206 protein-coding genes, 4 tRNA genes, 5 pseudogenes and 1 riboswitch (2 of these 216 cut by a window edge) are annotated in these 230686 nt (G+C 71.2%); of the genes and pseudogenes, 80 read left to right on the top strand and 135 right to left on the bottom strand.

The features are described from left to right. The 21 genes from rpsL to OG992_RS24375 all read right to left on the bottom strand — a co-directional run. Positions 1–228 carry the 5' portion of a 30S ribosomal protein S12 gene (rpsL, locus tag OG992_RS24475; RefSeq protein ID WP_007465318.1) on the bottom strand. Its footprint begins 147 nt before the window's first position, so the window shows 228 of its 375 coding nt (coding positions 1–228); its start codon is at positions 226–228; the stop codon falls past the left edge of the window. A gap of 508 nt (positions 229–736) precedes the next feature. Then, positions 737–1117, bottom strand: a complete 381-nt coding sequence (locus OG992_RS24470; protein ID WP_238687835.1) for a hypothetical protein — start codon at positions 1115–1117, stop codon at positions 737–739. Positions 1118–1796: 679 nt separating this feature from the next. Next, the gene (locus OG992_RS24465; protein WP_238687836.1) at positions 1797–2165 is read right to left on the bottom strand and encodes a hypothetical protein; all 369 of its coding nucleotides are present in this window, start codon (positions 2163–2165) and stop codon (positions 1797–1799) included. A gap of 94 nt (positions 2166–2259) precedes the next feature. Further along, positions 2260–6147, bottom strand: coding sequence for a DNA-directed RNA polymerase subunit beta' (locus OG992_RS24460; protein WP_124858781.1), 3888 nt, complete (start codon positions 6145–6147; stop codon positions 2260–2262). Between the two features lie 80 nt (positions 6148–6227). Then, positions 6228–9659, bottom strand: coding sequence for a DNA-directed RNA polymerase subunit beta (locus tag OG992_RS24455; protein WP_238660443.1), 3432 nt, complete (start codon positions 9657–9659; stop codon positions 6228–6230). A 569-nt stretch (positions 9660–10228) separates the two neighbouring features. After that, positions 10229–10615 carry a 50S ribosomal protein L7/L12 gene (gene rplL / locus OG992_RS24450; RefSeq protein WP_030489578.1) on the bottom strand — a complete coding sequence of 129 codons (387 nt, stop codon included), beginning with the start codon at positions 10613–10615 and terminating at the stop codon, positions 10229–10231. Between the two features lie 54 nt (positions 10616–10669). Beyond that, positions 10670–11215, bottom strand: a complete 546-nt coding sequence (rplJ, locus tag OG992_RS24445) for a 50S ribosomal protein L10 (RefSeq protein WP_112584808.1) — start codon at positions 11213–11215, stop codon at positions 10670–10672. Positions 11216–11555: 340 nt separating this feature from the next. Then, complete coding sequence (locus OG992_RS24440) at positions 11556–12245, bottom strand: hypothetical protein (RefSeq protein ID WP_266304403.1); 690 nt, start codon at positions 12243–12245, stop codon at positions 11556–11558. Beyond that, on the bottom strand, positions 12242–13132 hold the full coding sequence (locus tag OG992_RS24435; protein ID WP_266304402.1) for an ATP-binding cassette domain-containing protein: 891 nt from the start codon (positions 13130–13132) through the stop codon (positions 12242–12244). The genes OG992_RS24440 and OG992_RS24435 overlap by 4 nt, the downstream gene beginning before the upstream one ends. Positions 13133–13212: 80 nt before the next feature. Continuing rightward, positions 13213–13929 (bottom strand): 50S ribosomal protein L1, encoded by a 717-nt coding sequence (gene rplA / locus OG992_RS24430; protein WP_238667528.1) that lies wholly within the window; start codon positions 13927–13929, stop codon positions 13213–13215. A 79-nt stretch (positions 13930–14008) separates the two neighbouring features. Next, positions 14009–14440 carry a 50S ribosomal protein L11 gene (gene rplK / locus OG992_RS24425; RefSeq protein WP_091402426.1) on the bottom strand — a complete coding sequence of 144 codons (432 nt, stop codon included), beginning with the start codon at positions 14438–14440 and terminating at the stop codon, positions 14009–14011. A 186-nt stretch (positions 14441–14626) separates the two neighbouring features. Beyond that, on the bottom strand, positions 14627–15349 hold the full coding sequence (gene nusG, locus OG992_RS24420; RefSeq protein ID WP_238667527.1) for a transcription termination/antitermination protein NusG: 723 nt from the start codon (positions 15347–15349) through the stop codon (positions 14627–14629). 38 nt (positions 15350–15387) lie between these two features. Continuing rightward, complete coding sequence (secE, locus tag OG992_RS24415) at positions 15388–15777, bottom strand: preprotein translocase subunit SecE (RefSeq protein WP_091403530.1); 390 nt, start codon at positions 15775–15777, stop codon at positions 15388–15390. Between the two features lie 213 nt (positions 15778–15990). After that, a tRNA-Trp gene (locus OG992_RS24410) sits at positions 15991–16063 on the bottom strand. A gap of 129 nt (positions 16064–16192) precedes the next feature. Then, positions 16193–16585 carry a MaoC family dehydratase gene (locus OG992_RS24405; RefSeq protein WP_091402431.1) on the bottom strand — a complete coding sequence of 131 codons (393 nt, stop codon included), beginning with the start codon at positions 16583–16585 and terminating at the stop codon, positions 16193–16195. A 1-nt stretch (position 16586) separates the two neighbouring features. Next, entirely contained in the window at positions 16587–17033 is a 447-nt protein-coding gene (locus OG992_RS24400; RefSeq protein ID WP_238679511.1) for a MaoC family dehydratase N-terminal domain-containing protein, read from the bottom strand. Between the two features lie 126 nt (positions 17034–17159). Then, on the bottom strand, positions 17160–17327 hold the full coding sequence (gene rpmG / locus OG992_RS24395) for a 50S ribosomal protein L33 (RefSeq protein ID WP_007073056.1): 168 nt from the start codon (positions 17325–17327) through the stop codon (positions 17160–17162). Positions 17328–17459: 132 nt separating this feature from the next. Next, positions 17460–17532 (bottom strand) — tRNA-Met (locus OG992_RS24390). 24 nt (positions 17533–17556) lie between these two features. After that, positions 17557–17629 (bottom strand) — tRNA-Thr (locus tag OG992_RS24385). Between the two features lie 94 nt (positions 17630–17723). Next, a complete protein-coding gene (locus OG992_RS24380) occupies positions 17724–20255 on the bottom strand; it encodes a bifunctional diguanylate cyclase/phosphodiesterase (RefSeq protein ID WP_238687841.1) in 2532 nt (843 codons plus the stop codon). Positions 20256–21185: 930 nt separating this feature from the next. After that, a tRNA-Tyr gene (locus OG992_RS24375) sits at positions 21186–21269 on the bottom strand. A 147-nt stretch (positions 21270–21416) separates the two neighbouring features. Here OG992_RS24375 and OG992_RS24370 point away from each other — a divergent pair. Then, positions 21417–21911, top strand: a complete 495-nt coding sequence (locus tag OG992_RS24370) for a YajQ family cyclic di-GMP-binding protein (RefSeq protein WP_124774541.1) — start codon at positions 21417–21419, stop codon at positions 21909–21911. A gap of 221 nt (positions 21912–22132) precedes the next feature. Here OG992_RS24370 and OG992_RS24365 read toward each other — a convergent pair whose 3' ends face one another. The 11 genes from OG992_RS24365 to OG992_RS24315 all read right to left on the bottom strand — a co-directional run bounded on the left by OG992_RS24365 (position 22133) and on the right by OG992_RS24315 (position 32841). Then, positions 22133–22534 (bottom strand): hypothetical protein, encoded by a 402-nt coding sequence (locus OG992_RS24365; protein WP_266304401.1) that lies wholly within the window; start codon positions 22532–22534, stop codon positions 22133–22135. A gap of 26 nt (positions 22535–22560) precedes the next feature. After that, positions 22561–23088, bottom strand: a complete 528-nt coding sequence (locus OG992_RS24360; protein ID WP_266304400.1) for a dihydrofolate reductase family protein — start codon at positions 23086–23088, stop codon at positions 22561–22563. A gap of 175 nt (positions 23089–23263) precedes the next feature. After that, positions 23264–24523: an MFS transporter gene (locus OG992_RS24355; RefSeq protein WP_238687849.1), complete on the bottom strand. Its 1260-nt coding sequence runs from the start codon at positions 24521–24523 to the stop codon at positions 23264–23266. A 146-nt stretch (positions 24524–24669) separates the two neighbouring features. Beyond that, the gene (htpX, locus tag OG992_RS24350; protein WP_238687850.1) at positions 24670–25545 is read right to left on the bottom strand and encodes a zinc metalloprotease HtpX; all 876 of its coding nucleotides are present in this window, start codon (positions 25543–25545) and stop codon (positions 24670–24672) included. Positions 25546–25660: 115 nt separating this feature from the next. Beyond that, on the bottom strand, positions 25661–27160 hold the full coding sequence (locus OG992_RS24345) for an NADH-quinone oxidoreductase subunit N (RefSeq protein ID WP_266304399.1): 1500 nt from the start codon (positions 27158–27160) through the stop codon (positions 25661–25663). A gap of 55 nt (positions 27161–27215) precedes the next feature. Beyond that, a complete protein-coding gene (locus tag OG992_RS24340) occupies positions 27216–28724 on the bottom strand; it encodes a NuoM family protein (RefSeq protein WP_238687852.1) in 1509 nt (502 codons plus the stop codon). Positions 28725–28838: 114 nt separating this feature from the next. Continuing rightward, positions 28839–30770 carry an NADH-quinone oxidoreductase subunit L gene (locus tag OG992_RS24335; protein WP_266304398.1) on the bottom strand — a complete coding sequence of 644 codons (1932 nt, stop codon included), beginning with the start codon at positions 30768–30770 and terminating at the stop codon, positions 28839–28841. Further along, on the bottom strand, positions 30767–31129 hold the full coding sequence (gene nuoK, locus OG992_RS24330; protein WP_266304397.1) for an NADH-quinone oxidoreductase subunit NuoK: 363 nt from the start codon (positions 31127–31129) through the stop codon (positions 30767–30769). The genes OG992_RS24335 and nuoK overlap by 4 nt, the downstream gene beginning before the upstream one ends. After that, positions 31126–31686, bottom strand: coding sequence for an NADH-quinone oxidoreductase subunit J (locus OG992_RS24325; RefSeq protein ID WP_266304396.1), 561 nt, complete (start codon positions 31684–31686; stop codon positions 31126–31128). The genes nuoK and OG992_RS24325 overlap by 4 nt, the downstream gene beginning before the upstream one ends. 25 nt (positions 31687–31711) lie before the next feature. Continuing rightward, a complete protein-coding gene (locus OG992_RS24320; protein WP_238687855.1) occupies positions 31712–32317 on the bottom strand; it encodes an NADH-quinone oxidoreductase subunit I in 606 nt (201 codons plus the stop codon). A 95-nt stretch (positions 32318–32412) separates the two neighbouring features. Further along, positions 32413–32841 (bottom strand): ester cyclase, encoded by a 429-nt coding sequence (locus tag OG992_RS24315; protein ID WP_112700493.1) that lies wholly within the window; start codon positions 32839–32841, stop codon positions 32413–32415. Positions 32842–32922: 81 nt separating this feature from the next. On the opposite strand from OG992_RS24315, the gene OG992_RS24310 reads away from it, so the two are divergent. Beyond that, the gene (locus OG992_RS24310; protein ID WP_238687857.1) at positions 32923–33942 is read left to right on the top strand and encodes a glutathione S-transferase family protein; all 1020 of its coding nucleotides are present in this window, start codon (positions 32923–32925) and stop codon (positions 33940–33942) included. Between the two features lie 104 nt (positions 33943–34046). Here the strand turns inward: OG992_RS24310 and OG992_RS24305 are convergent, their stop codons facing one another. Further along, complete coding sequence (locus OG992_RS24305) at positions 34047–35009, bottom strand: complex I subunit 1 family protein (RefSeq protein ID WP_091402514.1); 963 nt, start codon at positions 35007–35009, stop codon at positions 34047–34049. A 425-nt stretch (positions 35010–35434) separates the two neighbouring features. Beyond that, positions 35435–36013, bottom strand: a pseudogene (locus OG992_RS24300) (NADH-quinone oxidoreductase subunit C); the annotation flags it as partial. A gap of 105 nt (positions 36014–36118) precedes the next feature. Between OG992_RS24300 and OG992_RS24295 the strand changes: the two are divergent. Continuing rightward, positions 36119–37165 carry a glucose 1-dehydrogenase gene (locus OG992_RS24295; protein WP_238684591.1) on the top strand — a complete coding sequence of 349 codons (1047 nt, stop codon included), beginning with the start codon at positions 36119–36121 and terminating at the stop codon, positions 37163–37165. 16 nt (positions 37166–37181) lie between these two features. Here the strand turns inward: OG992_RS24295 and OG992_RS24290 are convergent, their stop codons facing one another. Further along, on the bottom strand, positions 37182–38498 hold the full coding sequence (locus OG992_RS24290; RefSeq protein WP_266304395.1) for a DUF2252 domain-containing protein: 1317 nt from the start codon (positions 38496–38498) through the stop codon (positions 37182–37184). Between the two features lie 178 nt (positions 38499–38676). Here OG992_RS24290 and OG992_RS24285 point away from each other — a divergent pair, with 178 nt between their 5' ends. Beyond that, on the top strand, positions 38677–39603 hold the full coding sequence (locus OG992_RS24285) for a hypothetical protein (protein ID WP_266304394.1): 927 nt from the start codon (positions 38677–38679) through the stop codon (positions 39601–39603). A gap of 55 nt (positions 39604–39658) precedes the next feature. Here OG992_RS24285 and OG992_RS24280 read toward each other — a convergent pair whose 3' ends face one another. Continuing rightward, entirely contained in the window at positions 39659–40240 is a 582-nt protein-coding gene (locus OG992_RS24280) for an NADH-quinone oxidoreductase subunit B (protein WP_091402527.1), read from the bottom strand. A gap of 194 nt (positions 40241–40434) precedes the next feature. On the opposite strand from OG992_RS24280, the gene OG992_RS24275 reads away from it, so the two are divergent. The 4 genes and pseudogenes from OG992_RS24275 to OG992_RS24260 all read left to right on the top strand — a co-directional run bounded on the left by OG992_RS24275 (position 40435) and on the right by OG992_RS24260 (position 42934). Then, entirely contained in the window at positions 40435–40995 is a 561-nt protein-coding gene (locus OG992_RS24275) for an RNA polymerase sigma factor (RefSeq protein ID WP_238684588.1), read from the top strand. Beyond that, complete coding sequence (locus tag OG992_RS24270; RefSeq protein WP_266304393.1) at positions 40988–42199, top strand: hypothetical protein; 1212 nt, start codon at positions 40988–40990, stop codon at positions 42197–42199. Before OG992_RS24275 ends, OG992_RS24270 begins: the two co-directional genes overlap by 8 nt. Before the next feature lie 224 nt (positions 42200–42423). Next, a pseudogene (locus tag OG992_RS33830) lies at positions 42424–42711 on the top strand (sigma factor); the annotation flags it as partial. 46 nt (positions 42712–42757) lie between these two features. Beyond that, positions 42758–42934 (top strand): hypothetical protein, encoded by a 177-nt coding sequence (locus tag OG992_RS24260; protein ID WP_266304392.1) that lies wholly within the window; start codon positions 42758–42760, stop codon positions 42932–42934. A gap of 52 nt (positions 42935–42986) precedes the next feature. Here OG992_RS24260 and OG992_RS24255 read toward each other — a convergent pair whose 3' ends face one another. Genes OG992_RS24255 through OG992_RS24245 form a run of 3 tightly spaced genes read right to left on the bottom strand, consistent with a single transcriptional unit; the run spans position 42987 to position 46254 of the window. After that, positions 42987–44495, bottom strand: coding sequence for an aminotransferase class V-fold PLP-dependent enzyme (locus OG992_RS24255; RefSeq protein WP_238684585.1), 1509 nt, complete (start codon positions 44493–44495; stop codon positions 42987–42989). Then, positions 44492–45907 carry an MFS transporter gene (locus OG992_RS24250; RefSeq protein WP_238684584.1) on the bottom strand — a complete coding sequence of 472 codons (1416 nt, stop codon included), beginning with the start codon at positions 45905–45907 and terminating at the stop codon, positions 44492–44494. The genes OG992_RS24255 and OG992_RS24250 overlap by 4 nt, the downstream gene beginning before the upstream one ends. A 32-nt stretch (positions 45908–45939) precedes the next feature. Then, positions 45940–46254 (bottom strand): MGMT family protein, encoded by a 315-nt coding sequence (locus tag OG992_RS24245; RefSeq protein ID WP_238684583.1) that lies wholly within the window; start codon positions 46252–46254, stop codon positions 45940–45942. Positions 46255–46315: 61 nt separating this feature from the next. On the opposite strand from OG992_RS24245, the gene proB reads away from it, so the two are divergent. After that, the gene (gene proB, locus OG992_RS24240) at positions 46316–47425 is read left to right on the top strand and encodes a glutamate 5-kinase (protein WP_266304391.1); all 1110 of its coding nucleotides are present in this window, start codon (positions 46316–46318) and stop codon (positions 47423–47425) included. Positions 47426–47675: 250 nt separating this feature from the next. Continuing rightward, positions 47676–48917, top strand: coding sequence for a glutamate-5-semialdehyde dehydrogenase (locus OG992_RS24235; protein ID WP_266304390.1), 1242 nt, complete (start codon positions 47676–47678; stop codon positions 48915–48917). A 152-nt stretch (positions 48918–49069) separates the two neighbouring features. Here OG992_RS24235 and OG992_RS24230 read toward each other — a convergent pair whose 3' ends face one another. The 6 genes and pseudogenes from OG992_RS24230 to OG992_RS24205 form a co-directional block, all read right to left on the bottom strand. Beyond that, positions 49070–49957, bottom strand: a complete 888-nt coding sequence (locus tag OG992_RS24230) for a prenyltransferase/squalene oxidase repeat-containing protein (RefSeq protein ID WP_238684601.1) — start codon at positions 49955–49957, stop codon at positions 49070–49072. Between the two features lie 128 nt (positions 49958–50085). After that, positions 50086–51334, bottom strand: a pseudogene (gene moeZ, locus OG992_RS24225) (adenylyltransferase/sulfurtransferase MoeZ). Positions 51335–51390: 56 nt separating this feature from the next. Next, on the bottom strand, positions 51391–52212 hold the full coding sequence (locus tag OG992_RS24220; RefSeq protein ID WP_266304389.1) for a DUF3152 domain-containing protein: 822 nt from the start codon (positions 52210–52212) through the stop codon (positions 51391–51393). 104 nt (positions 52213–52316) lie between these two features. Beyond that, complete coding sequence (locus OG992_RS24215; RefSeq protein WP_266304388.1) at positions 52317–53168, bottom strand: DUF3152 domain-containing protein; 852 nt, start codon at positions 53166–53168, stop codon at positions 52317–52319. A gap of 5 nt (positions 53169–53173) precedes the next feature. Beyond that, positions 53174–54148 (bottom strand): alpha/beta fold hydrolase, encoded by a 975-nt coding sequence (locus tag OG992_RS24210; protein ID WP_266304387.1) that lies wholly within the window; start codon positions 54146–54148, stop codon positions 53174–53176. Positions 54149–54171: 23 nt separating this feature from the next. After that, a pseudogene (locus OG992_RS24205) lies at positions 54172–55392 on the bottom strand (hypothetical protein); the annotation flags it as partial. A 2249-nt stretch (positions 55393–57641) separates the two neighbouring features. On the opposite strand from OG992_RS24205, the gene OG992_RS24200 reads away from it, so the two are divergent. Continuing rightward, positions 57642–58280 (top strand): TetR/AcrR family transcriptional regulator, encoded by a 639-nt coding sequence (locus OG992_RS24200; protein WP_030489514.1) that lies wholly within the window; start codon positions 57642–57644, stop codon positions 58278–58280. A gap of 64 nt (positions 58281–58344) precedes the next feature. Then, positions 58345–58572, top strand: coding sequence for a DUF3107 domain-containing protein (locus OG992_RS24195; RefSeq protein WP_088950288.1), 228 nt, complete (start codon positions 58345–58347; stop codon positions 58570–58572). A 66-nt stretch (positions 58573–58638) separates the two neighbouring features. Here the strand turns inward: OG992_RS24195 and OG992_RS24190 are convergent, their stop codons facing one another. Continuing rightward, entirely contained in the window at positions 58639–59280 is a 642-nt protein-coding gene (locus tag OG992_RS24190; protein WP_266304386.1) for a ferritin-like fold-containing protein, read from the bottom strand. Between the two features lie 340 nt (positions 59281–59620). Here OG992_RS24190 and OG992_RS24185 point away from each other — a divergent pair, with 340 nt between their 5' ends. Together OG992_RS24185 and OG992_RS24180 are read left to right on the top strand one after the other, a co-directional pair. Beyond that, positions 59621–61309: a DEAD/DEAH box helicase gene (locus OG992_RS24185; RefSeq protein WP_210785503.1), complete on the top strand. Its 1689-nt coding sequence runs from the start codon at positions 59621–59623 to the stop codon at positions 61307–61309. An 88-nt stretch (positions 61310–61397) separates the two neighbouring features. Then, entirely contained in the window at positions 61398–62555 is a 1158-nt protein-coding gene (locus OG992_RS24180; protein ID WP_238684575.1) for an SAM-dependent methyltransferase, read from the top strand. An 11-nt stretch (positions 62556–62566) separates the two neighbouring features. Here the strand turns inward: OG992_RS24180 and OG992_RS24175 are convergent, their stop codons facing one another. Continuing rightward, positions 62567–63007, bottom strand: a complete 441-nt coding sequence (locus tag OG992_RS24175; protein ID WP_266304385.1) for a hypothetical protein — start codon at positions 63005–63007, stop codon at positions 62567–62569. Between the two features lie 248 nt (positions 63008–63255). Between OG992_RS24175 and OG992_RS24170 the strand changes: the two genes are divergently transcribed. Further along, positions 63256–63672: a helix-turn-helix domain-containing protein gene (locus tag OG992_RS24170; protein ID WP_030491673.1), complete on the top strand. Its 417-nt coding sequence runs from the start codon at positions 63256–63258 to the stop codon at positions 63670–63672. 110 nt (positions 63673–63782) lie between these two features. Here OG992_RS24170 and OG992_RS24165 read toward each other — a convergent pair whose 3' ends face one another. The 9 genes from OG992_RS24165 to OG992_RS24125 form a co-directional block, all read right to left on the bottom strand. Beyond that, positions 63783–64709 carry a hypothetical protein gene (locus tag OG992_RS24165; RefSeq protein WP_266304384.1) on the bottom strand — a complete coding sequence of 309 codons (927 nt, stop codon included), beginning with the start codon at positions 64707–64709 and terminating at the stop codon, positions 63783–63785. A 413-nt stretch (positions 64710–65122) separates the two neighbouring features. After that, on the bottom strand, positions 65123–67255 hold the full coding sequence (locus OG992_RS24160; RefSeq protein WP_266304383.1) for a RecQ family ATP-dependent DNA helicase: 2133 nt from the start codon (positions 67253–67255) through the stop codon (positions 65123–65125). Between the two features lie 109 nt (positions 67256–67364). Continuing rightward, positions 67365–68111 carry an SDR family NAD(P)-dependent oxidoreductase gene (locus OG992_RS24155; protein WP_266304382.1) on the bottom strand — a complete coding sequence of 249 codons (747 nt, stop codon included), beginning with the start codon at positions 68109–68111 and terminating at the stop codon, positions 67365–67367. A 111-nt stretch (positions 68112–68222) separates the two neighbouring features. Then, on the bottom strand, positions 68223–69332 hold the full coding sequence (locus OG992_RS24150; protein ID WP_266304381.1) for a branched-chain amino acid ABC transporter permease: 1110 nt from the start codon (positions 69330–69332) through the stop codon (positions 68223–68225). After that, positions 69329–70219 carry a branched-chain amino acid ABC transporter permease gene (locus tag OG992_RS24145; RefSeq protein WP_112584735.1) on the bottom strand — a complete coding sequence of 297 codons (891 nt, stop codon included), beginning with the start codon at positions 70217–70219 and terminating at the stop codon, positions 69329–69331. The genes OG992_RS24150 and OG992_RS24145 overlap by 4 nt, the downstream gene beginning before the upstream one ends. Next, positions 70219–70944, bottom strand: coding sequence for an ABC transporter ATP-binding protein (locus OG992_RS24140; RefSeq protein WP_238684569.1), 726 nt, complete (start codon positions 70942–70944; stop codon positions 70219–70221). Before OG992_RS24140 ends, OG992_RS24145 begins: the two co-directional genes overlap by 1 nt. Then, entirely contained in the window at positions 70944–71687 is a 744-nt protein-coding gene (locus tag OG992_RS24135; protein WP_196929416.1) for an ABC transporter ATP-binding protein, read from the bottom strand. The genes OG992_RS24140 and OG992_RS24135 overlap by 1 nt, the downstream gene beginning before the upstream one ends. Positions 71688–71689: 2 nt before the next feature. Continuing rightward, entirely contained in the window at positions 71690–72889 is a 1200-nt protein-coding gene (locus OG992_RS24130; RefSeq protein ID WP_266304380.1) for a substrate-binding domain-containing protein, read from the bottom strand. Positions 72890–73336: 447 nt separating this feature from the next. Then, positions 73337–74449 carry a glycerophosphodiester phosphodiesterase gene (locus OG992_RS24125; RefSeq protein WP_266304379.1) on the bottom strand — a complete coding sequence of 371 codons (1113 nt, stop codon included), beginning with the start codon at positions 74447–74449 and terminating at the stop codon, positions 73337–73339. 139 nt (positions 74450–74588) lie between these two features. Here OG992_RS24125 and OG992_RS24120 point away from each other — a divergent pair, with 139 nt between their 5' ends. Beyond that, entirely contained in the window at positions 74589–75923 is a 1335-nt protein-coding gene (locus OG992_RS24120; protein ID WP_238684566.1) for a TrkH family potassium uptake protein, read from the top strand. Between the two features lie 68 nt (positions 75924–75991). Further along, positions 75992–76660 (top strand): TrkA family potassium uptake protein, encoded by a 669-nt coding sequence (locus OG992_RS24115; RefSeq protein ID WP_238684565.1) that lies wholly within the window; start codon positions 75992–75994, stop codon positions 76658–76660. 110 nt (positions 76661–76770) lie between these two features. Here the strand turns inward: OG992_RS24115 and OG992_RS24110 are convergent, their stop codons facing one another. The 7 genes from OG992_RS24110 to OG992_RS24080 all read right to left on the bottom strand — a co-directional run bounded on the left by OG992_RS24110 (position 76771) and on the right by OG992_RS24080 (position 85474). Next, complete coding sequence (locus OG992_RS24110) at positions 76771–78426, bottom strand: serine/threonine-protein kinase (RefSeq protein WP_238684564.1); 1656 nt, start codon at positions 78424–78426, stop codon at positions 76771–76773. A 71-nt stretch (positions 78427–78497) separates the two neighbouring features. Further along, entirely contained in the window at positions 78498–80060 is a 1563-nt protein-coding gene (locus tag OG992_RS24105; protein WP_266304378.1) for a fused MFS/spermidine synthase, read from the bottom strand. A gap of 36 nt (positions 80061–80096) precedes the next feature. Beyond that, a complete protein-coding gene (locus OG992_RS24100) occupies positions 80097–81113 on the bottom strand; it encodes a hypothetical protein (RefSeq protein WP_238684562.1) in 1017 nt (338 codons plus the stop codon). A 180-nt stretch (positions 81114–81293) separates the two neighbouring features. Continuing rightward, positions 81294–82103 (bottom strand): inositol monophosphatase, encoded by an 810-nt coding sequence (locus tag OG992_RS24095; RefSeq protein WP_238684561.1) that lies wholly within the window; start codon positions 82101–82103, stop codon positions 81294–81296. Beyond that, on the bottom strand, positions 82096–82548 hold the full coding sequence (locus tag OG992_RS24090) for a response regulator (RefSeq protein WP_238684560.1): 453 nt from the start codon (positions 82546–82548) through the stop codon (positions 82096–82098). The genes OG992_RS24095 and OG992_RS24090 overlap by 8 nt, the downstream gene beginning before the upstream one ends. Beyond that, a complete protein-coding gene (locus OG992_RS24085) occupies positions 82545–84278 on the bottom strand; it encodes an ATP-binding protein (RefSeq protein WP_266304377.1) in 1734 nt (577 codons plus the stop codon). Before OG992_RS24085 ends, OG992_RS24090 begins: the two co-directional genes overlap by 4 nt. Further along, entirely contained in the window at positions 84275–85474 is a 1200-nt protein-coding gene (locus tag OG992_RS24080; RefSeq protein WP_238684599.1) for a PP2C family protein-serine/threonine phosphatase, read from the bottom strand. Before OG992_RS24080 ends, OG992_RS24085 begins: the two co-directional genes overlap by 4 nt. A gap of 338 nt (positions 85475–85812) precedes the next feature. Between OG992_RS24080 and OG992_RS24075 the strand changes: the two genes are divergently transcribed. Then, a complete protein-coding gene (locus OG992_RS24075) occupies positions 85813–88185 on the top strand; it encodes a M28 family peptidase (protein ID WP_266305268.1) in 2373 nt (790 codons plus the stop codon). Positions 88186–88237: 52 nt separating this feature from the next. Here OG992_RS24075 and OG992_RS24070 read toward each other — a convergent pair whose 3' ends face one another. Beyond that, the gene (locus OG992_RS24070; protein ID WP_238684558.1) at positions 88238–88726 is read right to left on the bottom strand and encodes a hypothetical protein; all 489 of its coding nucleotides are present in this window, start codon (positions 88724–88726) and stop codon (positions 88238–88240) included. Between the two features lie 281 nt (positions 88727–89007). Between OG992_RS24070 and OG992_RS24065 the strand changes: the two genes are divergently transcribed. Continuing rightward, on the top strand, positions 89008–91158 hold the full coding sequence (locus tag OG992_RS24065; RefSeq protein WP_238684557.1) for a tetratricopeptide repeat protein: 2151 nt from the start codon (positions 89008–89010) through the stop codon (positions 91156–91158). Between the two features lie 4 nt (positions 91159–91162). Here OG992_RS24065 and OG992_RS24060 read toward each other — a convergent pair whose 3' ends face one another. After that, positions 91163–92104, bottom strand: a complete 942-nt coding sequence (locus tag OG992_RS24060; protein ID WP_266304376.1) for a threonine/serine dehydratase — start codon at positions 92102–92104, stop codon at positions 91163–91165. A 16-nt stretch (positions 92105–92120) separates the two neighbouring features. After that, a complete protein-coding gene (locus tag OG992_RS24055) occupies positions 92121–92921 on the bottom strand; it encodes a hypothetical protein (RefSeq protein WP_238684555.1) in 801 nt (266 codons plus the stop codon). A 194-nt stretch (positions 92922–93115) separates the two neighbouring features. Between OG992_RS24055 and OG992_RS24050 the strand changes: the two genes are divergently transcribed. Then, entirely contained in the window at positions 93116–93352 is a 237-nt protein-coding gene (locus OG992_RS24050; protein ID WP_238684554.1) for a hypothetical protein, read from the top strand. Positions 93353–93384: 32 nt separating this feature from the next. Then, positions 93385–93729, top strand: a complete 345-nt coding sequence (locus OG992_RS24045; protein WP_266304375.1) for a hypothetical protein — start codon at positions 93385–93387, stop codon at positions 93727–93729. A gap of 195 nt (positions 93730–93924) precedes the next feature. Here the strand turns inward: OG992_RS24045 and OG992_RS24040 are convergent, their stop codons facing one another. After that, positions 93925–94422 carry an NUDIX hydrolase gene (locus OG992_RS24040; protein WP_266304374.1) on the bottom strand — a complete coding sequence of 166 codons (498 nt, stop codon included), beginning with the start codon at positions 94420–94422 and terminating at the stop codon, positions 93925–93927. Positions 94423–94521: 99 nt separating this feature from the next. On the opposite strand from OG992_RS24040, the gene OG992_RS24035 reads away from it, so the two are divergent. Further along, complete coding sequence (locus tag OG992_RS24035) at positions 94522–95016, top strand: GNAT family N-acetyltransferase (protein ID WP_266304373.1); 495 nt, start codon at positions 94522–94524, stop codon at positions 95014–95016. Positions 95017–95036: 20 nt separating this feature from the next. Here OG992_RS24035 and OG992_RS24030 read toward each other — a convergent pair whose 3' ends face one another. From OG992_RS24030 to OG992_RS24020, 3 genes are all read right to left on the bottom strand, one after another. Continuing rightward, a complete protein-coding gene (locus tag OG992_RS24030) occupies positions 95037–95291 on the bottom strand; it encodes a Smr/MutS family protein (RefSeq protein ID WP_007465523.1) in 255 nt (84 codons plus the stop codon). A 121-nt stretch (positions 95292–95412) separates the two neighbouring features. Further along, a complete protein-coding gene (locus tag OG992_RS24025) occupies positions 95413–95781 on the bottom strand; it encodes a M48 family metallopeptidase (protein WP_112584722.1) in 369 nt (122 codons plus the stop codon). Positions 95782–95910: 129 nt separating this feature from the next. Then, positions 95911–96681, bottom strand: coding sequence for an ROK family protein (locus OG992_RS24020; protein WP_266304372.1), 771 nt, complete (start codon positions 96679–96681; stop codon positions 95911–95913). Between the two features lie 62 nt (positions 96682–96743). On the opposite strand from OG992_RS24020, the gene OG992_RS24015 reads away from it, so the two are divergent. The 3 genes from OG992_RS24015 to OG992_RS24005 all read left to right on the top strand — a co-directional run bounded on the left by OG992_RS24015 (position 96744) and on the right by OG992_RS24005 (position 99670). After that, on the top strand, positions 96744–98381 hold the full coding sequence (locus OG992_RS24015) for an ABC-F family ATP-binding cassette domain-containing protein (protein ID WP_266304371.1): 1638 nt from the start codon (positions 96744–96746) through the stop codon (positions 98379–98381). Between the two features lie 38 nt (positions 98382–98419). Next, positions 98420–98728, top strand: a complete 309-nt coding sequence (locus OG992_RS24010; protein WP_124822832.1) for a hypothetical protein — start codon at positions 98420–98422, stop codon at positions 98726–98728. Between the two features lie 216 nt (positions 98729–98944). Further along, a complete protein-coding gene (locus OG992_RS24005) occupies positions 98945–99670 on the top strand; it encodes a methyltransferase domain-containing protein (RefSeq protein ID WP_238684548.1) in 726 nt (241 codons plus the stop codon). On the opposite strand, the gene OG992_RS24000 is transcribed toward OG992_RS24005, so the two are convergent. After that, positions 99667–100674 carry a LacI family DNA-binding transcriptional regulator gene (locus tag OG992_RS24000; RefSeq protein WP_266304370.1) on the bottom strand — a complete coding sequence of 336 codons (1008 nt, stop codon included), beginning with the start codon at positions 100672–100674 and terminating at the stop codon, positions 99667–99669. The genes OG992_RS24005 and OG992_RS24000 overlap by 4 nt on opposite strands. Before the next feature lie 120 nt (positions 100675–100794). Then, on the bottom strand, positions 100795–102297 hold the full coding sequence (locus OG992_RS23995) for an amino acid permease (protein ID WP_266304369.1): 1503 nt from the start codon (positions 102295–102297) through the stop codon (positions 100795–100797). 202 nt (positions 102298–102499) lie between these two features. Here OG992_RS23995 and OG992_RS23990 point away from each other — a divergent pair, with 202 nt between their 5' ends. After that, positions 102500–104155 (top strand): glycoside hydrolase family 10 protein, encoded by a 1656-nt coding sequence (locus OG992_RS23990; protein WP_266304368.1) that lies wholly within the window; start codon positions 102500–102502, stop codon positions 104153–104155. Positions 104156–104336: 181 nt separating this feature from the next. Further along, the gene (locus tag OG992_RS23985) at positions 104337–104873 is read left to right on the top strand and encodes a phospholipase (protein ID WP_266304367.1); all 537 of its coding nucleotides are present in this window, start codon (positions 104337–104339) and stop codon (positions 104871–104873) included. Between the two features lie 147 nt (positions 104874–105020). Here OG992_RS23985 and OG992_RS23980 read toward each other — a convergent pair whose 3' ends face one another. Together OG992_RS23980 and OG992_RS23975 are read right to left on the bottom strand one after the other, a co-directional pair. Next, complete coding sequence (locus tag OG992_RS23980; protein ID WP_238684543.1) at positions 105021–107861, bottom strand: adenylate/guanylate cyclase domain-containing protein; 2841 nt, start codon at positions 107859–107861, stop codon at positions 105021–105023. Positions 107862–108013: 152 nt separating this feature from the next. Beyond that, positions 108014–108220 carry a zinc ribbon domain-containing protein gene (locus OG992_RS23975; RefSeq protein WP_266304366.1) on the bottom strand — a complete coding sequence of 69 codons (207 nt, stop codon included), beginning with the start codon at positions 108218–108220 and terminating at the stop codon, positions 108014–108016. Positions 108221–108275: 55 nt separating this feature from the next. Here OG992_RS23975 and OG992_RS23970 point away from each other — a divergent pair, with 55 nt between their 5' ends. The 3 genes from OG992_RS23970 to OG992_RS23960 all read left to right on the top strand — a co-directional run bounded on the left by OG992_RS23970 (position 108276) and on the right by OG992_RS23960 (position 114180). Next, complete coding sequence (locus tag OG992_RS23970; protein ID WP_266305267.1) at positions 108276–109721, top strand: lytic transglycosylase domain-containing protein; 1446 nt, start codon at positions 108276–108278, stop codon at positions 109719–109721. 72 nt (positions 109722–109793) lie between these two features. Next, the gene (locus OG992_RS23965) at positions 109794–110810 is read left to right on the top strand and encodes a GNAT family N-acetyltransferase (RefSeq protein WP_266305266.1); all 1017 of its coding nucleotides are present in this window, start codon (positions 109794–109796) and stop codon (positions 110808–110810) included. A gap of 91 nt (positions 110811–110901) precedes the next feature. After that, positions 110902–114180 carry a lamin tail domain-containing protein gene (locus tag OG992_RS23960; RefSeq protein WP_266304365.1) on the top strand — a complete coding sequence of 1093 codons (3279 nt, stop codon included), beginning with the start codon at positions 110902–110904 and terminating at the stop codon, positions 114178–114180. 66 nt (positions 114181–114246) lie between these two features. On the opposite strand, the gene OG992_RS23955 is transcribed toward OG992_RS23960, so the two are convergent. The 6 genes from OG992_RS23955 to OG992_RS23930 form a co-directional block, all read right to left on the bottom strand. Beyond that, complete coding sequence (locus OG992_RS23955) at positions 114247–114822, bottom strand: helix-turn-helix transcriptional regulator (protein WP_266304364.1); 576 nt, start codon at positions 114820–114822, stop codon at positions 114247–114249. Positions 114823–115320: 498 nt separating this feature from the next. After that, the gene (gene hemB, locus OG992_RS23950; protein WP_266304363.1) at positions 115321–116304 is read right to left on the bottom strand and encodes a porphobilinogen synthase; all 984 of its coding nucleotides are present in this window, start codon (positions 116302–116304) and stop codon (positions 115321–115323) included. Positions 116305–116323: 19 nt separating this feature from the next. Continuing rightward, positions 116324–117904: a uroporphyrinogen-III synthase gene (locus tag OG992_RS23945; RefSeq protein ID WP_238684539.1), complete on the bottom strand. Its 1581-nt coding sequence runs from the start codon at positions 117902–117904 to the stop codon at positions 116324–116326. Further along, positions 117901–118869, bottom strand: a complete 969-nt coding sequence (gene hemC / locus OG992_RS23940) for a hydroxymethylbilane synthase (RefSeq protein ID WP_238684538.1) — start codon at positions 118867–118869, stop codon at positions 117901–117903. The genes OG992_RS23945 and hemC overlap by 4 nt, the downstream gene beginning before the upstream one ends. After that, positions 118866–120263, bottom strand: a complete 1398-nt coding sequence (locus OG992_RS23935; RefSeq protein WP_238684537.1) for a glutamyl-tRNA reductase — start codon at positions 120261–120263, stop codon at positions 118866–118868. Before OG992_RS23935 ends, hemC begins: the two co-directional genes overlap by 4 nt. Beyond that, on the bottom strand, positions 120260–121030 hold the full coding sequence (locus OG992_RS23930; RefSeq protein WP_091402715.1) for a redox-sensing transcriptional repressor Rex: 771 nt from the start codon (positions 121028–121030) through the stop codon (positions 120260–120262). The genes OG992_RS23935 and OG992_RS23930 overlap by 4 nt, the downstream gene beginning before the upstream one ends. 500 nt (positions 121031–121530) lie before the next feature. On the opposite strand from OG992_RS23930, the gene OG992_RS23925 reads away from it, so the two are divergent. Together OG992_RS23925 and OG992_RS23920 are read left to right on the top strand one after the other, a co-directional pair. After that, positions 121531–122835 (top strand): sensor histidine kinase, encoded by a 1305-nt coding sequence (locus OG992_RS23925; RefSeq protein WP_266304362.1) that lies wholly within the window; start codon positions 121531–121533, stop codon positions 122833–122835. 112 nt (positions 122836–122947) lie between these two features. Continuing rightward, positions 122948–123601 carry a response regulator transcription factor gene (locus tag OG992_RS23920; protein WP_030329744.1) on the top strand — a complete coding sequence of 218 codons (654 nt, stop codon included), beginning with the start codon at positions 122948–122950 and terminating at the stop codon, positions 123599–123601. Here the strand turns inward: OG992_RS23920 and OG992_RS23915 are convergent. The 3 genes from OG992_RS23915 to OG992_RS23905 are packed head-to-tail and all read right to left on the bottom strand — an operon-like array spanning position 123582 to position 126116. Then, complete coding sequence (locus OG992_RS23915) at positions 123582–124244, bottom strand: HAD family hydrolase (protein WP_266304361.1); 663 nt, start codon at positions 124242–124244, stop codon at positions 123582–123584. The two genes, OG992_RS23920 and OG992_RS23915, sit on opposite strands and share 20 nt — an antisense overlap. Before the next feature lie 20 nt (positions 124245–124264). Next, positions 124265–124519 (bottom strand): glutaredoxin family protein, encoded by a 255-nt coding sequence (locus OG992_RS23910; protein WP_030490173.1) that lies wholly within the window; start codon positions 124517–124519, stop codon positions 124265–124267. After that, complete coding sequence (locus tag OG992_RS23905) at positions 124509–126116, bottom strand: AMP-binding protein (protein ID WP_266304360.1); 1608 nt, start codon at positions 126114–126116, stop codon at positions 124509–124511. The genes OG992_RS23910 and OG992_RS23905 overlap by 11 nt, the downstream gene beginning before the upstream one ends. 585 nt (positions 126117–126701) lie before the next feature. On the opposite strand from OG992_RS23905, the gene OG992_RS23900 reads away from it, so the two are divergent. The 3 genes from OG992_RS23900 (at position 126702) to OG992_RS23890 (ending at position 129813) form a co-directional block, all read left to right on the top strand. Further along, the gene (locus OG992_RS23900) at positions 126702–127658 is read left to right on the top strand and encodes an ECF subfamily RNA polymerase sigma factor, BldN family (RefSeq protein WP_238684533.1); all 957 of its coding nucleotides are present in this window, start codon (positions 126702–126704) and stop codon (positions 127656–127658) included. Between the two features lie 289 nt (positions 127659–127947). Further along, complete coding sequence (locus tag OG992_RS23895) at positions 127948–128817, top strand: DUF5667 domain-containing protein (protein WP_266304359.1); 870 nt, start codon at positions 127948–127950, stop codon at positions 128815–128817. A 126-nt stretch (positions 128818–128943) separates the two neighbouring features. Next, complete coding sequence (locus OG992_RS23890; RefSeq protein WP_238684531.1) at positions 128944–129813, top strand: HAD family phosphatase; 870 nt, start codon at positions 128944–128946, stop codon at positions 129811–129813. A 40-nt stretch (positions 129814–129853) separates the two neighbouring features. On the opposite strand, the gene OG992_RS23885 is transcribed toward OG992_RS23890, so the two are convergent. The 10 genes from OG992_RS23885 to OG992_RS23840 all read right to left on the bottom strand — a co-directional run bounded on the left by OG992_RS23885 (position 129854) and on the right by OG992_RS23840 (position 144781). Continuing rightward, on the bottom strand, positions 129854–130762 hold the full coding sequence (locus tag OG992_RS23885) for a lysophospholipid acyltransferase family protein (protein ID WP_238684595.1): 909 nt from the start codon (positions 130760–130762) through the stop codon (positions 129854–129856). A gap of 244 nt (positions 130763–131006) precedes the next feature. After that, a complete protein-coding gene (locus OG992_RS23880; RefSeq protein ID WP_091402730.1) occupies positions 131007–132083 on the bottom strand; it encodes an NAD-dependent epimerase/dehydratase family protein in 1077 nt (358 codons plus the stop codon). Positions 132084–132205: 122 nt separating this feature from the next. After that, a complete protein-coding gene (locus OG992_RS23875) occupies positions 132206–132307 on the bottom strand; it encodes an AURKAIP1/COX24 domain-containing protein (protein WP_007465623.1) in 102 nt (33 codons plus the stop codon). 270 nt (positions 132308–132577) lie between these two features. Further along, positions 132578–132787: a helix-turn-helix domain-containing protein gene (locus OG992_RS23870; RefSeq protein ID WP_007465625.1), complete on the bottom strand. Its 210-nt coding sequence runs from the start codon at positions 132785–132787 to the stop codon at positions 132578–132580. A gap of 212 nt (positions 132788–132999) precedes the next feature. Next, the gene (locus tag OG992_RS23865; protein ID WP_238684530.1) at positions 133000–134184 is read right to left on the bottom strand and encodes an ABC transporter permease; all 1185 of its coding nucleotides are present in this window, start codon (positions 134182–134184) and stop codon (positions 133000–133002) included. After that, entirely contained in the window at positions 134181–135203 is a 1023-nt protein-coding gene (locus OG992_RS23860) for an ATP-binding cassette domain-containing protein (protein WP_323181913.1), read from the bottom strand. The genes OG992_RS23865 and OG992_RS23860 overlap by 4 nt, the downstream gene beginning before the upstream one ends. Continuing rightward, positions 135200–136582, bottom strand: a complete 1383-nt coding sequence (locus tag OG992_RS23855; RefSeq protein ID WP_266304358.1) for an efflux RND transporter periplasmic adaptor subunit — start codon at positions 136580–136582, stop codon at positions 135200–135202. Before OG992_RS23855 ends, OG992_RS23860 begins: the two co-directional genes overlap by 4 nt. A 229-nt stretch (positions 136583–136811) precedes the next feature. After that, positions 136812–137252: a hypothetical protein gene (locus tag OG992_RS23850; RefSeq protein WP_266304357.1), complete on the bottom strand. Its 441-nt coding sequence runs from the start codon at positions 137250–137252 to the stop codon at positions 136812–136814. 3 nt (positions 137253–137255) lie between these two features. Then, positions 137256–144056 carry an RHS repeat-associated core domain-containing protein gene (locus tag OG992_RS23845; RefSeq protein WP_266304356.1) on the bottom strand — a complete coding sequence of 2267 codons (6801 nt, stop codon included), beginning with the start codon at positions 144054–144056 and terminating at the stop codon, positions 137256–137258. Positions 144057–144499: 443 nt separating this feature from the next. After that, a complete protein-coding gene (locus OG992_RS23840) occupies positions 144500–144781 on the bottom strand; it encodes a hypothetical protein (protein ID WP_266304355.1) in 282 nt (93 codons plus the stop codon). Between OG992_RS23840 and OG992_RS23835 the strand changes: the two genes are divergently transcribed. Then, positions 144774–148949 carry a LamG-like jellyroll fold domain-containing protein gene (locus OG992_RS23835; protein ID WP_266304354.1) on the top strand — a complete coding sequence of 1392 codons (4176 nt, stop codon included), beginning with the start codon at positions 144774–144776 and terminating at the stop codon, positions 148947–148949. The genes OG992_RS23840 and OG992_RS23835 overlap by 8 nt on opposite strands. 60 nt (positions 148950–149009) lie before the next feature. Here the strand turns inward: OG992_RS23835 and OG992_RS23830 are convergent, their stop codons facing one another. Together OG992_RS23830 and OG992_RS23825 are read right to left on the bottom strand one after the other, a co-directional pair. Further along, positions 149010–150299, bottom strand: coding sequence for a hypothetical protein (locus OG992_RS23830; RefSeq protein WP_266304353.1), 1290 nt, complete (start codon positions 150297–150299; stop codon positions 149010–149012). 162 nt (positions 150300–150461) lie between these two features. Beyond that, positions 150462–151382 (bottom strand): proline dehydrogenase family protein, encoded by a 921-nt coding sequence (locus OG992_RS23825; protein ID WP_238684524.1) that lies wholly within the window; start codon positions 151380–151382, stop codon positions 150462–150464. Positions 151383–151489: 107 nt separating this feature from the next. Here OG992_RS23825 and OG992_RS23820 point away from each other — a divergent pair, with 107 nt between their 5' ends. From OG992_RS23820 to OG992_RS23810, 3 genes are read left to right on the top strand one after another with little or no spacing between them, the layout of a single operon-like run. Further along, a complete protein-coding gene (locus OG992_RS23820) occupies positions 151490–151762 on the top strand; it encodes a hypothetical protein (protein WP_225855034.1) in 273 nt (90 codons plus the stop codon). Position 151763: 1 nt separating this feature from the next. Continuing rightward, positions 151764–152930 (top strand): glutathionylspermidine synthase family protein, encoded by a 1167-nt coding sequence (locus OG992_RS23815; protein ID WP_238684523.1) that lies wholly within the window; start codon positions 151764–151766, stop codon positions 152928–152930. 18 nt (positions 152931–152948) lie between these two features. After that, positions 152949–153536, top strand: a complete 588-nt coding sequence (locus tag OG992_RS23810; protein WP_238684522.1) for a CGNR zinc finger domain-containing protein — start codon at positions 152949–152951, stop codon at positions 153534–153536. Positions 153537–153567: 31 nt separating this feature from the next. On the opposite strand, the gene OG992_RS23805 is transcribed toward OG992_RS23810, so the two are convergent. After that, positions 153568–154374, bottom strand: a complete 807-nt coding sequence (locus OG992_RS23805) for a sugar phosphate isomerase/epimerase (RefSeq protein ID WP_091402756.1) — start codon at positions 154372–154374, stop codon at positions 153568–153570. A gap of 75 nt (positions 154375–154449) precedes the next feature. Next, positions 154450–155394 (bottom strand): Ppx/GppA phosphatase family protein, encoded by a 945-nt coding sequence (locus OG992_RS23800; RefSeq protein ID WP_238684521.1) that lies wholly within the window; start codon positions 155392–155394, stop codon positions 154450–154452. A gap of 80 nt (positions 155395–155474) precedes the next feature. Between OG992_RS23800 and OG992_RS23795 the strand changes: the two genes are divergently transcribed. Next, on the top strand, positions 155475–156272 hold the full coding sequence (locus OG992_RS23795) for a hypothetical protein (RefSeq protein ID WP_238684593.1): 798 nt from the start codon (positions 155475–155477) through the stop codon (positions 156270–156272). A gap of 201 nt (positions 156273–156473) precedes the next feature. Here OG992_RS23795 and OG992_RS23790 read toward each other — a convergent pair whose 3' ends face one another. Both OG992_RS23790 and OG992_RS23785 read right to left on the bottom strand, forming a co-directional pair. After that, positions 156474–157157 (bottom strand): response regulator transcription factor, encoded by a 684-nt coding sequence (locus OG992_RS23790; protein WP_030329696.1) that lies wholly within the window; start codon positions 157155–157157, stop codon positions 156474–156476. A 24-nt stretch (positions 157158–157181) separates the two neighbouring features. Continuing rightward, the gene (locus OG992_RS23785) at positions 157182–158465 is read right to left on the bottom strand and encodes a cell wall metabolism sensor histidine kinase WalK (protein WP_266304352.1); all 1284 of its coding nucleotides are present in this window, start codon (positions 158463–158465) and stop codon (positions 157182–157184) included. A gap of 204 nt (positions 158466–158669) precedes the next feature. Here OG992_RS23785 and phoU point away from each other — a divergent pair, with 204 nt between their 5' ends. After that, positions 158670–159323, top strand: a complete 654-nt coding sequence (gene phoU / locus OG992_RS23780) for a phosphate signaling complex protein PhoU (protein WP_091403559.1) — start codon at positions 158670–158672, stop codon at positions 159321–159323. 64 nt (positions 159324–159387) lie between these two features. On the opposite strand, the gene OG992_RS23775 is transcribed toward phoU, so the two are convergent. After that, the gene (locus OG992_RS23775; protein ID WP_091403562.1) at positions 159388–160155 is read right to left on the bottom strand and encodes a phosphoglyceromutase; all 768 of its coding nucleotides are present in this window, start codon (positions 160153–160155) and stop codon (positions 159388–159390) included. A 152-nt stretch (positions 160156–160307) separates the two neighbouring features. Here OG992_RS23775 and OG992_RS23770 point away from each other — a divergent pair, with 152 nt between their 5' ends. After that, positions 160308–161588, top strand: a complete 1281-nt coding sequence (locus OG992_RS23770; protein WP_238684519.1) for an MFS transporter — start codon at positions 160308–160310, stop codon at positions 161586–161588. Positions 161589–161663: 75 nt separating this feature from the next. Further along, positions 161664–162959 (top strand): MFS transporter, encoded by a 1296-nt coding sequence (locus OG992_RS23765; protein WP_266304351.1) that lies wholly within the window; start codon positions 161664–161666, stop codon positions 162957–162959. Positions 162960–163324: 365 nt separating this feature from the next. Here the strand turns inward: OG992_RS23765 and OG992_RS23760 are convergent, their stop codons facing one another. Beyond that, positions 163325–163603 carry a hypothetical protein gene (locus OG992_RS23760; protein ID WP_266304350.1) on the bottom strand — a complete coding sequence of 93 codons (279 nt, stop codon included), beginning with the start codon at positions 163601–163603 and terminating at the stop codon, positions 163325–163327. Here OG992_RS23760 and OG992_RS23755 point away from each other — a divergent pair. After that, the gene (locus tag OG992_RS23755; protein ID WP_266304349.1) at positions 163596–164447 is read left to right on the top strand and encodes a hypothetical protein; all 852 of its coding nucleotides are present in this window, start codon (positions 163596–163598) and stop codon (positions 164445–164447) included. The genes OG992_RS23760 and OG992_RS23755 overlap by 8 nt on opposite strands. Before the next feature lie 455 nt (positions 164448–164902). On the opposite strand, the gene OG992_RS23750 is transcribed toward OG992_RS23755, so the two are convergent. Next, positions 164903–165418 carry a YbjN domain-containing protein gene (locus tag OG992_RS23750; RefSeq protein WP_266304348.1) on the bottom strand — a complete coding sequence of 172 codons (516 nt, stop codon included), beginning with the start codon at positions 165416–165418 and terminating at the stop codon, positions 164903–164905. A 56-nt stretch (positions 165419–165474) separates the two neighbouring features. After that, positions 165475–166839, bottom strand: coding sequence for a D-inositol-3-phosphate glycosyltransferase (gene mshA / locus OG992_RS23745; protein WP_266304347.1), 1365 nt, complete (start codon positions 166837–166839; stop codon positions 165475–165477). A 204-nt stretch (positions 166840–167043) separates the two neighbouring features. On the opposite strand from mshA, the gene OG992_RS23740 reads away from it, so the two are divergent. Together OG992_RS23740 and OG992_RS23735 are read left to right on the top strand one after the other, a co-directional pair. Continuing rightward, positions 167044–167811, top strand: a complete 768-nt coding sequence (locus OG992_RS23740) for an SDR family oxidoreductase (protein WP_266304346.1) — start codon at positions 167044–167046, stop codon at positions 167809–167811. Positions 167812–167832: 21 nt separating this feature from the next. Then, positions 167833–168621 carry a class I SAM-dependent methyltransferase gene (locus tag OG992_RS23735; protein ID WP_266304345.1) on the top strand — a complete coding sequence of 263 codons (789 nt, stop codon included), beginning with the start codon at positions 167833–167835 and terminating at the stop codon, positions 168619–168621. Between the two features lie 172 nt (positions 168622–168793). Here OG992_RS23735 and OG992_RS23730 read toward each other — a convergent pair whose 3' ends face one another. After that, on the bottom strand, positions 168794–169876 hold the full coding sequence (locus tag OG992_RS23730) for a UDP-N-acetylmuramate dehydrogenase (RefSeq protein ID WP_323181909.1): 1083 nt from the start codon (positions 169874–169876) through the stop codon (positions 168794–168796). Between the two features lie 69 nt (positions 169877–169945). On the opposite strand from OG992_RS23730, the gene OG992_RS23725 reads away from it, so the two are divergent. The 7 genes from OG992_RS23725 to OG992_RS23695 all read left to right on the top strand — a co-directional run bounded on the left by OG992_RS23725 (position 169946) and on the right by OG992_RS23695 (position 177766). Continuing rightward, positions 169946–170704 (top strand): maleylpyruvate isomerase family mycothiol-dependent enzyme, encoded by a 759-nt coding sequence (locus tag OG992_RS23725; protein ID WP_266304344.1) that lies wholly within the window; start codon positions 169946–169948, stop codon positions 170702–170704. A gap of 229 nt (positions 170705–170933) precedes the next feature. Further along, complete coding sequence (locus tag OG992_RS23720) at positions 170934–172238, top strand: ABC transporter substrate-binding protein (protein WP_238683134.1); 1305 nt, start codon at positions 170934–170936, stop codon at positions 172236–172238. A 69-nt stretch (positions 172239–172307) separates the two neighbouring features. After that, complete coding sequence (locus tag OG992_RS23715; RefSeq protein WP_238683133.1) at positions 172308–173306, top strand: carbohydrate ABC transporter permease; 999 nt, start codon at positions 172308–172310, stop codon at positions 173304–173306. Beyond that, on the top strand, positions 173303–174136 hold the full coding sequence (locus OG992_RS23710; RefSeq protein ID WP_238683132.1) for a carbohydrate ABC transporter permease: 834 nt from the start codon (positions 173303–173305) through the stop codon (positions 174134–174136). Before OG992_RS23715 ends, OG992_RS23710 begins: the two co-directional genes overlap by 4 nt. Then, complete coding sequence (locus OG992_RS23705) at positions 174133–175545, top strand: GH1 family beta-glucosidase (RefSeq protein ID WP_238683131.1); 1413 nt, start codon at positions 174133–174135, stop codon at positions 175543–175545. Before OG992_RS23710 ends, OG992_RS23705 begins: the two co-directional genes overlap by 4 nt. Positions 175546–175563: 18 nt before the next feature. Then, a complete protein-coding gene (locus OG992_RS23700; protein WP_238683130.1) occupies positions 175564–176571 on the top strand; it encodes a LacI family DNA-binding transcriptional regulator in 1008 nt (335 codons plus the stop codon). A gap of 298 nt (positions 176572–176869) precedes the next feature. Beyond that, positions 176870–177766 carry a GNAT family N-acetyltransferase gene (locus tag OG992_RS23695; RefSeq protein WP_266304343.1) on the top strand — a complete coding sequence of 299 codons (897 nt, stop codon included), beginning with the start codon at positions 176870–176872 and terminating at the stop codon, positions 177764–177766. A 142-nt stretch (positions 177767–177908) separates the two neighbouring features. Here OG992_RS23695 and OG992_RS23690 read toward each other — a convergent pair whose 3' ends face one another. Continuing rightward, the gene (locus OG992_RS23690; protein ID WP_238683128.1) at positions 177909–178700 is read right to left on the bottom strand and encodes an EI24 domain-containing protein; all 792 of its coding nucleotides are present in this window, start codon (positions 178698–178700) and stop codon (positions 177909–177911) included. Between the two features lie 200 nt (positions 178701–178900). Here OG992_RS23690 and OG992_RS23685 point away from each other — a divergent pair, with 200 nt between their 5' ends. The 5 genes from OG992_RS23685 to OG992_RS23665 are packed head-to-tail and all read left to right on the top strand — an operon-like array spanning position 178901 to position 183466. Continuing rightward, entirely contained in the window at positions 178901–179809 is a 909-nt protein-coding gene (locus tag OG992_RS23685; RefSeq protein WP_238683127.1) for an ABC transporter ATP-binding protein, read from the top strand. A 12-nt stretch (positions 179810–179821) separates the two neighbouring features. Continuing rightward, entirely contained in the window at positions 179822–180556 is a 735-nt protein-coding gene (locus OG992_RS23680) for an ABC transporter permease (protein WP_266304342.1), read from the top strand. Between the two features lie 11 nt (positions 180557–180567). After that, positions 180568–181836, top strand: coding sequence for a sensor histidine kinase (locus tag OG992_RS23675; RefSeq protein ID WP_266304341.1), 1269 nt, complete (start codon positions 180568–180570; stop codon positions 181834–181836). After that, positions 181833–182474 (top strand): response regulator transcription factor, encoded by a 642-nt coding sequence (locus tag OG992_RS23670; RefSeq protein WP_266304340.1) that lies wholly within the window; start codon positions 181833–181835, stop codon positions 182472–182474. The genes OG992_RS23675 and OG992_RS23670 overlap by 4 nt, the downstream gene beginning before the upstream one ends. A gap of 23 nt (positions 182475–182497) precedes the next feature. Continuing rightward, complete coding sequence (locus OG992_RS23665; RefSeq protein WP_238683124.1) at positions 182498–183466, top strand: YafY family protein; 969 nt, start codon at positions 182498–182500, stop codon at positions 183464–183466. On the opposite strand, the gene OG992_RS23660 is transcribed toward OG992_RS23665, so the two are convergent. The 6 genes and pseudogenes from OG992_RS23660 to OG992_RS23635 all read right to left on the bottom strand — a co-directional run. Beyond that, a complete protein-coding gene (locus OG992_RS23660) occupies positions 183457–184371 on the bottom strand; it encodes an SDR family oxidoreductase (RefSeq protein WP_266304339.1) in 915 nt (304 codons plus the stop codon). The genes OG992_RS23665 and OG992_RS23660 overlap by 10 nt on opposite strands. Positions 184372–184426: 55 nt before the next feature. Beyond that, positions 184427–185164: an alanyl-tRNA editing protein gene (locus OG992_RS23655; protein WP_124858939.1), complete on the bottom strand. Its 738-nt coding sequence runs from the start codon at positions 185162–185164 to the stop codon at positions 184427–184429. 11 nt (positions 185165–185175) lie between these two features. Continuing rightward, positions 185176–186063, bottom strand: coding sequence for an alpha/beta fold hydrolase (locus OG992_RS23650; RefSeq protein ID WP_266304338.1), 888 nt, complete (start codon positions 186061–186063; stop codon positions 185176–185178). Further along, positions 186060–186374: a DUF2516 family protein gene (locus OG992_RS23645; RefSeq protein ID WP_121653557.1), complete on the bottom strand. Its 315-nt coding sequence runs from the start codon at positions 186372–186374 to the stop codon at positions 186060–186062. The genes OG992_RS23650 and OG992_RS23645 overlap by 4 nt, the downstream gene beginning before the upstream one ends. Positions 186375–186445: 71 nt before the next feature. After that, positions 186446–187081, bottom strand: a complete 636-nt coding sequence (locus tag OG992_RS23640; protein WP_238683120.1) for a hypothetical protein — start codon at positions 187079–187081, stop codon at positions 186446–186448. 113 nt (positions 187082–187194) lie between these two features. Beyond that, positions 187195–187665: pseudogene (locus OG992_RS23635) on the bottom strand (helix-turn-helix domain-containing protein); the annotation flags it as partial. A 112-nt stretch (positions 187666–187777) separates the two neighbouring features. Here OG992_RS23635 and OG992_RS23630 point away from each other — a divergent pair. Further along, positions 187778–188575 carry an alpha/beta fold hydrolase gene (locus tag OG992_RS23630; protein ID WP_266304336.1) on the top strand — a complete coding sequence of 266 codons (798 nt, stop codon included), beginning with the start codon at positions 187778–187780 and terminating at the stop codon, positions 188573–188575. Between the two features lie 24 nt (positions 188576–188599). Here OG992_RS23630 and OG992_RS23625 read toward each other — a convergent pair whose 3' ends face one another. The 4 genes from OG992_RS23625 to OG992_RS23610 all read right to left on the bottom strand — a co-directional run bounded on the left by OG992_RS23625 (position 188600) and on the right by OG992_RS23610 (position 192042). Continuing rightward, positions 188600–189559: an asparaginase gene (locus OG992_RS23625; protein WP_266304335.1), complete on the bottom strand. Its 960-nt coding sequence runs from the start codon at positions 189557–189559 to the stop codon at positions 188600–188602. Between the two features lie 94 nt (positions 189560–189653). Further along, on the bottom strand, positions 189654–190481 hold the full coding sequence (locus OG992_RS23620) for a 3-keto-5-aminohexanoate cleavage protein (protein ID WP_210782456.1): 828 nt from the start codon (positions 190479–190481) through the stop codon (positions 189654–189656). A 23-nt stretch (positions 190482–190504) separates the two neighbouring features. Next, the gene (locus tag OG992_RS23615; RefSeq protein WP_238683116.1) at positions 190505–191617 is read right to left on the bottom strand and encodes a folate-binding protein YgfZ; all 1113 of its coding nucleotides are present in this window, start codon (positions 191615–191617) and stop codon (positions 190505–190507) included. Next, positions 191614–192042, bottom strand: coding sequence for a Fur family transcriptional regulator (locus OG992_RS23610; protein WP_238683115.1), 429 nt, complete (start codon positions 192040–192042; stop codon positions 191614–191616). The genes OG992_RS23615 and OG992_RS23610 overlap by 4 nt, the downstream gene beginning before the upstream one ends. Before the next feature lie 69 nt (positions 192043–192111). Here OG992_RS23610 and OG992_RS23605 point away from each other — a divergent pair, with 69 nt between their 5' ends. After that, a complete protein-coding gene (locus tag OG992_RS23605; protein WP_238683114.1) occupies positions 192112–192990 on the top strand; it encodes an aminotransferase class IV in 879 nt (292 codons plus the stop codon). Between the two features lie 19 nt (positions 192991–193009). Here the strand turns inward: OG992_RS23605 and OG992_RS23600 are convergent, their stop codons facing one another. Both OG992_RS23600 and mtfM read right to left on the bottom strand, forming a co-directional pair. Then, positions 193010–193600: an FABP family protein gene (locus tag OG992_RS23600; protein ID WP_266305263.1), complete on the bottom strand. Its 591-nt coding sequence runs from the start codon at positions 193598–193600 to the stop codon at positions 193010–193012. A gap of 2 nt (positions 193601–193602) precedes the next feature. Next, positions 193603–193707 carry a small membrane protein MtfM gene (gene mtfM, locus OG992_RS23595; RefSeq protein ID WP_030327764.1) on the bottom strand — a complete coding sequence of 35 codons (105 nt, stop codon included), beginning with the start codon at positions 193705–193707 and terminating at the stop codon, positions 193603–193605. A 12-nt stretch (positions 193708–193719) separates the two neighbouring features. On the opposite strand from mtfM, the gene OG992_RS23590 reads away from it, so the two are divergent. From OG992_RS23590 to OG992_RS23580, 3 genes are all read left to right on the top strand, one after another. Continuing rightward, positions 193720–194094, top strand: coding sequence for a DsrE family protein (locus tag OG992_RS23590; RefSeq protein WP_124820325.1), 375 nt, complete (start codon positions 193720–193722; stop codon positions 194092–194094). A 78-nt stretch (positions 194095–194172) separates the two neighbouring features. Beyond that, a complete protein-coding gene (locus tag OG992_RS23585; RefSeq protein WP_238683113.1) occupies positions 194173–194553 on the top strand; it encodes an SCP2 sterol-binding domain-containing protein in 381 nt (126 codons plus the stop codon). Beyond that, a complete protein-coding gene (locus OG992_RS23580) occupies positions 194550–196604 on the top strand; it encodes a glycogen debranching N-terminal domain-containing protein (RefSeq protein WP_266304334.1) in 2055 nt (684 codons plus the stop codon). The genes OG992_RS23585 and OG992_RS23580 overlap by 4 nt, the downstream gene beginning before the upstream one ends. A 19-nt stretch (positions 196605–196623) precedes the next feature. On the opposite strand, the gene OG992_RS23575 is transcribed toward OG992_RS23580, so the two are convergent. Next, entirely contained in the window at positions 196624–197487 is an 864-nt protein-coding gene (locus tag OG992_RS23575; RefSeq protein ID WP_266304333.1) for a hypothetical protein, read from the bottom strand. 71 nt (positions 197488–197558) lie between these two features. Beyond that, positions 197559–198014 (bottom strand): winged helix-turn-helix domain-containing protein, encoded by a 456-nt coding sequence (locus OG992_RS23570; protein WP_266304332.1) that lies wholly within the window; start codon positions 198012–198014, stop codon positions 197559–197561. Positions 198015–198382: 368 nt separating this feature from the next. On the opposite strand from OG992_RS23570, the gene OG992_RS23565 reads away from it, so the two are divergent. Both OG992_RS23565 and OG992_RS23560 read left to right on the top strand, forming a co-directional pair. Further along, on the top strand, positions 198383–198568 hold the full coding sequence (locus tag OG992_RS23565) for a hypothetical protein (RefSeq protein ID WP_266304331.1): 186 nt from the start codon (positions 198383–198385) through the stop codon (positions 198566–198568). Then, positions 198558–199307: a hypothetical protein gene (locus tag OG992_RS23560; protein ID WP_266304330.1), complete on the top strand. Its 750-nt coding sequence runs from the start codon at positions 198558–198560 to the stop codon at positions 199305–199307. Before OG992_RS23565 ends, OG992_RS23560 begins: the two co-directional genes overlap by 11 nt. 71 nt (positions 199308–199378) lie before the next feature. Here the strand turns inward: OG992_RS23560 and OG992_RS23555 are convergent, their stop codons facing one another. The 5 genes from OG992_RS23555 to OG992_RS23540 form a co-directional block, all read right to left on the bottom strand. After that, positions 199379–199699: a DUF1416 domain-containing protein gene (locus OG992_RS23555; protein WP_238683109.1), complete on the bottom strand. Its 321-nt coding sequence runs from the start codon at positions 199697–199699 to the stop codon at positions 199379–199381. A gap of 2 nt (positions 199700–199701) precedes the next feature. Continuing rightward, complete coding sequence (locus OG992_RS23550; protein WP_266304329.1) at positions 199702–200550, bottom strand: sulfurtransferase; 849 nt, start codon at positions 200548–200550, stop codon at positions 199702–199704. A 206-nt stretch (positions 200551–200756) separates the two neighbouring features. Then, the gene (locus tag OG992_RS33825) at positions 200757–200834 is read right to left on the bottom strand and encodes an Ms5788A family Cys-rich leader peptide (protein ID WP_310503780.1); all 78 of its coding nucleotides are present in this window, start codon (positions 200832–200834) and stop codon (positions 200757–200759) included. Between the two features lie 104 nt (positions 200835–200938). Beyond that, the gene (locus OG992_RS23545; RefSeq protein ID WP_266304328.1) at positions 200939–201727 is read right to left on the bottom strand and encodes a DUF2993 domain-containing protein; all 789 of its coding nucleotides are present in this window, start codon (positions 201725–201727) and stop codon (positions 200939–200941) included. 104 nt (positions 201728–201831) lie between these two features. Further along, a complete protein-coding gene (locus OG992_RS23540; protein ID WP_238683106.1) occupies positions 201832–202890 on the bottom strand; it encodes a hypothetical protein in 1059 nt (352 codons plus the stop codon). 241 nt (positions 202891–203131) lie between these two features. Between OG992_RS23540 and OG992_RS23535 the strand changes: the two genes are divergently transcribed. From OG992_RS23535 to pstB, 7 genes are all read left to right on the top strand, one after another. Then, positions 203132–203851: a response regulator transcription factor gene (locus OG992_RS23535; RefSeq protein ID WP_181518701.1), complete on the top strand. Its 720-nt coding sequence runs from the start codon at positions 203132–203134 to the stop codon at positions 203849–203851. 154 nt (positions 203852–204005) lie between these two features. Continuing rightward, positions 204006–204884, top strand: a complete 879-nt coding sequence (locus tag OG992_RS23530; protein WP_266304327.1) for a polysaccharide deacetylase family protein — start codon at positions 204006–204008, stop codon at positions 204882–204884. A gap of 58 nt (positions 204885–204942) precedes the next feature. Beyond that, positions 204943–205869, top strand: coding sequence for a mycothiol synthase (mshD, locus tag OG992_RS23525; RefSeq protein WP_266304326.1), 927 nt, complete (start codon positions 204943–204945; stop codon positions 205867–205869). Between the two features lie 291 nt (positions 205870–206160). Continuing rightward, positions 206161–207267 (top strand): phosphate ABC transporter substrate-binding protein PstS, encoded by a 1107-nt coding sequence (gene pstS / locus OG992_RS23520; RefSeq protein WP_238683103.1) that lies wholly within the window; start codon positions 206161–206163, stop codon positions 207265–207267. 39 nt (positions 207268–207306) lie between these two features. Continuing rightward, positions 207307–208398: a phosphate ABC transporter permease subunit PstC gene (gene pstC / locus OG992_RS23515; RefSeq protein ID WP_238683102.1), complete on the top strand. Its 1092-nt coding sequence runs from the start codon at positions 207307–207309 to the stop codon at positions 208396–208398. Then, positions 208395–209483, top strand: a complete 1089-nt coding sequence (gene pstA, locus OG992_RS23510; RefSeq protein WP_266304325.1) for a phosphate ABC transporter permease PstA — start codon at positions 208395–208397, stop codon at positions 209481–209483. Before pstC ends, pstA begins: the two co-directional genes overlap by 4 nt. A gap of 17 nt (positions 209484–209500) precedes the next feature. After that, a complete protein-coding gene (gene pstB / locus OG992_RS23505) occupies positions 209501–210277 on the top strand; it encodes a phosphate ABC transporter ATP-binding protein PstB (RefSeq protein ID WP_112584183.1) in 777 nt (258 codons plus the stop codon). 275 nt (positions 210278–210552) lie between these two features. Here the strand turns inward: pstB and OG992_RS23500 are convergent, their stop codons facing one another. Continuing rightward, positions 210553–211386 (bottom strand): NUDIX domain-containing protein, encoded by an 834-nt coding sequence (locus OG992_RS23500; RefSeq protein WP_266304324.1) that lies wholly within the window; start codon positions 211384–211386, stop codon positions 210553–210555. A 174-nt stretch (positions 211387–211560) separates the two neighbouring features. On the opposite strand from OG992_RS23500, the gene OG992_RS23495 reads away from it, so the two are divergent. Further along, positions 211561–212529, top strand: coding sequence for a Gfo/Idh/MocA family protein (locus tag OG992_RS23495; protein ID WP_266304323.1), 969 nt, complete (start codon positions 211561–211563; stop codon positions 212527–212529). Positions 212530–212583: 54 nt separating this feature from the next. On the opposite strand, the gene OG992_RS23490 is transcribed toward OG992_RS23495, so the two are convergent. The 3 genes from OG992_RS23490 to OG992_RS23480 form a co-directional block, all read right to left on the bottom strand. Next, positions 212584–213591, bottom strand: a complete 1008-nt coding sequence (locus OG992_RS23490) for an inorganic phosphate transporter (protein WP_238683145.1) — start codon at positions 213589–213591, stop codon at positions 212584–212586. A 10-nt stretch (positions 213592–213601) separates the two neighbouring features. After that, on the bottom strand, positions 213602–214228 hold the full coding sequence (locus OG992_RS23485) for a DUF47 domain-containing protein (protein ID WP_030327784.1): 627 nt from the start codon (positions 214226–214228) through the stop codon (positions 213602–213604). Between the two features lie 127 nt (positions 214229–214355). Next, the gene (locus tag OG992_RS23480) at positions 214356–215297 is read right to left on the bottom strand and encodes a PPK2 family polyphosphate kinase (RefSeq protein WP_266304322.1); all 942 of its coding nucleotides are present in this window, start codon (positions 215295–215297) and stop codon (positions 214356–214358) included. A gap of 188 nt (positions 215298–215485) precedes the next feature. Here OG992_RS23480 and sigJ point away from each other — a divergent pair, with 188 nt between their 5' ends. Continuing rightward, positions 215486–216451 (top strand): RNA polymerase sigma factor SigJ, encoded by a 966-nt coding sequence (sigJ, locus tag OG992_RS23475; protein ID WP_266304321.1) that lies wholly within the window; start codon positions 215486–215488, stop codon positions 216449–216451. 24 nt (positions 216452–216475) lie between these two features. Here sigJ and OG992_RS23470 read toward each other — a convergent pair whose 3' ends face one another. Beyond that, the gene (locus tag OG992_RS23470) at positions 216476–216982 is read right to left on the bottom strand and encodes a DUF402 domain-containing protein (protein WP_266304320.1); all 507 of its coding nucleotides are present in this window, start codon (positions 216980–216982) and stop codon (positions 216476–216478) included. Between the two features lie 103 nt (positions 216983–217085). Between OG992_RS23470 and OG992_RS23465 the strand changes: the two genes are divergently transcribed. After that, positions 217086–219290 (top strand): ATP-dependent DNA helicase, encoded by a 2205-nt coding sequence (locus OG992_RS23465; protein WP_238683095.1) that lies wholly within the window; start codon positions 217086–217088, stop codon positions 219288–219290. Between the two features lie 114 nt (positions 219291–219404). Here OG992_RS23465 and OG992_RS23460 read toward each other — a convergent pair whose 3' ends face one another. Then, on the bottom strand, positions 219405–220769 hold the full coding sequence (locus OG992_RS23460) for an AI-2E family transporter (RefSeq protein WP_238683094.1): 1365 nt from the start codon (positions 220767–220769) through the stop codon (positions 219405–219407). Between the two features lie 105 nt (positions 220770–220874). Here OG992_RS23460 and OG992_RS23455 point away from each other — a divergent pair, with 105 nt between their 5' ends. Beyond that, the gene (locus OG992_RS23455; RefSeq protein ID WP_091402887.1) at positions 220875–221213 is read left to right on the top strand and encodes a co-chaperone GroES; all 339 of its coding nucleotides are present in this window, start codon (positions 220875–220877) and stop codon (positions 221211–221213) included. Positions 221214–221306: 93 nt separating this feature from the next. Continuing rightward, positions 221307–221474 (top strand): hypothetical protein, encoded by a 168-nt coding sequence (locus OG992_RS23450; RefSeq protein WP_167457715.1) that lies wholly within the window; start codon positions 221307–221309, stop codon positions 221472–221474. A gap of 91 nt (positions 221475–221565) precedes the next feature. Here OG992_RS23450 and OG992_RS23445 read toward each other — a convergent pair whose 3' ends face one another. Further along, on the bottom strand, positions 221566–223056 hold the full coding sequence (locus OG992_RS23445; RefSeq protein ID WP_238683093.1) for a PrsW family intramembrane metalloprotease: 1491 nt from the start codon (positions 223054–223056) through the stop codon (positions 221566–221568). 23 nt (positions 223057–223079) lie between these two features. Then, positions 223080–223200, top strand: a riboswitch (SAM riboswitch). A gap of 70 nt (positions 223201–223270) precedes the next feature. Here OG992_RS23445 and OG992_RS23440 point away from each other — a divergent pair. Further along, positions 223271–224515, top strand: a complete 1245-nt coding sequence (locus OG992_RS23440; RefSeq protein WP_266305262.1) for an aminotransferase class V-fold PLP-dependent enzyme — start codon at positions 223271–223273, stop codon at positions 224513–224515. Positions 224516–224539: 24 nt separating this feature from the next. Here the strand turns inward: OG992_RS23440 and OG992_RS23435 are convergent, their stop codons facing one another. Further along, complete coding sequence (locus tag OG992_RS23435) at positions 224540–225775, bottom strand: aromatic acid exporter family protein (RefSeq protein ID WP_266304319.1); 1236 nt, start codon at positions 225773–225775, stop codon at positions 224540–224542. Between the two features lie 106 nt (positions 225776–225881). Here OG992_RS23435 and OG992_RS23430 point away from each other — a divergent pair, with 106 nt between their 5' ends. Further along, the gene (locus OG992_RS23430) at positions 225882–226538 is read left to right on the top strand and encodes a metal-dependent phosphohydrolase (RefSeq protein ID WP_238683091.1); all 657 of its coding nucleotides are present in this window, start codon (positions 225882–225884) and stop codon (positions 226536–226538) included. On the opposite strand, the gene OG992_RS23425 is transcribed toward OG992_RS23430, so the two are convergent. Next, positions 226510–226794, bottom strand: coding sequence for a DUF4031 domain-containing protein (locus tag OG992_RS23425; RefSeq protein ID WP_112674123.1), 285 nt, complete (start codon positions 226792–226794; stop codon positions 226510–226512). The genes OG992_RS23430 and OG992_RS23425 overlap by 29 nt on opposite strands. Before the next feature lie 68 nt (positions 226795–226862). Between OG992_RS23425 and OG992_RS23420 the strand changes: the two genes are divergently transcribed. Next, positions 226863–228263, top strand: coding sequence for an FAD-binding oxidoreductase (locus OG992_RS23420; protein WP_238683090.1), 1401 nt, complete (start codon positions 226863–226865; stop codon positions 228261–228263). Between the two features lie 10 nt (positions 228264–228273). On the opposite strand, the gene OG992_RS23415 is transcribed toward OG992_RS23420, so the two are convergent. Both OG992_RS23415 and OG992_RS23410 read right to left on the bottom strand, forming a co-directional pair. Then, positions 228274–228810 (bottom strand): hypothetical protein, encoded by a 537-nt coding sequence (locus tag OG992_RS23415; protein ID WP_238683089.1) that lies wholly within the window; start codon positions 228808–228810, stop codon positions 228274–228276. 88 nt (positions 228811–228898) lie between these two features. Continuing rightward, on the bottom strand, positions 228899–230686 hold the 3' portion of the coding sequence (locus tag OG992_RS23410) for a glycerol-3-phosphate dehydrogenase/oxidase (RefSeq protein ID WP_266305261.1). The gene runs 27 nt beyond the window's last position; the window shows 1788 of its 1815 coding nt (coding positions 28–1815); its start codon lies beyond the right edge, outside the window; it ends in the stop codon at positions 228899–228901.

The raw sequence follows: 230686 nt of genomic DNA, 5'->3' as shown, positions 1-230686 counted from the left end.
CTCCTGCAGGTTGTGACCGACGCCGGGGATGTAGGCGGTCACCTCGATCTGGCTGCTGAGCTTCACGCGAGCGACCTTGCGCAGCGCCGAGTTCGGCTTCTTCGGGGTGGTGGTGTACACGCGGGTGCACACGCCGCGCCGCTGAGGGGAACCCTTCAGCGCCGGGGTCTTGGTCTTGGTCGTCTTCGCCTGGCGGCCCTTTCGGACCAGCTGCTGGATCGTGGGCACCGGGTTTCTCCGCTCCCTTCGGCCGCATCCGCGGCCGCGCCGTCTGCTCGTTAGCCGGCCTGATGACCGGCTCTCCTACATTCCGACCAGGGTCGCCTTGCGGAGACCCCGGCACCCGCGGTCGGGCGTGTCGCCCTCGTCACGGCCCCGTTGCGACGCTCTCGCGTTCGTACCGGGTTTTGTCACCGGCGCGCGGGTCGCCCCGCCCCGGATCTTTGGCTTGTCGTGCCGCCGTCCGTAAGCCGGAAACAGCGCACGCACGAGTTGCCCGGGCATGCCCGGGCACAAGGGGAAAGAGTACCTACCACAACCGCCCAGGTCAAAACGGAATGGCCCGGCGACTGTCTCACACCCGCCGGCCGGATCTCGTCCTGCCCCGTCGCCCGCGATGGGCACCTACGAATACAAGTGTACCGGCTTCCCCGTAGAAGCACCCATCGCCCCCGGGGTGACCGGAAGCCTTCCGCGGAAAACCCCCGTCAGGTGCCGGATCTCTCGGTGACGACCCTCACGTCAGCGTGAGAAGCAGGGCAAGACCCAGGCCCAGCAGGCTGAGCAGCGCCCCCGCCGCGCCGCAGCTGATCCCGGCCATCGCCAGCCCGCGGCCGGTGAACTGGACCGCGGATGGCACCGTCGGCCGCCGGATCTGCCGCCGGCCGAGCAGCCCGATGACGACCGCCGCCCCGCCGGCCAGCACACCCAGCGCAGCGAACGCCCCGGAGGCCCAGGCCCCGCCGTCGTTCTTGAAGGCCACTCCGAAGCAGATCACCAGCAGTGAGACCAGGAGTGAGGCGATCCCCGCCACCAGCGCCCCGATGGCCAGCCCGGACGTGACCGGTGGCACGTCCAGGTGCACGACGCCGAACGGCGTACCCGAAACGGCCTCCACCCGCTTCGGCGGCCGGCGCTGGTCGTCGGTGGGCGGCGGTACCGGACGACCCGGCGTGCCACCCCACCCGGGGCCGTGCCCCGGCGGCGGCGGACCCCAGCCGGGCGCCGCCCCGGGCCCGGACGACGGCGGGCCCCAGCCGTACGACGCAGCCGGCCCAGACGAGGACGGACCCCACCCCGGCGGCGCAGACGACGACGGACCCCACCCAGCCGGCACACTCGGCGCGGACGAGGACGGACCCCAGCCGTACGGCGCTCCCGATCCAGCCGTCGGCGGGCCCCAGCCGGGCGGCACACCCGGCCCGGAGGTGGGCGGGCCCCAGCCCTGCGGCGTCGAGGTCGGTGCGCTGGAGACCGGGTACGGCTGGTCGGAGCCGGGCGTCGCGGTCGTGCCCCAGCCGTTCGGACCCCAACCGGGGGGCGGCGCAGCAGGAGGCGGCGGGCTCGGGATGGACACCGGTGGGTGCGTCTCGCCGCTCGGACCGGGTCGCGCCCAGTCGCTCGGCTCGGATGGCGGAGCCGGCGGGTCCGGCGGGCCGGCCGGTTCGTCCGCAGGGGGCCGCGCCGGTTCCGTCACGAGGTCCTCCTGTCGAAAGGCCGCCACCGCCACACGGCGGACATCGGCCAGGCTACCGCCGCGAGCGCCGCCGCCCGCGCCGGGCGCGGTCACCGGTGGCTCAGTCCATGTTCGCCGGGTAGTCGTGGCCGAACGGGGCACCGGCCAACCGGACCACCCCGATGACCACCGCGGCCACCACACTGACCGCGACCAGCACCAGGCCGGTCCAGGCCATCCACTCCCCGCGTCGCAGCCAGACGGCGCCGGTCAGGAAACCCCCCGAGGCGTACGCCTCCCGACGCGCCTGCCGGGCCAGTTGCAGCGCCACGGTGGCCGGCACCACGCCACCGATGAACAGCCCGGTCAACATGCCGAGCAGGCCCAGCGCGAAGACCGCCCGCGCCTTCGTGGCGCGGGCCGGGTCCGGGTCCAGCGGGTGGCGCACGCCCTGTTGGGCGACGGACACCTGCCCGGGTGCGGTCGTCATCCCCCCATCATGCCGAACCAGGCCCAGGGGTGGGTGGGCACGGACACGACGAGGCCCCCGGCTTTCACCGGGGGCCTCGTCGTGTGACTGGTGCTTAGCGGTACGACCCGAAGTCGAAGTCGTCCAGCGGCACGGCCTGCCCACTGGCCGGCCCGAACCCGTAGTCGGTCTCCGGGTAACCGGTCATCGAGTAGACCTTGGCCTTGGCCTCCTCGGTCGGCTCGACCCGGACGTTGCGGTACTTGCTGATGCCGGTACCGGCCGGGATGAGCTTTCCGATGATCACGTTCTCCTTGAGGCCGACCAGCGAGTCGCTGCGCGAGTTGATCGCAGCGTCGGTCAGCACCCGGGTGGTCTCCTGGAAGGAGGCCGCCGAGAGCCAGGAGTCGGTGGCCAGCGAGGCCTTGGTGATACCCATCAGCACCGGACGACCGGCGGCGGGCTCGCCGCCCTCCGAGACGAGCCGGCGGTTCTCCGACTCGAACAGCGCCCGGTCGACGAGCACACCCGGCAGGAACTCGGTCGAGCCGGAGTCGATGACCGTCACCCGCTTGAGCATCTGGCGGATGATGATCTCGATGTGCTTGTCGTGGATGAGCACACCCTGCGAGCGGTAGACCTCCTGGACCTCACTGGTCAGGTGGACCTGGACCGCCCGCGGACCCATGATCCGCAGCAACTCGTGCGGGTCGATGGTGCCCTCGGTCAGCTTCTCGCCGACCGCGACGTGACCGCCGTCGTGGGTACGGAGCTTGACGCGCTTGGAGATCTTGTCGTAGACGATCTCTTCGCTGCCGTCGTCCGGCACCACGATGATCTTGCGCGAGCGCTCGCCATCCTCGATCCGGATCCGACCGGGGGTGTCGGCGATGGGCGCCTTACCCTTCGGGACCCGAGCCTCGAAGATTTCCTGAACACGCGGCAGACCCTGGGTGATGTCCTCACCCGCGACACCACCGGTGTGGAAGGTACGCATCGTCAGCTGCGTACCGGGCTCACCGATGGACTGGGCGGCGATGATGCCGACCGCCTCGCCGATGTCGACCGACTTACCGGTCGGCAGCGACCTGCCGTAGCAGGCCGCGCAGACGCCCAGCTTCGACTCGCAGGTGAGCACGCTGCGCACCCGGACCGTCTCCACACCAGCGGCGACGATCTTGTCGACCCCGATGGAGTTGATGTCCTGACCGCGCTCGGCCACCACGGTGCCGTCCGGCCCCTTGATGTCGTCGGCGAGGGTCCGGGCGTGCACGCTGGTCTCGGCGTGGGTGTGGACGACGAGCTTGCCGTCCAGCTTCTCGCCGATCTGCATCGGGATCGCCCGGTCGGTGCCGCAGTCCTCTTCGCGGATGATGACGTCCTGCGAGACGTCCACCAGACGACGGGTCAGGTAACCCGAGTCGGCGGTCCGCAGCGCGGTGTCGGCGAGACCCTTACGGGCACCGTGCGTGGAGATGAAGTACTCCAGCACGGACAGACCCTCCCGGTAGCTGGCCTTGATCGGCCGCGGGATGATCTCACCCTTGGGGTTGGCCACCAGACCACGGATCGCCGCGATCTGCCGGAGCTGGAGCAGGTTACCGCGAGCACCCGAGTTGATCATCTTCCACAGCGGGTTCTCCTGCGGCAGCGCGGTGTCCATCTCCTTGGCGACCTCGTTGGTCGCCTTGGTCCAGATCTCGATGAGCTCGCCGCGACGCTCCTCGGCGGTCATCAGACCACGCTGGTACTGCTTGTCGATCTGGTCGGCGTCCTTCTCGTACCGTGCCAGGATCTCCGCCTTGCGCGGCGGAGCGATGACGTCCTCCATGCCGATCGTCACGCCGGACCAGGTGGCCCAGTGGAAACCGGCCTCCTTGAGCCCGTCCAGGGTGGCGGCCAGCGCCACCTTGGGGAAGCGCTCGGCGAGGTCGTTGACGATCGCGGAGAGCTGACCCTTGCGGATCTCGTAGTTCACGAAGCGGTAGCCCTGCGGCAGCGTCTCGTTGAACAGCACCCGACCCAGGGTGGTCTCCACGGTCAGCGGGTCACCCTCGACCCAGCCCTCCGGGGCGCTCCACGCCTCGGAGCCGTTGCCGTTGTCGACACCGACCACGCCACGCAGGCGGATCTTCACCGGCGCCTGCAGGTGCAGCTCGCCGTTGTCGAAGGCCATCCGCGCCTCGGCGTCCGAGCTGAACGCCCGGCCCTCGCCCTTCTCACCGGCGGTGAGGTGGGTGAGGTGGTACAGACCGATGACCATGTCCTGGGTAGGCATGGTGACCGGCTTACCGTCGGCCGGCTTGAGGATGTTGTTCGACGACAGCATCAGGATCCGCGCCTCGGCCTGAGCCTCGGCGGACAGCGGCACGTGCACCGCCATCTGGTCACCGTCGAAGTCGGCGTTGAACGCGGTGCAGACCAGCGGGTGGATCTGGATGGCCTTGCCCTCGACCAGCTGCGGCTCGAAGGCCTGGATGCCCAGGCGGTGCAGGGTCGGCGCCCGGTTGAGCAGCACCGGGTGCTCGCCGATGACCTCTTCCAGCACGTCCCACACGACCGGGCGCTGACGCTCGACCATCCGCTTGGCGGACTTGATGTTCTGTGCGTGGTTCAGATCCACCAGCCGCTTCATCACGAAGGGCTTGAACAGCTCCAGCGCCATCTGCTTGGGCAGACCGCACTGGTGCAGCTTGAGCTTCGGGCCGACCACGATGACCGAACGGCCGGAGTAGTCGACGCGCTTGCCCAGCAGGTTCTGGCGGAACCGGCCCTGCTTGCCCTTGAGCATGTCGGACAGCGACTTGAGCGGGCGGTTACCCGGGCCGGTGACCGGCCGGCCGCGACGGCCGTTGTCGAACAGCGCGTCGACGGCCTCCTGGAGCATCCGCTTCTCGTTGTTGACGATGATCTCGGGCGCGCCGAGGTCGATCAGTCGCTTGAGGCGGTTGTTCCGGTTGATCACGCGGCGGTACAGGTCGTTCAGGTCGGAGGTCGCGAAGCGGCCACCGTCGAGCTGCACCATCGGGCGCAGGTCCGGCGGGATGACCGGGACGCAGTCCAGCACCATGCCGAGCGGCGAGTTGCGGGTGTTCAGGAACGCCGCGACGACCTTGAGCCGCTTGAGCGCCCGGATCTTCCGCTGGCCCTTGCCGGACCGGATGGTCTCCCGCAGGCTCTCGGCCTCGGCGTCGAGGTCCATGTTCTGGACCAGCGCCTTGATCGCCTCGGCGCCCATGGAACCGGTGAAGTACTCACCGAACCGGTCGCGCAGCTCGCGGTAGAGCAGCTCGTCGGTGACCAGCTGCTTCGGCTCCAGCTTGCGGAAGGTGTCCAGCACCTCGTCCAGGCGGTCGATCTCGCGCTGGGCCCGGTCGCGGATCTGGCGCATCTCGCGCTCTCCGCCCTCCTTGACCTTGCGCCGGACGTCCGCCTTGGCACCCTCGGCCTCCAGCTCGGCCAGGTCGGCCTCGAGCTTGGCGGCGCGCTTCTCGATCTCCGAGTCGCGGCTGTTCTCGGACTGCCGCTTCTCGGCCAGGATCTCGTTCTCGATCGTCGAGAGGTCGCGGTGACGCGACTCCGCGTCCACGCTCGTCACGACGTACGAGGCGAAGTAGATGATCTTCTCGAGGTCCTTGGGAGCGAGGTCCAGCAGGTAACCCAGCCGGCTCGGAACGCCCTTGAAGTACCAGATGTGGGTCACCGGAGCGGCGAGCTCGATGTGCCCCATCCGCTCACGGCGGACCTTGGAGCGAGTCACCTCGACGCCGCAGCGCTCACAGATGATGCCCTTGAACCGGACGCGCTTGTACTTACCGCAGTAGCACTCCCAGTCCCGCTGCGGACCGAAGATCTTCTCGCAGAAGAGCCCGTCCTTTTCCGGCTTCAGGGTGCGGTAGTTGATCGTCTCAGGCTTCTTGACCTCGCCGTGCGACCACTGACGGATGTCGTCGGCGGTGGCGAGACCAATGCGCAGCTCGTCGAAGAAGTTGACGTCGAGCACTATGTCCCCTATGTCGTCGTCTGTACTGCTAATTCTCGGGTGGGGTCGGGGGCCGGCGAGCCGGCCCCCGACCGCTCACCTCAGACCTCTTCGACCGAGCTCGGCTCGCGCCGGGACAGGTCGATGCCCAGCTCCTCAGCGGCCCGGAACACCTCGTCGTCGGTCTCGCGCATTTCCAGGGCCACACCGTCGCTGGAGAGAACCTCAACGTTGAGGCACAGCGACTGCAGCTCCTTGAGCAGCACCTTGAACGACTCCGGGATGCCCGGCTCCGGGATGTTCTCGCCCTTGACGATGGCCTCGTAGACCTTCACTCGGCCGAGCACGTCGTCGGACTTGATCGTGAGCAGCTCCTGCAGGGCGTAGGCAGCGCCGTACGCCTGCATCGCCCAGCACTCCATCTCACCGAAACGCTGACCACCGAACTGCGCCTTACCACCCAGCGGCTGCTGCGTGATCATCGAGTACGGGCCGGTCGAACGAGCGTGGATCTTGTCGTCGACCAGGTGGTTGAGCTTCAGGATGTAGACGTAGCCGACAGCGATCGGGTCCGGCAGCGGCTCACCGGAACGACCGTCGAACAGCTGCGCCTTGCCGGTACGACCGATCAGCTGCTTGCCGTCCCGGTTAGGCAGGGTCGACTCGAGCAGACCGGAGATCTCCTCCTCGCGAGCACCATCGAAGACCGGGGTGGCCACGTTGGTGTCGCCCTCGGACTCGTGCGCGTCGATCGAGCGCAGCTGACGCTTCCAGTCGGCGTCGTCACCCTCGACCTTCCAACCGGTCTTGGCGACCCAACCGAGGTGGGTCTCCAGCACCTGGCCGATGTTCATCCGGCTCGGCACACCGAGCGGGTTGAGCACGATGTCGACGGGGGTGCCGTCCTCGAGGAACGGCATGTCCTCGATCGGCAGGATCTTCGAGATGACACCCTTGTTGCCGTGCCGGCCGGCGAGCTTGTCGCCGTCCTGGATCTTGCGCTTCTGGGCGACGTAGACCCGGACCAGCTCGTTGACACCCGGCGGCAACTCGTCGCCGTCCTCGCGGGAGAACGTGCGCACACCGATGACCGTGCCGGTCTCGCCGTGCGGCACCTTCAGCGAGGTGTCCCGAACCTCACGCGCCTTCTCACCGAAGATCGCGCGGAGCAGGCGCTCCTCCGGGGTCAGCTCGGTCTCACCCTTGGGCGTGACCTTGCCGACCAGGATGTCACCGGGGACGACCTCGGCGCCGATCCGGATGATGCCGCGCTCGTCGAGGTCAGCGAGCATTTCCTCGCTGACGTTCGGGATGTCGCGGGTGATCTCCTCCGGACCGAGCTTGGTGTCCCGGGCGTCGACCTCGTGCTCCTCGATGTGGATCGAGGTGAGCACGTCCTGCTGCACGAGGCGCTGCGACAGGATGATCGCGTCCTCGTAGTTGTGGCCCTCCCAGCACATGAACGCCACCAGCAGGTTGCGTCCGAGTGCCATCTCGCCCTCGTCGGTGCACGGACCGTCGGCGATGACCTGACCGGCCTCGACGCGGTCGCCCTCGAAGACGACCGGCTTCTGGTTGACGCAGGAGCCGGCGTTGGAGCGGCGGAACTTGTGCAGCAGGTACGTCCGGCGGTGGCCGTCATCCTGGTGGATGGTGACGTAGTCGGCGCAGAGATCCTCGATCACACCGCCGACCTCGGCGACCACCACGTCGCCAGCGTCGACAGCGGCCCGGTACTCCATGCCCGTACCCACGAGCGGCGCCTCGGCCTTGACCAGCGGCACCGCCTGGCGCTGCATGTTCGCGCCCATCAGTGCCCGGTTGGCGTCGTCGTGCTCGAGGAACGGGATCATGGCGGTCGCGACCGAGGTCATCTGCCGGGGCGAGACGTCCATGTAGTCGACGGCACCGGGGAGGACGTCCTCGGTCTCGCCGCCCTTACGACGGCAGAGCACCCGCTCCTCGGCGAACGTGCCGTCAGCCTTCAGGCGCGCGTTGGCCTGGGCCTTGACGAACCGGTCCTCCTCGTCCGCGGTCAGGTAGTCGATCTGGTCGGTGACCCGACCCTCGACGACCTTCCGGTACGGCGTCTCGATGAAGCCGAACGGGTTGACCCGGGCGAAGGTGGACAGCGCGCCGATCAGGCCGATGTTCGGGCCTTCCGGCGTCTCGATCGGGCACATCCGGCCGTAGTGGGACGGGTGCACGTCGCGGACCTCGAAGCCGGCCCGCTCCCGGGACAGACCACCCGGGCCGAGCGCGCTCAGCCGACGCCGGTGGGTCAGGCCCGCCAGCGGGTTGGTCTGGTCCATGAACTGGGACAGCTGGGACGTCCCGAAGAACTCCTTGATCGCCGCCACCACCGGGCGGATGTTGATCAGGGTCTGCGGGGTGATCGCCTCGACGTCCTGCGTGGTCATCCGCTCGCGAACGACCCGCTCCATCCGGGAAAGGCCGACCCGAACCTGGTTCTGGATCAGCTCGCCCACGGTACGGAGACGCCGGTTGCCGAAGTGGTCGATGTCGTCGGCCTCGTAGCCGTCCTCACCGGCGTGCAGCCGGCACAGGTACTCCACGGTGGCGACGATGTCGTCCTCGGTCAGCGTGCCGGTGGTGATCGGCACGCCAACTTCCAGCTTCTTGTTGAACTTGTAGCGCCCGACCTTGGCGACGTCGTACCTCTTCGGGTTGAAGAAGAGGTTGTCGAGCAGGGTCTGGGCGTTCTCGCGCGTCGGCGGCTCGCCAGGGCGCAGCTTGCGGTAGATGTCGAGCAGAGCCTCGTCGGCGCCGGCGATGTGGTCCTTCTCGAGCGTGGTCATCATCAGCTCGGACCAGCCGAACTTCTCACGGATCCGCTCGGCCGACCATCCGATGGCCTTGAGCAGGACGGTGACGGCCTGCCGACGCTTGCGGTCGATGCGTACGCCGACCGTGTCGCGCTTATCGATGTCGAACTCCAGCCAGGCACCCCGACTCGGGATGACCTTGACGCTGGAGAGGTCGCGGTCGGAGGTCTTGTCCGGCTGCTTGTCGAAGTACACGCCCGGAGAACGGACGAGCTGGCTGACCACGACGCGCTCGGTGCCGTTGATGACGAAGGTGCCCTTGGGCGTCATCATCGGGAAGTCACCCATGAACACCGTCTGGCTCTTGATCTCGCCAGTGGTGTTGTTGGTGAACTCCGCGGTCACGAAGAGCGGAGCGCAGTAGGTCAGGTCCTTCTCCTTGCACTCCTCGATCGAGGCCTTGACCTCGTCGAAGCGCGGCGCCGAGAAGGAGAGTGACATGGTGCCGGAGAAGTCCTCAATGGGACTGATCTCTTCAAGGATCTCCGCGAGACCCGATCGTGCGTGCGGGTCGTCCGCCGACCGGCCCTGCCAAGCCTCGTTGCCGACGAGCCAGTCGAAGGACTCGTTTTGGATGGCAAGGAGGTTGGGGACCTCGAGGTGTTCGGTGATCCTGCCGAATGAAACTCGGCGGGGAGCGAATGCGCTCGACGTACGACTGGTCTTCGCAGGGCGGGAAGCTGCCAAGATGCGTCCTTCCGAGGACCGGTGCTGCAGAACGGCTGGTACGCGTGCACTCCAATGACCCCACCAGAAATATCCGTAAACGGACATTTCCGAGCAGGGGTCAAGTCGGAAGGCAGCGCAAACTAGCAGTGTAGCCGAGAGGCTAACCGCTGTCCAGCCCACCCCGCAGGTTGTTTGCGGAGCGCGCCTCGGCCCCCGTCAACCGGGGTCTGCCGGGCCGCTCAGAACGCAACTCCCCACTGGGCCGCTCGGGTTACAGCGGCTGATGGTGCCGCCGCTGTCATACCCACGTCGTGGCCGTCGCAAGCGCGGTGTCTTGCTGGTGTCAGCGTGCCTGGCAGCCCCGGGCCGCGTCAAGGGCCGGTATCCGGGTTGTCCCTTGTTTCCCACTGGAGGGCGACCCGCCACGCTCGTTCGGGTCAAGGGTACCCATTGTTGGAGCGCAGCTCAGGACCGGTCGCGGCCAGATCCACAAACACGGCGGGCGGTGATCCGTGTCGGATCACCGCCCGCCGTGACGCGATGGTGTCCCAGCTCACGAGCCGGGTACGCGTTTGTGGAACGTCAGGTCACTTGAGGGTGACCTTGGCGCCTTCACCCTCGAGCTTGGCCTTCGCCTTGTCGGCGGTCTCCTTGTTGACCTTCTCCAGGATGGCCTTCGGCGCGGACTCGACCGCGTCCTTGGCCTCCTTGAGGCCCAGGCCGGTCAGCTCACGCACGACCTTGATGACCTGGATCTTCTTGCCACCGTCAGCCTCGAGGATGACGTCGAACTCGTCCTGCTCCGGCTCGGCCTCGGCCGCGGCGGCGCCGCCGCCGCCACCCTGGGCGATCGCGACCGGAGCGGCAGCGGTGACCTCGAAGGTCGTCTCGAACTGCTTCACGAACTCAGAGAGCTCGATCAGCGTCATCTCCTTGAACGCGTCGAGCAGCTCGTCGGTGCTGAGCTTCGCCATATCTGGCGTCCTTTCCTGATTCTGTTAAGTAAGAACTGGTGCGCCGTGGGGGCCTCAGGCCGCCTCGGCGCCCTCCTTCTCGCGCTTGTCCTGCAGTGCAGCCGCCAGACGGGCGGTCTTCGACAGCGGGGCCTGGAACAGGGCCGCGGCCTTGCTCAGGTTGCCCTTCATCGCGCCGGCCAGCTTGGCCAGCAGCACCTCGCGGGACTCAAGGTCGGCGAGCTTCGTGACCTCGGCCGCGGTGATGGCCTTGCCCTCGAAGACACCGCCCTTGATGACGAGCTTCGGGTTGGCCTTCGCGAAGTCGCGAAGCCCCTTCGCCGCCTCGACGACGTCGCCCGAAACGAAAGTCAGCGCGGTAGGACCGGTGAACAGCTCGTCGAGGCCGGTGATGCCCGCGTCCGTCGCAGCACGCTTGGCCAGCGTGTTCTTCGCGACCGTGTAGCTGGTATCGGCGCCGAGCGAGCGCCGAAGCTGGGTGAGCTGGGAAACCGTCAGACCGCGGTACTCGGTCAGCACGGTGGCGCCCGAACTGCGGAAGCTCTCGGTCAGCTCAGCGACGGCCGTGGCCTTGTCGGCCCGGATCGGCTTGTCCGCCATGTCCCTCCTCTCTCGTTACTCGAGGCTGGTCCCTGTCTCGGCCGAAGCCGGAACGGGGGCGGAGGCGACGCGACAACGAAAAAGCCCCGGCGCAGGGCGCACGGGGCGAGGGCCGGCGGATCGTCATGGTCGGCGGACCATGCTCACTGCCGAGTTACGCTTGCCGCCCTACGCGGGTCGCCCGTCGTCGCGGGACCTTCGACCGTGCCGAAGCACGGTGACCAGCGGTCTTTGGGTGGTTCCTCATCCATGAGAACACGGATGACGGTTGAAGAGTACGCGCCCCGACCAGCAGCGCCAAATCGCGCCCGGTGAGCCACGTCACCCGTGCCAGTGCCGGTCAGCCCTGCGCCCGCCGACGCCACAGGTAGCCGCCGACGACAGCGGCGCTCCAGGCCAACGCCCACCCACTCAACCCCAGCAGTGTCAGCGCGGCGGCGTCGCCGGCGGTGGTCCGAGCGGCCGCCATGATCGGCGGTGCCAGCCAGGGGGCCACCGAGCCGGTCAGGCCGAACACCACAGCGCCGACCCCGCCCAGGGCCAACACCGCTACGCCGTACCCGGCGCCGCCCACCGACGCCCGGCTGGCCAGCGCCCCAAGGGCAACCGCAGCGGGTACGACCAGCACGTGCGCCCACAATCCCAGCGCGAGCCCGACCGGAATCGACCGGTCCCCCGGGTCGACCGGGCCGGACACCCCGCCGACCAGCCACGGAAAGAGCAGCGCGACGGCCACCGTCACCTGCGCCGCCACCGCGGCGGCGAGCAGCCCGGCCAACCGCTCCCGGGCCACCCCGACCGTCACCTGCGCCAGCCGACGCTGCACGTCCGGCTCGACGTCCAACAGGATCTTGGTTTGCCAGGCGAGCACCGGAAAGAGCACCACCGCGGAGACCCCGTACGCCTCCGCCGGCTGGGCCCGGCCACCGCCGTACAGGGTGCCGAGCGTGATCAGGCCGGCGAGCAACGGCGCCAACGCCCGGCCGGTGCGCAGGAAACCGGCCAACCGCATCCGGACCAGGGCGCTCACCGGGTCTCCCCCGCTGCCGACTCGACAGTGACGTCAGCGGCCTCCGGCTGCTCCGCTGTCAGCTCCCCGGCCATCGCGAGCGGCGGCTCGGCGGGTCGGGCGGCATCTGCCGACCGGAGCGGCTCGACGGGCAGGGCCTGGGGTGCGGCGGTGGAGGCGTCGGAGCGTACCCGCAGCACCTGATGGCCCTCGGCGCGCAACCGGGCGACGGTGCCGGCAACCCGCGCGGCCGGCACCGCCACCTCGACCACAGCGATCGTCTCGTCCGTTGACGACGTCTCCTCGGTGAGCGAGCCGTCGGCCACCAACCAGCGGCGCGCGGCCGGGAGCCGGACCGTCTCGCCGCGATGGTCACTGACCAGGACTGACCCGTCGGCGGCGAGCACCTCGGCGATCAGCTCGGGCACCAACTCACGGGTGGTGGCGTCCAGCCCCTCCCAGGGCTCGTCGAGCACCAGCAGGCCCGGTGGGCGCAGCAGCGCCTGGGCGAGGCCGACCTTCTGCGCGGTGCCCTTGGACAGCTCCGGCAACCGGACCGAGCGGAAGGCGGACAGCCCGAGCCGGTCCGTCCAGGAGGTCACCGCCTCGTCGGCCGCGGCGCTGCCCAGCCCTGCCACCCGGGCCATCCCGGTCAGATAGCGAGTCACAGTGAACGGTTGGTCCGCGGGAAAACGCTCCGGCACCCAGCCCACCCGTGCCGGCCGGTCGGTGACCCGGCCCCGGCCCGGGTGGAGGACCCCTGCGGCCACCTGGAGCAGTGTCGACTTGCCCACCCCGTTACGGCCCAGCACGATCGCCACCTCGCCGGGACCGACCCGCACGTCGATGCCGTGCAGCACCCACGGCCCCCGCCGGTGGTACCGCAACCAGACGTTCTCCAGGCGCATGGCGTCGAGCCTGCCACACCGGGAACGCGCCGGGGCGCCGCCACTGTCGTGGCGGCGCCCCGGCGGAGCGATCTGTCGACTCAGGCGTCGGCCTGGTCCTCCCGAAGGTTCTTCACCAGGTTCGGGTCGACCGGGACGCCCGGGCCCATCGTGGTGGTCAGGATGACCTTGCGAAGGTACTTGCCCTTGGCCGCGGACGGCTTGGCACGCAGCACCTCGTCGAGCACCGCAGCGTAGTTGTCCACCAGCTGGGTCTCCGTGAAGGAGGCCTTGCCGATGATCAGGTGCAGGTTGGAGTGCTTGTCCACCCGGAAGGTGATCTTGCCGCCCTTGATGTCCGACACCGCCTTGGTGACGTCCATGGTCACCGTGCCGGTCTTCGGGTTCGGCATGAGACCGCGCGGGCCCAGGATCCGCGCGATCCGGCCGATCTTGGCCATCTGGTCCGGCGTGGCGATCGCCGCGTCGAAGTCCAGCCAACCACCCTGGATGCGGGCGACCAGCTCATCGGTGCCCACCTCGTCCGCACCGGCGGCGGCGGCCTCTTCGGCCTTCGCGCCGCTGGCGAACACGATCACGCGGGCGGTCTTACCGGTGCCGTGCGGCAGGTTGACCACGCCGCGGACCATCTGGTCCGCCTTGCGGGGGTCGACGCCGAGGCGCATGGCGACCTCGACCGTGGCGTCGAACTTGACGTTGGTGGTCTCCTTGGCCAGCTTCACGGCCTCGGTGGGGGTGTAGAGCTTCGACCGGTCGATGACATCGGCGGCCTTGCGGTAGCTCTTGCTGCGCTGCATTGCTGATTACTCCTGTGGTCTCTGGCGGGCCGCTCGGCGCGAGCCCTCCCACGGTTTGGGTCGAAGGCCGGGGCCGACGTCAGTCGTTGACGGTGATGCCCATCGACCGGGCGGTGCCGGCGATGATCTTCTCGGCCTGGGCGATGTCGTTGGCGTTGAGGTCGGCCATCTTCTTCTCGGCGATCTCACGCAGCTGGGCGCGGCTGACCGAGCCGACCTTCTCGGACTGCGGAACACCCGAACCCTTCTGCACACCGGCGGCCTTGATCAGCAGCCGGGCAGCGGGCGGGGTCTTCAGCACGAACGTGAAGGACCGGTCCTCGAACACGCTGATCTCGGCGGGGACGATGTCGCCCCGCTGAGACTCGGTCTGCGCGTTGTAGGACTTGCAGAACTCCATGATGTTCACGCCGTGCTGGCCGAGCGCGGGGCCGACCGGCGGCGCCGGCGTGGCCTGGCCCGCCGGCAGCTGAAGCGTGAACGTCTTGACGAGCTTCTTCTTCGGAGGCATGTCACTTCCTGGGGCTTGGAGCTGGGAAAATGCGGCTGTCGCCGCCCTCGGGCGCGCACGGTCAGCGCGGTGCGACAGCGGCGACATTCAAGAGTAGCGCAGGCCGCAGCCCACTCGTCCGCCGAGGTCGAGCGAGAGCGCGTACGCCGACGTCGGCGGCGGGCCGGGCCCGCCGCCGACGACCAATCAGATCTTGGCGACCTGGTTGAAGTTGAGCTCCACCGGAGTCTCACGACCGAAGATCGACACCAGCACCTTGAGCTTCTGCTGGTCGGCGTTGATCTCGCTGATCGTGGCCGGCAGCGACGCGAACGCGCCGTCGGTGACGGTGACGGAGTCGCCCACCTCGAAGTCGAGGACCTTGATCTCCGGCTTCGACTTCTTCTGCTCGGTCTCGACAGCCGGCGCCAGCCACTTCAGCACCTCGTCGAGCGAGAGCGGAGCAGGCCGGTCGGCCCGGTCGGTCGCACCGACGAAGCCGGTCACACCCGGGGTGTTCCGGACACAGGAGTACGACTCGGCGGTCAGCTCCATCCGAACCAGGATGTAACCCGGGAAGACCTTGGCCTGGATCTGCGAACGCTTACCGTTCTTGACCTCGACCTCTTCCCGGGTCGGCACCTCGACCTGGTAGATGAAGTCCTCCATGTCGAGGCTCGTGATCCGGGTCTCGAGGTTGGTCTTGACCTTGTTCTCGTAGCCGGCGTACGAGTGCACCACGTACCAGTCACCCGGCGCGTAGCGCAGCTTCTGCCTCAGCTCCGCGACGGGGTCGTAGTCCTCGTCCGGTGCGGGCTCGGTCGTAGGGAACTCCGGCTCGCTGGCGGCCTCAACCGACTCGTCACCAGCCGCCGTCGCGACCGTGGACTGCTCGTCCACCGGTCCGGCGGTCTCGTCGTACTCAGGCACGCTCGCTCACTTCCGTCACTATGGCTGGAGGCAGCCGGTCAGTCCGAGTTGCCAAAGACAAACAACACGACCTTGGCGAAGCCGAAGTCCAGCACACCCACGATCGTCAGCATCACCGCGACGAACGCCACCACCACGGCGGTGTAGGTCAGCAACTCCTTGCGGGTCGGCCAGATGACCTTACGCAGTTCAGCTACGACCTCGCGGAAGAACCGGGCGATGCGGCCGAAGACGCCCACCCGACCCGTTTCCGACCGCGTGGTCGGCCGGCTGTCTGCCGACTCCGCCCGGGCACGGGACCGCGTGGCGGTGCCCCCCCGGGAAACCGGCTCGTCCGCGCCGGAGGCGTCGTCGTCGGCCACGTCGTCGACGACCTCGTCGTCCAGACGATCGTCGCCGTCGTCGTCGCGCCGCTTGTTGTCGGCCACTTCGCCCTCCGTCGCGGAATCTGGGGTCGCACGCCGAGTGGCGTACGCGGCGCTGGTCACGCCGGCCGGACCCAACCGTCCCGCGACGGGCCGCGGCCGGTGGATCACCCGGAGGGCCCCGATTGCCTCGGAGCCACCCCGCCGATGCCACCACCACGGGCCGGACGCCGCCAAGTGGCGGCGCGACCCACGGGAACGGTCAGGCCTGAGGCGCAGGGGTGACAGGACTTGAACCTGCAGCCTGCGGTTTTGGAGACCGCTGCTCTGCCAATTGAGCTACACCCCTATGTGGCAACACTCGCCCCACGCGGCCACAGACGACCGTGCAGGGGTCACTTGCCCCACGGCGGACCAGTGTACGGGTAGCCGCCCGACTTTCCCAACCGGTCTCTCCGCCACGCGTGGCGGGCACCGTTCAGCGCGCCGTCCGGATGGTTGCCCGCGCCTGCGACAGCACCTTCTCACCCAGGCAGGTGGCGGTCACCTCGAGTCGGGTCAGGCCGTCCTCGGTCACCTCGCGGACCCGCGCGGTCACCTCGATCTCAGTCCCCTGGTCATCGTCGGGAACCACCACCGGCCGGGTGAAACGCACGCCGTACTCGACCACCGCGTCCGGCGACCCGGCCCACTCCGTGACCGCACGCCCGACCAGCGCCATCGTGAACATGCCGTGGGCGATCACCCCCGGCAGACCCACTTTGGTGGCGACCCGGTCGCTCCAGTGGATCGGGTTGAAGTCGCCCGAGGCACCGGCGTAGCGGACCAGGTCCGCCCGGGTCACCTGAAACGTCTGTGCTGGCAACTCCATCTCAGGCCTCCCCGCGAATGACATACCTGGCCCAGACCGCGACGACGGGTTCCCCGCCGACGGTGCTCACGTCGGTGCGCGTGGTCAGGAAGCCGTGCCCACCCCTGGTGCTGACGTCCTCGATGGTGTTGGTGCAGACCAGCTCGTCGCCGGCGACCACCGGCCGGGTGTACGCGAACCGCTGGTCGCCGTGCACCAGACGGCTGTAGTCGACGCCCAGGGCCGGGTCTTCGATGATCTGGCTGCTCGCGGCCATCGTCACGATCACCGGAAAGGTCGGCGGGGCGACCACGTCCGAGTGGCCCAGCGCCCGCGCGGCCTCCGGGTCGTGGTGCGCCGGGTCGGTGGCGCCGATGGCGCTGGCGAACTCGCGGATCTTTTCTCGGCCCACCTGGTAGGGGGCGGTCGGCGGATACGTCCGGCCGACGAAGGAAGGGTCCAGAGGCATGCCGCGAACCTACACGGAAAGCCCAATCGCCGACCTGATCGGTAGGCAGCGGCAGAGCCGCACCAAACCGGTCAGATCGGCGATCGGAAAGCTTCGACAACGGCCGGCCCTGAGGCCGACCAGCAGTCAGCGGGTCTCGCGGTGGACCGTGTGCCGACCGTCACGCGGGCAGAACTTCTTCAGCTCGATGCGGTCGGGGTCGTTGCGCCGGTTCTTGCGCGTGATGTAGTTGCGCTCCTTGCACTCCACACACGCCAAAGTGATCTTCGGCCGGACATCGGTAGCCTTCGCCACGGCGGAGTGCCTTCCTCGCTAACGGAAACAACTACGACGCGCCAGCCTAGACGCTGACAGCGCGGACATGCAAAGTGGGCGCCAGAAGCGCCCATTCTTACGACCACCGGCAACGAGCCCGGAAGACGAGAGTAGCGGTGGCCGGACTTGAACCGGCGACACAGCGATTATGAGCCGCTTGCTCTACCATCTGAGCTACACCGCTGCGATGGGTCCAGCTGAACCCTCGAGCCCCCTTACGGAATCGAACCGTAGACCTTCTCCTTACCATGGAGACGCTCTGCCGACTGAGCTAAGGGGGCCTGCGCGATCTTCCCCGTGGGGCGCGCAGGAGTAAGAGTACACGGCCCGAGTCGACAGGTGAAATCGGATCCCCGGTGATCGTCCGCGCCCTGTTCAGGGCACGACACGCAGGCGCGGCAGCTCTCCGTTCGAGGCTGTCTCCGGCTCCACCTGGGCGCCGAACCAGGCGGCCAACCGCTCGTACGGCAGTGGCCGGCTGAACAGGAAGCCCTGCCCGATCTCGCAGCCGATGTCCTGGAGAAGCTCCAGGGTCAGCTCGCTCTCCACCCCCTCGGCCACCACCGCCAGGCCGAACTGCTGGGAGAGGGTGACCACCGCGTTGACGATCGCCAGGTCCCCCGGGTCGGTCGCCATTCCCTGCACGAAGGAGCGGTCCACCTTCACCTCGTGCACCGGCAGCCGGCGCAGGTGCGCCAGGGACGAGTCACCGGTGCCGAAGTCGTCCACCGACAGCCGTACGCCGAGATCCCGCAGCCGTTGCAGGGTGGGGATGGGTCGGTCCGTGCCGTCCAGCACCCCCGACTCGGTGATCTCCAGGGTGAGGCGCTGCGCCGGCACCTTGTACTCGGTCAACAGCTCCTGGACCCGGTCCGGGAAGTGCTGGTCGATGAGCGTACGAGCCGAGAGGTTGACCGCGATGGGCAGCGGCTGGTCGGCCAGCGCCCAGTCCCGGCTGCGTCGAAGGCCCTCCCGGAGCACCACCTCGGTGAGCCGGCTCAACTGGCCGGTGTGCTCGGCCACCGCCACGAAGTCCTCGGGCGCAACAGTGCCGTGCGCCGGGTGTTCCCAGCGGGCCAGACACTCCACACCCACCAGGCGCCGGTCCCGCAGGGTCACCTTGGGCTGGAAGTAGACCTCCAGCTCATCCTTGTCCAGTGCCTGACGCAGGTCGCCGGCCAGACCCAACCGGCGCAGCGAACGGGACTCCAGCGCGGGATTGAACAGCTGCACGCTGCCCGGCACCGACTTGGCCGCGGTCGCGGCGAGGTCGACCCGGAGCAGCAGGGTCGCCGCGTCGCTGCCGTGATCCGGGTGTACGGCCACCCCCACGGCAGTGTCCACGTCGAGGGTGAGCGCGTCGAAGACCATCTCGTCGCGGATCTGGTCGCGCAGTTGGGCGGCCAACTCGAGCGCGGCCTCAGCGCTCTCCAACCGCAGCGTCACCAGGAACTCGTCCCCGCCGGCACGACCGACCAGAGCCGACGACGGCGCGCTGGCCCGCAACCGCGTGGCGACCTCGATGAGGACCTTGTCCCCGGCCGCGTGCCCCAGGGACTCGTTCACCTGGCGCAGCCCGTCGACGTCGAAGAGCAGCAGCGCCACCACCTCGCCCGGCGCGCGGATCTTGACCGACTCGTCCAGCGCTCCGGTGATGCGGCGCCGGTTGGGCAGCCCGGTCAACGTGTCGTGGTGCGCATCGTGCCGAAGTCGGTCGACCAGTCGCGAATTCTCGAGCGCCACAGCGGCGTGGGCGGCCACGGTCTGGAAGACCGGGATGTCAGCGGCCGTGAAGTGGCCGACGTCGCTGAGTCGGTTGACCACCTCAAGCGTGCCGATGACCGCTTGGCCCGACCGCAGTGGCACCGCGATGACGTCCTTGACCTTATGACTGTCGAGCGCCAGCCGGACATCCTCGTCATCGTCGAAGGCCCGGCCGGCGGCCACCGTACGACCGGACTCCCGGGCACGCTCGCGCACGATCGGAGGCGTGACCGCGACGTCGAGGAGGCCGCGGTCATCAAGCCTGGCACTCAGCAGCACCTCGAGGTGGCGTCCCTGAGCCGGCAGCCAGAGCGTGGCGTACTCGGCTTGCATGAGGGCCCGGACCCGCTCCAACAACGCGTCTACCAGACCGCCGTCCTGACCGCTCTCGCTGATCGCCCGGGTCAGTTCGTACATGTTGCCGAGGGTGCGGTGCTGCCGAAGGAACTGGGCATACGAGCGATAGACCAGCACGACCGCGACAGCCAACACCGCGATCAGCAACACGGACCACAGGTTGGACTCGATCGCCATCAGGATCACCAGCCCGACGACGCTGTTGATCGCACAGATCAGCTGCGGGGCCGTACCGTTGCGAATCAGCTCCCACCCTGCCTGCCAGCCGTGCAGCAGCGAGACGACAGCACTGATGGCCGCCAACGACGTGAGGCTGTTGACGCTCACCACCGCGAAGAGGACGGCCCATGTCTTCGGGCCCACCTCGTCGCCGACGGGAGGCAGTGCCAGCAGGACGACTCCCGCCAGTGAGGCAGCCACCGCGGCACGGGCGAGGTTGAACCAGACCTTCGGAGCGCTGAGGCGTCGGCGAAGCTGGCCGATCAGAGCGGCCAGGACAGCGATCAGTACGACCGTCAGGGGCGGCAGGTAGAAGAAGGCCAGTAGCAGCGGAATCTCGATGACGATGACTTCGAGCGCCTGCCGACGCACCACAATCTGGAGCACCTGGGTGCTGGCTGCCACCATGACGGCGAAAAGGACCACCGCCCCGAGGAGATTACCCGGGGGTGGTGGCCCGGCCAGCGCGAGGACGAGCGAGCAGATGATGGCCAAGACGGCCAATGGTCCCGTGATCAGCCAGGCCTGCTCGTTGGATCTACGGGCTGGGGGCGAGCCAGGCTTCATTCCGCTCCCTCGCTGGGTGGTGCGGAGCGGCCCCTATCGGGCTACGGCAACGCCCTTGTCAACGGCCGGAGCACCCCACGAGAAGTCAAACTGCTGAAAAGTGGTAGTCGCGCCGAGGAAGGAACCCGCGAACGCGACCACGGCCGCGAACGCGAGGGCGGCGCGAAGGCGGCGAGGCGTCCGACCATACATCAGCGTGCTCCTGTCGGGGGGTCAGAACAAGAATCGGTGCCCCTGATCGTGCCACAGTCGAAACCACCCGCAAAGCCCACGTACGGCGGATCGCCATGGCCGACTGGGCAAAGCCAGGCCGCCATGTAACCACCGCGTAATAAGGGGCAGACAGAGCGTCTACAGAACGCGATGGGCGACTCCCCGTTGGCACATGGTGCGGCTTCCAGCTAAGGCGGCGATTCGGAACTTTGCCCTTGGTGGCCCAGAGGCGACAAATCCCTTGATGCCTGGCCCTTCGGACCTAGGGCCAGGGTCCGTTGGGAGTTGCGAGGTCGAGGCTGGGGCTGTGGCGTCCACCGCGTGTGTGCGGCCGTTCACCCTCCACGTGCCACCGAGGGGTCAGAGTAGCTGGACTCTCCCGCCGAGGGGAGTGACACGCAGAGGATTTGCTCGATGCGGTGATCCGGGAAGGCGGCCGCAGGTCGCGGCGACCGACGTCGGCGGCGGAGAAGACCGGCCACAATGAGATGGTCGAACGTCTGCTGGGCGGACTCACGGTTCTCCCCGCCGCTCTGGTGGCTCACCGACCAGGCGGATCACGCTCGACCCGACCAGGCCCTCGGTCGAAAGCACGTTCACCTCGCCTGCGCACTCAGGTCAACGCGCGGCTGGATAGTGGACTCAGCCGGACTAGGCCGGACAGACGACAACGGCCCCCGATCAGCATCTCTGCTGGTCAGGGGCCGCGTCTGCACCTGGTGGCGGGTAGAGGATTCGAACCTCTGAAGCTTTCGCGACGGATTTACAGTCCGCTCCCATTGGCCGCTCGGGCAACCCGCCAGGGCACCCCACCGCGTCGTAACGCGGCGGCGGAAGCAAGGATAGCGGCTCCCCCCGGCCCCTACGCAACCGGGTACGGTCAGGGGGTCGTGCCGCTGGTCGGCGGCCGACGGCAGGCCCAGACCGCCGGACAGCAGGAGCAGAAACATGGCAGCGAACCCGTCGTTCGACATCGTGAGCAAGGTTGACCGTCAGGAGGTCGACAACGCCCTTCGGCAGGCGGAGAAGGAGCTCGCGACGCGGTTCGACTTCCGCGGCACCGGCGCTGAGATCTCCTGGTCTGGCGAGGAGGCGATCGGCCTTCAGGCGGAGACCGAGGAGCGCGTCCGCGCCGCACTGGACGTGTTCAAGGAGAAGCTCGTCAAGCGGAACATCTCGCTGAAGTCGCTGGATGCTGGGGAGCCGCGCCCGTCGGGCAAGATCTTCAAGATCGACTGCAAGGTGATCCAGGGCATCGAGACGGACAAGGCCAAGGCGATCAGCAAGAAGATCCGCGACGAGGGCCCGAAGGGCGTGCAGGCGCAGATCCAGGGCGACCAGCTGCGGGTCACCGGCAAGAAGAGGGACGATCTCCAGGCGGTCATCTCGCTGCTCAAGGGTGAGGACTTCGGCGTCGCCCTCCAGTTCAACAACTACAGGTAGGGCAGAGCCGACCGGCTGGGCGATCGGGCCGACGACCTTCGGCCAGCTGAGCAGCCGTCGTTCGTCACTCTCGGCGGACTTCGGCAGCCCTCTCCGACCCACCCGAGCCGGCCTCGATCCACCCAACCGGGGACGCCACCCGCCGAGCCGGCGTCAAGCCCACTGAAGCTGAGGAAGTCACCCGCCCGAGTCGGCGTCGACCCACCCAGGTCGGCGTCGACTCACCGCGCCGGTCGGACTGATTCCGCACGGAGTCCCTCGACCACGAGTGCGTGGACAGAGCGCAGCACGGCCGCCTCCTGTTCGTGGCCCACGCCGCTGGCGACAGCGGCCCAGTGCGCGGCGCACTGGGCAGCCAACCCCCATTGTCTGTGCGACAGCTTGATGGCGACTTCCTCGTCGTCGGTCGGCCAGTTACCGGAGCCGGCGACGCCGGGGGTCCAGTGCGCGATCTGGTCCCATCCTGCTTCGCGGATGCCTGACCCTGTCTGCACGACCTGGTGAGGATCGTCGCTCTCTGCCGCAATGCTGACCGCGCTGTCGACCGCGCCATCCAGGTGGCGCCACTGCCAGGTGGTCATGCGCAGGCTGAAGGCTCGCTCCGGGTCGTCGACGTGTTCCATGTGGCTCACCCCATCGGTACGCGGGCTCAATAGACGACGCGGTACCAGTGCTCGGTCTCGCCGGGCAGCGACTCCAACCGCACTTTGGTGCCGCCGGGGTGGTCGAACATCCGCACCCCGTCGCCGAGCAGTACCGGGGCGAAGAACATGAGGACCTCGTCGAGCAGCCCTGCCTCGACGCACTGCTTGGCGACGTTGGCACCGAGGATGTTGACGTACCTGTCCCCGGCGGCGTCCTTGGCCTGGGCGACGGCGGTGTGCAGGTCACCGACGAACGTGACGTCCGCGGGTGGCTCGGCCGGTGGCCGGTGGGTGAGGACGAACACCGGCCCGTGGTACTGGCCGCCGAACGCGCCTTCGCTGTCGGTGCCACGGTTGGGGTCGTCGCCGCCGAATGTGCCGTTGCCGGCCAGGATCGCGCCGACGCTGTTGAGTAGGCGCTCCGCCGTCGGGTTTTCGCCGCCCAGGTGATCGGTCAGCCACGACATGTCGCCGCCGGGGCCGGCGATGTAGCCGTCGAGTGACGCCGTCGCCGAATATAGAACCTTAGCCATGAACCCAGGGTAGGCGGACGGAACCTGGGTTCCTGGAAGTCGGGGTGTCCGGCGCGCAGGGAAACCCCGACTTCCAGGAACCCGAGCGGACCAAGCCGACGCGACGCCGCGCGGACCAAGCCGACACCACGCCGCGCGGACCAAGCCCGCAGCGAAACAGCCAGAAGACAGCAGGTCAGACGGAGACGGGCTGTTCGGCGCGTACCGCAGTGGTTTCCGCGCGGGCGATGGGCCCGGCGGGTAGCGCGGCGACAGCGGCCCCGACGGCGACCGCCGCCCCGGCGAACAGGAACGCCCAGCGGACGCCGCCGGCGTGGTCCACGATCACGCCGGCAACCGAGCCGCCGGCGGCGCTCGCCGCCACCGCGACGGTGACCACCCAGGTGTACGCCTCGTTCAACATGCCGGTGGGGGCGATCCGGCCGACCAGTGTGTTCTCCAGGGTCAGCGCGGGCGCGATGGTGGCCCCGCCGGCGACCAGCGCGACACCCAGCGCGAGCGGGGTGGGCATCACCGCGAATACGGCGAAGGTGGCGGCCAGCGCGGCGAGCAGCAGGGCGAACTGCCTGGTCATGTTCGGTGCTGGCTTGCGGACGCCGAACCAGAGCCCACCGATGGCACTGCCGACGCCCCAGACCGCGAGCAGGACGCCGGCGAGGCTCTCCGGGTCGCCGGTGGAGTGGTCACTCGCGAAGGCCGGCACGGTCACACCGGCGGCCCCGAACGCGATGCCCAGGCCGGCGACGCAGATCAGCAGGGCCGGGAAGCCGGGGACCCGTAGCGGGCCGAGCCCGCGGGCGTGGTGTTCCCGCGGGTGCGGACGCCAGCCGCGCATGACCCGGCCGAGGGCCACGGCGGTGGTGCCGACCAGGGTGACCACTGCCGCGCCGATCAGCGCGGCTGCCGCGTCGGCGACGAGGACGAAGCCGGCGACGAGCAGCGGGCCGAGGACGAAGACGATTTCGAACAGCGTGGTCTCGGCGGCCAGCGCGGTGTTGCGGAGGTGGTATCGGCCGGAGTTGGGGCCGGTCAGGTCGTTCCAGGCGCCTCGGATGGCGGCGGTGAGCGGCGGGTAGGTGGCGCCGGCCACGCCTGCGGCGAGGTAGATGACGGGGAGCGCGTCGTCGCCGGAGCGGCTGGCCAGCAGCAGCCCGATGAGTGCCAGCGGGTGGGCCACGGCGGTGAGCAGCAGGACGGGGCTGGGGCCGACCCGGTCGGCGATCCGTCCGGCCACCGGGCTGAGCGCGGCACCGGCGAGGGCGTATATGCCGCCGGCGATGGCGGCCAGCGAGTAGCGCCCGGTCACCTGTTCGACGACCAGGAGCAGCGCCAGCGGGGTCATGCCGATTCCGAGCCGCCCGATGATGCCGGTGATCAGCAGCATGGGCGCGCCGGGGATCCGCCAGACACCCAGGTACTGACGCAGCGCGGTCACCGTGAACCTCCCGAGGATGTAATGAGCGTGAGCCGTTACGACCCTAACGCCGCTGCCTGACCGGAGGACAGCGGAATAGTCTCCGACACAGCGATCCGCCCGTACCCGGCGTGGCCGGGTACGGGCGGAGGCGGTGGATCAGCGGGTCAGCGCTGGAACTGCACCGGCCCCGAGTTGCGGGCCATCTGCTCCAGCCGGGCGACGCGGTCCTCCATCTTCGGGTGGGTGGAGAAGAGCGCCGCCATGCCGCCGCCCCGGAACGGGTTGGCGATCATGAGGTGGGCGGTGCTGGTGAGCTGGCCCTGGGCCGGCAACGGCCGGCGTCGGGCCACCGCGTCGATCTTGCGTAGCGCGCTGGCCAGGGCCAGCGGGTCGCGGCTCAACTCGGCGCCGGAGGCGTCCGCCTGGAACTCGCGGCTCCGGCTGATCGCCAACTGGATCACCGTGGCCGCGATCGGGCCCAGGATCAGGGTGAGCAGCAGCACAGCCGGGTTGGGTCGGTCCTCGTCGTCCCCGCCGCCCAGCGGGATGAAGAAGGCGAGGTTCGCCAGCAGGGTGATGATGCTGGCCAGGCCGGCCGCCACGCTGGAGATCAGGATGTCCCGGTTGTAGACGTGGGACAGCTCGTGCCCGATCACGCCGCGCAGCTCACGGTAGTCGAGGATCTCGGTGATGCCCTGGGTCACGCAGACGGCCGCGTGCTGCGGGTTGCGACCGGTCGCGAACGCGTTGGGCTGCGCGGTGGGGCTGACGTAGAGCCGCGGCATCGGCTGCCGGGCGTCGGTGGCCAGCTCCCGGACCATCCGGTACAGCTCGGGGAACTGCGCCTCGGTGACCGGTTGCGCCCCCATCGAGCGCAGTGCGAGCTTGTCGGAGTAGAAGTAGGTGACGCCGTTCATGACCAGAGACACGAGGACGGCGATGACCAGGCCGCCGCTGCCGCCGAACCAGTAGCCCACCGCCAGGATCAGGGCACTGAGCAGGCCGAGCAGCGCTGCGGTCTTCAGACGGTTGTGGTGCACGATGTCTCCTTCGGTGCACGGATCGCCGGGATCCGCTGACCGGTGTAACAACCCGGTACCCGCCAACCATCCGTCTCAACGCTGAGAGTTGACTGAGACCGGGGCCTCGGGTGGGTCAGCGGCCGGCCAGGTCGAGCACCAACTGCGGGGCGACGCCGAGCACCACGGCGGCCACCGTCGCCACCGCCAGCACCACAGCCACCACACCCACCACGGGTACGCCCGACGCTCCGCCACCGGCGAGCGCCGCTGCCGGGCCGGGCGTCGTGGTCGGCGCCCAGAGCGCGGCGGTCACCCGCAGGTAGTAGGCGAGGCCGATCACGGCGTTCAGCGCCACCACAAGCGCCAGCCAGGCCGCGCCGCCGTCCAGCAGTGCCCGGACCACAGTCACCTTCGCGAACAGGCCGGCCAGCCCCGGCGGCAGGCCAGCCAGACCCACCAGCGCGAGACCGAACGCCCCAGCTCGCCACGGGTGCCGCCGGGCTGCGCCGCGCAGGTCGTCCAGCGTGCCGCCGTCCGCACCCGCCGGCCGCAGCGCTGTCACTCCGGCGAACGCGGCCAGCTCCAACACCACGAAGAAGACGGCGTACGCCACGGCGGCCGTGTACGCGGCGGACCGTGCCTCGTCAGTGCGCCCGGCGGCCAGCGCCAACGCTCCCAACGGGGCGAGGATGTACCCGGCCTGCGCGACTGACGACCAGGCGAGCAGTCGGACGGTCCGCCGCTGACGCAGGGCGACCAGATTGCCGACGGTCATGGTGAGCACGGCGAGCAGGGCGAGCACCGGACCGGTCTGGTCCGCCGGCAGCGCCCGTTGCACCACGGCGAGCAGGGCGACCAGGCCGCCCAGCTTCGACGCGGTGGACAGGTACGCGGCCACCGGCAGCGGCGCGCCGTCGTAGGTGGCCGGCGCCCAGGCGTGGAACGGCACCGCCGCCACCTTGAAGGCCAGGCCGACCAGCAGCACCGCAACGGCGGCGGTGGTCAACGGCAGGTCCCGCAACTCTGGCTGCTCGGCGAGCAACGCGCCGAGCCGGTCCAGGTGCAGCCCACCGGTCACCGCGTACAGCAGCGCCGCGCCGAGCAGTGTCAACGTGGTCGCCACCACGCTGACCACGAAGAAGGTCACCGCCGCCTCGGCGCTCGCGAGGCTCCCCCGGCGCAGGCCGACCAGCACGTACAGCGGCAGGGTCAGCGTCTCCAGGGCGACGATCAGCGTGATCAGGTCGCCGGCCGCGCCAAGCACCACGCCACCGGTCATCGAGCAGGCCAACAGGAACGCGTACTCCCCGACCGGTGACCGCCCGGCCCGCAGGGCGGGCACCGACAGCCCGAGCACGCCGAGGGTAAGCAGCGCGACCACCACGGCGACCAGTGCCGCCCGACCACCGAAGATCCAGGAGCAGTCGGCGCCCACGCAGAACGTCCGCCGCTCGGCACCCGCCCCGACCAGCGCGGAGCCGACGGCGGTCCCGAGCGCGCCGAGCGCGGCCACCGCGATGGTGGCCCGTGGCCGGGCCACGAGCAGATCGGTGATGAGCACGAGCACGGCCGTGCCGGCGGCCAGGTAGGCCGGCAGCAGCGCGACGCTGTCCACGCTCTGCACGACGTTCATCTGGACCTGCCTTCGTTCGCGACTGCGGGGCTCCGCTTCGCTGCACTCCTCGCGCTCACCGGGAAACCACACCGATCAGGGCGTCGACGGGGGCCTCGGCGACGCCGAGGACCAGCGTCGGCGCCAGCCCGATGGCCAACGCGAGCAGCACCAGCGGCACCCAGGCGATCAATTCCGCACCGGCCAGGCCGGGACCGACCTGACCGACGGCGGGGCTCGGCCGGTTGTGGGTGACCTGGCGCAGCAACCGCAGGAAGTACGCGGCGGTGAGCGCCCCACCGATCGCCGCCAGCACCCCGAGGGTGGTCCAGAGCGGGCCGCCCACCTGCACGGCGGCGATCACCGCGAACGCCTCGCCCCAGAAACCGGCCAGCCCGGGCAGGCCCAGTGACGCGATCGCCGCGAACGCGAGCAGACCCGCCAACCGGGGCGAGGTCTCCCGCAGCCCGGACAGCTCGGCGAGGGTGCCCGTGCCGGTACGGTCTTTCACCGCCCCGGCCAGGAAGAACAGCAGGCCGGTGATCACCCCGTGCGCGACGTTGCCGATCAACGCCGCCTGGATGCCGGTGGCGGTCAGCGTGGCGACGCCCAGCAGCACGAAGCCCATGTGCCCCACGCTGGAGTACGCGATGAGCCGCTTCACGTCCGACTGGGCCAGGCAGACGAGCGAACCGATCAGGATCGCGGCGACGGCGAGCACTCCGAGCACCGGCGCCGCCCAACGGGCACCCTCCGGCGCCACCCCCACCGCCACCCTGATCAGGCCGTAGGTGCCCATCTTGAGCAGCACACCGGCCAACACGACACTGCCCACTGTGGGTGCCTGGGTGTGCGCGTCGGGCAGCCAGGAGTGCAACGGCCACAGCGGGCTCTTCACCGCGAACGCCAACGCGAGCAGTGTGAACGCGGCCAACTGGGTGCCCCGGGACATCCCCGCGCCACCGGTCAGCGTCACCAGGTCGGCGGTGCCGGCGGCGGCGACCACGACGTACACGCCGACCAGCAGCAACACCGAGCCGAACAGCGTGTAGAGCGCGAACTTCCGGGCCGCCCGACGCCGGTCCGTGCCGCCCCAGCCGGCGATGATCGCGTACATCGGCAGCAGGACGACCTCGAAGAAGAGGAAGAACAACACCAGGTCCAGGGCGAGGAAGGTGCCCAGGATGCCCACCTCGACCACCAACAGCAGCGCGACGAGCGCCCGGCCGCTGCCGCCGTCCGGCACCCGCCACATCGTGTACGCGCAGCAAAGCAACGTGAGCAGCGCGGTCAACACCACAAGCGGCCAGGAGATGCCGTCGACGCCGAGGTGGAAGCGCAACTCCAGACCGGGCACCCAGGGCAGGTCCAGTTGGTGCCACGGGCGCACCGCCGGCGCGTCCGCCGACCAGGCGACCCAACCTCGACCGCCGAACACCAGCGGCACCGCTGCCAACAGGGTCAACGCCGCCGCGACAGTACCGACCAGCCGGGCCGCCCGGTCCCGGGGCGTCGCCGCCACCGCTACCGCACCCAGCGCCGGCACCGCCAGCACGGCGACCAGCAACCCCTGCCCAAGCGTCACTGGACCGCCTCTGTTCGCGACTGCGGGGCTCGCAAACCCAGCTCACTCCTCGCGCTCACTGGACCGCCTCTGTTCGCGACTGCGGGGCTCGCAAACCCAGCTCACTCCTCGCGCTCACTGGACAACTCCCAACAGGGCGGCGGCCAGGCCGATCAGCAACGCGCCGGCCAGTACGCCGGCGGCGGCCCGGGGCAGCGCCGCGCGGTGCAGCGCGGCCAGCCCCGCGCCCAGACCGGACACGGCTCTCCCACTGCCCTCGACAGCGCCGTCCACCACCACCTCGTCACTCGTACGCGCGGCGCGGGCCAGCGCGCGGACCGGGCGTACCACGAGGGTGCGCTGGACGTCGTCGAGCCGGAACGCGCTGGCGAAGACCGGCCGCAGCGGACCCAGCGCGGCGGCCGGGTCGGCGGCCGGGTCGCGCCGCCAGCCCCACGTCACCAGCGCGGCGCCGACCAGCAGGAAGGCGAGCGGTAGCAGCACCCCCGGCCCCAGGTGGACCAGGCCGTCCTCGGAGCCCGCCACCGGGACGGTGGGGAACCGCAGGCGGTCGGCGAACGCCCCGACGAACCCGGTCAGACCGAGCAGCGCGGCCGGCACGGCCAGCAGCAGCACCGGCCAGCGCAGCACGGCCGGCGGATCGTGCGGCTGGACCAGGGGCAGCCGCGGGGTGCCGAAGAAGGCGCGCAGCAGCAGCCGACCCGCGTACCAGGCGGTGACAGCCACGCCGACCAGCCCGGCGATCCAGACGATCCAGCCCACCCAGGACGGCGCGGGGCCGGTGCCCTCCAGCGCTGCCGACTCGGCGACCGTCAGGACGCCGTCCTTGCTCCAGAAACCGGCCAACGGCGGCACCCCGGCCAGCGCGCCCAGGCCCACCACAGTGCACCAGAACGTCACAGGCATGCTGCGCCGCAGCCCGCCCATCTCCGACATCAGGGTGGTGCCGACGGCGTGGATCACCGCACCGGCGGCGAGGAACAGCAGCGCCTTGAAGGCGGCGTGGGTGAGCAGGTGGAACAGTGCGGCCGACGGTGAACCGACAGCCAGCGCGCCTGTCATGTAACCCAGCTGGGACACTGTCGACCAGGCCAGCACGCGTTTGATGTCGTCCTGGGCGGTGGCGGCGAGCGCGCCGAGCAGCAGCGTGATCGCGCCGAGCACCCCCAGCACCGTCAGCGTCACCGGCGCGGCAGTGAACAGCGGGTAGAGGCGGGCCACCGCGTACACCCCGGCGGCGACCATCGTCGCGGCGTGGATCAGCGCGGAGATCGGGGTCGGACCGGCCATCGCGTCCGGCAGCCAGGTGTGCAGAGGGAACTGCGCGCTCTTGCCGGCCACTCCGGCGAGCAGCAGCAGGCCCGCAGCGGTCAACGTGGCGCCGGAGTGGTCGTGGGCGAGCACGTCGGCGATCCGGAAGCTGCCCGTCGACACGCCCAGCAGCGCGATGCCGAGCAGGAACCCGACGTCACCGACCCGGGTCACCAGGAACGCCTTCATGGCGGCGGCGGGGGCGCCGGCCAGTCGGCGGTCGTGGGCGATCAGGAGGTACGAGCAGAGGCCCATCACCTCCCAGCCGACCAACAGCATGATCAGGTCACCGGCGACCACCACCAGCAGCATGGCACCGGTGAAGAGGCTGATCTGGGCGGCGTAGGGCGGGTAACGGTGGTCCACGTCGACGTCGTCGTGCGGACCGCGCCGCAGGTAGCCGATCGAGTAGACCTGCACGGCCAGGGCGACAGTGGTGACCGCCACCGCGACCAGTGCGGCGGCGCCGTCCAGGCGTACGCCGAGGGTCACCGCCAGCCCGCCGAAGTCCACCCAGGTGGCCGACGTCTCGGTCGGCCCGTCGACGGTGAGCAGCAGCGCGACGGCCAGCGCCAGCGCCCCGGCCGCACCGGTGACGCCGAGCGTCACGGCGACCGTCCGGGCCCGGTCGCCGCCGGTCGCGCTGTCGCGCCGAGGGGCCGGTGGCAGCAGCAGACCGAGCAGCCCGGCGACCAGCGGTACGGCGGGCAGCAGCGCCCCGAGCAGCCCGGTCACCGGCCCGCCTCCGAGTTTCCGATGGCCGGCTCGCGCCCACCGACGGGATCCGGCGACTCGGTCAGCGGAACGTCGTCCACCGCGACTGTCGCCCGCAGCCGGTAGAGCTGGAGGACGATCGCCAGCCCCACCCCGATCTCGGCGGCGGCGAGGACGATGACGAACAGCGCGAAGACCTGCCCCGAGTGCGGGAGCACGGCGCGGGCGGTCGTGTCGGCGGTGACCAGGATCAGGTTGACCGCGTTGAGCATCAACTCGACCGACATCAGCACCAGCACCGCGTTGCGGCGGCGCAGTACGCCGTACACGCCGAGGCCGAACAGCAGCGCGGCGGTGACGTACGGGATGACCGGCCTCACCGGCGCCCCCCGGGCTCGCTGCCGGCCAGGTCGTCTGCCGTGCCGTCGCGGTGCGGGGCGGCTCTGCCGATGTCCGGCCGGGACAGCACGATCGCGCCCACCAGCGCGGAGAGCAGCAGCACCGAGAGCACCTCGAACGGCAGCACCCAGGATTGGAAGATCTGCTCACCCAACCGCTCGGCGGTGCCGGCGGCGGGCAGCCTGACGGTGCTCCAGCGGTACGCGTCGACCAGCAGGGCGGCCAGCCCCAGCCCGGCGCCGCCACCGATCAGCGCGGCCGGCCACCCGGGCCGGTCCAGGTCGTCGGAGGCGCCGATCGGGGCCCGGGTCAGCATCACCGCGAACAGCAGCAGGACCACTACCGCGCCCACGTAGATCAGCACCTGCACCCAGGCCACCAGCTCGGCGCCGAGCACCAGGAAGTCACCGGCCAGCGCGCCCAGGCACACCACCAGGTAGAGCCCGGCCCGGACCAGGTGTTTGGTGGTCACCACCAGCACGCCGGCACCGACCGCCACCGCGCCGAGGGCGAGCAGCAGCACATCCGCCCCGGTCACCGGGACGCCCTTCCGGCTCGGGCGCTCACGACGCCGGGTCCTGGTCGGCGTCGGGGCGTACCGCTGGCGGAGCCGGACGGGCGGCGGCCGCCTTGCGCGCGGCGGAGGTTTCCTCCTTGGCCGGCTCGCCGTTCGGGTCGTGCGCGGGCGGCGGCGGAACGGTGGCCATCCACTGACCGAGGTGGTCCTTGTCGTGCAGCAGGTCCTTGATGTCGTACTCGGCGTACTCGAACTCCGGCGACCAGTAGAGCGCGTCGAACGGGCAGACCTCGATGCAGATGCCGCAGTACATGCAGAGCGAGAAGTCGATGTCGAACTTGTCGAGCACGTTGCGCTGGCGGGGGCGGGCGGCGCCGGGCACCACCACCTCCTCCTTGTGCGAGTCGATGTAGATGCACCAGTCCGGACACTCCCGGGCGCAGAGCATGCAGACCGTGCAGTTCTCCTCGGACAGGGCGATCACGCCGCGCGAGCGCGGCGGCAGGTCAGGAGCCGTGTCCGGGTACTGCTGGGTGGTCGAACGGCTGGTCATCGTCTTGAGGGTGACCGCCAGCCCCTTCACCAGGCCCGCGCCGGGAAGGCCGCGTCCGCCGGTGTCATCGCGCTCGCTGGGGTCGCTCATGTCGACCATCCTGCCCTGTGGCCACGGCGCGCGCGACCACCACCCACAGGTCGACGACCCCAGGGGCTTACCCGAGAAGCACGGTCACCTGCCGATCAGCCGGATCACGCCCCGGGTCCGCTGACGACGGCCGGTGGGAGCATCTCGACGCCGAGTTGTTGCAGCAACTGGAACAGCTCGTTGCAGCTCCACACCTCGACGATTCGGCCCGCCGCGTCGAAACGCAGGAACGTCGCCCCCGAGTAGCTGACCACCTGCCCGGTCGGCGGGACCGGCCCGAACTGCCCGGCGTGGGTGCCGGCGGCCCGCCAGTGCACTGCCACCCGCTCGCCCGCCGCGACCACGTCGACGATCTTGTAGCGGAGGTCCGGGAAGGCCGCCCGGCGCTCGCGATGCCAGGCCAACGTCGCCTCCGGCCCGGTGCCGCCCAGCCCCGGGCACTCCTCGGCGACCAGCTCGTACGCCGACTCCTCCTGGCGGGCATTCCACACATCGGCGATAAAACGCCGGGCCGCCGCCTCCACATCCGTCATGCCGGCAGGGTATCCGGGACCACTGTGCGCCGTAGATCCGCGAGGATTGGGTAGAGACACTGACCAGACCGGGAGGGCGACGTGGGCGAGGAAAAAGGCGGCAAGTACGTCGAGCCGGGCGGCGAGTTCACCCGCGACCAGCGGTACATCGCCACCCGGATCACCGAGGACGGGCGCGACGGCTATCCGGTGGAGCCGGGCCGGTACCGGCTGGCGGTCAGCCGGGCCTGCCCGTGGGCCAACCGGCTGATCATCGTGCGGCGGTTGCTCGGTCTGGAGGACGCCATCTCGATGGCGGTGGCCGGCCCGACCCACGACGCCCGGAGCTGGACCTTCGATCTCGACCCGGACGGCCGGGACCCGGTGCTCGGCATCGAGCGCATCCAGGAGGCGTACTTCAAGCGCTTCCCCGGCTACGAGCGCGGCATCACCGTTCCGGCGATCGTGGACGTGCCGACCGGGCAGGTGGTGACCAACGACTACGCGCAGATGAGCCTGGACCTGTCGACGCAGTGGAGGGCGTACCACCGCGAGGGCGCCCCGCAGCTCTACCCCGAGCACCTGCGGGAGCAGATCGACGAGGTGAACGCAGTGGTGTTCCGGGACGTGAACAACGGCGTCTACCGGTGCGGGTTCGCGGGCAACCAGGAGGCGTACGACAAGGCGTACCACCAGCTCTTCGACCGGCTGGACTGGCTCACCGAGCGGTTGACCGACCAGCGCTACCTGGTGGGCGACACCATCACCGAGGCCGACGTGCGGCTGTTCACCACGCTGGTCCGCTTCGATCCGGTCTACCACGGCCACTTCAAGTGCAACAGGCAGAAGCTGAGCGAGATGCCGGTGCTGTGGGCGTACGCCCGGGACCTGTTCCAGACTCCCGGCTTCGGCGACACCATCGACTTCGACCACATCAAGCGGCACTACTACGAGGTGCACCGCGACATCAACCCGACCGGGATCGTTCCGCTCGGCCCCGACCTGTCCAACTGGCTCACCCCACACGGCAGGGAAGCGCTCGGCGGCCGCCCGTTCGGCGACGGCACCCCGCCCCCACCCCCCGCCGAGCCCGTCGACCCCGCCCACACCCCGCTGCGCTAAGCCCCCTCGCACGCGTCGATCTTGCACTTTCTGACGCCCAAATGCACCATTTGGTCACGTTTGCCGGGACAGAAAGTGCAAGATCGACGCGGACGGGTGGGGGTCTACAGGGCTATGCGGACTGCCGCGGTGAGGACCAGTTGGGCCAGGGACGCGGGCACGAGGACCAGCCAGCAGAGGCGTTGGAGTTGATCCTCGCGTAGCCGGGGGTAGGAAACCCGGAGCCAGATGATCACGAAGGACACCGCGAAGATCTTGAGCAGTGTCCAGAGCCAGCCCAGCTGGTCGTCGGCGAACGGGCCCTGCCAACCCCCCAGGAACAGCACAGTGGTCAGCGCGGCGATCACCACGATGCCGACGTACTCGGCGAGCAGGAAGAACGCGAACCGCAGACCGGTGTACTCGGTCATGTAGCCGAAGACCAGCTCCGAGTCGGCCACCGGCATGTCGAACGGTGGCCGACGGATCTCGGCCAACCCGGCGACGAAGAAGATGATCATCGCGGGTGCCTGCCAGAGCAGCCACCACGGCTGCCACGCCTCGACGATGCCCGACAGGCTGAGCGTGCCGGCCGCCATCGCCACTGACGCGGCGGCCAGCACCAGCGGCAGTTCGTAACCGAGCAACTGGGCCGCCCCGCGCAACCCGCCCAGCAGGCTGTACTTGTTGGCCGACGCCCACGCCGACATCAGCACCGCCACCACCCCGACGCCGACCACTGCCAGCACGAAGAAGAGGCCGATGTCCAACGGTTGCCCGACCAGGTCGTTCGGACCGAGCGGAATGACGAGCAACACCAGCAGGTAGGGCACCAGGGCCACCGCCGGCGCCAACCGGAACACCGCCCGGTCCGCCTCGCGCGGGGTGATGTCCTCCTTCTGCACGAACTTGACCCCGTCGGCCACGAGCTGCGCCCAGCCGTGGAAGCCGCCCGCGTACATCGGGCCGAGCCGGCCCTGCATGTGCGCCATCACCTTGTGCTCGGCCTGGCCGACAAGCAACGGCAGGGTGAGGAACGCGACCACCACGCCGCCGATCCGGATCACCAACTCCACCCAGAGCGGCATCAGGCCGTACCCCCGTCGTGGTCGCTCCGGCCCTCGCGGCCCGGCGGGTCCGCGATCGGCTCGCCACCCGACGCGGCCGGGCCGGCGTCGGGCTGGTCAGGTGCGGCCGCGCCGGGCGCGGCCCGGTCGGCCCCGTCAACGCCGGGCACGGTTTCGGCAGCCGGGCCGGCGTCGGGCGCGGGCTTGGCAGCCGGGCCGGCGTCGGGCGCCGGCTGGTCGGCCGGGCCTGCGTCGGGCGCGGGCTTGGCAGCCGGGCCGGCGTCGGGCGCGGGCTGGTCGGCAGGGGCCGGGCCGTCGGTGGCGCCGGCCGGTCGGGGAGTACGCGCCGGACGGACCCCCGGGGCAGGCCGCGCCGGACGCTCACGGGCCGGTCTGGCCGGGGTGCCGCCACGCGGACCCTCCCCCACCCCACCGGCGCCGGCCGGGGTGGGCGTGGGCCCCCACTCGCCCGGGGCGGGAACGCCCGGCGGGCGGATCGGTCGACGCCCGCCGCCAGCCTCGGACTCGCCCGGCTCCTTCGCGCCCGGCCAGGGCTTCGCCACCCGGGAGGCCAGCACGAACTCCTTACGCAGCGGGTGACCCTCGAACTCCGGCGGCAGAAGCAGCGGCAGCAGCTCCCCGTGGCCGGCGAAGTCGATCCCGAACATTTCGTGCGTCTCCCGCTCGTGCCAGGCGGCACCGGGGTAGACGTCGACGACCGAGGCGACAGTGGGCTCGCCGCGCGGCAGCCGGGTACGCAGCAGCAGACCGTGCCGCAGTCGCGTCGACCAGAGGTGCGCCACCACGTCGAAGCCCTCAGCCAACTCGTCGACCGCGGAGAGCCAGTCGAAGAAGTCGCAGGCCAGCTCGGCGTCGTCACGGGCGGCGGAAACCGCTGTCAGCCAACTCGCGGGCGGCACATCGACTGTGGCCCGGGCGAACCTTTGCCCGCCGGAGACCGACGGGGTCGCCTCAACCGGCGCGAGCAGCGCGACCAGCCGAGCGCCGACCTCTTCGGGAGTCATGCCGCTGATCCTAGTGCCGGCCGGGCCCACGCCTGGCCGCCGCCGATGCCCAGCGATCTGCCGGCTTTGGGCGCGTCGCACCCCGCGGCGGGGAAAGATGAGGGCGTGCGCGCTGTGACAGTGAGACCCGGAGTCGCCAACTCGCTGAGCCTCGTCGAGGATCAGCCCGAGCCGGCTGCCGAGGAGGGCTCTGTCCTGGTCGAGGCGCTGGCGGTGGGGATCTGCGGCACCGACCACGAGATCATCGCCGGGGAGTACGGCGAGGCGCCGCCGGGCGCCGACCGCCTGGTCATCGGGCACGAGTCACTGGGCCGGGTGATCGAGGACTCCAGCGGCACCCTGCAACCCGGTGATCTGGTGGCTGGGATCGTCCGGTATCCCGACCCGGTGCCCTGTTCGAACTGCGCGGTCGGCGAGTGGGACATGTGCCGTAACGGTCAGTACACCGAACACGGCATCAAGGGCTTGGCCGGGTTCGCCCGGGACCGCTGGCGGGTCGAACCGCGGTTCGCTGTCGCGCTCGACCCGGCGCTGGCCCAGGTGGGCGTGCTGCTGGAGCCGACCAGTGTGGTGGCGAAGGCCTGGGACCACATCGAGCGGATCGGGCACCGGGCCGAGTGGCAGCCGCAGACCGTCCTGGTGACCGGGGCCGGGCCGATCGGTCTGCTGGCCGCGTTGCTCGGCACCCAGCGTGGGCTCACCGTGCACGTGCTGGACCGGAACACCGAGGGGCCGAAGCCGGAGCTGGTCGCCGGGCTCGGCGCCACGTACCACACGGTGCCGGTCAACGACCTGCCCTTCGAGCCGGACGTGGTGATCGAGTGCACCGGCGCTCCCACGGTGGTCCTCGACGTCATGTGCAAGGCGGCCCCCACCGGGATCGTCTGCCTGGCCGGGGTGTCCAGCGGTGGCCGGAAAATCGACTTCGACGCCGGGGCGCTGAACCGGGCGCTGGTGCTGGAGAACAACGTGGTGTTCGGCTCGGTGAACGCCAACCGGCGACACTGGACCATGGCCGCGCAGGCGCTCGCCCGCGCCGACCAGGTCTGGCTCGAGTCGCTGATCACCCGGCGGGTGCCGGTGAACCGGTACGCCGACGCGTACACCCCCGGGCCGGACGACATCAAGGTGGTGCTGGAGTTCGCGTCCTGAGCGACGCCGTGCCCGATCAGATGCCCGGCAGTCGACCGTTGCGGAACAGGTCGACGAAGAGCTGATGGTCCTGGCGGGCGCGCACCCCGTACGCGTGCGCGAAATTCACCAGGTGGGCGACGAATCCCGGCTCGTCGGCGTCCACCGCCGCGACGATCGCCTCCTCGGTGGAGTAGTCCACCAGGTCGTGACTGGATTCGTCGTCGGCGACCGAGTGCATCCGGGCCACCGCCCGGCCGAGGTCGACGAGAACCCCGGTCAGCTCCTCCGGCTCGTTCACGTCCGACCAGTCCAGATCGGCGGCGTACGGGGAGACCTCGGCGACCAGCTGACCGGTCCCGTTCAGCTGGGTGAAGCCCAGCCACGGGTCGGCGTGCGCCTGCAACGCCCGCTGCGACTCGGCGGTCCGGTGCCCCTGGTGCTGGAAGTAGCCGCGGACCGACTCGTCGGTGACGTACCGCGCCACGGCCGGCACCTGCGCCTGCTTCATGTAGATGACGACGTCGTTCTCCAGCGCCTGGGTGTGCCCCTCCAGCAGCAGGTTGTACGACGGCAGCCCGGCCGAGCCGATGCCCACCCCCTTGCGCAGCACCACGTCCTTGATCCGCGCGGCCACCGGGCGCAGCTGCGTCGAGGCGGTTGGCAGGGTGCCGAGGTAGTCCTGGAAGGCGGCGCTGACCAGGTCCCGGGTGGCGTCGTCGATCTCGAAGACCCCGTCGCCGATGGAGAAGCGTCGCTCGTAGTTGTCGATGGTGGTCTGCGTGGCCAGCAGGTCGACGCGGGTGTTGAGTCGGGCCCGTTGGAGCACCCGGCGCAGCACCCCGTCGGCGTTGTCCAGGGTGATCGAACCGATCGCGTCGTCACCGCCGGCGGCGATGGCCCGCAGTTCGGTCAGGTACGACCGGGCGAACCCGGCCACCAGCTCCCCGATGGCCGTGTCGGAGAGCGCCTTGCCGTAGCCGAGCAGCGCCACGCTGGCCGCGAGCCGGCGCAGGTCCCAGGTGAACGGCCCGACGTACGCCTCGTCGAAGTCGTTGACGTTGAACACCAGCTGCCCGGAGGCGTTCATGTAGGTGCCGAAGTTCTCCGCGTGCAGGTCACCGTGGATCCACACCCGGCTGGTCTGCTCGTCGGAGAACCGGTCGTCGGCGAAGTCGCCGAGCTGGTCGGCGTAGAACAGCGCGGCGCTGCCCCGGTAGAAGGCGAATGGCGACGCCGCCATCTTGCGGAACTTGCGGCGGAAGGCGGCCGGGTCGATCGCCATCGACGCGCCGAACTCCTCGGTGAGCACGTCGACGATGTGGGTGGACCGCTGGTCCGCTGAGCTGGTCATAGTCCGCAGGCTAGTGCGGCGGGTCCACAACGGGGTGGCGAACAGCCCATCCATCGATCATGCTGTCTGGGTCACGGCGCGGGGGCCCGGACACCACGGTCACGTCGGTCGATCGCGTCGCTGCCAAGCGCGGGCGACAGCTCCTCGCCGGGCGTCGACCATGGAGGACCAGATACAGATGCTCCGCAAAACGGGGACCCTACTCACCGCCGCGCTGCTCGGCCTGACTGCGACGATCGGCGGGGCCGGACCGGCCGCGGCCGCACCGTCCGCCTCCGCCGACGCTCCCACCTTCTCGCTGAGCCGGCTGGTGCTCGAGCCGACCGAACGCGGCTACCGGGGCAGCCTTCGGGTGACCATCACCAACAACAGCGACACCACGCAGGGCTTCTACTTCCGGGTCCGTGAGGCGGTGGCCGGCTCCTTCTCCGGGGGCGTGGAGTCACGCTGCGAATCGGACGGCGTGGAAGAGGGGCGGTTGGTCCGCACCTGCGCCCTGCCGCGTGGCAATGACCTGGCCCCGGGTGAGTCCCGCAGGGCAACTGTCGAATTCCAGGTGCTGACCACTCCCCGCAGCTACCCGATGATCGCAGCGGGCGGCCTGGTCACCGCCTACTCGTACGAAACCGGATCGCTGGGCACCGTGCCGTTCAGCGCGCAGTTCCGCTCCCTCGACGGCAAGCTGACCCGCCCCCAGACGTACGTGCAGGACGCCCAGGCGGACGCGTCCGTCGAGCTGGCCGGCCCGGTGACCGACGGCCCCGAGAACACCCGCCGGGTGCCGCTTCGGGTCCGGTACGGCGGCGACGCTCCGCAACTCGGCCACTCGCTCACCGCCACGCAGCTTCCGGCCGGGTCGATGATCCTCTTTACCGATCCCCATGACGGTCCGGTGTACCGCCCGCAGGCGCACGTGCCGGGCGGGCTGCTGATGCAGGGTGAGGAGCGCGACGTGGCGCTGTTCATCAGCCGGCCGACCGACCCGGCGGACGAGTCGGTCACGATCACCGTGGAGCTGGCCACCCAGTACTGGATGGGAACGACCCCCGACGTCGACCCGAGCGACAACACGGTCACGTTCAACCTGGCCCTGCCGACCAGCTGACCAACCAGCGGCGGGCCGCTGCCCGGGACCCGTTCCGGGTGGCGGCCCACCGCCCTCAGCTGGCGGTGGGTGGGCGTACCGGCGGGGCGGTGAGCGAGTCGACCGAGCGTGGCGCGGCGGCCTCGCGGGGCGGGGCGTCCAGCGGCGCGGCCAGCACGTCCCGTTGCGGCACACCGCCGATGCCGGACTGCTCGGCGGCGATCTTCTCTTGCAGGCGCAGGATGCCGTGCAGCAGCGCCTCCGGCCGGGGTGGGCAGCCGGGCACGTACACGTCGACCGGGATGAGCTGGTCGACGCCCTTGGTCACCGAGTACGAATCCCAGTAGGGGCCGCCGCAGTTGGAGCAGGCGCCGAACGAGATGACGTACTTCGGCTCGGGCATCTGGTCGTAGAGCCGCTTGATCGCCGGGGCCATCTTGTCGGTCACCGTGCCGGAGACCACCATCAGGTCTGCCTGGCGGGGGCCGTGGGCGAACGGGATCACGCCGAGTCGGATGAAGTCGTGCCGACCCATGCTGGTGGCGATGAACTCGATGGCACAGCAGGCCAGACCGAAGTTGAACACCCAGAGCGAGTAGCGACGGCCCCAATTCAGCACGAACCGGATCGGCTCGCCGAGCACTGCCGGTAGCTGCACGACCGCCCCCTCTCCTCACCGACAGTGAATCACAGACGGCGCCCGCGCGGCCCGGCGGTGATCGGCGGAGCGGTCCACCAAATGTCTCCGAGCCGACAAGGATCGGCAGCGATCGACGCGCAACCTACTGGCGCGCTCGCTTGTGTGACCGGTGCTGGCGAACACACCGCCGGCAGCCGCCACGGGGAGGACGAGTGCTTGTGACACGAGATGTGCGGGTGGGCGAACGCCCGCCGGACCCACCGGGAACCGCAACCTCCGCGTCGGCAGAGCTGGTCTTCGACGACTTCTACCACGCCCACTTCCGCGGGCTGGTGGTGCAGTTGACCGCGTACACGGGCGACCGTGGGCAGGCGCAGGAACTGGTTCAGGAGGCGTTCTGTCGGGCGTACGCCCGCTGGGACCAACTCGTCGGTTACCAGGACCCCCTGGCCTGGGTCCGTCGGGTCGCCTGGAACCTGGGTCACAACCGGTGGCGGCGGCTGCGGACCGCCCAGCAGTGGCTGCTGCGGCAACGGGAGACACACGTCGCGGAGCCGAACCCGGACCGGGTCGCCCTCGACACCGCGTTGGCGAAGTTGCCGCCGAAGCAGCGGCGGGCCGTCGTGCTGCACTACCTCGCCGACCTGACGGTCGCCGAGATCGCCGCCCAGGAACAGGTCGCCGAGGGGACGGTCAAGTCCTGGCTGCACCGGGGCCGGACCGCACTCGCCACCCACCTGCGCGACACCAATGAGGAGGTGCGGGATGTCTGAGCAGGAGATTCTTGACCTCGCCGATGAGTTCGCCCGTTACCGCCGTACCGCGCTGGCGGAGGTGGAGGCGCCGGGACCCGCCGCCGTTCGGCGGACGGTACGAGGCCGCGGCCGACGCCGGCTGGCTGCCAGCGCCACGACGGCGCTCGCCCTGGTCGGCGGGTCGGCCGTCGGATACGCGGCGTTGAGCGGCCCGGACCACCGGCCCGGTCCGGTCGACCCGACGCCGAGCATCTCGGCGTCAGCGACGCCGACGCCGATGCCGACGAGTCCGACGCCCAGCCCTGCCGGGACCAGTGCCAGCCCGACCACCCCCGCACCGGACGGCCGGTTCAGCCGGGCCCAACTGTTGGGGGTGCCGGTGACCCTGCCGGCCTGGCGGGCCGGGCGAGGCTGCCCGACGTCGCAGACGCGGCTCACGGCCGACGCCCGGGAGGGCGCGAACTCGCTCCTGGCGCTCGACCACGGCGACATCGACGGGGACGGCGGGGTGGAGACGGTGGCTCTCGTGCAGTGCGTGCTCGGCACCCGCGGGCCGATGCAGGTGGTCGCCTTCGACCGCGACAAGGAAGGAAAGGCGACGACTGTCGGTCGGGTGGTCGCGACCACCATCGACAAGCCGGAGTGGCTGTTCGCGCTGGATGTCGTGGGTGACGGCACGGTTCGCGTCCAGGTCGGTGACATCGCTCCCGGGGGTGGCTGGAACGCCAAGTGGTCACAACGGCAGTGGCGGGGCTACCGCTGGAAGGGCGACACCTTCAGCCAGGTCTCCGGGCCGACGAGCTTCGGTCCGAACCCGAACCTGGCAGACGTCTCGGTCACCACTGGCGACCTCGTGCTGAGAACTGCCGACGACGGCTCCCGGACGGGTACGGCCACGGTGCGGATTCGTAACCGGGGCACGGGCCCGGTCGCCCACCTGGTGCTGCGGTTGGGCGTGCCCGCGGTGGTGCGCGCGGACGTCGACGGGTGGGGCCCGTGCGCGGGCGTCCACGAGGGCGTCGAACCGATCACCTGCCGGCTGGGTCAGCTGGCCGCCGGGGCGGAGATGCGGCTGGACCTGGACTTCCGGGTGCTCGAAGGGATCACGCTGAGCACTGACAAGGCGGACGTGGACGTCCAGCCGATGGACAGCGAACGTGACGTCCTGCCGGACGTCAACAGAACCGACAACCTGGTTCGGATGACGATGACCTACGGCTGACGGTTGCCGGCCGCGTCGGAGGCCACGGGGGCGTACGACGCGGCCGGCGCTCCGCTCACCACGCGGGCGCTGGCCCCGCGTCCGACCCCGCCTCGCCACTCAGTCCCCCACACGACAGTCGAACCACAGCGTGGGCTGCAACCTCCCGGCCCGTTTTGGGCTTCTAACGGGGTACGGCACGCCGAGCAGGAGCGCCGACAACGGGGAGCACCGGAACGACCCCGATGAGCGAGTGGTACGACCGCCTCGGGTACGGGCCCGACGGCGAACGGGGAGGGGCAGTGACAGTGATGACGGGAGCCCGTGCCAACGAGCCACCGGGGGCGATTGCCGCGATGGCCGGGGAGCGCACCACGACGGTGAGCTTCGACGACTTCTACCACGCGCACTTTCGCAACGTGACCAGTCAGTTGGGCGCCTACGTGGGCGACCTCTCACAGGCCCAGGACCTCGCGCAGGAGGCGTTCTGCCGGGCCCTGGCCGGGTGGGACCGGCTGGCCCGGTACGACGACCCGGCCGCCTGGGTCCGGCGGGTCGCCTGGAACCTCGCCCGGAGTCGTGGCCGAGGGCACCGTCAAGTCCTGGCTGCACCGCGGCCGGACAGCGCTGGCGGGACTGCTCGACGAGAGCACCGAGGGGATGGGCAGCGTCCGGGTGCACTTCGACAACCAGGACCGGCACTGGCAGGACCTGGCCTTCAAGAACACCTTCGTGGAGGTGCGGGCGGCTCCCTGATCCGGCCCATCGGGTCCGGCCGGCACCGACGGCCGGGCCCGATGCGGCGCGGTCAGCTCGGGGCCCAGCTGGGGCGTTGCAGCAGGCTGACGAATTCCACCAGCAACCGCTCGCGCAGCGCCGATGGCGCGGCGTCGAGCAGGGTGTTCACCAGCGCCATCCGTTCCGGCAGCGGTCCCGCGCCCGACCCCGCCTCGCCGCCCAGGCCCAGCCCGGCAGCCAGGCCGACGATCAGGTCCGGGGTCAGCGCCTCGGGGGTCAGCGCACCGACCAGGGCCGCCAGCTCGGCGGGCAGCCGCACCGGGCCGGCGGCCCTGGCCGCGGCCACCGCGTCGGTCAGGTCCGGCCCGAACTCGGCGACCCGGGGCGCGACCGCGGCGGTCACCGTGAGGTGCACGCTGGCGGGCAGACCGTCGTACGAGAGCTGGGGTTGGGTGTGCCAGCCCCGCGCGGTCAGCTCGTCGACCAGGACGAACAGGTCGGGGCCGCCCTCGGTGGCGGTGAAGCAGACGACCGTCGACTCCGGCTCGGCCATCAGCCGCAGCCCGTCGACGGCGCGGACCGCGTCGGCCAGGCCGGCGACCGCGTCCCGGGTGATGGCGGCCAGCCGCAGGTAGCCGTCGTCGCCGAGGTGCCGCACTGTGGCGTACGCGGCGGCGATCGGGCCGCCCGAGCGGGTGGACGCGATCACCGGGTTGATCATGGTGTAGCCGGGCCAGTCGGCGTACGCGAAGTACTGCGGGGCGCGCAGCGTGGCGTCGCGGTGCAGCAGCACGGACACCCCCTTCGGGGCGTACGCGTACTTGTGCAGGTCGACCGAGATGGAGGTGACCCCGGGCACCGCGAAGTCGAACGGCGGCACCGGCTCCCCGAGCCGACGCAGGTACGGCAGGGTCCAGCCGCCGAAGCAGGCGTCGACGTGGCAGCGCACACCGGCCTCGGCCGCGGCGGCCGCTATCTGCGTGACCGGGTCCACCACCCCGTGCGCGTAGGACGGCGCGGAGCAGGCGACCAGCACCGTCTCCGGGCGGATCGCGGCGGCCATCGCGGCCGGGTCGGGACGCAGCGTCTCCGGGGAGACGGGCACGACGTCCAGTGCCACCCGCAGGTAGTGCGCCGCCTTGGCGAATGCCGCGTGCGCGCTCGACGGCACCACGATCCGGGGTGCGGTGATCTCCGGGTGGGCGTCCCGGGCGGTCTTGACGGCGAGGATCAGTGACTCGGTGCCGCCGCTGGTGACGCTGCCGACGACGTCCGGGGCGGTGGTCCCGGGGCCGGCGCCCAGCACCCGGCCGGCGGCGCCGACCAGCGCGTTCTCCATGGCCAGCAGGGACGGGAACGCGGTCGGGTCCAACCCGTTGACGTGCGCGCTCTCGCGGTGGGCGGCGGCGGCCAGCTCGTCCAGCCCGGGCACCGCCGGGTCGTAGACGTACGCGAACAGCCGTCCCCCGTGGGTGGGCGCGTCACTGGACCGCAGCTCCCGCACCTCTTCCAGAACCCGTTCCGCCGGAACCCCGGTGGCGGAAAGCGCCCCAGCCTCAACCCTGTTCTCGTCGATCATGGAGTTACGGTGCCCTTCTCGTGACGGTCAACGCTTTCGTCCCCCACCACAACTCCATGATCGCCCAGGTCGCTGTGGGCGGTGAGGGTGTACTGGCGGAGCAGGAGGATCGGAGGGGCGATCAGCAGGGCCGGAATCAGCGTGAAGCCGAGGAGCACGCCCAACCTCGCCGTGTCGGACTGGGCCGCCGCCGAGCCGGTGTCGGAGGACACGTAGCCGGAGAGCTGGAGCACCAGTCCGTAGATACCCGGGCCGAGCGCCAGGCCGAAGGTCTCCCCGGCGGTCCACAACCCGGTGAAGACGCCCGCCTGCCGCCGGCCGGTGCGCGCCGTCTCGTGCGCGATGCAGTCCGGCAACATGGCCAGCGCGAAGACCTGCTGCCCGGCGTACCCCACGCCGATCAACGCGACCAGAAGATAGACGGCCACCGCCGGCAACGCCGGGGCGGCGACCAGGGCGAACGCGCCGACGGCGAGGATCAGCGAGGCGACGACCAGCGCGGTGCGCTTGCCCAACCGGGCACCGACCCGGCTCCAGATCGGCATCACCAGCAGCGCCGGCCCGACGAAGCAGACGAAGAGCAGCGTCGGCCCGCTCTCCGCGTCACGCAGGATCTGCCCCGCGAAGTAGTTGACCCCGGCCAGGATCGTCGCCACCCCTGCGGACTGCACCACGAAACAGATCAGCAGTGCCCGGAACGGACGGTTGGCAGCGGCCACGGCGAGCTGGGCGCGCAGCGTCGGCTCGCTCTCCCCCACCGTGCCGGTCGGCGCGGACCGGGTGCCCAGGAACGCGCCGAGGGCGCCGAGGGCGATCAGCGCCGCCACGAACAGGCCCATCCAGCGGTGCCCGGCCACGCCGTCGCCACCGGCGCTCACCACCAGCGGCGCGACCGCGCCGGAGACCAGGATGGCCAGCGCCAGCACCGCGATCCGCCAGGTCATCAACCGGGTGCGCTCGGTGTAGTCGCCGGTCAGTTCCGCCGGCATCGCCACGTACGGCACCTGGAAGAAGGCGAACGCGGTGGCGGTGGCGAGGAACGCGAACGCCACGTACGCCACGGCGGCCGGCCCGTTACCGAAGGGCGCGGCGAAGATCGACGCGAACAGGACGGCGAGCGCGAGGCCGGCCACGAGCAGGTACGGCCGGCGAGCCCCCCACCGCGACCGGGTGCGGTCGGAGATCCGCCCGGCGACCGGGTTGACCAGCACGTCCCAGGCCTTGGGCAGCAACACCAGCAGGGCGGCCAGCCCGGCGGCCACGCCCAGGGTGTCGGTCAGGTACGGCAGCAGCAGCAGACCGGGCACGGTGCCGAACGCTCCGGTCGCCAGTGAACCGAGCGCGTAGCCGGCGTGCACCGAGCGGGGCAGCGAGCCGGTGGCTGACGAGCCGGCGCCCGGCGGCGTTTTCATGGGCCCGAATGTTACTCACGTTAGGGCGGCGGTCACATCCCCTCATCAGGCGACCAGCCTGCCGCCGCGATGTCCACACCCTCGCCGCGCAGCGGCACACCCTCGGCCCGCAGTCGGGCCCGCGCCTCCCGTTCGTGCCCCGGCGGCAGGCGACCACTCGCGGTCACCACCCGATGCCAGGGCACCGAGCCTCCGTGCCGGGCCATGATGGTGCCGACCAACCGGGCCGAGGCACGGCCCGAGCGCTCGGACAGCGCGTCGGCCACCCCGCCGTACGACATGACCCGGCCCTCCGGGATCCGCTCGACCAGGTCGAGAACCGCCTCGACGTACTCGTCTGGAGTCACAATCCGCCACCATATGGGAAGGCCGCCGGGCGGTGCGGCCGTGACCACGCAGAATGGGCGGGTGCGCGACGCAGTCACGACGGCCCGGCGGGTCGTCGTCAAGATCGGATCCTCCTCGTTGACCACCGCCACCGGCGGGTTGGCCGACAAGCGCGTCGACACGCTGGTCGACACCCTCGGTCGGCTCACCGCCGAAGGGCGCGAGGTGGTGCTGGTCTCCTCCGGCGCCATCGCCGCCGGGCTCGCCCCGCTCGGGCTGTCCCGACGCCCGCGCGACCTGGCCACCCAGCAGGCCGCCGCCAGCGTCGGGCAGGGGCTACTGATCGGCCGGTACGCGGCCAGCTTCGCCCGGCACGGCCGCACCGTCGGGCAGGTGCTGCTCACCGTCGACGACGTGACCCGGCGAGCGCACTACCGCAACGCGTACCGGACGCTGCGCAAGCTGCTCGACCTGCGGGCCGTGCCGATCGTCAACGAGAACGACACGGTGGCCACCCAGGAGATCCGGTTCGGCGACAACGATCGGCTGGCCGCCCTGGTGGCCGCGCTGGTGCACGCCGACCTGCTGGTGCTCCTCTCCGACGTGGACGCGCTCTGGACCGGTGACCCCACCAACCCGCGCTCGACCCGGATCGCCGAGGTGCGCGACGACGCGGACCTCGCCGGCATCACCATCGGCGGGGCCGGCCGGTCCGGCGTCGGCACCGGTGGCATGGTGACCAAGGTCGAGGCCGCCCGGATCGCCACCGGCTTCGGCATCCCGGTGGTGCTCACCGCCGCCGACCTGGCCACGCCGGCTCTGGCCGGCGAACCGGTCGGCACGCTCTTCCACCCGCAGCGGCGACGACCGACGGCCCGGCTGTTCTGGCTGGCCCACGCCACCTCACCGCGCGGGCGGCTGCACCTCGACCCGGGCGCGGTCGCCGCCGTCGTCGGGCGGCGCAAGTCGCTGCTCCCGGCCGGCATCACCGCCGTGGACGGCACGTTCACGGCCGGCGACCCGGTTGACCTGGTGGACACCGCCGGCGCATCGGTCGCCCGAGGGCTGGTCAACTACGACGCGGTGGAGCTACCCGGGCTACTCGGCCGCTCCACGTCCGAACTCGCCGCGGCGCTCGGCCCGGCGTACGAACGAGAGGTCGTCCACCGTGACGACCTGGTGCTGCTCTAAGGAGTCAACAATGAGTGAGCGTCAGCGAGCGAATCATCGGCTCAGGGCTTCGGTGCCGCAGGCCGGCGCGGAGCGCAGCGGAGTGTCGGCATGAGCGAGCTTCGGCGAGCGAATCATCGGTTCAGTGCGCTGGTGCCTCAGGCCGGCACGGAGCGCAGCGGAGTGTCGGCATGAGCGAGCTTCGGCGAGCGAATCATCGGTTCAGTGCGCTGGTGCCTCAGGCCGGCGCGGAGCGCAGCGGAGTGTCGGCATGAGCGTGGTTGAGCAGGCGCGACGGGCGCGGGACGCCGCCGCGGAGTTGGCAGTGGCCACGCGTACGGTCAAGGACGCCGCGCTGGTGGCGATGGCCGACGCGCTGGTGGCGCGTACCCCGGCGATCCTGACCGCGAACGAGACGGACCTGGCGGCCGGCCGTGAGGCCGGGCTGAGCGCGGCCGTGCTGGACCGGCTCGCGCTCGACGCGGGTCGCGTGGCCGGCATCGCCGACGCGCTGCGTGAGATGGCCGCGTTGCCCGACCCGGTCGGCGAGGTGGTCCGCGGGTCCACACTGCCCAACGGCCTGGAGCTGCGCCAGATCCGGGTGCCGTTCGGGGTGGTCGGCATCATCTACGAGGCGCGGCCCAACGTGACGGTGGACGCCGCCGGGATCTGCCTCAAGTCCGGCAACGCGGCGCTGCTGCGCGGGTCGTCGTCGGCCGCGCACTCGAACGCCGCACTGGTCGCGGTGCTGCGCGACGCGGTCGCCGGGGCCGGTCTGCCCGCCGACGCGGTGCAGTTGCTCGACGCCAGCTCCCGTGACTCGGTGAAGGAGCTGATGCGCGCCCGGGGGCTCGTCGACGTACTCATTCCGCGCGGTGGCGCGTCGCTGATCCGCACCGTGGTCGAGGAGTCGACAGTGCCGGTGATCGAGACCGGGGTGGGTAACTGCCACGTCTACGTCGACGCCGCCGCCGACCTGGCGAAGGCCGTCGCGGTGACGCTGAACGCCAAGACGCAACGCCTGTCCACCTGCAACACCGCCGAATCGCTGCTGGTGCACGCGGGCATCGCCGATGCGTTCCTGCCGCCGGTGCTGGCCGCGTTCGCCGAGGCGGGGGTGACGGTGCACGGCTCACCCGAGGTGGCCGCCTACTCTGCCGCCGTGGTCGAGGCGACCGAGGAGGACTACGCCACCGAGTACCTGTCCGCCGACATCTCGGTGGCGGTTGTCGACTCGCTGGACGCGGCGGTCGCGCACATCCGTCGCTTCGGCACCGGGCACACCGAGGCGATCGTCACCGACTCGGCCAGCGCGGCCCGCGACTTCGTCGCGAGGGTCGACGCGGCGGCGGTGATGGTGAACGCGTCGACCCGGTTCACCGACGGGGGCGAGTTCGGCTTCGGTGCGGAGATCGGCATCTCCACCCAGAAGCTGCACGCTCGCGGTCCGATGGGCCTACCCGAGCTGACCAGCACCAAGTACGTAGTGACCGGCGACGGACACGTGCGCTAAAGCCCCCCCGCCCTCCCGCGCCCCCCAACCCCCGCGGCGATCTTGCACTTACTGCACCGACATAAGGTGCATCCCGCGCAGATCGGCGACAGAAACTGCAAGATCGCCGCGAGGGGTCGGGGGCGCGGGGTTCGGGGGCGCGGGGCGCGGGGTCAGCCTCGCGGGGTGGGGCGGGCCGCCCGGATCGCGGCCAGCGTGGCGTGCACGTCGAACTGGTGGCCGTCGTCGCTCTCCCAGCCGCCGTCGCTGCGCTGGGTTTCGGTCAGCCGGCGCAGCGCGCGCACCATGATCCAGTCCTGTGGGTCGACGCCGGCGCGGCGCAACGTGGCCGCCAGCCACGCCACGTCCCCGGGGGACATCTTCGGCATCCGCTCGGCGAGCACCACCTGAATCCGGGCGGACTCCTGGAACATCTCCTGCCGGTGCAGCACGGCCGCGCTCAGCCAGCCGGCGGCGAGGTACGACGGCCAGCTACCGTCCGGGCGCAGCCGCGCGGCGAGCGAGTGGGCCGCAGCCTGCACCACCCCGGCGTACGCCCCACCGACCCGATGGTCGAGCGGACCCGAGGCGCGGGCGTCCAGGCCAGCGACGGTGAGCCAGAAGCCGGCGTTGGCCGACACGAGGAACCCGGCCTCCGGGTCGCCGGGACGGGCCCACTCCGGTGCCGAGTCGGCCAGCGACGAGTCCTCTTCCCAACCGCCGTCGGCTTGCTGCCGGGAAGCCAGCCAGTCGAGGGCGCGGCGGGCGGCGGGACGGCCGAGCCCGCCCAGGTCGTCCAGCTCGACGAGCCGGAAGCAGGTGGCGTCGATCGAGGCGACCTCGCCGCCCCAGGTGGCCGGCCAACCGCCGTCCGGTGACTGGCCGACCTCGGCCGTCTCCAGCAACTCGGCGGGCACGGCGGTGCCGTTGCGGAGCCAGGAGAGGCGGGCGCGTTCCACCGCATCCCCATGCGCCACGACGAACCCGATCGCGGCTTCCAAGTCGACCACGGCGGAGACGCTACCTGCGCAGACCCGATGCCGCCTCGGAGAATCGGCCAGCCCGGAATGGCTGCGTCGCTCCGGCCGGACGGCCGCTCGGCGTCATCTGCGTCGATTTGCCGGGACGGCCGCCTGGGCCACCCCGGCGCGGCGACGTGGCCGCGCCAGGGCAGTCCCGGCTCGATCGGTCAGTACGCGGGCAGCGACGGGTCGATCTGCTTGATCCAGGAGAGCACGCCACCCTGCACGTGCACGGCATCCTTGAATCCGGCCGCCTTGAGCGCGGCGAGCGCCTCAGCCGAGCGGACGCCGGACTTGCAGTGCAGCACGATCTGCCGGTCCTGCGGCAGCTTCGCGAGGGCCTCGCCGGAGATGATGTCGCCCTTGGGGATCAGGGTGGCGCCGGGGATCTGGACGATCTCGTACTCGGCCGGCTCGCGTACGTCGACGAGGAAGATGTCCTTGCCGGCGTCCTGCCACTCCTTGAGCTCCAGGGCGGTGATGGTCGAGTCGAGCGTCGCCTCCTGGGCCTCCTCGGAGACCGCGCCGCAGAAGTCCTCGTAGTCTTCGAGCAGGTCGGTGACCGTCGGGTTGTCGCCGCAGAGCGCGCAGTTCGGGTCCTTGCGGACCTTGATCTTGCGGTATTCCATCTCCAGGGCGTCGTAGACCATCAGGCGGCCGACCAGCGGCTCGCCGATGCCGGTGAGCAGCTTGATCGCCTCGTTCACCTGGATCGAACCGATCGACGCGCAGAGCACCCCGAGCACGCCACCCTCGGCGCAGGACGGGACCATGCCCGGCGGCGGCGGCTCCGGGTAGAGGCAGCGGTAGCACGGGCCGTGCTCGGCCCAGAACACCGACGCCTGGCCGTCGAAGCGGTAGATCGAACCCCAGACGTACGGCTTACCCAGCAGCACCGCCGCGTCGTTCACCATGTAGCGGGTGGCGAAGTTGTCGGTGCCGTCGACGATCAGGTCGTACTGGGCGAAGATCTCGCGGACGTTCTCCCGGTCCAGCGCGGTGTTGTGGATCTCCACGTTGACCAGGGGGTTGATCTCGCGGATCGACGCGGCGGCGGATTCGGCCTTGGACCGGCCGATGTCGGAGACGCCGTGGATGATCTGACGCTGGAGGTTGGACTCGTCGACGGTGTCGAAGTCGATGATGCCGAGCGTGCCGACCCCGGCCGCGGCGAGATACATCAGGGCGGGCGACCCGAGGCCACCGGCACCGACACAGAGCACCCGGGCGTTCTTCAGCCGCTTCTGGCCGGTCACCCCGACGTCCGGAATGATCAAGTGACGTGAGTAGCGGCGGATCTCGTCTACGGTCAGCTCGGCGGCGGGCTCGACGAGCGGGGGCAACGACACGGTGGACTCCCCGGGATCGGCGGTGTGAACCGCGCCATTGTTGCTCGCGGGAGCCCCCCTCGGCCATGAGGGATGACACGTGGTCCGGTATGCGGGAGCGGGAATAACCGACGACCCGGCAGATCAGGGGACGATGTCCCCCGCGTGACGACGACCGTCGAGGTACGGCCAGGCGTTGGCGACGCAACCTTGCAGCCCGTACGTCTGCTGCTGCATCACCGGGGCGGGCTCCCCGGGGCCGGGGCACGCCTCGTGCTCCTCGCCGAACTCGTGGCCCACCTCGTGGTTGATGACGTAGGTCCGGTAGGTGTCCAGCGAAGCGCCGTAGTCGGGGACCGCCTCCATCCAGCGGGCCAGGTTGATGATGACCTGACCGGGCAGGCGACAGGAGGTGTAGCGCTCGGTGGTCAACCCGCCCTCGGCGCACATCCGCTCGGACGTGACCGGGGTGGCCAGGTAGATGGTGAAGTCGGCGGCCCCGGCGTCGGCCACCCGTTGCACCCGCAGCTCATCGGACGCGATCCAACTGCGCGGGTCGGCCAGTACTTCGTCCACGGCGGCGGCGAACACGTCGGCGTCCTGGCCGGCGCCTCGTTCGACGACGACCCGGTATCGGTGCAGCGGCCCGTCCGTGCCGTGTACTGGTGTCTCGCCGTCGGCTGTCGTGAAGCGTCCCGCTCCGGCCGACGGATAGCCGGTGGGCGCCGGGTGCGCGGCCACCCCACCTCCGTGGCCCATTCCGCCCTGCGTGGGGGCCGGAGGCTCGACCGACGGCTCGCCGCCCCGGCTCACCGTCACCCCGATGGCGGCCGCGAGAACGAGCAGGCCGAGCAGCATGCTGCGACGACGACGCCGGTGCATCCGGACGAAGGCGGGACGCACGCCCCGCAACGCCGGCCGGGGCTCGGGTGGCCGAGGCGGGCCGTAAGGGGACGACGGCGTCATACGATCAAGCCTGCCAGATTATTCGGGCATTTCTCCGTTTTTATCGCTATTGCCGCAAGACGCCTGATGGAGGGGTGATCGCTCGACGTGTCGGTCTAACCAACTCACAGGGCGGGACCGGTGTATCGACGCCCGTTCAGGTACGGCCACGGGTTGACCCGGCAGCCATTGAGGAACAGCGTCTGCTGCATCATGACCGGCGCCGGCCGGCCCGCGCCGGGGCAGCGTTCGTGCCGATGCCCGAGCTGGTGACCCACCTCGTGGTTGACCACGTACGTTCGGTAGACAGTCAACGGCACGCCGGCCGAGACGAAGTGCGGCACTGACAACCGCCACCGATCCAGGTTGATGATCACCTGGCCGGGCGCCCGACAGGACGTGTACGGGCGACCGCCGATCCGGATGTCCACCCCACCTCTCGCGCACATCCGACCCGCGGTGCGGGCGGTGGCGAGGTAGACGGTGAAGTCCCGAGGCGCAGCCCCCGGCACCTGCTGTAGCCGCAGCCTGCCGCTGTCGACCCAACTGCCCGGCCCGGCGAGCGCCGCCTCGACCGCCTGGGCGAACTCGGTGACGTCCTCGGCGCTGCCCGACTCCACAGCGACCCGGTAACGCCGTAGCTCACCCGCCCGGCCCAGCACCGGGCCGGAACGGGCGTCGTAGCCGAACCCGCCCGTGCCGGCGCTCGGGACCACGCCGGGCACCCGCAACACCGGCGGCGGCGGACTGGACGGGACCACGGCAGAGGGCGACGGGTCCGGCGGCAGCGGCCCGGCCACCAGCGGCGGCGGCGCGCCGATCTCCTCGGCTGCCAACCGGTCAGCGCTGGGACGCCCACCCGGCCCCTCGGCGATCACGGTCACCGCCGCGCCGACGGCCACCACCACCGCCACCAGTTGGGCGAACAGTGCGAAACGTCGCCGACGGCGAGCAGGATGGCGGGCTGAGCTGGGCATCCTGGTCAGCCTGCCAGATCAGCGCGCCCCGCGGTGTCCTCCGTTTCGGCGAGCAGGCCGACCACCGCGCGGGCAACCAGCCGAGGAACCTCCAACTGCGCCACATGGCCGACGCCCTCGAGCATCATCAGTCGGCTGTCTGGAATGACCCGGGCGGTCTGCGGCCCGACTCGCACGTCGACCAGGCGATCCTGGAGACCGCCAACCACCAGGGTCGGTGCGCGTACCGCCTCGGCGAGGCGCCACAGCGACCCCTGCCCCGGCAGGTACGACCGCAGGAAGCTGGAGACCAGCCCACGGAACGTCCGGACGTACGCGGCGGCGTAGTGCTCGGCCTCGTACCGCACCCGGATCTCCTCCAGCGCCTCGGCCCGACGCTGATCGCAGATCCGGCTGAGGTCGGCGACGCACGCCTCCAGCACCTGCTGGGCCATCACCTCGGGCGCGAGCTGGGTGAGGTGCCGGGCGACCAGCCGCTCACCTCGGGGAATGGCGAGCACCGGCAGCATCCGCCCCTGCAACGAGCGCCGGAAATCCAGGAACGGCAGCGCCGGGGAGATCAGGGTGAGGGTGCGGACCAGATCCGGCCGGAGCCCGGCGACCTGGACCGCGACCGCGCCACCCAGCGAGTTGCCGAACAGGTGCACCGGCCCTCGACCGGAGTGCTCGATCCAGCGGACGACCAGATCCGCGAAGGCCGGAATCGTGTAGCTCGGACCCGGCTCGCTACGGCCGAAGCCGGGCAGGTCGATGGCCTGACCGTCCAGCCGGTCGGCGAGCAGCCCGGCCAGGTCGGTCCAGTTCTGCGACGACCCGCCCAACCCGTGCACGTACAGCGCCGGCTCCGCGCCAGCGGCGGTGGCCGGGGTATCCCGCACGTACGTGATCCGGCCGTCGAGGCGGACTTCCCGGCCCGGCCAGGGCGGCGGAACGCTGTCGTCGGGGAGCAGGTGGTCCGGCCAGAGGGTGGCGCGTCTCATTGCTCCAGTCTGCCTCGAACCACTCAGGACAGCAGCGCCTCCAGCCGGCGGTTGACCGCCGCCAGCGTCGCCCGGACCACCGCCTGACGCGGATCACCAGCGACCAGGGCGGACCCGGCGAGCTGCTCGACCCAGCCCTCGCAGACCAGCAGCGCCACCACTGTGGCCACCTCGCAATTGCCGAACGGCACCACGGCAGCGTGTTCGACGAAACAGCGCCCCCGCTCGGCGTTATCGGCACCGCGCAGCAACTCGTCCACCGCGGCCGCCGCCGCCACCGCGCAGAGCCGCAACACGTAGCCGTCCACCGCCGGCCCGGTGGCGTACCCGGAGGCGCTGTCGCCCCCGGCCAGCAGCCGGACCTCCACGTTCGCGTCCAGGCCGAAGGTGCTGACCTGCACGTGGTCGATCACCACTCGGGGCCCCGGCGTACCGCCGGTCTCCAGCGGCCGGGACGGCGCCGACTCCGTCGTGGTCACCTGACCACCGGAGTACGACGTGCCCAGCGTCGCCGGGCTACCGGTCGCGGCGCCGGTCGGCGCGGACGAGACGGACCCGGGTTCCTCCACCGTGGCGCGCCCCCGGTGCGGGGCGTTCGACCGGCGGCGGCGCGTCGGGTCGGTGCCGGTCCGCTGCTCCGGGCCGGACGGCGGGGATTCGACCCGAGCACCGGACGGGCGGGCAACAGTCGGGGGCTCGGCCGACCGGACCTCGCCGGGGTCCCGCGAAGCCGCGTTTCGCGTCTCGGGGGTACGCCGCTCGGCGGGCTCGGCCGCGCGACGGCGGACCGGTGGTGGTGGCGTGCTGGGCAGGCCGGGCACGTTCTGCGGGGCCGCGGCCAACCCCATCCGCTCCTGGAGCAGCCGGGCCACCTGCCGGCTCACCTCGGCCGGGTCGGCGCCGTCGGCCAGGTCCAGTCGCAGACTGTGCGCCCCCGCCGGCGTGCGGCGCAGGGCCGCGTCGCGGACACCGGCCACCTCCCGGACGGCGTCCAGGATGGCGTTGACGTCGAACCCCTCCGGGCGCTCGCGCAGGGGCGCCGGCTCGTCGTCCCGGCGCAGGTGAGTGGCGATGCGGGCGCGTTCCGGGGTTTCGGCGGGTGGCTCCACGGCTGGCGGCTCCGGCACGACGGGCACGTCCGGTTCCGCGGGGACGCGCTGCGGCAGCACCACCGCGCTCGCTGCTGACTGCCGGCCATCGTCGGCCGGCGACGTCGGGTCGGGAGCGGATCGGCGCGCCGCGTAGGCGGAGGCGGAGGCCGGTGCGGGCTGATCGCGGCGGCCGGAACCCTTGGTGGCGGTGGGCGGGACCGCTGCGGTGGAGGACGGGGTGGCGTCGGTCGACGGCGAGCCGTTGACCGGCGCGGCCGGTGCGGGCGGCTCGACGGGTGACGGACCGGGCTCGGGTGTCGCCGGCCGGAGCCGGAACGGTGCGGTCGGTCTGACGTCGGGCCGGGACCGGCCGGTCGTCTCGCCTCCGTCGCCCCCACCGGCGCTGGCCGACCGGCTGGCCGGCCAGGACGGGCGCTCGACAGGGGTAGCCGGGAGCCGGCCCTCTGACCAGTCCGGCCGGTCGGCCCGGGAACTGCTCGCCGTCGGCGAACCGCCGGTCCAGGACGAGCGCTCGGCGACCAGCGACGGGCCGGCCGGAGCCGGTGGCGCGTCGGTCAGCGTGGGAGGTGGCCCGGCCGGAGCCGGGGGCGGTCCGGCGGGTGCCGGAGGAATCGCCTCGGCCGGTGCGGGCGGATCCGCCGATGCCGGGCTGGAGGCCCAGGACGGTCGCGTTGGCGGGGAACTGGCCGGTTCCGGATCGGCACCGCCGGCCCAGGACGGCCGCGTCGATGCCGCGCCGGTCGCTGGCGGTTCGGACCCGCCGGCCCAGGACGGTCGTACCGGTGGCGCGCTGGTCGCCGCCTCGGACCCGCCGGCCCAGGACGGTCGCACCGTCGGCACGCTGGTCGGCGTCGGATCGGACCCTCCAGCCCAGGAGGGCCGCGCGGGCGACGCGCTGGTGGGGTCGGGATCGGCCCCGCGAGCCCACGACGGACGGTCGGCGCGGGGACCGCCGGTCGCCCCGGACCCCGCCCAGGACGGACGGTCGGCGGGCGGACCACTGGTCGGTGACGCACCACCGGCCCAGGACGGCCGCTCAGCCGGCGGACCACTGGTCGGTGACGCACCACCGGCCCAGGACGGAGGGTCGGCGGGCGGCGCGCTGGTCGGTTTGCCGGGGCGTTCCGGGGTGGACTCGGATTCGACCCGGACGGGCTCGTACGCCCGGGGCGGATCAGCGCGTACCGGTTCGTATGGACGGGGCACCTCGGCGCGCACCGGCTCGTAGGGCTGGTGGGGTTCGCCGACCCAGTCCGGCGCCGGCTCGTCCCGTGCTGCCGGGACAGCCGGCTCGTCGTCCTGGCGCGACCAGGGCGGGGCCCACCCGCCACCCCAGCTCGGACGGTTCCAGCTCGGCCCCGACCAGTCGGGCTCGATGGCCGACGACTCCCCGGCCCGGTGCGTCTCGCCGGGACGGTGCGCGTCCCCGGTGCGATGCGTCTCCGCCGGCCGGGAACCCTCGGCAGCGCGACCGGGCTCGCCGTCGTCGGCGGACGCGGTCGGGCCCGGGGTCGCCACGGGCTCGGGTGCGAGCGGGTCCCGCCAGTCGCGGGGCGCGGTCGGACTGTCGTCGGCGGCCAGCCGGTCGCCGGTCGGCGCGTGGAAACCGGGCGGCACCTCGAAACCCGACGCCGCGGTGCCGACGGGCGGCACCTGGACCGCCGGCGGGGCCGAGGTGGGCAGCCCGGGCTCGGCCCAGCGGGCACGGTGCGCGGCAGCCGGATCGACGGTGGAGTGTGGGGCGGGGCCCGGGTCGGGCTCGACGGCACCCTGCTCAGTCGGTGGTGCGGGACGTTGGGCGGGCACCACGAGCCGGTCGCCGGCCGCCCCGGGGCGGCCCTCGGCGGGCAGCCCGGGCGGGGCGCTCACCGGCGTCGGGCGTCCCGCGGGCGGTTCGAGACCGGGGTGGTGGACGCCGTTGACGTCGTCCGGGTGGTGCGCGCCGTTGACCTGGTGGCCGTTGGTGCGTGCCGGCGACTCCGGGTCGCCCGACCGCCCGACCAGCGGCGATGGCAGGTCGCCGTGCCGTGTCGAGGAGGTCCGCCAGCCCGACGCGGGGTCGGGCTGCCAACGCGGCGCCTCATCCCGGGCGTCCTCGCGGTCGGCGGCTCGGGGCCACCCACCCGCCGGAGGCGCCCACCCACTGACGGAACGGCTCGGATCGTCGTGCTGACCCGCTCCGTCACCGTGCTCTCCCGGGGTGGCGGCTCCGGGTTGCCCTGTTTCAGTCACCGCGCGCTCCTTGGTCGCCCCCGCTGAGGCTACCGTGTGCCGAGAGTGGCGATAAGTTACAGCGGCGGGCCATTTCCCCGACCGAGGTCACGGGCCTCGCCCGGTCTGGGGGGAAAATGCCGGCTCGTACGGAGAACTCGGAGGATCCCATGACCGCTGCGGGGAACGGTGCACAGACCGCTGGCCGGCCCACCCGCCTGCCCCGCTCCGCGCGTCGTAAGCAGCTTCTCGCTGCGGCGCAGGAGGTGTTCGTCGCGCAGGGCTACCACGCCGCCGCGATGGACGACATCGCCGAGCGGGCCGGGGTCTCGAAGCCGGTGCTCTACCAACACTTTCCCGGAAAGATGGATCTCTACCTGGCGCTGCTCGACACGCACTGTGACGCCATCGTCGCTCAGGTGCAGGACGCGATGCGCGGCACCAGCGACAACAAGGAGCGGGTCAGCGCGTCGGTACGGGCGTACTTCGACTTCGTCGACCACGAGAGCGAGGCGTTCCGGCTCGTCTTCGAATCGGATCTGCGCAACGACCCGGCCGTGCGGCAGCGGGTGGAACGGGTCGAGCAGGGCTGCATCGCGGCGATCACCGACACCATCATCTCCGACACCGGGGTGAGCCGGGCCCATGCCGAGCTGCTCGCCTCCGGGCTGGTCGGCGCGGCGGAGACGGCAGCGCAGTTCTGGTTGGCCGGCGGGCGGCAGGTGCCCAAGGCCGAGGCCGAGGCGTTGGTGGCCGCGCTGTCGTGGCGGGGCATCGCGAGCTTCCCGCTGCAAGGTGAGTCAGCCTGACCGTCGGCCCCGTGATCGGATAGCCTTCGCAGGGCGGTTCTTTCGCCCCAGTTGAGGAGGCACAGTGGAGGTCAAGATCGGCGTGCAGTACGCGCCACGCGAGCTGGTAGTGGACAGCGCGCAGTCGCCGGCCGAGATCGAGCAGATCGTGACCGACGCCTTCGCCGGCAACGGCGGCACGCTCTCCCTGACCGACGAGAAGGGCCGGCGGGTCATCGTTCCGGTCGAGAAGGTCGCCTACGTCGAGATCGCCGAGGCGTCGTCGCGGGCGGTCGGGTTCACCGTCCGCTGACCGGTCCGGCCATCGCGGCAGGTCGGCACTCGGCCCACCTGCCGCAGGCCGGCGCCGGCCGGGTGGTCAGTTGTTCAGCCCGGCGGCGGCCATCCGCGCGGTGTGCGCGGTCGTGAGCCTGCCGAACAGCCCCGGCACGTCGACCCGGCCGTCTCGTGCGATCAGCGCGGTGAGGGTGGCCCGCTCGGCGGCGACGCGGCCGGCCTGGGACAACGCCTCACCGACCAGTCGGCGGGCCCACATCGAGAGCCGACCGGCCACCCGGGGGTCGTCGGCGACGGCCACCCGGATCTCCGCCGCGGCGAAGTCCGCGTACCGGGAGTCGTGCAGGACGTCCAGCACCAGCGCCCGGTCGGGTTCCTCCAGCGCGTCGGCGATCTCGCGAACGAAGTCGTCGGTGATCGCGTCGCCCACGTACGCCTTGGTGACCACTTCCGCCCAGTCCCGTGGCTCGGTCGAGTCGTGGTACGCCTGCAACGGCTCGACATAGGGCGCCATCGCGTCCTCGGGCGCGACACCCAGCGCGGTGAGTCGGTCGGCGAGGCGCCGGTAGTTGGCGATCTCGGCCGCGGCCATCTCGTTCAGCGCGGCCCGGCGGCGCAGGTCAGGAGCGAGCCGGGCATCGCCCGCCATCCGCTCGAAGGCGAGCAGCTCACCGAAGGCGACCAGACCCAGCAGGTCGGCGTACGCGGAACCGGGGGCGGACACGAGCGGCAGGCTATCGCGTACCGGCCCTCGCGCGCGTCCCACGCACCTCGCACTGCAGCCCCACGTCACGGTCGAGGCCGACGGGACAATTTATGTGGCGTAGGTCACATTTGCTTGCCCCGCGTGGCGAGTGGCCGACGGGGAATCGGGACGGGGGCATGCCTGTTCAGGTAACATGGAGCAGTTGCCGTGGGCGCCGATCTGATCGAAGCTCAGCCCGCGGCGCGCGTGCGGCCCGGTCCGGCTCGGCAATCCGCCGCCGACCGTGTGGCCCGCGTCATACCGAACGCGCCCTGAGGACATGACGGGCGCACCCACGAGAGGGCACCCCCACATCCACATGAGCGACCTGACTCAAGATTTGCTGGACGGCCAGGAACTGGCCCCCACCGCCCCGGTTCGACCGGAGGCCCCCACGTTCGCCGCACTCGGCGCGCGCGCCGAGACGGTCGAGGCCCTGGCCTCGGCCGGCATCACCCGCGCCTTCGCCATCCAGGAGTACGCGATCCCGATCGCGCTGCGCGGCGTCGACCTCATCGGTCAGGCGCCCACCGGCACCGGCAAGACCCTCGGCTTCGGCGTACCGCTGCTCGACCGGGTCTTCGCCCCGGGCGAGGGCAGCGACGGTGTCCCCCAGGCGCTGGTCGTCGTCCCCACCCGTGAGCTGGGCATCCAGGTCGCCAAGGATCTGGCCGCCGCCGGCCGGACGCGTGGCGTCCGGGTGCTGCCGATCTACGGTGGCGTGGCCTACGAGCCGCAGATCGACGCGCTGCGCAAGGGCGTCGAGATCCTGGTCGGCACGCCCGGCCGTCTGATGGACCTGCAGAAGCAGAAGCACCTCCGGCTCGACCGGGTGCACGCACTCGTCCTCGACGAGGCCGACCGGATGCTCGACCTGGGCTTCCTCGACGACGTCGAGAAGATCCTGGCGATGCTTCCGGAAGACCGACAGACGATGCTCTTCTCGGCCACCATGCCGGACCCGATCGTCACCCTGTCGCGGCGCTTCCTGCGCCAGCCGATGACGATCCACGCCGGGCACACCGCTGAGACGGGCCCGTCGCCGCAGACCCAGCAGTTGGTCTACCGCACCCACTCGATGAACAAGGTCGAGGTGGTGGCGCGCATCCTCCAGGCGGAGGGGCGTGGGCTGACCATGATCTTCACGCGTACCAAGCGGGCCGCCGACCGGGTCGCCGAGGATCTCGACTTCCGCGGGTTCGCGGTCGCCGCGGTGCATGGTGACCTCGGCCAGGGCGCTCGCGAGCGGGCTCTGCGGGCCTTCCGGGCCGGCAAGATCGACATCCTGGTCGCCACCGACGTGGCAGCCCGTGGGCTGGACGTCACCGGCGTCACCCACGTCATCAACTACGACTGCCCGGAAGACCAGGACACCTACACCCACCGGATCGGTCGTACCGGCCGGGCCGGCGCGACTGGTGTCGCGGTGACCTTCGTCGACTGGGACGACATGCCGCGCTGGCGGATCATCGACAAGACCCTCGGTCTGGAGATGCCGGAGCCGCCGGAGACGTACCACACGTCCCCGCACCTCTACACCGACCTGCACATCTCCACCGAGGTCAGCGGCACGCTGCCCACTGCCGAGCGCACCCGGGCCGGGCTGTCCGCCGAGATCGAAGAGGATCTGGGTGGGACGACCCGCTCCCGTCGGGGCGACAGCGGCGGTCGGGGCCCCCGACGCGGCGAGAGCCGTGGTGAGGGTCGCGGCGAGCGCCGTGGTCGGGGCGATGGCCGCCGCGACCGTTCCGACGCCGGCACGCCGGCCGTCGCCGAGGCACCTGCGGCCGACGCCGCCGACGAAGGCACCCGTACCCCCCGCCGCCGGCGTCGTCGCCGGGCCGGCGAGGTGGTCGCGGCCGAGGCGACCGCGGTGATCTCCGCCGACGCCGGCCCCTCCGAGCCGGCCACCGCGTCCGACGGCGAGGCGTCCAAGCCGCGCCGCCGACGCCGCCGCCGTGGTGGCGGTTCTGGTGCGGATGCGCCGGCCGAGGCGACAGCGGACTGATCACCAGCCACACCTGACATCCCCCGCACCGCCTCGCGCGGTACGGGGGATGTTCCCTTCTCCCACCCCACCTGCCGAAAATGGAACGATGCCGCAACCACTGGACGCCGCCCTGACCGAGGTTCGGGCGCTGCTGCTCGACCCCGCGTTGACTCGGGCGGTCGCCGCCGGACGTCGACGCGGTCGCCGCCCCACCGTTGAGCGGGCCGAGCTGCGGCCGGTGCGGCTCAAGGCCGGGCCCCGAATGCAGATCACCACGTCCGACGGTGCTCGCCCCTACACCCGCAACCTCGCCTCCGGTCCGGAGGCCGCCGCGGCCATCGACGAACTGCTCGCCGAGCCGTTCGGCAACTGGCACGTCGAGACTGCCGACGCGACCCTCCAACTGCGGGTGACCAAGTCAGGCGAGGCGCAGGTGCACCGGGCCGCGACGTCCCGCCCGGCGGCGACGCCCACCGGGAACGACCGGACGAAGGAATACCTGCTCGACCCCGGTGACCCGATCTTCGCGGAGATCGGCGGTTCGGCGGCCAAGCGCCGCCAGGTGGACGCGTTCCTTCGGGCCCTGGCCGCGACCCTGCCCGACGACCTGACCGGTCCGCTACGGGTGGTCGACCTGGGCTGCGGCAACGCCTACCTGACGTTCGCCGCGTACCGCTACCTGACGAGTCGGGGGCTCGACGTCCAGTTGGTCGGTGTGGACGTCCGGGAGGACCAGCGGCGGCGCAACACCGAGCTGGCGCAGCGGCTGGGCTGGGCCGACCAGGTCAGCTTCGTGTCCGGGACGATCGCCGAGGCCGTCGTCGACCCCGCCCCCGACCTGGTGCTGGCGCTGCACGCCTGCGACACCGCCACCGACGAGGCACTGGCCCGCGCGGTGCGCTGGGAGGCCCGCTGGGTGCTGGCTGCGCCGTGCTGCCACCACGATCTGGCGAAGCAGCTCCGCGCCCACCCCGCTCCGGCCCCGTACGAACTGCTGACCCGGCAGGGCATCCTGCGCGAGCGCTTCGCCGACGTGCTCACCGACGCGCTGCGCGCCGGGCTGCTGCGGGCGCACGGGTACCGGACGGAGGTGGTGGAGTTCGTGGATTCGCAGCACACCCCGCGTAACCTGCTGATCCGCGCCCGTCGCACCGGCACCGAGGCGACCGAGCCGCAGCGCGCGGAGTACCGCGAGCTGGTGGACCAGTGGCAGGTCACTCCCCGGCTGGAAACGCTGCTGGCCACCGGAGAGACACCCGCGTAGCTCCTGGGCGGCTAGCGTCGGCGGTCCCGGCTGCCGTTGCGCTCGCTGGTACGACGATCGAGGACCGACACCCGGTCGGCGGCGGGTCGCTGGGCGGCCCACTCACCGTCGCCCGGGGCGGTCGGGAATGGCACGACCTTGCCCCCGGTCTCGGCGTTGCCGGCCGCCGCGAAGGCGTTCCAGGAGATGTCGACCAGCAGCCTCTTCACCTCGGCGTGCCGGATGGCGGCGTTGTGTTGCAACGCCATCCGGGCACCGAGCACCACCGCGACGAGCGTGGTGGTGACGGCGCCGGTGGCGGCCAGCACCTGGAGGCCGGTCGCGGAGTCGGTGCGGAGCACCAGTACCAGCAACCAGATCCAGAACGCGGCGGCGAAGACGCCGGCCTTGGCGACGAAGAAGAGGCTCACCGCACCGGGCTGGTACGGCTGGGGGCGGCTCGATTCGGCCATGGTGCTCCTCGGCGGTGGTCCGGTCGAAGGCGGCAGGCGACAGACGCGGTGTCGGGACGGGCACCGAGCTTAATGGAAGAACGATGAAGATCGCTCGATGCAATTTTCGTTCTGCACACACGCTTCCAGAGAAAAGTCTCGTCCACGGGACAGTTTGTGCGGTCAGTCAATTGTTTCCGTGTCCCGGCGTACTACCCTCGGAAGGCGCATCGTCCCGGTGCTCCGTCAGGAGGGGAAGACACACAGGGATGGGATCAGCCGACGTATCACCGCAGATGGCCTTCGCCCGCTTCGTCCGGCGCGCCATCGATGACGCTCGCGACGAACGTGGCTGGACCGTGACTGATCTTGCCTCGCACACGGGCGTGGGTCGCTCCACCGTGTTCCGCTGGCTGGCCGGCGACTGGCAGGACTATCCCGAGTTGGCCAAGGTGCGCGGCTTCTGCGCCGCGCTGGATCTGCCGGTCGCCGCCGCGTTCCGCGCGCTCGGGCTGCCCGACGCCGGCCCCGCGCCCCGCCGACGCCATGACGAGGGCCCGGTCGAGGCCGACGTCCGGGCCATCCTGGACCGGCTGGCCGACCCCACGGTCCCCGCCGAGGAGAAGCACCACATCCGCGATCTGCTCCGCTACCTGGCCCGCCGCCCCATCCGCCGAGCCGGCTAACCCCCACCCCCACCCCCGTCGGGGTTGATCGTGAAGTTGTTGCCCCGACACGCCGCGCCCAGAGGCAATAACTTCATGGTCAACGAGAGTGGGCGAGGGGCCCGGGCGGGCTAGGGGACGGTCAGGGTGAACTCGGCGGTTCGGACTTCGGCGTTCACCTGGAAGTCGAGGTAGAGGCGATAGCGGCCCGGGCCAGGGGTGGTCAACCAGAACTTGATCTGACCGTCCACCAACTCGGCCTCCGGGTGCACGTGCAGATAGCCGAGGTCGCCTTCGCGCAACGCCACCAGATGCCCGTACGCCCCGAGGTACCGCTCCAGCGGGGCTGCGCCGGCAGCGCCGTCGACCCGGAAGGTCAGCGGAACTGTCGCCCCGGCCTGCGCAGTGCCCTGGTAGCCGACGGTGAAGCCGTTCACTGTCGTCGAGGTGGCCGGCCCCGGCAGTGGACGGGGTCGGTAGTCGCCGGGCGCCACCAGGTCCGTGCCGAGGGTCACAGCGGTCTGCGCGCCGTTGTCGGCGACCACAGTGAAGTCGGCGTACGCGCGCCAGAGGCCCGGCTGCGCGAGGGTCAACGGCACCGACCAGGTGCCGTCCGCCGCCATTGTCGGGTGCAGATGCTGGTAACCGGTCAGGTCCCGCCGGACGACGATGAGGTGCATCGGCTTGTCGTGCACGATGGCGAACCGGGTCACCGGCCGGCGCTGCGCGTCGCGCACCTGGAAGCGGAGCTGACCGGGGCGACCCGCCGCGAACTCGGTGGCCAGGGGCGCCAGTGTGAACCCGGCCGAGCTGACCGCGAGACCGCCCGGCTCGGTGGCCGCGCCCTGGTCGGTGGTCGTGGCGGAGCCGTGGTTGTGCGGCGCGACGCCCGGCGGGTCGGTGTGCTCGGCGGCCAACGACGGGCTGCCGGTGGCGGCACCGTTGGCGTTCAGCCGGCCGAGACCGAAGCCGAGCAGCACCGCCAGCACCAGCCCGCCGACCACCAGCGCCAGCCGGAGCGTGCTCCGGTCCGGCTCGGCCGGGCCCTGGTCAGCCACGACCGACGCCCCGCGCCCGGCCGGCCTCGCCGCCTGCGGTCCTGCCCGCATCGGTGCGCGCACGGGTGACGGGCTGCTGGTCGGTCATGCCGCCCACGGTACCGCCGTGCCCGGCCGGGTCAGGCCGACGCCCGGACGGCGTGGCGACCGTCGCACTCGACACCGCCCGGGAACTTTTCCATCCGACCGGTGCAGACCACGCCGCAGCGCGGGCAACGCCCCGACCAGGCACGACCGGCGGCGCAGACCCGGCGACGCCCCGATCGGGCACGGCCGGCAGCGCGGACCCGAGCATCGCCCCGACCGGGCGCGGCCGGCGGCGCAGACCCGCAACGCCCCGACCGGGCACGACCGGCCGCGCAGACTCGAGCATCGCCGAGGGCCGGTCCCACCACCGACCCGAACGCAGCGGGTTAGCCGGCCACGGCGAGGGCGAGCGGGAGCACGCCGGTCGCGCCGGCCCGGCGTAGGGCCCGGGCCACCAGCGTCATCGTCCAGCCCGAGTCGATCAGGTCGTCGACGAGCAGCACCGGGCCGTCCAGCCCAGCCAGGGCCTCGGCCAGGTCGGTCGGCACGGTGAAGGTGTCGTGCAGCGCGCGTACCCGTTGGGCGCTGTTGCCGCGCGGCCCGGCCGGGCCGTCGGGGCCGGTCGCGGTGACCTCGCCGAGCAGCGGCAGCCGGCCCACCGTGGCGATCCGCTCGGCGAGCGAGCCGAGCAGCCGGGGCCGCCGCCGGGAACCGACAGCGACCACCGCCACCGGCCGGCGGGGCCACGGGTCGTCGCCGTGCGCCCACGCCTTCAGCACCTCCACGACCGCGCCGGCGACGTCGTCGGGCAGCGGCGCGTCCGGCGCTTCCGGGCCGACGAGAGCACGCAGCCGGCCGCCCCAGCCCAGGTCGGAGAGGCGCCCGACGGCCCGGCCCGGCAGCGCCTGGTCCGCGGGGGCGATCCGGCCCTTGAGGGGTACGCCCACCGCGTCGAGCCCGGTCGGCCAGAGCTTCTTCGGCGCGATCTCCACGCCGGGTCGACCCAGGAAGGTCTGCGCGGCGGCGAGCGCGGCAGTCGACACGTCCGCGACGAAGAGCGGGTCGGCGCACCTGTCGCACCGGCCGCAGTCGGCCGCCTCGGTGTCGTCCAGGCGTTCCCGTAGATACCGCATTCGGCAGTCGGACGTGGTCGCGTACTCCCGCATGGCCTGTTGCTCGACGGTGCGCGCCTCGGCGACGCGGCGCAACCGTGCCTCGTCGTAGATCCACGGCTCGCCGGTGGCGAGCCAACCACCGCGCACCCGGCGGACCGCGCCGTCCACGTCGAGCACCTTGAGCATCAGCTCCAACCGGGCCCGGCGCAGGTCGACGAGGGGTTCGAGCGCCTGGGTGGAGAGCGGGCGGTCGGTGTGCAGGGCGGCCAGCACGGCCCGGACCTGCTGCTCCGGTGGGAACGCCAGCGAGGCGAAGTAACGCCAGATCGCGGCGTCCTCGACGCCGGGCAGCAGCAGCACCTCGGCGTGCTCGACGGCGCGGCCCGCGCGGCCGACCTGCTGGTAGTACGCGATCGGCGAGGGTGGCGCGCCGAGGTGGACGACGAAGCCCAGGTCGGGCTTGTCGAAGCCCATGCCGAGGGCGCTGGTGGCGACCAACGCCTTGATCTTGTTGTCGAGCAGGTCCTGTTCGGCGGCGCGCCGATCGGCGTCGTCGGACTGCCCGCTGTACGAGGCGACCGGATAACCCCGGGAGCGCAGGAACTCGGCAGTCTCCCCCGCTGCCGCCACTGTCAGCGTGTAGACGATGCCCGAGCCGGGCAGCTGGTCCAGGTGGTCGGCGAGCCAGGCCAACCGGTGCGCCGGGCTGGGCAGGTCGAGCACCCCGAGGCGCAGCGACTCGCGGTCCAGGGTGCCGCGCAGGATGAGGGCGTCGCCCAGCTGCTCGGCGACGTCCTGGGTGACCCGGGCGTTGGCGGTGGCGGTGGTCGCCAGCACGGGAGTGCGCTCGGGCAGCTCGGCGAGGAACGTCCGCAGCCGCCGGTAGTCCGGCCGGAAGTCGTGCCCCCAGTCGGAGACGCAGTGCGCCTCGTCGACAACCAGCAGGCCGGTGGTCGCCGCCAACTTCGGCAGGACGCCGTCGCGGAAGTCCGGGTTGTTGAGGCGTTCCGGGCTGATCAGCAGCACGTCGACCGCGCCGCTCTGGATCTCGGCGGTGATCTCGTCCCACTCGTCGAGGTTCGCCGAGTTGATCGTGCGGGCCCGGATGCCAGCCCGAGCGGCGGCCTCGACCTGGTTGCGCATCAACGCCAGCAACGGCGAGACGATGACTGTCGGCCCGGCCTGGTGGCCCTGCTCGCGGTCCCGGAGCAGGGCGGTGGCCACGAAGTAGACGGCCGACTTGCCCCAACCGGTGCGCTGGACGCAGAGCACCCGCCGCCGGTCGACGACCAGCGCCTCGATGGCGCGCCACTGATCCTCGCGCAGCCGGGCATGGTCACCGGCCAGCCGGCGCAGCACCGCCTCGGCCCGCTCGCGTACCGCTGCCCGCTCTGCTGTCTCCACCCGGCATTTCTACCAGCGCTGCCCGTCATCCCCCTGTTGATCAAGAGGTTTGCGTCATCATTCGGCCGGATTCCGACGGAAACCTCTTGATCAACGCGGTCGCGGGGCTTCAGCGGCCTAGGACTGAGCCGCCGTTGACGCCCAGGATCTGGCCTGTGACGTAGCCGGCCCCCGGGCTGGCCAGATAGCGGACCGCTTCGGCGATGTCGTCCGGCAGCCCGGCGCGTCCGACCAGGGTCGCCGCCACCCGCTTCGCGTGCCCCTCGGCGGTCATCCGGTCACCGAAGAACTCGGTCTCGGCGACGTAGCCGGGGCTCACCACGTTGACGGTGATCTGCTCCGGACCAAGCTGCGCGGCCAGGTCGTACGCCCAACCGTGCAGAGCCGCCTTCGCCGCCGAGTACGGCCCACCGCCGCCGCGCTGGGCGGCGATCGAGCTGACCAGGATCACTCGCCCGCCGGGTCGCCGCAGAGCCGGCCGCAGCGCCTCGGTCAGCAGCACGGCGGTGAGCACGTTGGCGTCCAGGTTGGCCCGCCAGTGCGCGGCGGTTCCGGCCAACGTGCCGGTGTCCCCGGCCAGGTAGCCGCCAGCGTTGTTGACCACCACGTCGACCGGCCGGTCACCAACCGCCGCGAGGACCGTGTCGAGCTGCTCCGGATCGGTCAGATCCGCGACCACCGTGGTGACCGCGTCCGGCCGCCCGCAGTCCGCGGCGATCTGCTCGGCGGCGGCCGTCAACACGTCCGCCCGCCGCCCGACGATCAGGACGTCGTAACCGTCGCGGGCGAGCACTCCCGCCACTGCCGCCCCGATCCCCGTCCCGCCCCCACTGACTACCGCAACCCGCGAGTCCATCTCCCGACCTCCCGTACGAAGAACCCCGTCGATCATGAAGCTATCGCCATTCGACGCGGCGTGTCATGGCAGTAACTTCATGATCGACGGGGTGGAAGCGGGTGCGAGCGGTCAGCGGCGGCGTGGGGGGCGGAGGGATCGGGTCAGGTGGGACAGGCGGGGAGCCAAACTGGTCAGACCACCTGGGAAGAAGTAGACAGCCAGGATGAAGACGGTCCCCAGGACGAACAGCGGCTGGCTCAGCGGACGGCTGAGGACGGCCGGCAGGTTGTCCACCGCGTCGCTCGTGCCGAAGGCGGTGAGCCGGTGATCCAGGTACATGTAGAGGACACCACCGAGCACCGGACCCCACCGGGTGCCCGGCCCGCCGAGCACCACCATGACCAGCAGCGACAGGGTCAGCTCGGACGACGTGATGTGCGGCGACGCGCCGCCGACGATCAGGACGTAGACCACCCCGCCCGCCGACGCCAACCCGCCGGCCAGTGTGAACGCCACCAGCTTGTAGCGGTACGGGTCCAACCCGAGCACGCCGATCCGCCGCTCGTCGTCGCGCAGCCCGGCGAGCACCCGACCGGTCGGTGACCCGCTCACCCGGTGCACCACGAAGACCACCAGGGTCAGGTACGCCAGCGCCAACCAGTACAGGTTGACAGTGTTCGTCACCCCCACCAGGCCGGCGGGCAACCCGGACACGTCCAGCGGCAGGCCCTCCTCACCGCCGGTGAGCCCGCCGAAGTCCCGGGCCACCAGGATCGCGCCGACCTGGGCGAAGGCCAACGTGACCATGGCGAACGCGATACCCACCGTCCGCAGCGCCACCGCGCCGAGCAGCGCGGCGAGGACGGTGCCGCCGGTGACGGTCAGCAGCGCCGCCTGCCACAGCGGCAGACCGGCCCGGGTGATGAGGATGTCGGTGCCGTAGACACCGGCGGCGAAGTACAGGGCGTGCCCGAAGGAGAGCATCCCGGTCCGGCCGAAGAGCAGGTCGTACCCGGCCGCCAGCCCGCCGAAGATCAGGCAGATGGCAAGCAGTTGCAGGGTGCCGGGTGAGTTGACCGGCCCCTCGAAGATCCCCGGCAGGGAGATCGTCGAGTAGGGCAGGATCGCCAGCACGACCAGTGCGACGAGCGGCAGGAACGGGCGGACCCGGTGCCACCGCCCCCGCTGCGGACTCAGTTCGTCGGGCACCTGCGCGCGAGGCGCGTCGATCACCGTCATGCCGTTGCCACCTTTCCGGCGATGCCCTGCGGGCGCAGCAGCAGCACCACGGCCAGCAGCCCGACCACGCAGATGTCGCCCAGCCCGGACGTGCCGTAGTAGTTGACGAACTGCTGCACCAGCCCGACCACGACCGCCGCGTACGCGGAGCCGACCACCGAGCCCATCCCGCCGATCACCACCACGATGAACGCGAAGATCAGCAGCGAGCCGCCCTGCCCGGGCGAGACGGTGCCGAAGTAGACCCCGCCGAGCGCTCCGGCGAGCGCGGCGGCCGCCCCACCGATCGCGAAGACCAACGTGAACGCCTTGCGGACGTCGATGCCCAGCGCCGTCACCATCTCCCGGTTCTCCACACCGGCCCGGATCACCAGGCCGTACCGGGTCCAGCGCAGGAACGCCAGGATCGCACCGAGCACCAGCACCGCCGCGATGATCAGCAGCAGGCCACCGTTGGGCACCTGCGCGCCGAAGATCCCGGTCACCTGCCGGGTCCAGTCCGGACGCGGGAACGGCCGGGCGTCCGCACCCCAGGTGGCCTGGAGCAACGCCACCCCGGCCAGCGACAGCCCGACGGTGACCAGCACCTGCTCGATGGTGCGGGAGTACAGCGGGCGGATCAGCACCAGCTCGACCAGGATCGCGACAAGCGTTCCGGCGGCCACCCCGAAGGCGACAGCCAACACGAAGCCGAACCCGTCCGGGCCGGCGCCGGGCAGGTTGCCCGCCGCCCACCAGGTGCCGTACGCGCCGACGCCGAGGAACAGCCCGTGCGCGAAGTTGAGCACGTCGGCAAGGCCGAAGACCAGGGACAGGCCGGAGGCGACCAGGAAGTACAGCGCCGCCAGGCCGAGCCCGGTCAACGCCAACAGGATCACGGTGCCCATCAGTGCTGCACCTCCGCCGAGCCGACCCCGAGCAGCGACTTCGTCAACGCGGTCTCCAACAGCAACTCGTGGGCGTCGCCGGTCCAGGCCACCTTGCCGGCGGCCAGCACGACCGCGTCGCGGGCCAGTCGGCGTACGACTGCCAGGTTCTGCTCGACCAGCAGCACCGGCACCGACTCCGCGACCCGTTCCAACACCTCGGCCACCTCGGTCACCACCTTCGGCGCCAACCCCTTGGTCGGCTCGTCGACGAGCAGCAGCCGGTTGTCGTTGAGCAGCACCCGACCGATGGCGAGCATCTGTTGCTGCCCGCCGGAGAGCGAACCGGCCCGTTGCCGTCCGCGTCGGTCCAGCTCCGGAAAGAGCGCGAAGACCTTGTCGTACGCCGGGGTGGTGCCGCGCCGCTCGGCGAGCCGCAGGTTCTCCGCGACGGTGAGGCCGGCGAACACGCAGCGGTCCTCGGGCACGTAGCCGAGCCCGCCGCGGACCAGCCGGTGCGTCGGCCGGGCCAGCAGACTCTGCGCGCCCATCCGGATGGTGCCGCGCACCTCCCCGGCGGGCGGGGTGAGGCCGACGATCGCGCGCAGCGTGGTGGTCTTGCCGACGCCGTTGCGACCGAGCAGAACTGTCACGCCGGTCGGGGCGACAGTGAACGACACCCCCTGGAGGATGTGCAGCCCGGAGATCCGGACCGACAGCTCCTCCACACTGAGGATCGGTTCCATCAGAGTTGCTCCCCCAGGTAGGCCTCTTGCACTGTGGGGTTGGCCATCACCGTCTCCGGGGTGTCGCAGGCCAGCAGCGCGCCGTGGTGCATGACGGCGATGCGGTCGGCCAGTTCCAGGATGACGTCCATGTGGTGTTCGACCATCAGCACCGCCCGGCCGCTGTCGCCGGTCAACGACTTGATGACGGCGACCAGCTCCGGCACGTCCTCGGCGCTGACCCCGGCCATCGGCTCGTCCAGCAGCATCACCCGCGGTTCCCCGGCGAGCAGCAGCGCGATCTCCAGCTTGCGCTTCTCGCCGTGGGCCAGGGTGCCGGCGAGGGCCGTACCCCGGTGGGCGAGGCCGACCCGGTCGAGCGCCGCGTCGGCGGCGGCGGCGACCTCCCGGTCGGCCGCCGCCCTCCGCCACAGCGCCATCGAGCCCCCGCGGTGCGCCTGCACGGCGAGCCGGACGTTCTCCCGCACGCTCAGCGAGCCGAAGACCGAGGACGCCTGGAAGGTGCGGCCCAGACCGAGGCGGGCCCGCCGGTGCGGCGGAAGCGCACCGATGTCCTGCCCGTCCAGGACGATCCGGCCCTCGGTGGCCCGGCGCAGGCCGGTGATCAGGTTGAACAGTGAGGTCTTACCGGCGCCGTTGGGCCCGATGACGCCCAGGAACTCCCCGGGCGCCAGATCGAGGTAGACGCTGTCGACGATGGCGACCTCACCGATCCGCCAGGTCAGACCGCGGGTGGCGAGCATGGTCAGCCCTTCATGGCCACGGCCGGCGGCGCGGTCTCGTCACCGGTGAGGCTCTTCTGCGCGGTAGCGGTGAACGCGGTGCCGCTGCCGGTCAGCTTGGCCTGGAACATCGGCTGGAGCAGCGCGTGGTCGGCGGCCCGGATGGTCATCTTGCCCTTGACCCCGTCGAAGCTCCAGCCCTCCAGGGCGGTGACCATCTTGTCGACGTCGTCCCCACCCTCCTGCGCGGCACGGACCACCATCTGCGCGGCGGCGAAGCCGTCCGGGTGGAACAGGTCGATGGTGTTGACAGTGGCCTTCAGCGCCTTGCTGGCCTCGGTGTCGCTGGCACCGTCGAAGTAGTGCGACAGGAAGGAGATCTTCGCGCCGGCAGCACCGAAGGTCGGCCACGAGGCCCGGATGTCCAGGCCGGTGACGACAGTGGTCGACGACAGGACGCCCTGCTGGTCGAGGGTCTGCCACATGGCCGGGGCGGTGGTGCCCGCCCACGCCACGAAGAGCAGGTCCGGCTTGGCGGCCTTGATCTGGCTGGCGAACGGGGTGAACTCGGTGGCACTGGCCGGAGCGCGGACGCTGGTCACTGTCGCGCCGGCACTGCCGATGACGGCCTTGACGGCTGCCTCGTTGGCGTCACCGAACGCGCCGTCCTGGGCGAAGACCACTACCTTCTTGCCGGCGGGATCGCCGATGAACGACTTGGCGGTCACCACGTCCTGGTAGGACTGCCGTCCGGAGCGGAAGGTGTACTTGTTCGCGCCGGTCACCGCGTCCGTGGCGGCCGGGCCGGAGATGAACAGGACCTTGTTCTGCGCCGCGATCGGCGCGACCTGGAGCGCCACACCGGAGGCGGTGGAGCCGGCGATGATCTTCGTGCCCTTGCCGATCAGGTCCTTCGCCGCGGAGACCGCCTTGGCCGGGTCGCCGGCGTCGTCGACCTCGGTCAGCTCGATCTTCCGGTCACCGACCTTGCCGGTGCCCTTGGTGGCGAAGTCCAGCCCCGCCTTGAACCCCTCGATGTACTGCTTTCCATAGCTGGCCAGGGCTCCCGACTGGGAGTACACCAGGCCGACCTTGACCGGCGCGGCACTGTCGCCGCCGCCGGTGGCGGTGTCCTGCGGGCTGCCACAGGCCGTGGCGGCCAGCGCCGCGGCCATCATCGTGGCGGCGGAGAGGAACGCCCGCCGCGTCGTCCGGACCGTCATTGCGACTCCACATGAGGACTCAGAGGGAGAGAACTTCTTCGTGACGGCTCACGCTAGAAGTGACGTCACCCACGAGCTATGTGGCGGAAACACACAAGTAACAGGAATGAGGTGGCCGGGGGTTACAACGGGCCGCACCACCAGCCGGGAACCCAGGCTCTCGATGGCCCGAACCCCCACGGACCACCCGAGCCATGTGTCGCCCTGCGCCATTCGCCCGGTTCGGCCAGGGGTACCCCTTCAAGATCGTGCTCGATCCTGGTTGTAGTGGCCTCGGAGGGCTGCCACACCACTACTTCCTGGATCGAGTGCGATCTTGCGGCGCGGGCCGCCCAGACATGCCGCTGGCCCGCCGTCCGGGTTGCGGAAGGCGGGCCAGCGTGTGGGCCGGGCGTGGTCGGCCCGGTGGTCGGCTCGGAGCGGATCAGCTCCGGGCCGAGATGTGGGTCAGCGGCCGGCGAGTGCGGCGACGGCAGTGTCCGGGTGGTCGCTGAAGACACCGTCGAGGCCCAGGCCAAGGAAGAGCTCGTACTCGGCGGTGATGTCGCCGCGCGCGTTCGGGTCGGCGCCGATCCGGAAATCCGCCGGGAGGAACTGGTTCTCGGCGCGGAACGTCCAGGAGTGCACGAGCAGGTGCTCCCGGTGCGCGTCGCGTACCACTGTGGTGGGGGCGAGCAGGGCGCCGGCGGCGTTCCGGGGGACGATCAGGTTCTTGTTCGCGCCGATGCCGTCGGCGTATCCGGCGATCCACTTCAGCCCGGCGGGCGTGACCAGATCCTGGTAGGTGCGGGCGTCATCGGCGGCGGTGAAGTCGTACGGGCGGCCCGTCGCGTCGAGCAGTTGAACGAGCTTCACGTCGGTGAGCCGGCTCAGGCGGCGCAGGTTGGCCGTCTCGAACGACTGGATGAAGACCGGCGAGTTCTTCCGGTCCAACCTGTTCTGCCGCAGCACCCGCAGCAGCGGTTCCTCCAACGGCAGTTTGATCGAGGCGAAGTAGCTCGGGTGCTTGGTCTCCGGGTAGATGCCGATGGTGCGGCCCCGTGCCCGCCCCTCGGTCCGGGCCAGGTCGATGACCTCCTGGAGGGTGGGCACCTCGAAGCGGCCGTCGAAGGCGGTGTTCGCCACGCGTACCTGCGGCAGCCGCTCCTTGGCCCGCAGCGTCTTCAGCTCGGCGAGTGTGAAGTCCTCGGTGAACCACCCGGTCACCGCGACACCGTCGATGGTCTTCGTCGCCTTGCGGGCCACGAACTCCGGGCGGGTCGACACGTCGGTGGTGCCGGAGATCTCGTTCTCGTGCCGGGCGACCAGCACGCCGTCGGAGGTGGAGACCAGGTCCGGCTCGATGTAGTCGGCACCCATCCGGATCGCCAACCGGTACGCCTCCAGCGTGTGCTCCGGCCGGTAGCCGCTGGCGCCACGGTGACCGATCACGATTGGTCGGTCGTTGGCCCGGGAGCGATCCGCGTTGGCAGTTGGTTCGGCCGCGGCCACGGTCGGCAGGGCCACGGCGGCGGCGAGCAGAGCGCTGGCCACGCCGAGGGTCGAAAGGGTACGTCGCAACGCCGTCTCCTGTCATCGATGGTCCGGGTAAGCAGACCGCCTGTGATTTGCCAGGAGTTGGTCGATGGCTGGCCGGCAGATGAATCTCCGGAATGCCCGTTCCCACTCCGGGGCCGCGGGCGGACAGGAAGATTGTCTGGTGCGCCGGTTCTTCCGCAATCCCGTGCGGCTGGTGCCGTTCGCGTTCCTGGTGCCGATCCTGCTCGGCACCCTGTTGCTCATGGCGCGCTGGGCGACCGCCGAACACGTACGCCCACCCGTGGTCACCGCGCTCTTCACCGCCACCTCGGCCGTGTCGGTCACCGGCATGGCCATCACCGACACGCCGAACTACTGGTCCGGCTGGGGACTGTTGGTGATCACCCTGCTCACCCAGCTCGGCGGCCTCGGCATCCTCACCGTCGCGGCGTTGGTCATCCTGGTGGTCTCCAGTCAGCTCGGGCTGCGCAACCGGTTGCTGGTGCAGGCTGAGACGGCGGAGTTCGGCATCGGTGACGTGGGCCGGTTGCTCCGCCGGATCGCGCTGACCGTCTTCGCCTGCGAGGCGGTGATGACAGTGCTGGTCGCCGGTCGGCTGTGGCTGACCTACGACTACCCCTTCGGGCAGGCCCTCTGGTCGGGCGTCTTCCACGCCGTGCAGGCGTTCAACAACGGTGGCTTCGCGCTCTACAGCGAAGGGCTGCTGGCCTTCAGCCGTGATCCGTGGGTCTCGCTGCCCCTGGCGATCGGCGCGATCATCGGCGGTCTCGGGTTTCCCGCGCTCTTCGAGGCGGTCCGCGAGTGGCGGCAGCCGATCCGCTGGGCGGTGGCGACGAAGTTGACCATCTGGGGCAGCGCGGTGCTCCTGCTGGTGGGCTTCGCTGGCCTGCTCGCCGCCGAGTGGACCAACGCGAGCACGATCGGCCAGTACGACGTACCCGGGAAGGTCCTCGCGTCGTTCACCCAGATCGCGCTGAGCCGCACCGGCGGCTTCAGCATCCTGGACATCGCCGCGCTCCAGGAGGAGAGCTATCCCCTGCTGATCGTGCTGATGTTCATCGGCGGCGGCAGCGCCAGCACGGCCGGTGGCATCAAGGTCTCCACGTTCTTCCTGCTGGCGTTCACCATCTGGGCGGAGTTGCGGGGTGAGCCCGACGTGACGATCGGGCACCGGCGGGTGGCCACCGCGAGTCAGCGACAGGCCCTCACCGTGGCGCTGCTCAGCGTCGCGTTGGTGACGGCCGGAACGATGCTGTTGCTGCTGCTCACCGAGGGCGTCCGCTTCGTCGCGGCGCTGTTCGAGATCACCTCGGCGTTCAGCACCACCGGTCTGACCATCGGTCTGGCCGCCGAACTGCCGGCCGGCGGCCAACTGGTGCTGACCGTGCTGATGTTCATCGGCCGGGTCGGGACGCTCACCCTGGGGTCGGCTATCGCCCTGAACACCCGACGCCGGCTCTACCGCTACCCCCAGGAGCAACCCATTGTCGGATAGGGCGTGTTTCGGAAGCGTCGGCCGGCCCGCACGTCGGGAACGCGCCAGTGGAAGCGGGGAGGGCCGAGGTGTCGGCTAGACGGGCGGACAGCGGCGGCATCGTGGTGATCGGGCTGGGTCGATTCGGTTGCCACCTGGCCGGGTCGCTGACCCGGATGGACCGCGAGGTGTTGGCCATCGACCGCAGCCCGGCGACGGTGCAGCGATGGTCGGCGCAGCTCGACCGGGTGGTTCAGGCCGACGCGACCGAGGAGGGGGCGCTGCGACAGTTGGGCATCACCGGTTTCGGGCGGGCGGTGGTGGCCATCGGGGCCTCGGTGGAGGCGAGCGTGCTCACCGTGTTGGCGCTGGTCGAGCTGGGTGTGCCCCAGATCTGGGCGCGGGCCACCTCGCAGAAGCACGCCAAGATCCTGGCGTCGGTGGGCGCGCACCACGTGATCTTCCCGGAGGCGGAGACCGGGGACCGGGTCGCGCACCTGATCGTCAGCCGGTTGCTCGACTTCATCGAGTTCGACGACGACTTCGCCATCGCCACCGTCCGGGTGCCGGAGTCCCTGGTCGGGCGCACGGTGCTCGACCTGAAACCGGAGGAGCGCTTCGGGGTACGCGTGGTCGGCGCCAAGCTGCCGGGCGAACGCTTCCGGTACACCTCCGACGACACCACGCTTCCCCAGGGTGGGGTGCTCATCGTCGAGGGTGGGATCGACCAGGTGCAGCGATTCGCGGGGATGCGCTGACCCTGCTGCCGGACCGGTCGGGGCCGTCGAACCAACTCATCCGACGGCCCCGAAGCATGGCGACGCGGTGTGGCCTGCCTACTTCTTCCGGTGACCACGCGGCCCCTTGGTCACCTTTCCGCTTTTCCCGGACCACCACCGTTGGCCTTCGCGGGCTTCGCCGGGGCCTTCGCGGGCTTCGCCGGCTTGGCCTTCGACGCGCCGCCGCCCGAACCGGAGCCGCTGGACCCCTTCGCCGCCTTGGGCGGGGCCTTCGTCGTGGCGGCCTTGCTCGGCGGCGCCGTGGACGGTGCGCTACCGGCGACGCCGGACACCCGAACCCCGCAGGTCGCCTCGCCCAGCCGGAACTCCACAGGCAACGGGTTCGCCCCGCTGTACCTACCCGTGAGGGTCACCTTCTCGGCCGCACCGGGGGCCAGCGTGGTGCGCTGGGCCGCCGGTCGGATCAGCACACTGCTCCCCTGCTGGTGCACCGGCGCGGGCTCCGCCTTCGTCACCTTCTGCTGCCCGGGAAAGGTGAAGCTCATCGCCCAGTCCCGCAACTCACGGCCACCGGTGTTGGTCAACGTCAGCTCAGCGGAGAACTCGGTGCCGGAGTCCGTGCGCAACGCGTACGCCACCTCGCAGGGCGCCGCCGCCGGCAGACCCATCCGAGCCTCGGTCGTCGGCCGGTCCCCTCCGCTGGCCGGGCTGCGCGACGTGAACCCCCACATCGCACCGGTGACCGCGATCAGCCCGACGGCGGCCACTCCGGCCTCCACCCGCCGACGCCGGGTCACCCGCTGCCGCGTCCGACGGTCCCGGTTGCGGGTCCGCGACAGCGGCAACGCGTCGGTCGCCGCCGACCAGGGCAGGATCGTGGTACGCGCACTGCCGAGCATTGCCGCGTCCAACGGCCCGGCAGCCGGGGAGACCGGCACCGCCGCGAGCATGCCGGCCGCCTCGGCGAGCGTCCGGGTCAGCTCGGCGGTGGCCGGCCGGTCGGCGGGCCGCTTCGCCAGGCATCGTCCGACCAGGTCGGCCACCCCGTCGGGCAGCCCCGGGACGGTGGGCATCGGCTCCGGGTCGTTGTACATGTGGGCGCGCAGCATCTGCGTGGTCGTGCTGGCCTGCCACGGCAGTCGGCCGGTGAGCATCCGGTAGAGCAGCAGCCCGACGGCGTACACGTCGGTGGCCGGGGAGACCTGGCCGTTGTCCAGCCGCTCCGGGGCGAGGTACGCGGGAGTGCCCAACAGCGTGCCGTCCGGGCCCTTCTCGCTCTCCCCGACGAGCGCGGAGATGCCGAAGTCGACAACCTTGACCCCGGTCGAGGTGAGCATGACGTTGCCCGGGGTGACGTCGCGGTGCACCACCCCGCGAGCGTGCGCGGTGGCCAGCGCCGAGCTGACCTCGGCGCCGATGGTCACCGCCTCCCGCCACGGCAGTTGGCTCTCCCGACCCAACCGGCTGGCCAGCGAAGCGCCGTCGACCAGCTCCATCACCACGTACGGCACGGTCAGCCCGACCTGCACGGACTCCCCGTAGTCGTACACGTTGGTGATGTTGGGGTGGCAGAGCCGCGCGGCGGCCTGCGCCTCGATCCGGATGCGGTGGCGGAAGGCCCGGTCGCTGGCCAGCCGAGACGCCAACACCTTCACCGCGACCTGGCGACCGAGCACCTCGTCGTAGCCACGCCAGACCACCGACATGCCGCCCGCGCCGAGCTGCTCGATCAGCCGGTACCGCTCATCGAGCAACTGCGCGCCGTTCCGGTCCCCACCACCCATGGTGAGCGATGTTGCCCAGGAACGGCCCGCCTACACCTGGAGTATCGGAATCGGTCAGGATTGTCACCCGATCAGGCGGTGGCCAGCAGTTGGTCCACCGGGGCGTAGTCGTCGGTCAACACAAGCGCCTCGCCGACGAAGTCCGTCAGCGCCGCACCGGACAGCAGGCTGACCTTTGGGTCCACCTCGGCCAACCGGGCCCGGACGGCTTCCAGCGGCAACGGCGCGTCGGAGCCGACGATGAGGAAGTTGGAGCCCTGCTCCTGGGCCAGTGCTTCCGGCGGCGCGATCAACGCGACGTGCCCGAACTCGGCGGTCACAGTGGCCAACTCGGCGCGGATGAACCGCAGCGGCGGGTAGTCGATGACGTTCTGCACGTACACGCCGCCGGGGCGGGTCACCCGCCGGACGTCGGCGGCCATCTCCCGGGTGGCCAGGTGCCAGGGCACCACCAGGTGCCCGAACGCGTCGCCGACCACCAGGTCACGGCTGTCGGTCGGCTCGCCGGCAACCAGCATCCGCGCGTCACCCACCACCGCCCGCAGGTCCGGCCCCGGTCGTACGCCCAGCTCCTGCTCACTCAGCTCGACCAGCCCGCCGTCGATCTCGAACACCAGGTTGTCGGTGCCCGGTCGGGTCGCGGTCAGGTATCGCGGCACAGTGAACCCACCGCCGCCCAGGTGCAGCGCGTCCAGGCGCTGACCGGCCGGCGCGGCGACGTCGCTGACCGCGCCGATCCACTTCGTGTACGCGTACTCCAGGTGTTTCGGGTCGGCGAGGTCCACGTACGAATGCTGGGCGGAGTTGAGCAGCAGCGTCCGCCCGGTGGGCCGGGCCTGGTCCTCGGTGACCCGGGCGCAGTGGTACGCGGTCTCGATGTCGCACGGGTTGGGCGCCACAGTGGTCAGCCCCGCCCCGGCCAGGCCGAGCACTGCCAGCGCGGCCCGGGCCCGGGCCGGACCGGGCAACTCGGTGGGCTCCTGCCGGCGCAGGTACCAGCCGAGGCCGATGCCGACCAGCCCGAGCACGAGCGACAGGGCCAGCAGGATGACGGTGCTGCGCAGCGCGGCGACCAGCACGAACCCGGTCAGCAGGGTCGCGGTGATGCCGCCGAGGGTGCCGATCCCGGAAAGTCGACCGACCACCTGGCCGGTGCGGCGCAGGTCGGCGAGCTGAAGTTTCACCACCAGCGGGGTGACAGCGGCCAGCAGCGCGGCCGGCACGAACACCGCCAACGCGACAAGCAGCAGGATGCCGCTCGCCGCACCGCCGCGCAGCACCTCACCGGCGTACCGGACGACGGGCAGGGTGACGGCGGTGGCGATGCCGGCCAGCACCAACGCCGGCGCCAGCAGGCCCCGCGGGTTGCGTCGGTCGGCCAGCCAGCCGCCGGACCACGCCCCGTAGGCGATAGCGGCCAACGCGATGCCGATCACCGAACTGGTGACCTGGAGGGTCACCCCGACATACGGGCCGACCAGGCGCAGCGCGACGGTCTCCAGCACCAGCACGGCGCCGCTGGAGAAGAAGACCAGGAAGGCGGCCAGGCCGTTGGGCAGCGCCCGGCCGGTGACCGGCACGGGCGGGGCCGGGGGTGCCGGCAGGGCCGCTACGTCGGACGGTGGGGAGCTCATCGTCGCGATGGTACGCAGCGAAGCTGGTGCAACGGGTCAGTACATCGAGAGATGAACATGGTTTGTGTGTGACGCCGCCGGAGAGCCGCTTCCGCTGTACGAGCGCCAACCCGTGCCGGGATGCCAGATCTGCCGGTACCAGATCACGTAGAGCACGCCCAGCCGGTCGGCGTTGCGCACGTGCCAGGCGGCCAGGCTGTCCCCGTACGACTTGTCGCCGCCGGTCGCGTTCTTGTCCTCGAAGCCGTTCGTGGCGGCCGAGAAGTCGCAGGCCCGGCCCTTCGGATGCTCGCCGCCGCCACCGCTGCGCTTGCAGGAGACGTGCCGCTTGTAGCCGGCCGCCTGGGTCTGCTTGAGCGCGTTGAGGGTGCGTGGGGTGATGCACCCGGAGGTGGTCGGGTCCTTCACCGAGCAGGACTCCGACGGCCAGGACCCGTCGGAGTTGCGCGGCGCCGGCTTCGCCGAGGCGGAGCTGCCACCACTGAAACCGTTGCTGCCGCCGGAGCTGACCTCGGCGAGCGCCTCCTCGGCTTCTTTCTTCTTCTTCGCCATCACGGCGAGTTGCTTCTGCTGCTCGCGGACCTCGGCGTCGATGGCGACCTTGGCCTGCTGCGCCTGCTGCCGGGCTTCGGTGAGGTCACGCAGCCGCTTGCTGTCCCGCTGGGCCATCAGGTCGAGGTCGCCCGCGCGTTGCAGGAACGCCTCCGGCGTGGCGGTGTTGAGCAGCATCGAGACCGCGCTCAGCCGACCCACCCGGTACGACTGGGCGGCCACCTCGCCCACCTGGCTGCTGAGCCCGACCAGCCGACCCTCCAGCGTCGTCAGCTCGCCGGTCAGCGCCGTCTGGCGACGCTTGGAGTTGTCCAGCTTGGCCTTGGCCTCGATGTGGCCCTTGGCGGTCAGCTCCAGTGCGTCCTGCAACTTCTTGCTGCCACCCTCGCCAGGCTCCGCGTACGCGGGCACTGCGGCACCGCCGAGCGCCAGCGCGACGGCGGCGAGCACGGCGAACAGGGCGCGGCGACCGAGCCGCGGGCTGAGCCTGGTCCTGGGCACGAAAGCGTCCTTCCGTCGACCGCCGGCCCCCGATGAACACTGCACGGCGGCGCCGGTCGGCGGCCTGCTGGCGGAGACCGCCGGTCACGATACCGGATCGTGGGCCGGTGACCAGCCCACTGACCCTCCGGCTGCCCCGATGTCGACGGAGCGTCCCAACGTGGTCGCGCAGCGCGCGGATCAGGTGCTGAGGAGCGCGTCGCGCACCTCGGCCCAGACCTGCTCGTTGGCGGCGACGAGCAGACCGCGGCCGTCGTCGGCGGGGTGGTAGTCGACGCCGTCGAACCGGCGGGCGACACCCCCTGCGGCACGAACCAGCACGGTGCCCGGGGCGTGGTCCCAGGGCAGGGTGCGCCAGAAGAGGGTGAACTGCTGCTCGCCGGTGAGGATGTCCAGGTACTCCCGACCGGCGCAGTGCAGGCCGGGCAGCAGCTCACCGAGCCGCCGCCCGCCGGCGCGGACCCGGTCGCGGGTCTCCGGCGGCAGGAACTTGGTCATCGCCGCGCCGCGCAGCTCGCCGAGCGGCGGCACCGTGCCGGTGCCGTCCACCGGTCGACCGTTGAGCAGTGTGCCCTCGTCCACCGAGCCGGCGGCGAGAGTGCCGGCGAGCGGGTCCAGGATCCAGCCGGCGGTCGGCCGCCCGTCGGTCAGCAGCGACACCATCAGGGCGAACGGCCGGCGACCGGCGGCGAAGTTGGCGGTCCCGTCGACCGGGTCGACCAGCCAGACGTCCCCGCTGTCGCGGAGGTGCCGCAGCAACCCCGGATCGTCGGCGACACCCTCCTCGCCGACCACCATCGAGCCCGGCCGAAGCCGGCGCAGCCCCGCCGAGAGCAACTCCTCGGCCCTGCGGTCTGCGACGGTGACCACCTCGCCGGGCGCCTTCTCCGACACGTCATCGTCGTCGAGCTTGCGGAACAGTGGCAGCACGACCTGGTCGGCGGCCTCCCAGAGCAGGCCGCCGACGTCGTCCAGCAGGGTGTCAGCCACGCGGCGGCAGCTTGACCACGCTGACGAAGAACTCGTCGATCTGACGGACCACCGAGATGAAGCGCTCGAAGTCCACCGGCTTGGTCACGTAGGCGTTGGCGTGCAGCTGGTAGCTGCGCAGGATGTCCTCGTCGGCCTGCGAGGTGGTGAGCACCACCACCGGGATCCGGCGCAGGCTCTCGTCCTTCTTGATCTCTTCCAGCACCTCCCGGCCGTCGCGCCGGGGAAGGTTGAGGTCGAGCAGGATCAGGTCGGGCGCCACCGCGTCGGCGTACTGACCCTCCCGGCGCAGGTAGGCGAGCGCCTCGGCCCCGTCGGAGACGACGGTCAGCCGGTTACGCAGCTTGTGTTCCTCGAACGCCTCCTGGGTCATCAGCACGTCACCCGGGTCGTCCTCGACGAGCAGGACCTCGATCGGGCTCTTGCCATCCGCCGGCGCGGTCATCCCACCGTCTCCCTCATGTCACCCGTTCTACCGCTTTCCAGCGTCTCGTCGGCCCGGTCCGGCTGGTCCGGCCCGTCAGCCTGCTCCGTCGGCGCTGCCGGGGCCTCGGTCGAGGGAGTCGTGTCGCCCACGGTCGGGGCGTTCGGCTCCCCCTCGGCATCGGCGGCGGTAGCCGCCGCGACGTCCTCGGGAAGTGCCGGCAGGGTGAACCGGATCGCGGTGCCCTCCGGCACGTCGGTATCCACCCAGACCCGGCCGCCGTGGTACTCGACGATCTTCTTGACGATTGCCAACCCGATGCCGGTTCCCGGGTACGCGTCCTTCGAGTGCAGCCGCTGGAAGATCACAAAAATCTTGTCGGCGAACTCCGGCTCGATCCCGATGCCGTTGTCCTGGCAGGTGATCTCCCACTCGGCGCCCACCAACCGGGCCGAGACGTGCACCTTCGACGGCACGTCCGGGCGGCGGAACTTGATCGAGTTGCTGACCAGGTTGGCAAGCAGGTTGGTGAGCAGCGGTTCCTCACCCGAGATCACCGGCAGTTCGGTCCAGGTCAACTCGGCGTCCGCGTACTGCCGGGCGGCCTCGGTCTGGCCGGCCACGTCGCCCATCACCTTGTTGAGGTCGACCTCGACGAAGCCGGTGGTGAGCCGCCCGATCCGGGAGAACGCGAGCAGGTCGTTGATCAGGCGCTGCATCCGTTGCGCGCCGTCCACGGCGAACGCGATGTACTGGTCGGCCCGCTCGTCGAGCTGCCCGGCGTAACGCCGCTGGAGCAGCTGGCAGAAGCTGGCGACCTTACGCAGCGGCTCCTGCAGGTCGTGCGAGGCCACGTACGCGAACTGCTCCAGGTCACGGTTGGACCGGGTCAGCTCCTCGGCCTGCTTCTGGAGTTGACTGTTTACCCACTCGATGCGCTCGCGGGCGGCCCGGACCTCGGCCAGGTCGGCGGCGATCTTCTGCCGCATCGCGTCCACGTCCTCGCCGAGTCGGATGAACTCCGGCGGGCCGACGGTGGCGATGCGGTGCTGGTAGTCGCCCTCGGCGACCTCGCGGACCTGGGTGGCGAGGCCGGTCAGCGGCCGGACCACCATCCGGTCCAGCGAGAGCAGCAGCACCGCACCGGCCACGACCACCACCAGGGCGGCCACGATCAGCAGGACGACCAGCACGTTGCTGCTGGTACGCACGTCGGTGGCGGTCTGCTCCCGGGCGGCCAGGACCTCGTCCTGGAGGTCGTTCACCGCCGAGCGCACCTCGTCGAACTGTTGCCGGGCCGACTCGGTGACCAATGCCTGGCCGGCGGTGGTGCCGCTCTGCTCGGTGGTGGTGATCACCGGCTCCGCGACCGACCGTCGCCACTGCGCGACACGCTCCTCGACGGTCCGCAGCTCCTGGCTGATCTCCGGATAGTCGTCGAGCAGCGTCCGCATCGAGGCGGTGACGCTCTGCTCCTGGGCGAGCCCCTCCCGGTAGGGGTTCAGGTCGTCCCGGTCGCCGCTGACCGCGTACCCGCGGATCGCCGTCTCCTGGTCGAGCAGCGCGTTGAGCAGTTCCTGGGACTGCACCCGCAACGGGCCGGTCTCGTTCAGAACCGCGTCGATCTGGGTGCGGTTGCGGGCGGCCATCGCCGCCTCCGCGCTGGCCAGCCCGATCAACAGAAAGCCCACGACGGTGAGCAGGGTGATGACCCGGCGGCGCAGACTCCAGCCGCCGACGACCGGCTTCACCGGCCATCACCCCGACTGACCAGCAGCATGGCCACGTCGTCGGCGAGCGGGCCACCGTTGAGCCGCTCGGCCCGCCCGACCAGCCACGCCGGCAGCTCGGGCAGCGACACCGAACGGCTGGCCGGCTCGTCCAGCAAGCCACTGAGGCCCGGTACGTCGAGCCGTTCGTTGCCGGCGCCCACCCGCCCCTCGATCAGGCCGTCGGTGTACATCAACAGGGACCAGTCATCGGTGTCGAACTCCAGGTCGTAGGCGATCGGCCGGCGAGGTCGTACGCCCAGCAGCAGGCCGCCGGGCGCGGGCACCGGGGCGACCCGGCCGCCGGAGAGCAGCAACGGGGGCGGGTGCCCGGCCAGTCGGACGGTGGCCCGGTTGGCGTCCAGGTCCAGTCTGACGGTGGCCACCGTCGCGAAGATCTCTTGGAGGCGGCGCTCACTCATGAGCACCTGTTCCAGGGCGGGCAACACCTCGTCGTCCGGCACCCGGGCGAGCACCAGGGCGCGCCAGGCCACCCGCAGTTCGACCCCGAGCGCGGCCTCGTCCACGCCGTGCCCGCAGACGTCGCCGACGATCAGGTCGAGGCGGTCCGGGTGGGTCTGCACCACGTCGAAGAAGTCTCCGCCGATCAACGCGGCGTGCCGGCCCGGCCGGTAGAAGGTGTGCACAGCGACCTGGTCGGTCGTCATCAGCGGTTGGGGCAGCAGGCCGCGTTCGAGTCGGGCCGACTCGGCCTGGCGCAGCTCGACCTCGCGCAACCGGCGGGCGTTCTCGTCGGCGCGCTTACGCTCCACGGCGTAGCGCAGCGCCCGGGTCAGCAGCACCCCGTCGACCTGACCCTTGACCAGGTAGTCCTGGGCGCCCTCGGCGACCGCCACGACGCCCAGGTGCTCGTCGGTGCGGCCGGTCAGCACGCACACCGCGGCGCCGCTGGACATCTCCAACACCTGGCGCAGCCCGTCCAGCCCCTGCGCGTCGGGCAGGCCCAGGTCGAGAAGGACGCAGTCGACGTCGTTGATCCGCTGCCGCGCCTCGCGGAGGCTGGTGGCGACCAGCAGGTCGATCATCGAGTTCGTCTCGGCGAGCAGCTCACCGACCAGGAAGGCGTCGCCCTCGTCGTCCTCCACCAGCAGCACCCGCAACCGCTCGCCCGGCGGCAGGTTGGCGTGCCGCGCCAGGCCACCGTGCGGGTACGGCACAACTGGGGAACCGGCCAAGCCGGCCCCCCGGTGCGGCCGGGTCACCGCCGCGAGACGCGGGAGTTCGCTGGTGATGTCGGGCTCCTTCCGAGTGCCCTGCTGATCCTGTATTAGACAACGGTCGCACACAACACGATGCCTGCGGCGCGGGCGGGGATGGGGCGCATCACTGCTCGGCCGTGGACAAACCGGGCGGCTGACGGACGCGGGACCTACCGGCCGTCCCATCCGCAGCCCCCGACGGGCAGGATGATCCCACCCCAGGCCCCACCACCCCCCGAGGAGCTCCCGTGGGCGCACCCACCACCCCGGCCACGACGGGCACGCCGTCCCGTCCGATTCCGGGCGTACCCCCTGCCGGCCGCGCGCTGACCCGGCCGCGTCGGCGGCTCGTGGCCGCCGCGGCAGCGCTGGTCGCGCTGGCCGCGGTCGGCGCCGGCAGTCTGCTCGACCTGCGCACCCCGGCCCCGAAGTCGGCCGACGCGCCGGCTGGCGCGTTCAGCGCCGGCCGCGCGTACGAGGACGTCCAGGTGATCGCCGCCCGACCGCACGTCGCCGGCAGCCCGGCCAACGAACAGGTCCGCGCGCACCTGGAGCAGCAGTTGCGGGGGCTGGGCCTGGAGACCGAGGTGCAGGACACTGTGGCACCGGAGGCCGGCCAGCTCAGCGGGGCGGCGGGCGGGGCGACACTGGCCCGGGTCCGCAACGTGGTGGCCCGGCTGCCCGGCACCGACTCGACGGGTCGGGTCTTCCTGGTCTCCCACTACGACTCGGTGCAGACCGGGCCGGGCGGCAACGACGACGCGGCCGGCACGTCGACGATCCTGGAGGTGGCCCGCGCGCTGACCACCGGCCCCCGGCCGCGCAACGACATCGTCTTCGTGCTGACCGACGCCGAGGAGGCGTGCCTCTGTGGCGCGGCCGCGTTCGCCGCCAGCCACCCGCTGGCCGCCGACGGCGGTGTGGTGCTCAACCTGGAGGCGCGGGGCTCCACCGGGCCGGTGATCATGTTCGAGACGTCCCGGAACAACGCGAAGCTGGTGGACATCTTCGGCCGGGCCGCCCCACACCCGGTCGGCACCTCGTTCGCTGTGGAGATCTACCGCGCGTTGCCCAACGACACCGACTTCACCGCCTTCCTCGATCAGGAGTTCGTCGGGCTGAACTCGGCGTACATCGACGGGGGCGCGATCTACCACACGCCGTTGGACACCCCGGCCTCCATGGACCGCGGCAGCCTCCAGCAGCACGGGGACAACGCGTTGGGCCTGGCCCGGGAGTTCGGTGGCACCGACCTGACCGACCTGCGCTCCGGGCACGACGCCACCTACTTCCCCGTCCCCGGCGGGCTGGTCCGCTACCCGGGCTGGCTCACACTGCCGCTGGCCCTGCTCGCGGTGGCACTGGTTGCCGCCCTGGGCTGGCTGACCCGCCGGAGCGGCCGGGCCAGCACCGGCCGGCTGGCCGCCGGCTTCGCGCTGGCCCTGGTGCCGATCGTCGCCGCGCCGGTCGCCGCCCAACTGCTCTGGCTGGCGATCACCACGATCCGACCGGGGTACGCGGAGCTACTCGACCCGTACCGGCCGATCTGGTACCGGCTGGCCGTCCTGGCACTCGCCACCGCCATCCTGTTCACCTGGTACGCGCTGACCCGCCGCCGGATCGGCCCGGCCGCGCTCGCCGTCGGCGGGCTGGCCTGGCTGGCAGTGCTCGGGGTGCTGCTCGCCGTGGCGGTGCCGGGTGGGGCGTACCTCACCACGGTGCCGGCGCTGGGCGGCGCCCTCGGCGGGCTGGTCGCGCTGCGTACCCGGCAGACCGGACCGTGGCCGGTGGTGGCGGTGACGGCCGCCGCGGCAGTGGGTGTGGTCATCCTGCTGCCCACAGTGGTGCTGCTCTTCCCCGCGCTGGGGATGGCCATGGGCGGGGTGGCCGCGCTGGTCGCGGTGCTGCTCGGCCTGGTCGCCCTGCCGGTGGTCGACCTGCTGCACCCGCAGGCCGGCGGCCAGCGCGGTCTGCTCGCGCTGCGGGCCCGGCGGCTCGCGGCGCTGCCGGCCGGCGCCGCCGCGGTGGCGGCGGTGGTGCTCGCCGGGGTCGGCCTGGGCGTGGACCGGTTCGACGCCGCCCACCCCGCTCCCACCCACCTGATGTACGCGATGGACGCCGGCACCGGCCAGGCCCGTTGGCTCAGCCACGAGAGCGACCCGCAGCCGTGGACGGACGGCTACGTGGACGGGGTCACCGACGTCGGCGATGACTTCCCCGGGCTCGGCGACGGCGAGCTGCGGGCCGGCCCGGCGCAGTCGGCGAACCTGCCGGCACCGAAGCTGGAGGTGGTGGCCGACGCCACTGCGGGTGGCGAGCGCACGCTGCGGCTGCGGCTCACTCCGCAGCGGGCGGCCCGGCTCGCCACCCTGCACGTCGACACGTCGACCGCCACCGTGCTGCGCGCCGACGTGGCGGGGCGGTCGGTGCCGGTGGAGCCACGAGCGGGAAAGTGGGGCTTCGGGCTGGTGTTCCACGCCCCGCCAGCGGAGGGCGTCGAGGTCGCGTTGACGCTGCGTCCGATCGCCGGGCAGGTCGCGCTGCGGGCCATGGACGCCAGTGACGGGCTGGACGCGCTGCCCGGCTTCCGCCCCCGGCCGCCGGCTGTCGGCGTCGTCGGGTCGCACAGTTCGGAGATGTTGGCGGTCGCCCGCACCTATCCCCTCTGAGATGAAAGGGTGGTCCGGCGGGAGCTTTCTTCCGCCGGACCACCCTTTTCGATCAGCCCACCGGTTCGGGTTGGCCGGCACCGATCCGGTGCCAGCGATTACCGTCGTGGTCGGTGAAGGTGAGGTCCACCAGAACGGTGTCGGCCGAGCGGAGCCGGTGCTCCGCCGCGACTGTGACGAAGAGGTCGTGCACGTCGCGGCCGGGGATCCGACGGACCTGTTTCGCCGCGGCCAGCCCGACCGGCGGGGCGTCCGGATCGTCGGGCGGGACGAGTCGAGCCAGCACCACCACGTCCAGCACCGGGGCGTCACTCTCGTTGGCCACGGCGACCCGCAGCACCGAGGTGCCGCGAATCTCGGCCACCGCCGAGACCAGCCGAGCCTGGGTGGCCCGGACCCGCAGATCGTCGTTGCGGCGGGCACGGATCTCCCGCCGCAATCCGAGGTAGACGAAGAGCACACTGGCGATGGAGCCGACCGCGCCGAACCAGTCCGGCACGGAACCCCAGTCGACGACGTCCTGGATTGGCGACCAGTTCATAAGTCCATCGTGGATGCCCGTGTCGAGTGCCGCGCACGGCGGATCGGCCGGAATCAGCAGCGAATTGGGAATTACGGCACTGATTTTGGTCAGCCGGGGGGCCTGAACGGAGAGTGTGCAACCCAGTACGGGGGTGGATACGCTTGCTGTCGACATGGTGCGGGCGGCAATCCCTCCGACTGTCCACCATTTGGACAGGATCAAACGCCGCAGCCCCATTGTGAATTCGCCACCGAAGGGGGACCGCATTGACTGCGGACGTTCCACCCGAGGATGCCGGCGTGCCTCGGCCTGCGTACGACCGGCCGAGTCGGGTCTCCGTCGACCCACCGCTCGGACGACTGGACAGCCCGCTGCACGGGCGCGACGACCTGATCGGCGAGATCGTCCGGCCGGGCCAGAATGCCGGGGGCCCGCCCTCGGTGCACATCCTGTGCGGCATGGGCGGGTCCGGCAAGAGCCACGTCGCGCTGGAGATCGCCCGCCGGGCCCGGGCCGACGGCCGTACGGTCTGGTGGGTGCAGGCCGGGCGGCTCAACTCCGGGATGCGGGAGGTGGTCAGCCAACTCGGCGCGTCGGAGACCCAGGTCGACCAGGCGTGGGCCGGGATGATCAGCGCCACCGACCTGGTGTGGCGCTACCTCAACCAGGCCGCGCAGCCCTGGTTGTTGATTTTCGACAGTGCGGACGAGCCCGCCAGCCTGGGCCCCACCGACGGAGTGCTCGCCGACGGCACCGGCTGGCTGCGCAGCCCGGAGGCCGAAGACGGCATGGTCATCGTTACCAGCCGGGACGGCAACCGGGCCACCTGGGGCACCTGGTCGGTGCTGCACCAGGTGCGCCCACTCGACGCCGACGCCGGCGCGAAGGTGCTGATCGACCGGGCCGGCGCCCAGGCCGGCGGCCTGGCCGACGCCCGGGAACTCGCCCGGGAGCTGGGCGGGCTGCCCCTCGCCCTACGCGCCGCCGGTAACTACCTGCGGTCGGTCAACGCCAGCCCGGTCTGGCGCGGCTCATCCACCATCACCACCTTCGCCGACTACCGGACGGCCGTGCAGCGTCGGTTCCGCTCACCGCGCGACGCCGCCGACGTCGACCTCGACGAGTCCCTCGGCCTGGAGATCGTCCGCGAGGTCGACGACATCTCACTGGACCTGCTGGCCCGCCGCCAGCTCCAACAGAGCCGGCCACTGCTCAACGTGCTGGCCTGCCTGAGCATCTCCCCGGTGCCCTACGAGGTGGTGCTCAAGCCGGCCATCCTGGCCGAGTCGCCGCTGTTCAAGGGGCTCACCGGCCGGCAGCGGGTGAAGGTGCTGGAGGGCATCGGCAACCTGGCCCTTGTCGACTTCGACGTGCAGGAGGAGGTCACCGACCCGGCGTTCGCGCACGTGCTCTCGCTGCACCCACTGGTGCACGCGATGTTCCGCGACCGCGACGAGGTGCGCGAGCAGATCGCCGAGTACCACGGGCTGGTCATGAAGCTGCTGCTCGCCGCCACCGAGGGGCAGAACCCGGACGACTCGGCGGCCTGGACCAACTGGGACGTGCTGGTGCCGCACCTGGTCGAGGCCGTGCGGGAGTACCTCGTGCCGCAGAAACACAAGCACGACCCCGAGACGGTACGCCGCGCGCTGGAGCTGACCCGGCTCACCGCCCGCTACCTCATCGCGGTCGGCCTACCCGGCTCGGCCTTCGACATCCTCGACCCGATCGTGCGCGGTTGTGCCGCGTACGACCACGACCTGGACCGGCCGCAGGTGCTGGCGCTGCGCCACGAGCTGGGCCGCACCTGGCTGGAGCGCAACCAGCCGGAGATGGCCGACCGGGTGCTCCGCGAGGTGATCGCGGACCGCACCAGGGTGCTGGGCAGCGACGACGCCGACACCCTCGCCAGCCGGCACAAGCTCACCAAGGCGATCATGGCGCAGCGCCAGTGGCCGGAGGCCGAGCTGGAACTGCGGCAGATCGTCGCTGCGGAGGACCAGGTACGCGGCCCGGAACACTGGGACACCATGATCGTGCGGCACAGCCTGGCGCTGGCGGTGCTGGCCCAGCAACGGGCGCCCGAGGCCGAGGAGATGCTGCACGCCATCCTGGAGGTCCGCTACCGGTTGTGGCCGCTCAACCAACCGGAGACCTGGCAGGCCCGACACACGCTGGCTCGCTGCATGCAGGCGCAGGACCGGCTCGACGAGGCGGAGGCCGAACTGCGGGCCACCCTGGCCACAGTCGAACCTCGGCACGCCGACCGCAGCGAGGTGCTCGCCATCCGATCCACCCTGGCCCTGGTGCTGCTGCTCGGGGAGCAGGTCGACGCGGCGATCGAGGTGTACGAGCAGTTGCTGGCCGACCGCCGGCGACTCCTCGGCGACACCCACCTGGACACCCTCCAGGTGGAACACGCGCTGCGCCGGCTGCGCGACGGCGACTGACCGGTCAGTGCGGGGCCGCCGGGCCGAGGTCGCTCGGGTCGGTGTTGCCACCACAGATGATCACTGCCACCCGCTCCCCCGGCTGCGGCACGTACGCGCCACCGACAAGCGCGGCCAGTGCGGCGGCACCGCCCAACTCGGCGGCGACCCGCAGCTCCGACCAGAGCAACCGGCGTGCCCGCACCAGGTCCTCGTCGCGGACCAGCACTGACACCACCTCGGTCCGGCGGGCGGTGTCGAAGGCGATCTCGCCGATCCGCCGGGCACCCAGCGAATCGGTGGCGATGCCGCCCACCTCGATGTCGACCGGCCGACCGGCCTTGAGGGCGGAGTGCAGGGTAGGAATCTGCTCCGGCTCGACCGCCACGACACGTACCGAACCACCGAACCAACTGGCGATACCGGACACCAGCCCGCCGCCACCGACCGCCACCAGCACTGTGTCGATCCCACCCACCTGCCGCTCCAGCTCCCGGCCGACGGTGCCCTGACCGGCCACCACCTCCGGCTGGTCGTACGCGTGCACTACCAACGCGCCGGTCTCCCCGGCCCGCTGGGTGCTCGCCGCCAACGCCTCGGCGTAGTGCTGGCCCACCTGGCGCACCTGCGCGCCCAACCCGGCCAACCGCTGCACCTTCACCGGCGAGGCGGTGACCGGCACGAAGACCTCCGCCGGCACCCCCAACGACCGGGCCGCGTACGCGACGGCGAGACCGTGGTTGCCACCCGATGCGGCGATCACCCCGGCCGAGGGCAACGAACCCTGGAGCATTCGGTTGAACGCGCCGCGCGGCTTGAACGAGCCGGTGTGCTGGTGCAGCTCCAACTTGAGGCTGAGCTGCCCGGGCACACCCAGATCGGCGCCGTCGACGGCGATGACAGGGGTTTCCCGGACCCGCCCCTCGACAAGGGCCGCGGCTGCCTCGACGTCGCTTCTGTCCACCATGGGGAAACGCCCTTCACTACGACCAGAGGGCCAGTCGACCATCGTCGGTGAGCCCGACGAAACATCCTATGGAGATCCGTCGGCCATCCGACGCGGGACGCACCGTGTGATAGTGCCGCGGATCAAACAGAAAGCCCTCCCCGAGGGTGGGGCGCAACGTCAACGACTGCCTGTCGGCGGCCACCGCCTCCTGGAAGCCGTACCCGCCGGGGACCCGCAACGGCTCGTCGTCCGGCTGCCAGCGCCGCCGCCACAGCACCGTCTCACCACCGGCCGGTGGCACCCGGATGTAGATGTTGAACGCCAACTGGGCCACCACCTCGCTGTCGAGCAGCCGGCCCGCGTACTCCCGTACCGCGTCGTCGAAGTGCACCTGGAGCCCGGCGTTGATCTCGCGGACGATGCCGACGTGCATCTCGCGACCCTGCCGCCGCCCGGGCGCCACGTCCGGCCAGGCACCGCGGAACGCGGCCAGGCACAGGTCCCGGGGTGAGTCCGACAGACCCAGCGTGGACCAGCCCTTCTCGGCCGCGCGGGCCGCGTCCCAGTAGTCCTCGCGGAGTGCCCCGGCGGACCGGTGATCGTTGATGGCCGGACCGAACTTGGCGACGACGGGAAAGACCCGGCTCTCGTCGTAGCGGTCCATCGGCGCGTTGGCGAGGGCGGCGGTGATCGCCTGGCAGCGGGCCGCGGAGAGCAACCCCGGCACCCGAACGGCGGCCAGCCGCCCCGCGATGAGCCCGGCGACATCCGCCCGGGTGATCGATTCTGATTCGACGGCGACGAACAAGGGATCGGTAGTGCTCGAATGCTGCACGGCGGTCCTCCCGTAACGAAGATCCCTCACCGGACGTGTCGCGCCCCCCGACCCGCGCACCGTGCAATGTACAAACCGCAGGCAAGACGCGGTAACCGCAGTTCCGGGCCGCGTGGCGCGCCCACCGGTACCATCGGCGCAACCGGGGAAATCGACACCGAGCCGTACGGCGGAAGCTTTCCACCGATCGGGGAATGGTGACGGTTCTCGGCGTGACGCATGATGCGACTAGTTCGAACGCTGACAAGGAGTTCGAGATGGCAGGCGCCGGCCCGACGGATCTTGACATGCACGCCGACCGCCTGGAAATGGCGCGTCGAATAGCCCGGGAAATGATCGAGTCCGACCATCAGGCTCTGGAGCTCGCCGTCCGGCAGCGCCCACAGTGCTGGTCCCGACGCCCCGCCCGCGCCGACGCCCTCGCGGGCTGACGCTTCTCAGCGCAACAGCAGATACTCCGCCGATGACCCTTGCGCCGCCCCGCACCGACCTCGCCGACCGGCGCTCCTCGTTGCTGGTGCTGGCCGGCTGGTACGTGGCCGTCGTCGCGGCATTCGGCCTCTTCCTCGGAACGCTCTCCGGGTCGGTCCCGGCAGACTGCGGCGAGGTGTGCGACTCCGAACGGTCGAGGACGCTGCTCTTCGGGCTCTACGTGGCCCTGCCGGCGCTGTTCCTCGCACTGCTGGTCAGCCTGGCGGCGCTCGCGACACTCAGCTCCCGGACCGGAATCCGCTCGTCGGCCCTGGTGGGCACCCTCGCCGCGGTGCTCCCGCTGCTCGCCTGCGGCCTCCTCGTCACGATCCTCTGACCGCGCCCCCGTTGATCTGAGTAGTCCGTCGCGTCCAGCCCTCGCCGATCTTGCAGTTTCTGTCGCCGAAAAGCGTGTGATGCCCTTTTCGCCGGGACAGTAAGTGCAAGATCGCGGCATGGGGGCGTCGTGGCTGCGCACCGGTCCTCGTACCGCATGCCAGTCTGCCTCCACGTCCGGTCTGCTTCGCTCTGCCTACAGGCCGAGCGGGACGGGTTGGGTTGGTGCTCCGTCAGCGATCAGTGCGGTCAACGGCGTGGCGAGGTCCCGTGGCGAGAACAGTTCCGGACCGTGGTGTTGCCTGATCTCTGACAGCGACCACCAACGCCAGCCGATGACGTGCTCGGCGGCGAGTTCCTCGTCGCTCATCGCACCGCGCGGCGCGAACGACGCGGTCCGGACGAGGAAGTAGTCGTTCACGACGCCATCGTGGCCGGGTGCGAACCCGGCGGAGACTATCTCCTGGCGCCAGACCTGAGGCGGGTCGACATCGAGAGCAAGACCGACCTCTTCGCGCAACTCTCGCCGCAGCGCGGCCAGTGGCGTCTCGCCGTCTTCGACGCCACCCCCGGGAGTGATCCAAACGGCGATCGTGCCAGCCGGATCGGGAATGGCGAGTCGTAGCAGCAGAACCCGGTCGTCCTCATCGACGACGACCGCACGCGCCGATCGCCGCAGGTTCACCGTCGACATCAGGACACCCTACGGGTCGACGATCACCGTCGACACCCAGTTCGACGCTGCGCCCTGATGTGCCTGTTCGGCCGTGCTGACGTGTGCGAGGCTTCGACGGTGACTGATCTCGTCATCCGCGCGGCCACCTCGGCTGATCGCGAATTCCTGGTTGACATGCTCGTGGAGGCCATCAACTGGCTGCCTGAGCGCAACTGGTCTCGCGAGCAGATCCTGGCGAATGCGGCGCTGGCTCACTACGTCACCGGCTGGATGCGGCCTGACGACTTCGGCCTGGTTGCGATGGACCCTGCTGATCGGCCAGTCGGCGCGGCCTGGTTCCGATACCTGACCGCCGCTGATCCGGGCTACGGGTACGTGGGTGACGACGTGCCGGAGCTGACTATCGGCGTGGTGGAAACCTGGAGGGGCCGGGGTGTGGGCCGGGTGCTCTTGCGCGCTGTTCTGGACGCCGCACGAGAACGTGGCATCCGCACCGTGTCGCTGAGCGTGGAGCGGGCGAACTTCGCTGCGAGGCTGTACGCCGCCGAAGGGTTCCGCACGGTTGAGTCGTTCGAGGACGCGGACACGATGGTCGCTGAGATCGGGACCTGAGGTCAGAGGCTGTGCCGCCGCTACTTCCAGCGGAAGTGGACGAAGAGGCGGCCGAAGTTCTTCGAGTCCTTCTCGACCCGGTGGTAGAGCTGCTTGACGTCCTTCTGGTCGAGGAACCGCAGCACCCGCTTCTTGAGCTGGCCGGACCCCTTGCCGGGGATGATCTCGACGAGGGTGGCCTTCTTCGCCACCGCCTCGTCCATGATCCCGCGCAACGCCCGGTCGATGTCCTGGCCCTTGTTGAAGATCTCGTGCAGGTCCAGCTTGAGCTTCATGCCGCAGCCCCCGGCCGGTCAGGTCCCATGTCCGCCATCCTAGGCACGCCCGCCGGCCCGCCAACCGGACGACCGAAGGGGCGGCCCCGAAGGACCGCCCCCGTCATGGAACTGCGCACGGTCAGCGTCTGCCGCCGAGGCGGGTCTCCACCCGCTCCAGCGCCGTCCGGTAGTCGTCGTTGGCCGCGTACATCGCGGCGGCGATCCGCAGGTGCCGCAGCGCGTCGGTGTGTCGGTTCAGCCGCTCCAGCGTCCGACCGAGCACGTGGTGCGCGTAGTGGTCGCTCGGGTCCCGTTCGACCAGCTCGCGCAGATGCTCCTCGGCCCGGTTGAGCTGGGCCGACTGGAAGTACGCCCGGGCCAGCAGTTGCCGGACCGCCGCGTTGCCGGGCTCGGCGTCGATGATCGGCTCCAGCAGTCGAGCTGCCCCGCTGGGGTCACCGGTTTCGAAGAACATGGTCGCCCGCCGGTAGTCCGCCAGAAGATCCATCTGCCACCTCCTCGGGTCGCACCGTCACCTGTTCCGACGCTGGCACAACACCGGACGTTTGGCGACTGTTCCCGGGGTCGAGATCGGGTCAGTTCGGGCCGCCGAAGGCCGCCGACGGGCGCCGAAGGGTCAGGTGCGGGCGTCCCGGCGTCCGGCGGAAAGTTCCCAGGCGCGGACACCGCCGACGATTCCGGCGGTGTTCGGCACCACCACCACGTCGTCGCCCATCCGGGCCAGTTGCTCGGGGCGGATCAGCCGGGAGTTGCCCCCGCCCAGGTAGAGCCGGTCCCAGCGGAACACCGGGCGCAGCCCGTCCACCACCTGGCGGATCCGGCGGGACCAGAAGGCGTCGCCAAGCCGCCGCCGCTCCGGCTCGCCGACGTACGTGTCGTAGGTGGTGCCCCAGCGCACCGGCGCGTGCGACAGCTCCAGGTGCGGTGCGAGCACCCCGCCGTCGAAGAGTGCGCTGCCCAGCCCCGTCCCCAGGGTCAGCACCAGCTCGCAGCCGGTGCCGGCGACCACTCCGGCGCCGTGCACCTCGGCGTCGTTGAGCACCAGCGCCGGCACCCCGAACGCGTCGGCCAGCGCGCCGCGGGCGTCCCAACCGGACCACTCGGCGAGCAGGTCCGGGTCGACCCGGGTGCGGGGGCCGTTGCGGGTCACGTAGTGCGGGGTGCTCACTACCACTCCGTGTCGGATCATCCCCGGTACGCCGACAGTGATCCGGTCCGCCGTCGGCAGGCGTCCGCCGAGATCCAGCAGGGTCCGGACAAACAGCGCGGGCGGCAACGGGTACGGGGTGGGCACCCGCAACGGCCGGGCCCGCATCGTTCCCGCCTCGTCGAGCACGGACGCCTTGATGCCCCCGCCGCCACAGTCGATCGCCAGTGTGGTCACCACGTCGCTGAGTCTGCCCGCTGCCGGCCGGTCGTATGCGGGCGGCCGGATAGGCTGCCGTTCTAATGAGCGCCACGATGATCGTCAAGGACCTGGCCGCCGGGCACGGCGACCGCCCGCTGTTCGCCGGACTGGACCTGGTGGTCGCCCCCGGCGACGTGGTCGGGCTGGTCGGGCCGAACGGGGCCGGCAAGTCGACGCTGCTGCGTACCCTCGCCGGGTTGTTGCCGGTCGAGGCCGGCAGCGTGCGACTCAGCCCGCCCACCGCGAGCGTCGGCCACCTGCCGCAGGAGCCGGAACGGCGGCCGGGCGAGACGGTGCGGGACTTCCTGGCCCGCCGGACCGGGGTGACCGCCGCGCAGGCGGCGTTGGACGCGGCGACCGAGGCGCTGACCGCCGGGGCGGCCGGTGCCGACGACGCGTACGGCGACGCGCTGGAGCGCTGGCTCGCCCTCGGCGGCGCGGATCTGGACGAACGCGCCGAGCAGGTGAGCGCCGACCTGGGGCTCGCCGTCGACCTGGACCACCCGACGACAGGGCTCTCCGGGGGCCAGGCGGCCCGGGCCGGGCTCGCGTCGCTGCTGCTCAGCCGGTACGACGTGTTCCTGCTCGACGAGCCGACGAACGACCTGGACCTGGCCGGGTTGGAGCGGCTGGAGGAGTTCGTCACCAGTCTGCGGGCCGGCACGGTGCTGGTCAGCCACGACCGGGAGTTCCTCACCCGCACGGTGACCCGGGTGCTGGAGCTGGACCTGGCGCAGCAGCAGGTGAACCACTACGGCGGCGGCTACGCGGCCTACCTGGAGGAGCGCGAGGTGGCCCGCCGGCACGCGCGCGCGGACTTCGAGGAGTACGCCGACACGAAGGCCGGGCTGGAGGCTCGGGCCCGCACCCAGCGTGGGTGGATGGAGAAGGGCGTGCGGAACGCCCGCCGCAAGGCCACCGACAACGACAAGATCGGCCGCAAGTTCCGCAGCGAGTCGAGCGAGAAGCAGGCCGCCAAGGCCAAGCAGACCGAACGGCTGATCGAACGGCTCGACGTGGTCGAGGAGCCCCGCAAGGAGTGGGAGCTGCGGATGGAGATCGCCGCCGCACCCCGCGCCGGCGCCGTCGTGGCCACGCTGCGCGGAGCGGTGGTACGCCGTGGTGGCTTCACCCTCGGCCCGGTCGACCTCCAGATCGACTGGGCGGACCGGGTCGCGGTGACCGGGGCGAACGGCTCGGGCAAGTCCACCCTGTTGGCCGCGCTGCTGGGCCGGCTGCCGCTGGACGCCGGCACCGCCTCGCTCGGGCCCGGCGTGGTGGTCGGCGAGGTGGACCAGGCCCGCGGGCTGTTCCTCGGCGACGTGCCGCTGATCGACGCGTTCGAGGCGGCCGTACCCCATCTGTCGCCGGCGGACGCGCGGACCCTGCTGGCCAAGTTCGGCCTGCGGGCGGCGCACGTGCCCCGACCGGCGGCCACCCTCTCCCCCGGTGAGCGGACCCGGGCCGCGCTGGCCCTGCTGCAGGGCCGCGGGGTCAATCTGCTGGTGCTGGACGAGCCCACCAACCACCTGGACCTGCCCGCCATCGAGCAGCTCGAATCGGCGCTGGCCAGCTACCCCGGAACGCTGTTGCTGGTCACCCACGACCGGCGGATGCTGGCCGCCATCGAGACCAACCGGCGACTGCGGGTCGACGCCGGGCGGATCGCCGAGGATTGATCCGTGCCCGCGGGCCGGCGCGGGGTGAGAATGACGCCATGCTCAAGTGGGAGTACGCCCTGCTGGTCCGCCGCCGCCAGGCGGCGACCAACGACCTCGGCTGGGAGGTCGTCTTCGTCTGGTACGGGCCGGACGGCTCGATGGTCGACGTGACGCCGTACGGCGACACCTCGCTGGCTCACCTGAACCGGGCCGGTGACCAGGGTTGGGAGTTGGTCGCGATGAGCGAGGACCCGTCCCTGCCCGGCAACCACGAACTGCACCGCTACCACCTCAAGCGGCCGAAGCCCGCCGACCCGCCGCCTCGCCAGCGGATGCGCGGAGGCCGCCGCACCCTCTCCGGCTGACCCGACCGCTCGACGCCCAGCCGACCGGCCGCGGTGGGCGCGGTGGGCGCGTGGCCGCTTGGGCGTTCGGTGGCCAGCGATGCGGGCCGAGCCTGGGACAGGTGTCCGCCAGGCTGCGACACGCCGCCGAATGGTTGCGTGGGCCACGCCGACCAGGCGGACGAGCGGGGCATAACGGGCGCGATTGCGGGTATCGCGCGGCGGGAGGTGGCCCGAATGGTCGCTTTGGCACAGACTCCGCCCTCGGCCGACCGGCTGCGGGCGATAGACAATTTCCTCGCCCAGGCGTGGACGGACCAGGTCCGCCATGATGATCGGTTGCGGGACCTGGCGGTCGAGGCGCGGTTCGACCGGGGGGTGGCCCATCTGAGCGGCGACGTGGCCGATCCCGCCCAGCTACGGCTGGTGCGGGACCTGGTGGGGCAACTGGCCGGTGTCTACGGCGTCTGGTGCCGGGTCGGCATCGGCGGGCGGGCGCCGGTGGTGGTGGACCTCGGTTGTGGGCCGACCAAACAGTGGTCGAGCAACCTGGGGCTGGACATCTACCCGGCACCCGGCGTGGATGCCGTGGCGGACCTGTCCGGCTCGTTGCCGCTCGCCGACAACTCGGTGGACGTCCTCTTCGCGGTGCACATCCTGGAGCACCTGATCGACTTTCTGCCGCTGGTCGACGAGTGTCATCGAGTGCTCCGCCCCGGTGGGGTGCTGCACGTGATGAGCCCCTGGTGGGGGCACGTGAACGCGGTGGCCGACCCGACCCACGTCCGGCTGATGGACGTGCAGACGTTCAAGGGGATCTGCCAACTGCGGCCACCGGGCACACCGCGCTGGTACCCACTGCACGCGGGCTGCGACGGCGCCTCGATCTTCGCCGACCTGACGCCCCTCCCCCCGGACGCCGACCCGGCGCCGCAGTCCCACCTGGCCCGCTTCTTCGACTAGCGGGTCCCTGTGGATTCGCGCAGTTCCAGGCGGTAGGGGGCGCGGAGTTCCCGGGCGGGGACTGTGGGGTCACCGTCCAGGCGGTCGGCGAGGAGTTGGACGGCCAGGCGGGCGACCTGCTCCTTGTCCGGGGCGACGGTGCTCAACGTCGGGGTGGCGAACCTGCCGTCCTCGATGTCGTCGAAGCCGGCCACCGCCACGTCCTCGGGCACCCGCAGGCCGGCCTCGTGCAGTGCCCGCAGGGCACCGAGGGCCAGCGTGTCGTTGAGGCAGAAGACGGCGTCGGGGCGTACCCCGGAGGTGAGCAGGCCGCGCATCGCGGCCGCGCCGTCGGCGCGGTGCCAGGCCGGCGCGGACGCCACCAGGTCCTGGTCGTGGTCGAGGCCGGCGACGCGCAGCGCATCGCGGTAGCCGGTCAGACGCAGCCGGCCGCTGGCTCCCTCGTCGGTGCGCTGCGCGCCGACGGCAGCGATCCGACGGCGACCCAACTCGATCAGGTGGCTGGTGATCTCCCGGGCCGCTGCCACGTTGTCGATCACCACGCGGTCCGCCGGGCAGTGTTCGATCCGCTCGCCGAGCAGCACCATCGGGGTGCCGTCCAGACCGGCCAGGTCCGCCGCGGTGAGCGCCAACGGACTGAGGATGAGCCCGTCGATCAGGTGGTCGGTGATACCGGAGGCAAGCACCCGTTCCTGGCCACGCCGGCCGCCGGTCTGGTCGATGAGCACCGTCCAGCCGTGCTCGGCGGCAGCGGTGACCACGTGACGGGCCAGTTCGGCGAAGTACGGGATGTCCAGTTCCGGAACCGCCAGCGCGATGACGCCGGTGCGTCCCTTGCGGAGGTGGCGGGCGGAGAGGTTGGGCCGGTAGTTGAGTTCGACGATCGCTTCCTCGACCCGGGCACGGGTGTCCGGTCGCACGTGCACGTGGCCGTTCACGACGTTGGAGACGGTCTTGACGGAGACGCCGGCCCGTTCGGCCACGTCCTTGAGTCTGTGTCGCACGCCGCAACCTCCCCGAGGTGACGGGCGCACCATACCGTCAGCGGCTTCTCCGCGACGGTGCACAAACGATGAGGGAAGGGCCCCTTGCCGTCGCGAGGGGCCCTTCCCTGTCCCGTCGAATCAGCTGTCGGCGCTCGGCCCCCGAGGCGCCGGGGCGACGGCGGGCTCGTGCTGGGCCAGCCGGTTGCGGCGGTGGCCGTAGCCGAAGTAGATCAACGCGCCGAGCAGCATCCACGCCAGGAACCGCAGCCACGTCTCCACCGACAGGTTGAGCATCAGGTAGAAACAGGCCAACGCCGAGACGATCGGCAGCACCGGTGAAAACGGCACCCGGAACGGCCGCTCCAGGTCGGGCCGCTTGCGGCGCAGGATCGGCACCGCCACCGACACGAGGACGAACGCGCAGAGCGCGCCGATGCTGACCAGGTCGGCCAGCGCCGACAGCGGCAGGAAGCCGGCCAGCAGCGCGACCGCCACCGTCATGATCGCCGAGATCCGGTACGGGGTGCCCCAGCGCGGGTGCACCTTCGCGATCGAGGGCGGAATCAACCCGTCCCGGGCGATGGCGAAGCCGATCCGGCCCATCGCCACCAGGTCGACCAGGATGACGCTGGTCAGGCCCGCGACCGCGGCGATGGAGACCAGCACGGCCGCCCAGCCCGCGCCGACCGACTCGAAGGCCGACGCGATCGGGGCGCCCCGGTCGATCTCGGTGTACGGCACCATCCCGACCACCACCAGCGAAACGCCGATGTAGAGAACCGTGGAGATCAGCAGCGTGCCGAGCAGACCCAGGGTGAGGTCCCGCTTGGGCTTGCGCGTCTCCTCGCCCAGGTTGGCCACGGCCTCGAAGCCGGTGTACGCGAAGAAGACCACCGCGGCGGCGCTGAGCACCCCGACGAAGCCGAAGACCGACGGCTCCAGCCCGAAGAGCGCCTGCGTGACCGGCTGCTTGATGCCGTCGTCGCCGCTCCCGGCGGGCTCGGCCGGCGGGATGAACGGGGTGAGGTTGGCGGCCTTGACGAAGAACAGCCCGGCTACCACCACGAAGACGCAGATGGCCACCTTGACCAGCACCAGCAGGTTGGTGATCCGGGCAGATTCGCGGATGCCGACGATCGCCACGATGCCGAGGATCAGCACGATGGCGATGGCGCCCACGTTGACGGTGCTGCCCTCCTCGCCGAACCAGCGGGTCGGCAGGTCGAGCAGTTCGGCGAGGTAGCCGGACCAGCCTCGGGCCACCACGGCGGCGCCGAGCGCGAACTCCAGCAGCAGGTCCCAGCCGATGATCCAGGCGACGATCTCGCCCATCGTGGCGTACGCGTAGGTGTAGGCGCTGCCGGCGGTCGGCACGCTGGACGCCAGCTCGGCGTAGCAGAGGGCGGCGAGCAGGGCCACCACGCCGGCGATGGCGAAGGAGATCACCACGCCCGGTCCGGCGCTGTCCCGGGCCTCGATCCCGGTGAGGGTGAAGATGCCGGTGCCGATCACGATGCCGATGCCGAAGCCGGTGAGGTCGACCGCGCCGAGCCGTCGCTTCAGCCCCAACTGGCCGTCGCTGCCGTCCGCCTCACCTTGGGCTATCACGTCCTTGATTGGTTTTGTGCGCAGCACGGACACCCGGTCACCCCTCCCACCGTGCGACCACCTCCGTGGCGGCCGGTGACCGCCGTTGCTACCCACCGGCGCGATTGGTCAACCACGAACTCTTGCGGCGGTGGCCAGATTGTGAAAATTTCCTACCAGCAACGCGGACATCGACGGCGAATCTTGCCGCGCACCGCGCGAAACATCCGGGAGCCCCAACGAAGGGACAGACCGCATGAAATTGACCCGATTCGGAGTCGCCGGGCTGGTCGCAGCACTGCTCGGCACGTTCGTCACCGCCACCCCCGCGAGCGCCGCACCCAGCGCGGCCGACAGCACCACCACCTGCGCCACCGACCCGGCCACCCCGAAACGGCAGTTCCGGGCCATGTGGATCTCGTCGGTGGTCAACATCGACTGGCCCAGCAAGGCGTCCCAGACCGACCCGGACCGGGTCGCGGCCCAGCAGGCCGAGTACCGCGAGCTGCTCGACCTGGCCGGACGACTGCACCACAACGCCGTCGTGGTGCAGGTCCGGCCCACCGCCGACGCGCTCTGGCCCTCGCCGTACGAGCCCTGGTCGGAATACCTGACCGGGGTACGCGGCCAGGACCCGGGCTGGGACCCGCTGGCCTTCCTGGTCGACGAGTCGCACAAGCGGAACCTCGAGTTCCACGCCTGGTTCAACCCGTACCGCGTCTCGATGCCGGCCCCCGGCGGCGCCGGCGCCGACCTGACCCAGCTCGCCCCCGGCCACCCGGCCCAGCAGCACCCTGACTGGACCTTCGCCTACCCACCGGCCGGCGTGGCCGGCAGCCGGCTCTACTACAACCCCGGGATTCCCGAGGTCCGCGAGTTCGTCCAGACCGCCATGATGGACGCCGTCAAGCGGTACGACATCGACGGCGTCCACTTCGACGACTACTTCTACCCCTACCCCAGCGGCACGTACCAGGTGCCTGACGAGGCGACCTTCGCGGCCCACAACCGGGGCTTCACCGACCGGGCCGACTGGCGGCGGGACAACATCAACCTGCTGATCCAGGAGATGAACGGCAAGATCAAGGCGGCGAAGCCGTGGGTGAAGTTCGGCGTCAGCCCGTTCGGCATCTGGCGCAACAAGACCGCCGACCCGCTCGGTTCGGACACCACAGGCAGCCAGTCGTACGACATCATCTCCGCCGACACCCGCACGTGGATCAAGCAGGAGTGGATCGACTACGTGGTGCCGCAGCTCTACTGGTACATCGGCCAGTACCCGGCCGCCGACTACGCGCGCCTCGTGCCGTGGTGGGCCGAGACGGTGCGCGGCACCCGCGTGCAGCTCTACATCGGTCAGGCCGACTACAAGAGCGGCGACCCGGCGTACGGGCCGTACTGGCAGAACCCGCGTGAGCTGTCCGACCACCTGACGCTCAACCGGTCGTACCCGGAGGTGCGGGGCAACGTGCACTTCTCAGCGGTGCAGGTGCGGGCCAACCGCCTCGGCGCCACCGACATCTACGCGGGCGAGCACTACTCCCGCCCGGCGCTGGTGCCGACCATGCCCCACCTGCCGGCCCGGCCGCTGCTCTTCCCGGTGGTCAGCAAGGCGACCCGGCAGGCCGACGGAGTCCGGCTCACCTGGCGGCAACCCGCCGACGGCGTCGGCCCGCTCGGCACCGCCACCTCGTACGCGATCTACCGGTTCGACGGCACCACGCTGCCCGGCCGGTGCGCCACTGCCGACGCCGCGCACCTGGTCGCCACCGTCCGGGCCACGCCCGGCAACGTCCAGTCTTGGGTGGACACCTCGGCCGAGCCCGGTCGGCGCTACACCTACCAGCTGACCGCACTGGACCGGTCGGCAAACGAGAGCCCCGCCAGCCCGCCGGCGTTCGCCCTGCGCTGACCCGCTTCTGCGAATGCCCCGGCCGCCTCGCGCGTCCGGGGCATTCGTCTGTTTCAACGTATGTCACCAATAGTTGGCGATGCGCATACCGCCTAGTTGATCAGCTGATCGACACTCATCGACATCCGGTAACCCGCCGGTAACTTCCGTCCCAACCCGCCCACCCCCGCGGAGGTAACCAGTGCCCCGACGTCTCACCACCCTGATCGCCTCGGGCGCGTTAGCGCTGCTCGCCACCCTCGCCATCGCCTCCCCCGCCGCCGCCGTCACCCCCGCCCAACGACTCTCCGTGCTGTCCAGTTGGACCCAGACCAGCGCGTCCAGCTACAACTCGTGGAACAGCGCCCGGGTCAACCGGGCACCCTGGGCCGAGTACAACTTCAACTGGTCCACCGACTACTGCTCGTCCAGCCCGGACAACCCGCTCGGCTTCACCTTCAACCTGGGCTGCTACCGGCACGACTTCGGCTACCGCAACTACAAGGCGGTCGGCCAGTTCTCCGCCAACAAGTCCCGCCTCGACAGCGCCTTCTACGAAGACCTGAAGCGCGTCTGCACCACGTACAACTCGGTCGTCCGGCCGGCCTGCTACAGCCTGGCCTGGACCTACTACCAGGCGGTCAGCATCTTCGGCTCGGTAGCGGCCGTCCAGCAGGCCGACATCGACCGCGCCGCCCGAATGAAGACCCAAGCCGAAGCCAACGCCGCCCCCCGCTAACCCCCCACGCCCACGCCCACGCCCACGCCCACCCACCCGCGTTGATCAAGAGGTTTCGGTCATCGGGAGCGCGTTTCCTGACGCAAATCTCTTGATCAACAAGGGTGGGGGGCGGGGCAGGGTGGGGCGGGGCGTGGGGTGGGTGGGTTAGGCGCGTTCGGTTCTTGTGGCTGGGTGACGGTCGGGGTCGGCGGGACGGCGGGGGGTTGGTTGGGACAGGCCGGTGCTGAAGCGGGTCGAGTCCGCAGCCAGGTCCGGGTGTTCCACGTCGAGTGCCAGCGCCGCAGCCTCGTCCAGCCCCAGCTCCGCACCCTCGCCGTACGCGTCGTCGAAGGCCGCGTCGCCCAGCACGGCGCGCAACTCCCCCTGCTGCTCGGCCCAGTAACCGCCGAAGATGCCGGGGGTGGCACGCATGCTCGCCCGGGTGGCCTGCGCGGCCCCGAACAGGCGGGCGGCGGTCAACCGCTCCCCACCGATCGCGCAACGCACCGCGATCGCGTTCAAGGTGTCGCAGGCCCGCCCGTGGTAGCCGTGGCCCATCCGGGAGCGCAGCGCCACCAGCAGATGCTCGTGTGCGGCGATCACGTCGCCACGGGCCAGCGCGACCATGCCGAGCAGCATGTCCACCGAACGCCGGCCCCGCTCCACGGGCCGGGCCGCCTCCACCGGACGCACCGCGCCCAGCAACTCCGCAGCCTCCTCCAGGGCGCCCCGCCGCCAGAGCAGCTCGGCCAGGCTGAAGACCGCGAACAGCGCCTCGCCGACCACGTCCTGCCCGTGCGCCCAGTCGATGACCTCCCGGCACACCCGCTCGGCCTCGACGAACTGCCCCATGTCGACCAGCGGCGCGGCCCTGCCGGCGAGCACCCGGGCCAACAACCCGGCGTCGCCGGCCTGCCGGGCCGCTGCCTCCGCCCGCTGGGAGTAGCGCAGCTCCTCGGCGAACTCGCCGTCGGCGCTGGCATGCAGCGAATGCATGTGGTACGCCGCCGCCAGCTCCGCCTCCGGGATCCGCTCCCCCGTCTCCGCGATCCGTCCGTACAGCCGGAACAGCCACAGCCGCCCCTCGCGGGCCAGGCCCCGCTCCAGCCACCACTGGTCCAGCCCACCCGCCAGACCGAGACCGGCACGGGCGCTGCCGCCGGTGGCGCACCACCGCAGCGCGGCGCGCAGCTCACCCGCCAGTGGGTCGAGGGCATACAACGACAGCGTCACGGGCCGACCGTCCTGGCCCAGGTGGGCGCGGTCCAACGCGTGCGCCGACCAGGCCACGTGCCGGTTCCGAGCGGCCTGCTCCTCGCCCGCCTCGGCCAACCGACGCGCCGCGTACGCCCGAATGGGGTCGAGCATCCGGTAGGTGCTGCCGGCGGCACGCGGCTCGGCCAGCACCATCGACTTGTCCACCAGGACCGAGAGCGGGTCCAGCGGATCGTCACCCAGCAGCCACTCCACCGTCTCCAGATCCACCGGGGCGGTGAAGACCGCCAGCCACCGCAGCAGGCGGGCGGCCCGAGGCCCCAACGTCCGGTAGGACCAGGTGACTGTGGCCTGCATGGTCAGATGCCGTTCGGTGGCCGAGCGCTGCACCGCCCGACTCGCCGGGGTGGGCGGTGACGCCCCGGCCGCCGCGGCGACCAGGTCCACGGTGTCCTGCTGGTTGCCGGACCAGCCGCGCTCCACCGGCGGCGGATCCGGGTCCTCCCGGCCGGCGTCCAGGGTGCCGAGGACGTCGTCCAGCCGCTCGGCGAGCTGACCGACGGAGAGCACCCGCAGCCGGGCGGCGGCCAGCTCGATGGCGAGCGGCAGGCCGTCCAACCGCTGCACGACCCGACGCAGGTCGGCGGACTCGGCCGGGTCGGGCTGCCGACCACCGCGAGCCGCCGCCGTACGGTCCAGCAGCAGCGCCACCGCATCGCTCTCCGCGCCGTCCGCGCGTGGGTCGACCGAGAGCGGCGGAATCCGCCACACCACCTCGCCGGGCAGGCTGAACGACTCACGACTGGTGGCCAGCACCCGTACGCCGCCACCGCCGGACAGCAGCCGCGCGATCACCTCGGCACAGGCGGCCGGTTGGGTGTCGCACGTGTCCAGTACGACAAGCATCCGACGGCCGGCCGCGTACTCGACGAGGGTGTCCAGCATCGGCCGACCGGGCTCGGGACGCAGGCCGAGCACGGCGGCGATGGCGAACGCCACCAGCCCGGGGTCGGTCACCGAGGCGATGTCGACGAACCAGACCCCGTCCGGGTACGCCTCGACAACTCCGCTGGCCAACTCCACCGCAAGCCGGGTCTTGCCCGCGCCACCGGCGCCCAGCACGGTGACCAGGCGGTGCTGACGCACCAGCAGGCCCAGCTCGATGCGCTCGGTCTGCCGGCCGACGAACGACGTGACCTGGGTGGGCAGGTTGTGCGCCACCGCGTCGGCGGTGCGGGGCCGAGGGAACTGCCGCTCCAGACCCGGCGCGACCAGTTGGAACAGTCGTTCCCGGTCGTCGAAGCCGCGCAGGCGGTGCAGGCCCAGGTCGAGCAGGGTCGCACCCGGCGGCATCGGCTCGGCCCGACGGGCGGTGGACGCCGTGCAGAGCACCTGCCCGCCGTGCGCGGCGGCCGCCACCCGGGCGGCCCGGTGCACCTCGGGGCTGGCGTACTCGCCGTCGCGTGGCTCGGCATAGCCGGTGTGCAGGCCCATCCGCACCCGGGGGGCGGCCTCGGGGGTGGGCCAGTCGTGGCTGGACAGTGCCCGCTGGGCGGTCAGGCAGGCGGTCATCGCCGCTGTCGCTTCCTCGAAGGCCAGGAAGAACGAGTCGCCCTCGGTCAGCAGCTCCGCGCCGCCGGTGCTGGCCAGCGTGCGGCGCAGCAGCCGGCGATGCTCGGCGAGCACCGGGCGGTAGTCAGGGCCGAGTAGTTGAGCCAGCCGGGTCGAGCCCTCAATATCGGTGAATACGAAGGTCACCCAACCGCTCGGGAGCTGGATCCGTGGCGACATGCGAGGAACCTCCGCCCGTGACGTCGGGTTCATGCTGCCTGAGTCCGAACGATCACACATCGTGAGAACGGTCGGGCAAGTGCCGCCTCAACGTGCCACTCGGGCCCGCTCCCGGCAAGGCCAGCCCAACAGGCGGCGGCGAATTGGTCCGATCAGCAGCCGCAGGCGCCGCCGCAGCAGCCACCTGCGGCGGGTGCCGGGGCACCACCGCTGCGGCCGGTGACCGCGACCGCGGAAAGAAGCTTGACCGTGTCGGCGTGTCCCTGAGGGCAACTGGCCGGCTCACCGGCCGCCGCCATCGAACGGTTGACCTCGAAGGTGTCGCCGCAGGCGCGGCAGCGGAACTCGTACCGGGGCATGCCACCCAGGGTACGTGGATCTGACGGTTCGCGGAGCATGGGTGATACTCGACAGGTGGTGGACGGCGAGGACGACACGCGTGTGCAACCGTTACGACCGGCCGCGCCGCTGGACGGGCCGCTCGAAGGCTCAGGGGCCGCGCCCGACCCGGTGCGCAAGGTGCCACGCCCCCGCCGCCCCTGGCTGAGCGGGCGTTCCGCGGGCGCGCCGACCACTCCACCGGCCACCACGCCACCGGCCACCACGCCACCGGCCACCACGCCGGCTCCGCCAGCGGCGAAGCCCTCCGCGAAGGCCGAGACCGGTAAGGCCGAGGACCTCGAGACCGAGGCTGCGAAACCCGAGGATCAGAAAACCGACATCGTCAAGGCCGACGCCCCCAAGGCTGACGACGCGAAAACTGACGAACCGGAGGCGGGCAGCGCCAGCGGCCCGGCCGCGCCGAAGGCGGCCGGCGCGTCGAGCGTCGACACGCCCGCTGACGACGCGAAGACCGGTGCCGCGGATCCGGCGAAGACCACTGTGGATGAGATCCCGGTCGTGCCGGCGTCCGACCCGGCCCGCCGACGGCGGGTGCAGTTCGCGCACGCGATACGTCTGCCGCCGCGCCGGGCAGCGGCCGCCGCGGCCCAGGCGACCCGCGCCTGGGCGCGCCGGCCGAGTGGTCGGTTGACACTGCCCGGCGTCTTCCTGCTGGCGCTGGTGGCCGCGACCGCCGCGGCGGGAGCGCTGCTCGTACCGGCCGCGATCCGCTCACCGCGCCCGGTCGCTGTCGACGCCTCGGCCACGCCGAGCGGGGTGGCAGCGCCTGGGATGCCGTCCGGCCTGCCGACCAGCCCGCTGCCCACCGGGCCGCTGCCGACCCTCCCGCTGCCCTCCGGCGGGTTGCCCGGCAACGGGCTGCCGACCGGGTCGGTGATCGGTGGCCGACCGTCGGACGCCCTGGCCGGCTGGGCGCAGCAGGTCGGCGCCAAGGTCGGTGTCCCGGCGGTCGCCATGCAGGCGTACGGCTACGCCGAGCTGGTGCTCTCCCAGACCAACCGCAGCTGTGCGCTGAGCTGGACCACGCTGGCCGCGATCGGTCAGATCGAATCGGGACACGGCTCGGCCAACGGCGCGCGGTTGGGGCAGGACGGCAAGGCGGTGCCCAACATCATCGGGCTGCCGCTGGACGGGAAGGAGGGTCGGATGCGGATCATCGACACCGACCGTGGGTCGCTGGACGAGGACCCGATCCTCGACCGGGCCATCGGGCCGATGCAGTTCATCCCGACCACCTGGCAGGAGATCGGCGCGGACGCGGACAACGACGGCCGCAAGGACCCGCACGACCTGGACGACGCGGCCCTGGCAGCGGGAAACTACCTCTGCAAGGGCGGTCGAAACCTGAGCATTGCGGGCGACTGGTGGAACGCGATCCTCTCCTACAACGACGTACGGCGGTACGCCCAGGACGTCTACGACACCGCGAACCGGTACGGACGGGCCAGTCGGTCGTGAAGTGATCGTCTCGATACGTTGGAGAACTGGACACTTCCCCCGGGCCTCTGTTAGCGGCAAGCTAGACGGGTGATGGTGCGCGAGTGGGACCCCAGGACCGCGTCGTCCGCCGAGATCGCGTCGCTGTTGGCCACGCTGAACGCGGTCCTGGCGGCCGACCTGCCGCAGGATCCGCCCTGGCGGGAGGCTTCGCTGCGGGAATACCTCGCCGAGGTGATGCCCGGCGAGCGGCGGATCTCCTGGATCGCACAGGGCGAGCCGACCGCCCCGGGCGACACGGGCGCGGTGCTCGGCCAGGTGCACGTACTCCTTCTGGGTGACATCGGCGTGCTCGAGGTGCTGGTGCACCCGTCCGCCCGGCGCACCGGCCTCGGCCGTGACCTGGTGCTGCTCGCCGCGCGCCGGGTCTATCAGGAGGGCTTCCGGTCGATCGGGGTCGAGGTTGTCGGCGACACACCGGCGGTCGGTTTCTACGAGTCGCTCGGCTTCAACCGCGAGTACGTGGAGACGCGCAGCGTGCTCGACCTGACGGCGGTGGACTGGGCCGAGCTGGCCGAGATGGCCACCGGCATCGGGGCGGGCTACCAGCTGGAGTTCTTCCCCGGCGGGCCCCCGGACGACCTGATCGAGGCGTACGCGCGGGCCAAGGCCGAGGTGCGCGACGTCGACGACGGTGAGCTGCGCCCCAGCTCCTACGACCCGGAGCGGCTGCGGGACAGCCTCGACACGCTGCACCGGCGGGGCATGAAGCCCTACATCGTGCTCGCCCGCCACGAGCAGAGCGGCGAGGTGGCCGGCCTGACCGAGGTGGTGGTGCCGGCGCAGCACCCGACCCGCGCCGACCAGTACGACACGATCGTCGCGCAGGATCACCGGGGCTACGGCATCGATCGGGCGATCAAGGCCCGGATGCTGCTGGAGTTGCGCTCCGCCGAGCCGGAGCTGATCGAGGTGCAGACCTGGAACGCGCAGGCCAACGAGGCGATGTTGAAGGTCAATGCGGAGCTGGGCTACCGCACCGACCGGGACTGGTGCGAATACAGCGTGGACGTCGCTGAGCTGGTGCACCGCCTCGATCCGCCACGCTGAGGAATTCACGAAACTGTCCATTAGGGGATGGACGGTGGACAGTCGCGCACCTTAACGTGCGTTGACCCCATCCACCCATCGTGGAGGCCCTATGCGCCCGCGCCGCTCAATCGCCGCGCTCGCGACCGCCACCGCCGCCGTGACCGTCACGGCGCTCGGCGTCGCACCCACCGCGGCCAGCGCCGCGCCCACCGACCTGTTCATCTCGGAGTACGTCGAGGGTTCGTCGAACAACAAGGCGATCGAGCTGTTCAACGGCACGGGCGCCGCCGTCGACCTGGCGGCCGGTGGCTACCAGTTGCAGCTCTACTTCAACGGCTCCACCACGGCCACCACTATCGCCCTGACCGGCAGCGTGGCGGCCGGTGACGCGTTCGTGTTCGCCAGCGCCTCGGCCGGGGCCGCCATCCTCGCCCAGGCCGACCAGACCACCGGGGCGAGCCTCTTCAACGGTGACGACGCGATAGTGCTGCGCCGGGGCACCACGGTGCTCGACTCGATCGGCCAGGCGGGCGTCGACCCGGGCACCGAGTGGGGCGCGGGCGTCACCAGCACTGCCGACAACACAGTGCGCCGGTTGCCGAGCGTGGCCGCGGGTGACACCGACCCGTCGGACGCGTTCGACCCCGCCGCACAATGGGCCGGCTTCCCCGTCGACACGTTCGACGGGCTGGGCGCGCACACGGTGGACGGCGGTGGCCCGGTCGACGTGCCGGCCACGCTGACCTGCGGCGGGCCGCTGGTCACCGCCGCCGGCACGGCTGCGAGCCGCGAGGTGAGCGCCACCGACCCCGATGACACGATCGTCGACCTGGCGGTGACCGCGGTCAGCCCGAGCCCGACATCCGGCTCGATAACCCGTACCGATTTCACCCCCGCCGACGGGGTGGGCGGCACCGCCCGCGCCACTGTCGGCGTGAGCGCCGACCTCGCCGCCGGGGCGTACACCGTCACCCTCGCCACTACCGACGCGGGCGGTGGCACCGCGAGCTGCGCGCTGGCCGTGCAGGTGACCCGGGAGTTGACCGTCGGCGAGGTGCAGGGTCCGACCACCGACACCGAGTCTGGTCCGAGCGACCGGTCACCGCTCGCGCCGGCGAGCGGCAACGGCACGAGCAGCACCCTGTACGACGTACGCGGCGTGATCACGCAGTTGACCCTGGCCCGCACCTCGGCCGGGGCGGAGCAGCACGGCTTCTTCCTGCAGAGCCGCGTTGGTGACACCGACGGCGACCCGACCAGCTCCGACGGCATCTTCGTGTTCATGGGCACGTTCACGTCGCTGATCGGCGGTTACGTGCCGACGGTCGGCGACGAGGTGGTGCTGCGGGCCCGGGTGTCGGAGTACTACAACTTCACCCAGCTCTCTGGCGCGTCGCTGGTCCGCCGGATCGGCGGTGGGCTGGCCGTGGACACCGCTGTCGCGGTGACCGACGCGGTGCCACCGGCCGTGCTGACCGACGCGCAACGCTTCTGGGAGCGGCACGAGGGCTCCCGGATGCGGGTACGCGCGGGCAGCGGCGCGGTGAGCGGCCGGGACGTCTTCTCCTCCACTGCCGACGCGGAGCTGTGGGTGATCGACCGCGACGATCCGCTGCTGGACCGCGCCGACCCATACTCCCGGCGGGTCTTCCGTGATTCGCACCCGCTGGACAACGACCCGATTCGCCGCTTCGACGACGGCAACGGCCAGCGGACGCTGCTCGGCAGCATGGGAGTGAAGGCCACCGCCGGGGACAGCGCCGCGCTGCTCCCGCCGGCGCACACCTTCGACACGCTGCGGGCGGACGCGGTGGGCGGGGTCTACTACTCGTTCGAGAAGTACGGCGTCCAGGTCGAGCGGGCGGAGTTCGCCGCCGGGGCCGACCCGTCGAAGAACAACCCGCCGAAGCCTGCCGACCGGTCGCAGGAGGTGGCAGTGGCCACCTACAACGTGGAGAACCTGTACGACTACCGCGACGATCCGTTCGACGGCTGCGACTTCGCCGGTAACGCCGGCTGCGTGGGGGTCGCCCCGCCGTTCGACTACGTCCCGGGCAGTGAGGCGGAGTACCGCGAGCAACTGGCCGCGCTCGCCGACCAGATCGTCAAGGACCTGCACGCACCGGACCTGATCCTGGTGCAGGAGGCCGAGGACCAGGACATCTGCACGATCTCCGGGGCGGCGCTGAGCTGCGGCGACACCAACAACGCCGATGGCGCTCCGGACAGCATCCAGGAGTTGGCGCTCACTGTCGCGGCGGCCGGTGGGCCCGCGTACGCCGCCGCCTATGACCGGACCGGCGCGGACGCCCGCGGTATCACCGCGGCCTTCCTGTACCGCACGGACCGGCTGTCGTTGGCGGCCGCGGCGGCGGCGGACCCGCTGCTGGGCTCGGCGCCGACCGTTCAGTACCGCTCTGCGGGCTTGCCGGCCAACGCGGACGTGCAGAACCCGAAGGCCCTCAACGCGGTGTTGCCGGCGGATGTGGACACCTCGACCGGTCGGGACGGGAGCAACGTCTTCACCCGTGCCCCGCAGTTGGGCAAGTTCAGCGTGGCCGCAGCGCCCGGCTCGACCGAACGGTTCACCCTGTACGCCCTCAGCAACCACTACTCCTCCGGCCCGGACAGCAGGGTCGGGCAGCGGCGGGAGCAGGCGCGTTACGGGGCAGCGATCGTCACCGCGATCGAGGTGGCCGACCAGACCGCCCGGGTGGTCTACGGAGGGGACCTGAACGTCTTCCCCCGCCCGGACGATCCCATCGCGACCGGTAGCCAGCCCACTCCCTCGGATCAGCTCGCCCCGCTCTACGAGGCGGGCCTGCACAACCTGTGGGACAACCTGGTCGCGGACGCGCCGGCCTCGGCCTACTCGTACAGTTTCGAGGGGCAGGCGCAGACTCTCGACCACCTGTTCGTCAACGACGCGTTCTACGACGACCTGGTGCAGGTGCGGGCGGCGCACGTCAACGCCGACTGGCCGGCGGAGTTCGCCGGCGACGGGTCGCGGGGTTCCAGTGACCACGACCCGCAGGTGGCGCGGTTCCGGTCCCGGGCGTCGTTGACCGTCGCCGACACGACGGTGGTCGAGGGCAACCAGGGCACCCGGCAGCTCACCTTCACCGCCACCGTGTCTCGGCCGCTGTCCCAGTCGGTGCTGCTCTGCGCCGCCACCGTCGGCCTCACGGCGCAGGTGGGCTCGGACTTCGACCCGTACGCCGGCTGCAAGGCGTTGGCCGCCGGGCAGACGTCGGTGGCGTTCCCGGTGTCGGTGCGTGGCGACCGCAAGCGGGAGGCGGACGAGAAGTTGACGCTGCTGGTGGCCGGTGTGCCCGGCCTGCGGCTGGCTGATCCACTCGCTACCGGAACGATCACCAACGACGACTGATCACGGACGTGGTCGTCGACGGCCCGCCGAACCCACTCGGGGCGGCGGGCCGTCGTCCATCCCGCGTCAGCGGTAACGCCAGAGCTGTGGTGGCGGCGGATCGCCGCGGTGCCTGGCTACCCGCACCTCCCATTGGCTGCGCCGCCGCATCGCGTCCCGGACTTCCCGATTGCGGTAGAACGTCTCGGGCGGGCGGGCCAGCCCGTAGATGTCCGCCCACCACTCCCCCGGCTCGGGGTCGAGGATGGTGTCCAGGTGCGACGGATAGCGGCGCCCGGCACCGTCGCGCGTGTCTTCCCAGTCCCGCATCGGCCTGAGCACCCGGCCGAACTCGTCGACGACGGCCAGCCGGCATCCGACGACCCCGACTATCCGGCGGAGCAGCTCAATGCTCGGCACAGTCCGACCGGCCTCGACGCGGCCGATGGTCGCGTGGTGCACTCCCGCCCACCGGGCCAGCTCACGTTGGCTCAGGTCGGCGTGACGACGGACCGCCCGGACGATGCCAACGACCGGCCATCGGGTGTCGGGAGGCTCGCTGAGTATGACTTTCCGCAGCGCGATGCTGGGGCTCGGACCGTCGAGGATCCTGCTGTCGGCGCTGAATGCTCCTGCATCCGCGGGCGTTTGTGAGTCGTTCATGCCGTCACCGTCCCGGCTAGCTCCGTTCCTCGCAGTCCCGATTGGCGGGCCTGTGGACAACGGAAGGACCTGTGGACAACCGGAGCGCCCATCACCGTAGGGAGGGTGACTCCCACACGGCCGGCGAAACCGTGGGCATCGAGCAGCACGCCCTCGGCGCGAGGGAGCAGGAACCCAATCTCCAACCCATTGCCTTTGCTCTGCACCCCGATATGCACCGGTCGCGCTCCGTAGCTGTCGCATCCGCGGGTGCAGAGCAAAGGCTGGGGTGGAGGCGTCGGGCCCGGGGATCGGCGAGCCGAGACGGCGTCTAGGCCACGGATCACCAGCCGAGACGGCATCTAGGCCAGCGATCAACCAGCCGAGACGGCATCTAGGCCAGGAGTCCCCCAGACGCGGCAGGGAGCCCAGCCGTCACGGCCACGTGCGGTGCCCGCTTCGCCGCGCGCACGTCACGAGGGGTGCGCGCTCAGCCGACGCGGTCGTAGGCGGGGCCGCTCAGTAGCGCTGGCGGAGCAGGCCGGCGGCCTCGACGGCCCAGTAGGTGAGGATGACCTGCGCGCCGGCCCGCTTGATCGAGGTGAGCGTCTCCAGCATCACCCGTTCGCGGTCGATCCAGCCGTTCGCGGCGGCCGCCTCGACCATTGCGTACTCCCCGGAGACCTGGTAGGCGGCGACCGGGACGTCCACCGCGGCCCGCACCGCCGACACCACGTCGAGGTAGGGCAGCGCCGGCTTGACCATCACCAGGTCCGCGCCCTCGGCCACGTCCAACGCGACCTCGCGCAGCGACTCACGCAGATTCGCCGGGTCCTGCTGATAGGTGCGCCGGTCGCCCTCCAGCGCCGACTCCACCGCCTCCCGGAACGGGCCGTAGAAGGCGGAGGCGTACTTCACCGCGTACGCCAGCACGGAGACGTCCTGGTAGCCGGCGGCGTCGAGGGCCCGGCGTACCACGCCGACCTGGCCGTCCATCATCCCGGACGGCCCGACCATGCCGACCCCGGCGGCGGCCTGGGCCACCGCCATCTCGGCGTACGCGCCCAGGGTCGAGTCGTTGTCGACCTCACCGTCGTGGGTGAGCAGCCCGCAGTGCCCGTGCGAGGTGAACTCGTCGAGGCACAGGTCGCTCATCACCACAGTGGCGTCGCCCACCTCGGCCACCACGTCACGGATGGCGACGTTGAGGATGCCGTTCGGATCGATGCCGCCGGAGCCGGTCGGGTCCCGCTTTTCCGGCACGCCGAAGAGCATGATCCCACCGACACCGGCCTGGACCGCCTCGGCCGCCGCCTTGCGCAGCGAGTCCCGGGAGTGCTGGAGCACCCCCGGGAGCGACCCGATGGCCCGGGGCTCGGTCAGCCCCTCCTTGACGAACATCGGCACGACCAGCTCGGCCGGGTCGACCCGGGTCTCGGACACCAGCCGGCGGACCGCCGGGTTGCGGCGCAGCCGGCGGGGCCGGATCTCGGGGTACGACATGGCAGGCCTCCTCGAACGACTACCGGAAGCGCAGAGCGGTCGGGCCCTGCACCTTCGAGCCACGGCGCTGCTTGGCCGGCATGGCGGCCAGCTTCTCCCGCAGCTCGACGGCGTAGGCGGCGAGCGCCTCCACCAGGTCGGGCACCGAGGCGTGCGGCGGCTGGACGTCGACGCGCAGGCCGAACTCCGTCGCGGTCTCCGCCGTCTTGGGCCCAATTACCGCAACAACGGTCCGGGCGTGCGGCTTCCCGGCGATGCCGACCAGGTTGCGCACGGTCGAAGATGAGGTGAAGAGCACCGCGTCGAACCCGCCCGACTTGATCGCGTCGCGGATCTCGGCGGGCGGCGGAGCGGCCCGCACCGTCCGGTACGCGGTCACGTCGTCGACCTCCCAGCCGCGCTCGGTGAGCCCGGCGGCGAGGGTCTCGGTGGCGATGTCGGCGCGCGGCAGCAGCACCCGGCCCACCGGGTCGAGGATCTCGTCGTGCGGCGAGAACTCGGCCAGCAGGCCCTCCGAGGACTGCTCCCCGGTGGGGATCAGCTCCGGCTGGATGCCGAACGCGCGGACCGCGTCCGCGGTCGCCTCGCCGATGCAGGCGATCTTGACGCCGCCGAAGTGCCGGGCGTCGAGACCGTGCTCGGCGAACTTCTCCCAGACCGCGCGGACCGCGTTCACCGAGGTGAAGATCACCCAGGCGTACCGGCCGTCGACCAGACCCTTGACCGCCCGCTCCATCTGCGCCGGGGTGCGCGGCGGCTCGACCGCGATGGTCGGCACCTCGCACGGGATCGCCCCGTACGCGCGCAGCCGGGCGCTCATCGCGCCGGCCTGCTCCTTGGTCCGGGGTACGAGCACCTTCCAGCCGTACAGCGGGCGGTTCTCCCACCAGCTCAGCTTGTCGCGCTGCCCCACGCCGACACCGACGGTGAGCACCACCCGGCCGGTGAAACCGAGCGCGGCGGCCACGAAGCTGTCCACTGTCGACGTGGTCGTGTACTGGGTCTCGCCGGTGCCGTCGCCGGTCACCCCGACGCCGGTGGTGCCGTCGACCCCGGCGGCGAGCAGCCCGTCCCGGACGGCGGCGAGGTCACCGGCGTCCACGGCGAGCGCGAGCGAACCCCGGCCGACGGCCGTGGCCAGCGCCTCGAAGTCCAGCGCGCTGACGTCCTCGACGTCGGCTGCCGTACGCACACCCGGCAGCGGGACCCCGGCGTAGGTGGCCACGCCCTCGGCCTGGCCGACGCCGGGCACCACCTCGAAGTGGGCGGCGGTGCGGGCCACCGCCTGCACCTCCTTGACCACCGAGTCGTGCCCGAACGGGTCGCCGGCGACCAGGTGCACCGCGTTCAGCCCGGAGCGGGCCGCGGAGATCAGCACCTTCGCCACGTCCCCCGGCGCGCCCTCGGCCGGGGTGAACTCGGCATCGTCCCTGGCCTCGGCGCGAACGACGGTGAGCAACGACTCCGGGACTCCCCGGTCGTAGATCACCTGGTCGGCGTCGACCAGGGCGTCGTGGGCCCGACGGGTCAGCAGGCCCGGGTCACCGGGGCCAGCCCCGACGAACGCGATACGGCCGACGGGCTTACGGGTGCGGGTCATTCTGTGCTCCCAAATTGCTGGGTCCCCGGGCCGGTGTGTCCTTCGTGGCCGAGGATCGAGTCGGCGCCGAGCTCGAGGAGTTCGGCGGCGAGTGCCTTACCGATCTCCGCCGCGTCGGCGGGCGTTCCGGTGCGGGACAGCCGGAGGTCACGAGTACCGTCCGGGCTGATCACCGCCCCGCGCAGGTAGATCTCATCGCCGGTCTCGCCTTCGGCGAGCTCGGCATAGGCGGCGACGGGTGCGCTGCACCCGGCCTCCAGGGTTGCCAGAAACGCACGTTCCGCGGTGACCGCGGCACGCGACGGTGCGTGGTCGAGCACGGCGAGCAGCTCGACCAGGTCCTGTTCGTCGACCCGGCACTCCACGGCCAACGCGCCCTGAGCGGGAGCGGGCAGCATGAGCATCGGGTCCAGCGACTCGGTGATCACGTCCAGCCGGCCGAGTCGGGCCAGACCGGCCCGGGCCAGGACGACGGCGTCGAGGTCGGCCTCGGGGCCGAGCACCCGCGCCAGGCGGGTGTCGACGTTGCCGCGGATCGGGGTGACCTCCAGTTGCAGGCCGAGGGCGTGCAACTGGGCGATCCGACGCAGCGCGCCGGTGCCCACTGTGGCCCCGGGCGGCAACTCGGCGAGCGTTCGGCCGTCGCGGGCCACCAACGCGTCGCGCGGGTCCTGCCGGGCCGGCACCGCCGCGATGTGCAGCCCACCGGCGGCGGCCGTGGGCAGATCCTTGTACGAGTGCACCGCGAAGTCGATCGTGCCGGCGGTCAGCGCGTCGCGCAGGGCGGAGACGAAGACCCCGACGCCCAGCCGGTGCACCGGCGCGTTGGAGCGGTCGCCTGCGGTGACGACCTCGACCAGCTCGACGGGGCGCCCGGTGGCGGCGGTCACCGCCTCGGCGACCTGGCCGGACTGGGCCATCGCCAGGGCGCTGCCCCGGGTGCCGAGGCGCAGGGGGGCGGTCATCGCGCACCTCCGGTGGGTGGGGTGGGCTCGGCGGCGTCGGCTCCGGACACCGGGTCGGTGCCGGGGAGCGCCATGCCGAGGTCGGGGGTCAGCACGTCCGGGACGGTGTCCACCGGCGAGGTCTGCGGCACCTCGAGGTCGAACAGCTCGCGCAGCAGTGCCGCGTACTGGTCGCCGCCGGGCTCCGCGGCCAACTGGCGGACCTTGACGGTGGGCTGGTGCAGCAGCCGCTGTACGACCCGGTGCACAGTGCGGGCCACCTCGGCCCGCAGGTCGTCGCCGAGGTCGGGACGGCGCTGGGCCAGTCGGCGCAGCTCGGCGGTGACCACGTCGTCGGCCCGGCCGCGCAGCGCTGCCACTGTGGGTGCCACGTCGGCACCGCGCAGCCAGGTGAGGAAGCCCTCCACCTCGCTGAGGACGATGCGTTCGACGGCAGCGGCGTCGGCAGCCGCCGGACCGTCGGCGAGCAGCGTCGCCATCCGGTCGATGTCGATCACCTCGACGCCGGTCAGCTCGGCGACGCCCTCCTCGACGTCGCGCGGAACGGCCAGGTCGAGCAGGACCAGCGGGCCCCGGGACGGGTCGCGGTCGGCCAGCGCCGCGGTGACCACCGACCGGGTGAGGACCGGTTCGGTGGACGCGGTGGCGGCCACTACGATGTCCACTGTGGAGAGGGTGTCGGCCAGCTCGGTCATCGGCGCGGCGCTCGCCCCGTACGACTCGGCGAGCCGGACGGCCCGGTCGGCGCCCCGGTTGCTGACGGTGAGCGGCCCGGCGCCCAGCCGGGACAGCGTGGCCACCCCGAGCGAACCCATCGCACCGGCGCCGACCACCAGGGCCGGGTGGCCGACGAGGTCGCCGTCGAGGTGCCCGGCGGCCAGTTCCAGGGCGGCGGTGACGACGCTCTGGCCGGCCCGGTCGATGCCGGTCTCGGCGTGGGCCCGCTTGCCGACCCGCAACGCCTGCTGCATCAGCTCGTGCAGCAGCCGGCCGGCCGAGTCGGCGCCGGTGGCCCAGTGGTACGCGTCACGCAGTTGGCCGAGGATCTGCGCCTCGCCCACCACCATCGAGTCCAGACCGGTGGCGACCCGGAAGACGTGGTCGACGGCCGCGGTGTCGTAGTGCACGTACAGGTGGCTGGCGAGCGCGGTCGGCGAGCTGCCGGCCTGCTCGGCCAGGACGGCGCAGACGTCGCCGAGCCCACCGTGGAAACCGGACACGGCGGCGTAGACCTCCACCCGGTTGCAGGTGGAGACGATCACCGCCTCGGCCACGTACGGCTGGGCGACCAGGCGGTCCAGTGTGCGGGTCAGGTCGGCGGGGGGCACTGCCAGCTGCTCCAGCGTGGCGACCGGGGCGGTCCGGTAGGACGCGCCGACGACGAGCAGTTTCACGTGCCTATCGCCTCCTGGGTGTCGGTGGCCGCGAACCCGCCCGGCAGGGCGGTGAGAGCGGTCCCGCCGGTGGCGGGCAGCGCGGTCAGCGACGCCTTGCGGTGCTCGTGGAAGGACAGAATCTGCAGCTCGATGGCGAGGTCGACCTTGCGCACGTCGACCCCCTCCGGAACCGAGAGTACGCACGGCGCGAAGTTGAGGATGCTCGTCACGCCGACGGCGACCAGTTGGTCGGCGACCTGCTGGGCGGCGGCGGCCGGGGTGGCGATCACGCCGATCGCGAGGGATTCCTCCGCGGCGACCGTCGGTAGGTCGTCAACATGCCGGACTACCAGGCCGTTGATCTCCTCACCGACCCGGGAGGGATCGGCGTCGAGCAGTGCGGCGATCCGGAAGCCCCGGCTGGCGAAGCCGTCGTAGCCGGCCAGAGCGTGACCGAGATTACCCACGCCGACCAGCGCGACCGCCCGACGTTGGGTGAGCCCGAGCACATACTCGATCTGCTCGATCAGCAGAGCGACGTCGTAACCGACGCCCCGGGTGCCGTACGAGCCGAGGTGGGAGAGGTCCTTGCGGAGCTTGGCGGAGTTGACCCCGGCGGCGGCGGAGAGACCCTCGCTGGAGACCGTCTCGTGCCCGGCGTCGGCGAGGTTGTGCAGCGCGCGCAGGTACTCCGGGAGCCGAGCGACGGTCGCCTCGGGCAGATCCGGGAGCGCCGGTACGGCACCGGCGCGGCCGGGCGCGCCTGGGTGACGGTGCTGACTCATGAGACTCCGTGCGGTGCGATCCTCGGCCAACTCCGCTGGTCGGCCGTTTGTGGACTCCCGCTGGCGACCGAGGTTGCCGGCTGTGCTAGCAGGGCGCGTCGGAGTCACAGCGTAGGCGCTTGTGAAGACGTGCACAAATCGCGATCTTGTCGCTGCGTGGCGCGACCTCACCAGCCCCTCCATTCCACAAGATCGATTGAACGGCCTGGTCCGCTCGCCGCCCGGGCGATTATTGCTCAATCCCGACTTCTCTGACCAATCCCGCGCCGGCCCTGCGTGCGCCACCGCCAGGTCCCGCGATCTTGCACTTACTGTCCCCGCCTTTCCCCCGTACCCGGGCAAATCCCCAACAGCAACTGCAAGATCGACGGGATCGGGGTGCGGCGGGGGCGGGCGGCGACGGGCGGGGGTGGGGGTGGGGGTGGGGTAGGGGCAGCACTACGGAGGAGAGGCGGGGTTTCGGGATGGGGACACCGAGCCCAGATGCCTAGCCTTTGAGCATGACCGCCGTTGCCGCCACCAGCGACCGACCGACGCTGGCACCGAGCATCCCCCGCCAGCTCTTCGTCGACTCCGGGTACGTGCTGCTCGGCCTGCCCCTGGGGCTGGCCAGCTTCGTCGTCCTCGTCGTCGGCCTCGCGGTCGGCATCGGCCTGGTGGTCACCGTGATCGGCCTGCCGATCCTCAGCGGCACCCTCTACACCGCCCGTGGGCTGGCCGACGTCGAGCGGCTGCGGCTGCCCGCCGTGCTCCACCAGCCCCGGATCCGGCCGCACTACCGGCTGCCGGAGGCGGGCGCGAACGCCTGGCGGCGGATCTTCGTGCCGATGCGGGACGCCCAGTCCTGGCTCGACCTGGCGCACGGCATCCTGCGGCTGATCGCGGCGGCGGGCACCTTCGTGGTGACGCTGTCCTGGTGGGCCGCGGCGATCGCCGGCTCGCTCTACTGGGCGTACGACTGGGCCCTGCCCCGGGCCGACGGCGAGGGCGATCAGGATCTGGCGCAGCTGCTCGGCCTCGGCGACTCGACCACCGCCCGGATCGGCCTCTACACCGCGCTCGGGGTGTTCTTCCTGATCACCCTGCCGATCGTGGTGCGGGGTTGCGCGCTGCTCCAGGCCAGCTTCGCCAAGGCGATGCTGACCGGGGTGGCCGAGATGCGCGACCGGATCACAGTGCTGGAGGAGCAGAAGCGGGCGGCCGTTTCCGCCGAGGCCTCCGCGCTACGCCGGCTGGAACGTGACATCCACGACGGCCCCCAGCAGCGCCTGGTCCGGCTGGCGATGGATCTCAGCCGGGCCCGGATGCAGCTCGCCTCGGACCCGGAGGCGGCCGGTCGCACCATCGACGAGGCGGTCACCCAGACCCGGGACACGCTGGCCGAGCTGCGGGCGCTGTCCCGGGGCATCGCGCCGCCGATCCTGGTCGACAGGGGCCTGCCCAGCGCCCTGGCCGCGATCGCCGGCCGCGGGCTGATTCCGATCGAGCTTCAGGTGGACCCGCAGCTCGGCACCCCGGCCGGGCGGCTCGACCCGGCGGTGGAGAACACCGCGTACTTCGTGGTGTCCGAGGCGCTGACAAACGTCGCCAAGCACAGCCGGGCCACCGAGGCCACGGTGGCCGTGGCCCGTAAGGGCGCCCATCTGAAGGTGCGGGTGGGCGACGACGGACAGGGCGGCGCGCACCTGGCCAAGGGGCACGGGCTGGCCGGCATCGCCGACCGGGTCCGGGCCGCCGGTGGCGAACTGGTGGTGGTCAGCCCGACCGGCGGTCCCACCGAGATCCGCGCCGAGCTTCCCCTGTGAGCGCGAGGAGTGAGCCGGGTTTGCGAGCCCCGCAGCCGCGACCAACGGAGATGCTGTGATCAGTCCCGCGCCGCACCCCCACCACGGGCAGGACGTGGTAGACAACACAGCAATGCGCATCGTGATCGCGGACGACGCCGTCCTGCTCCGGGAGGGGCTGGTCCGACTGCTGACCGAGAGCGGGCACCAGGTGGTGGCCGCCGTCGGGGACGGTGACGCCCTGGTCGAGGCAGTGGTCGAGCACCGGCCCGACGTGTCGATCGTCGACGTCCGGATGCCGCCGTCGCACACCGACGAGGGGCTGCGGGCTGCGGTGGAGGCCCGCCGGCTGGTGCCGCGTACCCCGATCCTGGTGCTCTCCCAGTACGTCGAGGTGTCGTACGCCGATGATCTGCTCGCCACCACCGGCGGCGCCGGCGGTGGGATCGGCTACCTGCTCAAGGACCGGGTGGCAGCGATCGACGAGTTCCTGGACGCGCTGCGGCGGGTGGCGGGCGGCGGCACTGTGCTCGACCCGGAGGTGGTGGGTCAGCTCTTCGCCCGACGTCGCCGCGACGACCCGCTGCGCGAGCTGACCCCCCGCGAGCGTGAGGTGCTCGCCCTGATGGCCGAGGGACGTTCGAACACCGCCATCGCGCGCGCCCTGGTGGTCAGCGACGGCGCGGTGGAGAAGCACGTGCGCAACATCTTCACCAAGCTCACCCTGCCACCGGACACCGAACAGCACCGGCGGGTGCTGGCCGTCCTCACCTATCTGCGAAACTGACCTCCCGGGCCAGGGCCACCGCGTCGGTGAGGGTGTCGGCCACCGGGTGACCGGAGGCGCGCAGCCGGGCCGGGTCGGTGAACCCGCCGGTGTAGAGGACGGCACGGCCACCCACAGCGAGCGCCGCGTCCGCGTCGTCGATGGAGTCACCGATCAGCACCACCGAGGCGCCGTCCACGCCCAGTTCGGCCAGGTGCACCTGGAGCGACTCGGCCTTGTAGCCGCCGCCGACAGTGGCCCGCAGCCCGTCGACGCGAGTGAAGTGGCCGGTCAACCCGTACGTGTGCACTGTCGGGACCAGCTCCTCGTGGAACCACATGGACAGCAGGCTCTGGCTGCCCGGCCAGGCAGCCATCGCGTCGCGCGCGTCGGCGGCCAGCTCGCAGGTGGTCAACCCGGTGCGGTACGCGTCGTGGAAGATCTTGTCCAGTCGGCCGAACTCGTCGTCGTCCACTGCCTGCCCGAGCACCTCGGCGTAGTACTCGGCGATCGGCCGGCGGAACCGCACCCGGTGCTCGTCCGAGGTGACCGTCGGCCCACCCAGGCTCGCGAACACGACGTTGGTGGCGGACACCACCAGGCTGAGGTCGTTGAGCAGGGTGCCGTTCCAGTCCCAGACGAGGTGCGGGTGCGCAGAGGTCATCAGAGCACCATAGGCACCTGTCAGAGCTGCGGCGTGGTCAGGTCCCGCAGCAGCCGGTCCTCCTCGACCCGCCAGTAGCCGTGCTCCTTGCCGTCGAGCATCACCACCGGCAGCCGGTCCCCGTACTCCCGCTCCAGACCCTCGTCGCCGGTGACGTCCCACTCGACCCACTTGTCGCCGGTGACCGCTACCACCCGGTCGAGCGCCGCCTTGGCGTCGTCGCACAGGTGGCAGCCGGGTCGGGTGATCAGGGCGAGTCGGGCGTCACTGGCCATCGGTTACCTCCGTGCGGTCGGTCGGCGTCGCCGACCGGAGTTGGGTCTTGCGTACCTTGCCGATCGCCGAGTGCGGCAGGGCGTCGACGAACTCGACAGCGGTCGGGCACTTGAACCGGGCCAGGTTCCGTGCGCAGTGGGCGAGCAACTCCTCGCTGGTCACCGGTCGGCCCTGCGCCGGCACCACGTACGCCCGCACAGTCTCGCCGGTCCGCGGGTGCGGCACACCCAGTACCGCCGACTCGACCACCCCGGGGTGCCCGGCGAGCACCAGCTCGACCTCGTGCGGATAGACGTTGAACCCGTTGACCAGGATCAACTCGCCGAGCCGGTCGACCAGGAAGAGGTCCCCGTCCTCGTCGGCGTAGGCGATGTCTCCGGTGCCCCACCAGCCGTCGGCGTCCGGGCCGCCCCGACCGTCGGGCCAGTAACCGGTGAAGAGGTTGGGGCCGGACACCACGATCTGCCCCGGGTCGGTGCCCGGCGCCACGTCGGAGATGTCCAGCTCGTCCGGGTCGTCGTCGGAGACGGCCAGCCCGTCGCGCCACAGGTCCGCCCCGTCGGCGCCGACCAGGCGTAGCCGCACCCCGGGCAGCGGCCGGCCGATCGAACCCGGCTTGGCCACGCCGCCGACCAGGGTGGAGGTGAGCACCGGCGCGGTCTCGGTGAGGCCGTACCCGATGTGCACCTGATGCCCGGTGACCTCCGTGAAGCGCGCCGCGACAGCGGGTTCGAGGGGTGCCGCGCCGCACACCGCCACCCGCACCGACGCGGTCGCCGCGCGGGCCGTGGCCGCGCCGGCCCAGGTCAGGAACATCGACGGTACGCCGACCAGCACGCTGACCCGGTGCCGCGCGACCTCGTCCAGCCCTGCCGTCGGGCCCGGCTCGTCAAGCAGCACGCCGGTCGCGCCGTGGTGCACGACAGCACCGAGCCCCGAGTTGAGCCCGTACGCGTGGAACAGCGGCAACGCCAGAAGAACAGTGTCGGTCGGCCCGACCACCGGCGGCTTGATCTCCGCGACCTGTTCGTGGTTGGCGAGCAGCGCCTGGTGCGACAGCATCGCCCCCTTGGGTCGCCCCTCGGTGCCGGAGGTGTAGAGCAGTACAGCCAGGTCGAAGCCGCCGCGTCGCGGGCGGGGCGCCGGTCCGGGCGCCTCGGCGGTCGGTGGCGTGCCGTACACCGAGGCGAGCGCGGGCAGCTCGGCGGCCACGTCGGCGACCAGCCCTCGAACGTGGTCGGTGGCGATGAGCACCGACGCGCCGGAGTCGGCCAGCACGTGCCGTAGCTCCGGGGCGGTGAGGCCGGGGTTGACGGGCACTGTGACCAGCCCGGCGCGGAGGGCGCCGAGCCAGGCGATCACGAAGTCCGGTGTGTTGGGCAGCGCGATGGCGACGCGTGGCGGCGTACCGGCGGGGTCGGTGGGTGGCGCGGCGGCGGACAGGCCGTGGGCGGCGGCGTCCACCGCGGCGTCCAGTTCGGACCAGCTCAGTGTGTGCTCACGCCAGTGCAGCGCGGGCCGGTCGGCGCTGTCGAGAGCCGCCCGGCGGACCCGGTCGGCGAGGTTCGGCGCGGGGCTTTCCGAGGCGTCCTGCACGGTGATCGAGTCTGGCACAGCGGACGGCGGCGGGCCACGCCCGATGGGCGGGGCCACGGCCGGGAGACGACACCGCGACAGTCCCATGTACGGGACTGTCCGGTGTGCCACCGGCGATCCGATCAGGTCCTGTCGATGGGACGTGCGACGCTGACCACGGGCAGTTCGGCCGCCCCGTCCGGCCGGGCGACGCGGCGGGCCAGCCGAACGGGCGGTAAGGCTCCGACCTGGGGATCCATGGTGGAACACCCGACCGGCGGAAAGTCAATCGCACACGACGGACAACCGGTCCGGCACCGGTGCGACGGAGCGGGAAATACTTCCGCCTTGTGTAACGGACTTGCCACGCGCGGGTGACGTTGGCCCTATTATCACTCGGGTCGGCTCACCCCATTTGCCGTGAGTCGACACCCCTCAGCCCGAGGAGGCCCCCGTGCCTGTGAGCGCATTGGACCAGCACCTCCAGGGGAATTGCCGCCCGTCGGCAACTCCCGTGACCGTCCTGCCCGACCGGTCAACCGGTCGGTCCGCCCCGACGAGACCTAGACCGGCCCGCCCGGCGACCGACGGGACGGGGGCAACACGGTGACCACCTTCGGTTACGCGGAACGCCCGCTCGGCCTGACCGGTCAACCCGCCCGCTCCCATGTGAACGAGCGGCCAGCGGCCCGTGCCCCATCGGACGAACAGCATGGCGGCGTCGTGCGGGGTGACGGCGCGGCGCAGCGGATCCGCAGCCGGCCACACCACAACGAGCCACCGCCACGACCCGCGGTGCCCGGTGCAAACGCGAAGCCGGCCGGCGGCCGGGTCGCCGTACCGCAGCGACCCGCAATGCCCGTGCAGGGTCGTCGGGTAGCCGACACACCGGCGGTCACCACCGACCCGGCGGCGGGTGAGACAGCCGTGATCCCGGCGGTGCCGGCCACCACCGCCACCACCCCGACCGGTTTCCCCAGCCGCCCGGACCCGTCCGACCCGGCAACCGAGGTCTGGACGCTGATCGAGCGGGCCCAGGCCGGCGAGTCCGAGGCGTTCGGTCTGATCTACGACCGCTACGTGGACACCGTCTTCCGGTTCGTCTACTTCCGGGTCGGCAACCGGCAACTCGCCGAGGACCTCACCTCGGACACCTTCCTGCGCGCGCTCAAGCGGATCGGCAGCTTCACCTGGCAGGGCCGCGACCTCGGCGCCTGGCTGGTGACGATCGCCCGCAACCTGGTCGCGGACCACTTCAAGTCGGGTCGTTACCGGCTGGAGGTCACCACCGGCGACGTGCTCGACGCCGACCGGGAGGACCGGGGCCCGGAGGGCAGCCCGGAGGCTGCGGTGGTGGAGCACATCACCAACGTCGCGCTCCTCACCGCTGTGAAGCAGCTCAACCCGGAGCAGCAGGAGTGCATAGTGCTCCGCTTCCTCCAGGGCTTCTCGGTCGCCGAGACGGCCCGCGCGATGGGCAAGAACGAGGGAGCCATCAAGGCCCTCCAGTACCGCGCCGTCCGCGCCCTGGCCCGACTGCTGCCCGACGGCTTCCAGCCGTAGTTTGTTACGGCGGGACCGACGGACGCCGATCAGCGTCCGCGCAGCTCAGAGTCGGTCCCGCCCGGTGATGACCATCACTTTCTGTAATTTCGGCTCCGCCAGGCCCGTAACCCGTGCACGGTCCGCCGCGTTTCTCCGGGTGCGACCGGTGGATGTCCCGGCAGGCCCGGGTCACCGAGGTCCGACCGGCATGCCGGCGGCACCTCACCTCCGTGGTGTCACACTGCCGCCCGGTCGCTGGCAACGACGGCGGCCGACCGGCCGTGACCAGCGAGAGGAGGTGCCTGCGGTGGACAACACCCTCTTCTCCCGCCGGCGCGCGGAGCGCTTCGCGCAGCTTCTCGACGAGGCCAACGGCGCTCGACGACACCACGTGCGATCCCGGGTGGACGGCCAACTGGCGCCGCTCGTCGCAGTGGGTCAGCGGCTCAGCGTCGACCCCCCGGCTGTCGAGGTGGACCAGGACTTCCGTACCGGCCTGCGGGCGATGCTGCTCGCAACCGCCGAGCGGGAAGGGCTGGGCAGCACACCAGCGGCGGTCAGCGAACCGGCCGCCACTACCACCCGCGGGCGGCTACTGCCGGCGGTCACCGCACGGCGGGCCCGAGCCCGGGGCGCGATCCTTGTCGGCATCGCCGCCGGGGCCATCGCCGTCTCCGGGATCTCCGCCGCCAGCGAGAACGCGGTGCCCGGTGACGCGCTGTACGGCATGAAGCGCTCCACCGAACGGGCACAGCTCGCCCTGGCCAGCTCCGACATCAGCCGGGGCCAACTCTTCCTGGACTTCGCCCGGACCAGAGTCGGCGAAGCCGCCAAGCTACGCGGCGACAGGATCGGCTACAGCGCGGTCCTCGACGACATGGACGCCGACAGCCGGCAGGGAGTTCGCCTGCTGACCTCGGCCGCCGTGCAGCGGGCCGAGCCGGGCAGTCTGGACACTCTCAACACCTTCGTGTCGAGCCAGCGCCGGGCCGTACGCGGTCTGCTCGACGGGAGCACCCGGGTCGACCGGGAACGGACCCAGCGGTCGCTGGTGTTGCTGGACAGCATCCGGGAACGCTCGGACGAGCTGCGCGCGGCGATCGCCTGCGGCCTGCCGGCACCGACCGCCAGCGACGCCCTCGGGCCGAACCCGAACACCTGCCCCGGGGCCCGCTGACCCGCGTCCCCATACCGCACGTCCGACCGGCCGCGCCACAGTTCGCTGTGTGCCCGGCCGGTCGCCCGTCTACGGCGGATACCCTCGCTGGGGAGCATCCGTCGTACCGGTGAGGAAGGGATTCGCGTGGCGCGTAGCCGTAAGGTGACGGTCAGCACCGACGCCGAGGGGCACACCGCAGCCTGGGCGGAGACCGACCTGGCCCCGGTCAGCGCACCCGACCCGACCGCCGCGGCGTTCTTCGACGTGGACAACACGATGATGCAGGGCGCGTCGATCTACTGGTTCGCGCGTGGTCTCGCCTCCCGCAACTACGTGACCACCGCCGACCTGGCCCGATTCGCCTGGCAACAGCTCCGCTTCCGGCTGCTGGCCCGGGAGCACGCCGGTGACATGTCACTGGCCAAGGAGGCGGCGCTGGCCTTCGTCCAGGGCTGGCGGGTCAACGAGGTCGAGCACCTCGCCGAGGAGATCTTCGACGAGATGATGGCCCCCCGGATCTGGGCCGGCACCCACCAGCTCGCCCAGCGTCACCTGGACGCCGGTCAGCGGGTCTGGCTGGTCAGCGCCGCCCCCGTCGAGATCGGCCGGGTGATCGCTGCCCGGCTCGGCCTCACCGGTGCCATCGGCACTGTGGCCGAGGTGCTCGACGGGGCGTACACCGGACGGTTGGTGGGTGACCTGATGCACGGGCCGGCCAAGGCTGAGGCGGTCACCCAGCTCGCCGCCGTGGAAGGGCTCGACCTGTCCCGCTGCGCGGCCTACAGCGATTCGGCGAACGACCTGCCGCTGCTCTGCGCGGTGGGCCGGGCGGTGGCCGTCAACCCGGACGGCGCCCTGCTGCGGCAGGCCCGCCAGCATGGCTGGGAGGTGCGGGACTTCCGCACCGGCCGCCGAGCGGCCAAGATCGCCGTACCGTCGACAGCGGCAGCCGGGCTGGTCGCTGGCGCGGTGACCGCCGGCCTGGCCCTGCAGCGCCGCCGCCGCGCCGGCTGAGACGCCGCGCCGGCTGAGATGCCGTGTCCGCTGAGACGTCCTAGGGGCCGAACGGGTCGGGCCGCCGCTCCAGCAGCGTGTGCAGGGTTTGCTGGATGGTCTCCCGCACCTGGTCGGCGAGGTTGAAGACCACCAGCGGGTCGTCCGCCGAGTCGGTCAGGTGGGCGGTGGGGATCGGCGGGCAGAACTCGATCAGCCACTTGCTGGGTAGCGGCACCATGCCCAGCGGGCCGAGCAGCGGGAACGTCGGCGTGACCGGGAAGTAGGGCAGCTTCAGCAGCCGCGCCAGCGGCTTGATGTCGGCGAGCATCGGGTAGATCTCCTCGCCGCCGACGATGGCGACGGGCACGATCGGGGTGCCGGTGCGCAGCGCCGCCGAGACGAAACCACCCCGCCCGAAGCGTTGCAGCTTGTACCGGTCGGCGTAGAGCTTGCCGATGCCCTTGAAACCCTCGGGGAACACACCCACCAGATCGCCGCCGCCGAGCAGCCGCTCGGCGTCCGGGTTGCAGGCCACGGTGCCGCCGGTCTTGCGGGCCAGCTCGGACACCACAGGCATCCGGAAGACCAGGTCGGCGCCGAGCAGCCGCAGGTAGCGGTGGGCGGGATGCTTGTCGTGCAGCGCCGCCGAGAGGATCAGGGCGTCCAGTGCCACAGTCCCGGAGTGGTTGCCGACCACCAGGGCGGGCCCGTCCACTGGGACGTGCTCCACCCCACTGACCTCGGTGCGGAACCAGTCCCGGTAGAGCAGCCGCAGCAGCGGGTGGAAGACCGCGTCGGTCAACTCCGAGTCGAAGCCGAACTCGTCGACCTCGTAGTCACCGGAGAGCCGTCGGCGCAGGAACGCCAACCCGTTCGCGACCTTGCGGTCCCAGTGGTCCCCGGGCCGGTCCGACACCGCCGGCTCGGTGCCGCCTGGCAACCCGGCGTCGACCTCGTCGGCCGGCATCGGCGTCGAGGCCGGGGTCGGCGGTGCGGTTGCGGCCTGCGGTGCGGTCGGGGTCGGGGTCTGCGCGGCCTGCGCGGCCGGTCGATGTCCGTTGCGCCGCGCCGGCTCCGCGTCCGGCGCGGGCACCTGCTGCGGTACGTCGAAACGCCCGACCGACTGCGGGTCGCGCCCCTCCTCCGGCCCACTCATGACGCCGCCTTGGTTCGCGACTGCGGGGCTCGCAAGACCGGCCCACTCCTCGCGCTCATGACGACCGCTCCCGGACCGCTGAGCGGACCTGCCGGATGCCGTCCAGGACGAGTTGCTCGGCCGCGGCCAACTGACCCCGGGTGACCACCACCCCACCGTGATGGGCGCGGATGAAGTCCTCGAACGCCTCGGCGGTCGACCGGGGCGTGAAGCCGTACTCCTGCTCGAGCCGGCTGGTGTCGACCACCCGGCCGTGCACGAAGAGGTCCACCTGGTCCAGGCCGTAGCGGCCGAAGCCCATGGTGCGGGCCAGCGCGGCGGCCCCGGAGAGACCCGGCTCCAGCACCGGAACGGCTACCCGTCCGGCGCGCCGGATCGCCTGGGACAGCGACAGCACTCCGGGGCCGGCGACGTTGTACGTGCCGGGATGGTCCTCCACGATCGACCGGTGCAGCACCTCCAACGCGTCGTCGAAGTGCAGGAACTGCAGGCGGGGGTCACGACCGAAGACGGTCGGCACGAACGGCTGCGAGAAGTAGCGGGTCAACGTGGTGTCGGCGGTCGAGCCGATGAACGGGGCGAAGCGCAGCACCGTGGCGGTGACGTCGGACCGGCGGCGGCGGAAGCCGCGCACGTACCCCTCAAGGTCGAGGATGTCGCGGCCGAAACCGCCGCGCGGCACCTCGCGGGGTTCGGTCTCCTCGGTGAAGACCGCGGGATCCCGGAACGAGACCCCGTACGCGGCTGTCGACGAGCGGACCACGAGCTTGCGCAGTCGGGGTGCCCGCTGGCAGGCGGCGAGCATCTGCATGCTGCCGATGACGTTCTGGTCCTTCATCGCGGACCGGCCGCCGTGCTGCGGGTCGGGTGAGGTGACCAGCGCGAGGTGCACCACCGCGTCGACATCCAGGTCGGCGAGGAGGCCACCGAGGGAACCGCTGTCGACGCGGATACGTTCGACGCGGTCCAGCAGGTCGGTGAACTCGGTGCCGGAGTCCGGTGCGTCGACACCGATGACCCGTTCGATGCGCGGGTCGGCGGCCAGTCGGGCCGCCACGTGGGCACCCAGGTAGCGGCCCACTCCGGTGACGACGACGACCCCCGGAGCACCTGAGGTGCCACCGGGGGTCATCTGACGCACCTACGCCGGCAGGATGGACCGAGCCGGGACGACCACGGCCTGATCACCTGAGCCTCCGGAGGTCGACAGTTTGGCAAGTGACGCCGAACGCCGGGCTTTGAGCCCGGCGGCGATCACTTGCCGAGACGGCGACGCTGGACGCGGGTCTTGCGCAGCAGCTTGCGGTGCTTCTTCTTAGCCATGCGCTTACGGCGCTTCTTGACCACCGAGCCCATACGACAGCCTTTCGATACAACGTGCGGGGCGGACCGGATGACACCACGCAGGTGGCGACGGCGACCGCTTGCGGACAACGGACCGGACCAGTCTGGGCGGCGGGGCGCACCGGTGGGGTCTCGGTCGGGCTCCAGGGTAGCCGGAGGGCGTCAGCCGGACCAACGCGCCCCCGTCACGGCCACCTGTGGTTCGCGACCGCGAGGTCCGCGAGCTCACTCCTTACGCCCACCGATGCCGGTCAGCCGGCTATCGGAGGGCGGGGCGGTGGCTCAGGCGGTCTCCTGAAAGGCACCCCGGAGATATTCGTGCACCGCATGCTCGGGCACCCGGAACGACCGGCCGACCCGGACGGCGGTGAGTTCACCGCTGTGCACCAGGCGATAGACAGTCATCTTTGACACCCGCATGACCGTCGCCACTTCCGCGACGGTCAGGAACTTGACCTCCGACAGCCGTCCGTCGGACTGTGACCCGGCCATGGCTCACCGACCCATCCCATGCCCGGCGCGTGCCAACCCGACGGATGCTCCGGGCCGGGCCGGCGACGCGCGTGTTACCAGTACGGTAGCGGGGCGGTTGTGACCGGCGCGATCCCTTCCTGCAACTGATCATGCTTCGGTGGCCGGTTCACCCGATCCGTGCTCCCGGTATCCACCCGTCCGTGCCTGTCGTCCGGTTGTTGCGGCGCTGGTCATTCGGTGCGCAACGCGACCACCGGGTCGAGACGGCCGGCGCGCTGCGCGGGAACCACCCCGAAGACGATGCCCACCACCGCCGACACCCCGAAGGCCAGCGCCAACGACCACCAGGTGATCGCAGCCGGGATTGGCGACAGCGCGTCGACCAGCAGGGCGGTCCCCACTCCCAGCGCCATACCGGTGAGCCCGCCGATCGTGGTGAGCAGCACCGCCTCCAGCAGGAACTGCACGCCGATGTCGCGGGGACGTGCGCCGACGGCCTTGCGCAGCCCGATCTCCCGGGTCCGCTCCCGAACGCTGACCAGCATGATGTTGGAGACGCCGACGCCGCCGACGAGCAGCGAGATGCCGGCGATGGCCGCCAGCACACCGGTGAGGACACCGAGGATGTCGCCGAGGACGCCGAGGATCTGCTGCTGGGTGACCGCGCTGAACTCGGTGTCCGGGTGGCGGCGGTTCAGCTCGGCGACGATCCGTTCGCCCAGTTCGTCGATCCGCTCCCGGTCCGGCGCCTTCACCGCGATGCCGTCGACCCGCTGGGTGCCCCAGAGTCGCTGCGCGGCGGTCACCGGCACGTGCACCTCGTCGTCCCGGTCGACGCCGAGGCTCTGCCCGAGGGGCGTGAAGACCCCGATCACCCGGAACCGCACCCCGGCCAACGCCACCTGCTGGCCGAGCGGGTCCCGGTCGGGGAAGAGCGCACGGGCGACCGAGTCACCGAGCACCGCCACCCGTCGGCTGGTGTCCACGTCGGTCCCAGTGAGATAGCGTCCCCGCGCCAGCGAGCGGGTGAACACCGCCGGGGTCGTCTCCAGGACGCCCTGCACGGTGGTGAAGTCGGAGCGGGCGCCGGCCCGCGCTGTCGCCCCGGACGCGACGGTGACGGCCACCCGGTCGGGGTCGCCGACCACCCGGGTGACGGCGTCCACGTCCTTGAGGGTCAGCGGCGAGACGACAGGCGCGTTGCCCACCTCGATCCGGCCGGGGACGACCAGCAGCAGGTTGGAGCCGAGGCCCTCGACCTGTTGCTCGACCTTCTGTTTGGTGCCGGTGCCGATGGCCACCAGCAGCACCACCGAGGCCACCCCGATGATCACCCCGAGCATGGTCAGCGCGCTGCGCAGCCGGTTGGCCCGTAGGGCGTCCAGCGCCACCCGCCACGCCTCGGCGACTCTCACGCCGTACCCCCGGGTCGGTCGGCTTCGCGCTCACCCGCAGCCGCGTCGCGCGCCTCGCCCTGGGCGGCGTCGCGCGGATCGCTTTCGGGCCGCTCGACCTCGTGCGGAAGGCGCCCGGTGGCTCCGGCGGCGCCACCGGAGCCACCGGACGGGTGCCCCGGACCGCTTCCGGACGCGGACCGGGGCTCCGCGCTGGGAGCGGGGACCAGTGTCGCAGGTCGACCGTGATCAACGGACGGCGGTCGATCATGAACGGAGCGCGGGTCGGCGCTGTCCGCGTTCGGCGGGTGTGCGCTCACTGCGCTGTCCGCCACTACCACCCCGTCGCGCATGGTGATCCGGCGGTGAGCGCGGGCCGCCACCTCCTGGTCGTGGGTGACCATCACCAGCGCCACCCCCGACTCCGCGTTCAGTTGTTCCAACAGCTCCAGGACTGCGGCGCCGGTGACGCTGTCCAGGTTGCCGGTGGGTTCGTCGGCCAGCAGCACCGTCGGCTCGGTGACCAGCGCGCGGGCGATCGCCACCCGCTGCTGCTCACCGCCGGACATCTGGTTGGGCCGGTGATCCAGCCGGTGCCCGAGGCCGACCCGGCCCAGCATCGCCGCCGCCCGCTCCCGCCGCTGCCGGGCCGACACCCCCCGGTAGACCAGGGGCAACGCCACGTTCTCCACAGCCGAGGTACGCGGCAGCAAATGGAACGCCTGGAAGACGAAGCCGATGGTCTCGTTGCGCAGGGTCGCCATCTCCGGTGGGGCGAGGGCGTTGACGTCCCGCCCGCCGATGACCAGGCGGCCACCGGTGGGCCGGTCCAGCCCACCGAGGAGGTGCATGAGGGTGGACTTGCCCGAGCCGGACGGGCCGACCAGGGCCACGTAGTCCCCCGCCTGCACTGTGAGCGAAACCCCGCGCAGCGCCTCCACCGACACCCCGTCGAGCTGGTACGTCCGGGACACGTCCACCGCCTCGATGGCCGGCACGCGCTGCCCTTCCGGCGGATCCGCGACGGCGGGTTCGCTCACTGGACTTCCTGGCCGTCGCGGACCTGGTCGGCGCCGCGCACCACGATCCGGTCCCCCGGCTGCACGCCGTTGAGGATCTGCACCAGGTCGGACCCCTGGACGCCCACCGTCACCGAAGCCCGGCCCGCCTTGCCGTCACGGACCACCCAGACCGCGTCCCGGCCGTCGGCCGAGAACACCGCCGACGCGGGGACGGTCACCGCGTCGACGGCCTCACGTACCCGCAGGTGCACGATCGCGTTCATGCCGGGGCGGGGAGTCGGGGCCAGCTCGTCCTCGGCCAACTTTCCGGCGCCCAGCGCGAGGCGGACCCGATAGGTGACCCCGCCCTGCGCGGAGTTGGTGGGAAGCACGTCGACCGAGCGGACTGTGGCGTCGTAGCTGGCGCCGGTGACGGCGTCCAGCTCGACAGTGGCGGTCACGCCCGCCTTGACGAGGAGTACGTCGGTCTCGTCGACCTCGGCGAGCAGTCCGAGCTGTCCGGTGTCCACCACCGTCAGCACCGGCGCGCCGGCGGTGACCAGCCCGCCGACCGCGACGGCGTCGTCCACCCCGGCGGGCGGCCCACCCTGGCTGGGGGCCAGCACGGACGGGTCGAGGCCGGCGCCACCGGCCTGCTCCAACAGCCCGGCCAGACCAGCGTTCGCTCCACCGCTGGCTCGGGTGCCACCGGGCTGCACCACCCCGGCGATCGGGGCGCGCAGGGTCAGCGCGTCGACTGTCGCCTTCGCCAGGTCGTACGCCTGCTGGGCCTGGAGCCGCTGCGCCGCCGAGAGCGCGCCGACGGCGGAACTCAACCCGTTGATCCCCCGCTGCACCGCGCGGACCGCCTGGTCGGCGCTGCGCGCCGCGGACGCGTACTGACGTTGCGCCGACGTCACCTGGGTGAGCAGCGCGTCGCGCAGTTGCGGGTCGGCGATCTTCTCGGCGGCCTTCCGGGCCGCGTCGAACGCCTCGTCGGCGGCCTTGTCGGTGCCGCGCCGGCTGCTGGTCAGGTTGCCGGCTCCGACGCCCCGGCCGGCGCGCTTAGCGGCAGTCAGCGCCTCCTTGGCCTGACGGAGACGCTGTTGCGCGTTCGGTGAGTCGACCACTGCCAGCACCTGACCGCGCTTCACCCGCTGTCCAGGCTGGACGCGCAGGCTGGCCAGGGTGCCGTCGGCGGGAGCGGTGAGGGTGGCTGCGGCGCGGGCCGTCACCGTGGCCGGGGCGTCGATCACCTCGGTGACCGGGTTGCGAGTGGCCGAGGCGAGCGCGAGGTCGGGGCCTTCGTCGCCGCAGGACGCGGCGGTGGTGGCGGTGAGAACGACGACGGCGGTCAGGGCAATGAGCAGGCGGGGCCGCGTGGCGCTCGCGGGCCGCGGCGGGTGGAGGCGGCGCACTCATCGATGTTACGTGGCCGAATTGTCAGCAGCCACTGCAGCTTGCATAGCAAAGCATGAAGCTGTGTGAAGTGCTGACGAAACGGCCCGTATTGGCCGGCCGGCGATCAGTAGGGTGAACCTGCGGTGCTGCGCGAAGCAACACCGCAGGCTCATACACTACTCGGCTTTGCAATCGGTCATCAGTTTGCGGCCTGCCACAGCAGGGCTTCGACAGGGCCCTTGCGTATTACTGGCAATTGAGCCAATAGGTTCGGGCTGCGTCCACAATCGCCAAGAAATCGACCTCGTCGACATTTGCAATGAAGATTGGATTAAACCCCTGACTCGACACTTCTTGGGCCACTATTACAAAACGTCCCAAGCGGACGTAGCTATACACCGTCCAACGGTCCAGAGACTCGACACTCGACATTATGGTCGAATCGTGAAGGAACTCATCAACGGCCATCATCTCCATGAATTTGGCCGGATCAGTGCCCAATAAATCGAGCCTTTCATCGTCAACGTGGGGACGATCTTTGAGCTGCGTCATCACCGATCCGAGGATGCAGCCATCGTTATCACCAACCAGTTGGCCGCCAACGATGAACTGGAAGCGAAAGAGGCGGTGGCCAGAGTGGGGACTCACCAGCAAACCGAACTGGCCAGAATCGTCGAGGAATCTCAACTCCTACCTCCGTCGGATCTGAATTGGGATGTGGTTCAAAGGAATCTCTACGGCATTACCGCGACTATCACGTCCGTTAGAGCCGCCACTCCAGTGCCAGTTTCCATGCTCGTCGTTAGAGTACCTATAGTAGACCGCCTTCTTGCCGGAGCCGATTTTGGTCCACCGCACCCCGGCGACCTCAACACTATTCTGAAATTGCTCCGCCGCGTCGGAAGGCAGCACTCCCTTGTTGGGATTGTAGGGGTTTGGCCCGCCGCGCGGATCATGGTGTCCAGGATTCTCATAGCCAGGGATGCAGCCGCCCGGACCAGTGTTATGCACGAGGACCGTTGCAGTGCCGGCAACCACGTAGTACGTATGGAGGCCATCGACAGTGAGATTGTAGGCATCGCCTGAGTGAGTGGTGTCCGGACGGACTCCCAGGACGAATTGAGTGCGGCCGTCGGCCGACAATACGAGGTCGCCCGGATCAAACTCATCGGCCCGCTGCCACTGCCGATCCGTCTGGTTCCAGAACGGATGATCCTCGGTAGTCGTAACTGCGGAGCCGAAAAGTTGAAGATCGACGAGATCGTCCTGATGGACCCATACGTCCGTGATGACTCGTGGGCCCTGCTCGCCGGTCTCCGGGTCCGCGGCCATGACCTCGTCCCCGGCCTTCAGCTCATCAAGTCGCTTAGTGGTGCCGTCGGCCATTAGAACCTTGGTGTCACCACTGAAGCTCTTGCAGCCACAATTGCAACCCTTGCCACCCTTACCAAGCTTCCCGGGCGTACCGGAAATGAGCCGGTCATCGTCCGGCAAGTTCTCGACACTCCAATAGAAGTGACCGGACCACAACTCTTGATACCAATCACCGCATCCATTGGAGGAGCGCATCTCCCAACAGATACTCAACGCGAGCATGCGGGTGTCCCGCTCCATCAGGACGTCGTTGTTACCTTGGCTCGATATCCGGTAGTAATCAGCACGCTGGTCATTCCATCGCCGCATGAAGTCTTCGAGTGGAACGGTCGGCGGCACCACAATGCCGTGACCCAGGCTTCGCGGGTGGTCGAACCTCGACTTAGTGCTCGTCTTGCCGTTCGCGTCGCCCCAATCGGTGTTGGCCTTGGTGCCGCAGCCGCCTGGGCAGCCCCCGGCGCCGCGACCGTCGCCCTCTTTCAGGGGACGGGGGTCGTAACCACGGCAATCGAACTCTAGGCAGTCAGCCGGGATCAGACCGTCCGGGTCACTCATGGTGACCGGGGAGTTGTTGGCGTAGGAGTAGCCGTTCCACTGCTGCGGATCGGCCAGGTCCTGCAACGGGTCGACCGAGACGAACTTGCCGATTGTCGGGTCGTAATTTCGGGCGCTGACCTGAGTCAGGCCGGTACTCGTGTTCAGCGGCTGGTTCAGGAAGCCGCGGTTGTCCGGCGCCGTGACGGTAGAGCCGCGGGGCGCTCCGTACGGGGTGTACTGCCGCCAGGTCGGCACCTGGGCCGTGTTGTTCAGGTACAGGCCGGGCGTGCCCTGGTGGTCCGGGATGGTGAACCCGTACGCGGTGCCACTGCCCGTGCGATAGGCCATCGCACCGCTGGGCAGCGGGTAGTAGCGGGTGCCGCTCAACGCCTGGGTGTTGGTGTTGAGGGTGATCTGCTGACCGGGCAGGTAGAGGGTGGTGACCCCCGGGTCCTTCTGGATCAGCAGGTTGCCGTCGGCGTCGTGCAGGAACGAGCTGTTTCCGCCAGTGCTGCCGGTCACCGACGCCAACTCACCAGCGTCGTCCCAGTTCAGAGTTTGGGTGCCCTGCCCGGCCTTGCGGGTGGTCATGTTGCCCGCGTCGTCGTAGCTGTACGAGGTGCTGCCGGTGAGTCCACCGGAGGTGGCGGTGCTCGTCAACGTGTGCGGCTGGCCCTTGGCGTTGCCGTCGTACACGTAGTTGGTGGTGGTGTCGGTCCCGCCGGACGTCGAGTACTGGGTCTGACTCTTCCGGTTGCCGAGCGAGTCGACGTTCCACTCGGTCCAGTAGGCGCTGGTGGCACCGATGCCACTGCCGACCATGGCGCGGTTACCGAGGGTGGGCGTGACCGCGCACGCGTCGGTCGCCGTCCATGCCTTGGTGAGCCGCCGCAGCGAGTCGTACCGGTAACACTGCGTCTCCGACGCGGTGGTCGGGTCGGAGCGGGTGTCGACGGTCTTGGTGATGTTGCCGTACAGGTCGTACTCGTAGTCTCGCTTGCCGACGTCCTTGGTGGTGGTCGTCGTCTTGGTCACCAGTTGTTGCTTACGTCGCCCGTTGTGGTCGTCGTAGATGTTGACGACCGAGGCCCCGCTCGTCGAAAGACCCACAAGGTTACGGGTGACCCGTCCCCACGCGTCGTAGTCGACGGACGCGCTGTAGCCGGCAAGCCCACCGACGACCGTCGGCAGGTCCAGTATTCCGCCGTAGGCGCGAATCACTGTCTCGCTGGGCAGGTTTCCCCTGGCCGGGTAGGTGTCGGTAACCGGAAGCCCGGTCGTCGCTGAATAGGTGTGCCCGAACGCGTACGTGTTGCCGAGCGCCCCTTCGACAGCGGGGATGGTGATCGTCTCGCCCTTCGAGTTGCCGAAGGAGTCGAAGTTGATCCACTGAGTGCTGTATTCGGCGCCATTGCGGAAGGCGGTCGCCGTGGTCAACTTGCCAATCGCATTCGTGATCGACGCGGCGCTGTTGTCGTTGTCGTACACCCATGCCGCCAGCTTGTTGCTGGCCGACTGCGTCGCGGCCGTCGCGGCGAAGCTGGCCGTACGACGGTTGATCTTGTCGAAGGTGGACGAGACGGTCTTGCCGCGACCGTCGGTCGACTCGATGACGTTGCCCGCGCCGTCGTAGCGCATGGTGCTGGTGCCGGCATCCGGGTCGTCCTTGCTGACCACCTGCCCCAGCAGGTTGAACGTGCTGATCCAGGGGTTACCGGCAGCGTCGGTAACGGTCGACTGGTTGTCCTGCCCGTCGTAGCCGTAGGTGCTGTCCACCGAGGTGCCGCCGGTGAGGCGGTAGACGCCGGTGAACGAGTTCGACGGGGAAACCAGCGTCGGCGCTGCGGTGTACTGGAGTTGCTTCTCCAACCGGCCCATCGGGTCGGTGACCGTCGCGGTGACGGTGCCACCGGTCGGCGGGATGACCGTCGTACGGTCGCCGTTGTACACCGTCCTGGTCGACGACTTGACCACGCCGTCGCGGGCGCTCTCGGCCAGGATGACCCGGCCAAGCCCGTCGTAGGTGTTGAAGGTCTGGTTGAGGGCCTTCTTCTCCAGCGAGTCGGCGTAGACCGGAACCGTGTTCGGTCCGCTGGCGGCGTCCCACCAGCCGTTGTAGGTCGCCCGCACCCAACCCCGGCTGTCGTAGAACGAGTCGGAAATCATCCGACCGCCCACGTTCGTGTCCGCCTGGGTCTGCCGCACCCGGTACTGGGCGTCGTAGATGGTGGTGGTGGTCGCGTAGCTGTTATTGAGGTTCAGCGTCTCGGTCGTCGTCGCGGTTGGCCCGCTCTTGGAAACCGCGTAGCTGTGCTTCACGTTCGGCAGAGCGCTGGTGGGCCTGGACGCCAACCAGACCGTCTTCAGCCGACCCAGCGCGTCGTACTGGGTACGGGTGACCACCCCGTTGGCATCGGTGCTGCTCGTGGGGAGATTACGCAGCGTGGTCATGGTAGTGGAGGTGCCGTGGCCCTCCGCGTTCTGCAGGGTCATGCCGGTGGTCAGGCCGGCGGCGTTGTCGGTGTAGCTGGTGGTGGACTTGTTGCCGTTGCCGTCCCAGGTGCCGGTGGCGCGACCGTAGGCGTCGAACTCGACCCGGTCGGTGGTCTGGTAGGCATATCCGCCGGAGACCCAGTCGGACGCCTTGCGGACCATCGTGACGTTGCCCCGGCTCGGGGCCGCCTGCGGGAACGTGGTCGCGAACTGCGGGTCGTCGTAGTAGGTCCGGGCATGCGAGACGACCTGCGCCGGCCGGTTGACAGTGGTCGGGGCGGCCAGCGTGTTGGTGCTGCCCGGCACCGACGTCGGCGAGCCGGCGCGGAAGCCGGCGCAGGCCACCGACACGGTCTCGACCTGGCTGGTCAGGCCGACCAGATTGAGACCGGTGTTGGCCGGGGCGTACGTCGTGCTCGTGCACCGGTCGTAGGCGGGGTTCGCCGGCACTGTGTGGTCGTACGAGTGCTGTAGCAGGCCGAAGGTCGCGGAGCTGGTCGACGCGTCGTACGACATGTCGGTCTGGCTGTATCGCCAGGTGGTGCTGGAACCCGAGGTGACCGCCTGCCGCCGCCAGGTCTGCACCGGCGCGCTGAACGTCGCGGTCAGCGCCGGGAGCCCCGTGCGGCTCCGGGTCGCTGTCGCGTCCGACACCCAGTACGAGGTGACAGTCGAGCTGTCGATCGGACCGCCGTCACCCAGGTACGAGGTGGCCTCCAGGGCACGCCCGGCGAGCTGATCGACATCCTCGTGGACGCCGCCGGCGCTGTCGGTGACGTTGACGACAGTGGTGTTGTTGTTCTTGCTCATGCCACGGTAGTAGGTGGTCTCGCCCAGGGTGCGGGGGTCGTTCGCGCCGTCACCGTTGCGGACCCGAACCTTGCCGTAACCGCGGAACTGGCCGTAGGTGCGGTACTTGGCCTTGACCACCTCGTTGTCGTCGAAGTGCCACGCCGCGCCGTCGACGTACTCATAGTTGGTGGAGGTGGCCGGGGCGCCCCCGGTGGGGTCGGTCGTGGTGACCCGGGTGACCGCGTACTTGTGGAACCAGTCCCGGATCGGGTTCGGCAGCCCGTCCGGCGTCCAGTAGACGGGGTAGCAGGACTGGGTGTTGGACGTGGGACTGATCGTCACCGGCGCGGTGCAGCGCTTCGGCAGCTCGTAGCTGGGCGAGATGACCGAACCGGTCTCGGTGGTGATCGTCGCGATCCGCTGCCGGTAGAACGACGGGTAGCCACCTGCGGTGTCCACCCGGTTGGGCAGCTTGATGCCGGTGAACGACACCGAGGGCAGCGAGATGGCGCTGGTGGAGCCACCGGAGGTGGTGTCGTGCCCGGTGCGGGTGATCGACGACAGCCACAGCGCCGGCGATGTCTCGTCTTCTGGGTTCGGCAGCGTATGGGTGAACGCGTAGGTGTCGACCTTCCGGTACGGCGGGGTGAGGCTCGCGTCGTACTGCTGGGTCTCGATGGACGTCAGCCGCACCGTGGAGAAGAACGATGGACTCCACGGCTTGCAGTCCGTGCCCGAGTTGCAGACCAGGTCGAACGGCACGTCCGGCCAGTTGGCCTTGTTCGCCTCGTTCAGCGGCTTGCAGGTGCCGGAGAGGCAGCGGTCGTCGGTGTTGAAGACCACCTGGTTGGGGATGATGCCGTACGCGCCGTTGTCGCGGAAGCCGTAGTCGATCCGGGCGAGGTTGCTGTCCCGGATGTAGGACACGTCGGTGGCGCCCTCGTTGCGTCCGTAGTAGTTGGTGGCCTGGTTGTAGTAGTAGGCCATCGCGTTGCCGTGGACGTCCTTGGCGTAGTCGAGGTTCCACCGGTACGCCATGGTGCAGACCGACGAGCTGAAGCCGGCCGCGTTGTAGCAGGGGTCTCCCGAGTGCGCCGAGTAGACCGGGATGTGGTCGACCGACTTGGTCTCCGGCTTGTTGGTCGTCCAACCCGGCAGGCGGTTACGGCCGAACTCGTAGACGGTGCCGTCCCGCTCGGTGACCCGCCAGTAGTCGGTGTCCTTGGTTCCGCTGCCGTTGCCCGAGTTCATGACCCGGGTGACCACCGCGCCGGTGTCGTTCTGCATCTTCCAGACGCTCTTGGCGGAGTCCCAGATCAGTGAGCTGGAGGATCCGTTGAGGGCGATGGTGAGGACTGGGCCGGCGTAGCAACGGTCGTTCGTCTTGACCGGGGACGGGCTGCCACCCGGGTCGTCCGCGCAGGAGACGAAGGTCTGCTCGACGTACGACTTCGGGGTGGTCCAGCCGTCGCCCACCCAGGAGGCCTGCGCGTTGGTCGCGGCGGTCTGACCGTCGACACCACCGGAGTTGTAGGAGAGGGCCAGTTGCGGCAGGAGCTTCGACCGGGTCGGTGGCACGGTCACCGGGTACGAGTAGCTGAACGAGCCCGTGCTGCCACCTGCCGTCCACGAACCGGACGGCTTCAGGTCGGTCGCCGCATAGGTGCCGCCCCTACCGCCCTCGTCGCCAGCACCCGCCACGGCGGCGAAGACCATCGCCGAGTCGGCCGACCGGCTGTCGGCGGTGGCGGTCGTGATCGGCACCTCGGCCGAGACCGAGTTGCTCGCCGGGTCGTTGGTGGAGACCAACGGTGTCGGCGTTCGGCACTCGGCGAGCGCCGGTGTGGTGAGGGCGCACGCGGGCATCCGCACGAGTCGCAGTCGGGAGCCGTAGTTGCCGCCGTACGCCTCGGCGAAGTCGGCGTAGTCGACGCCGACGCGCACCGATCCGTTGACTGGCTCGGTCGACGACGGGGTCACCGAGAGCAGCACGCCGCCGACGCCTGCCGCCTCGGTCGCCTTGCGGTCGGCGACCGACACCCGCATCTGCTGCGGGCCGGCGTACCGTCCGCGCTTGACGACCGGTTCCACCCAGACCGGGGTGCCTGCCGCGCGGGCCTTCGCCGGTGCCGTAGCCCTCGTAGCGGACGTCGATCCGGGCAACGCCACAGTCGTCGAGGCAGCCTTCGGCCACGCCGTCCGCGACGGTCGATAGGTCGACTTGGCCTGGTCGGGTGGAGTCACGAAGTTCGTGGGCAGCGGCTTGACACCGGTCACCGAACGCCCTGGCGACATGGGCGGCAGTGTGGACAATCCACTGTCTTCCGGCTTCGCAGCCGCCGGTGCACCCACCAACAAGCTCGCCACCAGCGACGTAGCCGCGGTCAGTGCCCCCAGCCGTTTGCGCCGTGTAAGTAGGCGCAATCCCCCGTGCCCGGCCATTTCACCCTCACCTCTGCGAGATCGTCAGAAATCCACGCAGGGTGTCTCGTCGCACACCCCCGTGGCGCGAACAATGTTTCATGTCGGCTTCCCCCGAAGGTAACGGTGCGATAACAAATGACCACGATCACAGCGGCAAATACGCTGCAGTGAGTCCGAAAGGGACGACTCCGTGTGACGTCCTCCGTTCCACGGGTGCCGTAGGTGCTGGTTCACTGTGGCCGCCCAACGGACGTGCTCCGCGTCCGACGGCTTCACTCACGGGGGAGATACCTCTTCATGCCCAAAATCGGTCCTCAACCGAGGACGTCGACATCCAGACGAACGCTCACCACGGGTGTCGTCGCAAGCCTCGTCCTGGCCACCTCAGCCACGTTCCTACCCGCCGTACCGGCCGCCGCCGCGCCCAGCAAGCCCGCACCGAAGCCGGCGGATGGATCACTCAGCGTCGACCGGGCGATGGTCGAGGCGAAGCGGACTGGCAAGCCGGTCGAGGCAACCGGCGCCCGGACGTCGACCACGACCTTCACCGCCCGCCCAGACGGGATGATGGAACTGACCGAGTCGGCCGTGCCCACTCGCACCAGGGTGAACGGCACGTGGAAGGACCTGGACCCGACACTGGTCCGAAACGCCGACGGCAGCATCACGGCGGCCGTCACCACCAACCCGATCCGCGTCTCCGCCGGTGGCGGCGGACCGCTCGCCCAGATGACCAGCGGGGACCGCGCACTGTCGGTCACCGCTCCGTTGACCCTGCCGACGCCGACCCTGTCGGGGCCAACCGCCACCTACGCCGAGGTGCTGCCCGGGGTCGACCTGACCGTCCGGGTCGACACCGAGGGTTCCTTCTCGCACGTCTTCGTGGTCAAGAACCGAAGGGCTGCCGCCAACCCGCGGCTCGCGGCCCTCGACCTCGCCACCGCCACGAAGGGCGTCGAGCTGACAGCCGACCCGGCCGGCAACATCACCGGGCGCGATCGTGGCGGCCGGACGGTAATCACCGCGCCCGCCCCCGCGATGTGGGATTCCGCCAGCGGCGCGGGCGCACAGGCTGGCACGAACGAACGAGGAGCCGCTTCCACCCCGGGCGGGCCCGGTCGCGGGGCGCGGACGGCCCCGATCGCTGTCCAGATCGGTGCCGGGAAGCTGCGGCTCACCCCCGACCGGAAGCTGCTGAACGACCCGGCAGCGGTGTTCCCCCTCTACATCGACCCCACCTTCAACTGGACGCCGGTCGGCCCCAAGATGAGCGGTTGGGCCTCGATCTCCTACCAGCACCAGTCGACCAACTACTGGAAGAACACTCCGGACCCGATCGGCCGGATGCAGGTCGGTAACTCGGGAAGCCAGCGGTCGAACACTCTGATCAACTTCCCAGTCCCGTACTCCACCCTGGCCGGCGCCGAGATCGCGGACGCCCTCTTCAAGATCACAAACACCAGGTCCTGGAGCTGCACCGACAAGACGGTGAACATCTACGGCCCGGGCACCACATTGAGTTCCAGCAACGCCACCTGGAACTACTGGGAGGGGGTGAGTAAGGGCAGCGCCATCGCCAGCAAGAGCTTCGCGTACGGCTACAGCGGTTGCGACGCCGACGGCGTGTCCTTCGACATCACCGGGCAGATCAAGGCCGACGTCACGGCCAAGAAGTCGACCCGCACCCTGTGGATGGTCGCCGCCAACGAGGCCAGCGACGCCCAGAGCTGGAAGGAGTTCCTGGAGACCAGCCCCACGCTGACCATCCGCTACAACCACGCACCCGCCGCGCCGACCGGATTGACCACCTCCCCCGCGACAGACTGCATCGCGGCCAGCCCGACAGTGGTCGGCGACACCGCCGTCTCCCTGTACGCGCCGGTCTCCGACGCGGACCGAGGAGCGCTCGGGGTCACCTTCAAGCTGTGGAAGAACAGCGATGCCTCCCAGACGGCCATCGCCAGCACCAATCCCAACCTGCTGACGTACTCCTCCGGCACCACTGCGGTATTTGTCGTACCGCGAGCCGCGTTGGCAGCCGCCGCAGGCGTGACAAGCGGCAGTGCGGGAACTCCGACCACCTTCGCCTGGAAGGTGCAGACGACCGACTTCCGTACCTCCAGCAACTGGTCGACCACCTGTCGGTTCACCTTCGACGCCACAAGGGCCGGACCGCCCAACATCTCCGAACTCGCCGTACAGCCGACGATCGGGCAGCCAGTCACGGTCTCGGTCAAGCCGCCGTCCAGCGGCGCCGTGCCCACCAACTACGTCTACCAGTTGAACGCGGCACCGCCGCAGAGCGTCACCCCCGACGCGAACGGCAACGCGAACTTGCAGATCACCCCGAACCGTTTCACCAACACGATCTCCGTCACCAGCGTCACTGCTGCGGGCAAGAACTTCGGCGATACCGCGATCCTGTCGTTCAATGCCGACCCCTCGTCCGTCGTGGCACCGGACGGCGACCTGACCGGCGACGGCCGAGCCGACCTTCTCACCGGTGGCTCGGTGAACAACCTCAAGGCTGGCCTGTGGCTGGCAAAGAACAATGGCGCGGCCGGGGTAAACCCGAGCATCAGCAACATGGGCGCACGAGGGAACGGGGTCACCGGTGAGAACTCTCCGGCCGACTTCAACGGCGCTCAGGTCATCACGGGACGATTCACCGGCGGCAACCTTCAGGACGTGCTGATCTACTACCCGACGGGTAACAACGCCGGCGGTGGCGGGATCCTCGCCGGCAACGGCGATGGCTCGACCTTGATGCCGGAGCGCGGTGGGGTCCAGACAAGCCTCCTGGCCGACTACCTCCTCGACGAGTACGGCCGATCGCCGATCCAGCTGGCGAACGCCGGTGAGGCGCGGGGGCCCGGCTCCGGCTTCCCGGACCTGATCGGCACCAGCGGCGACGCCACGAACGGCTACCAGCTCACCTACTACCCCAGCTTCCCGGGGACCAGCCTGTTCTTCGGGGCGACCTCGACCGGGGCACTGACCCCGACCGGCGGCGCCGACTGGAACAACTGGACGATCACCACAACGCAGACCAGCACGGGCGCGGCGATGTTCCTCTGGAACCAGACCACCGGCGCGCTGCACCTCTGGTCCAACCTGGCCTACAACCAGGACACCGGACAGCTCACCTACACCGCCCGCACCCTGGCCGCCAGCGGCTGGAACACGAATGCTGCGCTCAACCTGCGCGCCGGTGACATCAACGCCGACGGCAACCCCGACCTGTGGACCGTCGGCGCCGGTGCGGTCACGACCGCCTGGCTGGTCACCAACATCCAAACCAGCAGCGCCACCATCACCGCCCAGCCGAAGCAGACGCTTGTCACCTCGGACCACACCTGGCAGTTCGACGACCTGCCGGACGCCGCGGTCACCAGCGCGAAGGATGTCTCCGGCGGCAAATCCCTCACCGTGGAGGGCGGCAACGCCTACTGGCGAGGCGGCGAACTCTTCAGCCCGGCGCTGTTCCTCAACGTCGACAAGACCGGGACCATCGTCGACGCGTCCAAGCAGGGCGCGCTGTCGGTCAACGAGCGACTGGTCGACACGAGCAAGTCGTTCAGCATCTCGGTCTGGGCCAAGCCCACGGCCGCCGGCGGTGTCATCGCCAGTGAGGACGGGGCGAACGCGTCGCGCTTCCTGCTCTGGAACAACCAGAGTGACAACACCTGGCGATTCGGTCTCGGCAACGCCGACAGCGGTTGGTCGTACACCCAGGTAGTGGCACCTGCCGGTACGGCGCTGGGGGTCTGGACGCACCTGGTCGGCACCTACAACGCCGAGACCCGGACGATCGTGCTCTACGTCAATGGGGTGATCAAGGGGAGCGCGCAGTACACCGCCACGCCGACGTGGCCGAGCACCGGCAAGTTCGTGGCGGGCCGCTACAAGTACCTAGGCGCACCGACGGCGCACTACTCCGGAATGCTCAGCAACCTGCAGGTGTGGAAGCGGGCGCTCACCCCCACCCAGGTCGGGGCGACGAACGTCACGAAGAGCGGTTCGCTCACCTCGGTCGGTGCCACCACCTGGACCCCGCCGGGCACCGGCACGAAGCAGACCGACGTCTACGCGACGGACACCATCGGCAGCCTGTGGCGCTACCGCAAGGTCAACAACCAGCTCACCGCACCACGGCTGATCTCCTCGGGGTGGGGCCAGTTCACCTCGTTCGGCATCGCGGACATGGACCACGACGGCTACCAGGACGTGGTCGTCCGAGACAACGTCACTTGTGATCTGCAGGTGTTCCTGGGCACCGCCGACGATCTGAGCCCCACTCCCACGTTCTCCGGCTCTCAGTGGTGCAGCTACCGACCGTTCGGGATTGGCGACTTCAACAAGGACGGCTACCAGGACGTCTACACCGCGGGCACGACACACGACCTGTGGGTCTACCCGGGTGACCTGGCGGGTGGCAGGTTGCCCAGGATCGACGTCGGTGACGGCTGGAGCGACCAGTACACCGGGTTCGGGGTGGCCAACGTGGTTGGTGACGCCACGCCGGAGCTGTACGGCCGGGAGATCGACACCGCCCTGCTGCGGGTGTACGACCTGCAGGCGCGGACCATCACCCAGGTCGGCATCCAGTGGGCGAACTACACGTCCTTCGGGATGACCGACTTCAACGGGGATGGCAAGCCCGACATCCTCGCCCGGGAGAACGTGACAGGCATTCTCTGGATGTATCCGGGAGCCGCCAACGGCAGCCTCGGTACCCGATCGTCGATCGGCACCGGCTGGTGAACGACGGCGGTGGGTCGGGCGTCCGCCCGGCCCACCGCCGCCAGCAGGCGAACGAGCGGCTCAGCCGGCGGTCGCGCGGACGTACGCCACGCACTCGTCGTGCAGCGTCGACCACTGCTCACCGAACGCCTTCTCGGAGGCCGCCTCAATGGTCCGGCCGTCGTGCACCACTGTCTTGAAGAAGGTCAGCAGCCGCAACGGCCCGTACCGGTCGACGAGGTGCCGGACGGCCAGGTAGCCGATGCCGTAGCTGGCGGCCACCCGTTCGGCGGAAGCGTCGTCCGCAGGGTTGACGCCCTCCAACTTGCCGTCCCAGCCGCCCCGGACCATCTTGCGCACGTCGGCGATCCCCTCGTACCGGTCGACCGCCTGGCCGCCGGCACCGGCGAACTCGGCCAGGCCCTCGACCAACCACCAGGTGAGCTTGCCCGGGTAGCCGCGTTCCGGCAACGACGCCGCGTGGGTCAGCTCGTGCCGCAGCAGGTCGTCGGTGCCGCTGTTGGAGAGCCCTTCGGCGTTGAGCACCACCTCGTGGTGGCCGCCGCCCACTGTCACCGCGTAACCGCCGGTCCATTCTGGGCGCTCCCCGCCGTACCAGCGCTGCCACTCGGCGCGCCCGGCGTAGAAGATCCGGTAGCGGTCCGGCGGTGAGCCGGTCACCGCGTACCCGTCGGCGACCTTCGCCGCCGCCTCAGCCTGAACCAGCAGGCCGGGCAGCTTGCCGCGCAGCGCCGGGGTGGTCGCGACGATGGTTCGCGCGCCGATGGCGACGGCCAGGTCGCTGATCTCCCAGGGTCGGGTGCCGGTCTCCACCGACTTGGATTCCTCCATGGCGACCATCCGGGGCTGGTCGCCGTTCTCCCGCCACCGGGTTCCGATCAGCACCGGGCTGGGCCGGCAGTTCGGCGTGACGAAGCAGTACTGGAAGCGCACCAGCAGCCGCCACTCGCCGGGCTTGCCGATGATGGGCACGGGCAGGCCACTGGGCTCGGCGCGCCAGCCGGTCACCTTGAGCTCGCGCAGCGCGGCGAAGCGTCGGCGCAGATCGTTGTGGGCGGCGGGATCGGCGACGGCGAGGAACCCGGCGCGGTCGCCGCCCAGGAGCGCCGCGGACTGCCGGTGGAGCTGGGCGGTGATCCGGTCGGACAACCCACGGGCCACTGCGGTGGCCGGGTCGTCGGCCGCCGAGGCGCCGACCCGGCTGACAGTGGGGCGCGAGCCTGTCTCCCGGATCACTCCGACGACGAGCGCCGCCGGCAGGCCGCAGCCCAGCAGCAGGACGACCACCACGAGCACCGTCCACAGCGGCCAGAGCCGCCGTGGTGCTGGCTGCTGCACCTCGTCAGTCACCCGCCGAAGGGTACGACCACTACCTGGATGCGGCGAGGCCGCCCCGGGCCGATCGGCCCGGCCGCTCGCTCACCAGCTTCGGCTGACCGACGAGCCGGATGGCGAAACGGGCCGGCGGTGACCCGAGGGATCGCCGCCGGCCCGTCGGCCGAACCGGAGGAACTACTTCTTGGAGATCAGGGCACGGCCGAAGAAGACCAGGTTGGCGGGGCGCTCGGCGAGCCGGCGCATCAGGTAGCCGTACCACTCGTCGCCGTACGGGACGTAGGTGCGCACCGTGTAGCCCTCGCCGGCCAACCGGGCCTGCTCCTCGGGGCGGATGCCGTAGAGCATCTGGAACTCGAAGCGCTCGGGACCCCTGTCGAACCACCGGGCCCGGTCCTCACCGATGGCGATCATCCGCGGGTCGTGGGTGGCCAGCATCGGGTAACCGTCGCCGGACATCAGGATGTTCATGCAGCGCACGTACGACTTGTCCACCTCACGGGCCGACTGGTACGCCACCGACTCCGGCTCCTTGTAGGCGCCCTTGCACAGCCGCACCCGCGACCCGGCCGACGACAGCTCCCGGCAGTCCGACTCGGTCCGCCGCAGGTACGCCTGGAGCACCGCGCCGGTCGACGGGAAGTCCTTGCGCAGCCGGCTCAGCACCTCCAACGTCGAGTCGGTGGTGGTGTGGTCCTCCATGTCCAGGGTGACGGTGGTGCCCGCCGCGTCGGCCGCGGCGCAGATCGCCCGCGCGTTGTCGTACGCCAACTGCTCGTCGAACATCTGGCCGAGGGCGGAGAGCTTCACGCTCACCTCGGCGGCCGGGGTGAGGCCCGCGTCGCCGAGCATCTTCAGCAGTTTCAGGTATTCGTCCCGGGTGGCGGTGGCCTGCTCGGGGCGGACGGTGTCCTCACCGAGGTGGTCGAGGGTGACAGCGAGGCCGTCGTCGACGAGCCCGCGGGTCGCGCGCAACGCGTCGTCGGTGGCGGCGCCGGCGACGAACCGGCGGACGACGTCCCGGGTGTACGGGGCAGTCGCGACGAGCCGCTCGACCTGGGATGACCGGGAGGCGGCGAGGATGACGGAACGGAGCATGAGCCGAGCGTAACGCCCCTGCCAGGGGCCCCGCCGAGGGGCGGCCGGGCCACCTCGACATGGGGGGCGGGGCGGCGGCGGTGGCGTCGATCGGCTACAACGATGCCGTGGACCAACGCCCCCGCCGCCGACTCCGCTCGGCCTCCGTGCAGCTCGGCGCGCTCACCGCTCTCGCGCTCGCCCTCTCCGGCTGCAACATGACCTCGGACGACGACGATGACGACGACTGCGCCCTCGGGCCGGTCGGCGGCGGCGACACCGTCGCGCTGGCGATGCGGGTCACCGACCCGGCCGCCGGTCGCACCGCCCCGGAGCCGACCACCGCCGCCCTGCCCGAACGCGGCGGATTCGGCACCCACCTCGCCGCCTGCGGCGGCTGACGTGCGCCGCGAGACGGTCACGCCTCGCCCCGGCTGGGACGCCACCATCCGGTCGCAGGGGCTGGTCTACGTCGACACCGAGCTGCCCGGCGGCGGGATCATGTCGTACTGGGACGAGACCGCCGCGTACGCGTTCGACCTGGACGAGGTGCTGCGGCTGGAGGAGGCCACCGAGGAGCTGCACCGGATGTCGGTGGCCGCCGCCGAGCACGTGGTGGCGCAGCGCCGGTACGCCGAGTTCGGCATCCCGGAGTGGGCGGCCGAGGCGGTGGCCCGGTCGCTGCGGGAGGCGCCACCGACCCTGTACGGGCGCTTCGACCTGGCGTACGACGGCACCTGGCCTCCGAAGATGTTGGAGTACAACGCTGACACCCCCACCGCGCTTGTCGAGGCGAGCATCATCCAGTGGTACTGGCTGGAGCAGACCCGGCCGGAGCTGGACCAGTGGAACAGCCTGCACGAGCGGCTGGTCGGCGCCTGGGCCAAGATCGGGGCAGGGCTGCACGACCCCCGGGTGCACGTGCTCTGGTCGAACGAGGAGGAATCCGGCGAGGACCACATGACCGCCGGCTACCTCGCCGAGACCGCCCGGCAGGCCGGCCTGGGCGTCGAGCTCCAACCCATCCAGGAGATCGGCTGGGACGGCCGACGCTTCGTCGACGCCGACGACAACCCGGTGACCACCTGCTTCAAGCTCTACCCGTGGGAGTGGATGCTGGCCGAGCCGTACGGGCCGGCGGCCCTGGCCCCGGGCACCCCGACCACCTGGATCGAGCCGGCCTGGAAGCTGCTGCTCTCCAACAAGGCACTGCTCGCGGTCCTCTGGGAGCTGTACCCGGGCCACGAGTACCTGCTCCCGGCGTACCTCGACTCGCCGCGCGGAATGACGGAGTACGTCGCCAAGCCACTGCTCGGCCGAGAGGGCGGATCGGTACGCATCGTCACCGCCGATGAGGAGATCACCAACCCGGGGATCTACGGCGACGAGGGCTGGTGTTACCAGGAGTTCCGGGCGTTGCCGCAGTTCGCCGGCAACCGGATGGTGCTGGGCAGCTGGATCGTCGACGGCGAATCGGCCGGCGTGGGTGTGCGGGAGAGCGCGAGTCTGATCACCGACGGCTACGCCCGGTTCCTACCGCACTACATCGACGCGCCGCGCACCCGCTGAGTCGTCTACCGTTGGGGCGTGAACTTCGACGCGTACGCCCGGACCGGCGTTGACCTGGTCAACGCCCGCCTGGACGACCTCGACGACCTGCGGGCCCTCTTCCCCGACGAGAACGCCTGGATGCGCGACGAGGTCGCGGACCGGGACGTGGCGATTTTCCGCCGGGCACAGAAACGGTTGCGCGACGTCTTCGAGTACGGCACCTCGGGGCGGGACGGCCAGGCGGTCACCGAGCTGAACGCGCTGCTCGAGGCGTTCCCGGTGCAGCCGCGCATCTCCGGGCACGACTCCAGCGACTGGCACATGCACGTGACCAGTCGGGGTGCCTCGGTCAGTGCCGAATATCTGGCCGGCGCGGTCTGGGGGCTGTCGGTGTGGCTCTGCGAGTACGGCAGCGCCCGGTTCGGGGTCTGCGCCGACGAGCGGTGCGGCAACGTCTACCTGGACACGTCGTCCAACTGCTGCCGGCGGTTCTGCTCGGAGCGCTGCGCCACCCGCTCGCACGTCGCCGCGCACCGGGCCCGTAAGCGGGCGGCGGTCGGCGAGCAGGTGGCTGTCGCCCCGCAGCCGACCTCCGCAGCCGATTCCCTCTCGCCGGTCAGCTGACGCCGCGTCCGCCCGACCTCGGGCGGACGGGTCAGGCGTCGACCGGTGACGACGCGGTCAGGTGCTGGCGGGCGAACTCCAGCGCGGCGCGCAGGTCCGCCTCGCGCACCGCGCGGCTCTTCGCGCCCCGGGTGGCGACCTCCACCGCCACCGCCCCGGTGAAACCCCTGCCGGCCAGCGAGGAGAGCAGCTCCCCGCACGGCTGGGTGCCGCGCCCGGGCACGAGGTGCTCGTCGCGGCCCTCGCCGGTGCCGTCACCGAGGTGCACGTGCGCCAGCCCGGCGCCCATCCGGTCGGCCATCTCCAGGGGGTCGCTGTGCGAGGCCGCGCAGTGCGACAGGTCCAGGGTGTACGACGGGTAGCCGGCGTCGGTCGGGTCCCAACCGGGCACGTACGGGACGAACTGCCGGCCCGCCATCCGCACCGGGTACATGTTCTCCACGGCGAAGCGCAGCCCGGTGAACCGGTCCGCGACGGTGGCCAGACCCTCGGCGAAGTTGCGCGCGTAGTCACGCTGCCAGGTGAACGGTGGGTGCACCACGACTGTCGGCGCGCCCAGCGTCTCGGCCAGCTCGGCGGCCTTGCGCAGGCGCTCCCACGGGTCGGGGCTCCACACCCGCTGGGTGACCAGCAGGCAGGGCGCGTGCACCGAGAGCACCGGCACGTCGTAGTGCGTGGACAGGCCACGCAGCGCGCCCGCGTCCTGGCTGACCACGTCGGTCCAGACCATCACCTCGACGCCGTCGTAGCCGAGCGCCGCAGCCAGCTGGAACGCCGCCGCGGTCGGCTCGGGAAAGACCGACGAGCTGGACAGGAGCACGGGAACGCGGGAAGTCACATCAGCCAGCGTAGCCCGGCAGCGCCGGAGCCATCGTGACGAGCGCCGGCAAATCGACCGAAAACGGCCACCGGATCAGATCGGCTCCAGTTGATCGAGCCGGCGGAGGATGACACCCTCCCGCAGCGCCCACGGGCAGATGTCCAGCGAGTCCAGATCCAGGCGGCGCATCACCGCCTCGGCGACCACGGCACCGGCCAGCAACTGGTGGGCCCGGCCCGCGCTGACCCCCTCCAGCTCCATCAACTGCGCCGGTGGGATGTGTCTGATGAAGCCGATGACCTGCCGCAGGCCGGCCCGCGTCAGGCTGCGTCGCACCCACAGCCCGGAACCGGACGGGGCCGCCCCGGCCAGTCGGGCCAGGGTGCGAAACGTCTTCGAGGTGGCCACCGCCCGACCCCAACCCACCTCGGTCATCTGGTCGACGACCTTGTCCAGCCGGCCGTCCACGTACTCCCGGAGCTTGTCGACGGCCTCCGCCGACGGCGGGGCCGCACTGGCCGGATCGACCCGTAGCCGCTCACGGGTCAGCCGACCGGCCCCGAGTGGCAGGGAGACCGCGACGTCCGGGTCCTCGTCGATGCCGGCGGCGATCTCCAGCGAGCCGCCACCGATGTCCAGCACCAGCAGCCGGCCCGCCGACCAGCCGAACCACCGCCGTACGGCCAGGAACGTCATCCGCGCCTCGTCCGCCCCGGAGAGCACCGCCAGGCGTACGCCGGTCTCGTCCCGGACCCGGGCCAGCACCTCGGCCGCGTTGGTGGCGTCGCGCACCGCGGACGTGGCGAAGGCGATCAGGTCGTCGGCCGACAACCCGGTGGCCGCCGCCTTGGCCATGCCCACCGCCTTGACCAGGCCGTCCGCGCCCGCCTCGGTCAGCGCGCCGTCGGGGCCGATCTGCTCGGCCAGCCGGAGCACCACCTTCTCGGAGTGCGCCGGCCACGGGTGCGCGCCGTGGTGCGCGTCCACCACGAGGAGATGCACCGTGTTGGATCCGACGTCGAGGACACCCAGTCGCATGGTGAAGACAGTAGGCGCAACACGTTTGCGCGGCTCACCGGCCTGCGGACGTCACCGCGCGTACGCTGGGCCGAGTGACGATGGAGCTCCGTGTGCTGGTGGACGACCCGGGTGACCCGCGCAGTCGTGAGGTGCCCCTGGACTTCCCTCGGGAGTGGATCGAGTTCACCGACCCGGCCGACGAGACGCACCTGATCCGGGCCGACCTGACCTGGCTGCTCTCCCGCTGGACCTGCATCTTCGGCAAGGGCTGCCACGGCATCATCGCCGGCCGGGCCGCCGACGGTTGCTGCTCGCACGGGGCGTTCTTCACCGACTCGGACGACGAGAAGCGGGTGCGCAACGCCGTCCGGCGACTCGCCCCGTCGACCTGGCAGCATTTCCGGCGCGGGTTCAAGAACTGGACCGACGAGGACACCATCGACGGCAAGACGCCGGCCCGCCGCACCGCCACGCAGGGCCCCGACGGTCCGTGCGTGTTCCTCAACGACGCCGACTTCGCCGGCGGCGGCGGTTGCGCCCTGCACGCCCAGGCGCTGCGCGACGGGGTGCACCCGTTGGAATACAAGCCGGACGTCTGTTGGCAGCTGCCGATCCGCCGCGATCAGGACTGGGTGAACCGGCCGGACAACAGCAAGGTGCTGGTCTCCACCCTGTCCGAGTTCGACCGGCGGGGTTGGGGAGCCGGCGGTCACGACCTGGACTGGTGGTGCACCTCCTCGACGGACGCGCACGTCGGCACCGAGCCGATGTACCTGTCGTACTCACCGGAGCTGACCGCCCTGATCGGCGCTGCCGCGTACGAGCGGCTGGCCGAGCTGTGCGCGACCAGAACGAAGCAGGGCATGATCGCCCCGCACCCGGCCGACGAGGTCTAGCTCTGGGTGCCGATCACCGCACTTCTCGCCCCGACGGCCGCCTGAACAGCCGCGCATCGCAGGCATGAGTCGGAACGCCTTTGGAGCTGAACCGCTGACGACATCAGCGTCTGACTCGTTTGCGACATCAGCTCCAAAGGCACCGCAGCACAGCCCAAAAGGGGGCCTGCATCGCACGCAGACCCCCTTGGCGTACGCCGATCACGGCTCGAACTTGTAGCCCAGACCCCGCACGGTCACGATGAAGCGCGGCGCGGACGGCTCCGGCTCGATCTTGGAGCGCAGCCGCTTGACGTGCACGTCCAGCGTCTTGGTGTCACCGACGTAGTCGGCGCCCCAGACCCGGTCGATGAGCTGACCGCGGGTGAGCACCCGGCCCGCGTTGCGCAGCAGCAGCTCCAGCAGCTCGAATTCCTTCAGCGGCAGCTGCACGGCCCCGCCGTCGACTGTCACCACGTGCCGCTCGATGTCCATCCGCACCGGCCCGGCGGCCAGCGTCGGCGCACCCGCCTCGGCCACCTCCGGGCTCTGCCGGCGCAGCACCGCCCGGATCCGCGCGACCAGCTCCCGCGGCGAGTACGGCTTCGTGACGTAGTCGTCGGCGCCGATCTCCAGCCCGACCACCTTGTCGATCTCGCTGTCCCGGGCGGTGACCATGATGATCGGCACGGCGGAGCGCTGCCGCAACTGCCGGCAGACCTCGGTCCCCGACATCTCGGGCAACATCAGGTCGAGCAGCACGATGTCGGCGCCGGTCCGGTCGAACTCGGTGAGGGCGTCGGTGCCGGTCGCGGCGACCGAAACCTCAAAGCCCTCCTTACGGAGCATGTACGACAAGGCGTCGGAGAACGACTCCTCGTCCTCGACCACGAGAACGCGGCTCAACGGGGATTTCCTTTCCATTTGCTGTCAGACCTGCCGTAGCCCAGTCGGACCGGATTCGATCCCAACCGGCGGCAGTGTCGCCAGGAGGTCGTCCGGTGGACTGGCGGGCAGCCGGAGGGTGAACGTCGATCCACCACCAAGAGTGCTCGACACCTCGACCCGTCCGCCATGGTTGCTCGCAATGTGTTTCACGATCGCCAGGCCGAGCCCGGTGCCGCCGGTGGCACGGGAGCGGGCCTGGTCGGCCCGGTAGAACCGCTCGAAGATCCGGGCGACGTCGGTGGGGGCGATACCGATGCCCTGGTCGGCGACGGCGATCTCGACGTGCTCGTCGTCGCCGCGGAGGGTCACCCGCACCGTGGTGTCCTCGCCCGAGTAGTTGATGGCGTTCTCCACCAGGTTCGCCACCGCCGTGGCGAGTTGGGAGTCGCTGCCGTACGCGGTGAGACCCCGCGCCCCGTCCACTGTCACCGCGACACCCCGGGCGGAGGCCGTGGTTCGGGTGCGGTCGACCACCTCGGCGATCACCCAGTCCAGCGCGACCGGCTCCGGTGGCGGCTGAGGCTCAGCCCCCTGCAGCCGGGTCAGCTCCAGCAACTCCTGCACCAGCCGACCCAACCGGGTCGACTCGTGCTGGATCCGCTCGGCGAACCGGCGGGCGGCCACCAGGTCCTCGGAGAGGTCGGGCGCCGCCGCGTCGGCCGGCTCAGTCGCGTCCAGCAACGCCTCGGCGAGCAGCTGCAGGGCCCCGATCGGGGTCTTCAGCTCGTGGCTCACGTTGGCCACGAAGTCCCGTCGTACCCGGGTCAGCCGGTGCGACTCGGTCACGTCGACCGCCTCGACCGCGATGAAGCCGTTGCCGAGACCCATCGCCCGCAGGTGCACGCCGAGCGGGTTCTCCCCCGCACTGTCGCGACCTCGGGGCAGGTCCAGCTCGATCTCGCGTCGCACGCCGGTGCGTCGCACCTGGCCGGCAAGGGTACGGATCAGCGGGTGCGCGGCGATTGAGCCGGGAGTGCTGCCGGTACGCAGCAGCCCCATCGCGCGGGCGGCCGGGTTGATCAGCACGGGGACGTCGTCGTTGTCCAGTACCACGACACCGGCCCGGAGTGAGTCGATCGTCCGGCGGCCGAGCCCGGCCTGCTGCTCGTCGGCTATCGCGGGCCTCCCCCTGCTCCAGCGGAAGCTGACGCTCCCCGTCGACGTGGAGTGACCGTCCCGCCTCGGCAGGAACCGGGGCAGCAGCAGACCGGCGGCCATCCCGGCCACCAAAGCCAGGGCCACCACGACCGCCACCGCCCACTCCACCCGGCGATCGTAGGGTCATTGTTAACCTGGCTACCACACAGAACGGGACGAACTACCCTCACTTACGGAAGTGTTCACCCCCACGTCTGGCGTCGTTCACCGTGGTTCATCCGGGATCCGTCCGCGCGCCCTACCGTTGGCGTCGCACCTGCTCAACCCCCTGCGCCGGCACCCGTCGGCGGCGACCGACCACAGGACGTGATGATGCGCGACGAGTTCCGGGCCGACCTCCAGATCGTCAGCCAACTGCTGGTGGACATGGCGGAGGGCGTCCGCGCCGCCATGCGCCAGGCCACCCGGGCCCTGCTGACCGCCGACCGGCAGGCCGCCGAGACGGTCATCGAGCGGGACGCCGAGATCGACGACCTCTACCGGCACGTCGAGGAGCGGGTCTGTGACCTGCTCGCCCGACAGGCGCCGGTCGCCTCCGACCTCCGGGCGATGATCACCGCGCTGCACGTGGCCGCTGATCTGGAGCGGATGGGCGACCTCGCCGAGCACGTGGCGAAGACCGCGCTACGCCGTCACCCCTCCCCCGCCGTCCCGGCCGAGCTGCGGACGGTCTTCACCGAGATGTCCGAGATCGCCGACCGGATGGCCGTGAAGATCGGTTCGGTGCTGGCGAAGCCCGACGCCGACCTCGCCGGCGAGCTGGACCGCGACGACGACGCCATGGACGAGCTGCACAAGAACCTGTTCGCCGTGCTGCTCGGCGACGACTGGCCGTACGGGGTGGAGACGGCGATCGACGCCACCCTGTTGGGCCGCTTCTACGAGCGCTTCGCCGACCACGCGGTCAACGCCGGTGAGCACGTGATCTACCTGATCACCGGGGAGAGCGCGCCCAGCAGTAACTGACCGGCACGAAAAGGGGCCCCTCGCCATCGCTCTCCGCGATGACGAGGGGCCCCTTTCTGGCGGCTCAGCGCCCCTGGTTGGCCACCGCCGCGGCGGCGGCCTTCGCGGCGGTCGGGTCGAGGTACGTGCCGCCCAGAGTGAGCGGACGCAGCTGCGGGTCGAGGTCGTAGCGCAGCGGGATGCCCGTCGGGATGTTCAGCTTGGCGATCGCCTCGTCGGAGATCTGGTCGAGGTGCTTGACGAGGGCGCGCAGCGAGTTGCCGTGCGCGGCCACCAGCACCGTCCGGCCGGCCAGGATGTCCGGCACGATCGAGTCGTACCAGTAGGGCAGCATCCGGTCGACGACGTCCTTGAGGCACTCGGTGCGCGGCATCAGCTCGGTCGGCAGCAGCGCGTAGCGCGGGTCACCCACCTGCGACCACTCGTCGTTGTCGTCGATGGGCGGCGGTGGCGTGTCGTACGACCGGCGCCAGAGCATGAACTGCTCCTCGCCGTACTCGTCGAGGGTCTGCTTCTTGTTCTTGCCCTGCAGGGCGCCGTAGTGGCGCTCGTTGAGCCGCCACGACCGGCGCACGGCGATCCAGTGCCGGTCGGCGGCGTTGAGCGCCAGCTCGGCGGTGCGGATCGCCCGGCGCATCACGCTGGTGTGCACGACGTCCGGCAGCAGGCTGTGCTCGCGCATCAACTCGCCGCCGCGCCGCGCCTCGCCCTCGCCCTTCTCGGTCAGGTCGACGTCCACCCAGCCGGTGAAGAGGTTCTTGGCATTCCAGTCGCTCTCACCGTGTCGCAGCAGGACCAGCGTCCCGACGGTGGGCCCTTCGCTCGCAGTCATGCGGATCATCCTGCCTCAACCGCCCGGCGGACACGCGGGCAGCCGTCGTGACGACCACCACGTGAAAAAGCTGATGACCAGCGGATCCGGCCACCACTAGGGTCGTAAGGCACGTCAGTCACATCGGTCATTACTTGCAAGCGGGGCGCCATATGCGGACGATGCGGAGTTGGTTCCGGGACACCACCGGCGGCTTACCGACCACCTTCTGGTACCTGTGGTCGGGCACCCTGATCAACCGACTCGGCTCGTTCGTCCTGGTCTTCCTCGCCATCTACCTGACCCAGGAGCGTGGCTTCTCGGCCTCGCAGGCCGGCCTGGTGATCGGTCTCTGGGGTGTCGGCGGGGCGTTCGGCACCACCGCCGGCGGCACCCTCGCCGACCGGTGGGGCCGCCGGCCGACGCTGCTCACCGCCCACGTGGGCGCGGCGGCCATGATGCTCGGGCTCGGACTGGCCCGGGATCTCTGGGCGGTGGCGTTGGGCGCGCTGCTGCTCGGCATGTTCGCCGAGGCGGCCCGGCCCGCGTTCGGGGCGATGATGATCGACGTGGTGCCGGCGAAGGACCGGCTGCGCGCCTTCTCGCTCAACTACTGGGCGATCAACCTCGGTTTCGCCTGCGCCGCCGTTCTCGCCGGCCTCGCCGCCCAGGCCGACTACCTGCTGCTGTTCGTGGTCGACGCGGCCACCATGCTGGTCACCGCGCTGATCATCTTCAGCAAGGTGCCGGAGACCCGACAGGCCGGCCCCGCCACCGCCGTCACGGCAGCGGCGGCTCCGCGCGGCGCCCTGCGGACGATCCTCACCGACCGGGTCTACCTCGGCTTCGTGGCACTCAACCTGTTCGCCGCGCTGGTGTTCCTCCAGCACATCTCGATGCTGCCGATCGCGATGGGCGACGACGGTCTGAGCCCCGCCACGTACGGCTCGGTGATCGCGCTCAACGGCATCCTCATCGTGGTCGGCCAACTCTTCGTGCCCCGGCTGATCCGGGGTCGGAGCCGCTCACACGTGCTCGCGCTGGCATCCGTCGTGATGGGCGTGGGGTTCGGGCTGACCGCGTTCGCCGGCACCCCCTGGTTCTACGGGCTGACAGTGCTGATCTGGACGGTCGGCGAGATGCTGAACTCGCCCTCCAACTCCACGCTGATCGCCGAGTTGTCCCCGGCCGAACTGCGAGGTCGGTACCAGGGTGTGTTCTCCCTCTCGTGGCAGATCGCCGGGGCCAGCGCGCCGATCCTCGGTGGCCTCGTGCGCGAGCACGCCGGCAACGACACCCTCTGGTACGGCTGCGCCGCGCTCGGCCTCCTGACCGCGGTGGCCCACCTGGTGTCGGGGCCGGCCCGGGAACGGCGTGCGGCAGCGCTGCGCCGCTCCGGTGAGGCACTGGCACCGACTGCCGCCTCCCGTGCGCCACAGCCCGCCGAGGCGTAATGAGTGGCGCGGCGGTGCCGGAGTTCCTACTGTGCAGGTGGAAACAGTTAACAACCTGAACTGTCGGGAGGTCGGGTGCACGCCCTGCGGCGCTGGTGGCACGACACCGCAGGCGGACTACCCGCCACCTTCTGGTACCTCTGGGCCGGCCTGCTGATCAACCGGGCCGGCGCGTTCGCGATGCTGTTCCTCTCGCTCTACCTCACCGACGTACGCGGCGCGAGCGAAGGGTTGGCCGGCACAGTGGTCGGCGCGTACGGAGCCGGTGGGGCGGCCGGAGTGCTGCTCGGCGGGGTGCTCGCCGACCGGTGGGGACGCCGGGCGACGTTGCTCGCCGCGCACCTGGCCACTGTCGGCCTGATGGTGGCCCTCGCCTTCACCCGCCCCCTGCTGCTGATCGCAGCGCTCTCCGCGCTGATCGGCGTGGTCCACTCGATGCCCAGCCCGGCATTCGTGGCGGCGATCGTCGACGTGGTGCCCGCCGAGCGCCGCTCACGGGCGTTCAACCTTCAGTTCTGGGCGTTCAACCTGGGCATGGCGGTCGCCTCCCTGCTCGCCGGGGTCCTGGCCGAGGCGAGCTTCACCGCACTGTTCCTGGTCGATGCGGGCGCCACACTGACCGCCGCCGCCGTGATCGCCTGGAAGGTGCCGGAAACCCTGCGGTTGGCCCGGCCAGCGGCCGGCCTCCCGCCCACTCCCGGCGCGGCGCCGAAGTCCGTCCGGCCCCGTCGGCCGGGACTGCACACCGCGCTCACCGACCGCACCTTCCTGGTCTTCGTCGGGCTCACCTTCGTGCTGGCCGTACTCACCATGCAGACGTCGACCATCATGCCGCTGGCCATGCGCGCGGACGGCCTGGGCCCATCGGCGTACGGGCTGGTGGTCGCGCTCGGCGGCGCGCTGATCGTGGTCGGGCAGTTGTTCGTGCCCCGGCTGATCGACAGGCACCGCAAGGACGTCGTGCTGGCCGCCTCCACGGCGCTGCTCGCGCTCGGTTTCGGGGCGCTGGCCATGGCCGACGAACTGGCCATCTACCTGGGTGCCGCGGTGATCTGGACGGTCGGCTCGATGCTCGCCGCCCCGCCCAACGCCCAGATCAACGCGGACCTGGCGCCACCGCAGCTCCGAGCGCGCTACCAGTCGGTCTTCTACCTGACGTTTCCAGCCGCGGCCTTCGTCGCGCCCACCCTCGGCGGGGTGAGCCTCCAGCACCTCGGCGACCGGCACTGGCTGATCGTGGGCGGGCTCGGTCTGCTGGCCGCCCTCGGGCACCTGCTCGCCGGACCACCCCGGGAGCGGCACGTCGCCGCGCTGCGCCGGGTTGTCGAAGCGAAGCCGACGACCCCCGCGGACCGCGTACCAACCGGATAACCGACGCAAAGCGCCCACCACGACCCTGAGGTCGTGGTGGGCGCTCGCCGGCGGGGCCGGCGGCGGCGGGCAACACTCACCCCCGTAAGCATCGCCCGCTCACGCCGCCGGTCCAAACAGGTGGGAACCGTCCCCCAACGGTTATTCCACCCGTCCCCTCGCGCCTCGTCTGGTGCGCGGATCTGATCGATCCGCCGCTCCCCCGAACGTTTCCAAACGTGGCGCGGTGCAATAAAGCTAGTTCGCCCGGATTCTGGATTCAACCCAGAACGGCTGTCTCGCCGGTCACAACTGGCGAGTATCCGCTGCTCCAGCCTCGTCCGTTGGCAACAGCCGGGTACCCGTCGGCCATTCCCGCAAACACCTCAACCGTCTTCCCGATCGGGTGACTCGGTCCGGAAGAAGCTGCTCTGGCGGCCGTCCCGCAACTGTTCCTGATAAATCAGGTTCAACCGCCGCAGGTCAAACGTGTAGAACCACTCATCCCAGGTGATCTCGCGAATCCGGCTGCTTTCCCGGTATCCGGGAATGTTGAAGGTCAACACACCCGCCCGGCCATCCCGCTCGGTGCCGGCGATGGTCGCCGGCCTGGCCCCGCGTTCCCGGGCCCACCGCTGGATCACCTCGTGGTTCGCCGTGATCAAACTCCGTCCCGGGCGCTCTGGCCGGTCCATCATCGACGAGATCACCTGCGAACTGCGGACCGACCGCCCCGTACCCCGTCCGGTCCGGATCCCGCCGGCCGCCGTTCCGCCACCGGTCGACGGCGTCAACGTGCGCTTGGCCGGTGCGCTCTTGGCCGGTGCGGTGCGCTTCGCCGTGGTGCGCTTCGCCGCCGCGCTCTTTGCCGCCGTGGTGCGCTTGGCCGCCGCGCTCTTGGCCGCCGTGGTGCGCTTGGCCGCCGCACTCTTTGCCGGCGTGGTGCGCTTGGCCGCCGCGCTCTTGGCCGGCGTCGTGCGCTTCGCCGCCGGCCGCGCCGATGCCTTCTTCGCCGGCGCCTTCCGCGCGGGCGCCGTACGCGCCGTCGCTGTCTTGCGGGCCGCCGTGGTCCTCTTCGCGGCGGTCGTCTTCTTCGCCGCCGCCGTCGACTTACGCCCGGCGGTCGCCTTCGTCGCGGCGGCCCGCTTCGCGGGCGCGCTCTTGTTCGCCGGCGCGGCCTTCGCGCGGCTCGACGCCGGCCTGGCCGCCGACTTCTTGGTGGCGGCGGCACGACCGGCCGACGCCCTGGTGCCGGCGGCCCGGCCCGACGGGCCGGTGCTGCTCCGACCCGCGCCGGCCCGCATCGAGCGCACCAGCTGTTTCACCAGCTCGGGCTTGCGCAACGCGGAGATCCCGGAGACCCCGCGTTTGCGCAACTGCCCGCGGATGTCGTCCACCCGCATCCGGGAAATCTCCGACTCGGAGACTCCGGGCGTACCCGGCGTCTGGTTGCCGGCCTGTCGCTTCGTCCTGGTCGCAGTCGCGCCGCGACCTGAGCTGTTCCGCTGAGCCATGGGACGCTCCGCTCCTTGGCACTCCGTCATCGGCGCGCGGGGGTCCCTTGCCGCACCGCGCGGTGCGGCATACCCGTCAGGAGCACTCCGAACCACAGTCAACTCGCCATGATCGTGCCGCATCCAGGATCGAGTGGCATCGCCGCGACGGCGACACCACTACTTCCTGGTTCGAGCACGACCATGGGATGCGACCCGGGGCCAGGGCGCGTGGCGCGGGGCGTGGCGCGTGGCGCGCGGGGCTTGACGCGTGGCGCGCGGGGCTTGACGCGTGGCGCGCGGGGCTTGACGCGTGGCGCGCGGGGCTTGACGCGTGGCGCGCGGGGCTTGACGCGTGGCGCGCGGGGCTTGACGCGTGGCGCGCGGGGCTTGACGCGTGGCGCGCGGGGCTTGACGCGTGGCGCGCGGGGCTTGACGCGTGGCGCGCGGGCGCCGGGCGCCGGGGGTGGGTCAGGTTGGGTCGGGGCCGGCGCCGGAGGGCTCGAAGAGGTGGGCGAAGGCGGCCAGGTTGGCTGTCGACTCGCCCCGCTTCACCCGCCACTCGTACTCGCGCCGGATCGAACTGCCGAAGCCGATCTCCAGCATCGTGTCGAACGACTCGTCGGCGTACGTGAGCACAGCGCCGAACAGTCGGTCCAACTCGTCGGCGTCCACGCCGGCCGGGTTGACCCGACCGGTCAGGTACACGTCGCCGACCGCGTCGGTGGAGAAGGAGACGCCGTACATCCGGGCGTTGCGCTGCAACAGCCAGGCCCACAGCTCCTCGCGGCGCTCGTCCGGCTGGCGCATCACGAACGCCTCGACCCGCAGCGCGTGCTCGCCGACGATCAGGTTGCAGATCGTCTTGAGCTTGTGGGTGCCCGGCAGCGTCACCGCGTACGAGCCGGGGCCGGTCGACTCCCAGGCCAGGTCCCGCTCGGCGCAGACCGACTCGATCAGGGTCGCAAGATCGCTCTTCGGGCTCACCGGACCCACTCTACGACCGACTCGGCCCGCGCACCGGGTGACGACTGGCGCCCGGGTCACCAGGAGCAGGAGAGCGCCGGGTCACCCGCCAGGTCGGCCGCGAGCCGGGCGCGGTGCCCGGCGATCGCCTCGCCGTAGACACCGAGCAGACCGTCGACGGTACGGTCCCAGGAGAAGTGCCGGGCGTGCTGCTCGGCGCCTCGGGCCAGCACCGACCGCAGCGCCCGGTTCGGCAGCAGACTGCCCATCGCGCGAGCCCAGTCGACCGGGTCGTGACCATCGATGAGTACGCCACTGACCTGGTCCCGGACGGCGGTGACCAGCCCTCCGACGGCGGCGGCCAGCACCGGCGTACCGCAGGCCTGCCCCTCCAGGGCGACCAGCCCGAACGATTCGTTGTGCGACGGCACCGCGACCAGGTCCGCCGCCCGGTACAGGGCCGGAAGGTCGTCCCCGGTGAGCGGCGGCAGGAACCGCACCCCGTCGCTGACCCCGAGCTTGGCGGCCAGCTCGATCAGGGCGGTCGGCCGGTCCAGCCCACTGCCGCTGGGCCCGCCGCAGATCACCACTGTCACCTGGTCGGCCAGCGCCGGATCGCGCTCCCGCAGCGCGGCGATCGCGCGGATCAGCACGTCGGGGGCCTTGAGTGGCTGGATCCGACCGACGAAGGCAACCACGTACCCGTCGACGGGAAGCCCCAGCCGGCGGCGGGCCTGGCGGGCGGCCGCGGACCTGTCACCCGGCGCGGGCCGGAACCGGGCCAGGTCGACACCCGGCTGCACGACGGACACCCGGTTCGGGTCGGCGTCGTAGCGGTCGAGCAGGTCTCTGGCCTCGACCCGGGTGTTGGCGACCAACCGGTCCGCCTCGGCGACGACCTGCTCCTCGCCGATGACGCGGGCCTTGGGCTCCGGCCGATCCCCGGCCGCGAGCTGGGCGTTCTTGACCTTCGCCAGGGTGTGCGCGGTGTGTACCAACGGCACCCCCCAGCGCTCCTTGGCCAGCCAACCGACCTGGCCGGAGAGCCAGTAGTGGGAGTGGATCAGGTCGTAGTGGCCGGGCGGACGGGACGCCTCGGCGCGCAGCACCCCGGCGGTGAAGGCGCAGAGCTGACCGGGCAGTTCCTCCTTGGTGAGGCCCTCCAGGGGGCCGGAGGTGATGTGTCGGACCTGCACTCCGGGCGCCATCTCGACCACCGGGGGGAGGTCACCGGAGGTGGCCCGGGTAAAGATCTCCACCTCCACGTTGGCCTCGGCGAGACGCCGGGCGACTTCGAGGATGTAGACGTTCATTCCGCCGGCATCACCCGTGCCGGGCTGGTGCAGGGGGGAGGTGTGTACCGACAGGGTCGCGATGCGGCGTGGCCGGGGCCACGGCCGGGCACCTCGCTGACGCCCGACACCGGTGTGCATTTCCGCCACATCCGCTCCTTCTTCACGGTTGATGCCGTCTCGCACGACCGGCGCTTCTCGGTCAACCTGTACGCCGGATGTCATCTTCCCCATCGGGCTTCGGAAATTCCCCGGCGCGGCCCCTCGGCGTGACGGACCTCATCACCGAACGCCCGCCAACGGCTGCCTACGCCCGGTCGGGGCGGGTCGTACGCCCGCTGTGACAATGTCGGGATGACCTCAGTCGCCATCGTCACCGGAGCGTCCAGCGGGATCGGCGCGGCCACCGCCCGCCGGCTCGCCGCCGACGGCTTCCACGTGCTCGCCGCCGCCCGCCGCGCCGAACGGCTCACCGACCTGGTCACCGAGATCACCGCCGCGGGCGGGCAGGCCACGGCCGTGACCTGCGACGTCACCTCGGACGAGTCGGTGGCCCGGCTGGCCGAGGCCGCCGCCCAGGCACCCGGCCCGGTCACCCTGCTGGTCAACAACGCTGGCGGAGCGCGCGGGCTGGACCCGGTGGAGTCCGGCTCGGTCGCCGACTGGCAGTGGATGTACGACGTGAACGTGCTCGGCACCCTGCGGGTCACCCAGGCGCTGTTGCCGGCGCTGGAAGCCTCCGGCTCCGGAACCATCGTGGTGGTCTCCTCCACCGCCGGCCTGACGGTGTACGAGGGTGGCGGCGGCTACACCGCCGCGAAGCACGCGCAGACCGCCATCGCCGGCACGCTCCGCCTGGAGCTGTGCGGCCGACCGCTGCGGGTCATCGAGATCGACCCGGGCATGGTGAAGACCGACGAGTTCGGGCTGGTCCGCTTCGAGGGCGACGCGGAACGGGCCGCCGCCGTCTACGCCGGGGTGCCGGGGCCGCTGGTCGCCGAGGACGTCGCCGACTGCATCGCCTGGTGCGCCACCCGTCCCGAGCACGTCAACATCGACCGGCTGGTCGTCCGGCCCCGGGCACAGGCCGCCCAGCACAAGGTGCACCGGGTCGGCCAGTGAAGCCCGGGCAGTGACGTCGGGATGAGCGGCGCGGCGCGGCGCCGGCCGGTCGGCGTGGTCACGCGCGGCACGACGAACCCGAACCGGCTTCGTCGGGTGGACAACTGGATCGTCGCCACCTGCGCCGACCGGCTGTTGGCGGCGGACGACCCCCTGGTGGTCGACCTTGGCTACGGCGCCACCCCGGTGACCGCTGTGGAGTTACGCGCTCGGCTGGCGGCCGGGGTCCGTCCGGACGTACGGCTGGTCGGGTTGGAGATCGACGCGGCCCGGGTGGCGGCCGCGGCGGGGGCCGCCGACCCACCCGGGCTGATGTTCGCCCGGGGTGGGTTCGAGTTGGCCGGGCTCCGGCCGGTGCTGGTCCGCGCGTTCAACGTGCTGCGACAGTACGACGAGAGCGAGGTGGCCGAAGCCTGGCAGACGATGACCGCCGCGCTCGCCCCGGGCGGAGTGCTCGTCGAGGGCACGTGTGACGAGTTGGGGCGACTCGCCAGTTGGCTGCTGATCGACGCCGACGGCCCCCGGACGCTGACCCTGGCCGCGAAGCTCACCACGCTGGGCAGCCCTGCCGAGCTGGCCGAGCGGCTACCCAAGGCGCTGATCCACCGCAACGTTCCCGGTGAGCCGGTGCACGCGCTGATCCGCGCCCTGGACGACGCCTGGCAGGCCGCCGCCCCGTACGCCACCTTCGGCCCCCGCCAACGCTGGCTGCACGCGGTGACCCGCCTTCGCGAAACAGGCTGGCCCATCCTCGACAACCCCACCCGCTGGCGCCAGGGCGAACTAACCCTCCCCTGGCCCCTCCCCTAACCCACACCCCACACCCCGCACCCCCGCACCCCCGCACCCCACACCTGGCACGCCGATCTTGCACTTTCGGTTGGCGATTTGGCCCTTTTTCAGCCCTTATGTCACCGCAGAAAGTGCAAGATCGGCGGGAGCGGGCGGGAAGGCAGGGGCGGGGGCGGGAGGGCGGCGGGGGTTAGAGGGTGCAGTTGATGAGGACTGGCTCGGGGTGCAGGGTTACGCCGAAGCGGGCGTGCACCTGGTCGCGGATGGTGGCGGCCAGGGTGAGCAGGTCGCTGGTGTGGGCGGTGCCGCTGCGGTTGGTCAGGGCCAGTGTGTGCTTGCTGGAGATGGCCACCCCACCCTCGCCGGGGTGGCCCTTGGCGAAACCGGCCTTGTCGATCAGCCAGGCGGCGCTCACCTTGACCAGGCCGTCCGCCCCTGGCCAGGCGGGCGGGTCGCCCAGCTCGGCGGAGCGTTCCAGGAGCTGTTCGTACGTCGCGCGGTCGAGCACCGGGTTGGTGAAGAAGGAGCCGACCGAGCGAGTGTCCGGGTCGTTGGCGTCGAGCACCATCCCCTTGCCCGCCCGCAGGCGCAGCACCACCGCTCGGGCGTCGGCCAGCGGCACCTGGTCGCCCACCTCGACACCGAGGGCTCGGGCGAGCTCCGCGTAGCGCACCGGCCCGGAGAGCGGAGACCTGGTGAGTCGGAAGTCGACTGAGAGCACCACCCAGCGGTCCATGTACTTGAAGATGCTGCCCCGATAGGCGAAGCCGCACTCGGCGGCGGGAATGACCTGACGGGTGCCCTCGACCCGGTCGTACACCTCGACGCCGGTGATCGTCTCGGCGACCTCCTGGCCGTACGCGCCGACGTTCTGGATGGGGGTGGCACCGGTCGAGCCGGGGATGCCGGACAGGCATTCCAGCCCGGCCCAGCCGTTGGCGATCGTGGCGGCGACCAGGTCGTCCCACGGCTCGCCGGCGTCGACCCGTACGGTGACCGAGGTGGCGTCATCGGCGATGACCCGCATGCCGCGGGAGCGCACCAGCACGACGGTGCCGGGAAAGCCGGCGTCGCCGATCACCACGTTGCTGCCCCCGGCCAGGATCAGGACCGGCTCCGCCGCGGCGCGTACCGCCTGGACGAGTTCGTCGGCACTGCCGGCGGCCACGATCCGCTCGGCCGGCCCACCCGTTCGGAGGGTGGTGTAGCCGGCGAGTGGACCGGGGATGGCACGATCGGCGTCGGTTGTCGGCTGGGCGGAGGCGTCTGGCACGCCCTTCACCTTAGGCTGACAAGTAGCCGTGGCACCCACTGGTCGCCCGGCACCCCCGGGAGGATGGCGATGAGCAGACTGCAGGGCAGCAAGGATTTCTGGATCGGGGCGCTCCGGACGGAGGGTCCGGCTTTCGCGGCAGCGGTGGCCGAGGCACCGCCGGAGACACCGGTGCTGTCCTGTCCGGGCTGGACGGTCAACGACCTCACACTGCACATGGCCGGCATCTACCACTGGGTTTCGTCGTTCGCCGGTTCCGGCCAGACCAGCCAGCCGCCTCGGCGGGAGAAGATCGAGGCTGACCCGGCCGTGAACGCGCTCCAGTTGTGGCAGCAGGGTTACGACAGGGTGATGACCCTCTTCGACGGGCTCGACCCCGAGGCGTCGGCGTGGAACTGGGCCCCGCAGCCGAAGAAGGCCGGCTTCTGGCCGCGTCGGATGGCGCACGAGACGGCTGTGCACCGTTGGGACGCCCAGCTCGCCATCGGGGCTGGTGACCCGGTGGAGGCGAAGCTCGCGGCCGACGGGGTGAGTGAGGTGCTGGACACGTGGCTGCCGGCGGGCCGGCGGCAGGTGCCCGGTGACTGGCACGGGGTGGTACAGCTCTGCGCGACCGATGCGGCCCAGGAGTGGTATCTGCGGTTGCGCGGCGAGGGGGTGGCGCTGCTCGACACCGCTACCATCTTCGACCACGACGATCATCACGCTCGCGCCCAGGTCAGCGGCACTGCGAGCGACCTGCTGCTGGCGCTCTGGGGTCGGGTGAGCTTCGAGACGCTGGACGTCGCCGGTGACCACACCCTGTTGGACGGTCTGCGCACCGGCTGACCGACCCATCACGAACGAGGGCGTCACCCCATTCGGGGTGGCGCCCTCCGTCGATGTCGGGGGTTCCGCCGGCTGCCGGACGCCGCACCGGCGGCGAGCGTTCATCACGGGACCGCAACGCTGAGAGAGCGCTCTCTTGACAGTGGGTTGACGACCCACCACCCTGTCGTGAGAGCGCTCTCTTAGCCATCTGCCATCACCCGCCCGCCTTGAGAGAGGTCGATAACCCATGGCTGTCTTCCCGCGCCGCCGCCTCGCCGCGGTGGCCCTCGCCGCCGCCACCGCCCTGCTCGTCACCGCTGGCTGCGGCGGCGGCGACGAGCCGGGCGACGGACCGGTCACCCTGACCGTCGACGTCTTCGGCCAGTTCGGCTACGAGCAGCTCTACCAGGAGTACATGACCGCGAACCCCGGCGTGAAGATCGTCGAGCGCGGCACCGGCACCAACCTCGACGAGTACTCGCCGAAGCTCACCCAGTGGCTCGCCGCGGGCCGGGGCGCCGGCGACGTGGTGGCCATCGAGGAGGGCCTGCTTGTCGAGTACAAGGCCAATCCCGCGAACTTCGTCAACCTGCTGGACCACGGCGCCGCCGACCTCAAGGGCAACTTCCTGGAATGGAAGTGGAACGCCGGTCTGACCGCCGACGGCAAGCAGCTCATCGGCCTCGGCACCGACGTCGGCGGCATCGCCATGTGCTACCGCAAGGACCTCTTCGAGAAGGCCGGCCTGCCCACCGAGCGCGACGAGGTCTCCAAGCTCTGGCCCACCTGGCCGGACTACATCGCCACCGGTGAGAAGTTCGTCGCGGCCAAGACCGGCGCGTCCTTCCTCGACGCGGCCACCAACACGTTCAACACGATCCTGCTGCAGACCGCCGGCAACAGCAGCGGCTACAGCTACTACGACACCAGTGAGAAGCTGGTGGTTGACAGCAACCCGGCCGTACGACAGGCCTACGACACCACAATGGACATCATCGACTCGGGCCTCTCCGGCAAGTACGGATCCTGGTCGGAGGAGTGGGTTTCGGCCTTCAAGCAGTCGAAGTTCGCCACCATCGCCTGCCCCGCCTGGATGACCGGCGTCATCGAGGCCAACGCCGGCACTGACGCCCAGGGCAAGTGGGACATCGCCCAGGTGCCCGGCAACGGCGGCAACTGGGGTGGATCACACCTCGCCGTGCCCAAGCAGAGCAAGCAGCAAGCCGAGGCGATCAAGCTGGCCAAGTTCCTCACCAGCGCCAAGGGGCAGATCGGGGCGTTCAAGGCCAAGGGTCCGCTGCCCTCCTCGCCGCAGGCGCTCGACGACCCGGCGATCACCGGCGCCACAAACGCGTACTTCTCCGGTGCGCCGGTAGGTGCCATCTTCGGCACCGGCGCGAAGAGCCTGAAGCCGGTCTACATGGGCCCGAAGAACCAGGCCGTACGGACCGAGGTGGAGAACGCCGTGCGGACCGTGGAGCTGGGTCAGCGCAGCCCCGCGCAGGGCTGGACCGACGCGGTGACCAACGCGAAGAAGGCCGCCGCCAAGTAGCCCGAGCGAGCGTGCGGGCGGGCCTCGGAGCAGAGGTCCCGCCCGCACGACGGAAAGGAGTTCTCGGGCATGACCGTCCAGCTCGACGCCCGCCCGCCGGCCCCACCGGCAACCGCTAACCGCCACCAATCCTCGGGTCGGCTCAGTCGATTCGACACCCGCTTCTCCCCGTACCTCTACATCGCCCCATTCTTTCTGATCTTCGGCATCTTCGGGGCGTACCCGCTGGCGTATACCTTCTGGGTCTCGCTGCACGACTGGGACCTGCTCGGAGCCGACCATCCCTTCGTCGGGGCGGAGAACTACACCCGACTGCTGGCCGACGTCGACTTCTGGCACGCGCTGGTCAACACGCTGGGGATCTTCGTCATCTCCACAGTTCCGCAGTTGCTGGCGGCGCTCTGGCTGGCCAACCTGCTCAACCGGGGCCTGCGGGGGCGCACCGGGTGGCGGATGGCGGTGCTCGTCCCCAATGTCACGTCCACCGCCGCGGTGGCGATCGTGTTCGGGGTGCTCTTCGGCCGCGAGTTCGGGATGATCAATTGGCTGCTCGACCTGGTCGGGATGGACGCGATCGAGTGGAAGTCCAACCGGCTGGCCTCCTGGGTGGCCATCTCGGCCATGGTCGACTGGCGGTGGACCGGCTACAACGCGCTGATCCTGCTGGCCGCGATGCAGGCCATCCCCCGCGACCTGTACGAGGCGGCGGCGATCGACGGCGCCAACCGGGCCCGGCAGTTCTGGTCGGTCACAGTGCCGCTGCTCAAACCGACGATCATCTTCTGCGCCATCATCGCCACCATCGGCGGTCTGCAACTCTTCACCGAGCCCCGGATGTTCCACTCCGGCACCAACCCGATCCGCGGTGGGCCGCTGCGCGAGTCGCAGACGCTGACCATGTACATGTTCGAGAACGCCTTCGCCCCGCACTACAACTTCGGGTACGGCTCGGCAGTGGCCTGGCTGCTCTTCGCGCTCATCGCGATCGTCGCGGCGGTCAACGTGCTGCTCCTGCGCCGCCTCGGCGGCGGAGCGCGCCCCAGCGCCCGGAAGGGAACCACCCGATGAGCCGGCTCTGGCGGGCCAGCCCGCTCACCTACCTCGCCCTTGTCGTCGCCGTCGGCCTGTCGGTCTTCCCGATCTGGTGGATGTTCGTCGTCGCCAGCCGCAGCAACGACGCGATGGGCCAACTCCCACCCCCGGTCACCCCCGGCGGCAACCTGGGCGCCAACATCGCCCGCCTGTTCGACAACACCGACGCGTACTTCCTGACCGGCCTGATCAACTCGGCGATCGTGGCCACCACTGTGACCGTCTCCGTGGTGTTCTTCTCCAGCCTGGCCGGGTTCGCCTTCGCCAAGCTCAGGTTCCGTGGCCGCAACGCCCTGCTGCTGGTGATCATCGCGACCATGATGGTGCCGACGCAGCTCGGCGTGATTCCGCTGTACCTGCTCATGACCAAGCTGCAGTGGAACGACCGGCTGCCGGCGGTCATCGTCCCGGTGCTGGTCACCGGGTTCGGGGTGTTCATGATGCGGCAGTACGCCGGCCAGGCCATCAGTGACGAACTGATCGAGGCCGCCCGGATGGACGGCTGTGGCACCGCACGGATCTGGTGGCACGTCGTGCTGCCCGCCCTGCGTCCCGCCGCCGCCGTCCTCGGTCTGCTCACCTTCATGACCACCTGGAACGACTTCCTCTGGCCGTACGCTGTATTGAACGATCCGGCGAATCCGACAGTGCAGCTGTCCCTACGAGCGCTGTCGGACGGGTACTACCAGGACATGTCGCAGGTGTTCACCGGAACGGCCATCGCGACGTTGCCCCTGCTACTGGTCTTCGTGTTGTTCGGCCGGCAGATCATCGGCGGAATCATGGAAGGTGCGGTCAAGGCGTGAACGAGCGGAGCGAGCCAACCAACCAGCCCAGTAACGAGATCCGGTTTCCCGAGAACTTCCTCTGGGGGGCGGCCACCGCCGCGTACCAGATCGAGGGTGCGGCCCGCGACGACGGTCGCGGTCCGTCCATCTGGGACACCTTCAGCCGTACGCCGGGCAAGGTGTACCAGGGCCACACCGGCGACGTCGCCTGCGACCACTACCACCGGTACGCCGACGACGTGGCGCTGATGGCCGAGCTGGGCCTTCGGGCGTACCGGTTCTCGGTCGCCTGGCCGCGGATCCAGCCCGACGGCACCGGCCCCGCCAACCCCCGTGGGCTGGACTTCTACGACCGACTCACCGACACGCTGCTCGCGCGGGGAATCGATCCGATCGTCACCCTCTACCACTGGGACCTGCCGCAGTCCCTCGGCGACCGGGGCGGCTGGACCAACCGGGACACCGCAGAACACTTCGCCACCTACGCCACGGCTGTGTACGCGCGCCTCGGCGACCGGATCGACGTGTGGACAACGCTCAACGAGCCGTGGTGCTCGGCCTACCTCGGTTACGCCAACGGCCTGCACGCCCCGGGTGAGCAGGATCCGGCGGCGGCCTTCACCGCCGTACACCATCTGCTGTTGGGGCACGGCCTGGCGGCGCGGGCGTTGCGGGCGGCCGGCGCGCGCAGCGTGGGCGTCACCGTCAACCCGGCCGACGTACGCCCGGCTGACCCGCAGAGCGCCGCCGACGCCGCCGCGGTTCGCCTGGTCGACGGCCTGCACAACCGGATCTTCCTGGACCCGCTGCTGGCCGGCGGCTACCCGGACGACGTCCGCGAGCACGTGGCCCGGATCGTCGAGCCGACGTTCATCCGCGACGGCGACGAGAAGGTGATCGCGGCCCCGATCGACCTGCTCGGGATCAACTACTACGCCCCGAGTTACGTGGCCGGTCGGCCCGACGGCGCCGGCAACGGCGCGTACCCGGGCACCGAGGGTGCTGTGCACTTCCTGCCGCCGGCCGGGCCGCTCACCGACATGGGTTGGATGATCGAACCGGCCGGGCTCACCCGTCTGCTGGAGCGGATCGCCGCCGACTACCCCGGTGTGCCGCTGCTGATCACCGAGAACGGCGGGGCGTTCCCCGACAAGCCGGGCGCCGACTCGCCCGACGGCCCGACGCAGGTGATCGACGCCGATCGCATCGCCTACCTCGACGGGCACCTCCGTGCCGCGCACGAGGCGATCTCCCGGGGCGTGGACCTGCGCGGTTATCTCGTATGGTCATTCCTGGACAACTTCGAGTGGGCGGAGGGTTACCGCAAGCGGTTCGGGATCGTGCACGTCGACTACCTGACCCAGCGGCGCACACCGAAGGCCAGCGCCCGGTGGTACCAGGAGGTGATCTCCCGGAACGGGCTGTGACGAGCGGGGGAAAGCGCGATGACGACGGCGCAGCGGCCGACGCTCGAAGCGGTGGCAGCGCGGGCCGGGGTGTCCCGCGCCACCGTTTCCCGGGTGGTCAACGGCTCCACCACCGTCGCCGAACCGATCCGCGAGGCGGTCACCCGGGCGGTCGCCGAGTTGGGGTACGTACCCAACCTGGCGGCCCGCAGCCTGGTCACCCAGCGCACCGACTCGATCGCCCTGGTCATGCCGGAGGCGGCCACCCGGGTCTTCTCCGACGACCAGGTCTTCCCCGGCATCATCCGGGGCGTCAGCCAGGAGTTGGAGGCGGCCGACAAGCAACTGGTGCTGATGCTCGCCGGCTCGCCGGCCGGGCACCATCGGGTCGAGCGGTACACCACCGGCCGGCACGTCGACGGCGTGCTCTTCGCGTCGCTGCACGGTGCCGACCCGCTGCCCGGCACGCTGGCCCGACTCGGCATCCCGGTGGTGGTCAGCGGCCGCCCGCTCGGCGACGTGCCCGTCCCGTACGTCGACGTCGACCACGTCGCCGGGGTGACCGCAGCCGTTCGGCACATGATCGACAGCGGTCGCCGACGGATCGCGACAATCGCCGGGCCACAGGACATGGTCGCCGGGATCGAACGGCTCAGCGGTTACCGCAGCACTGTCGCCGACGCGGGGCTGCCCGAGCTGATCGCCATCGGCGACTTCACCCGGGAATCCGGGTCGGCGGCGATGCGCCGCCTGCTCGCCGAGCATCCCGACCTCGACGGCGTCTTCGCCGCCTCCGACCTGATGGCGCACGCCGCTCTGCGGACGCTGCGCGAGGCTGGTCGGCGGGTGCCCGACGACGTGGCGGTGGTCGGCTTCGACGACATCGAGACCGCCGCCTACACCGAGCCGCCGCTGACCACCGTCCGGCAGCCGATCGTGGAACTCGGCCGCCGGATGACCCGCCAACTGCTCCGGCTGGCCGCCGGGGAGAGCATCGAGGAGGCGATCATGCTCCCCACCGAGCTGATCCGCCGCGCCTCCGCCTGACCGCGCCTCCGCGCCTCCGCGCCCGCCGCGCGGCACGCGCCGGGCCCGCCCTGCAAGATCCGCACAACTTCAGGGAAATAGTGGCCTCCCGGCGCTCGGAGGCCACTATTTCCCTGAAGTTGCTGCCTGCAGGTCGGTCGCAGGCTGCGGACGCACATGGTTAATGCGTCGCTCGGGCGGGCGACCTTGGTTAGCCTCGCCGACATGCCGGATCCTGTCGCGCTGCCGTACGTGCTCAGCTTTATCCACCAACCCGTAGAGGTCGAGGCGGTCGCCGCCGTACGGATAGGGGCCTGACATGCGTATCCGTGTGGCACAGCCGGACGACGCCCCAGGTGTGGTGGCGCTGCGGACGATCGTCTACCCCTATCTGGTGCGCGGGGTCGAGTCGACCCGGAAGATGCTCGCCGAGCCCCCACCCGAGGAGGGCTGGACCGCCTTCGTGGCCGAGGTCGACGACCAGGTGGTCGGGTGGACGTCCGCGCAACGCTCCGGCTGGACCTCCACCCCAGACTTCGGCGAGATCTCGATGCTGCACGTGCACCCGGAGCACCGGCAACAGGGCCTCGGCACGGCGCTGCTGACCGCCGCCACCGACCACCTCCGCCAACTGGGAATCCGTCGGATACGCGCGATGGCGCAGACGGACGGGCTGCCGTTCGCTCGCCGGCACGGTTACGAGCCCAGCCGGGAGGTGCGCTACTCGGCGCTCGACCTCAACCCGGCACCCGCGCTACCCGAGCCGCCCCCGGGCGTACGACTGTTGCCGATCTCCGACCTGGACCCGCACCTGCTGTACGAGGCCGACGTGGCCTCGGCCGCCGACGAGCCGGGCGACGTGCCGGTCGACTCGATCAGCTACGAGAGCTGGCAGTACGACGTCTGGAACAACCTCGGCCTGGACAAGGCGGCCAGCACCGCCGCCGAGGTCGATGGTGTGGTCGCCGCCTTCAGTCTGGTCAAGCGGGACGGGGACCGGATGTGGTCGGACTTCACCGGCACCATCCCGGAATACCGGGGGCGGGGCCTCGCCCGGCTCACCAAAACGGCAGCGCTGCACCGGGCCGCCGCGAACGGCGTGCGCGTCGCCTACACCTCGAACGACGAGGCGAACGGGCCGATGCTCGCGATCAACACCCGGCTGGGCTACCGCCAGGTGGCATCCCAGTGGACCTGCCTGGCCGACGTGACCTGACCGGCAGCCACCCGCGCGTCAACGACCCCCGCCCGCGCCGATCTTGCACATTCGGTCGCCGATATGAACGGAATGCCCCCTATGCCGCGACAGAATGTGCAAGATCGCGGAAAGGTGCGGCTCTACCAGGGTGATCTCCACGTCAGCTCTCCTCGATGGGCTGGCCCATCGAGCGACGGGCCAGCAACGTGGCACCGGCGACCGCGGCCGGCATGATCAACACGGCGCCGAGCGGGATCAGGAAGCAGAGGAAGACGGCCACTCCGAAGCCGAGCGCTGTGGGCCGGTCGGCCTTCAGGATCGTCCGGCGCTGCGGCAGCCGCATCCCCCGTCGGTAGAACGGTGCACCCACCAACTCCACGGCGAGGAACCACCCGCCCACTGCCGCCCCGATGACCGGGACGACCGTCTGGCCGACGATCGGGATGAAGCCGGCGACGAAGAGCGGGATGCCGACCAACGCCGTGAGCGCCACCAGGCGTACCGAGTCGGCGAGGCTGCGGCGCAGCGACGACCAGAAGGGCACCTCCACCGCCCCCGGCGTGCCGCCGTACCGCTGCTCGACCTGCTCGGAGATCTTCTCGTAGAACGGGTCGCCGATGACCAGGGTGACAGCGGTGAAGGTGAGCACGCCAAGCAGGCCGCCGAGCCCCAGGAAGGCCAACCCGGCGATCACCCGGACCAGGCTGCGGCCGGTGCTCGACCAGTCGTCGGCGAACGGGGTGACCAGCGCGGCGAGGTCGTCCACGAAGTACACCAGGGTGGCGAGCGCGGCCAGGAAGAGCGCGCCGGAGATCAGCGCCGGCACGATGCCGAGCAGCATCAGCCCCGGGCTGCGGACGTAGAGGCCCAGCCCGCGCAGGAGCAGCCCCGCCCCGGCGAGGAAGCGTCCGACGACCCCGGTCACCGGGCTGGCGATTCTGCTGGCATCCACGATCGAGCAGCCTAACCAGCCGTGATCGGATCCGCCGGGCGGAGCGCTAGCAGCGACTCACCTCGTACACATCAACCGGTTGACGGACGGCGGTGATCCACCGGGGACGCCGAGGTTCGTCGCTGACCGGTCGATTCGCCGGCGGGCCACCCCGACAACCCTTGAGGGGTACGAAGTCAGCGGCGGCGGAAGGCGGCACGATGCCGGTCATCGAGGTGACCCACCTGAAGAAGCGGTACGGCGACCTGGTGGCGGTGGACGACGTGTCGCTCGCCGTGGAGGCCGGGGAGATCTTCGGCGTCCTCGGTCCGAACGGCGCCGGCAAGACCACCACGGTGGAGTGTGTCGCCGGGCTGCGTGTCCCCGACGGGGGCGGGGTGTCGGTCCTCGGGCTCGACCCTCGCGGGGACGCGGCCCAGCTACGCCAGCGGGTCGGGGTGCAACTCCAGGAGAGTCAACTGCCGGACCGGTTGCGGGTGGCCGAGGCGCTGGAGCTGTACGCCTCGTTCTACAGCAACCCCGCCGACCCGGCCGAGCTGATCGACAGGCTGGGCCTCGGCGACAAGCGGAACACCGCGTACAAGAAGCTCTCCGGCGGTCAGAAGCAGCGGCTCTCCATCGCGCTGGCCCTGGTGGGCAACCCGGAGATCGCCATCCTCGACGAGCTGACCACCGGGCTGGACCCGCAGGCCCGCCGGGACACCTGGGGCCTCATCGAGCAGGTCCGCGACAGCGGGGTGACGATCGTGCTGGTCACCCACTTCATGGAGGAGGCCGAGCGGCTCTGCGACCGGGTCGCGGTGATCGACCGGGGTCGGGTGGTCGCCCTGGACAGCCCGGCGGGCCTGGTGTCGTCTGTGGCTCCGGAGCAGCGGATCCGGTTCCGGCCCTCGGCTCCGGTCGACGACCGACTCCTCACCGACCTGCCCGAGGTGTCCGCCGTGCAGCGGACCGGTAGTCAGGTGGTGGTGACCGGCACCGGTGAGTTGCTGCACGCCGTCACCTCGGTGCTCGCGCGCCACCAGATCGTCGCCGCGGACCTGCGGCTGGAGCAGTCCACCCTCGACGACGCCTTCGTCGAGCTGACCGGGCACCGGCCCGCCAACTGAGAGGGAGCCGGCATGCACGCCTTCCGCAACATCCTGAAGACCGAGGCGCGGCTCTACCTCCGGGACCTGCCGACGCTCCTCACCACGATCGGACTGCCGACCCTGATCCTGGTGGTGCTCGGGCTGATCCCCTCGCTGCGCAAGCCGGACCCGACCTTCGACGGGCAGACCTTCGTCAGCTACTTCGCTCCGTCGCTGCTGGTGGTCACCCTCGCCATGGTCGGGGTGAACATCCTGCCTTCGGTGCTGGCCACCCACCGGGAACGCGGCGTCCTGCGTCGGCTGGCGACCACCCCGGCGCACCCGGCGGCTCTGCTCGCGGCCCAACTGGTGCTGGCCCTGGCCGGGATCCTGGCCAGCGCGCTGCTGCTCATCGTCGTCGCCCGGCTCGCGTTCGGGGTGCCGTTCCCCCGGCACCCGCTCGGCTTCACGCTGGCGTTCATCCTCGGCACGGCCGCGCTGTTGTCGCTCGGCCTGCTGGTCGCCGCCGTGGCCCGCACGACGAAGGCGGCCCAGGCCCTGGCCGTGCCGCTGTTCCTGGTGACCATGTTCTTCGGCGGGGTCTACCTGCCTCGGTTCCTGCTCCCGGACGTCGTGGCGCGGATCGGCGACTACACGCCGCCCGGGGTGCAGGCACTCCTCGACGCCTGGACCGGCACCCCGCCGCAGCCGCTGCACCTGGGGATAATGGCGGTGATCGCCGTGGCGGCCGGCGCCAGCGCGGCGAAACTGTTCCGCTGGGAGTGAGCGGAGATGCGATGACCTGCAACGGTGGGCACGACCGTCTGGCCAGTTGGCGGGAACGCGAGGCGAGCCTCTATCGGGTGTTCCCCTTCGGCGGGCTGACCCTGGGCACCCTGCTGGCCCTCGTCGCACCGGCGCCCGCTCATCTTGGGGCACTGCCCACCCTCGCCATCGCCGTGGCGGCCGGATGCTGGGTCGCCTGGTTCGTCACACTGCACCCCGGCTGGCAGAGTCGGCGCACGCTGATGGCGGTCTACTATGCCGGCCTGCTCATGTTCGCCGCCGCACTGGTGGCCGCCAGCCCGTGGTACGGCTTCTTCGCCTGGATCGGCTACATCCACGCCTTTCCGGTGCTGCCCGGGCGCTGGCGGGTCGCCGGCGTGGTCACCACTGCCGCCCTCGTCGCCACGTCGCAGGGCGGCGGTCTGTCGGTGGTGACGTCGCACCTGCCACTCTGGCTGGTGCTGGTGCTGTTCAACCTGGTGGTGGCCGGCTCGGTGACCTGGTTCGCGATGATCGCCGAACAGGAGGACGCCAAACGCAAACGGTTGGTGGCGGAACTCGGCGAGACCAACCGCCAACTCACCGAGACGGCCAGTGAGAACGCCGGGCTGCACGCCCAACTGCTCACCCAGGCCCGGGAGGCCGGCGTGCTGGACGAACGGCAACGGATGGCGCGCGAGATCCACGACACCCTGGCGCAGGGGTTGACCGGCATCATCACCCAGTTGGAGGCGGCCGAGCAGACCCGCGACCGGTCCGCCGACTGGCGTCGGCACGTCGACAACGCGCTCGCCCTGGCCCGGGAGAGCCTCACCGAGGCCCGCCGTTCGGTACAGGCGGTCCGTCCGGAACCGTTGGAGACGGCCCGACTACCGGACGCCCTCGTCGATCTGGGCGGGCGCTGGTCGGCCCTGAACGGGGTACGAGCCGACGTGGCCACCACCGGCACCCCCCGCCCACTGCACCCTGAGGTCGAGGTGACACTGCTACGGGCCGCCCAGGAGGCGCTGTCCAATGTGGCCCGGCACGCCGCCGCCTCGCGGGTCGGGCTGACCCTGTCGTACATGGCGGACGTGGTCACGCTCGACGTCCGCGACGACGGGGCGGGTTTCGACCTCACCGACCAGCCGCTGCCCCGTGAGCCGGGCGGCGGGTACGGGCTGACCGCCATGCGGCAACGGGTGACGAGGGTAGGTGGCGAGTTGGCAGTCGAATCCGAGCCGGGCGGCGGCACCGCCATCTCGGCGTCCGTCCCCGCGCTACCCGGAGGTGCCGGTTGACCGCCCCGGTTCGGCTGCTGATCGTCGACGACCATCCGGTGGTGCGGGACGGCCTGCGGGGGATGTTCACGGGTGACCCCGATTTCGAGGTGGTGGGCGAGGCGGCGGACGGTTCGGAGGCGTTGGCCCTGGTCGCGACGCTGCTGCCGGACGTGGTGCTGATGGATCTGCGGATGCCCGGCATGGATGGGGTGACCGCCATCGGCAGGCTGGCTCGCGCCGGCAGCACCGCCCGGGTGCTGGTGCTCACCACCTACGACACGGACGCTGACGTGCTGCCGGCGATCGAGGCCGGCGCGACCGGCTACCTGCTCAAGGACACACCTCGGGAGGACCTGGTTCGGGCGGTCCGGGCTGCTGCCCGGGGTGAGTCGGTGCTCGCGCCCAGCGTCGCCGGCCGGCTGATGGGCCGGCTGCGCGCTCCCGCGGAGGAGCCGCTCAGTCAACGGGAGTTGGAGGTGCTCACCCTGGTGGCCCGCGGTGCCTCCAACCGGGAGGCGGCGACCCGCCTGTTCATCAGCGAGGCCACAGTCAAGACGCACCTGCTGCACCTGTACGCCAAGCTCGGGGTCAACGACCGGGCTGCCGCGGTGGCCACCGCGTACGACCGGGGGTTGCTGACGCCCGGCGGGCGGTGAGCGGCACCGGGCAGGATGGGCAGATGCGCGCGTCCCGACTGATCTCTTTGCTGTTGCTGTTGCAGTCGCGCGGGTCGATGACCGCGAGCGAGCTGGCGCGGGAGTTGGAGATCTCCGAGCGGACCGTCTATCGGGACGTTCTGGCGCTCTCGGCGGCGGGCGTGCCGGTCTACGCCGACCGGGGGCGTGCCGGCGGTTACCGCCTGCTCGGCGGGTACCGCACCCGACTGACCGGGCTGACCCGGGACGAGGCGGAGGCGCTCTTCCTCGCCGGGCTGCCCGGACCGGCCGGCGAGATGGGGCTCGCCGACGCTGTCGCGTCCGCCGAGTTGAAGGTGCTCGCCGCGCTGCCACCTGCCCTGCGCGACGCGCCGGCCCGTGCCGGGCAGCGGTTCCACCTGGACGTGCCGGGCTGGTTCCGGGAGACCACGCCACCGCTCTGGCTGCCCGAGCTGGCCCGGGCGGTCTGGGGCGACCGGGTGGTGGCGCTTCGCTACCGACGCGGCGACCGGGAGGTGACCCGCCAGGTCCAGCCGTACGGCTTGGTGCTCAAGAGCGCGGTCTGGTATCTGGTCGGCCGGGTCGGCGACGATGTGCGCACCTACCGGGTGGACCGGGTCACCGCTGTCGAGGTGGGCGACGAGCACTTCGACCGCGACGAGGGCTTCGACCTGGCCGGGCACTGGCGCGAGCAGGCCGGGTCGTTTTTGCGGACCATGCTGCGGGCCGAGGTCGCCGTCCGGCTGAGCCCCGCCGGCCTGCGCCAGCTCCGGCACCTGGTCGATGCCCCCTTCGTGTACGACGAACTGGTCGCCGCCGCCAGCCCACCCGACGGGCAGGGCTGGGTGGTGGCCCGGCTGCCCGTCGAGTCGGTCCCGGTGGCGTACCGCCAACTGCTGGGGCTCGGCCCCGAGGTCGAGGTCATCGACCCACCCGAGCTGCGGCGGTTGTTCGCGGAGAGCGCCGAACGGCTCGCCGCGCTCTACCGGTAGCCGGTCACGTCCGACGGCTTGCCCGCGTCGACCACCTCGGTGATGTAGCGGAAACCCTCGGGTTGGCTGCCGTCGAGGTCGGTGAAGCCGTACACCTTGGACAGCGTGCCGGCGTCGACGGACGTGCCGCTCCAGCGGGCCTTCTCCTCGTCGGCGGCGAGCGCGGCCACCGCCCGGCCGACGAAGGCCGGGGTCTCCGAGATGAGGAAGTTCGGGTCGGTGGCGGCCCCGTCGCGCCAGTTCTCCTCGGTCACGCCGAAGTGCTCCAGCATCGCCTCGGAACGGATCCAGCCGGGGGTGAGCGCCACGGCCGTGCAGCCGTGTGGCTTCAGCTCGTGCGCCTGGCTGAAGGCGAGCCGGTTGACCGAGACCTTGGCGAGGTCGTAGAAGACCGACAGTCGGTAGTTCTCGTCGTTGTACGCCTTGGTGCCGTCGCCCATCTCCACCACCAGCCCGCCGGGCTTGCGGATCAGCAGCGGCAGGGCGAAGTGGCTGGTGATGATGTGCGTGTCGACTGCCAGTCGCAGGGTACGGAAGCCGGCGTCGAGCGGCTGCTCCCAGACCGGCTTTTCCCAGGTGACCAGCGGGTCGCCGCCCCAGATGTCGTTCACCAGCACGTCGAGGTGGCCCTGCTCGGCGTCGATCCGGGCAACCAGGTCGCGGACCTGCTCGGGCACCAGGTGGTCGACCTGAACGGCGATGCCGGTGCCACCGGCCGCGCTGACCAGTTCGGCGGTCTCCTCGATGGTCTCCGGTCGGTCCATCTCGGAGCGGCCGGCCCGGGAGCTGCGACCGGTGGCGTAGACAGTGGCTCCGGCCGCGCCGAGCTGAACGGCGATCTGCCGCCCGGCACCACGGGTGGCACCGGCGACGAGCGCGATCTTTCCTGTGAGCGGTTGTGTCATGCCTGCGACGTTGTCAGGAATACCTGACAACCGACGTCCGAATTCGGTACTCGATCTAGTCGACCAGTCGGACCCGGACCCGACGGTTGGCCCGGCCCTTGCTCTCCACCTTGACCACCTGGACCTTGCCGATCTGGGCGGTGGAGGCGACGTGGGTGCCGCCGTCGGCCTGCACGTCCAGCCCGACGATGTCGACAATCCGGACCTCCTGCTCGTCCGGCGGGATGAGGTTGGACTGGGTACGGATGATGTCCGGCAGGGCCAGCGCCTCGGTGCGCGGCAGCACCCGGGTGGCGACCGAGCGGTCGGCGGCCACCTCGGCGTTGACCAGCTCCTCGATGCGGCTCTTGAAGTCTGGCGGCACCTCGGGAAGGTTGAAGTCCATCCGGGCCTCACCGGGTTCCATGGAGTTACCCGTCACCAGCGCGCCGAAGTCGCGGAACACCACACCGCAGAGCACGTGCAGGCCCGAGTGGGTACGCATCAGCCGGGTGCGGCGCTCGTCCTCCACCGCGCCGACGACCTCGGTGCCGACCGGTGGTAGCGGGTCACCCTCGGCGGGGATCAGGTAGGGGTCGTCGCCCTTGCGGGTGCCGACGATGCGGGTCTGTACGCCCTGCCAGAGCAGCACGCCGTGGTCGGGTGGTTGACCACCGCCGCCCGGGTAGAACGCCGAACGGTCCAGCACGATGCCCTGCTCCGCATCGGAGTGCAGGACCGTGCACGTCCATTCGCGCAGTGTCGGGTCGGCAAGGTCCAGCCGGTGCGTGCGGCCGTGCTGTGTGACGCCCATGACAGGGCAGGTTACTCGTTCAGGAAGCCGGAGATGCGGTCCCGCAGATCGGCGCGTTCCGACCAGAGCACGCCGGGCCTGTCGTACACGTGCAAGGTGGCCTGGGGCAGCGCGACGGCGAGCCGCTCGGCGACCTCGACCGGGTGCAGGTCGTCGCCCGCGCAACCGATCACCAGCGCCGGCGCGGTGACGCCCGTCAGGTCACCGATCTGGCGCAGCGGTGTCTGGTCGGTGAGCGTGGCCAGACCGTCGGCGAGACCGTCGCGGAGCAGTTGGTCGAGCCGTTGTCGCAGGTAGGCCCAGCCGGCCGGGGTGTTGCGCACCGCCGGGGGCAACTCCAGCGTGACGATGTCGGCGACCGCCGAGGCGTCCCCGCTCTCCACCGCTTCCAGCAGGTCGGTGACGCGTTCGCGGGCGATCGGCCCGCGTGGCTCGTCGAGGACCGCCGGCAGGAAGAAGACAAGCTTGTCGAAACGCTCCGGGCTCTCCACGAGGAGCCGGCAGAGGGCACCCGCGCCGAGGCTCGCGCCGAACGCCCGGCTGGCGCCGCCGAGGTCGGCGATCGCCCGCAGATCCCGGGCCAGGTCCAGGTAGTCCCACGGCCCGTCCGGGGCTTCGGAGCGGCCGTGCCCACGGAACTGGAAGAACACCTTGCGGCCGTTCACTCCACTGCCGAACGGTCGGGTGGTGGCGATGCCGTGGCCCAGCCCGTGCGCGAACACGGTGACCGGATCACCGGTGCCGGTGACCAGCCGCTCCAGCCGTACGCCGTGCGGGGTGTCGACCAGCTCGGTCTCCGGCTCCGGCAGCGCCGGCCGGCCGGTACGCGGCCCACCCGGCCCGGGCCCCCAGGTGCGGGGCCCGCTGTCGGGTGGGGGCGGCCAGCGAAAACCTCTCACCAGAACCCTTTGCCGTCGCTCAGGTCGCGCAGACCGACCCGGACATCGAGCAGGTAGATCAGACCGGCGGCGATGCCGACCAGTCCGAAGAGGCTGATCGGACCGAAGCCGAGCAGGGTGAGCACGAGGCAGACCGCCAGGATGGCGATCCAACCGCCCTTGGGCAGCGTCCCGATGGCGGGGAAGGCGTCGGAGCGCTGCGTGACGGCGTGCACCAGGGCGACGCCCTGAACGATCAGCGCGAAGACGAGCAGGATCAGCTCGATCACGTCACGGACGGCAAAGGCGAAGATCGGCGCGGCGTTGGCCATGTCGGCCAGTTTATGTCCACGACCCCGGCTACGTCCGACAAGGACGCCGCCGGGGTCATGGACCCGACGGGCTACTCGGCGGCCGGGCGGGTCCGCTTGGTGGCCCGGGGAAGCTTCGCCGACGGGGTCTCGGCCGGCTTGGGGGCCTTCGGCGCGCGGGCGACCTTCTTGACCGCAGCCGGCTTGGCCTCGGCGATCTCCGCCACGTCGGCCGGGGTCGGCGCGTCGGCGGGGGCCGCAGCGGTGGGGGTGGTGACAGCCGCGGTGGTGGCCGGCGTCACGGCCTCGGTGGCCTCGATGTCGGCGTTGACGGTCTCGGCGGCCTCCAGCACGCCGGCACCGACGACCCGCTCGCCCCGGGCGACCAGCGCGCCGTACGCGGCGAACGCGCGCTCCTGGGCGACCTGGGCGCCCGCGACCACCAGGGCGGCGTTGCGGGTCGCGGCGGCGCGCAGCTTGTCGATGTCGGCCACCTCGCGCAGCTTCGCCAGGTCGGCGGTCTCGTTGGCGGTGCGCAGCGTCTCGGTGGCCTTCTGCTTCAGCTCGAAGCCGGTCAGCACGGCCCGGCCACCCAGGTCGGCGACGACCCGGGTGCTGAGGACGCCGACCACGGCCGGAAGCTTGCGCAGCTGCTCGATGGCCAGCTCTCCGGCGCCGGCTGCGGCGTAGATCGGGGCGGGGATGCGGTTGGTCTTCGGCTCGCTCATGACGTCTCCTCTTCGGCCGCGTCGGCGGCCTTCTTCTTCTGGGGGATGCTGGTGCTGCCCGGGGCGGGGGCGGTGCCCGCCTCGGTGACGGCTACCGACTCGAGCACGGCCTCGGTCGGGGTGCCGCCCACTGTGGTGGGGCCGGTGGCGGCCACATTGGCCAGGTCGGCGGCCTGGCTGGCGGGCTGGTCGGCGGGCTGGTCGGCCTGCGTCGTCTCGGCTTCGGCCTCGGCCTCGGCCAGCCGGGTGTTCTCCCGGCGGAACGTCTCGTAGATCTGACTGAGCGACTGCTTCTGGGCCATCGTCAGGTCGGCGTCCACGGCGATGGCGGCGAGCACCCCATGGCCTTCCTTGTCGTCGAGCAGACCGGCGCGCAGGTACATCGCCGGCGTGGAGACCCGCAGTGCGCTCGCCAGTTGCTGGAGCACCTCGGCGCTGGGCTTGCGCAGACCGCGCTCGATCTGGCTGAGGTACGGGTTGCTGACCCCCGCCTGCTCGGCGAGCTGCCGTAGCGAGATCTTGGCGTTGCGCCGAAGATCGCGGATGAACCCGCCGACGTCGGGAAGGTCCTTGGGTGTGGCCATGGCAGCGACGCTAACCGCCCGCGCTAGCTGTTGCAAGCAAAACGCTAACCATAGTTAGCAAGGTCTCAGCGCCCCGTTTGCGCGCCGACCGACCGATCCGTACGGTCCGTCCGTGCACAAGATCACAGTCAATGGAGCAAGCATCGCGTACGACGAGGCCGGCACCGGTTCGCCCGTCGTCCTGCTGCACGCCGGAATCGCCGACCGGCGGATGTGGCGGGGGCAGGTGTCCGCGCTCGCCGCCCGGCACCGGGTGATCGTCCCGGACCTGCGCGGCTACGGAGACTCGGAGCTCCCGCCGACCCCGTTCGCGCACCACGACGACGTGGCCGGGCTGTTGGACGCGCTCGACCTGCCCCGGGCCGCCCTGGTCGGCTGCTCCTTCGGTGGGGCTGTCGCCATCGACACCGCGCTGGCCCACCCCGACCGGGTGAGCGCGCTCGCGCTGTTCGACACGGCGGTCTCCGGCAACGAGTGGTCCGACGAGGCGAACGACCTCTGGGACGGCCTGGTCGGCGAGGTCGACCCGGACGACTTCGTCGCCGGCGCGGCCGGTGAGGTGCGGTTCTGGGTGGTCGGCCCGCACCGCCAGCCGGAGGACGTCGACACCGAGCTGGTCGCGTTCGCGCAGGAGATGGACCAGCGTGCCCTCGCCGCCGAGCTGGCGCTCGGCGCGGTCGAGGTGGGAGAGCTGTCGCCACCGGCGATCGGTCGTCTCGGCGAGCTGAAGATCCCCGTCTTGGTCACCGCTGGTGCCGCGGACGTGCCGGACATCAGTCGCCTCGCCGACCGGATCGCCGCCGAGGTCCCCGGCGCGGTACGACTGCCCGACGTGCCGGACGCCGCGCACCTGCTGCCGCTGGAGCGTCCGGAGCCGGTCAACGCCGCACTGCTCGACTTCCTGGGCTAGCCACCACCGACGCCGCCGGCGGTGTCACCAGAGCGGGCGGACCGCCCCGACCGGTACCCCGCCACCGAAGAGCGGCACCTCGGCGTACTCGGTCAGCACCGGAGTGTCCACGCCGAGCCGGCGCAGCGCGGAGACCAGTACCGGCATCCGGGCCCGGTCGGCGCCGTCGTCGATCTTCAGTGCGACGGCGCCGACGCCCGGCAGCGCCACGGCGATCACACCCTCGGCACCGACCTTGGCCAGCAGCCCCGGGACGCCACGCATCAGCCGGGTGTCGTCGGCCTGGGTGCCGCCCACGATCTCCGGGTGGGCCCGCATCGCGTCGGCCACGGTGCGCGGCACCGAGCCGGGCTCCGCGTCGACCAGCCGCAGGTACGCCCCGGCCAGGCCGGTCAGCGACACCGCGAGGACCGGGGCGCCGCAACCGTCGACCCCCACGGCCGCAGCCTGCTCGCCGGTGAACTCCTCGATGGCGGCCCGCAACCGCTGCTGAAGGGGGTGCTCCGGCCGCCAGTAGCCCTCCCGCGACCAACCGGCGGCCTCGCAGGTCAGCAGCATCCCGCTGTGCTTGCCGGAGCAGTTCATCTGCACCCGGCTCGGGCCGCCACCGGCGCGAAGCACCGCCTCCCGGGCCGCAGTGCCCACCGGCAGGTCGGGCGGGCAGTGCAGCGCCGACGCGTCCAACCCGGCGCGCTCCAGCAGGGCATCGACCCGGGTCAGATGGAATTCCTCGCCCGCGTGACTCGCCGAGACCAGCGCCACGTCGGCCGGGTCGGTCAGGGCCAGGCCGGCCCGGAGCATCCCGATCGCCTGCATCGGCTTGCTCGCCGACCGGGGGAAGATCGGCGAGGACACGTCCCCGGCGGACGCCACAGCGATACCGGCGGCGTCCAGCACCACCACCGAGCCACGGTGCGCACCCTCCACGAACCCGGACCGGACCACCTCGGCGAGCGGCGCGCCGCCCTCGTACGTCTTCGTCACGCGCTGGACGGTACCGACGGTCCGGGGGTGCCCGGCGGCGGGGTGACCAGGAGGTCCACCGCCCGGGTGACAGGGGCGCGGGACAGACCCGGCCTTACAGCCCGAGCAACTCGCGGGCCTCGGTGGTGGTCAGCGGCGGGCGCTGGGCGAGCTGGGCGAAACCCACAGCGCGGGCGACCAACTGCATGTTGGACTCCACCGGGCGGCCCTTCGCGTACGTCACGGTGTCCTCCATGCCAACCCGCAGGTGCCCGCCGGTCGACAGCGAGGCCAGCAGCACCGCGATGGTGCTCCGGCCGACGCCGGTGGCCGAGAAGGTGGTGCCCTCGGGCAGGTCCCGCAGCATCCGGTGGGCCGCGACAAGGGTCTCGGTGGTGCCCGGCATACCGCCCGGCACGCCCATCACGAAGTCGACGTGCACGTGCCCGCCGGCCGGCAGCCCGTACTTGCCGAGCAACCGCTGCAACGCGGACAGGTGGCCGAGGTCGAAGATCTCGTACTCCGGCACGATCCCGCGTTCCTGCATCCGGGTGTGCAGGTCGACGATGAACTCCCAGCGGTTGAGGAAGACGTCGTCGCCGAAGTTGACGGTGCCCATGGTGCAGGAAGCCATGTCCGGACGCGCGTCGAGCACGGCGAGCCGGGCGGCCTCCGGGTCGGTCACCGCACCACCGGAGGAGAGCTGCACGATCAGGTCGGTGCTCTCCCGCAGCGCCGCCACGGTGTCGGCCAGCCGCACCGGGTCGAGCGTCGGCCGGGCCTCGTCGTCGCGGATGTGGACGTGGATCACGGCGGCGCCGAGCGCCTCGCACTCCTTGGCGGTGAGCAGCAACTCGTCGAGGGTCACCGGCAGCGCCGGCACCTCCGCCTTGGCCGACTCAGCGCCGGTCGGGGCCACCGTGATCAACGTCCCTGTCGTCATGCCGGCGATCCTAGACGGCCCGCTCAGGACGGGTCGATCGCCGCCGCGGTCTCGCCGATCAGCAAAGCGGCGTCATCGGAGACGTTCCGCTTCAACACCGCGAGCGCGACCTGGCCCAGCTCGTGGTGCAGCACTGCGGTGCCGACGAAGCCGACCGTCCGGCCGTCGAGGGTCACCGGCGTACCGGCCGCCGGCGGCTGGTCGGTGGTCACCCCGTCCAGATGCAGCAGTACGAGGCGACGCGGCGGCCGACCCATGTTGTGCACCCGCGCCACAGTCTCCTGCCCCCGGTAGCAACCCTTGTCCAGATGCACCGCCGGGGCGATCAGGTCGACCTCGGCCGGAATGGTCCGGTGGTCGGTGTCCACCCCGACGCGGGGCTGCCGGGCGGCCACCCGGATCGCCTCGTACGCCCACAGCCCCGCGACCGGCACGCCGGCGCCGCGCAGCTCCGCCACCACCTGGTCCATCGCCGACCGGGGCACCAGCAGGTCCACCCCGAGCGGACCACGCCGGGCCCAGCCGCCGATCGGCAGCGGTCGTACGTCGTACCGAGCGCTCGCCCGAAGTGGCACGGCACCGTGCGGGAACTTCGGACCCGGCACCGCTACCACGTCCGGTGCGGCGAGCCCGGTCACGCCGAGCGTGCCGAGCGCCTCCATGGCCGCCGGCCCGACCAGCGACAACAGCGCGCGCTCGGCCGTCGCGTCGCGTGGTTCGACCTTGCTGAAGAACCGCATCTTCTCCAGGTAGGTCAGCAGGCCCTGGGTGGCGCCGGGCTCGGTGTCCAGCCAGGTGGTCTCGCCGTCCTCAGCGACCATGGCGTGCTGCTCGATGTGGCCGTGCGGGGACAGCACCAGCAACTCGGTGCCCTCACCCGCGGCGAGGGCGCTCAGGTGCTGCGAGGTGACGGTGTGCAGCCAACTGGCCCGTTCTTCTCCGGCCACCGCGATGACCCCTCGATGCGACCGGTCGACCAGACCGACAGCGGTGTCGAGCGTGCGCTGCTCGCGCAGCGGGTCGCCGTAGTGCGCGGCCACCCCCCGCACCCCGGCCGCTACGTGCGCCGGATCCGGTTGGTCACGGCTGGCCTCGTCGATGCCCTCGACGGCCACCGCACCCGCGATGTCGATCATTTTTGGTCCCCGTTCTCGCAGCGTGCGCAGACGCCGAAGAGTGACACGTGCCCGATGTCCACCCGGAACCCGCGCTGCGCGGCCAACTGGTCGGCGAGGGGGCGGAGCAGCTCCGGATCGATCTCGTCGATCGCGCCACACTCCCGGCAGACCAGGTGGACGTGTTGGTGTTCACCGGCGGCGTGATAGGTCGGTGAGCCGTGCGACAGGTGCGTGTGGGTGACCAGACCGAGCCGTTCCAGCAGCTCAAGCGTGCGGTAGATGGTGGTGATGTTGACGCCGGCGGCGACCTCCCGGACCGCGGTGTGCACCTGCTCCGGGGTGGCGTGGCCCAGATCGAGCACCGCCTGGAGGACGAGCTGCCGCTGGGCCGTCAGCCGCAGCCCACGGGCCCGCAGCATTTCCGCGAGGGAGGATTCGGACACCGTCCGATCATAGTTCGGCCACCAGGCTGTTCCCCGCACCGCGATCGATCACCGCTACGCTCGACGGTCATGGTGAGGTCGTCCGTCGGGAAGGTCGCGGCCGACCCGACCGCGCGGATCGCCGTCCTGGGGCGTGGCCCGGTGCCGCCCGGCGACCCGGTGCTCCGCGGTGACGACCTCGGGGTGCTGCACGGCGACGGCCTCTTCGAGACCATGCACCTGCGCGACGGCCGGCCGTGGCTGCGCGACGAACACCTGGCCCGCCTCGCCACGGCGGCGGCCGCCGTCGAGCTGTCAGTGCCCCCCGCCAGCGCGCTGATCGACCTGCTGGACCAGGTGCGGACAGGCTGGCCAGAGGCTGTGGAAGGGGCACTTCGGCTGGTCTGCACCCGAGGCCCGGAGGCCGGCGGTCCGCCCACCATCTACGCAACGCTGGCCCCGGTGCCGGCGGCTACCCGGGCCGCCCGGCGGGACGGAATCACTGTGGCCACCCTGCCGCTGGGGCTGCCCGCCGCCGCCCGCAGCGGGCTGAGCTGGCTGCCGGCCGGCATCAAGTCCACGTCGTACGCGGTCAACAGCGCCGCCCGCCGCTGGGCCCGCCGGGCCGGCGTGGACGACGTGCTCTGGATCTCCTCCGACGGGTACGCGCTGGAGGGCCCCACCGCCAATGTGGTGTGGCTCACCGACGGCATGCTCTGCACGGTGCCGGCCGCCAGCACCGGCATCCTCGCCGGCACCACAGCGGCCTGGCTGCTCGCCCACGCGAGCGAGCTGGGCCTGAGCGCCGCCGAACGGATGGTCAGCACCGCCGAACTGCACGCGGCGGACGGCGTGTGGTTCACCTCGTCACTGCGCGGAGCCGCCGAGGTCCACACGCTGGACGGGGTACGGCGGGCTCACTGCCCGCGTACCCCAGCCCTACAGGCAGTGCTGGGTTTCCCCATCTAGCCGGCGCCGACCGTCGAGGTCAGCCACCGACCCGGACGAGTCGGGCGGAGAGGTGCGGGCTGAGCCCGTGCCCCATGGCAGCCATTTCCTGGGCGTAGAGCAGCGCACCCTCGACGATGCCGAAGAGCCGGTGCCCACCGGTGACCTCCTTGGCGGTCGGAGTCCGGATCACCGCGTCGGTGGCGAACTCGAGCTGCGTGCCGGTGCGCTTGCCCAGGTGCAGCTCCATCACCCCGGTCGGGGTGGTCAGCAGCGCCTCCAGCTCGTCGGTCGCCCGCCCATCCACCAGCACCGGCCGCCACCAGCCCACCTCGCGGCCGGCCGGACGGACCGGCTTGCTCTCCTCGTCGAGGATCCACGCACGCGACTCGTATTGCAGGAACGGTCGGCCGTCGTGGCTGATCCGGATCTCCTGCGCGTAGTCGAAATCGTCGATGGTGGGGAAACCGCCCTTGCCCCTGCCGCGCCACAGACCGACGTACGGCAGCAGGGCATCCAGCGCGGGGTGCAGCTTCGGCCCGACCCGCAGGTCGTGGCTCTCCTCGAACGGGTACTCCTCGACCGGCGGCGCGTTCAGCCACGGCGGCTGCAGCGGGTTCTCGCTCACCAGCGTCACCAACGTCCTCTCGAAATGCGTACGGCAAGGTAGACCAGGCCACCGGCGAGCCCGCCCAGGCCAGCGACCAGCAGGCTGACAAACCCGATCTCGGTAACCATCCCGGCCATCCTATGCTGGGCCACATGGCCCGCAATCTCGTCGTCAAGGCCACCGCAGGGGCGGACGCCCCGGAGCGGTGCGCGCAGGCATTCACCGTCGCCGCGACGGCGGTAGCGGCCGGGGTGGACGTCTCGCTCTGGCTGACCGGTGAGTCCACCTGGTTCGCGCTGCCCGGTCGCGCCCAACAGTTCGACCTGCCGCACTCCGCGCCCCTGGCCGAGCTGTTGCACGTCATCCTGACCAGCGGTCGGGTGACCGCGTGCACCCAGTGCGCGGCCCGACGGGAGATCGGCCCGGACGACGTGCTGCCCGGGGTCCGGATCGCCGGTGCCGCGGTCTTCGTCGAGGAGGCGTTGGCCGAGGGCGCGCAGGCACTCGTCTACTGACCCACGGCGGCTGTGGGTCCATCCGAGCGGAGTGCCGATACCGACCCGACATCTCGGACGGCTGCCTACGATTCGGATGTGACCGAGGCGGCGGAGAGGTTCTTCGAGGCACTGCCGTCGCGCGCCGCCGAGGTCCTGGGCGGCCTGGCCGACGGCACCCTCCAGATCGACCTCGGCGAGGACCACCGCACCGAACACTGGCGGGTCCGGATGCGGCCCGGGTCGGTGCAGGTCAGCCGGGGACGTGGCCCGGCCGACGCGATCTGGTACAGCAGCGCGGCCCTCTTCGAGAGGCTGATCACCGGTGAGGCCCAGGGGGTCGCGGCGGTGCTGCGCAACGAGAGCACGTTCAGCGGGAACGTGGTGCTCTTCCTCGCCTTCCGTCGGTTCTTTCCGAACCCGCCCGGCACCCGCGACCCCCGCGAAACGGCCCGTCGAGCAGCCGGGCGACTTCGGTGAAGGACCTCGTCAGCATTCTGGACGGCAACACCTTCCTGGTCAGCGACCGGCGCGGGGACATCGAACCGTCCTACGACTTCCCCACCGGGTTGTTCTCCTTCGACACCCGCTTCCTGTCCACGTGGGTGCTCACACTGGACGGCGAACGGCTGCACGCCCTCTCCGTCGACGACGCCGAGTCGTACCGCACCAGGTTCTTCCTCGCCCCGGGCGAACCCACGCACTATCTGGACGCCAAGGCGTCGGTGATCCGCAGCCGGGCGATCGTGGGCAGCTTCGAGGAGGAGCTGACAGTGCTGAACCACCTCGGCGCGGAGGTCGAGTACACCCTCCGGATCGAGATCGGGGCCGACTTCGCCGACCTGTTCGAGATCAAGAACTCTCGGCAGAAGCGGGGCCGCACCACAGTCACCGTCGCCGAGAACGAGCTGCGGCTGACCTACCGGCGGGAGGCGTTCCACCGGGAGATGGTGGTCAGCAGCACCGCGCCGGCGCAGGTCGACGACACCGGATTGACCTTCCGGATCCGGGTAGCCCGCAACGACAGCTGGACCACCCGGCTGCACGTGTCCAGTGTCGTCTTCGGTGCCCGGGGCGAGGACATCCGGGCCACCCTCCCGTACGGCGGCAGTCGCAGCGCGACCGCCATCCGGGCCGAGCAGCAGGAGCTGATCGACCGGGCGCCGAAGCTCGGCTGCGACTGCGAGCCGCTGGCCGGGGCGTACCGGCGCAGCCTCAACGACCTGGCCGCGCTGCGCTACGAGTCGATCGCCCTGGGCGTACGGCTGATCGCCGCAGGACTTCCCTGGTTCATGACCCTGTTCGGCCGGGACAGCATCATCACCTCGTTGCAGGTGCTGCCGTTCCTGCCGGAGCTGGTCCCGCCGACCATCCTGATGCTGGCCGGACTTCAGGGGCAGCGGGTGGACGACTTCCGAGACGAGGAACCCGGCAAGATCCTGCACGAGCTGCGGTACGGGGAGACCGCCGGCTTCGAGGAGCAGCCACACTCGCCGTACTACGGGTCGGCCGACTCGACGCCCCTGTTCATCATCCTGCTCGACGAGTACGAGCGGTGGACCGGGGACGCCGCACTCGTCCGCAAACTGGAGTCGCAGGTCCGCGCGGCGCTGAAGTGGATCGACACCTACGGTGACCTGCTCGGCACCGGCTACCTCTGGTACCAGACCCGCAACCCGGAGACCGGCCTGCAGAACCAGTGCTGGAAGGACTCCTGGGACGCCATCTCGTACGCCGACGGTCAACTGCCCGGCTTCCCCCGGGCCACCTGCGAGCTGCAGGGTTACGCCTACGACGCGAAGATCCGGGCCGCCCGGCTGGCCCGGACCTTCTGGAACGACCCGGAGTTCGCCGACGAGCTGGAGCGGCAGGCCGCCGACCTCAAACGGCGGTTCGACAGCGACTTCTGGATCGCCGACCGCGAGTACTACGCGCTCGCGTTGGACGCCGACGGCCGGCAGGTGGACGCGCTGACCTCGAACATCGGGCACCTGCTGTGGAGCGGCATCGTGGACGAGTCGCGCGCCGGCAAGGTGGTCGAGCACCTGCTCGGGCCACGACTGTTCTCCGGCTGGGGAGTGCGGACGCTCGCCGCGGACGAGGGACGGTACAACCCGATCGGTTACCACGTGGGCACCGTCTGGCCGTTCGACAACTCGATCATCGCCTGGGGGTTGTGGCGGTACGGCTTCCGGGAGGAGGCGGGGTTGCTCTGCGACACGATGCTTGCCGCGTCCCGGTACTTCGAGGGTCGGCTGCCGGAAGCGTTCGCCGGCTACGCCCGGGACCTCACCGACTACCCGGTGGAGTACCCGACCGCGTGCAGCCCGCAGGCCTGGTCGACCGGCACCCCGCTGCTGCTGCTGCGGGTGATGCTGGGGTTGGAGCCACAGGGTGAGCACCTGATCATCGACCCGGCCGTGCCACCCGGGATGGGCCGGGTCGAGCTGCTGGACATCCCCGGCCGGTGGGGCATGGTCGACGCGTTGGGCCGCAGCCGCGACCCGGACGACCAGCCGGGCGACGGTTGACCCGAGCGGGCTGCCCGGTTCAGCTCGGGCAGCCGACGGTGGCGGCCAGTCGGGTGGCGTCCGGGCTGATCTCGGCCAGCACCGTGACGGCACCGCTGCGGTACGCGTACACCGGGGGTTGGTCCAGCAGTGGGGCGTTGCCGGCCAGCGGGGCGAGCGCGGCCGTCGAGGCCGCCGGGCCGGAACCGTTCGCGGACCACGCGGTACGGGCGAGCCCACCGCCCGGGCAGGGCGCGGTGACCTGCTCCGACGTGGCGTCACCCGTGCGGTCGAGGGCCGTCAGCGCGGCGGTCAGGGCGGCGGCCTCCGGGCCGGCAGCGGTGGCCGGGGACGGCGTGTAGCCGGCGCCGACCGGTCGGCAACCGGTGTCGACGACCAGTCGCACCCGGCCGTCGACCGTCGGCCGGCCCTCGACGGCCACGAAGTCTCCGGCGTCGGCGCGCAGCTCGGGGCCGTCCACCCCGGGCCGGACCCCGGCCCGCCAGCTCGCCGGCAGCCGCTCGGCGATGCCGACCAGGACGGCCCGCTCGTCACCGGAGGCAGCGAGCACCCCGACCTCGCGCCGCAGCCTCGCCCCATCGGCGAACGGGGTGACCCGGCAGCCGGACGCGATCCGCGCCGGCCCCAGTTCCAGCAGCCCGGCGGCACCGGCCGCACCAGCCAACTCGCCGACCGCCCGGTCGACCACCGGCCCGGCCTGATCGAGGGAACGCTGTTCGCGCACGGTCGGCGGGTCGTTCCGCACCGATATCCAGGTGAGCCCGGCCAGCAGCACGGCCCAGGCCACTGTCACGGCCAGCAGCCAACGTCGCCGCGACCGGGCCGGTGTCGGCGCGGCGGGGCCGGTCGAAGAGGCCCAACCCGTCTGCACAGCACCGCTCACCCGGCCATGGTGTCACGCGCCCGCCGCCGGGCCGGCAGCGGAGGCGGTCGCCCTGGTGGAGCGACAGCGGGTCAGTGGTGGTTTCGCCGGGGCGGCGGGTCGAGTCGGTAGCCGATCCCCCGCACGGTGTGCACCTGCGGGCCGCCCGGCAGGCCCCGCAGCCTGCGACGAAGCCGTCTGATGGTGGATTGCAGCGCTGCGGTGTCCGCGCCACCCAGCGCGGAGACGCAGAGCCGTTCGTAGCTCCACACCGCAAGCGGTGGGCCGACGAGCAGGGTGAGCAACTCCCGTTCGGTGGGGGTCAGCGGGAGCACCTCGCCACGCCAGGTGACCCGCTGTCCGACCCGGTCGACGACCAGTTCACCCCACGTCACCAGGCCGCACGGTTCCACCCCTGGGGGGACCGGCCTGACGGCCGGGGTCGGGGCATTCGGCGACGAGAGCAGCAGTGCCCGCAACTGGACCAGGTCTTCGCAGCTCACCACCTGACCAACCCCGTCGAGCTGTCGCCGCACCCGCTCAAGCATCAAGGCATCCGCGCTGACGCAGACGATGATCGGAACCCTTTGACCGGACACGTCGCTGTCCGCACCAACCGTGGTCTCCACTCTTAGATAGTGACGCATACCGATGGATTTGATTGGACCGTCCGCGTCGTCGACAACACCCAACTTTCTCCCAGCACCCCGCAAGGCCACCCGCTCGCGCCCGCGTCGCCGCATCACTCGCGCCAACTGTCGTAGAACCGACACCAGCACAACCAAAGAGCGGGTGCCATCGATTGACAGTGGGTAGTGGACTAGTGACGCGAGGATCCGTAACACGGTCCGCGTCGTCGGAGGGAGGCACTAGGGTGACGCCAACAGCGACGTCGTCGACGGCGAGAGGACCAGCAATGGGCACCGCCATCGTCAAGACCCCGCAGGAGCTGCGCGAGTGGCGAGCGCGGCTCCTGGAGCGTGTCCACATGAACAAAGAGACGCTGTATGACCTGGGGCGCAACTTCGAACTCCGCGCCGACGAGCGCAGCGTCTACGAGATGGTCCGCTCCATTGACTACCTGCTCGGCGATGACGACTGACGGGACCCCCGTCCCTCTGGACCTGATCGCCCGAGCCAGCGCTTTCGCCGACGACATAACCAGCCGAGTGCAACGAGTGGTGAGGACAGAGAAGCACCTGTCCGCGCTGCTGATGCCTGGCAGGAACGGCGGTCGCGTCATGGTGGGCATCGTCGAGGGAGACGACTTCGGCACCTTCCCGCTGTACATCGACAACAAGCACCGCCTTGACCTGCTAATCAAGTTCAACTGCTGCATGGACTCGAGCGGCAGACACCTGGCCACGGACAGCTCCTGGCTCCATGTCACACCCAAGGGTGAAAAGGCGCCCTTGTTCCGCTACGAGTACGTCCGGGAGTTCCAGCCCGGCGTGCCCTGTGCTCACCTTCACGTGCATGGTCACCGCGACGAATTCGCCTTTGTCATGCAGGACGGGCCAAGCGGACGTCCGAGAGCCCGTAAGCGCAGACACGAGGTACCGCGGCTTGCCAAGTTCCACTTCCCGCTCGGCGGGCACCGTTTTCGGCCCTGCGTCGAGGACGTCCTGCAGGCCGTGGTGGAAGAGTTCTCCGTCGACACGGTCGAGGGATGGCGAAACGCAGTCGACGAAGGTCGGGAAGAGTGGCGCAAGCTCCAACTACTGGCTGCTGTACGCGACGCTCCGGGCATCGCCGCTCGGGCGCTGGAGGAGCTGCACTACAAGGTCGTTCCGCCAGACTCAGCCCCTGCCGACAACCAGAGCAGAATGCGAGCTTACTGACGCTGCGAAGAGACGACCGGGGCCGGCCACCCCCGTGAGGGTGACCGGCCCCGGTCGATCAGAGCAGTGGGTCAGGCGACGGTGACGGCAACCTCGTTGACGCCTCGGCCGGCAGTCACAGCGGTGTCGCCGTTGCCGTGCCGGGACAACGCCCGCAGCGTCCAGGACCCCGGCGCGGCGAAGAACCGGAACTGCCCGGCGGCCGAGGTGACCACCTCGGCGGTGAACTCACCTGTCGAGTCGAGCAGCCGGACGTACGCGCCGGGCACCGGCTCCGCCTCGGTTGAGCGGACGACGCCGGTGATGACGGTTTCCTTCTCCAGGTCCAGGCTGGCCGGCAGCGGCGCGGCCTGGTCCGGTGCGGCGCAACCCGCGGCGGTGGGAAGAGTCATGATCAGGCCTCCCCGGGTTCGTCGCCGAGAGCGACCGGCACACCGACCAGCGAGCCGTACTCGGTCCAGGAACCGTCGTAGTTCTTGACGTTGCGGTGACCCAGCAGCTCCTGCAGCACGAACCAGGTGTGCGAGGAGCGCTCACCGATCCGGCAGTACGCGATGGTCTCCTTGCCGTCGTCGAGCCCCGCGTCGCCGTAGACCTTGCGCAGCTCGTCGTCGGACCGGAAGGTGCCGTCCTCGTTGGCCGCCTTGGACCAGGGAACGCTGATCGCGGTGGGGATGTGGCCGGCCCGCTGCGCCTGCTCCTGCGGCAGGTGGGCGGGGGCGAGCAGGCGACCGGCGAACTCGTCGGGGCTGCGCACGTCGACCAGGTTCTTGGTGCCGATCGCGGCGACGACCTCGTCGCGGAAGGCCCGGATGGAGGTGTCCGGCTCCTGCGCGACGTACTGCGTCGCCGGGCGGGACACCGCGTCGGTGACGAGCGGGCGGGCGTCAAGCTCCCACTTCTTGCGACCGCCGTCGAGCAGCTTCACGTCACGGTGGCCGTAGAGCTTGAAGTACCAGTAGGCGTACGCGGCGAACCAGTTGTTGTTGCCGCCGTACAGGATGACGGTGTCGTCGTTGCTGATGCCCCGCTCGGAGAGCAGCGCCTCGAACTGCGTCTTGTTGACGAAGTCCCGGCGAACCTGGTCCTGGAGGTCGGTCCTCCAGTCAATCTTGATGGCGCTGGCGATGTGGCCGGTCTCGTAGGCCGAGGTGTCCTCGTCGACCTCGACGAAGACGACGCCCGGGGCGTCGAGGTTCTTCTCGGCCCACTCGGCCGAAACGAGTGCGGTGTCGCGACTCATCGAATCACTCCCTGGTGAGGATGGATGGTGAGCCAACGCGCGCGAATCGATGGGTGTAACTGTCGCACCACGCGCGGGACCCAGCGGAAGGACGGGATCACGGGTTCGTGCGACGGCGCCGCTGCCGGGCGTTCGGTGGGATAACCGGAGGGTGCGAGAACCCTGTGCCGGTGGCCGCCGTCAGGCGGCCGGAGACAGCCCCGCCGTCAGATGACGGGGCGACACAGGCAGGTGGCCACGCGGCACAGGTCGACCGCGCGCCGTTTGGTGAGGTGGGTCCCCATGGTCAGGGAGCGTACCAGCCAGTGACCGTGCTGCCACTGGGCCGACCACCATCCGGGATCGTTCGGGCCGCCGAGACATTCGGCGGCCCACAGCGCCTCCGGCGTCAGCCAGCGGAGTTGATCGGCACGTTCTTGGCGTCGGCGGTGACCGCCAGCCCTTCCGGCAGTGGACGGACCTCCCGGACCGCGAGCTGGAACGGCAACTCCGGCAGGGGCACGTCGATGGAGATGCTCTTGGCGTAGTTGCTCAGGAAGGCCCGAGCCAGCGGCAGGTTCGGCAGACCCGCGGCGTCCAGGTCGTTGAACCGCAGGGCGACCGCGCCGTTGTCGGCGACAGTGACGTCGGCGGTGCCGCTGATGGTGAGCTTCTGACCGAGGATGTCGGCCGGGGCCTTCACGGTGAGCTTGCCGTTCTGCTCGCCGAGGGTGAGACCCGGGCGGTTCAGCAGCGCGGCCAGACTCTCGTAGCTGATCGTGCCGGCACCGTTGACGGTGTCCGCCACGACGTCACCCTGGCCAGTGCGCAGGGTATCCAGCGAGGCCCGAACGTTGCGGGCTGTCACGTCGAGCACCGGCAGCCGAACGGCGTCGCCCTCGACCGAGGCCTGCACGTCCCGCAGGTTGATGGTGATCCGCTGGTAGCGGCCATCCACCACCTGGGTGAGGAACGGAGTTCCGCCCACCTCCACCTCAGGTGCGGCGGACTGTGCGCCCTGCTTGGCGATCTCCTGGCGTACGCGGTCACCGATCATCCGCTCGGCGACCCCGACCGCGACCCGGTCGGCGACCACCAGCAACCCCGCCAGCACCAGGAGCAGCACGAACAGCCCGATGAGCAGCTTGCGGCCACGCCGTCGGGGTCGCGCCTGGTCCACCGGATAGTCCTGCGCCACGCCGCCTCCTGTCTCCGCCCGCCGCGCCGCGACGGGTCGTTCGTACCGACGCCGCAGGGCGGCGCACCCGTAGGTACCCGACCGGCTCAGCGCTCAACCGTGGCTCAGAGGAAGAGCATGCACATGGCGTACGCGGCGGGCGCCGCCAGGGCGAAGCCGCCGAGCGGGCCCTGCATGTGCCGGGCCACCCACATCGTGGGCGGTTCGCCGGCCATCAACCGGCCCGCCTCCGCGTACCCCACGGCGAGGTCGGAGAGGACGGCGGTGACCGCCGCGACCAGGCCGATCACGGCGGCCCGGGTCGGCGTGAAGGGCGCCACCAGGTAGCTGCCGAGGAGTGCGCTGGTCAGCGTGCCGACCATCGCGCCGGCCACCACGCCGGCGGCGCCCCTGGGCACCTGCGGTGCGAGCCGGGGCCAGGGCAGTACGGCGTCGGTGAGCCGGGCGACGGTGAGCGCGACACCGCTCGCGGTCAGGCAGACGGTGATCGCCTGGGTGCCGGCCGGGATCCGGCTGAGCACGATCAGGGTGCCGAAGGCCACCACCCCGACCACGATGAGCAGCGTGGAGCCGAGGGAGTCGGTGACCCGCACCCGGTCGACCCGACGAACCAGTTGGCCGAGCACCGCGGCGAGGAACCCACCGGCGGCCAGGTAACCCAGCGGCGCCAGGCCGGCGACGTCGGTCTGCACCGCAGCGATGTCGACCAACGCCGCGACAACGGCGCTGATCCCGGCGACCACCAGCAGCGCGGGCGGACGCATGGCCATCGTCCAGGCAAGCACGAACAGCAGTTGGACGCCGAAGATGATGAAGGCGAACGGCAACCGGTGACCGGGGCCCGACGTCTGCGCGCCGAGCACCAGGCCGACACCGAGCAATGCGGCGAAGCCCGCGATGGTCAGCGCCAGTTGGCGGTGCACAGCGACCGGGGGGATGACCTCCTCCTCCGGCTCGTCGATCTCCTCTTCGGATCGGCGGGCCGGTTCGCCGGCGCGGCGGGCACGGCGCGGCCCACCCCGTTCGCGGCGGTCGCCATCGGTGGTGGCCGGGCCGGTATGCGGCGCGGGCGGTTGGCCGCGCGTCGCTGCGGCGGCCGGACCCGGTTGGGGCCCAGCGGGCCACGATTCGCGGCTGGCCTCGGGCGAGGTGGAGGGAAACACGACCCGATCGTGCCAGACCGACGGCCCGACGCGGTGGTCACGGGTTTCAGCGACGTTAAAATCCGGGCCACGATCAGGGGCAAGGTAGACAAACGGGAAATGGCCTGACGGCGCGGCCGAGGCGATCGGTTAGGCTCAACGCGTTACCCGCCCGTCAGCGACGCCGGGACCACGCAATTTCTCAGCGCACTCCTTGATGGGTGCGACTGGTCGCGTGCGGCCTCGCGCCGCCGGGACGGAGGTGATCGTGGAGATCCTGCTGCTGGTGACCGCGCGTGCAGGAGAGCCGTCGGCTGTGTTGCCGGCGCTCGACCTGTTGCCGCACTCGGTCCGCACCGCGCCGCGTGATGTTCGCACCCTGGTCGCGGGCCCCAGCCCGGATGCGGTGATGGTGGATGCCCGATCGGAGTTGAGCGAGGCCCGCGCGACGTGCCGGATGTTGCACGCCACAGGTCTCGGCGTGCCGTTGGTAGCGGTGGTGACCGAGGCCGGCCTGATCGCACTCAACGCCGACTGGGGCGTCGACGACGTCATCCTCGCCTCGGCCGGCCCCGCCGAGGTCGAGGCGCGGCTGCGGCTGGCGGTGGGCCGGCTCAGCAACGCCACCGCCGGCGCGGGTGGCTCGATCCGGGCCGGCGAGTTGACCATCGACCCGGACACCTACGCGGCCAAGCTCAAGGGCCGTCCGCTCGACCTCACCTACAAGGAGTTCGAGCTGCTGAAGTTCCTGGCCCAGCACCCGGGCCGGGTGTTCACCCGGGACCAGCTCCTGCGCGAGGTCTGGGGTTACGACTACTTCGGCGGCACCCGCACTGTGGACGTGCACGTCCGGCGACTGCGCGCCAAGCTCGGCTCGGAGTACGAGTCGATGATCGGCACCGTCCGCCAGGTCGGCTACAAGTTCGTCGTTCCGCCGTCGCGGTCGCTTCCCGAGGCGGAGCACGCGCCCCTGCCGGTCTGATCGGGAGAGCACTCCGGGCGATTTCCCATATGCCCTTTTTGCGCAGCTTGGCAGCTCTATTCTGACTGCCGGGCTTGTCGGCGAAAGGGGCAATGGTGCGCGCACTGACCACGGGGGCGACGGGCCGGCGTGACCGGCAAGCCAGGCGGACGTCGTGACGCGGGGAAGCTCCACCGCGCGCGCCGCGGGGATCGTGACGCTGGTGGTGGCGGGGCTGCTCGGCTCCGCGTACGTGCTGGGCCGCAGCCTCGTCCCCGACCAGACGCCACGGCAGTCCACCGGTGTCACCACCAGCGCCGACGGACCGCAGTACGCCGACCAACCCAGCATTGGCGAGCCGGGCGGAGCCCCGAGCGCCAGCGCAAGCGCGGCTGAGACCGGCCCGGCCGAGACCGGCCAGGACGGGTCCGGACGGGACGCCGGAGGCGACAACCTGTTCGGCGCGCACGCCACCACCGGCACCCCGCGGCTCGCGCTGACCTTCGACGACGGGCCGGATCCGCGCTACACGCCGCAGGTCCTCGCCCTCCTGCGCGAATACGACGTACGCGCCACGTTCTGCGTGGTCGGCGAGAACGCGCAGAACCACCCCGACCTGGTCCAGTCGATCGTGGACGACGGGCACACCCTGTGCAACCACTCCTGGCACCACGACATCGGCCTGGGCGCCCGGTCGGCCGACGCGATCCGCTCCGACCTCCTGCGCACCAACGCGGCGATCCGGGCTGCGGTGCCGAACGCCCCGATCGTCTGGTACCGCCAACCCGGCGGAGCCTGGACGTACCCGGTGGTGTCGGTGGCGCAGCAGCTCGGCATGACCCCGCTGCACTGGTCGGTGGATCCGTCGGACTGGGAACTACCCGGCGCCAGCAAGATCACCGCCACGGTGTTGAGCCAGGCCGAACCGGGATCGGTGGTGCTGCTGCACGACGCCGGTGGGGACCGACAGGGCACGCTGGAGGCGCTACGCCGGATCCTGCCCGACCTGACCGCCCGGTTCGAGCTGGAGGCACTTCCCACCGACCCGGTGTGAGCCGCGGCTTTACGGCGACGCTCCGGGCGTCACGACACGCAACGGATACGGTGGCGGGATGAGCAGCGCGGAGCCGACCAGCGACCAGGTGACCCGGAGCGACAAACTGGCGCCGACGGAGATCGCCGACGTACTCGCCCTCGCCAGCGCCGCAGGTGACACGGACGGAGCGGACCCGCTCGACGAACACGTCCTGCTGCGGCTGCGCGACGCCGACGCCCCGGCCGTTCATCTGATCGCCCGCGCCGATGACGGCACCCTCACCGGGTACGCGCACCTGGACACCACCGACCCGGTCGCTGGGATCGGGGTCGAGCTGGTGGTGCACCCCGCGTACCGGCGGCGGGGCACCGGGCGGGCGCTCGCCCGGGGCGTACTCGCCTCGGCCACCGGGCCGCTGCGCGCCTGGGCGCACGGCGACCACCCCTCGGCCGCCGCGCTCGCCGTCGACCTCGGCTTCGCCCGCGCCCGGGTGCTCTGGCAGTTGCGCCGGCCCCTGGCCGCCCCGCTGGGTGAGCCGCGCCTACCCGACGGGGTGGCGCTCCGCGCGTTCCGGCCCGGGGCCGACGACGCGGCCTGGTTGGCGCTCAACGCACGGGCCTTCGCCGAGCACCCCGAACAGGGCCGGTGGACGTCGGACGACCTGCGGGTCCGCCTCGCCGAGCCGTGGTTCGATCCGGCCGGCTTCCTGCTCGCCGAGGAGACCGCGACCGGCCGACTGCTCGGCTTCCACTGGACCAAGGTGCACGAGCGTCCGGGGTCGGCCCGGATCGGCGAGGTGTACGTCCTGGGGGTGGAACCGACAGCGCACGGCGGCGGGCTCGGCCGGGCCCTGACCACAGCCGGGTTGGCGCACCTGCGGGACAGGCGCGGCCTCGATCGGGTGATGCTCTTCGTGGACGACTCGAACACCGGGGCCGTCGCGCTCTACGAGCGGCTGGGCTTCGCCCGCTGGTCCGCGCACATCAACTACCACCTGGGCTGACCGTCGGCCGTCGCCCCGACCGCGTCACCGGCGGGTAACGGCCGAGCGTCGGCGGGATAACGCCGAACCGGAAATATGCCCATACATCCGACAGGTGTACCCGGGTTCATTTAACGGACAACTCACCCTCGGCAAGCGGTCACCTCAGGGGCCGTACGTGTTCACCTTGCGTTCACTTGCGACCGGCGAACCGGCTACCTGGCACTTCTAACTTTCGTGTCAGCCGGTCAGTGCCGGTCCTCGGGCCCCGGGATCGGGGCGCCAAGTCAGACGCGAAGGGAAACCCCTCAGGTGAAGCTCCAGCGGTACGGCACTATTGCCTGCCTCGCTCTTGCCGCGACGCTCGGCCTCAGTGCATGCGGCTCGGACAACAACGAGCCCGCCTCCGGCGCGAGTGCTTCGGGCTCGGCCGCCGCGGTCGACTGCGCTACCGGCACGCTGAACGCCCAGGGCTCGTCGGCGCAGAAGAACGCCATGGCCGAATGGATCAAGGCGTACCAGCAGAAGTGCCAGGGCACCACGATCAACTACGAGGCTTCCGGCTCGGGCGCCGGCATCCAGGCGTTCATCGCCGGGACCGCCGACTTCGCCGGTTCCGACTCCGCGCTCAAGCCGGAGGAGCAGCCGCAGGCCGACGCCAAGTGCGTCGGTGGCAAGGCCATCCACCTGCCGATGGTGATCGGCCCGGTGGCCGTCGCCTACAACGTCAGCGGCGTGGACAACCTCCAGCTCAAGCCGGCCACCCTGGCGAAGATCTTCGCCGGCAAGGTCACCAAGTGGGACGACGCCACGATCAAGGCCGACAACCCGGGCGCCACTCTCCCGGCGACCACGATCCAGACCGTCCACCGCTCGGACGAGTCGGGCACCACCGACAACTTCACCAAGTACCTCTCGAAGACCGCTGAGAGCGACTGGACCCTGGGCAACGCCAAGGCGTGGAAGGCCCCGGGCGGCACCGGCGCCAAGGGCTCGGACGGCGTGGCCAGCCGGGTCAAGGGCGCGGACGGCTCCATCGGCTACATGGAGTGGTCGTTCGCCGAGAACGCCGGTCTGAAGATGTCGAAGATCGGCAACGGCAACGGCGAGTTCGCCGCGCTGACCGCCGAGGCGGCCGGCAAGACCATCGCCGGCGCTGCCGTCGAGGGCCAGGGCGACGACCTCAAGCTGAAGATCGACTACAACACCAAGGAGGCCGGGGCCTACCCGATCGTCCTGGCGACGTACGAGATCGTCTGCAGCAAGGGCCTCGCGGCCGACAAGCTGAAGCTGGTCAAGGGCCTGCTGGGCCACGCCGCCAGCGCCGAGGGCCAGGCCTCTCTCACCGAGCTGGGCTACGCCCCGCTGCCCGAGACGGTCCGCACCAAGGTCGAGACCGCGGTCAAGAACCTCTCCTGACCCGACCCCACCACCTCAGCAACGGAATCGAGCGAGCAGATGGGTGAAACCCCTCACCGCTCGGCCGACGCCGGCACCGGCGGGACGCGCGTGACCCAGAGTCACGAGTGGCCCGCCGGTGCCTCGGCGCGTGTGGCCGAGGCACCAGTCAGCACCCGATCCCCGGGCGGCACCGGGCTGGGCGGCGGCGGCGCGCTGCCGCGCAGCCGTAGGTTCGGCGCCGAGCGGGCCTTCCGCGGTCTCACCCTGGCCGCCGGCACCGCCGTTCTGGTCATCATCGCCGCCATCGCGATCTTCCTGGTCGCCAAGGCGGTGCCGGCCCTACGCGCCAACACCGAGAACTTCTGGTCCTACGAGGGCTGGTCCCCCAACGAGACAGAGCCGAAGTTCGGCATCGGTGCGCTCGCCTTCGGCACAGTGCTCAGCTCGGCTCTCGCACTGCTCATCGCTGTGCCGGTGGCGCTCGGCATCGCGCTCTACCTCTCGCACTACGCGCCGCGCCGGTTGGGCACCGCGCTCGGCTTCCTGGTCGACCTGCTGGCCGCCGTACCCAGCGTGGTCTTCGGCCTCTGGGGGCGGGACGTCTTCAGCAGCCCCGTCCGGGACTTCTCGGTCTGGCTGAACCAGCACTTCGGCTGGATCCCGCTCTTCGGCGGCGACGGCCCCTTCGGGGCGTCCGTCATGCTCGGCGCCCTGGTGCTCGCGATCATGGTGCTGCCGATCATCACCTCGCTCTCCCGCGAGGTGTTCCTCCAGACCCCCACCGCGAACGAGGAGGCCGCCCTCGCCCTGGGCGCCACCCGCTGGGAGATGCTCCGCACCGCGGTGCTGCCCTACGGCCGTCCCGGCATCATCGCCGCGATGATGCTCGGCCTCGGCCGGGCGCTCGGCGAGACCATCGCCCTGGCGCTGACCCTCGGCATCACCTTCGGCATCTCGTTCAACCTGATCCAGAACGGCGGCAACACCATCGCCGCCAACATCGCCAATGCGTTCGGCGAGGCGAACGAGACCGGCCGGGGCGCGCTCATCGCCTCCGGTCTGGTGCTGTTCACCATCACGCTGATCGTCAACATCACGGCGCGGGCGATCATCTACCGCCGCCGGGAGTTCACGGAGTCGGCCGCATGACCACAACCGCCACCTCCCACCGCACCCGGCCGCCGGCCCAGCCCAACTCGCTGCGGACCAAACGGCTGCCCTGGTACGCCGCCCCGGCCATCGCCGTAGCGGCCCTGGCGCTCTCCGCCGTGATCGTCTACGGCACCAGCATCGGCGGGCCGGTCCTCGTGGTCGTCCTCGGCGCGATCCTCTACCTGGTCGGGCTCTTCGCCGCCTCCAACGCGGTCGAAGGGCGCCGATCGGCCCGCAACCGCACCTGGAGCGCACTGATCCACTCCGCCTTCGTGCTGGCGGTGCTGCCGCTCGTGTCGGTGGTCTGGACGCTGGTCAGCAAGGGCGCCGACCGACTGGACGTCAACTTCTTCCAGACCTCGATGAACAACATCGGGGCCCGGGACGCCAACGGCGGCGCGTACCACGCGATCGTCGGCACGCTGGAGCAGGTCGGCATCGCCACCCTGATCACCGTCCCGCTCGGCGTTCTCTGCGCGATCTACATCGTCGAGTACGGGCGGGGCAAGTTCGCCTTCGCGATCCGGTTCTTCGTGGACGTGATGACCGGCATCCCGTCGATCGTCTCCGGCCTCTTCGTGCTGGCGTTCTGGGTGCTGATCGTGTCGCCGTGGTTCAACGACGGTCGGCCCAGCTTCTCCGGCTTCGCCGCCGCGCTCGCGTTGAGCGTGCTCATGCTGCCCACCATCGTCCGGTCCACCGAGGAGATGCTCCGCCTCGTACCGGCGCCACTGCGCGAGGGCGCGTACGCGCTCGGCGTACCCAAGTGGAAGACCATCCTGCGGGTGGTGCTGCCGACGGCGCTGCCCGGCATCGTCACCGGCGTCATGCTCGCCATCGCCCGCGCGGCCGGTGAGACCGCGCCGGTGCTGCTGGTCGCCGGCGGTGGCGCCGCGATCAACACCAACCCCTTCGAGAACAACCAGTCGTCGCTGTCCCTCTTCGTCTACCAGCAGGCCGGCGACGCGTCGAAGTACGCCCCGGCACGGGCGTGGACCGCGGCACTGACCCTGGTCGCCCTCGTGCTCATCCTGACGATCGCGGCGAAGCTGCTGGCCCGTCGCAACAGGCTCAGCCGATGAACCCCGGAGGTACCACCATGGCCAAGCGCGTCTCCGCCTCGAACGTCACCGCGTACTACGGCGGCTTCAAGGCAATCGAGAACATCAACCTGACTGTCGAGCCGAAGACGGTCACCGCTCTCATCGGGCCGTCCGGCTGCGGCAAGTCGACGTTCCTGCGGTCGATCAACCGGATGCACGAGGTGCTGCCGGGGGCCCGGGTCGAGGGCAGCCTGACCATCGACGACCAGGACATCTACGACCGGGACGTGGACGTCACAGCGGTCCGGCGCACCATCGGCATGGTCTTCCAGCGGCCGAACCCGTTCCCCACCATGAGCATCTTCGAGAACGTGGTGGCCGGGCTGAAGCTCAACGGGGTCCGCAAGAAGTCGATCCTGGAGGACGCGGCCGAGAAGGCCCTGCGCGCCGCGAACCTGTGGGGCGAGGTCAAGGACCGGCTGGGCAAGCCCGGCGCGGGCCTCTCCGGCGGTCAGCAGCAGCGGCTCTGCATCGCCCGGACCATCGCTGTCGAGCCGCAGGTCGTTCTGATGGACGAGCCGTGCTCCGCCCTGGACCCGATCTCCACGTTGGCGATCGAGGACCTGATGTTCCAGCTCAAGGACAAGTTCACGATCATCATCGTGACGCACAACATGCAGCAGGCCGCCCGGGTGTCGGACCGGACCGCCTTCTTCTCGATCGAGAAGACCGGCGACCCGGGCCGGCTGATCGAGTACGACAACACCCAGAAGATCTTCAGCAACCCGAGCGTGAAGAAGACCGAGGACTACATCACCGGCCGCTTCGGCTGAGCCGACCACGTCCGGTCACCGGCGCCCCGCCTCCCGGCGTGGGCGCCGGTGCCATATCCGCCGCCGACACCGCCCGTGGACCAAGATCGCGCCGATCTTGCAGTTTCGGTTGTCGAGATGGGCGGGATGCCCCTTGTGTCGCGACAGAAAGCGCAAGATCGCGGGGCGGGGGCGGGGGCGGGGGCGGGGGCGGGGCGGGGGCGGGGGCGGGGGCGGGGGCGGGGGCGGGGCGGGGGCGGGGGCGGGGGCGGGGGCGGGGGTGAGGGTGTGGGGGCTCAGCTCAGGACGAAGCGGGGTTCACCGTCCGGGGGCAGGTCGAGGCGCGGGGTGATCGGGCTGGCGGCGTCCCGATCGGCCGCCGCCCGCGCCACCCCGGCCAGGTCGCCGGCCGCGGCCACCTGGGCCAGCGTGACCAGCGTCGGCGGCAGCATGGTCAGTTCGCCGGCCCGAGCGCGGGTCAGGGCGTCCGCCGGGCGGATCCACAGGGTGTGGTCGGCCTCGCCGGAGACGTCGCGGGTCCGCTGGCCCGCCGGCAACAGGGCGATGAAGAAGTACGTGTCGAAGCGGCGCGGCTCGAACTCGGGAGTGATCCACCGGCTCCAGGGCAGCAGCAGGTCCGACCGAACTGTGAGCTGACGGTCGGCGAGCAGCGCCGCGAAGCCCAGCCGGCGCCCCTCCAGGTCCTGCCGAGCAGCCTCCCAGTCGTCGCCGCTGACGTCGCCCACCACTGTCTCCCGGTTCGGGCCGGCGAGTAGTACGCCAGCCTCCTCGAAGACTTCCCGAGCGGCGGCGCAGACCACCGCCTGCGCGGCCTGCGGGGCCACCCCGAGCCGGTCCGCCCACTCGCCCGGCGTCGGGCCAGCCCAGTCCAGGTGCGCCTCCGAGTCGGAGCGGTCCACCCCGCCTCCGGGGAAGGCGTACATCCCGCCGAAGGTCATCGCGGCGACCCGGCGGATGACGTACACCTCGAAGTCGGCGTCGGTCGGACGCAGCAGCAACACGGTGGCCGCGACCCGCGGCGTCGCCGGTGTGCCGCCCTCGGCCTGGAACCGGCGGGCGTGCTCGACCAGGGCGGCCGGGGCGGCGAAGCCGTCACTGTCGATCGTCATGCCGCGAGCCTAGTTCCCGGCAGCGCGACCACCGCCGGGCGCCAGGCGATGAGGGATCATGAAGTTGTTGCCACGACACGCCGTGCCGCCGGGCAACAACTTCATGATCGACGAGGGTGGTCGGGGGGTGGGAGGGGGAGGCAGGGGTTCACCTGGCTCGGCTAGCGTTCCGGCATGACTCGTTGGGGCATCCTGGCCACCGGCCACATCGCCAGCCGTTTCGCCGAAGACCTCCGGCTGGTGCCGGACGCCGAGTTGGTAGCGGTCGGTTCCCGCGCCGCGGAGAGCGCCCGGCGCTTCGCCGACACGTACGGCGCGAAGCGCGCCTACGGCTCCTGGGTGGAGTTGGCCGCCGACCCCGAGGTGGACGCAATCTACGTGGCGACCCCGCATTCCGCGCACTACGAGGCGGCGATGACCTGCCTCACCGCCGGGCGGGCGGTGCTGTTGGAGAAGCCGTTCACCCTCGACCTGGCCACCAGCACCGAGTTGATCGACACTGCCCGCGCCGCCGGGGTCTTCCTGATGGAGGCCATGTGGATGCGGCTGAATCCGACGATCCTGCGGGTGGTCGAGTTGATCGCGGACGGGGCGATCGGCACGGTGACCGGTGTCCGGGCCGACTTCGGGGTGGCCGGGCCGTTCCCGCCGGAGCACCGGATGCGCAACGCGGCGCTGGGCGGGGGCGCCCTGCTCGACCTGGGGATCTACCCGATCAGCCTGGCTCACCTGCTGCTCGGGGTGCCGCAGCACATCCGGTCCTGGGCGCAGCTCGGCCCGGAGGGGACGGACGAGAACACCGGCATGCTGTTCGGCTACGACAGCGGCGCGCTGGCGACCCTGAGCTGCGGCATGGTCGGGTTGAGCGGGCAGACCGCCTCGGTAACGGGCACCACGGGGCGGATCGACCTACCGGAGCCGTTCTTCCGGCCGGGTTCGGTGACGGTGCACCGGGCCGGCGCGGAGCCGGAGACGATCGTCGCCGACGGGGCCGGCAACGGCTACCAGTACGAGGCGATCGAGGTGCAGCGCTGCCTCGCCGCCGGGCTGACCGAGAGCCCGGTGGTGCCGCACGCCACGACCCTCGAGGTGATGACCCTGCTGGACACGGTCCGCGAGCAGATCGGCGTCCGGTACGTCTGAACAGCGGTAGGGCCTCGGTCACGGTCCAACCGTGACCGGGGCCCTACCGAAAACTCAGCCGAAGAGCGGCCGGACCAGCAGATACGTGACGCACGCGATCAGCGCGGAGGCCGGGAACGTGATGATCCAGGCGAGCACGATGTTGCCGGCCACGTTCCAGCGAACGGCGGAGAGCCGCTTGGTCGCGCCCACACCCATGATCGCGGAGGTGATGGTGTGGGTGGTGGAGATCGGCGCCTTCAGAACCAGTGCGTTGAAGTAGAGCACGGCGCTGGCGACGGTCTCGGCGGCGAAGCCCTCCGGCGGCCCCAGGTCGATGATCTTGCGCCCGAGGGTGCGGATGATCCGCCAACCGCCGGCGTACGTGCCGAGGGCCAGCATCGTCGCCGAGGTCCAGAACACCCACCCCGGGATGTGCGTCTTGCTCTCCTGGAAACCACCGGTGTAGAGCGCCAGCACCACGATGCCCATGGTCTTGGCGGCGTCCTGCATGCCGTGACCGACCGACATGGCGGCCGCCGAGGCGGTCTGCGCCCAGCGGAAGCCCCGGTTGAGCTTGCCCGGCTGCCCCTTCCGGAACAGCCACAGGATGGCCAGCATCAGCAGGTAACCGAGGGTGAGGCCGACGATCGGCGACAGGACCATCGGCAGCAGCACCTTCTCGCCGATGTTGACCCACTGCACGATCCCGCCGGCGGACAGCAGGGTCGCGCCGACCAGGCCGCCGAAGAGCGCGTGCGAGGACGACGACGGTAGGCCGAAGTACCAGGTGATGAGGTTCCAGGCGATCGCGCCGAGCACGCCGGCGAAGACCACCCCGAGGCTGCTCACCCCGGTGGGAAGCGTGACCAGGTTGTCGCCGACGGTCTTGGCCACGCCAGCGCCGAAGTGGGCGCCGACGAAGTTGCCGACCGCGGCGAGGCCGAGGGCGATCCGAGGGGTCAGCGCCCGGGTGGAGACGCTTGTCGCGATCGCGTTGGCGGCGTCGTGGAAGCCGTTGGTGTAGTCGAACGCCAGGGCTACCCCGATCACCGCCAGCACGGCGATGAGTTCGGGTGTCACAGTCACAGGTTCAGGACTCCTTGACCGCGATGGTCTCGACGGTGTTGGCCACGTGCTCGAAGGCGTCGCAGGCGGCCTCCAGCTCGTCGGCGACCTCCTTCATCTTCAGCACCGTCAACGCGTCGTACTCACCGGAGAAGAGGCGGACGAGCAGCTGCCGGTTGATCCGGTCGCCCTCGTTCTCCAACCGGTTGCACTCGATCCAGTAGTCCTCGAGATCCTTCATCGACTTGAGCCGGGGCATCGCGTCGGCGGTCAGTTTGGCCTGCTGGTCGAGCACGTTGACCATCTCGTGCAGCTCGCGGGGCAGCGCCGGAAGCTCGGTCAGCCCGTACAGGTAGAGCAGGTCGCCGACCGCTTCGAGGTGGTCCATCACGTCGTCCAGCAGCGAGCCGAGCCGGTAGATGTCCTCCCTGTCGAACGGGGTGATGAAGGTCGAGTTGATCTTCTTGTACAGCTCGTGGGTGATCTGGTCGCTGTCGTGCTCGACCTCGGTGAGCCGCTCGCTGACGGACTGCACGTCCACGCCGGGCAGGGCCAGCTCGTTGAGCAGCGCGGTGCCCCGGACCAGGTTCTGCGCGGCCCTGGTGAAGAGCTCGTAGAAGGCGCCCTCGGTGGGGCGGAAGGAAAACTTCACAGCACAGACCTCGTCGCGTCGGTGGAAGGGTGGCGGCACCCGAGAGCGCCCGCTCGGTGAATGCTAGGAAACGCCAGAACCGCGAATTCGCCGGCCCACCCCTGGCCAGGCACCATTCACCGCTCGTTCACCTGCCGTTCATCTCGGCCGCCCCACCCGCACCCACTCCCCCAGCCAGCAGGCGCTTCCGCTCCCCTGCAACGTCGAAATCGGCAGCCGGATACCCGAGACCGAGCGTGTCGAACGTCTCACGCAGCAGGTGGGCCACCGCCCAGTCCCGGTACCACTTGCGGTCCGCCGGCACCACGAACCAGGGCGCGGCGTCCGTGCCGCACCGGCTCAGGGCCTCGGCGTACGCGGCCTGATAGTCGTCCCAGTGCCCTCGCGAGTCGATGTCGGAGGGGTTGTACTTCCAGTGCTTACGCGGGTCGTTGAGCCGGTCCATCAGGCGCTTGCCCTGCTCGGCGTACGAGATGTGCAGCATCACCTTGATCAGGGTGACGCCACCCTCGATCAGCTCCCGCTCGAACGAGTTGATCTCGTCATAGCGGGCTCGCCAGGTCGTCTCCGGCACCAGCGAGCCGACCCGGGCGATCAACACGTCCTCGTAGTGCGAGCGGTTGAACATCCCCACGTACCCCGGCGGTGGCAGCTCCCGGCGAATCCGCCAGAGGAAGTCGTGCCGCAGCTCCTGGCGGGTCGGCGGCCCGAACGAGCGGATGTGCAGGCCCAGCGGGTTCATCGCGCCGGCCACCCGCTTGATCGTGCCGTCCTTGCCGCCGCAGTCCATGGCCTGGAGCACCAGCAGCACCCGGTGCGCCGGCCGCTCCGACCCGGTCTTGGCCATCGCGAAGAGCATCTCCTGTCGCCGGCCCAACTCCTCGCCGACCAGCTCCACCTGCTCCCGCGCCCAGGTCTTACGGTGCTCGCCACGGCCCGCGGGCTCCGGCAGGCCGGGCATGGACCGCGGATCGATCGCGCCGAGATCCACCGGCGCGGTGACCCGCAGCAGGTCCCGCACGGAACCGCCGTCCGGTGCCACGATCTGCCCTTGCTGGGGTGCGCTCATGCACGGATCATCGCCCACCCTCAGCCGTTTCGCCCGCCGAGGCCCACCTCCGAACCTGGCCCGCTGATCGGCACCGACCGACCTGCGCCGATGGCAGGCACCGGTCCACCGAGCCGTTTCGGGGCTGCCGGCGGGCCCACTCGGCGAGAGGATGTAGGCCGGAACGCCGACCGGAAGGGGTGGAGGTCGTGCGGGAGTTGGCGACGGAGTTCGAGGCCGAGCGGGGCCGGCTGCTCGCGGTGGCCCACCGGATGCTGGGCAGCCGCAGTGAGGCGGAGGACGCGGTGCAGGAGACCTGGCTGCGCTACGCCGGGGCGCTGGCCGATCCGGCGGCCCGCGCCGAGATCCGGGACCTGTCCGCGTGGCTGACCACCGCCTGCGCTCGAATCTGCCTGGACGTGCTCCGCTCGGCCCGGGTCCGCCGGGAGGCGTACCCGGGGCAGTGGCTGCCGGAGCCGGTGGTGAGCCCGTCGGGCGGCCGGTCGCCGGCCGACGGCTACGCGCCCGACCCGGCGGAGCGGGCGGTGCGCACCGACGAGGTCGGCACGGCGCTGCTGGTGGTGCTGGAGCGGCTCGCGCCGGAGCAACGGGTCGCCCTCGTGCTGCACGACGTGTTCGCGCTGCCGTTCGCCCGGGTCGCTGGGGTGCTCGGCACCACCGAGGTGGCGGCCCGGCAGCTCGCCTCCCGGGCCCGGCGGGCGGTCACCGCGCCGGACGTACCCCGGCACACCGCCGACCCGGCCGAGCAACGCCGGGCGCTCAAGGCGTTCGTCGCCGCCACCGAGTCCGGCGAGTTGGACCAACTGCTCCAGGTGCTCGCGCCGGACGTGGTCTTCGTCGGCGACTCGGGCGGGCACTTCCCGGCCGCCCGCTGGCCGGTGCTCGGCGCGGACTCCGTGGCTCGCCTCACGCTCGGCCTGTTCGGCCGAACCGGCCGCTACACCGACCGGGTGCTGGCTCGGCCCGTGCTCGTCGACGGCATTCTCGGCCTACATCTGGAGACGACGCACAGCGACGGGCGACCGATCCGCCTGGTCACCGCGTTCGCTGTCGACCAGGGCCGGATCACCGCCATCTACAACCAGCTCAACCCCGAGAAGCTGACCGACCTGCCGCCGCTGAACGCCGACGACGGTTGGCCTCCACGCTGGTGAGCCGGCCCGACCGGGCGTGCGGCCTCAGACCACCAGAGCCAACCACTTGCGGTACGCGGTGGCGAACGGCTCGGTGCCGTCGCCCAGGGCCCCCAACAGCCGCTGCGCCGCGGCCTCGGCCTCGGCCACCACGTCGTCCGGGTAGCCGAACCGGGCCCGGTGCTCGGCGAACTCGTCCTCGTCGAGCAGCTCCACCAGGCCGGTGGCCCGACGCCGGACGACGTCCAGGTCCAGGTCGATCAGGTGGACCGTGTCGTCGGACTCCCAGCGGGCCGGGGTCGTGATGTCGCAGTAGACCTCGCTGGTGCGGGGCGGGGGGTTGAACATGGCCGTCCACCAGGCGCGGTGTGGCACCAACAGCACGAACGGGATCTTCTCCACCGAGGGCCGACCGTGGTAGACCGACTCGGTGCCCTCTGGCACGCCGAGCCAGACGCCGAGATCGTCCTCGGTGAGCCGGCGGGCCGGGTAGTCGCGGTGGGCGCTGCCGTCGTACTTGCGGTAGATCACACGGACCATGTCGCTCGGCATGATTCGCACCCTAACCGATACAGCCCAACGCGTCGTAGCGCGGCCGTAACCGGACGGGGTCGGCCGCAACGCCCGCTCCGGTCGGCATCGCGCCACGCGGCGGATGGGCGCTGTCGGTGTCGGCGGCGCCGGGTACCGTCGCACGGTGACTCCGCCCCGCACCGCCACCGGTTCCGCCACCCCGTCGGCCCGTGCCAAGGGCCGGCGGCGGGGTGCCCGGCCCAGTGGCACCGAGCTGCTGGCGGCGGCGGTCGGCGCGGTGCCCGGCGGCGCGGAGCGCCCCGGCCAGCTGCAGATGACCACGGCGATCGAGGAGTGCGTGGCCGGCGGCGAGCATCTGCTCGTGCAGGCGGGCACCGGCACCGGCAAGTCGCTGGCCTACCTCGCGCCGGCGCTCACCGTGGACGGCCCGGTGGTGGTCTCCACTGCCACCCTGGCGTTGCAGTCCCAGCTGGTCGACCACGACCTGCCCCGGCTCGCCGACGCGGTCGAGCCGGTGCTCGGCCGTCGGCCCACCTTCGCCGTGCTCAAGGGCCGCCACCACTACCTCTGCCTCGCCCGACTGGACAACTCCACCGAGGAGGAGCCGGAGGACACCCTCTTCGACGCCCCCGCGTCGCGCCCCGGCGGCGGAACGAAGTGGCTCGGTGAGGCGGGCCGGCTTGGCAAGCAGGTCGAGCGGCTGCGCGACTGGGCCGAGAAGACCGCCACCGGCGACCGGGACGAACTGGACCCGGGCGTCGAAGACCAGGCCTGGCGGCTGGTGTCGATGCCGGCCCGCGAGTGCGTCGGCGCGGCCCGTTGCCCGTTCGGGCAGGAGTGCTTCGCCGAGGCGTCGCGGGCCCGCGCCCGGGAGGCCGACATCGTGGTGACCAACCACAGCCTGCTCGCTGTCGACATGCTCGCCGACCGGCACATCGTGCCGCCGCACAAGCTGCTCATCGTCGACGAGGCGCACGAGCTGGCCGACCGCGTTTCCTCCGCCGCCCAGGCGGAGCTGGTGCCGGAGCTGATCGACCGGACCACCCGGCGGGCCCGTACGCTGCTGCGCCCGGAGACCGCCGAAGCGCTCACCGCCGCCGGCGACGCCCTGGCGGTCGGGCTGGCCGAGGCGCCGGCCGGGCGGATCACCGCGGGGCTGCCGACGCCACTGCGGGAGGCGTGCACGCTACTCGACGCGGCGACCCGCTCAGCCCTGGACGCGATCGGCGACATCAAGTCCGACGACCCTGACCCGGTCCGCAAGCAGCAGGCCAAGGCCGCCCTGGACGAACTCTCCACCACCGCGCAGCGGCTACTGGAGGAGGGCGACCACGACGTGGCCTGGGTGGAGAAGAACGACAGCGGCAACCGCCGGGCACTGGTGGTCGCCCCGCTGTCGGTGGCCGGCACCCTCGCCACCCACCTGTACGACGAACGCACAGTAGTGGCCACGTCGGCGACCCTGGCGCTGGGCGGCCGGTTCGACACTGTCGCCCGCGCCCTCGGGCTGGACGCGCCGCCGCCCGCCCCGCCGACCCCCGCCGCGGCCGCACTGGCCGCCCGCACCGGTCCCGGCCGGCCGGCTGCCGAGGCGCCGGGCCGTCGCCTCGCCGGCGACGTCACACCGAACGCCGTCGTCCCGGCCACCGAGGGCCCCGGGTGGCGGTCACTCGACGTCGGTTCGCCGTTCGACTACGCCCGGCAGGGCATCCTGTACGTCGCCGCGCACCTCCCCCGCCCCAGTGTCTCCGGGCTGCCCGAGGCTGCCGGGGAGGAGTTGCTCGGGCTGGTCGAGGCGCTCGGTGGTCGTACTCTCGGGCTGTTCTCCTCCCGGCGGGCCGCGCAGCAGGCGGCGGAGCTGTTGCGCGCGCGGACCGACCTGCCGGTGTTGCTCCAGGGGGAGGAGTCGCTGCCGCTGTTGGTGCGTCGCTTCCGCGAGGAGCGCGCCAGCTGTCTGTTCGGGGTGATGTCGCTCTGGCAGGGGGTGGATGTGCCGGGCGACGCCTGCCAGCTCGTCGTCATCGACCGGCTGCCCTTCCCCCGTCCGGACGAGCCGTTGGCGGCGGCCCGCGCGGCTGCGGTGGACGCGGGCGGCGGCTCCGGCTTCGCGGCGGTCAGCGTGCCGATCGCCGCGGTGCGGCTGGCCCAGGGTGTGGGACGGCTGATCCGGGCGACCGGTGACCGGGGTGTGGTGGCGGTGCTCGACTCTCGGCTGGAGACGGCCCGAGGCTACGGGCCGTTCCTGCGCCGCTCGCTGCCGCCTTTCTGGTACACGACCCGTCCCGAGGTGGCCCGCGGCGCCTTGGAACGCCTGGCCAAGTCCTGACCCGCGCGCCGCTTGGGCAGGCCACGATCGCGCTACGACGAGGAAAGAGTGGTCTCCCGCTGGCGGGAGGCCACTCTTTCCATGATCCTGCGTGATCTGGCGGGACGCGCGGGTCTAGGGAGCCTGGGAGGCGACGACCACGGCGTCGGGCGGGGTGTCCGGCACCCTGCGGGCGGCAAGCCGGCGGACCGCCGTGTTCAGCACCGCGATGAGCGGCACGGAGACCAGCGCGCCGGTGATTCCGGCGAGCACGACACCGGCGGCGATACCGATGATCACCGCGAGCGGGTGCAGTGCCACCGCCCGGCCCATGATCAGCGGTTGGAGCACGTGCCCCTCGACCTGCTGGACGCCGATCACCACACCGAGAATGATCAACGCGGTGACCGGGCCGCTGTCGACGAGTGCCACCAGCACCGCCACGCCACCGGAGAGCGCCGCACCGACGATCGGGATGAACGCGCCAAGGAAGACCAGCGCGGCCAGCGGGAAGGCGAACGGGATGTCGAAGATGACCAGGAAGATGCCGATGCCGACCGCGTCGATGAAGGCGACCAGCACTGTCGCGCGAACGTAGGCGACGAGTGTCTGCCAGGAGGCGCGGCCGGCGTCGTCGACCTTCCAGCGGGCGGCCACCGGCAGCAACCGGACCAGGAATCGCCAGATCCGGTTGCCGTCGCGCAGGAAGAAGAACGTCGCGAAGAGCACCAGCAGCGTGCCGGTCAACACCTCGGCCAGCGTCGCGGCGGTGCTCAACGCGCCGCTGGTGAACCTTGAGGTGTTGTTGTTGATCCAGCCCTGCGCCTCGTCGATGTAGCGGTCGAGTTGCCCGTCGGAGAGGTGCAGCGGGCCTGTCTTCAGCCAGTTCTGGATCTGCCGGACGCCCTCCGAGGACTTCTCGCTCAGCTCCGGTACGCCACGAATGAACTCGTTGACCACCAGCGTCAGCGTGCCGATCACTGCGGCCAGGCCGCCGACCAGCACCACCGCCGTCGCCAGCGACCGGGGGAACCGGGCCCGCAGCAGCCAGCCCACCGCCGGGGCGAGCAGCGCGGAGAGCAGCAGCGCGATGGCCAGCGGAATGATCACGATCTTGACCGTGCCGACGATCCGCAGCAGCGCCCAGGCCACCACGCCGATCACGATCAGTCGCCAACACCACGCGGCGGCGATCCGCAGCCCGTGCGGAACGTCGGCGTCGTCCCGGCTGGAGGTGGAGCTGTGCAGGTCCACCGGGGGCTCCGCGCCGTAGACGGTGGCGCTCGACGGCGCGGTCGGCCCCGGCACCGTCGGCGACGCCACCCGGGCCGCCTCCGACGCGTCGCTCAACGCGTCACTGGAGACGCCCTCATCGGCGCGCGCCGACTCCTGTCGTGACTGGTAGGCGCGGCGAAGCCGCCCGCGTACCCGCTCGAAGCGGCTCAAGCGCACCTCCTGGCAGAAAACCCGGCCCGCCGACGGCGACAGGTCGGACAGCATACGTCCGTTCCCGACACCGTAGGGCGGTTCCGCCACACAATGCCCCGACCACCTCCGGCGTAACCACCGGCCGGCCACCGTCGGCCACACGGTAGCGTCTGCGACGTGACCGCCGACAACGATCTCGACGCCGGCCTGCCGATCCGCCTGCTGCACGACCGTGTGCTGGTGCGGATGGAGGGCAGCGAGGGCGAACGCCGCTCCACCGCTGGCATCGTCATTCCGGCGACCGCGGCGGTCGGCAAGCGCCTCGCCTGGGCCACAGCGGTCGGGGTGGGGCCGAACGTCCGCGCCATCGTCTCCGGCGACCGGGTGCTCTTCGACCCGGACGAGCGCTCCGAGGTCGAGCTGCACGGCCGCGGTTACGTGCTGCTGCGGGAGCGGGACGTGCACGCCGTGGCCGCCGAGCGGATCGAGAACGACTCGACCGGCCTCTACCTCTGACGCACCTCCCCCGGCCCTCAGGCCCTGTCGCGCACCGTTTGCCCGGCCGCACGACGGGAAGCCATCCGGCGACCGTGGCCCTGGGGAGGGACGATGCCGGTATTCGTGAAGAAGCTGTTGACCTGGGGCAGTGTCGCGTTCCTGATCTACTTCATGGCCTTTCGGCCGGACGGTGCCGCGCAGATGTTCCGGGCGATCGGGGCCGCGCTGATCGCGATGTTCCAGGGCCTCGGTGACTTCCTCACCTCGCTGCTGGCCTGAGCCGCACTGCTGGCCTGAGCCGCGCTGCTGGCCTGAGCCGCGCTGCTGGCCTGCCGTCAGCGGTCAGCCGCCAGGCCGGGGGCCGCAGCTGTCAGGGGTGCGTCGGCGGCCAGGGCGACGCCGGGCGCAGGCCGGGCCAACCGGGCGGGGCGTACCCCACCGGAGCCGGGGCCGGAGCCAGCACCACGGGGATCGGCACCACCGGCTCGTCCGGCGCGTCCACCGCGCGCTGGGTGCCGTCCGGGAAGCGCAGGTGGTAGCGGCTGCCGTCCCAGACCCCCGCCGGGGCCTGCGGGTCCCGACCCACGAAGAACGACCGGTATTCGGTGATCGCGTCCAGCAGCTCCCGCTCCTCCCGGGCGGTCCGCTCCTGGTCGGCGGGTTTGCGGTCCAGGCCGCGCAGCGCCCCGTCGCGCAGCAGGGCCAGCCGGGTCGCCGCGGACTGGTAACCCCGCATCGCCCGCACCCCGGCGTCGCCGGCCACCCGCCGCGCCCAACTGCGGGCGGCGTGCCGCCGGCCGAGACCGCTCAGGGCGGCCACCTCGGGCGGGCTGAGCCAGCCGGCGCGTACGTAGTCGGGTAGGACCCGCTCGGTGAGCCGCCCCTCCCAGGCGCGCAGCCACAGCGCCAGCCCCACGGTGCCGAAGAAGACCGGCACCATGAGGCCCAGGAAGCCGTACAGCATGATCATGGTCTCGCCGGTGGCCTGGGTCAGCGTGGGCAGCAGGTTCCACGTGCCGTGCAACATCATCGCCAGCAGCAGGCCGGCGATCGGGGCGAGCACCCGGATGCGCCGGTCGGCCGTCCGGGAGGCGATACCCAACCCCACACCGGTCATCGCTGTGAAAAGGGGATGGGCGAACCCGAACAGCAGGATCCGCAGGATGAAGATCGCGATGACCTGCTGGATGCCGGTGGCCGGGCCGTACCGGTCGGCGCCGGACGCGTACCCCAGACCGCCCAGGTAGAGGATGTTCTCCACCATCGCGAAGCCGACCGCGGCGAGCCCGCAGTAGACCAGGCCGTCGGTGATCCCCGACCACTCGCGGCGGCGGAACACCAGCAACAGGATCGGGCCCAGCGCCTTGGTCAGCTCTTCGATGAACGGCGCCACCAGCACTCCGGTGAGCGCGGACGGCAGGCCCCAGTCGGCGAAGCGGTTGGCCGCGAAGTCGTTCACAGTGAGCGAGGCGGCGGTGGAGACGAACGCCCCCCAGGCGAAGCAGAAGATCAGATACTTGAGCGGCTCCGGTTCGTACCGGTCCAGCCAGAGGAAGCAGCCCACCAGCACCGGCACCGGCAGGATGGCGGCGACCACCCCGATCAACAGGGCCTGCACACCGAGCGACTGGCCGAGCGTGAAGACCATGAAGACCGCGCACGCCGCGATCAACAGCACCACCCCGGCCAGCACCAGGAACCGCCGCCAGCCCAGTCGGCGCAGCGGCATCCGGGGCGTCTCACCCATGGGCGGGACGGCGGGCGCAGGCGCGGCGGCGGGCGACGGCGGCAGCGGTGAACCGGGCGGGGTGTCGGCCATGCGGTCAGCGTAGCCATCCGCCGCCGGCTGGTTCGGTCGCATCGGTAGCCGCTATGCTGCCGGCAGGTCACGAGTGCCAGCGTTCAGCCCCGGCTTGCTGGCCGGCAACCCTCGTCGAGTTCGCGGTGGGGTGCCCCGGGTGATGACCGGGCCCAGCCCGATCGGTGTGCTGGGCAAGCGCGGACCCCGTCCCGATGTCGCACCCGGGGTCCCTGACCCCGGAGGTTCCGGCGTGTCCGTCACTCTCGTCCCCTCGCTGCCCAGCCTGCCCACGGTGCCGTCGGCGCCGTCCGCGCCGCTCGACGTCCTCGGCGTGCCCGGCCAGATCAACCTGGACTACGCGGCCAGTGCGCCGTGCGCGCGGGCCGCCGCCGACGCGGTGGCCGAGCTGCTTCCCTGGTACGCCAGCGTGCATCGCGGAGCGGGAGCGCTGTCGCGGCGCTGCACCCTCGCGTACGAGCAGGCGAGGCAGACGATCGGCGACTTCTTCGGCGCTCGCGCCGACGATCATGTGATCTTCACCCGCAACACCACTGACGCGCTCAACCTGCTGGCGCGGGCCGTGCCGGCCGGCACCACCGTGGTCACGAATGCCTCCGAACACCATGCCAACCTGCTGCCCTGGCCGCGCGGGTCGGTGCGGCTGCCGGTGCCCAGCGACCCCGACGGGGCGGTACGCGATCTCGCCGCCGCCCTCACCGAGCTGCGCCGGGGCAGCAGCCCGGCGTTGCCGGTGCTGGTCGCGGTGACCGGTGCGAGCAACGTGACAGGTGAGCGGTGGCCGGTCGCCGAACTGGCGCGGGTGGCCCACCGGCACGGCGCCCGGATCGTCCTCGACGCCGCGCAGCTCGCCCCGCACGCCCCGGTCGACCTGCTCGCGCTCGACGTCGACTACCTTGCCGTGTCCGGCCACAAGCTGTACGCGCCGTTCGGCGCGGGCGTGCTGATCGGTCGGGCCGACTGGCTGGACGCCGCGCCGCCCTACCTGGCCGGCGGTGGCGCCACCAGCCACGTCGGGCCGGCCACCCACGACGTGACCTGGTCGACCGGCCCGGCCCGACACGAGGGCGGCACCCCGAACCTGCTCGGAGCGGTCGCGCTGGCGGCGGTGTGCAAGGCGCTCGACGAGGCGGACCAGGGCGCGCTGGCCGCCCAGGAGCAGGGCCTGCTGACCCGGCTACGGACCGGCCTCGCCGCCCTGCCGCACGTCGTCGAGCTGCGCACCTTCGGCCCGGACGCGCCCCGGGTCGGCATCGTCTCGTTCGTGGTCGCCGGCTGGGACTCCACCGAGGTGGCCACCCGGCTCGCCGCCGAGCACCACATCGGCGTACGGGACGGGTTGTTCTGTGCCCACCCGCTGGCCCGGCGTCTGCTCGGCGAGGCGGCGGGGCGTACCGGCCGGCGGGACCTGCCGCCCACCGCGCTGCGGGCCAGCATCGGGCTGGGCAGCACGGCCGCCGAGGTGGACCGCCTGCTCGCGGCGCTGGCCGAGCTGGGCTGACGCCCGACCGGCGGTTGCCAGCGCTCAGCCGACCGGCGGGGCGGTGGGTGGCTTCGGCGCCTCGCCGGGCTCGGCGGGTTCACCGACCGGGCGCTCCTGCTCTCCGAAGGCGGTGCGGATCCACCGGTTCGCCTCCTCCTGCTCGATCCCGGAGGCGACCAGCAGGTCGCTCGCGGTGGTGCGGATCTGGGCGATCACGACGCTGCCGGAGAAGCCCACCCCGGCGCCGTACGCCCGGCCGGCCTCGCTGACCGCCCGCAGCGACCGCTCCCGGGCCTTCTCCGGCTCCTCACCGGCGGCGAACTCGTGCTTGAGCAGCCGGACCGCCTCGGCGAGGTGGCCGATCGCGTCCGGCATCGGATCGGGCACCGGTTCCTCGTCCTCGACCAGCGTGACGGACCGGCGGATCAGCGTGCCGCTGTTGCGCATCGCCCTGTCGATCGGGTCGGCCGCCTCGGCGTAGTGGGTCAGTTCGTCGCGGCGGTGCCAGCGGGCCGGAGAGAGGGTGGCGGTCTCCTTCGCCCCCTCGATCGCCTCGCCCAACGTGGCCAGCTCCTCCTTGTTGTTGCGCAGCCTCTCCAGTGCGCCCTGGATGGTGGCGCGATTCCGGTTGCGCAGCCCGTCGGCGGTGGCGTCGAGTTGGGCGGCGAGCAGGTCCAGGGCGGGGCGGGCCGCCCGGTTGATCACGCGGAGTGGGTTCAGTGGCAGCAGCACCGCCGTGACCAGCAGCGCGATCCCACCGCCGAGGAACGCGTCGACGAAGCGGGGGATCTCCAGGTTCTGGGTCGACGGGCTCAGCGTCACGATCAGCACGGCCGTGGCCGCCGCCTGGATGACGATGGCCACGCTCGCTCCGGCGAAGATGGTGAGCAGGATCGCCACTGTGACCACCAGGCCGAGCTGCCACGCCCCGGTGCCGAGCAGGTAGATCAGGAGGTCGCCGACGGCCACCCCGACCCCCACACCGACGATCAGCTCCACCGTCCGGCGGAACCGCTGACCGACCGACGCGGCCAGGGTGCCGACCGCGGAGATCGGCGCGAAGACCGGTTGCGGGTTGCCGAGCACCTTGTGCGAGATCAGGTACGCCAGCCCGGCGGCCAGCCCGGCCTGTACGGCGAGTCCGCCGGCCATCCGTACCCGGTGCAACCGGTCGTGCAGGGTGGCCCGACCGCGGTGGCGCAGTTGTTCGGTGGCCTCGGCGATTCGCGCGCCGTCGATGTCCACCAAACCGTCGCGCAGCGCGGTACGTCGCACCATCGGCTGTCGCTTGTCCCGGGCCACGGCCATGGGCGCGACTACCCGTGGTGGGCCCGCTGAACCCTCCCTTCCCGCGCGGCGGGGGCCGATGCGGGAGACTCGGGCGGTGGTTGATCTGTTGGACCGGTGGCGGGCGGCGGCCCGGGGTGCCGGCGCGAGGCCCGACCCGGATACGACAAGGGCCGGGGAGCAGTTGACCGTCCGGTGGCGAGAGCCGCACCGGCACTACCACACGCTGGCCCACCTGACGGCTGTGCTCGATGTGGTGGACCAGCACGCCGACCTGGCCATTCGGGCCGACGCGGTCCGGCTGGCGGCCTGGTTCCACGACGCTGTCTACGACCCCCGGGCCGCCGGCGACGCCAACGAACGTGACAGCGCCGAACTGGCCGAGAGCGTGCTCACCGGGCTCGGAGTGCCGGCGCCCACGGTGGCCGAGGTGCGCCGGCTCGTGCTGCTTACCGCCGGGCACACGGTGACGCCGAACGACCGGGATGGCGCGCTGCTCTGCGACGCGGACCTGGCCGTTCTGGCCGCGCCGCCGGCCCGCTACGACCGTTACGCGGCGGCGATCCGCCACGAGTACGCCCACGTGCCGGAGCCGGCCTTCCGGGCTGGGCGGGCCGCCGTGTTGACCGGCCTGCTGTCGCTGCCCGCGCTGTTCCGGTCGCCACCGCTGGTGAGCCGGTGGGAAGAGCCCGCCCGGGACAATGTGCGCCGCGAGCTGGCCACCCTCACCGGGGCGCCGGAGAACGCGGGTTGACCAGGTGCTTCGGCCGACGCAGGTCGGCGGCGCGGAGCAACCGGACCAGCTCCCGGCTCGGCACCACCTGGGCGCCGAGCCACACCGCCGCCGCGAACCGATCCGCCGGGATGTCGTAGTGGTCCCGGTCGAAGCCGCGCCGGGGCGCGCCGAGCGCCTCGGCGAAGGCGTGCAGCTCGGCGTACGAGACGTCACTGATCAGGTGCGACCAGAGCCGACCGCGCCACGGCCAGGCCGGCCGGTCCAGGTAGAGCATGGTGCCCAAGTTATCCCGCCCAGTCGATCATGTTGATGATCGCCGGTCGGCGACCTAGCCTCGGCTGCATGGCCCCCACCGCGCTCCTCGACGACCTGCGCGCCGCGCTCGGTGACGACGCCGTGCTCACCGACCCGGACCTGCTGCGCATGCACCAGCGGGACGAGGCCGACCTGTGCGCCGCCGGCGTCCCGCTGGTGGTGACCCGTCCGCGCGACACCGAGCAGGTGGTCGCCGTGATCCAGGCGGCGGCGCGGCACGGCGTACCGGTGGTGCCGCAGGGCGCGCGGACCGGGCTGGCCGGCGCGGCGAACGCTGTGGACGGCGCCGTGGTGCTCAGCACCGTCGCGATGAACGAGATCCGGGAGATCGACCCGGTGAGCCGGATCGCCGTGGTCCAGCCCGGGGTGGTCAACGCGGCGCTGGCCGGGGCGGTGGCGAAACAGGGCCTCTGGTACCCGCCGGACCCCGGCTCCTGGCAGTCGTCCACGATCGGCGGCAACGTGGCCACGAACGCCGGCGGCATGTGCTGTGTGAAGTACGGGGTGACCACCGAGTACGTGCTCGGCCTGGAGGTGGTGCTCGCCTCCGGTGAGGTGCTGCGCACCGGCCGGCGTACGGCCAAGGGGGTGGCCGGCTACGACCTGACCCGGTTGTTCGTCGGTTCGGAGGGCACCCTCGGCGTGATCACCGAGGTGACAGTGGCGCTGCGGCCCGCCCCGGCCGACTCACTGACCCTGGTGGCGGTCTTCCCCTCCACCGCCACGGCCGGCGCGGCGGTGGCCGAGATCGCGGCTCGCGGGCTCACTCCCAGCCTGCTGGAGTTGCTGGACCAGACCCACCTGCGGGCGATCGAGGCGTACCAGCCGATGGGTCTGCGGACCGACGCGCAGGCCCTGTTGCTGGCCGCCGCCGACACCGGTTCCCGGGCGGCGGACGACCTGGCCGTGCTGGCCGAGGTGTGCGAGGCCGTTGGCGCCGACGAGGTCTACGCGGCCACCGACGCGGTGGAGGCGGCGGCGCTGCTCCAGGCTCGTCGGCTGGCCCACCCGGCGATGGAGAAGTTCGCGGCGGACGCCTACCCGGGCGGCAACGGCGGTCTGGTGATCGACGACGTGGCGGTGCCGCGCGGCGCGCTCGCCGCGCTCCTGGACGGGGTCGCCCGGATCGCTGTCGAGTGTGCGGTGCCGATCGGCGTGGTGGGGCACGCCGGGGACGGCAACATGCACCCGAACATCGTTGTCGACCGGGCCGACCCGGCGAGCGTGGAGCGGGGCCGGCGGGCCTTCGACGAGATCATGCGGCTCGGCCTGGACCTGGGCGGCACGTGCACCGGCGAGCACGGGGTGGGGCTGCTCAAGCGGGACTGGCTGGCCCGGGAGATCGGGCCGGTCGGTGTCCGTGTGCATCAGGCGATCAAGTCGGCGCTCGACCCGGCCGGCCTGCTCAACCCGGGCAAGGTGCTCTGACCGGCTACGGTCAGCCCTTGACCTCGGCCGGGGTCGCCTGGGTGAGCAGCAGCAGGATCTCCCCGGCGACCGGCGTGAGCTCCTCACCCGGGCAGTCCTGCGAGGTGATCAGCCCGGCCGAGGTGATGAGGCTGGACGTCAGCGCGTCGATGCAGGTGGTCCTGTATCGCCGGGCCTGATCGGTCTCGTCGGCCAGCGCCGGGTTGGCGAGCAGCACCTGCAGCCGTTCGGTCAGCTCCGGTGCGAGGGTGCCCCGGGAGGTCACGCCGTCGCCGGCGCAGTCGACGCACTGCCACGCGCCGTTCCGCTCGACGCTCAGGGTGCGCATCGGCCCGTCTTCGCCGAGCCGCTGGAGCAGGCTGACCTGACCGGCGGCGACAGTGGTGGGGATCTCCAGCTGCGATCCGCCACCTGCGGGGCCGGCGGTCGGTTGCGCCACCGGGGTGCTCGGCTTGTCTCCGTCGAAAAGGGAGCACCCGGTCAGGGCGCCGACGAGCGCGACGACGAGCAGGGGTACGAGCAGACGAGGGCGCGCGCGGGGTAGCACGCGCGGAAACCTACCCCACCGTAGGTAGCGTTCGAAACCACCATCCGGGCCGGTATCGATGGTTACCCATCGGTAACGTCGCAATTCGTCATCGAGCGGACGGGCGCAGCTCCGCCTGATCGTCGTCGCCCCGGTCAGCCGCGTAACCCCGCACGTCCGGAGCGCCGAGGCGGGCCGCATCCGCCGCCGCGTCGTCCGGCATCAACTGGGACTGCCGCTCCGCCTCCACCCGCGCCCGGTAGTGCTCGACCTCGCGCGCCCGGGTGGCCGCGTCCCAACCGAGCACCGCGCCCATCAACTCGGCGGTGTGCTCCGCCGACTCCAGCCCCCGGTGGCTGGTCTCGAACGAGATCCGGGTTCGCCGGGTCAGCACGTCCTCCAGGTGCAGCGCGCCCTCGGCCCGCGCCGCGTAGGCGACCTCGGCCGCCAGATACTCCGGGGCACCCGCCAACGGGGACGCCAGCAGAGGATCGGCGTCGACAAGCGCCAGCAGGTCCAGGGTGAGGGTGCCGTACCGCTCCAGCAGGTGCTCCACCACACCCACCGGCACACCGTGCCGGCGCGCCAGGTCGGCCCGGTCCCGCCACATGGCCGGGTAGCCGTCGGCGCCGAGCAACGGCAGATCGGCGGTACGCGACGCGCGGGCGCCACCGAGCCGGCGAGCGGCCCGGTCGACCACGTCGGACGCCATCACCCGGTACGTCGTGTACTTGCCGCCGGCCACCAGCAGCAGCCCGAGCATCGGCTCGAAGACCGCGTGCTCCCGGGAGAGCTTCGAGGTCGAGTCGGCCTCGCCGGCCAGCAGTGGCCGCAGCCCGGCGTACACCCCCTCGATGTCGGCGGTGGTCAGCGGCCGGTCCAGCACGGTGTTGACCTGCTGGAGGAGGTAATCGATGTCGCGGGCCGACGCGGCCGGGTGGGAACGGTCCAGCCGCCAGTCGGTGTCAGTGGTGCCGATGATCCAGTGCCCGCCCCACGGGATGACGAAGAGCACCGAACTCGCCGTACGCAGGATGAGCCCCGTCTCGCCGGTGATCGCCGAGCGGGGCACCACCAGGTGCACCCCCTTGGAGGCGCGCACTCGGACGCCGGGCCGCAGGCCGACGTCGTTGAGCATCCGGGACATGTCGTCGCTCCACACACCGGTGGCGGCGATGACGGTGCGCGCCTGCACCTCGAACTCCGCGTCCGGCGAGCCCGGCGGCGCCTCCAGGTCCCGGACGCGGACGCCGGTCACCTCGCGCGCCTGCCGGATCAACCCGACGGCGCGGGCACTGCTCACCACAGTGGCACCGAGGCTGGCCGCGGTGCGGGCCAGGGTGACCACCAGCCGGGCGTCGTCGACCTGCCCGTCGTAGTAGCGGATCGCCCCGGCCAGCGCGTCGGCCCGCAGACTCGGGAAGATCCGCCGGGCGCCCTCCCGGGTCAGGTGCCGGTGCAGGGGCATGCCCCTGCCACCGCCGAAGATCCCGGCGAAGGCGTCGTACGCGGCCACGCCGGCGCCGTAGTAGGAACGGCGGAAGACCCGGGCCGGCAGGTCCCGCAGGCCCCGCCCGGCCGGCAGCGGCACCATGATCGGCACCGGGCGTACCAGGTGCGGCGCGAGCCGGGTGGCCAGCAGACCACGCTCGGTGAGTGCCTCGTGGACCAGGTGGAACTCCAACTGCTCCAGGTAGCGCAGGCCACCGTGGATGAGTTTGCTGGACCGGCTGGAGGTCCCGGCGGCAAGGTCACGCGCTTCGACCAGCGCCACCTTCAGGCCACGGGACGCCGCGTCCAGGGCGGTGCCGGCTCCGGTCACCCCGCCCCCGATGACCAGCACGTCGAAGCGCTCGGCACGCAGTCGACGCAGGTCGGACGCACGGCGGACCGGTGA

It is taken from the genome of Micromonospora sp. NBC_00362 (genome assembly GCF_026342155.1).
Taxonomy (GTDB): domain Bacteria; phylum Actinomycetota; class Actinomycetes; order Mycobacteriales; family Micromonosporaceae; genus Micromonospora; species Micromonospora hortensis.
This window is presented reverse-complemented; position numbering and strand designations above follow the sequence as displayed.

What these genes read in the sequence shown, in the direction of transcription:
- OG992_RS24140 (WP_238684569.1), bottom strand. Translation starts at nt 70,944, where the DNA reads ATGGAACCGATCCTCAGTGTGGAGGAGCTGTCGGTCCGGATCTCCGGG.
- OG992_RS24130 (WP_266304380.1), bottom strand. Translation starts at nt 72,889, where the DNA reads ATGACGGTCCGGACGACGCGGCGGGCGTTCCTCTCCGCCGCCACGATG.
- OG992_RS23590 (WP_124820325.1), top strand. Translation starts at nt 193,720, where the DNA reads ATGCTGGGCCACATGGCCCGCAATCTCGTCGTCAAGGCCACCGCAGGG.
- OG992_RS23770 (WP_238684519.1), top strand. Translation starts at nt 160,308, where the DNA reads ATGCGGACGATGCGGAGTTGGTTCCGGGACACCACCGGCGGCTTACCG.
- OG992_RS24255 (WP_238684585.1), bottom strand. Translation starts at nt 44,495, where the DNA reads ATGATCGACGAGAACAGGGTTGAGGCTGGGGCGCTTTCCGCCACCGGG.
- OG992_RS23925 (WP_266304362.1), top strand. Translation starts at nt 121,531, where the DNA reads ATGACCGCCGTTGCCGCCACCAGCGACCGACCGACGCTGGCACCGAGC.
- OG992_RS23555 (WP_238683109.1), bottom strand. Translation starts at nt 199,699, where the DNA reads ATGACTCTTCCCACCGCCGCGGGTTGCGCCGCACCGGACCAGGCCGCG.
- OG992_RS23930 (WP_091402715.1), bottom strand. Translation starts at nt 121,030, where the DNA reads ATGAGTCAGCACCGTCACCCAGGCGCGCCCGGCCGCGCCGGTGCCGTA.
- OG992_RS23825 (WP_238684524.1), bottom strand. Translation starts at nt 151,382, where the DNA reads ATGCTCCGTTCCGTCATCCTCGCCGCCTCCCGGTCATCCCAGGTCGAG.
- OG992_RS24210 (WP_266304387.1), bottom strand. Translation starts at nt 54,148, where the DNA reads ATGAGACGCGCCACCCTCTGGCCGGACCACCTGCTCCCCGACGACAGC.
- OG992_RS24435 (WP_266304402.1), bottom strand. Translation starts at nt 13,132, where the DNA reads ATGCGCCTGGAGAACGTCTGGTTGCGGTACCACCGGCGGGGGCCGTGG.
- OG992_RS23620 (WP_210782456.1), bottom strand. Translation starts at nt 190,481, where the DNA reads ATGACGACAGGGACGTTGATCACGGTGGCCCCGACCGGCGCTGAGTCG.
- OG992_RS23885 (WP_238684595.1), bottom strand. Translation starts at nt 130,762, where the DNA reads ATGCCGGCCGACGAGGTCGACGCCGGGTTGCCAGGCGGCACCGAGCCG.
- OG992_RS23715 (WP_238683133.1), top strand. Translation starts at nt 172,308, where the DNA reads ATGACCGTCCAGCTCGACGCCCGCCCGCCGGCCCCACCGGCAACCGCT.
- OG992_RS24305 (WP_091402514.1), bottom strand. Translation starts at nt 35,009, where the DNA reads ATGCCGCTCTGGGTGGAGTTGGTGATCCGGATCGGCGGCGTGGTGGTC.
- OG992_RS23435 (WP_266304319.1), bottom strand. Translation starts at nt 225,775, where the DNA reads ATGGTGCGACGTACCGCGCTGCGCGACGGTTTGGTGGACATCGACGGC.
- OG992_RS24155 (WP_266304382.1), bottom strand. Translation starts at nt 68,111, where the DNA reads ATGGACTCGCGGGTTGCGGTAGTCAGTGGGGGCGGGACGGGGATCGGG.
- OG992_RS23675 (WP_266304341.1), top strand. Translation starts at nt 180,568, where the DNA reads ATGACCTGCAACGGTGGGCACGACCGTCTGGCCAGTTGGCGGGAACGC.
- OG992_RS24465 (WP_238687836.1), bottom strand. Translation starts at nt 2,165, where the DNA reads ATGACGACCGCACCCGGGCAGGTGTCCGTCGCCCAACAGGGCGTGCGC.
- mtfM (WP_030327764.1), bottom strand. Translation starts at nt 193,707, where the DNA reads ATGGTTACCGAGATCGGGTTTGTCAGCCTGCTGGTCGCTGGCCTGGGC.
- OG992_RS24060 (WP_266304376.1), bottom strand. Translation starts at nt 92,104, where the DNA reads ATGGTGGACAGAAGCGACGTCGAGGCAGCCGCGGCCCTTGTCGAGGGG.
- OG992_RS24045 (WP_266304375.1), top strand. Translation starts at nt 93,385, where the DNA reads ATGACCCTTGCGCCGCCCCGCACCGACCTCGCCGACCGGCGCTCCTCG.
- OG992_RS24345 (WP_266304399.1), bottom strand. Translation starts at nt 27,160, where the DNA reads ATGAACGTCGTGCAGAGCGTGGACAGCGTCGCGCTGCTGCCGGCCTAC.
- OG992_RS23795 (WP_238684593.1), top strand. Translation starts at nt 155,475, where the DNA reads ATGGAGCTCCGTGTGCTGGTGGACGACCCGGGTGACCCGCGCAGTCGT.
- rplA (WP_238667528.1), bottom strand. Translation starts at nt 13,929, where the DNA reads ATGCAGCGCAGCAAGAGCTACCGCAAGGCCGCCGATGTCATCGACCGG.
- OG992_RS24215 (WP_266304388.1), bottom strand. Translation starts at nt 53,168, where the DNA reads ATGCCCAGCTCAGCCCGCCATCCTGCTCGCCGTCGGCGACGTTTCGCA.
- OG992_RS24250 (WP_238684584.1), bottom strand. Translation starts at nt 45,907, where the DNA reads ATGAAAACGCCGCCGGGCGCCGGCTCGTCAGCCACCGGCTCGCTGCCC.
- OG992_RS23915 (WP_266304361.1), bottom strand. Translation starts at nt 124,244, where the DNA reads ATGACCTCTGCGCACCCGCACCTCGTCTGGGACTGGAACGGCACCCTG.
- OG992_RS23875 (WP_007465623.1), bottom strand. Translation starts at nt 132,307, where the DNA reads ATGGGCTCGGTGGTCAAGAAGCGCCGTAAGCGCATGGCTAAGAAGAAG.
- OG992_RS24135 (WP_196929416.1), bottom strand. Translation starts at nt 71,687, where the DNA reads ATGCTCGCCACCCGCGGTCTGACCTGGCGGATCGGTGAGGTCGCCATC.
- OG992_RS23560 (WP_266304330.1), top strand. Translation starts at nt 198,558, where the DNA reads ATGACGACTGACGGGACCCCCGTCCCTCTGGACCTGATCGCCCGAGCC.
- pstA (WP_266304325.1), top strand. Translation starts at nt 208,395, where the DNA reads ATGACCACAACCGCCACCTCCCACCGCACCCGGCCGCCGGCCCAGCCC.
- OG992_RS23450 (WP_167457715.1), top strand. Translation starts at nt 221,307, where the DNA reads ATGCCGGTATTCGTGAAGAAGCTGTTGACCTGGGGCAGTGTCGCGTTC.
- OG992_RS24400 (WP_238679511.1), bottom strand. Translation starts at nt 17,033, where the DNA reads ATGCCTCTGGACCCTTCCTTCGTCGGCCGGACGTATCCGCCGACCGCC.
- OG992_RS23945 (WP_238684539.1), bottom strand. Translation starts at nt 117,904, where the DNA reads ATGACCCGCACCCGTAAGCCCGTCGGCCGTATCGCGTTCGTCGGGGCT.
- OG992_RS23565 (WP_266304331.1), top strand. Translation starts at nt 198,383, where the DNA reads ATGGGCACCGCCATCGTCAAGACCCCGCAGGAGCTGCGCGAGTGGCGA.
- OG992_RS23605 (WP_238683114.1), top strand. Translation starts at nt 192,112, where the DNA reads ATGGTGAGGTCGTCCGTCGGGAAGGTCGCGGCCGACCCGACCGCGCGG.
- OG992_RS23720 (WP_238683134.1), top strand. Translation starts at nt 170,934, where the DNA reads ATGGCTGTCTTCCCGCGCCGCCGCCTCGCCGCGGTGGCCCTCGCCGCC.
- pstB (WP_112584183.1), top strand. Translation starts at nt 209,501, where the DNA reads ATGGCCAAGCGCGTCTCCGCCTCGAACGTCACCGCGTACTACGGCGGC.
- hemC (WP_238684538.1), bottom strand. Translation starts at nt 118,869, where the DNA reads ATGACCGCCCCCCTGCGCCTCGGCACCCGGGGCAGCGCCCTGGCGATG.
- OG992_RS23550 (WP_266304329.1), bottom strand. Translation starts at nt 200,550, where the DNA reads ATGAGTCGCGACACCGCACTCGTTTCGGCCGAGTGGGCCGAGAAGAAC.
- OG992_RS23615 (WP_238683116.1), bottom strand. Translation starts at nt 191,617, where the DNA reads ATGATCGACATCGCGGGTGCGGTGGCCGTCGAGGGCATCGACGAGGCC.
- OG992_RS24315 (WP_112700493.1), bottom strand. Translation starts at nt 32,841, where the DNA reads ATGACGGATGTGGAGGCGGCGGCCCGGCGTTTTATCGCCGATGTGTGG.
- OG992_RS23980 (WP_238684543.1), bottom strand. Translation starts at nt 107,861, where the DNA reads ATGTCGCCACGGATCCAGCTCCCGAGCGGTTGGGTGACCTTCGTATTC.
- OG992_RS23480 (WP_266304322.1), bottom strand. Translation starts at nt 215,297, where the DNA reads ATGAGCGCACCCCAGCAAGGGCAGATCGTGGCACCGGACGGCGGTTCC.
- OG992_RS24235 (WP_266304390.1), top strand. Translation starts at nt 47,676, where the DNA reads ATGAGCGTGGTTGAGCAGGCGCGACGGGCGCGGGACGCCGCCGCGGAG.
- OG992_RS24370 (WP_124774541.1), top strand. Translation starts at nt 21,417, where the DNA reads ATGGCAGCGAACCCGTCGTTCGACATCGTGAGCAAGGTTGACCGTCAG.
- OG992_RS24110 (WP_238684564.1), bottom strand. Translation starts at nt 78,426, where the DNA reads ATGGGTGGTGGGGACCGGAACGGCGCGCAGTTGCTCGATGAGCGGTAC.
- OG992_RS23465 (WP_238683095.1), top strand. Translation starts at nt 217,086, where the DNA reads ATGGGCGCTGTCGGTGTCGGCGGCGCCGGGTACCGTCGCACGGTGACT.
- OG992_RS23800 (WP_238684521.1), bottom strand. Translation starts at nt 155,394, where the DNA reads ATGCGACTGGGTGTCCTCGACGTCGGATCCAACACGGTGCATCTCCTC.
- OG992_RS24270 (WP_266304393.1), top strand. Translation starts at nt 40,988, where the DNA reads ATGTCTGAGCAGGAGATTCTTGACCTCGCCGATGAGTTCGCCCGTTAC.
- OG992_RS23645 (WP_121653557.1), bottom strand. Translation starts at nt 186,374, where the DNA reads ATGGCCAACGCCGCGCCGATCTTCGCCTTTGCCGTCCGTGACGTGATC.
- OG992_RS23460 (WP_238683094.1), bottom strand. Translation starts at nt 220,769, where the DNA reads ATGCTGTCCGACCTGTCGCCGTCGGCGGGCCGGGTTTTCTGCCAGGAG.
- OG992_RS33825 (WP_310503780.1), bottom strand. Translation starts at nt 200,834, where the DNA reads ATGGGGACCCACCTCACCAAACGGCGCGCGGTCGACCTGTGCCGCGTG.
- OG992_RS23955 (WP_266304364.1), bottom strand. Translation starts at nt 114,822, where the DNA reads ATGAACGACTCACAAACGCCCGCGGATGCAGGAGCATTCAGCGCCGAC.
- OG992_RS24070 (WP_238684558.1), bottom strand. Translation starts at nt 88,726, where the DNA reads ATGAACTGGTCGCCAATCCAGGACGTCGTCGACTGGGGTTCCGTGCCG.
- hemB (WP_266304363.1), bottom strand. Translation starts at nt 116,304, where the DNA reads ATGTCGTACCCCGAGATCCGGCCCCGCCGGCTGCGCCGCAACCCGGCG.
- OG992_RS24405 (WP_091402431.1), bottom strand. Translation starts at nt 16,585, where the DNA reads ATGGAGTTGCCAGCACAGACGTTTCAGGTGACCCGGGCGGACCTGGTC.
- OG992_RS23725 (WP_266304344.1), top strand. Translation starts at nt 169,946, where the DNA reads ATGAGCAGACTGCAGGGCAGCAAGGATTTCTGGATCGGGGCGCTCCGG.
- OG992_RS23495 (WP_266304323.1), top strand. Translation starts at nt 211,561, where the DNA reads ATGACTCGTTGGGGCATCCTGGCCACCGGCCACATCGCCAGCCGTTTC.
- OG992_RS24105 (WP_266304378.1), bottom strand. Translation starts at nt 80,060, where the DNA reads ATGAGCTCCCCACCGTCCGACGTAGCGGCCCTGCCGGCACCCCCGGCC.
- OG992_RS23960 (WP_266304365.1), top strand. Translation starts at nt 110,902, where the DNA reads ATGCGCCCGCGCCGCTCAATCGCCGCGCTCGCGACCGCCACCGCCGCC.
- OG992_RS24180 (WP_238684575.1), top strand. Translation starts at nt 61,398, where the DNA reads ATGCCGCAACCACTGGACGCCGCCCTGACCGAGGTTCGGGCGCTGCTG.
- OG992_RS24320 (WP_238687855.1), bottom strand. Translation starts at nt 32,317, where the DNA reads ATGGTCGACATGAGCGACCCCAGCGAGCGCGATGACACCGGCGGACGC.
- OG992_RS23700 (WP_238683130.1), top strand. Translation starts at nt 175,564, where the DNA reads ATGACGACGGCGCAGCGGCCGACGCTCGAAGCGGTGGCAGCGCGGGCC.
- pstC (WP_238683102.1), top strand. Translation starts at nt 207,307, where the DNA reads ATGGGTGAAACCCCTCACCGCTCGGCCGACGCCGGCACCGGCGGGACG.
- OG992_RS24145 (WP_112584735.1), bottom strand. Translation starts at nt 70,219, where the DNA reads ATGGGCACCGTGATCCTGTTGGCGTTGACCGGGCTCGGCCTGGCGGCG.
- OG992_RS24010 (WP_124822832.1), top strand. Translation starts at nt 98,420, where the DNA reads ATGCTCAAGTGGGAGTACGCCCTGCTGGTCCGCCGCCGCCAGGCGGCG.
- OG992_RS23695 (WP_266304343.1), top strand. Translation starts at nt 176,870, where the DNA reads ATGCGTATCCGTGTGGCACAGCCGGACGACGCCCCAGGTGTGGTGGCG.
- OG992_RS24050 (WP_238684554.1), top strand. Translation starts at nt 93,116, where the DNA reads ATGGTGACGGTTCTCGGCGTGACGCATGATGCGACTAGTTCGAACGCT.
- OG992_RS23680 (WP_266304342.1), top strand. Translation starts at nt 179,822, where the DNA reads ATGCACGCCTTCCGCAACATCCTGAAGACCGAGGCGCGGCTCTACCTC.
- OG992_RS23445 (WP_238683093.1), bottom strand. Translation starts at nt 223,056, where the DNA reads ATGCGACCGAACCAGCCGGCGGCGGATGGCTACGCTGACCGCATGGCC.
- OG992_RS24005 (WP_238684548.1), top strand. Translation starts at nt 98,945, where the DNA reads ATGGTCGCTTTGGCACAGACTCCGCCCTCGGCCGACCGGCTGCGGGCG.
- OG992_RS23470 (WP_266304320.1), bottom strand. Translation starts at nt 216,982, where the DNA reads ATGCCGAGCGACATGGTCCGTGTGATCTACCGCAAGTACGACGGCAGC.
- OG992_RS24170 (WP_030491673.1), top strand. Translation starts at nt 63,256, where the DNA reads ATGGGATCAGCCGACGTATCACCGCAGATGGCCTTCGCCCGCTTCGTC.
- OG992_RS23420 (WP_238683090.1), top strand. Translation starts at nt 226,863, where the DNA reads ATGGCCCCCACCGCGCTCCTCGACGACCTGCGCGCCGCGCTCGGTGAC.
- OG992_RS23710 (WP_238683132.1), top strand. Translation starts at nt 173,303, where the DNA reads ATGAGCCGGCTCTGGCGGGCCAGCCCGCTCACCTACCTCGCCCTTGTC.
- OG992_RS23920 (WP_030329744.1), top strand. Translation starts at nt 122,948, where the DNA reads ATGCGCATCGTGATCGCGGACGACGCCGTCCTGCTCCGGGAGGGGCTG.
- OG992_RS23965 (WP_266305266.1), top strand. Translation starts at nt 109,794, where the DNA reads ATGGTGCGCGAGTGGGACCCCAGGACCGCGTCGTCCGCCGAGATCGCG.
- OG992_RS23685 (WP_238683127.1), top strand. Translation starts at nt 178,901, where the DNA reads ATGCCGGTCATCGAGGTGACCCACCTGAAGAAGCGGTACGGCGACCTG.
- mshD (WP_266304326.1), top strand. Translation starts at nt 204,943, where the DNA reads ATGAGCAGCGCGGAGCCGACCAGCGACCAGGTGACCCGGAGCGACAAA.
- OG992_RS24040 (WP_266304374.1), bottom strand. Translation starts at nt 94,422, where the DNA reads ATGTCGACGGTGAACCTGCGGCGATCGGCGCGTGCGGTCGTCGTCGAT.
- OG992_RS24220 (WP_266304389.1), bottom strand. Translation starts at nt 52,212, where the DNA reads ATGACGCCGTCGTCCCCTTACGGCCCGCCTCGGCCACCCGAGCCCCGG.
- OG992_RS23880 (WP_091402730.1), bottom strand. Translation starts at nt 132,083, where the DNA reads ATGACCCCCGGTGGCACCTCAGGTGCTCCGGGGGTCGTCGTCGTCACC.
- OG992_RS23735 (WP_266304345.1), top strand. Translation starts at nt 167,833, where the DNA reads ATGAGCGGCGCGGCGCGGCGCCGGCCGGTCGGCGTGGTCACGCGCGGC.
- phoU (WP_091403559.1), top strand. Translation starts at nt 158,670, where the DNA reads ATGCGCGACGAGTTCCGGGCCGACCTCCAGATCGTCAGCCAACTGCTG.
- OG992_RS24015 (WP_266304371.1), top strand. Translation starts at nt 96,744, where the DNA reads ATGAGCGCCACGATGATCGTCAAGGACCTGGCCGCCGGGCACGGCGAC.
- OG992_RS24150 (WP_266304381.1), bottom strand. Translation starts at nt 69,332, where the DNA reads ATGACGGTGATCGACGCGCCTCGCGCGCAGGTGCCCGACGAACTGAGT.
- OG992_RS24025 (WP_112584722.1), bottom strand. Translation starts at nt 95,781, where the DNA reads ATGGATCTTCTGGCGGACTACCGGCGGGCGACCATGTTCTTCGAAACC.
- rplL (WP_030489578.1), bottom strand. Translation starts at nt 10,615, where the DNA reads ATGGCGAAGCTCAGCACCGACGAGCTGCTCGACGCGTTCAAGGAGATG.
- OG992_RS23740 (WP_266304346.1), top strand. Translation starts at nt 167,044, where the DNA reads ATGACCTCAGTCGCCATCGTCACCGGAGCGTCCAGCGGGATCGGCGCG.
- OG992_RS24200 (WP_030489514.1), top strand. Translation starts at nt 57,642, where the DNA reads ATGACCGCTGCGGGGAACGGTGCACAGACCGCTGGCCGGCCCACCCGC.
- OG992_RS23500 (WP_266304324.1), bottom strand. Translation starts at nt 211,386, where the DNA reads ATGACGATCGACAGTGACGGCTTCGCCGCCCCGGCCGCCCTGGTCGAG.
- OG992_RS23910 (WP_030490173.1), bottom strand. Translation starts at nt 124,519, where the DNA reads ATGGCCAGTGACGCCCGACTCGCCCTGATCACCCGACCCGGCTGCCAC.
- OG992_RS23660 (WP_266304339.1), bottom strand. Translation starts at nt 184,371, where the DNA reads ATGACACAACCGCTCACAGGAAAGATCGCGCTCGTCGCCGGTGCCACC.
- OG992_RS24365 (WP_266304401.1), bottom strand. Translation starts at nt 22,534, where the DNA reads ATGGAACACGTCGACGACCCGGAGCGAGCCTTCAGCCTGCGCATGACC.
- OG992_RS24030 (WP_007465523.1), bottom strand. Translation starts at nt 95,291, where the DNA reads ATGAAGCTCAAGCTGGACCTGCACGAGATCTTCAACAAGGGCCAGGAC.
- OG992_RS24290 (WP_266304395.1), bottom strand. Translation starts at nt 38,498, where the DNA reads ATGACCAGCTCAGCGGACCAGCGGTCCACCCACATCGTCGACGTGCTC.
- OG992_RS23975 (WP_266304366.1), bottom strand. Translation starts at nt 108,220, where the DNA reads ATGCCCCGGTACGAGTTCCGCTGCCGCGCCTGCGGCGACACCTTCGAG.
- rplJ (WP_112584808.1), bottom strand. Translation starts at nt 11,215, where the DNA reads ATGGCGGACAAGCCGATCCGGGCCGACAAGGCCACGGCCGTCGCTGAG.
- OG992_RS24360 (WP_266304400.1), bottom strand. Translation starts at nt 23,088, where the DNA reads ATGGCTAAGGTTCTATATTCGGCGACGGCGTCACTCGACGGCTACATC.
- rplK (WP_091402426.1), bottom strand. Translation starts at nt 14,440, where the DNA reads ATGCCTCCGAAGAAGAAGCTCGTCAAGACGTTCACGCTTCAGCTGCCG.
- OG992_RS24090 (WP_238684560.1), bottom strand. Translation starts at nt 82,548, where the DNA reads ATGACCGCGCCGGCGGATGGCAAGAGCCCGATCGAGGTCCTGCTCGTC.
- OG992_RS23570 (WP_266304332.1), bottom strand. Translation starts at nt 198,014, where the DNA reads ATGCTTGAGCGGGTGCGGCGACAGCTCGACGGGGTTGGTCAGGTGGTG.
- OG992_RS23775 (WP_091403562.1), bottom strand. Translation starts at nt 160,155, where the DNA reads ATGACTGCGAGCGAAGGGCCCACCGTCGGGACGCTGGTCCTGCTGCGA.
- OG992_RS23845 (WP_266304356.1), bottom strand. Translation starts at nt 144,056, where the DNA reads ATGTCGCCAGGGCGTTCGGTGACCGGTGTCAAGCCGCTGCCCACGAAC.
- OG992_RS23990 (WP_266304368.1), top strand. Translation starts at nt 102,500, where the DNA reads ATGAAATTGACCCGATTCGGAGTCGCCGGGCTGGTCGCAGCACTGCTC.
- OG992_RS23425 (WP_112674123.1), bottom strand. Translation starts at nt 226,794, where the DNA reads ATGCTCTACCTGGACCGGCCGGCCTGGCCGTGGCGCGGTCGGCTCTGG.
- OG992_RS24185 (WP_210785503.1), top strand. Translation starts at nt 59,621, where the DNA reads ATGAGCGACCTGACTCAAGATTTGCTGGACGGCCAGGAACTGGCCCCC.
- OG992_RS23655 (WP_124858939.1), bottom strand. Translation starts at nt 185,164, where the DNA reads ATGGGCGTCACACAGCACGGCCGCACGCACCGGCTGGACCTTGCCGAC.
- OG992_RS23665 (WP_238683124.1), top strand. Translation starts at nt 182,498, where the DNA reads ATGCGCGCGTCCCGACTGATCTCTTTGCTGTTGCTGTTGCAGTCGCGC.
- OG992_RS24285 (WP_266304394.1), top strand. Translation starts at nt 38,677, where the DNA reads ATGCTCCGCAAAACGGGGACCCTACTCACCGCCGCGCTGCTCGGCCTG.
- OG992_RS23870 (WP_007465625.1), bottom strand. Translation starts at nt 132,787, where the DNA reads ATGGCCGGGTCACAGTCCGACGGACGGCTGTCGGAGGTCAAGTTCCTG.
- OG992_RS24380 (WP_238687841.1), bottom strand. Translation starts at nt 20,255, where the DNA reads ATGAAGCCTGGCTCGCCCCCAGCCCGTAGATCCAACGAGCAGGCCTGG.
- OG992_RS24175 (WP_266304385.1), bottom strand. Translation starts at nt 63,007, where the DNA reads ATGGCCGAATCGAGCCGCCCCCAGCCGTACCAGCCCGGTGCGGTGAGC.
- OG992_RS23640 (WP_238683120.1), bottom strand. Translation starts at nt 187,081, where the DNA reads ATGAGCGAGCCGAAGACCAACCGCATCCCCGCCCCGATCTACGCCGCA.